Raw genomic sequence first — 202791 nt, 5'->3', positions numbered from 1 at the left:
CGCTCCAGCCGGGACGCCTGCTCATCGGTGAGCTCGGTCGCCCACTGCGCGGCCATCCACGATGTCGCTGACACCGCCCTGCCGCCCTCCTGCTCCACCAGGCCGAGCGCGCACGCCATCTCCGCGACAGTCGCGCGGTTCGCGGCCGCCGAGGCCTCCAGCCAGGAGTCGAACGGCTCATCCGGCAAGGGGCGGACCCGGAACGGAAGGACGCGCACGGCACCGGCCGTCTCGCTCATCAGGCGGCCTCCTCGCCGGTCTCTTCGGCGCCGTCGCTCTTCAGTCGGCGTCGGCGCCGCTCACGGCGTGCCCGATCCTCTTGGTCGTGCTTGGCCTGCAGCTCGGTGCGCTCCGTTTCTGCTCCCTCGTCGATGCGGATGTCGTCGAGGAGCTTCCGGTCGATCCGCTCGGCGCCGGTGCGGATGGCGCGGGACGCGCCGCGGCGGATGAGGTCCATGAGCGAGCCGATGTTGCCGGTGGTGCGGGCAAACAGGTACCGCGACATGTCGACGAGCATCCCTTCGTGCGCGTCCGCGAGCACGAGGGCCTGTTCGATGTGCCAGAGCAGGCTGTCCCACTCCTGGCGGGTCTGCTTGGTGCGCAGGCTGTACGGGTCGAGGCTGAGCACGGTCCAGCGGCGGAACGTCTGCGCCATCGCCGCTTCCTTCCCGGTCGCGCCCTCGCCGACGAGGCCGCGTTCGCGGAGCGCGACGCCGGCGAACAGGAAGGTGGCGCTGTACTCGTTGGACAGCCACTTCAGCTGGTTCGCGACCTCGACACCGTCGCGGGTGCGCATCTGGATGAAGTGCAGATCGTCGATGATCACGAGGCGGGTGTCGTGCCGTTCGATGCAGTCCGCGGCCGCCCGCGCCAGATCTCGGCCGGCCATCGAACGGTGCAGGATGCCCGCGGTCGCGGGGTGGGCATAGAACCCGAGGATCATCATGTGCAGGCCCTTGATCGTGAGGCGCCCTGGGACGGTGATGTGGCAGACCGGGAGGTGGAGGATGTCGCGATCCTCGTCGAGGTACTCGCCCACTTCCGCGATCCGCTGACGGTGGAAGTCGCGCCCGAACGTGTTGACCACCGTCGACTTCCCGAGGGCCGGTGGGGCGTCGAGGGCGGCGGCGGATTTGACCCGGTCGGAGTCCTGCAGGTTGCTGTCCAGGATGTCGCCCAGTTGCAGGTGCACCCCGTGCACCTGCCGGGTGCGCAGCAGGATGTTCGCGTGCCACGCCCGCCGGTCCGCGTTGTACCGCGCGAACTCGTCCGGGCCGAGCGATCCGAGCTGCTCGGTCGTTAGCAACGCGGGCTTATCGCGCGGGGGACGTTCGGCGAAGTCCTTCCATCCCTCGTAGGTCGACAGGCTCCGCTGCCGGCGAGGCGCGTCGTGCTCGCCCGGGACTGTGGCGGTCATTGGATCATCTCCATCGGCTCGAAGTGGTAGTCGGATCGGATCGTGGGCTCGTCGATGTCGTCCTCGTCGTCGTCATCGCCCGTTTCGGGAATGTCGACGCGCTTGCGTGGGTCGCGGACCTCGCCGGTGAGCTCCCGTCCGAGATCTGTGGTGGGGTTCAGTTCGGCCTCGAGCATCCGCTGCACGGTGACGGTGCGCAGCGACCACACCCCGTCAGCCGCGGGATCCTTCTCGTTGAGCTGCGCGGCCATGCGGGAACTCATCCGCCTCTCCGATGGGGTGAGCGCGCGTCCCGCGCCCCAGTCCTCGAGCAGCTGCGCGGCGACGTCGTCGACCTGAGAGGGGCGACCCTGGCGGATCGCGATCTTCTTCGCGTACTCCAGCGCGTCGAGGCTGAACGGTGTGTCGAAGGCTCCCTTGTGCTCCCACTCGAGGGTGTGCCAGGTGCCGTCCTCGGGGTCGTGGAAGTAGATCTGCGTCAAGTCGTCGGGGTTGACCACGAACGGCCACTCCGTGCCCTTGTCTCGGTGGATCGACCGGGCGCGGTTGCGGTACTTCGCGACCGAGTCTCCGGTGTAGCGCAGCTTGTGGATCTCGACGCCGTAGTGATTGAACTGCCGTTTCACCACCGGCAGCAGCTCGAGGAGAACGCTCCGGTCGATCGGCATCCGCAGTTGCCCGGCAACGGCGAGCCCCTGGTCGTATCTCTCGGCGGGGCTGAGCTTGACGCCGGGGAGGCGGGGATCCTCGAGGGAGTCGTGGGGTCGGAGGTGGTAGACCGTCGCGACCCATTCGCGGATGATCTGCTCCAGCTGCGGGACCGTGTAGACCGCGTCGGCTTCGACGTCGTCGCCGCGGCCGCCGACGTCCGCGCCCTTGTAGCCAGGGAGTTCCTGGAGGAACGTGTCGAGGGTGCGGAAGAACCTCTCGACAGGGCTCTTGTCGGTGGGCTGGTAGACGCGGGCCGGCTGGATGGATATGCCCAGGCGTGCGCACGCGCTGGTCACGTGCTCCGAGAGGTACGGTGCGCCGTGGTCGACGATGATCGTGTCGGGCAGGATCCCCGCACGGACGAACCGCGGGACGCGGATGCGCGTCGGGTCGACGAGCACGGAACCGGCGACACCGTGGAAGGGCCATCGTGCGCTCGTGCCCCACTCCGCGGGAGTGTCGAAGGGTTGGCACGCTTCCATGAGCACGCCGGATACGTCGATGGATTTCGTTGAGCCGGGCGTCAGCCGCATGCCGAGAATGCAGCGGGAGTAGAGGTCGATCGCGACCGTGAGGTCTGCGGCGACCCACTTGCCCGTCACCGGGGCCACGGCGAAGACGTTGAGCGGCGTCGTATCGAGGAGAACGTATTGGCCGGGCGCGGTGGCGTGCAGGCGTCCGTACGGAGCGGGCGGCCGGTTCGCGTTGGAGCGCTTGCGCTTGGTGCTCCCGGAGAAGGTCGCGCGGCCACGGGAGAGCTCGTCGAGGATCTTGTATGCGGCGCTTCGAGAAGGGGCGGCGACGATACCTGGCCCGTGGGTGCGGTCGGCTCGGGCGTTGACTCTCGCGATGATGATGCTTTTCGCGACCTTCGACTCCGGCGTCTGCTCATCGATGACCTCACGTGCCGCCGTGACCCAGCGGTCGTCGAAGTTGACGAGCAGATTGCCCGGCTGCGCCTTGCGGTGATCGATCAGTCCGATCTCGCCGGCATCCTTATACCGCGCCACCCACCTCGCGACGGTCCGGCGACCCTTACCGAGCTCGAGCGCCTTCGCCGCGATCCGCTCCTCGATGCGACGCTCCGGATGGTAGGCGAGCTTCGGTTCGCCCTCACGTGCGATCTCGGCCGCCCCCGACCGGTAGCCGGTGAGGACCTCTCGCACATGATCAGCGCGCTCGGCGGACACCGCGCGGGCCGCGTCGCTGGCATCGGCCCAGACGACACCCAGTGGAGCCGCGTCCTCATCGCGACTGTTTCCGGGGATGCGTGTCGTACCTCCCTCAGCGCGGGGGCGCAGGAGGTCGATCATCCGCAGGCGCCGAACCTGCCCAGTTCGAGTGCGGACGACGACCGCGCCATCGCAGATCTCCGCAACAGTGCAGGCGTCGCCGTCGTAGACGATATCCACGCCTGGTTTCAGGGTCCACGTGCTGCTCATCGCTATCTCCTTCAAGTGTTGAGGTGGTGGTATCTCAGGCCCGCGTCACGATGCTCGTGGCGCTCAGAAGTCGAGTCAGGTCGGTGCTCAGCCGGCGAGCCCACAGCAGGTGCAGGACGAGCGCGCGTGCTGCGAGAAGCCCGCCGGTGACGGGCACGATCGCGCGCACTGCCTCGCCGAACGCCATGGGCGATCTCAGCTCGCCGAGCGCGGCGGTGACGTCGCCGCCGGCGAACTGGAACGACCGGCGGTAGCCGGCAAGGAACTGGACGTTGCGCAGCAACACTTCATCGGGCTCGGATTGGACGCGGTACTTCCACCCGTGCGGTTCGATCACGCGCCGCGACCAGCTCAGCGAGTCACGCACCTTCGGGACGGTGAGCTTCGCGGCGGGCTTCACATCCACCACGCAGACGGTGTGGTCCGCGTGGACCATCAGATAGTCGGGAATGTGGCGACGGCGTGCGCCCTTGTCCTCCCCCTCGAGGAGGAACGGCTGAGAGAGAATCCAGTCGACGCGAGGGTCGAAGTCGGCCAGCAGCAGGTTCGCGTACTCGAGTCGCGACTCGTACCCGACATGCGCTTGCATGGTCGCCGACCAGTAGCTGCCCGAGAAGTGCCGCTGCCCCCGGTACCAGCGGAACTCACGCCACGGGACGGCGGCGTCGAAGACGCTCAATCGAGCTGACTGCAGCGGAACAACGTCCACCTCGCCACCCATTTTGCGAACCATCAGCCCGACATCCGCCTGGCGCGTTCCGCCCCGCGTCTCGAGTTGCTCGCGCGCCGTCATGAAGCCAGCGTGAGGGTCGAATCGGTCCGGGAGAATGCACGCTTCTGCCATAGATTCGCGAATTACGATTCAGGATCGCGCTCTTGATTTCCTGGGCTACTTCGGTATATGCGATTTACGAATACCAATGAATGTGACATTCACTGTAGTCGATGTCATATACACAACAGTCACCGTCAGGGATACAAATATAGGGACCACGAAATCAACGCGCGCAGGCCCGCCTGAACCCCACGTCGGCCGCGTGTGCGACACTCAAGGACATGACGATGTTGGAGCCCATCGCGCCGGAGGAATCCCGGCTCGTCTTCGGCAACAGCTACATGTACAGCGTCATGGTCGAGATCGCGGGCCTGCGCGGCGGGAAGTTCTCATCGAAGACGATCACCGACGCGACGAGACTCTCTCCTGGAATCGTGCATCCGCTGATCCAGAAGCTCCGCCGCGCGAACTTCATCGAGTTCGTGGAGCGCGTGCCTGGAGAGCGGACCATTCTGTATCGGGTCCGCGAGAATCCCTGGTGGAATGCGGCGAGCCAGTACGTCGAAGAGGATCGCGCTACCGAGCGCTCCGCATCGTAGGTTAGTCACCGTTGGGTCTCGGGCGGTGTCGGTATACACGCATGACGCCGTCGACTTCATTGAAGGATGAGACGGCGGTGTCCGAGTCCTTGAGCAACTCCAGGAACGGTGTCGGATCTGGGACGAGCGGAAGATCGACATAAGTGTTTGCGGGCTGAAGAACCTCGGCGTACGCACCGCCGAGTTGGGCCACGTATTGGGGTACGAGGCCGGGCACGGTCGCCACGGATGCGCTGAGCGCAGCGACCTTTGAGCTGGTCGACGCTCCCGACATCTGCATCAACTGTAGAGTTTCGGCTGGTAGGGGCTCGCGGGTCACCTCCGCCCAGGCGCCGAGCGCCTCAAGCACATCGGTTGATCCCCAAGCGGCGTTTCGAGGAATCGCATCAGCAAGCAGAGTCTTGACCCGGGGTGAGACATCGGGATTGCGAAGGAGCGACGCCACCAATGTCGCCGACGCGTTCGACGAAACGATCCAGTCTGGCGCCGTCTGAGACTCCACGACAAATGCTTCCTGTGCGTGCGCGGTGGCGAGAGCTTGGAAGGTGCTAGCGCTGTCGTCGAGCAATCCTGCGTTCATGAGTGCCGTGACAAGATCCGCCTCATCCCCCATCGATCGTGATGCTGGGACCGTGTCTACGAGCTGTCCGGCAAGCGTGACACGAGCGGCGACATCGAGCTCATCCTCAGAGACGAGGCGCGCGGCGAGAGTGATGCGCGCGGTCACGTCGGTCTCTGGCGGGACGGCGAGAGTGGGCGAAGCAGCGAGGTACTCGATCAGAGGAGCGTCCAGGGAGCGTACGGCGATGTAGTTCGTGACGTTCGCGAAGGTGAGGGGGAATCGGTGTGATTCAGCAAGAACGGGAAGCAGCGTCGCCGGCACTGCATTGATGTCTCGGATGAGCATCTCCGCGGGCATCCGCCGCGCGATCTCGCTTGCCGCGCCGGCCCTTGAAAGCTCCGCGGCCTCCATCACATCCACTGCCATGTCAACGTCGGTGATACTCGGGCGGTGGGATGCGTCGATGCTTGACAGGTACGCCTCGAAGTGCCCGAGAACGTGGTCGAACGTCGGATCCTCGAGTTGCATGATTGCATCGAGCGCGATGTCGCCCCCGCCGACTGCCACCTCGAGGTTCGGCGCATTTACCTCGTAACGGCGCGCGACCACGACAGACCGCTGCGCGGCCGGTGGGAGCGCTCGGATATCTGCGAGACTGACGCCGAGTTGGGTAAGCGCAGCAGTCGCTCGCTGGGGCGTACCGTCAGCACTCAGTTCCGTGAGGCGCCCTGGGTTCTCAGCGAGAAGTCGCTTGACGTCGTCGGGTACCTCGTACTCCAGCTCTGGATTCAAGGACTCGAAGGCGGCGACGACGAGATCGAGCTGATCCGCCGCGACGGCGGGTCCTTCAGTATCGATGAACTTGAAGACCCCGTCCCACTGCGCTGCGACGCGACTGATGAGCGTCGCTGGGAGCCGACCACGCTGCAAATAGCTGCGCATGAAGCCGACGGCGGCGGGGTCAGCAACGGCGAGAGCGGCGATGTTCTTCGCCAACCGACCGTCTTCTCGCGCCAGCAGCTGGTCGTAGATCGCGATGTTGAACAGCCCGGTCGATTCGAACGCGCGCGGGCCGCCGAGCTCGAGCACCGCGTCGACGTCCTTCTCGTCGAGTGGGTAGTCGTGATCCGGGGTGTCTGCTTGCAGGTGTTGGATCACGTAGGTCATCGCTGCTGCAGAGGCAATGACGCCGTAAAACTCGGAAGCGTAGAGTGCGAAGTTCCTATCGATCAGCCCTTCTGCGAGGAGGTCGTGCAGAAGCGGGTCGACGGTGCCGCGGATAAGTCTCGAGGAAGAGTCACTCGTCTGTCGCATCAGCAACTGTTGGAAGTCGGCCGTGCGGTACCACTGCAGCTCAGCGCGCGCATCCTCAGAAGCCGCCGCGGTATCGGCGACGACTTGGTCGCTCCAACGCGCCGGGACGGGCACGCCCAGATCCGCAGCGATCTCGTCAGCGGTGAGCTCGAAAAGAACCTCTCCATTCACGACGACCTGCAGAGCGTGGCCGGAGTCGATTGCCGCTTCCCAGAAGCGGGCAGTACTGAGCGCGGCGGGTGCCCAATCGGCTCCGCCAATTCGATAGGTCGCAGTGTGTCCACGCCTATGTACCCGTGGAAGCCAGCGTTCGACAAGATCTTGGAGCGCAGCGCCAAGTTGCTCAGCGCGCGCATCAGTCGCTGCAATCTGCGTACCCTGCTCACGCAGCGCAGCGAGCGTCGCCGACGCAGTATCCATCCCACTCGCGATGATTTCTCGCGAGCGTCGGTACAGCACGTCCAGCTCACTTGATCCGACCCGGATCAGCTCGAACTGCTTCATATGGGTGTTCTTGTAAGCAACAAGCGCGAACAACCCGCTTGAGGTGAGCCCGCCGAGCTTTCCGCCCGCCAGCACACGAGCGTGGAAGACCCGAAACTCGTTCAGGATGTTGCGCAGAAGCCGCATATCTGTCACGTGCTTCGCCACCACGCGGACCGCCTCGAAGGAGATCGCCGAGTCAACCTCGGCGGCCAGATCGAACAGGAGGTCGGCAGACGAGCGGTGTGTGATGAACGGCACGATCGGGACAACGAGCTCGAAGAACTTGGTTCGCTGCGTCGCCGCATCCGACAGTCCGCGGTCGGCCTGCCACACGCCCGGTGCTGCGTCCGGGCCATCCGGCGTATCGCGCGGCACCTCAAGGTCTTCGAAGATGCTGTCCCGGACAGCGTAAACGAAGTGGACCGGACGCTTTCGAAGTTGTCGCGACGTGTTGAGCACGGTGTTGAGCTCACGCAGAGACGCGTAGATTGTCGGGTCCTCGAACCGGTCCAGGTCCTCAATGATCACGATGTCGCGACGAGTCTTTTCAAAGAAGTAGACGATCTCGTCGAGGTACTCATCGAAGTAGCTGCCACCGTCGGACTCCGCGGTCAGGCTCACCGACGTCGCTGAGGTTCCCAGTTTGTCGATTCGGATCCGGTTGTGCAGGAGCGCCATAACCACGTACGCGATCACGCCGGCGATCAACGCTGCAGAAAGCAGCAATGGGACTCGCATGCCCTCGTTGGCGGGGGCGAGTTGGAACGGTGCTCCCCAACCTGTGATCCATAAGGTGAGTGCTATGAGGACAGCGACCAGCGCGGATGCAACCAGCGTTCGCCCTACTGGCAGCCTGCTGATCCTCTTGAACCTCGATCCCGGGACGCGGCTGGGGCGCTCACGATAGAGCAGCTGCTTGACGATCTCCTTCTGGATGTAGTTGTTGAGGTCGTCACCACGCTCAACACCGACGTCGCTGAGCGACGACAGTGAGATCTCAACCACGCGCTTGCCGAGCTGGTCTCGCACGCCCGCGAGCACGCTACTCTTCCCGCTGCCGTACCCCCCGGTCAACGCGATATTCCATACGCGCGCGCGTCGATCGTCGTCGGTGAGCAGGTCGACGAGCTCGTCGCGATAAGTGCCGTGCTGGTCGCTCACGAACCGTGGAACGAGCGACTCGAGCCTCAGTGGACTGGTCACCGTCTCGCTGGCATCAGTCACACCGAACCCCTCAATCGTCCACAGCAAATGGCAGGGATGCCAAGTGCCTGCCAACTACCCGTGGAATATGTCATTTCGGCGTGGAACCTACATCTACCCGAAGTCCCCCGGCGCCATGTCGGTGAAGCGTGAGAAGTGGCCTTGGAAGGCGACGGTCACGGTGTCGGTCGGGCCGTTTCGGTGCTTGGCCACGATCAAGTCGGCCTCGCCGGCACGGGGGCTGTCCTTCTCGTAGGCGGCTTCGCGGTGGAGCAGGATCACCATGTCGGCATCCTGCTCGATCGAGCCCGATTCGCGCAGGTCGCTGATCGCGGGCTTCTTGTCCGCGCGTTGCTCGGGGCCACGGTTCAACTGCGACAGCGCGATCACCGGCACCTGCAGCTCCTTCGCGAGGAGCTTCAGCGCACGCGAGAATTCCGAGACCTCCTGCTGACGCGACTCGACCCGCTTGCCCGACGTCATCAGCTGGAGGTAGTCGATCACGACCATCTGCAGGCCGACGCGCTGCTTGAGCTTGCGGCACTTCGCGCGGATCTCGACGAGCGTCATGTTCGGCGAGTCGTCGATGTAGAGAGGCGCATCGTTGATGCGGCCGCGCGTCGAGGCGATCGTCGTCCAGTCGCGCGAATCGAGCGACCCCTTACGCATCGACTGCAGCGGCACGGCACCCTCTGCGCTCATGAGGCGCATCGCGATCTCGCTGCGCCCCATCTCGAGCGAGAAGAAGATCGTCGGCCGGTCGTGCTTGATCGCCGCCGCACGCGCGAAATCCAGAGCCAAGGTGCTCTTGCCCATCGCGGGCCGTGCCGCGACCACGATCATCTGCCCGGGGTGCAGGCCGTTCGTCAGCTGATCGAGCCCGGCGAAACCGGTCGGGATGCCGGTCATCTGGCCATCGCGTCCGCGGGCGGCCTCGATCTCCTCGATCGCTGCCCCGACCGCGACCTCGAGCGGGACGTAGTCCTCGGACTGCTCGGCACCGGTCACCGAATAGATCTCGGCCTGCGCGTTGTTGACGAGATCGAGCGCCTCGCCCTGGCCGTTGTAGCCCATCTGCACGATGCGCGTGCCCGCCTCGACCAGCCGTCGCAGCAGTGCGCGTTCGCGCACGATCGACGCGTAGTAGGCCGAGTTCGCCGCCGTCGGGACGATCGACGTCAAAGAGTGCAGATAGTCGGCACCACCGGCGCGCATGAGGTCGCCGGTCTTGATCAGCTCGTCGGTGACGGCGACGACGTCGGTGGGCTCACCGTGCGAGTACAGGCTGAGGATCGCTTCGAAGATCAGCTCGTGCTTCGGGACGTAGAAGTCGGTGCCGCGGATCGACTCGACGACGTCGGCCACGGCATCCGGCGAGAGCAGCATGCCGCCGAGAGTGGACTGCTCGGCCAGCAGATCGTGCGGAGGCGTGCGCTCGTTTCCGCGTTCCGGCGCTCCGCCGAGGCGCTCATTCGAGATGTCCGCGATCGACATGCAGCGCCCCTGTTCCCAGCTCGTCCTCGTCTCATCCTCCGAGCCTCAAGACACGCTAGAGACGGGTTCCGACACCCGCAAACCCACCTGTGGACAACTGTGTGGAGAGTGTGCGAGAAACGCCGGGATGCCTGTGTACAGCGTCTGTGGAAACTCAGCTAACTTGCAGTTTTCTATGGCTTCGAATGATGATCTGGTCAGGTCTTTTCTGTTCCACACCCTGTGGACAGAGATCATGTCTGAAGTGTGGGTTGAAGGTTGGCCCCCAACCCCCTGCCTGGGGACAACCACGGGGATAACGTGCGCTTTGTCAAGTCCGATTCCCTCGGGCGCGTCGCGTACCCGACACACGAGGTCACACTCCGCGCGTGCGGACGCCCGTGACCCGGCGGCGGGGCCGAAACAGCGGAAGGGGGCCTGGACACGGGTCTCCGACGGGAGTACAGTCACGAGTCCAGGCACTCCAGAGTCGACCGTGACGTCGACATCCGACCATCAGTCGTGGGAGGTGAACGTGGATACATCAAGCGATGTCGTCGTGCGCATTTCGCGCCTCGTGCGACTGCTCGCGATCGCGGCGGGCGTCATGTTCGCCTGGTTGCTGCTCACCCTCACCCTCGGTGCGGGTGCCGCCCACGCCGCCGACGATGACGACCCTGGAGTGCTCGGCAACGCCCTCGATTCGATCGCCGGAACGCTCAGTTCCGTGACGACGCCCGTTCTCACCCCGGTGGCGAATGCCGCCGCCCCGGTCCTGGATACGATCGCGCCGGTCACCGACGCCGTCGCCCCCGTCGTCGAGGCGGTCGCGCCCGCCGTAACGCCGGTGCTCGGCCCGGTCGTCGACTCACTCGCCCCGGTCCTGCAGCCCGTTCTGGAGCCGGTTGCGACGGTCGTCGCGCCCCTCGCTCCCGTGCTCGCGCCCGTCGGCACGATCGTCGCGCCGGTGCTGCCGATCGACGGCATCCTGCAGCCCTCTTCCCCAGCGACCGGCTCGCCCATCGATTCATCCAGCGGCTCCGCTCCGGCGCATCCTGCCCTCCCGACGGACTCGTCCGGCATCGGCGTCACCGCATCATCGTTCGCCCTCGCTGCAGCCGGCGCGCCGACATTCGCGTGCGCGGTCGGTGACGCTGCGCCAGCGCTGGTCACGGCATCCATCGTCGTCTCGACCACGGTGAGCGCACTCGCCTCGACGGTGGGCCCCGTGCTGCCGCTCAGCGGAGCGCTCGATGCGACCTCATCCTTCTTCTCGTCTTCATCCGCCTTCGGCTTCGGCGCGGCCGCCGCGCTCGCCTTCGGACTGTTCGCCATGCACCGTGCCTGGGCATGGCGGCGCGGCCCGGGGGACGAGTCCGTCCCGTCGTCGCCGACCTTCGCCACCGACGTCTCTCCCGACTGACCGGGTTGCGGCCGCTCCTCGAGCGGCATGGTTCCGCGCGTTCGCGCACCCGCACACCCTCTCGAAGGAGACATCATGAACACCATTGTTTCGCGCGCTCTTTGGGGCACGCTGCTGGCCGGGGGCATCACGCTCCTCGGCACGACGGTCGCTCAAGCGGCCGAAACCACGGGCGACGACGGACTGCTGTCCGGCACGCAGGCCCTCATCTCGCTCGACGTGCCCGTCACGATCGGCGGCAACGCCGTCTCGATCCTGGGCGACGCCACGAGCACCGACGCCACGACGACGGCCCCGGCCGCCACGGACGCCCCGAGCGGGAGCGTCTCGACGTCGGGCCTCGACGGCATCCTTTCCGGCACACAGGCGCTCATCGACGTCGCCGTCCCGGTGACGATCGGCGGCAACGCGGTATCGGTCATCGGCGACGCCGAGTCGGCGGATGCCACGACCGCCGCACCCGCGGAGGCCGCGGCACCGGCCGCCGAGCCCGCCGCCGCTCCGACGACGAGCGGTGACGACAGCATCGGCGGCGGCACGCAGGCCGTCGTGCCCATCAGCGTTCCGATCACGATCGGCGGCAACGCCGTCTCGGTCATCGGCGACGCGACCAGCACGGATGCCAAGACCACCGGCGGCACACCCGCCACCGGCCCGGCCGGCGACGCGACAACAAGCGGTGCCGACGGCATCCTCGGAGGTACGCAGGCGATCGCCCCGATCACCCTGCCGATCACGATCGGCGGCAACGCCGTGTCGGTCATCGGCGACGCGACCAGCACGGATGCCACCACGACCGGCGGCACGCCCGCGGCCGGCTCGGCGGGCGGCGCCACCACGAGCGGTGACGACAGCATCCTCGGCGGCACGCAGCTCATCGCGCCCGTCAGCGCCCCGATCACGATCGGCGGCAACGCCGTCTCCGTCGTCGGCGACGCGACCAGCACGGATGCCACCACGACCGGCGGCACGCCCACGGCCGGCTCGGCCGGCGGCGCCACCACGAGCGGTGACGACAGCATCCTCGGCGGCACGCAGCTCATCGCCCCGATCAGCCTGCCGATCACCATCGGCGGCAACGCCGTGTCGGTCATCGGCGACGCGACGACGACGGGCTCGACGACGGGCACTCCGGTGACCCCGGTCACGCCTGTCACGCCTGTCACGCCCGTGACCCCGGTGACCCCGGTGACCCCGGTCACGCCGGTGACCCCCGGCACGACGAGCACCGTGGGCATGGCTGCGGCAGTCGGATCGGTGCGCACGCTCGCGCAGACGGGGGGCATCCTGCCCTGGCTGCCGCTCCTGGCGGGAGTGCTCGCGCTCGGCACGGGCGCGCTGCTCACCGCGCGGCGCCGCATCACCGCCTGAGCGTCGCATGAACGGCGAATGCCGCGACCTTTCCCGAAGGAGAGGTCGCGGCATCCGGCGAGCGCGAATTACTTCGCGGCGACCACCTGCAGCGTGATGACAGCGGTGAGGTCGTCACGGAGGCGAACGGTCGCCTCGTGCTCGCCCACGGCCTTGATCGGCGCGGGGATGTGGATCTTGCGCTTGTCGAGCTCGCCCAGGCCTGCCGCGGCGACCGCGGTGGCGACGTCGGCGGGCTTGACGGCGCCGAAGAGGCGACCTTCCTTGCCGGCCTTGACGGAGAGGCGGACCTTGTTCGCCTCGAGGGCGTCCTTGAGCGCCACGGCCTCTTCGTGCACGTGGATCGCGCGGGCGTCACGGGCGGCACGAATGGATGCCACCTGCTTCTCGCCACCGCGGGTCCAGGCCACTGCGAAGCCCTGGGGGATGAGGTAGTTACGGGCATACCCGTTCTTGACCTCGATGACGTCACCGGCGCTTCCGAGCCCGGCAACCTCGTTCGTGAGAATCAGCTTTGCCATGAGGTGCTCCTTAGCGGCCAGCGCCGGCGTAAGGCAGGAGCGCCATTTCGCGCGCGTTCTTGATCGCCTTGGCGATCAGACGCTGCTCCTGCACCGAGACACCGGTGATACGACGGGCGCGGATCTTGCCGCGCTCCGAGATGAACTTGCGAAGCGTCGCGACATCCTTGTAGTCGATGACGCCGACGCGGATCGCCTTCGCGGGAGCGGCGTTCTTCGCGCCCTTCCGCGGCTTGCGGCGATCGCCGGTAGCCTTTCCAGCCATTGTTTTTCCTTAATCTTTCGGTGATCGAGTGCCGCGCGCAGCGCGGTGTATCGAGATCAGAACGGCGTGTCGTCGCCGTAGGAACCGGGAGCGCTCCAGGCGTCCGGGGCGGCCGAGCCGGGGGTCGCCCACGGCTCCTCCGCCTGCTGGACCTGCTGCGGGCGCTGCTGGCCACCGCCGCCGCCGAAGTTGCCTCCGCCGGACGCGGCACGCGTGACCTGAGCCGTGGCATACCGGAGCGAGGGGCCGATCTCGTCGACCTCCAGCTCGATCGCGGTGCGGTTGTTGCCCTCGCGGTCCTGGTAGGAGCGCTGCTTCAACCGGCCGGTCGCGATGACGCGGGAACCCTTCGTGAGCGACCCGGCCACGTGCTCGGCGAACTCGCGCCACACGCTCGCGCGGAGGAACAGCGCTTCGCCGTCCTTCCACTCGTTCGCCTGACGGTCGAAGTTGCGCGGAGTCGACGCGATCGTGAAGTTCGCGACGGGCAGGCCGTTCTGCGTGTACCGCAGCTCGGGGTCTGCCGTGAGGTTGCCCACGACGGTGATGACGGTCTCGCCGGCCATCGTCCGTTACGCCTTCGCTGCCTTGCGGGCGGCTTTGGCCTCGGCGCGCTCCTTCTCGGCGGCGACCTGGGCGATCGCCTCCTCGGCACGCAGGACCTTCGTACGCATGATCTGCTCGTTCAGCTTGAGCTGACGGTCGAGCTCCTGCGTGGCCTCGCTCGTGGCGGTGAAGTTGACGACGGCGTAGATGCCCTCGTTCTTCTTCTGGATCTCGTATGCCAGGCGGCGCTTGCCCCAGACGTCGACGTTGTCGATCGAGCCACCATCAGCGGTGATGACCTTCAGGAATCCGTCGAGCTTGGGGGCGACCTGACGCTCGTCGATCTCGGGGTCGAGGATGACCATGAGCTCGTACTGGTGTGAGTGCGTCACTAACCCACCTCCTTCGGACTAGAACGGATGCCGGGCACTTCCCGGCATCAGGAGGGTTGATGCACGTGCCCGGCCGCGCGCGCCGGAACGGCGCAGACAGACGGACAACCACAACAGTCTAGCGGATGCCGCGGCCCACGCCGAATCCCCAGTACGCTCTGCTCGAGACCACCCGCGGTGCGAGAGGACGACGGATGCCGCGCACGACCGCACCCTCGGCCGCACCTCCGCGCTCCGCCGCCGTGCTGACGGCGCTCGTCCTGACGGCCGCGATCTGCAACCTCACCCTCGCGGGCGCCACCGTCGCGCTGCCGCAGATCGCCGCGGATTTCGACGCCTCTCAGACGGCGCTCAACCTGATCGCCCTCGGGACGGGACTCGGCATGGCGATGACGGTCCTCTACGCGGGCGCGATCGCCGACCGCTACGGGCGCGTCCGAGTGTTGTGCATCGGGCTCATCGCGCTCCTCGTCACCGGCACCGCCGCCGCGCTCGCGCCCTCCGCGGAGACACTCATGGCCGCGCGCGTCCTCACCGGGATGGCGGCGGGGATGGCGTTCCCGACGACGCTCGCGCTCATCACGGCGCTCTGGGCCGACGGGCCCGCGCGCGGCCGGGCGATCGCGTTGTGGACCGCGATCTGCGCGGGGGCGACGGTGGGCGGGTCGATCGTGTCGGGCGCCCTCGTCGACACGGTGGGGTGGCGAGTCGCGATCGGGGCTCCCGTTCCCCTCGCGCTCGTCGCCCTCGCCCTCGCGGCGCGGACCGTGCCGCGCGGTGTCGAAGAGTCGGACAAGCCGGTCGACCATCTCGGCGGGGTCGTGTCGGTGGTCGCGGTCGCCGCGCTCGTGCTGGGGGTCGAGATCGTCTTCGCCCCGGGCGAGACGGCCCTGGGCGGCGGGCTGCTTCTCGCGGCGGCGGCCCTGCTGGCCCTGTTCTTCGCTCGACAGCGGGCCGCGGCATCCCCCCTCTACGATCTGCAGGTCGCGCGACGGCGCCTCTTCTGGGTGCCGGCCGTCGCCGGTGCTCTCGCGTTCGGCGCCCTCGAGGGCGCGATGTTCGTCGGCCAGCAGTACCTGCAGAACATCCTCGGCTACGACGCGATGCAGGCCGGCCTCGCGCTCGTTCCCGCGGCGGTCGCGCTGCTCCTGTGCGGGGTGCCGGCGAGCATCCTCGTGTCCCGCGGCGTCCGCCCCAGCATGGTCGTCGGCTATGTGCTCCTCGCGGGCGCCTTCGCCACGATGCTCACCTGGGCACAGGCGACGCCCTCCTGGGTCGTCGCACTCGCCTTCGCTCTCGTCGGCGGCGGCGCGTCGTTCGTCATGACGGCGGCATCCCGCTCTCTCATGAGCAGCACGCCGGTGCGGCGCGCGGGCATGGCATCCGCCACGACCGACCTGCAGACCGACCTCGGCGGGGCGATCCTGCAGGCGCTCCTGGGCGCCGTCCTCGCGGGGGGCTTCGCGCGTGTCTTCGGCGACCTCATCAGCGCCTCTCCCGAGGCGACGACGATCGGCGCCGACGTCGCCCGGGCGCTGCAGTCCTCGTACGCGTCGGCGCTGCACGTCGCCTCCGACAACCCCGACTACGCCGACCGCATCATCGAGGCCGCCCGCATCAGCTTCGTCGACGGCACCTGGGCGGCGTACCTCGTGGGCGGGATCGCGATCGCACTGGGGTTCCTCGTCGTGGTGTTCGGGCTGCCGTCGCCGGCTGAGGAGAAGCGACTGCGCGAGCGCTACGCGCGTGAGGACGCCCCGGTCGCGTAGCGAAATGGATGCCACCGGCGGTGCCCTCGCCCTTGCCGCGCCGACGTCCGCACTCACGCCGCCCCCCGAGATAGCGCACCGCACACCCGATCCTCCGAGCGTGTGGGGATGCTACGATTCCGCGCAACCGACGAGGGGAGCGCCGTCATGCGTGACGACCCGGCATCGGTCCTGCGCCCCGACGACCGGGATCTCCTCCGATCGTCGTTGAGGCGCCTTGCCGGTCAGGCGCGTGTCGGCATCCTCTTCGCGGGACTCGTCGAGGACGGCGCGCTCACCATCACCGAGTTCATCGGCACCACCACGAACAGCCTCGACAAGCTGTTCGTGCAGCGCGGCGAAGGCGTCGGCGGAGGCGCCCTCGCCCGCGGCAAGCCCACGGCGGTGGCCGACTACGTCGAGGCAGCACAGATCTCGCATCAGCACGACGAAGCCGTGCGCCGCGAAGGGCTGCGTTCGATGGTCGCCCTGCCGGTCACCGTCGACGGCCAGCCACGGGTGATCATGTACGCGGCGACCCGCGAGCGGGTCACGATCGGCGATCGCCTCTCGACCGAGCTCGTGGACGCTGCCCGCGTCATCGCGAACGAGCTGCGCACGCGCGACGAGGTCGACCGGCGGGTCGCGCTCCTGCGCGGCAGCGAGCCGCTCGCGGCCGGCCCCGAGAGTCACGACCTGCGCGAAGCCATCAGGACCGCGCACGGTGAGCTGCTGGCCCTGGCCAGCACGACCGACGACGCCGAACTGTCACGACGCATCCTGGCGGTGACCCAGCGCCTCGCCGGCGACGCGCCGAGCCTGGGCGCACCCACCCTCACGCGACGCGAGTCCGACGTCCTCGCCCAGATCGCGCTCGGATGCAGCTACCCCGAGGCCGCCACTCGCCTCGGGCTGCAGGCCGGCACCGTCAAGAGCTACATGCAGACGGTCATGGGCAAGCTGGGCGCCCACTCGCGGCACGAGGCCGTCGCCACCGCACGCCGCCTGCACCTCCTCCCCTGACCTCCGCGCGATCGGCATCCTCTCTCCGCTTTCCCCCCATCGGGGGGTACGGGGGCCGATCCGATGCGTGTGAATGTTGTCGCCACCCGTTGCACCGCCGCACGGCGACCACATCTGTCAAAGGAGACCGAGATGTCACAGATCCCATCCCCCGTGCCGTCCGCCGAGACCTCACCGGTCTCGATGAAGCGCGTCGCCGCCGCCAGCACGATCGGCAGCGTCATCGAGTTCTACGACTTCATCATCTACGGCACGGCCGCCGCACTCGTCTTCCCCGCCGTGTTCTTCCCGGCACTGGGCACGGGCGCAGGAACCGTCGCCGCCTTCGCCACGTTCGCGGTCGCGTTCGTCGCCCGCCCCCTGGGCGCCCTCATCTTCGGGCACTACGGCGATCGACTGGGCCGCAAGAAGACCCTCATCCTCACGCTGCTGATCATGGGTGGGGCGACCTTTCTGGTCGGAGTCCTCCCCGACGCCTCTCTGATCGGCGTCGCGGCTCCGCTCATCCTCGTCACCCTCCGGTTCCTGCAGGGCCTCGCGGTCGGCGGCGAGTGGGCCGGAGCGACCCTTATGGCGACCGAGCATGCACCCGCGCACCGCCGCGGACTGTGGGCATCGTTCCCCCAACTGGGCCCGTCGCTGGGCTTCGTCCTGGCGAGCGCAACCTTCCTGGTGATCAACCTCACCCTCGGCGACACATCCGAGGCGTTCGTCGGCTTCGCCTGGCGCATCCCCTTCATCCTGAGCGCCGCCCTCGTCGTCGTCGGCCTCTACATCCGTCTCAAGGTCGAAGAGACGCCGGTGTTCCGGCGCGAGCAGGAGCGCAGCGCCGCCGCGTCGCCCGTCGCGACCGTGCCGCGCACCCTGCCGGTATGGGAGTCCATCCGCATCCAGCCGGTCGAGATCCTCCTCGGCGGCGGCGCGGCCGCGATGCTGTTCGCGTTCTTCTACATCTCGACCGCGTTCCTGACCAGCTATGGGACGACCGTGCTCGGTCACTCCCGCCCGGCCGTCCTGACCGCCGGCATCATCGCCGCCCTCGTGTTCGCAGGCGGGACGGTCCTCGCCGGAGTGCTCTCCGACCGCTTCGGCCGCCGTCCCGTCGTGCTCACCTCTGTCATCGTCGCGCTGCCGTGGTCGCTGCTCCTGTTCCCCCTGCTCGACTCGGGCTCGTACGGCGCCTTCGTGCTCGGCCTCTCCGTGACGATGTTCATCGTCGGCGGCTCGTACGGCCCGTTCGGCTCGTACCTGCCCGAGCTCTTCCAGACCCGTTACCGCTACACGGGTGCCGGGACGGCGTACAACCTCGCCGCCCTCGTCGGCGGTGGCGTGACACCCCTGGTCGCCGCAGCCCTCGCGGCGAGCTTCGGCGGCATGGCGATCGGCTACCTGCTGGCCGGCGTCAGCGCGCTGAGCATTGTGTGCGCTCTCGCACTGCGCGAGACCGGTGGCACGTCGCTCGACACCGAGCACGCGACCACGGGATCCGCCGACCCCGCCGTCGACGACACCCCTGCCGCCGCGACGCTCTGACATCACGCCGCCTAGATCGCACACCCCACAAGGAACGACATGTCCACCATCTCCCTGGCGTCGACACTCACCTCCGCCAACGACGAACCGCTCACTCCGCTGCGCTTCCTGCAGCGCTCCGCCGAAGTGTTCCCCGACAAGACCGCCATCATCTACGGGCGGCGGCGCCACACCTATCGAGAGATGGCCCACGAGGCCGAGCTTCTCGCCTCGGTGATCGCCGATCGGATCGAGCCTGGTGACCGAGTCGCGTACCTCATGCCGAACACGCCGGAGGCGATCATCGGCCACTTCGCCGTGCCCCTGGCCGGGGGCGTGCTCGTGATGATCAACTCGCGTCTGAGCCGACACGAGATCGAGTACATCCTGCTGCACTCGGGTGCTCGCATCCTCATCGTGGATGCCGAGCTGCTGGCATCCATCGGTGACATCCGCGCCACCGTACCGACCCTGGAAGAGGTCGTCGAGGTCGCCGACCCCGAGTTCGGGCACCCCGGCGGGCACGTCGCGGCGGGCCAGATCGGCTACGCGGGCTTCCTCGCGCAGGCCGCCGCGTCGTCCGAAGACATCAGCTGGCACGTCGAAGACGAGCGCGCGCCGATCTCGATCAACTACACGTCAGGCACCACGGGCAAGCCGAAGGGCGTCGTCTACACGCACCGCGGCGCGTACCTGAATGTGCTCGGCGAGATCATCCATCAGCAGCTCAACAGCTCGTCGGTGTTCCTGTGGACGCTCCCCACCTTCCATTGCAACGGGTGGTGCATGCCGTGGGCGGTCACCGCCACGGGCGCGACGCACGTCGCCCTGCGCGCGGTCCGCAGCGAGACGATCTGGGCGCTGATCGACGATGAGGCGATCACGCACCTGTGCGGCGCCCCGACCGTATGCACGATCATCGCGACCGCTCCGGCGGCGCACGTCGTCGATGCGCCGCTGCGGATCACCACCGCGGGGGCGCCTCCGTCGCCGACGATCATCGGCCAGCTCGAGGAACTCGGGATCACGGTCGTGCACGTGTATGGCCTCACCGAGGTCTACGGTCCCTTCACGATCTGCGAGTACCAGTCGCGCTGGGATGAGCTCGAGCCCGGCGAGCGCGCCACCCGCCTGTCCCGTCAGGGCGTCGGGATGCTGCAGGCTGAGTCGGCGCGCATCGTCGACGAGCACGACCGGGACGTGCCTGCCGACGGCAAGACGCTCGGTGAGATCGTCCTGCGCGGCAATAACGTCATGCTCGAGTACTTCCGCGACCGCCGCGCCACCCGCGAGGCCTTTCGCGGGGGATGGTTCCACACGGGCGACCTCGGCGTCATGCATCCCGACCGCTACATCGAGCTGAAGGATCGAGCGAAGGACATCATCATCTCGGGCGGCGAGAACATCTCGACGGTCGAGGTCGAGCAGGCCGTCGTCTCCCACGACGCCGTGCTCGAAGTCGCCGTCATCGGAGTGCCGAGCGAGCGCTGGGGGGAGCGGCCGATCGCCTACGTGGTGCTGCGCAAGGGGCACGACGTAGGCGACGCCGAACTGCGCATCCACACCCGCGGGCTGGTGGCGGCCTTCAAAGTGCCCGACGAGTTCCTGTTCGTCGCTGAGCTCCCCCACACCGCCACCGGCAAAGTGCAGAAGTTCGACCTTCGGCATCGCCCGACTCAAGCGGTGATCCCCGCCTGAGCGACAGCGCGCCGGTAACCTGGCGGCGTGAGCGCACCCTCGGCATCCCGTCCCTTCGATGCCCGTGCGCTCACCGAACCCGTCGACCGCCGCACGGCGCGCGCCTATGTGAAGCAGCTGAAGGCGGCAGGGCGGATGCCGTCGGCATCCCCCGTCGGCCTCATCATCGGCGTCGTCGTGTTCGCGGTGTTCCTGCTGATGTTCGGCAGCGTGTTCGTCGGCATCATCGGATCGATCCTCTCGCTGCGCGGCGGCGAGGCCAGCGTCTTCGCGATCGCCCCGGTGCTCGTCTTCACGGCGCTCGTCTTCGCCGCGGGCTTCGTGATCTGGGGCCTGTTCACAGGGCGGATCGGCGCCGGTCCGCTGCGCGCCTATCGCCTGGACCGGTTCGCGCAGGCCAACGGCATGACCTGGTACCCGGAGGCGAAGGCACCCGCGCTCCCCGGGATGATCTTCGATGCCGGGCACTCCCGCGTCGCGACCGACATCCTGCGCGGCGATCGGCCCCGCCTCGTCGAGTTCGCGAACTACCGCTACAAGACGGGCTCCGGCAAGAACGAGTCGACGCACACCTGGGGCTACGTCGCGGTGAAGCTCGCCAATCCGCTGCCCCACATCGTGCTGGATGCCACGGGCAACAACGGCTGGTTCGGATCGAACCTGCCCGAGTCGTTCGACACGCACCAGCGTCTGAGTCTCGAGGGCGACTTCGACAGGTACTTCGCGCTGTACTGCCCGGAGGGCTACGAGCGCGACGCACTGTACCTCTTCACCCCCGACATCATGGCGCGCTTCGTCGACAACGCCGCCGCCCTCGATGTCGAGATCGTCGACGACTGGCTCTTCCTCTATGCGCAGCGCGACCTGTCGACCCTCGACCCGGCGACGTGGGAGTGGCTGTTCTCGGTCGTCCGGTCGCTCCTCGACAAGCTCGCCCAGTGGGAGCGCTGGCGCGACGACCGTCTGACGGATGCCGCGACGACCCGCGCCGCGGCATCCGGCGGCGCCGCCCTGCCCTTCGCCGCGCCGACGTCCGCGCTCACGCCGCCGGGGACGCTGACGACACCCCCGGTCGGGGTCGCACCGCAGGGCCGACGGCTGAAGTCGCGCTTCTCGGTGTTCGGCGCGATCCTCGTCGTCGGCTTCCTCGCGATCTGGGCGTGGAGCTTCGTGTCGCCGATCCTCGCCGCCGTCTTCGGGCGCTGAGCCCGCCGACGCTCGGGCGTTGAGCCCGCGACGCTCAGCTCCGTTCGGCCTCCCACGCCGCCCGGCGTACCGCCTGCTCGGCAGGGTCGGGCACGGGGAGCGACGCGATGAGCTTGCGGGTGTAGGCGTCCCGCGGGTTCCCGAGCACGTCGGCGGTGCGCCCCTCCTCCGCGATGCGACCTCGGTGCAGCACGACGACGCGATGCGCGAGCAGATCGACGACCGCGAGGTCGTGCGTGATGAAGAGCGTCGCGAACCCGAACCGCTCCTGAAGCTCGCCGAACAGCTCGAGCACGCGCGCCTGCACCGACACGTCGAGCGCGCTCGTCGGCTCGTCGGCGATCAGCAGCTTCGGATCGAGCGCGAGCGCCCGCGCCAGCGACGCGCGCTGGCGCTGGCCGCCCGACAGCTCGTGCGGGTAGCGGTCGCCGAAGGCCTTCGGCAGCTGCACCGCCTCGAGGAGCTCGTCGACCTTGTCGCGGGCGGATGCCGCGTCGCGCGCACCCCCGTGCACGATGAGCGGCTCGGCGACGCACTCCGCGATCGTCAGCAGCGGGTTGAAACTCGTCGCCGGATCCTGGAAGACGAACCCGAGGTCCTTGCGGCGCTTCCGGAACTCGCGCTCGCGCACCCCGTTCATCTCGGTGCCGAGCACCCTCAGCGACCCGCCCACGACGGGCGTGAGGCCCGCGATCGCCCGGCCGATCGTGGTCTTCCCCGATCCCGACTCGCCGACGAGCCCCAGCACCTCGCCGGGGCGGATCGCGAAGTCGATCCCGTGCACGGCACGGAATGTCGGGCTCCCCAGGCGCCCGGGGTACTCGATCACGAGCCCCTTCGCCTCGACGACGGGCGTGGCCTCCGCGGCGACCGACGCCGGCAGCGGCCGGTCGACGAGCTGCACGCGCGGCACCGCCGCGAGGAGCTTGCGCGTGTACTCGTGGCGAGGGTCCGCGAAGATCTCCCGTACGGGCCCCGTCTCGACGAGCTCGCCGTTCAGCATGACCGCCACGCGGTCAGCGAGGTCGGCGACGACGCCCATGTTGTGCGTGATGAGCACGATCGCCGTACCGGTCTCGTCGCGCAGCCGCCGGAGCAGGTCAAGGATCTCCGCCTGCACCGTGACATCCAGTGCCGTCGTCGGCTCGTCGGCGAGGATCACCGCGGGGTTCAGGGCGAGCGCCATCGCGATGACGATGCGCTGCTTCTGACCGCCGGAGAACTGGTGCGGGTAGTCGTTCACGCGACGCTCGGGCTCGGGGATGCCGACGCGGCGGAGCATCTCGACAGCCGTGGCCTTGGCATCCGCCTTCGAGTACTCGCCGTGCGCCCGCAGGCCTTCCGCGAGCTGCCAGCCCACGGTGAAGACGGGGTTCAGCGCCGTCGAGGGCTCCTGGAAGATCATCGCAGCCTTCGTGCCGCGCACCTCCCGCAGCTTCTCGCCGGAGAGCCCCACGACCTCCGTGCCGTCGAGGATCACGGCGCCGCGCGAGGTCGCCGTCTCGGGCAGGAGCCCCAGAATCGACCGCGCCGTCACCGTCTTGCCGCTGCCGGACTCGCCGACGATCGCCAGCACCTCGCCGGGGTGCACGTCGAGCGACACATCACGCACGGCGTGCACATCACCGCCGTCGGTCGAGAAGGTGATGTCGAGATCGCGGATCTCGACGGCGAGCTGTTCGTTGGGGCTCATCACGGCACCTCTCCGAGGAACTCCTGCGCGGTCGGCTGCGTCGCGGCGACGGCGTCGGCGGGGGTCTGCGCCGCCTTGGCCTTCCCGCCCGAGCGGCGCCGCGCGCGCAGGCGCGGGTCGGCGAGGTCGTTGAGGCTCTCGCCGATGAGGGTGATCCCGAGGATCGTCAGCACGATCGCGACGCCCGGCGGGATCGCCGTCCACCAGATGCCGGCGGCGACGTCCGAGATCGACTTGTTGAGGTCGTAGCCCCACTCGGCCGCGGCCGTCGGCTGGATGCCGAACCCGAGGAAGCCGAGCGCGGCTAGCGTCGAGATCGCCTCGGAGGCGTTGAGCGTCACGATGAGGGGCAGCGTCCGCGTCGAGTTGCGCAGCACATGCCGGAACATGACGCGCGGCGTCGAGGCGCCGATGACCTTCGCCGACTCGACGAACGCCTCGCTCTTCACCCGGACGACCTCCGCCCGCACGACCCGGAAGTACTGCGGGATGAAGACGACGGTGATGGATGCCGCGGCCGCGATGATGCCCGAGCGGAGATCGGACTGGCCCCCCGAGATCGCGATCGCCACGACGATCGCGAGGAGGAGCGTCGGGAACGCGTAGATGGCATCCGCCACGACCACCAGCAGGCGATCGACCCAGCCGCCGAGGTAGCCGGAGAGAAGCCCCAGAAGGATGCCGATGAACACCGACATCGCGATCGCCACGACGACGACCATCAGGGCGGTCTGCGCCCCCCAGATGACCCGGGAGAGCACGTCGTACCCGCCGACCGTGGTGCCCAGGAGATGCTGCGCGCTCGGCGGCTGCTGTGCGCCGAAGTTGGAGCCGTCGGCATACGTCAGCTGGCTGTAGCTGTACGGCGCGATCCACGGCGCGAGGAGGGCCATGAGGACGAACACGCCCGTGAGGACGAGTCCGGCGACGAGCATGCCGCGCTGGAGCCCGACGCTCTGGCGCAGCTGGTGGACGACAGGGAGGCGGTCGATGATCGGGCGGCGCGCCATCTCAGTACCTCACTCGCGGGTCGATGAACGCGGCGATGATGTCCACGAGGAAGTTCGTCACCGCGACGATGATCGCGATCATCGCGACGATGCCCTGCACGGCCACGAAGTCGCGCGCGGAGAGGTATGCGGCCAGCTGGAAGCCGAGTCCCTTCCACTCGAAGGTCGTCTCGGTCAGCACGGCGCCACCGAGCATGAGCGCGATCTGCAGGCCGATGACCGTGATGATCGGGATGAGCGCGGGCTTGTATGCGTGCGTCCGCACGAGCCGGCTCTCCCGCACACCGCGGGAGCGGGCGGCGTCGATGTACGGCATGTTGTACGTGCCGATGACGTTGGTGCGGACGAGTCGCAGGAAGATCCCGGCCGTGAGAAGGCCCAGCGTGAGGGCCGGCAGGATCGCGTGCGAGAGGACGTCCCAGACGTAGTTCGGGTTGCCGCTCGCGATCGCGTCGATGAGGTAGATACCGGTCCCGCCGTCGCGATTCAGCGCGATCTCGGTCCGCACGTTCGCGCGCCCCGAGACGGGCAGCCAGCCGAGCCACACCGAGAAGACGAGCTTGGCGACGAGGCCCGCGAAGAAGACGGGCGTCGCGTAGAAGAGGATGGCCGACACGCGCAGCACGGCATCCGGCCACCGGTCCCGCATCGCGGCGGCGACCATGCCGAGCGGGATGCCGACGATGAAGGCGACGACGAGGGAGTAGAGCACGAGCTCCAGCGTCGCGAGACCGTACGTCGCGAGCACGTGGATCACGGGCTGCTTGTCGGTGATCGTCGTGCCGAAGTCGAAGGTGAAGATCTGGCCCAGGTACTCGAAGTACTGGATGAAGATGTTGCGGTCGTACCCCGCCTCGTGGATGCGCTCGGCGAGTTGGTCGGCCGGTAGGCGCCCTCCGAGGGCGGCGGTGATCGGGTCGCCCGTCATCCGGATGAGGAAGAACACGAGCGTCACGAGGATCAGCACCGTCGGGAAGATGAGCAGGAACCGGATCAGGATGTACCGGGCGAGGGTGCTCCCCCCGGATCCGCGGCGCCCGGTCACCTCGAGGGCGGGCGGCGGCTCGGTGACCGCAGCGTCGATGGTCATGGATGTCTACCTTACGGAACGGACCCCCGCGCGCCGGGATTCGGTGCGCGGGGGTCCGGACGGGTGTCCTACTTGGTGATGGGCGCGAAACGCAGCTTGAACGACGCGTCGAGGGTGACCCCGCTGACGTCCTTGCCGGTCACCGCGACCTGAGCACCCTGCAGCAGCGGCACCGTGGAGAGGTCAGCGGCGACGAGCTGCTGGATCTTCTCGATGTCCGCCTTGCGCGTGGCGGCGTCCGTCTCGACCGCCTGCTGGAGGATCAGGTCGTTGACCGCCGGGTTGTCGTAGTGGTTGCCGAGGAAGTTGTCCTTCAGGAAGAACGGCGTCAGGTAGTTGTCGGCGTCGGAGTAGTCCGGGAACCAGCCGAGCTGGTACGCGGGGTAGACGTCGGCGGTGCGGTCCTTCGAGTACTGCACCCACTCGGTCGACTGCAGGTCGACCTGGAACAGGCCGTCCTTCTCGAGCTGCGACTTGACCAGCGCGTACTCGTCACCCGACGAGGGGCCGTAGTGGTCCGGGCTGTACTGCAGGCTGAGCTGAACGGGCGTCGTGACGCCGGCCGCCTCGAGCGTGGCCTTCGCCTTCGCGGCATCCGGCCCACCGTTGCCGTCGCCGTAGAGACCCTTCAGCGCGTCGGTCGCGCCGGCGAAGCCCTCGGGGACGTACGAGTAGAGCGGCGTGTAGGTGCCCTTGTAGACCTGCTCGCTGATCGCGTCGCGGTCGACGAGATCGGCGACGGCCTGACGGACGGCGAGCGCCTTGGCCGGGTCGGCCTCGGTGGTCGTCGCGCCGTACGGCTGCGTGTTGAAGTTGAACACGATGTAGCGGATCTCGCCGCCGGGGCCGTCGACGACCTTGACGGCGTCGTTGCCCTTCAGGTCCTCGACGTCGGTCGCCGAGAGGCTGCGGTACGCGACATCCACGTCACCCTGCTGCACGGCGAGCTTGAGGTTCGACGACTCGGCGAAGTAGCTCAGGATGACGCCGCCGTTGACGGGCGCGTCGAGGAGGCCCTTGTAGTTCTCGTTCGGGGTGAACTCGACCGACTTGTTGAAGTCCCACGAGGTGATCTTGTAGGGGCCGCCGAACGCGTCCGCGTCGACGATGTCCTGGTCGGGCGTGACCGCGTCGGCCGAGAAGACCTCCTCGTCGACGATCGCGCCCGGGAAGCTCGTCAGGATGAACGGGAAGACCTGGTCGTTGTCGGTCTTCAGCTTGAAGACGACGGTCGTGTCGTCGGGCGTCTCGACGCTGTCGAGGTTGTAGAGGAGGCTCGACGCGCCGTTCGGGTCGGCGATCTTCACGTTGCGGTCGAACGAGAACTTCACGTCCGAGCTCGTCAGGTCATGGCCGTTGGACCACTTCAGACCCGCCGGGAGCTTCACGGTGTACTCGTTGGGCGCGGTGAACTCGGCCGACTCGGCGAGGTCGGGGACGACCTCGTTGGAGTTGTAGTCGGTGTTGACGAGATACGGGAAGACCTGCGTCTGCACGGCGAGCGAGCCGTTGTCGTAGGAGCCGGCGGGGTCGAGCGTCGTGACCTTGTCGGTGGTGCCGACGATGATGGGCTCGCCCGAGGCGTCGCCGCCGCCGGAGGCGCCGCCGGTCGTGCCGCCGCCGGAACAGCCCGCCAGAAGGAGCGTCGCGACGCCGAGCGCCGAAGCGGCGCCGATCAGGCGCGCGCGCGTGGAGTGATGCAGTGCCATTCGAATACCTCTGCTGTGTGAAGGGCGCCCCGCAGGGTGACGGGGCCATTGGGCTATCTTTCACCCGGCGGGTCGCGGTTGCAGGGTTCGCGCTCACTTCGTAACGAGACTGAAACCCAGTGCCGCTCTCCGCGCTCCCCGATGCGGGACGGGTGACGGATGTCACGGGCGATCGATGACGCCCGTGTGAGGCCCATGGATCCGGCCAGCGAGAGAGTCGGAACATGAACGAGAACCAGACTCCCCTCGCGGTGGATGCCGCGGGGCTGCGCAAGAGCTACGGCACCGTCCGTGCGGTCGACGGCGTCGATCTGCGCGTGCGCCCGGGCGAGATCGTCGCCTTCCTCGGACCGAACGGCGCCGGCAAGACGACGACGATCGACATGCTGCTGGGGCTCGCCGATCCCGACGCGGGCGCGGTCCGCATCTTCGGCGAGACCCCGCGCGGCGCGATCGCGCACGGCCTCGTCTCGGCCGTGCTGCAGACCGGCGGGCTCCTGAAGGACATCACCGTCCGCGAGACGCTGGCGCTCACGGCGAGCCTGTTCGCCTACACGCGCCCCCTCGACGAGGTCATGCGGCGCGCGGGCATCACCGAGATCGCCGACCGCCGCGTCGGCGTCTGCTCGGGCGGCCAGCAGCAGCGCCTGCGGTTCGCGATGGCCCTCCTCAGCGACCCCGGCCTCCTCATCCTCGACGAACCGACCACCGGAATGGATGTCGAGGGCCGGCGCGCGTTCTGGAACGCGATCCGCACGGATGCCGCGCGCGGTCGCACCGTCCTGTTCGCGACGCACTACCTCGACGAAGCCGACGAGTACGCCGACCGCATCGTGCTGATGAGCCGCGGGCGCATCGTCGCGGACGGCACCACCGCCGAGATCAAGAACCTGGTGTCGGGTCGCATCGTGCGGGCGACACTGCCCGGCGCCGACCCGGCATCCCTCGCCGCCCTCCCCGGCGCGAGCGACGTCGAGTGCGCGGGCGACCGCATCACGATCCACACGAAGGACTCGGATGCCGCGGCCCGCTACCTGCTGACCCAGACCACCGCCCGCGACGTCGAGATCACGGCGCAGAACCTCGAGAGCGTCTTCCTCGCCCTCACCTCCGAAGGAGCATCCGCATGAGCACGGCATCCCTCCCCTCGGCGACGGCCAACGAGCGCGTCACGCTCGACCGGCGCGTCCCGCCGCTCGGTGGATTCACTCTCACCTACCTGCGCATCGAGCTGGTCCGCCGGCTGCGCAACCGGCGCACGCTGTTCTTCACGATCGCCTTCCCGGTCGTCATGTACGTGCTCATCGGGCTGCCGTTGCGCGACGAGGCCCTCACCGACGTGCCCGTCGCTCAGGGCGGAGTGTCCGTCGCCGCCTACATCATGGTGTCGATGGCGCTCTACGGCGCGATGATGTCGGCGACGCAGACGGGAGCCGCCGTCGCCGTCGAACGCGCGCAGGGCTGGAGCCGCCAACTGCGCCTCACCCCGCTGAACCCCGTCGTCAACGTCATCATCAAGATGATCGCGGGCATGGTGCTGGGCCTGCTCGCGGTCGTCGCCACGTACATCGCGGGCGCGATCAGCGGCATCCAGCTGAGCCCCGTGCAGTGGATCGGCACAGGACTCGTCGGCTGGGTGCTCGCGGGCGCCGTCTTCACGACGCTCGGCCTCTTCGTCGGGTACCTCATGCCGAGCGAGAACGCCGCGCAGGTGACGAGCCTCGTCGTCGTGTTCCTGTCGTTCCTCGGCGGCCTCTTCTACCCGCTCAGCAGCATGCCCGACTTCATGCAGACGCTCGCGCACTTCACACCCGTGTACGGCATCGGAGAGCTCGCCCGCTCGCCCCTGACCGGCGAGGGCTTCGACGGGCTGTGGCTCGTGAACGCGCTCGTGTGGCTGGCGGTCTTCATCGCCGGCACGACGTGGGCGTTCCGGCGCGACACGAAGCGCGTCTGACGGGCCCGCCCTACAGTGATGAGCGTGACGAGCGACCGGTTCGGCGGGCCGGGGTGGGAGATCCACTCCGGCCCCGTCCGTGCGCCGTTCGCGTCGCTCACGACGCGGCCTGCGATGCGCTGGTACCTCGGCGCGGCGTTCTCGCTCCTGTGGCTCGTCACGGTGGCCCCCGATGTCGTCACGCAGTCGAGCGGAGTGCTCGCGACCGTCGCGGGGATCCTGCTGGTCATCGTCTTCGCGCTCGCCTTTCTTGCGAGCGCGCCCCTGGCCTGGACCCTGCCGCGTCACCTGCGGCTCGCGCCCGCCGGCATCCTGCTCGCCCTGTCGTTCACGCTCTTCCCCTGGATCGGCTGGGGCGTGCGAGGGATCTGGACGTACGTCGGCGTCGCGATCGGCATGGCGGTCATGCCGATCCTCGTGACCTGGGCGGCGCTCCTGGGGCTCGGAGCGCTCGCGGTGCTCGCGGGGGTGCTCACCGAGGGGTGGGACGAGAACGTCTTCTGGATCCCGGCGATCATCGTGTCGATCTCGGCCATGATGGCGGCGTTCGCCCGCAACCTCGCGGCGATGAACGAACTGCGCGCCACGCGGGACCGGATGGCACAGCTCGCCGTGGAGCGGGAACGCTCCCGCGTGGCCCGCGACATCCACGACATCCTCGGTCATTCGCTCACCGTCATCACGGTGAAGGCCGAGCTCGCCGGGCGACTCGTCGACGCCGACCCCGCCCGTGCCCGCACCGAGATCGGCGATGTCGAACAGCTCGCCCGTGGCGCGCTCGCCGACGTACGGTCGACGGTCGCGGGCTATCGCGGCGTGAGCGTCGCGGGCGAGCTCGTCGCGGCACGCGCGGCGCTCGAGGCGGCCGGGATCACGCCCGACCTCCCCGGGTCGATCGACGCCGTCGCGCCCGCGCAGCGTGAGCTCGCCGGGTGGGTCGTGCGGGAGGGCGTGACGAACGTGGTGCGGCACGCCGCGGCATCCGTTTGCCGCGTCCGCCTGGATGCCGCGGAGATCGCGATCGACGACGACGGGATGGGTCCCGTCGTCGCCGCCGCCGACACGAGCGGGGGGAACGGACTCGCCGGCCTGCGCGAACGCGTCGAGGCGGCGGGCGGCGTGCTGTCGGTCGGGCGCAGCGACCTCGGCGGGTTCCGACTGCGGGTGCGGCTGTGACGGGCGGCAAGCCGGGCGGCATCCGGCTGTTGATCGCCGACGACCAGGCGCTCGTGCGCGGTGCGCTCTCGGCGCTGCTCGGCCTCGAGAGCGACATCGAGGTCGTCGCCGAGGTCGGGCGGGGCGATGAGGTGGTGGATGCCGCGCGCGCGGCCGCGCCGGACGTGGCGCTCATCGACATCGAGATGCCCGGCATCGACGGCATCCAGGCCGCGGCCGACCTCCGCGCCGCGCTGCCCTCGTGTCGCGTCATCATCGTGACGACGTTCGGCCGCCCGGGCTACCTCAAACGCGCGATGCAGGCGGGCGCCGCCGGCTTCGTCGTGAAGGACACGCCCGCCGCCCAGCTCGCCGACGCGGTCCGCCGCGTCGAACAGGGGCTGCGCGTCGTCGACCCGGCACTCGCCGCCGACTCGCTCGCGCAAGGCGATTCGCCGTTGACCGAACGCGAGACCGACGTCGTCGCGCTCGCGCGCACGGGCGGATCGATCGCCGAGATCGCGCGCGCCCTGCACCTGTCCGAGGGCACCGTCCGCAACCACCTGTCGGCCGCGATCGGCAAGACCGGGGCGCGCAACCGCGCCGACGCCGCCCGCATCGCGGACGAGAACGGGTGGCTCTGAGCGGGTGGCACTGAACGGGTGGCTCTGAACGGGTGACGTTGAACGGGTGGCTCTGAGCGGAGCGGCCTGCCTCAGGGTTCTCCGTCGGCGGAGCCGGCGTGCGATGCCAGGCCGAAGGCCGCCAACTCGGCATCCGTCAGCATGCGCGAGCGGATGATGAACCGGTTCCCCGTCGGCCCCTCGACGCTGAAGCCCGCACCCCGACCGGGCACGACGTCGATCGTGAGGTGGGTGTACTTCCAGTACTCGAACTGCGCGGCCGAGATGAACACCTCGATCGGGTCGTCGAGGCCGACCTCGAGGTCGCCGAGCTTCACGTCGGAGGGTCCGGTGAGGAACATCCCGACGGGGAAGCACATCGGGGCGCTCCCGTCGCAGCACCCGCCGGACTGGTGGAACATGAGCTGCCCGTGCTGCGCCGTCAGTTGGCGCAGCAGAGCCGCCGCGGCATCCGTCACGGCGACCCTGCTGAGTGTGATGGTCATGGCATCCTTTTCCCTCCCCTGTCCCCGCCCCTGTCCCACTTGTGGCTGTTTCTGATACGCGGAAGCGACCACAAGTGGGACAAGCAGTGCCCCAAGTGGGACAACCGGTGCCCCAAGTGGGACAAGGGGTGGCGCGGGCTCAGAAGAAGCCCATCGCGCCTTCCGCGTAGGAAACGAGCAGGTTCTTCGTCTGCTGGTAGTGGTCGAGCATCTTGAGGTGGTTCTCCCGGCCGATGCCCGACTGCTTGTACCCGCCGAAAGCCGCGTGCGCCGGGTACTGGTGGTACGTGTTCGTCCAGACACGGCCCGCCTCGATCGCACGCCCGGCGCGGTACATCGTGTCGGCGGAGCGGCTCCACACCCCCGCCCCGAGGCCGTACAGGGTGTCGTTCGCGGTGTGGATCGCGTCGTCGAACCCGTCGAACGACGTGACCGAAACGACCGGCCCGAAGATCTCCTCCTGGAAGATGCGCATCGAGTTCTGCCCCTCGAACACCGTCGGCGCCACGTAGTAGCCGCCCGACAGCTCGCCGCCGAGGTCGACCCGTTCGCCGCCCGCGAGGAGCTTCGCGCCCTCGGCCTTGCCGATCTCGATGTAGCTGAGGATCTTCTCGAGCTGGTCGTTGGATGCCTGGGCGCCGATCATCGTCGCGGGGTCGAGCGGGTTGCCCTGCACGATCTTGCCGACGCGCTCCAGTCCATCGCCGAGGAACTGGTCGTAGATCGAGCGCTGGATGAGCGCGCGCGACGGGCACGTGCAGACCTCGCCCTGATTGAGCGCGAAGAAACTGAACCCTTCGAGCGCCTTGTCGTAGTAGGCATCCTGCTGACGCGCGACATCCTCGAAGAAGATGTTGGCGCTCTTGCCACCGAGCTCGAGCGTCACCGGGATGAGGTTCTGCGACGCGTACTGCATGATGAGACGGCCCGTCGTCGTCTCACCGGTGAAGGCGACCTTGCGGATGCGCTTGTGCTGCGCGAGCGGCGCGCCCGCCTCGATGCCGAACCCGTTGACGATGTTCACGACGCCCGCCGGCAGCAGATCGCCGATGATGTCGAAGAGGAAGAGGATGGATGCCGGGGTCTGCTCGGCCGGCTTCAGGACGACGCAGTTGCCCGCGGCGAGCGCCGGGGCGAGCTTCCACGTGGCCATCAGGATCGGGAAGTTCCACGGGATGATCTGACCAACGACGCCCAACGGTTCGTGGAAGTGGTACGCGACGGTGTCTTCGTCGATCTGGCTGAGCGTGCCCTCCTGGGCGCGGAGGACGCCGGCGAAGTAGCGGAAGTGGTCGATCGCGAGCGGGATGTCGGCGGCGAGCGTCTCGCGAACGGGCTTGCCGTTCTCCCACGTCTCTGCGACGGCGATCTTCTCGAGGTTCGCCTCCATGCGGTCGGCGATCTTGTTGAGGATGTTCGCGCGGTCGGCGGGTGTCGTCTTCTTCCACGACTCGAACGCCTTCCACGCGACGTCCACCGCGCGGTCGATGTCTTCGACGGTGCCGCGGCCGACCTCGCAGAACGGCTTGCCCGTCACGGGCGTGATGTTCTCGAAGTACCCGCCCTTCGCGGGTTCGACGAACTCGCCGCCGATGTAGTGGCCGTAGCGGGGGCGGTACTCGGCGACCGAGCCGCGCTGACCGGGGGCGGCGTACACGCTCGAGACGCCTTCTTCGACGATGGTCATGATGTCTCCTTCGACAGTCCTTCGGGGGCGGCAGCAGCGCCGCTTCTCGGATGCCGAGGAACCTACGCCGCGCAACGTTGCATTCCGTTGCGCGGGTCGCGGACTGGACGCGGCCGACCACACCTGACCTCGAGAGAACACGCCATCGCCGAGGGAACGGGTGATACCCGGGCTCTCGGCGATGGGTTGTTCTCTCGCGGGACGGCGAAGGTCAGATCCTCGCGTCGACCGCGGCGAGCAGCGAGCGCAGGCGAGGGTCGGATGCCAGGTCGTCGAGCAGCATGGCGCGGCCGTCCGGTCCCCCGAGCGGGATCTGCCAGTTCGGGTACTCGGTGTCGGTGCCCGGCTGGTTCTGCGTGCGGCGTTCGCCGACGGCATCCACGAGGGCCACGCCCACGAGCTGGGACGGGGTCGCCGTGATGAAGGCGTAGAGCGCCTCGATGACCTCCTGCTCGGTCGGGGCGTCGCCCAGCAGCCCCCGCTCGCGCAGCAGGGCGAGCATGGCGGCGCGCTCGGCGTCCGCGTCGGCGAGCTCCTCCTCGACGGGCCGCGTCAACAGACCGAGCCGCGCGCGCAGGGCGACGTGCTCGTCGGCGAGGTAGCCGGCGGTCGGCGGCAGGTCGTGCGTGTTGACCGTCGCGAGCAGCGACCGGCGGTAGTGCTCGGGCGGCACGAACCCGTCGCCCTCTCGCTCGAACCACAGCACGCTGGTCCCGAGCACGCCGCGGGCGGACAGGTAATCGCGCACCCAGGGCTCGACGTTGCCGAGGTCCTCGCCGATGAGCACCGCACCCGCGCGCTGGGCCTCGAGCATGAGCACGCCGATCATCGCCTCGTGGTCGTAGCGCACGTAGGTCCCTCCCGCGGGCGACAGTCCCTCGGGGATCCACCACAGGCGGAAGAGCCCGATCACGTGGTCGATCCGCAGCGCGCCGGCATGGCGCAGGAGCGTCCGGATCATGTCGCGCAGCGGCGCGTACCCCGCATCGGCGAGCGCGGCCGGCAGCCACGGCGGCTGATTCCACGTCTGCCCCTGCTGGTTGTACATGTCCGGCGGCGCGCCGACGGCCATGCCGCGCGCGTACATCCCGCGCAGCGACCAGGCATCCGACCCGCGCTGGTGCACGCCCACGGCGAGGTCGTGCATGACGCCGATCGACATGCCGGATGCCACGGCTGCCGCCTGCGCGCGCTCGAGCTGCTGATCGCAGATCCACTGCAGCCAGACGTGGAAGGCCACTCGGCCGGCGAGGTCGCGACGGAGCTCGGCGACGAGCGGGGAGGAGATGTCCCACGCCTCGCCCGGTCGCTCGGCGCCGTCGTAGTGCTCCTCGAGGGCGCACCACAGCGCGAAGTCCTGGAGGGGCCGGCCCTCGCGCGCGGCGAATGCGTCGAGCTCGGCGCGGCGAGCGGCGCTGAGCGGCACGGCGAAGATCGCGTCGAGCGCGGCGCGCTTCGCCGCCCAGACGGCGTCGCGGTCGATGCGGGTGGAGGCGTCCGCGTCCATCGCGGCGACCGGGGCGCGGGCGGCCTCTACGAGGGCGCGCTCGACGGGCGTCAGGTACGCGACCTCGCGGATGTCCTCCGGCCGCACGTACAGCGGGGCCAGGAAGCGCCGCGTCGCCGGGAGGTAGGGCGACGGCTCGATGGGGCTCGTGACCTCCGCCGCGTGGACGGGGTTGATGAGGAGGAAGTCGGCGCCCTCCCCGCCGGCGATCGCGGCGAGGTCGCCGAGGTCGGCGAAGTCTCCGAGCCCCCACGACGCCCGTGAGCGCACCGAGTACAGCTGCGCCATGAGACCCCAGCCACGATCGCGCCCGGGCCGCGTCGGCGGGTCGGGCATGCGCTCGGGGGTGATGACGAGCGTCGCCGTCGCGGTGCGCGCGGGCTCGCTGTGGCCGAACGCCGTCTCGGTCGCCGACACCGTGTGCCAGCCGAGCGGCAGGTCTGTCGGCAGCGGCACCTCCACCCGCCACCGCAGCACGCCGCCCGCGAGCCGGGCCGAGGGATTCTGCGCGGGGATCGCGAGGTCTCGCGTCGACCCGTCCTCGCACGTGAGCGTCAGACGCACGTCGTGGCCGTCGACCACGTGGACGAACAGGGAGCGCACGCCGGGCCGCGTGACGTGGGATGCCGGCAGGAGCGCGAGCCACGGGCGTTCCTCGACGGCGGCGAGCGCGGCGGCGACCTCGGCATCCGTCACGGCGGCGACGCCCATCGCCCGCAGCACAGCGCGCAGCGTCGCGGCGGGGACCTGCACCCGTTCGCCGAAGAACGACCAGTACTCGGTCGCGATGCCGTGCGCGTCGGCGAGACGGACCAGCGCGTCCCCGGGAACGCCGGGGACATCGGGGCTCGGGATGTCTGCGGTCATGGCCACCTCCGTACCGCCATCCTGCCAGGCGGGCGCGGTTCCGCCACCGTCGCCGCGGGGCGACGCTCGTCAGGCCTCGAGCTTCTCGATCCGCGTCACGAGCGCGGCGCGCCGCGGCGATCGCGCGGGCAGCATCTCGAGCGCGAGGCGGAGGACCTCGGCATCCTGCTGACCGTCGACCGTCTCGACGTAGGCGAGGAGCACATCGACGGATGCCTCGGTGAGGAGCGCGTCGCGCAGGCCGAGCCGCACGGTGTCGCGGAACTCCTCCACGCCCGGCGCCGTCGAGTCGGGGAGCACCGGTCCGCGGTAGGCCGCGAGGGCCACCCGATGCGCGCCGCGGCCCACGAGGGACATCACCTGGTGGGCGTCCGTGTCGAGTTCGGCCGGAAGGCGGTAGGGGCGCGACCGGGGCACGAGCTGCGGGGCGATGCGCTCGAGCACTTTGCGCAGCCGCACCATCTCGGGGCGGAGCGTCTTCTCGCCCGCGTCGGGTCCGTAGACGAGCTCCGTCAGCCGGTCGGCCGACAGGCCCTGCGGATGGACGGCGAGCAGCAGCAGGATCTCGGCATGACGACCCGAGATCTCGGCGATCCTCTCGCCGTCGGCGCCGCTCACCTCCAGGAGGGCGCGCTCGCGTCCGAGGACGCGCAGCATCGCCGTCTCGGGCGCGCGGGGCGCGCGGACGGAGCCGCGCGCCGGTCCGCGGCGAACGGGGATGGGCGCCGTCGCCGCAGCCCGCGCGCGCAGCCGCGCGACGAGCAGCTCGCTCTCGACGGCACGCGCCGTGGCATCCACCAGCAGCTGCGCCTGCGGGGTCGCCGCCTCACTGCCGCCGGTCACGTCGATGACACCGAGCAGGCGCCGGGTCTCCGGGTCGTGCACCGGCGCGGCCGTGCACGACCACGGGGCGACGAGCCGGTTGAAGTGCTCGGCGCCATGGATCTGCACCGACCGTCCGAGAGCGAGGGCGGTACCGGGAGCCGACGTGCCGACGACGTCCTCCGACCAGTTCGCCCCGGCGACGAAGCCCATGCCGCCGGTGAGATCGCGGACCCGCCGATCGCCCTCCACCCAGAGGAGGCGTCCGGCGGCGTCGCCGACGGCGACCACGACTCCGGCATCCGATTCCGGCAGCAGCAGCGACCGGATCATGTCCATCGCGCCGGCCAGCGGATGAGCGCTGCGGTAGGCCTCGATCTCTTCCTCGCTGAGGTCGAGCGGCGGCGTGCCGTCGGGACCGACGAGGTGGGCGAGCGAGCGCCGCCACGAGTCCTGCACGAGATCGCGCACCTGCCGCAGCCGGGGGTCACCGGCATTGCCCCCGACGAACTCGTCGTGCGCGCGCTCGATCAGCAGGCGCGATGTCTCCGGCGAGACCTCGCGCCGGGGCGACCACGGCGAGGGCACGGCGACTCCGATCGACGGTGAGGAGCGTGCCGTCAGTCTAGGTCGGCGGGCGACCGCATGGAACGGAACCCGTTCGAAAAGCAGGGCGGATCGACCCTTCGGGGCCGCGCAGGCCGCCCTGCGGCCGATCCGGCCTGCTTTTGCGACGCCGATCAGGCCCAGCCGGGCCGGGCGGGCCGGGCCGGGCGGGGCGGGTCGGATCGCTCAGCTTCGCGCGGCCCACCAGTCGCGGAGGCGCTCCTCGGCGGCATCCGGGCCGATGATGCCCTCGTCGAGGCGCAGATCCAGGAGGAACCGGTAGGCCTCGCCGACCTCGCGCCCCGGCCCGATGCCGAGGACCTCCTGGATGCGGTTGCCGTCGAGCTCGGGGCGCATCGCGTCGAGCTCTTCCTGTGCGGCGAGCTCGTCGATGCGCCGCTCGATGTCGTCGTACGCGGCCGAAAGGCGCGCCGCCTTGCGCTTGTTGCGCGTCGTGACGTCGGCACGGGTGAGGATGTGGAGGCGCTCGAGCTCGGCGCCGGCATCCCGCACGTACCGGCGGACGGCGGAGTCGGTCCAGGCGCCCTCGGAGTAACCGAAGAATCGCAGATGCTGCTCGATGAGCTGGGCGACCGAGGAGATCGTGTCGGTGTCGAAGCGCAGCGCCTGCAGGCGCTTGCGCGCCATCCGCGCACCCTTGAGATCGTGGTGGTGGAAGCTGACGCCGCCGCCCGGTTCGAGCTTGCGCGTCGCGGGCTTGCCGATGTCGTGGAGGAGCGCGGCGAGGCGCAGCGTCACGTCGGGTGCCGCGCCGGGGTGGCGGGCGTGCTCGAGGTCGATCGTCTGCTGCAGCACCGTGAGCGAGTGCTCGTAGACGTCCTTGTGGTGGTGGTGCTCGTCGATCTCGAGGCGCAGCGCGGGGACCTCGGGCAGGATCTCGTCCATGAGGCCGGTGTCGACGAGCAGCCGGATGCCGCGGACGGGGTCGGCGGAGGCGAGCAGCTTCACGAGCTCGGCCTGCACGCGCTCGGGGCTCACGATCCCGATCGAGGCGCGCAGCCGCGTCATCGCCTCGAGCGTCTCGGGCGCGACGGCGAACCCGAGTTGGCCGCTGAATCGCGCCGCGCGCAGCATGCGCAGCGGGTCGTCGCCGAAGCTCACGTCGGGGTCTCCGGGCGTGCGCAGGACGCCCGCGATGAGGTCCTCGACGCCTCCCGTCGGATCCACGAGCGCCGGCACGGGCAGCCGCAGCGCCATCGCCCCGATGGTGAAGTCGCGGCGGGCGAGATCGGCCTCGAGGTCGTCGCCGAAGGCGACCGTCGGCTTGCGGGTCACGCCGTCGTAGCTGTCGGCGCGGTAGGTCGTGATCTCGACCTGCTCGGCGACGCCTGGCTCTCCGGACGCCCCGGGGCCCGTGATCTTCGCACCGATCGTGCCGAACGCACGCCCGATGTCCCAGGTGGCGGATGCCAGGGGTTTCACGATCCGCAGTATGTCGTCCGGGCGGGCGTTCGTCGTGAGGTCGAGGTCGTGCGTTCCGCGGCCGAGGATCGCGTCGCGCACGGGCCCCCCGACGATCGCGAGCTCGAACCCGGCCTGCGCGAACGCCGCGCCCAGGCGCGCCATGATCGGCGAGGTCGCGAGCGCCCCCAGGCGGTCGAGCCCCTCGGCCATGTTGAGCATGGATTCCAGGGTAGCGGGCGGGGAGTCAGCAGAACGCCGCGATGCGCGCGAGGGTCGCCAGCACCCGCCCGGGATCGTCCATCCCGAGCTGGTAGTAGTACGTGCCGCGGAGGGCATACCCCGACCACACGAGGTACCCGTAGACATCGGGCCCGAGCTCGAGGTAGCCGGACGCGCGGTTGCACGCGCCGTCGGTGAGGATGCCGGTGAACCCGGGGTCGACCGCCGCGGGGTCATCCGGGTAGATGCCCTCGCCGACGACGATCATCCCGCCGCCGCTCACGTCGTACAGGCACGCGCGGAGCGGCCCGTTGGTCGGGTCGCCGAACTCGCCGTAGCGCACGCTCGTGATCTCGCGGCCGGAGACGGCGGCGACGTCCTGCGCGCTCACGGAGCACTCGATCGGGGTGTCGAGCGGGGGCTGCGCCGGAGGAACCGCCGGACCGGGCGGATCGGCCGCGGGCGGGTCCGGCGTCTCGTCGGCCTCCCAGTAGCGCACGACGTGCTGGCGCACCTCGAACGTCGGATTCACGGCGAGCTCGATCGCCGTCGCTACCTGGTCCAGCGCGCCCCCCAGAACCGCGTCGACGAGACCCCCGCCGAGCGAGCGGATGTACGAGGTCACCCGCTCGGCATCCGCGCGCTGCATCGACACGATGACGAGGGCGGGCGCGGCACGGACCACCCGCTTCTCGGCAGTGAGACTCTCGACACCGGTCGTGAGGTCGAGGGCGGCCGCGTTGTCGGCCCCGAGGGCGGTCGGCGGCGTGCCCGGAACGATCACCCCGTCCGGCACTTCGGGCACGACGCCGACCTGGAACTGCCAGTCGAGCTTCGTGCCCTTCTGGCTGGTCGGATCGAGGATGCCGAGAAGGCTGAGGCAGCTCTGCACCGCGACCGGAGGCGACGCCGCCGCGCCGACGAGGCGCACGGTGTCGGTGAACGCCATGGGTGACGCCCCGTTCAGGCCGACCTCGAGCGCGCCGGACGGCGCTGTCTCCCACTGCACCGTCCACGGCGTGAGGAGCGAGCCCATGTTCAACACGACGTTGGCGACCGCGATAGCGCGTTTGACGGCGGCGAGCGCGCCGCCCGTGACGGCGTCGAGGGCGCCGTAGGCCTGTTCGAGGGCACCGCGGATGACGGTGCCGAGATCGCCCATGTCGTCGAGGAACGCATTGACGCTCCCGATCGCGTCGCCGACGGTGCCGCAGGGATCGGGCGCGGCGACGCGGCCGTCTGTACCCGCCGCGAGCGGCGCGGAGGTCGGTGGTCCGGGCAGGGGCGCGGCGACCGCGGGCGCACGCCCGCCGACGGCGGGCACGGCTCCGGGCGGACTCGTGTCGACGGTGCGACCGGCGTCGTCGAGCGCGTCCGCGGTGAACAGCAGCAGGACGACGTCGGGAACGACACCCGCAATCGGCGCCTGGAAGCCGCGGGCCGCGGCGGCCCGCGGCGTGTCGGCGTGCGCCCACCACGCCGCGATGACCCCGGAGGTCGTCAGGGCATCGCCGCGCGCGCTTTCTGCACCGTCCGCACCGATCGCATCGAGGAGCTCCGTCGGCGTGCCGTCGAAGACGGTCGCGTCGTCGTCACCGGCCGGCATCCCGTGCGCGAGCGCCGCGGCCTGCCAGTCCGTCAGCACCAGAACCGTGTCGCCGGTCACCGGCTGGAGCGGCTCTCCGCCCTCGAACGGCACGGTCGCGATGCCCCATCCCGCGAGCTCACGCCGCCAATCACCACTCGCCCCGCTCGCGTCGCTCTCACTCGGGCGGCAGGCGCTCAGCCCGGCACCCGCGAGGGCGGCCGCGAGAAGCGCGGCAAGCGCGATCCGCGCGCGCAGCATCATCCGTCCTTCGCGAGCGCAACGCAGACCTGGGCCAGTTCGACGGTCCCCTCCGTGGTCGTCGTCGCCGTGACGGTGAGGATGCCCGCGTAGGGACCGCCGTCCGCGCCCAGCGGCGCGAGGGGGCCGGCGAGCCGGAACGTCCCGCCGTCGGCATCGAAGAAGAACGAACCCTGGACGGGGAACGCCGAGGCGCCGTCGACGTACGCCAGCTCCCAGCCGTAGGTCGTGCCGTCGGCGTACCCCGCGTCGGTGAACTCGATCGCGTCGGCATCCGATGCGAGCGGCACGATTCCGGCGTCGGGCTGCACCGTGACGCGCGCGTCGCGGTGCAGCCCGAACCCCCCAGTCGTCACCCCGTCGCAGGAGAGTGCCGAGGTTCCCGAATCGCCGGCATCCGCCGTGCCCGCGGTGCCGCGCTCGTCACCCGTCGGCGCCCCCGCCGCACAGCCCGCCAGAGCACTCCCCAGAGCACCCCCCAGGGCAAGCGCGACGATCACGCAGCCCGCGAAGCGGGCGGGTCGGGTGCGGGAACGGATGCCAGGGTGACGCATGCCTCATCCTGTTCACGCCGACGCGGTCCGCGACAGTGGGATTCGGGATTATTCGCCGATCGCGGCATCGGTCGCGGCATCCGTCACAGCGTCGGCGGCGAGGGCGGCCGCGTACCGCACGATGTCGACGCGCGTGCGGCAGCCCCATCGTTCCTTGACGTCGTCGAGGTGCTTCTCGATCGTGCGCTCCCGCACACCCATCCGCGCGGCGATCTCCGCGGTGCCGCGCCCGCCGATCAGCTCCGCGACGACGGCGCGCTGGCGGGGTGTGAGGCCAGTGAGAGTCCTGACGTCGCACGCGCCGTCGGGCCAGTGCGCCCGTGCGATGAGCGCGATCCGCGTGTGGACGCCGTGCGCCGCGAGGACCCGCGAGACGTGTCCGCGCACGGTGTTCTCCGAGATGTCGAGGAGCGCGGCGATCTCGAGGTTCTCGCAGCCGCGCAGCATCAGTTCGCACACGTGCGCTTCGCGTGCGGACAGCGCGGCGCCGTGCGCCGGCGGCAGCCGCCGTCCGGTCGCCCGCAGGACCCGGTCGGCCTGTCGCCGCATCGACCGATGCCCGTCCCGCTCGGCGTCGCGCGTCGCCGAGCGGAGGAGCCTCGCGGCATCCGCCGACCGCCCCGCCGACACCCGCGCCCGGGCGGCGACGATGCGACCCTCCATCGCCTCGATGACGCGACCCTCGCGCTCGGCGGCGGCGACGGCACGATCGGCGGCCAGGGCGGCCTCGGTGACCCGCCCGGCCGCCAGGGCCGCGCGGCTGCGGGTGCGGTCGAGGGTCGAGTCGGCGATCGGGTCGCCGTCGGCCTCCTCTGCGCGTGCGAGCCAGGCGTCCGCGGCCTCGGCGTCCTCCACGCGCACGGCACCCTCGACGAAGAGCTCGTGCACGAGTGCGCGGTCGATGACCATCGCGTCATCCCAGCCGAATCGCGACACGAGACGCCCGGCCGCCATCGGCTCGCCGAGGCCCAGGAGTCCGTAGCACCCGAGCAGCACGGCGCCGCCGTCGAGCCTGTCGAGACCCGCGGGCGGCAGGTCTTCGATGCGCTGCACGAGCGCGAGCACGTCGGCGCGGTCGGCGGCGTTGCCCGCGATGAAGGCGCGCGTCGCGTCGACGAGCAGGTCGATGCGCGTCGCCGTGCGGGGGATGCGCCGGACGACGGCGATCGCGTCGTCGATCCGTCCCGAGAACGCGAACGCACGTGCCCGGAGCACTCCCATGACGGCACCGAAGGGGTGTCCGCCGAGCCAGACGTCGCCGAGACCTGCCGCGGCCTGGTGGGCCAGGCCGACGCGCGCGCAGGTGAGAGCCGCTTCCGCGAACGCGTAGCGGGCGAAGGCGTCGGCGTCGCCGTCCCCGAGGCGGGCGAGCAGCGGCAGCGTGTCCATCAGCGGGTCGCCCGACGTGGTCTCCCCCGGAGCGGTGTCACGCCATGTCCCCGAGATTCCGCACCCGGCCGCCGCGAGGGCGCGGACGGCCGCGGCGAGCACGCGCTCGGCGGCATCCCCGTTCGCGCTCGCGACGAGCGCGCGGCGAGCGCCGCCGAGTGCTTCGTCGTGTCGGCCGGCGAAGGATGCCGCGAACGACGCCAGCGCGAGGCTCCAGCCGTCCTCGGGGTCTGCCGCGCCGTCGGCCGGGCGCGCGGAATGCCCCGCGACGACGAGATCCGTCGCCTCGCGCAGCGCCGCGATCCGGTCCACGCCGTCAACCTATCGCGCGGGGCCCTCCGCCCGGGCGCGGCGCAGGAACCCCGTGAAGGCCAGTTCCCGCACGCGCGGCAGCAGGTCCGCGCGGAGCGCGGCGGCATCCACGTCGAGCAGCTCCGCGATCGCGTCGGAGAGGACGCCGACGGGCAGGTCCCCGTCGCAGGCGCCGACGAGGGCGGCGAGGGCCGGGTCGACCTCGATCACGCGAGCGAACCCGCCGCCCTGGCGCAGTTCGATGACCGACGGGTCCTCCGACCCGGGCAGGTGGTGCCGCGCCTCTGTCACGTCGCCCGCGACGACGAACGTCTCGGCGGCGAGCGCGTCGTCGGCCAGGGGGGCCAGGGCGTCGTGCGCGGCCAGCGCGGCCGCGAGGTGATCGCCGAGCGCCCCGTCCGACAGGGGCTGCGTGATCCGCTCGAAGCGGCGGAGCGACGGCGTACCGGATGCCGCGCGCCGCAGCAGCAGGTAGCCGAACCCGACCGCGGTGACGCCGCGCACGGCGAAGTCCGAGAGCCACGCCTCCACGAGCGCGCCGTGATCGGGGGTTCCCGGAGCCGTGCCGCCGTCGCGCACCCACAGCTCGGCGTAGGCGAGCGGGTCGAGCTGCTCGCGCTCGATGATCCACGCGTCGAGCGGCACCGGCGAGGCATCCACCCATTCGCGCACCCGGTCGAGGCCGTCCTCCGCGCCGCGGTACTCCCAATTGCCGAGCAGCTGCGCGATGCCGCCCGGGGCCAGCACGTCGCCGACCCCGGTCACGAACGCGGCCACGAGGTCGTCGCCGGCGAGTCCACCGTCGCGATACTCGTACTCGGGCACCCCCGCGGCGCGCGGAGTGATGACGAACGGCGGGTTCGACACCACCCGGTCGAACACCTCACCCGCGACAGGGGCGAACAGGCTGCCGTGGCGCGTCTCGATGCCGTCCACGCCGTTCAGCAGCGCGTTGAGGCGTGTGAAGGCGAGCGCCCGCTCCGAGACGTCGGTCGCGACGACCTCCGCGGCGGTGCGCCGCGCGCGCAGGGCCTGGATGCCGCAGCCGGTGCCGACGTCGAGCACCCGGAGCGCCGGCGTCGGCAGGTGGAGACCGGCGAGGGTCAGCGACGCGCCCCCGACGCCGAGCACGTGCCCCGTGGGCAGGGTGCCGCCCGCGCCCCGAACGTTCAGGGCCGTCTCGTCGAGGTCGCTCGCGATCCACCACTCGCCGGCGCCGCCGGACTCGACGTACTCCTGCGGCCGCACGAGCGCGAGCGGCACGACGACGTCGCCCTCGATCGCGGCGAGCCCGAGCGCCGCGAGCCCCGCGCTGCCCGCCGTCGGCAGGGCCGCGTCGACGGATGCCACCGGCGCCGGCACCCCCAGGAAAAGCAGGCGAGCGAGGGTCGCGAGTGCGGGCGTCGCCGCGCCGACGCCGGAGCCGCCCGCGGCGGCCGCGTCCAGCGCCCGCAGCGCAGGACCGGCGAGCCCGTGGCCGATCGCCTCGTCGGCGAGGCGACCCCACGCGGCCCGCACCGCGTCGGCGGTGTAGCCGGCGGCCGCGAGATCGGCGCGGAGCGCCGCGGCGGCCGCGGGGTCGGGGGTCACCGGCGCTGCCGGGGAGGGGGTACGGAGGGGGGTCGGGGAATCCGTCACCGAGGCATCCATTCGTCGTCCATTCGCCGCGCGCGCGGCCCGTCACTGCGGGCGCACAGGGGGGTGACCCTAGAATCGCACCTGATCGTGCGGTCTGGGATCGCACAGGAGTCGAATCCCGTCATGACCTTGAGCCCGTCCCGCCGCGCCCGCCCTCTCGCGAGAGCGTGGGTCGCCGTGCTCGCGCTGTCGGCGGTGGTCACGGTCGCGCTCGGCCTCGCATCGCCCGCCGTCGCCGACGACGACGCCGCGAGCGACGCGTCGTCGATCGCACTGACCGTGGCACCGTCCGGCGCGGGAGTCGTGTCGACCAGCAGCGCCCTCGCGCTGACGCTCTCGGCCTACAACCCGACCCTCGCCGACCTCGACGCGGGCGCCGTGCACGTGACGACGTCCGCGACGGCCCTCGGCGACCGGGCGGCGACGCGCGCGTGGCTCTCGGGCGACACCGGCGACGGCGCAGACGCCTCCGCCCTCGCCCGTACGGAGACCGTCCTCGCCGACACGACGCTGCCGCGCATCGCGAGCCGCGCGACCGGAGCGACGACGATCAGCCTCGACCCGGCGGCGTTCGCCGCGCGCACGCCGGGGGTCTATCCCGTCCGTGCGGACTACACGACGCCGCAGGGAGTGGTCACGGCGCGGACCGTGCTCGTGGTCCCGGGCGCCGGCACGGGCGGATCCGTGAGCGTCGTCGTCCCGATCACCGCCCCGGCCCTTTCGACCGGGCTGCTCACCGCCGACGAGCTCACGACGCTCACCGCGCCCGGCGGCGACCTGCGCAGCGCTCTCGATGCGGTCACGGGTTCGACGTCCGTCCTCGCGGTGGATCCCGCGATCGTCGCCGCGATCCGCGTGCTCGGCAGCGCGGCCCCCGCGAGCGCCAGCGCGTGGCTCACCGACCTGATGGCCCTGCCGAACCCGCGCTTCGCGCTGCAGTTCGGCGATGCCGACCTCGCGACCCAGATCACGGCCGGGCTCGGCACCCCGCTCGAGCCGCTGCCCCTGGACCCGTACATGGCCGCGCGCGACTTCCGCGCGGCATCCGGCACGCCCTCCGCGGCGCCCAGCCCCAGTCCCAACTCAAGCTCCAGCGCACCCGACAACCTCCCGACGCTCGCCCAGCTCACCGACGTCGGGGGCACCGGCGACACGGTGCTGTGGCCTGCGACGGGCACCGCGGGCACCGAGACGGTGAGGGCTCTCGCCTCGGCATCCAGCTTCACGCTGATCGACTCGAGCGCAGTGACGGATGCCGCGGCTCCCGCCTGGGCGACCGCGACCGACGCCGGCGACGCGCGCCTCCTCGTCTACGACGCCGACACGTCGCGCGCGCTCGGCGCGGCCGCCGCGAGCGAAGCGACCCCCACGCGGGACGCCGCCCTGGCCGCCGCGTCCGCGTACGCGCAGTTCGCGGCATCCGACGCGGGAGCGGGGACGCTCCTCGTCACGGTCGACCGTACGGCCGCGGCCCCCTCGCTGCGCGCGGCGCTGCAGACGGCATCCAGCCTCGCGGGGCGCACCGCCGTCGCCGACATCGCCGCCCTCACGAGCGGCGGGGCCGCGCCCGTCACGCTGCATGCCGACGCGGTCGACGACCAGCGCGTCGACGAGCTGCACACCCTGCTGAGCGACGAGGGCGAGCTGCAGAGCTTCTCGTCGATCCTCGCGGACCCGACGGTGCTGACCTCCCCCGAGCGCGCCGCGATCCTGCAGCTCATCGGCAACGGCTGGCGCACGGCGACGGCGGATGCCGCCGCGACCGCGTTCACCGATCACCGCACCCAGACGCGTGACACACTGGGCGCGGTCGCCATCACCCCGCCGGTCGACATCACGCTCGCCGCCTCGAGCGCGCCGCTGAGCTTCTCGGTGCGCAACGACCTGCGCTGGCCCGTGTCGGTGGTCCTCTTCGCCACGCGGAACGACCCGCGCCTCATCGTGCAGGGCACGACTCCGGTCGAGGCGGGGCCCTCGCAGAACACGCGCGTGCAGGTGCCCGTGCAGGCGCGGGTGGGCAGCGGCGAGTCGACGCTCGAACTGCAGCTGCGGAGCGCAACAGGTGTCACGATCGGCGACACCGTCCCGGTGCACGTGTCGGTGCACGCGGAGTGGGAGTCGGTCGGGCTCGTCATCATGATCACACTCGTCGCGGCGCTCCTGATCCTCGGAATCGTCCGCACGGTGCTGAAGCTGCGCCGCCGGCGCGCCGGAGCGAGCACACCGGAGGCCGCTCCAGAGGCTGCTCCGGAGGCTGGGGAGAGAGAGGATGCCGATGGCTAGCCTCGGTCGCGCCAGCGCCATCATCGGGGCGGGCACGCTCTTCTCCCGGATCACGGGCCTCGTCCGCTCGCTCGTGCTCGTCGCGGTCATAGGCTCGTACGGCAGTCGCGCCGCCGACGCGTTCAGCGTCGCTGCGACGCTGCCGACGAACGTCTACGAGTTGCTCGCCGCGGGCGTGATCACGGGCATCATCGTGCCGCAGATCGTCAAGGCGGCGGCCCACAGCGACGGCGGATCGCGATACGTGTCGAAGCTCCTCACGCTCGGCGCGGTCGTCCTCATCGCCGCGACTGCGCTCATGATGGCCATCGCGCCGGTCCTGGTCTGGCTGTACGCCGCATCCTGGAAGCCGGATCAGCACGCGCTTGCCGTCGCGTTCGCCTACTGGGTGCTGCCGCAGCTGCTGTTCTACGGCCTGTTCGCGCTGCTGGGCGAAGTGCTGAACGCGCGCAAGGTCTTCGGCCCGTACAGCTGGGCGCCGACGGTCAACAACCTCGTCTCGATCGCCGGGTTCGGTGTCTTCCTCGCCGTCTTCGGCGGCCCGTTCACCGAGACGTCCGACTGGGATGCCGGCATGATCGCGCTCCTCGGCGGAACGGCCACCCTCGGCATCGCACTGCAGACCGTCGTGCTGCTGTTCTTCTGGAAGCGCACGAAGCTGCACGTGCGCCCCGACTTCCGCTGGCGGGGCATCGGATTGCGCCACATCGGCACGCTCGCGTGGTGGACCTTCCTCGCGGTCGTCGTGGGGCAGGTCGCCGGCATCGTGCAGAGCCAGGTCGTGACGCTCGCCTCGGGCACCGCGAGCGTGTCGGTCATGGTCTACGCGTGGCTCATCTTCATGCTGCCGCACTCGATCGTCGCGATGTCGATCTCGACGACGTACTTCACGCGCCTCGCCGAAGACGTCGCCGCCGGACGGTTCGACCGCGTCGGGCCGAACCTCGACGAGTCGATCCGGGCGATCGCCCTGTTCGCCTTCGGATTCACGGCCGCCATCGCCGCGGCATCCGTCCCGATCACCCGCGTCTTCACCAACAGCTCGGAGGGGGCCATCGCGATGGCCTGGGTGCTGTGCGCCTACCTCATCGCGCTCGTTCCGTTCGGGGTGCTGGTGGTGCTGCGCCGCGGGTTCTTCGCCTTCCAGGACACCCGCACCCCGTTCGTGTTCTCCTTCGTCCAGGCCGCCCTCGCCGCCATCGGAGCCGTGATCGCGGTGATCGCCGTGAACCTCGGCATCCTGCCGCTCGCCTTCCTCGCCGCGGCCGTCGCGCTCACCCAGTCACTGTCGACGTATGTGCAGCTTCCGGTCGCGCTGCGGCTGCTGCGGCGTCACACCGACACGAGTGCGCTCCGTCCCACGTGGCGCGCACTCGGCCGCTTCGCTATCGCCGCTGTACCCGCGTTCGCCGCGGGATGGGCCGTGTTCCTCCTCCTCGGCGGCACCGGCGGGTGGACGACGAGCGACCGGTTCCTGGGGGCGGCGGGAGGCGCGATCGTCGGCGCGGCATCCCTCGTCGTCTATGTCGCCGCCCTCGCCGTGCTGCGCGCGCCGGAGCTGGGTATCGCGACGCGGCTCGTGCGGCGGATCCTCGGACGTTGACGCGCGGGCGTTGACGCGGAGCGTCCGCCCTGTCATGGAATGCCCCGCGGCTACCATGGGTTCTACGTTTCGTGGCCCGACCTCGGGCCGCACGGAAAGCCCCGAATCGCCTCGGAAAGGCAGAGCAGTGCGACAGGTCATCATCATCGGTTCCGGGCCGGCGGGATTCACCGCCGCGATCTACGCGGCGCGTGCGAACCTCTCCCCGCTGCTCGTCGCCAGCTCCGTCGAGACCGGCGGCGAGCTCATGAACACGACCGAGGTCGAGAACTTCCCCGGGTTCCCCGAGGGCATCATGGGCCCTGATCTCATGGCCAAGATGCAGGAACAGGCGGAGAAGTTCGGCACCGAAGTGCTGTATCAGGACGTCGTGGAGCTCGATCTGGCGGGTGACGTCAAGAAGGTCACGCTCGGCAACGGCACCGTCCACGAGGCGGAGTCCGTCGTGTTCGCCACGGGTTCCGCGCCGCGCAAGATCGGCATCGAGGGCGAGCAGCGTCTCTCCGGCCACGGCGTCTCGTACTGCGCGACGTGCGACGGCTTCTTCTTCCGCGAGCAGGAGATCGCCGTCATCGGCGGAGGTGATTCAGCGATGGAGGAGGCGACGTTCCTGACGAAGTTCGCCTCGAAGGTCTACATCGTGCACCGCCGTGACGAGCTGCGCGCGTCGAAGATCATGCAGGACCGCGCCTTCGCGAACGAGAAGATCGAGTTCGTCTGGAACAGCGAGGTCGAGGACGTGCTCGGCGGCGATGCCGTCACCGGCCTGCTGCTGCGCGACACCGTCGACGGAACGACGCGAGAACTGCCCGTGACCGGGGTTTTCGTTGCGATCGGCAACGACCCGCGCACGCATCTCGTGCACGACCAGCTGCGGCTCACCGAGCACGGCACCGTCTGGGTCGACGGGCGCTCGTCGCGCACCTCCGTCGCCGGCGTGTTCGCCGCGGGCGACGTCGTCGACCCGACCTACCGGCAAGCCGTCACCGCCGCGGCCTCCGGCACCACCGCGGCACTCGACGTCGAGCACTACCTCGCCGCCCGCGGCGACGCGGGCCTCCCCGAGCGGGATGCCGCGGAGATCGACGGTCTCACGGATGCCGACGGCGACACCGCGGCGGACGCCGCCTGACACCACCTCCGGCGCCCCGGTCGCGGCCCCGGAACAAACCGGCTGCGTTCGGCGTTTGAGTTCAGCGAACCACCCCTAAGGAGAACATCATGACCGCGAAGGCCACGAGCGAGAGCACCTGGCAGCAGGACGTCATCGACGCGGAAGGCCCCGTTCTGGTCGACTTCTGGGCCGCCTGGTGCGGGCCGTGCCGCATGGTCGGGCCCATCCTCGACGAGATCCAGACGGAGAACGGCGACAAGATCACCGTCCTGAAGCTCAACGTCGACGAGAACCCCAACCTCGCGATGGAGTACCAGATCACCTCCATCCCCGCGATGAAGGTGTTCAACAAGGGCCAGGTCGAGAAGACGATCATCGGCGCGAAGCCGAAGTTCGCCCTCGAGCAGGACCTCGCCACCTACCTCGCCTGATCGCCGACGCTGCGGCGCTCCCGTTCATCGGTCGAGCGCCGCAGCGTCGTGCAACTTCGGTGGTCGGATGCCGCGCGCAGCTCCCGCCGGCGGTCGAGTGCCGCGCGGAGCGCGGTGTATCGAGACCACATCAGGACGCTTCGACGCGCACCGAGGCATCCCACGTGCGGTGCGGCTCGCTGCCGAGCAGTCGCCACACGGCACGCGTGAGTGCCGGGTAGTCGAGCGAGATCTGTCGCAGCACCCGGTAGTTGCGCGCGACGGTCGGGCGGTTGCCGCCGTCGGCGGCGATGTTCTCCGCGCGCAGCGTGAGGACGACCAGTTCGTCGACCGACGGGAGGTCCTCCATGAAGTCCCAGGGGTCCTCACCGTCGCGGATCCGCTCCTCGATGAGCACCGAAAGCTCATCGGATGCCTCGGCGCGCAGCACCTCGAGGCTGGCGCGTCGCGGGAGCGGTGGGCGGTCGGTCACCCGTCCAGCCTACGCTCCCGCAGTGGCGCCGTACTCGGTCTCGCCGATCTCCGCGAGGATCCGGTTGAGATCCTGAACGGTCGCGAAATCAATGATGACCTGGCCTTTTCTCGCGGACAGCGAAATCTTGACCTTTGTGTTGAGCCGGTCACCCAGCCGCTCTGCGACATCGTCGAGGTGAGCGCGGCGCGCGCCGGCCTTGGGTGCCGGGGTGCGGTGCGCCGCGGCATCCACCCCCTTCGCCGCCGCCTCCGCGGCGCGGACGGAGAGATCCTCGTTGACAATCTTGTCCGAGAGGCGCTGCATCGCCTCGACGTTGTCGAGCGAGAGGATCGCCCGCGCGTGCCCCGCGCTCAGCACCCCCGCCGCGACGCGCTGCTGCACCGGAACGGGCAGCTTGAGCAGGCGGATGGTGTTGCTGATCTGGGGGCGTGAGCGGCCGATGCGCGTCGCGAGCTGCTCCTGCGTGATGCCGAAGTCCTCGAGGAGCTGCTGATAGGCGGATGCCTCTTCGAGAGGATTGAGCTGCGAGCGGTGCAGGTTCTCGAGGAGGGCGTCGCGCAGCAGATCGTCGTCCGCGGTGTCGCGGACGATCGCGGGGATCGAGGTGAGGCCGGCTTCGCGCGATGCACGGGTGCGGCGTTCACCCATGATCAACTCGTACGCGCCTTCATCGTTGCGACGCACGACGACGGGCTGCAGGACGCCGAACTCGCGCACGCTATGCACCAGCTCAGCGAGGTCGTCCGCGTCGAAGTTGGTCCGCGGCTGCCGGGGGTTCGGCACGATCTCGTTCGGGTCGATCTCGATGAGCTGCGCGCCCGGGACCGTGACGAGATCGGCGTCGACCTCGGCCGTTGCGTGAGCGCCGTCCGTCACCGGGGCGTCCTCGGCGATCGCTCCGGTACCGGAAGGGCTTACGGCACCGGCGGCATCCGCGGCATCTTTCGCCGGTATCGACGCTCCGGGCGCTTTCACTGCGGTCGATGCCCCAGGGAAGAACACGTCGACCGGGCGGGACTCGGTGCTCTCGGTGGTCGGGATGAGGGCACCGATCCCCCGGCCCAATCCTGTGCGCTTCGCCATCAGTTGCCTTCCTCGTTCGCCTTGACTCGCTGTCGCTGCACCAGCTCGACCGCTGCTTCACGGTACGACACGGCGCCGACCGACTGCGGGTCGTACGCGATGACCGTCTGCCCGAAGCTCGGAGCCTCGGACACGCGCACCGTACGCGGGATGACGGTCGTCAGCACCTCGCTCGGGAAGTGCGCGCGCACCTCCTCCGCGACCTGCTGCGCCAGCCGCGTCCGTCCGTCATACATCGTGAGAAGGATCGTCGAGAGGTGCAACGTGGGGTTCAGATGCTTCTGAATCATCCGGATGCTCCCGAGGAGCTGGCTGAGGCCTTCCAGCGCGTAGTACTCGCACTGAATGGGGATCATGAGCTCGTCGGCCGCCGTGAATGCGTTGATCGTGAGCAGTCCGAGCGACGGCGGGCAGTCGATGAGGACGTAGTCCAGACGATCAGTGGATGCCGCGAGGTACTCCTCCAGCGCCGTGCGCAGCCGGTGCTCGCGGGCGACCTGGGATACCAGCTCGATCTCCGCGCCGGCGAGGTGGATCGTGCTCGGCGCGCACAGCAGGTTCGGGGATTCCGGGCTCGTCTGGATGATGTCGGCGAGGGGGAACTCGTCGATCAGGACGTCGTAGACGCTCGGGATGTCGGCCGTGTGCGGGACACCGAGAGCCGTCGATGCGTTTCCCTGCGGATCGAGGTCGATCACGAGGACGCGTGCTCCGAGTGTGGCCAGCGCCGCGGCGATGTTGACGGTTGTGGTGGTCTTGCCCACCCCGCCCTTCTGGTTCGACACCGTGAGGATGCGCGTCTTTCCCTCGAAATCGAGAGACACGGCATCCAGTGCCCGGCGTCGAGACGTGAGGTCCGCGAGTTCGCGCGCAATCGGGCTGTCATCGATAGAGAAGGGTGCGGGAGCGGTCGCGTTCTCCGATTCCTGCACCACGGACTCCTATCGTTTCGGGGACCATTCCACTGTAGTCGAGGCCTCTCCCCCTTCATCCCCGTTTCACGTGAAACACTCGCCGCTCAACCACGCCCCGGACTCCGGTGATCGAGTGCCGCGCGCAGCGTGGTATATCGAGATCACACCTCACCCCTCCCGACGATGTTTCACGTGAAACGCTTGCCCGCGGCAGAACGCTGTGGTTTCGATACGCCGCCTCCGGCGGCTACTCAACCACCGGGCGCGAGCCCCCTCGGTGATCGAGTGCCGTGCGCAGGGCGGTGTATCGAGATCACACCCCACCCGCCCGTCATGTTTCACGTGAAACGATTGCCCGCGGCAGAAGGCTGTGGTTTCGATACGCGCGGCTGCGCCGCGCTACTCAACCACCGGGCGTGAGCCCCTCGGTGATCGAGTGCCGCGCGCAGCGCGGTATATCGAGATCACGGCGCACCCTTCAGTCGGTGTTTCACGTGAAACACTTGCCGTGGCAAAAGGCTGTGGTTTCGATACGCGCGGCTGCGCCGCGCTACTCAACCACCGGAGTTCGTTGATCGAGTGCCGCGCGCAGCGCGGTGTATCGAGATCACAACGCACCCGTCGACTCATCGTCATGGGTGAATCGCTTGCGCGAAAGATCCGGCAGTTGGTCTCCGTGATACGAGATCAGCGCCTGTCTCTTGGCGCGACTCCACCCCTGAACCTGCTTCTCCCGCGCGAGTGCATCCGCCACCTGGGCGAACTCCTCGACGTAGACGAGCTCCAGCGGTCGTCGGCGCTTGGTGTACTCGGCGCCCTCACCGATGTCGTGCAACCAGAGCCGATGCTCGAGGTTGCGCGTACTGCCCACGTAGTAGGAGTGGTCTGCGCACTCGAGGATGTACATATATGCCAAGCCACGATGATGCGCGGGGGCGGCAGAGCCCCGTGGTGACGCCGATCAATCTGTGGAGAGATCCGACGATTGGTCGAATGTGGAGGAGTGGATGTGGTTTCGATACGCGCGGCTTCGCCGCGCTACTCAACCACCGACCCTCGGTGATCGAGTGCCGCGCGCAGCGCGGCGTATCGAGATCACAGATGACCACCTAGGTGATGTTTCACGTGAAACACTCCCAGCTATGAGAGGCAGTGGTTACGATACGCGCGGCTTCGCCGCCCTACTCAACCACCGACCCACGGTGATCGAGTACCGCGCGCAGCGTGGGGTATCGAGATCACAGCTGACCCCTCCCGATGATGTTTCACGTGAAACACTTCCCGCGATGAAAAGAAGTGGTTTCGATACGCCGCCGTCGGCGGCTACTCAACCACCGGGCGGATCCCCTCCGGTGATCGAGTGCCGCGCGCAGCGCGGCGTATAGAGATCACAACGCCGGAGAGACAGGGGGAGGAGATCAGCCGGCGGTCGCCCGGATCACACGGGTCGGTTCGGAGATGACACCCTCACCGACGACCTCGACGCGAACGTCTCGTAGCTTGTACTTGCGGATCGCCTTGTCGGCGGCGTCGATCTCGTTCTGCGCGTTGGCGCCCTTGAGCAGAATCAACTCACCACCCGGGCGCAGGAGCGGCGCGGTCAGCGGAATGAGCGTACGCAACGCGCTGACGGCACGAGCGGTCACGGCATCCAGAATGGGGCCGCGTGTCCAGTCCTCGCCGCGCGCACGGAGCACCTCGACATTGTCGAGACCCAGCGACTCCTTCTGCTCGGAAAGCCACGCGACACGGCGCTCCATCGGCTCGACCAGGACCCACTGCACATCGGGCCGCGCGATCGCGAGCACGAGACCCGGCAATCCCGCTCCGGATCCGATGTCACCCACGACACCGCCGGAGGGGAACAGCGGCGCGGCGATAGCCGAGTTGAGGATGTGCCGCGTCCACAGACGGGGTGGCTCCAGGGGACCGATGAGCCCGCGCTCCTCGCCATGCTCGCCGAGGGCCGCCGCGAACAGGCGTGCGCGATCGATCTGCTCACCGAAGACCAGGGATGCCTCTGCCGGCTCCGTCTCGATCATCGCGATGTTTCACGTGAAACGCCCGGCATCAGCCGCGGCGAATCACCGTGTGCCGATCGGCGCCCTCGCCGTAGGACTCGGACACGAGCCCGCGCGCGGCGACGACGTCGTGGACCAGCTTGCGCTCGTAGCTCGACATCGCCGGCAGGGATGCCTGCGACGCCCCCTCGTCGAGACGGGCGATGGCACGATCCACCAGCTTCTCGAGCTGACGCTGACGCGCGTCGCGCGAACCACCGACATCCAGGATCAACCGCGAGAACCGCCCGGTCTGCGTCTGCACCGCGATGCGCGTGAGCTCCTGCAACGCCTGGACGGTGTCCGGCGATGAGATCAGCGTGAGCGCGTCCTCATCGTCGTTCTCGACCGACACATACGCGCGGCCCGCTCGCACATCGAGGGTGAGGTCGCCGTCGATGTCAGCGATGTCGAGAAGGCCCTCGAGGTAGTCGGCCGCGATATCGCCCTCCTGCTCGAGCTGCTCGACGCTCGTCGACGCACCCTCAGCAACGGGAACGGAGTCCGTTCCGGCCTGGTCAGTCGTGTTACTCATGGTCCTTCTCCCGCCCGTTCAGGACTCGTCCTGCGGCTTGTTCTTCTGTGCCTGCTTCTTCGCACGCTGCTTGCTGACCGGCTGCTGCCGCTTCGGCGCCTCCGCCTTGGCCTTCTGCGCCTCTTCGTACAGACGCTTCTGCTCGGCCTCGTACTTCTCCATCGGGATCACCTTGCCCGAGGCATCCAGGGCCTTGCCCTTTCGCGCCAAGCGCTCCTCACGCGCCTTCGCCGCATCCGAGCCCGGCGTGGGGAGGTTCCGGATAACGAGGAACTGCTGCACCATCGTCCAGATGTTGGACGTGAACCAGTAGAGGACGACGCCGAGCGGGAAGAACACACCCGAGAAGATGAAGGCGAGCGGCAGGATGTAGAGCATGATGCGCTGCATCTGGTAGGCCTGGCCGGTCTTGGCCTCGGGGGAGAGGTTCTTCGAGATGATCTGCAGCTGCGTGATGAACTGCGACGCGATCATGAGGATCACGAGAATCACGAGAATCGCGACCGTCGCCTCCCAGCCGTCCGGCTTCTGGCCGACGGCCTCGGTGAGGCTTGTGTGCAGGGGAGCGACGCCGAAGAGCTTGGCCTCGTAGAACTGCCAGGTGAGGTCCTTGCTGAGAAGGCCGACACCGCCCATGCCCCACTCCGCGTGCTTCTTCACGTCGGAGAGCGTGTAGAACATACCGAGCAGGATCGGCATCTGCACGAGCAGGGGCAGGCAGCTCGACACGGGCGTGGTGCCGTGCTTCTTGTAGAGCGCCATCGTCTCGCGGCTCATCGCCTCGCGCGACAGCTGATCCTTCTTACCGCGGTACTTCTCCTGAACTTTCCGCAGTTCAGGGGCGATTTCCATCATCTTGCGCTGGCTCTTGATCTGCCGCACGAACAGCGGGATGAGCGCGGAACGCACGACCACCACGAGACCGATGATCGACAGCACCCAGGTCAGACCGGCATCCGCCGGCAGACCCACGGTGGTGAAGATCCAGTGCCAGAACACGAGGATCGCCTCGACGATCCACTTGAACGGCCACATGATCGCGCTGAAGAAGTCCAGGCTGGTGCCCGGCATCGGCGTGGTCGGCGTCGGCACCACCGGGGTGGGCGTGGCGGCGGCGCGGTACAGAAGATCCAGCACGGATCAGTCCTTTCTGGGCGACGTACCCGCGGGCAGGCCGTCAGTGGAGGGCACGACGAAACCGTGCGGGGTCAGCTCGTGTCGGAAACTGCGGTGCAGCGGGACGTCGTCGACGCCTCCGCGTGCCCAAGGATGGCAGCGCGCGAGACGCGCGGCGGTGAGAGCAGAGCCCTTGATCAGCCCGTGCTGCTGGACGGCGCCGACCGCGTATGCCGAGCACGACGGGTAGTACTTGCAGACGTCGCCGTAGACATGCGAGATCGTCGCCCGATACCCGTGCAGGAGCGCAAGGCCCGCGTTGCGGGGCAGCAGCGGAACCGCGCCCAGGAGGTCGGATGCCATGAAGCGGCCGGTCCCGAGGGAATAGGACGGCAGCGTCGTGACGCTCACGCGGCCGCTCGCCTGGTCAAGCAGCGGACGACTTCCGAGCGCAGAGCGGCGAAGTCGGCGGATGCCGCGGACGGCAACGCGCGGATCACGACGTCCGCGCCGGCGGCGACATTCGGCAGGGCTTCGGCGCAGACGGCCTTCAGCCGACGCCGGACGGTGTTGCGGGTCACGGCCGAGCCCACCTGTTTGCTCACGATGAAGCCGAAACGTGCCGGGCGGTCGCTCGGCGACGACGCGGAGGAGGTGACCACGTACGTCACCGTGTGCGGACCGGCGCAACGGGACCCACCGCGGACGACGGCTTTGTACTCCGCCCCGCGGGTGATGCGATTCCCGCGCGCCAGCACCGCGAGGAGGTCAGGCCGAGAGCTCGGTACGACCCTTGGCGCGGCGCGCCGACAGGATCGAACGGCCGGCACGCGTGCGCATGCGGGCACGGAAGCCGTGCTTCTTGGCGCGGCGGCGGTTGTTGGGCTGGAACGTGCGCTTGCTCATGTGGATCACTCCGGATCGGCGGGTCACCCGAACGCTCTAGACCGGGGACACAGGTACAGGGGACTGCCCAGGTGGGCATAAGTCAACCTACTGAGGATACGTCGAGTCGCCCCAGACCTCAAACCGACAGGGACCGAAGGGATATTATCCACCGCCTGTGGATGAGCACTGGCAGGGACACGCGGGCCGGAACTACAGTGGATTTTGCCCTCGACGGGGTCGCTGACTACCGTGGCTCGGGTAGTTATCCACAGGGGGTTGCATGTCTCAGCACGACGTTCCGGATGTTCCGGTCTGGACCGCTGCGCGCGCCCTGCTGGATGCCGATGAGCGCGTGACGCCGCAGATGCAGGGCTTTCTCAGCCTCGCCGTCGCGCAGGGCGTGATGAGTGGAACCCTCTACCTCGACGTGCCCAACGACCTCACCGCGGCACAGCTCAACAAGCGCCTGCGCGCCCCCATCATGGAGGCCCTCGCCCGCGCCGAGGCCGAACCGAGCGCGACCTCTTTCCGGGTCGTCGTGAATCCCGAGCTCGCCGATGCGCACCTGACGGCGCCGATCCCGGTCCAGACCTCGAACGGGGTCGGTGCGCACCCGGATGGCACGGCACCGCTGTCCGGAACACTCGCCCCCGCGCCGATCTCACGCCCCGGCTCCGACGACGGACCCGACATCGCCCCCGGCACCTCGCGCAACGACACCCGGTTGAACCCGAAGTACTCGTTCGACAACTTCGTCATCGGCCAGTCGAACCGCTTCGCGCACGCGGCCGCCGTCGCGGTCGCGGAAGCGCCGGCCAAGGCGTACAACCCGCTCTTCATCTACGGCGACTCGGGCCTCGGCAAGACGCACCTCCTGCACGCGATCGGCGACTACGCGCTCAGCCTGTACAGCGGCATCCGCGTGAGGTACGTCTCGAGCGAAGAGTTCACGAACGACTTCATCAACTCGATCGCCAACAACCGGGGTTCGGCCTTCCAAGCGCGCTACCGCGACGTCGACATCCTCATGATCGACGACATCCAGTTCCTGCAGGGGAAGGCCGAGACGCAGGAAGCCTTCTTCCACACGTTCAACACCCTGCACGACCACGACAAGCAGGTCGTCATCACGAGTGACGTCCCGCCCCGCCACCTCACGGGCTTCGAAGACCGCATGCGCAGCCGGTTCGAGTGGGGTCTCATCACCGACGTGCAGGCGCCCGACCTGGAGACGCGCATCGCGATCCTCCGCAAGAAAGCGCAGTCCGAACGCCTGCTCGTACCCGACGAGGTGCTCGAGTACATCGCGACCAAGGTCTCCAGCAACATCCGCGAACTCGAAGGCGCCCTCATCCGGGTGTCCGCGTTCGCGAGCCTCAACCGCTCGACGCTCGACATCGCCCTCGCTCAGACCGTGCTCCGGGACATCGTCGACACCGACGATGCGGGCGTCATCCTGCCGACAGACATCATCGCCGCGACGGCCCAGTACTTCCGACTGTCGGTCGACGATCTCTACGGCTCCAGTCGCTCGCAGTCGGTCGCCACGGCGCGACAGATCGCGATGTACCTCTGTCGCGAGCGGACGAACCTGTCCCTGCCCAAGATCGGTCAGCTCTTCGGGAACCGGGATCACACGACCGTGATGTACGCATGCAAGAAGATCGCGGAGCTCATGAAGGAGCGCCGCTCGATCTACAACCAGGTCTCGGAGATCACGACGCAGCTCGGCCGCGTCTCGCGATGACCTCTCGCCGGGCGATCGCACCGCCCGCGACTTGACACCAGGCAACGGTGTGCTCAATCATGCGCGTTCTTCACAGTGTGGAGAGCCTGTGGATAACTACCCGTCGAATCGGGATGCCTGTGGGCGAATCCGTCCTCACTGTGGATGATCGACCGCACGTGCGGCATGCCCGCATCCCGCTCGCACACGGGCATCCGCAGCCCGCTCACAACTTACAGACGTGTGGTTCCCGCTCAACGAGAGGGATCGACGAGGTTATCCACACTTTCCACAGCTGTTAACACCATGACAGAGAACCATCTCAGAGAATCCGATTCGATCACCAGGTCGGCGGGACGCCCGACGCAGAAGCTCCCCTGCGAGAATCACGAGACCGGGCACTAGCATGGAGACGCCCGAGCCGACCCCCAGGGAGCCACAGTGAAGTTCCACGTGAATCGCGACGTCTTCAGCGAGGCCGTGTCATTCGTCGTCAAGCTCCTGCCGCAGCGCAACCCGCAGCCGATCCTCGCGGGCGTGCTGATCGAGGCCTCCGACGAGGGTCTGTCGCTCGCGGCGTTCGACTACGAGGCCTCCGCACGCACGACGATCGAGGCGACCGTCGACGAGCCCGGCACGATCCTCGTCCACGGCCGGCTGCTCTCCGAGATCGCGAGCCGGCTGCCGAACGCACCGATCCAGATCGAGGTCACCGAGGACGACGGCATCCTCCTCACGTGCGGCTCGGCACGGTTCACCCTGGCTTCGATGCCGGTGCAGGAATACCCCGCGATCCCGGAAGTCTCCGGGGAGTCCGGTCTCGTACCCGCGGACGATTTCGCGACGGCGATCTCGCAGGTCGCGTTCGCCGCGTCGCGCGACGACGTCACTCCCGTCCTCACGGGCGTGCAGCTCGAGGTGGCGGGGACGTCGCTGAGCCTCGTCGCGACCGACCGCTACCGCGTCGCCCTTCGCGACGTGCAGTGGGACGGTGGCACCGTGGCCGGCGACGAGTCCACCACGGCCCTCGTGCCGGCGCGCACGCTCACCGAGGTCGGAAAGACCTTCGCGCACTCGGGCGACATCCAGGTGTCGTTCTCGGGATCGGGAGACCGCGAGATCATCGCCTTCACCTCGGGCAACAAGACGGTCACGTCCCTCCTGATCAAGGGCAATTTCCCGCCCGTGCGGCGCCTCTTCCCCGAGCAGACCGACCACTACGCGGTCGTCGGCACGGCCGACCTCGCCGAGGCCGTGCGGCGCGTCTCGCTCGTGCTGGACCGGTCGGCGCCCCTGCGGTTCACATTCACCGAGGACGGTGTCTCGATGGATGCCGCGGGCACCGAGCAGGCGCGTGCCACCGAGTCGGTCGACGCGACCCTCACGGGAGAAGAGGTCACGCTGGGTCTCAACCCGCAGTACCTCCTCGAAGCCCTGGGCGCGGTCAAGAGCGAGTTCGCCCGCATCACGTTCACCTCGAGCGACAACGCCAACAAGCTGAGCCCCGTCCTCATCACGCCGCAGACGTCCGGAACCCCCGAGAGCTTCAAGTACCTGCTGCAGCCGAACCTGCTCCTGCGCTGACCCCGTTCCGGTGATCGTCGAGCAGCTGAGTCTCGTCGACTTCCGCAACTACGCGGTCGCCGACGTGAGCCTCGCCCCCGGCGCGAACGTCTTCGTCGGCCGCAACGGCCAAGGCAAGACGAATCTCGCAGAAGCCATCGGCTACTTCGCGACGCTCGGCTCTCATCGCGTCTCGCAGGATGCCCCGATGGTCCGCGATGGGGCCGATGCCGCGATCGTGCGCATGCGCCTGGCGTATGGCGACCGTCGCGTCCTGCTGGAATCCCAGCTGAACCGCACCGGGAGCAACAAGGCACGCGTGAACGGCGCACCGGTGAAGACGTCCGAGCTGCCCCGCTACGCGCAGGTCGTCCTCTTCGCACCGGAGGATCTGCAGATCGTCCGCACCGATCCGTCTGCGCGACGGCGCTTCGCGGATCAGCTCCTCATCCAGCGCGCGCCGCGCATGGCCGGCGTGCTCGGCGACTACGACCGGGTGCTCAAACAGCGGACCGCGCTGCTCAAGTCGGCGCGCGCCCGCGGCATCCGCGGTGACGCCCTGTCGACCCTGGATGTCTGGGACGACAAGCTCGTGGCGCTCGGGACCGACATCATCCGGGCGCGGCTGGCGCTCGCGGCGGATCTCGCCGGGCCGGTCGCTGCGGCGTACACCGCGATCGCCGGGGAGGATCACCGTCCCGAGCTCGAGTGGGCCCTCTCCATCGGGGGCGGCGATCCGGAGGACGATCTCGAGGCGCCGGCGGCAGGCGTCGCGACCGGAGAGACCGGTACGGGCGAGCCGCGCCGTACCTCCGCGGCTTCGCAGTCCGCGGAGATCCAGGCGCAGTTCCGCTCCGCGCTGGCCGACAAGCGGGCCTCCGAGCTCGACCGTGGCCTCACACTCGTCGGCCCGCACCGCGACGATCTGCTGCTGCGCGTTCGCGGACTCCCGGTCAAGGGCTATGCATCGCACGGTGAATCCTGGTCGGTCGCGCTGGCGCTGCGTCTGGCGTCCGCCGAGCTCCTGCGCGCACAGTCGCAGCTCGGTGACCCGATCCTCATCCTCGACGACGTCTTCGCCGAGCTCGACGCCGACCGGCGCGCGCGCCTGGCCGCCCTCGTGGAAGGCTACGAGCAGGTCGTCGTGACCGCGGCGGTCGAAGCCGATGTGCCGCCGGCGTTGCGTGCACGCACGGTGCGGGTCGTCGCCGGCACGATCGTCGCCGAGATCGCAGCCGAGGAAGGGGATGCCGATGACCGATGACATCCCCGAGACGGTCGGCACCTACCTGCGTCTGCGCGGCCTCGAGCCCTCGCCGCGCGCTGCCCGGCGCCGGCGGAAGCGCGCCGTCGACGACGAGGACAAGCAGCCGTTCGCTCCCGGTCGCGACCCGAAGGGCCTCGGCGACGCTCTCGCCGACCTCACCCGCCAGTCCGGCTGGGACACGCAGCTCGCTCGTGAGGATCTCGTGCTGCAGTGGGAAGAGGTCACCGGGGCGGAGACCGCGCGGCACGCGAATCCCGTGGCTCTCGAGGGCGGCATCCTCACCGTCCAGTGCGATTCGACGGCATGGGCGAAGAACCTCCAGCTCATGCGCGCGGAGATCGTCACCCAGTTGATGCGACGCTTCCCCGACGCGAACGTCCAGAACGTCCGTTTCGTAGGACCCGACGTCCCCTCCTGGAAATGGGGCCCCAGAGCCGTTCCAGGGCGCGGCCCTCGCGATACCTACGGGTGAGGGACGTCCATCGGCCTCCGGACCGATTTCACGGCGCCACAGGGCCGTTCAGCGGACGAAACCGACCGCGAACCGGATAGAATGGAACGTCCGCGAAATGCGGGCGCCTCGATCATCCGCCACGCCAGGAGCGCTCGAAACCTATGACATCCGATACCCCCGACAGCGTTCCCGAGGACATCCCCACCACGCAGCCCGCGCAGGCGAAGAAGGTCGAGAACGAGTACGGGGCCGATGCCATCCAGGTGCTCGAAGGCCTCGAGGCCGTCCGTAAGCGTCCCGGCATGTACATCGGCTCGACCGGTGAGCGCGGTCTCCACCACCTCGTGTACGAGATCGTCGACAACTCCGTCGACGAGGCACTCGCGGGGCACAACGACCTCGTCGACGTGACGATCCTCGAGGACGGCGCGGTCCGCGTGATCGACCGTGGCCGCGGCATCCCCGTCGACCCTCACGGCTCCGACCCGAGCAAGTCGACCGTCGAAGTGGTGCTGACGGTCCTCCACGCCGGCGGAAAGTTCGGCGGCGGCGGCTACGCGGTCTCCGGTGGTCTCCACGGCGTCGGCTCATCGGTCGTGAACGCGCTCTCCACGCGGTTCGAGGTCGAGATCCGGCGTCAAGGGTTCGTCTGGCGGCAGACCTTCGCCGACGGCGGCAAGCCCCAGGGCCCGCTCGCACAGGGCGAGAAGACCGACGAGACCGGCACGATCATCACGTTCTGGCCGGATGCCACGATCTTCGAGACCGTCGACTTCGACTACGACACGCTGCGCACCCGCTTCCAGCAGACCGCGTTCCTGAACAAGGGACTGCGGATCACGCTGCGCGACGAGCGTCCGGCATCCGCGTACGTCGTCGACGGTGAGGACGGCCAGGCGGTCGAGAAGCAGCCTTTCGACGACTTCCATTACGAGCGGGGTCTCGTCGACTACGTCGAGTACCTCAACAAGGTGCGCAAGGCCGAGATCGTCAACGACGAGATCATCGAGGTCGAGTCGGAGGACACGGAGCGCCACATCTCGCTCGAGCTCGCGATGCAGTGGACGACGAGCTATACCGAGAACGTGTTCACCTTCGCGAACACGATCAACACGCACGAGGGCGGCACGCACGAGGAGGGCTTCCGTGCGGCGCTGACGACGCTGATCAACAAGTACGCACGCGCGAACAACCTGCTCAAGGAGAAGGACGACAACCTCACGGGTGAGGACATCCGAGAGGGGCTCACCGCCGTCATCTCCGTCAAGCTCTCCGAGCCGCAGTTCGAGGGCCAGACGAAGACCAAGCTCGGCAACACCGAGGCGAAGGCGTTCGTGCAGAAGGTCGTCGGCGACCAGCTGACCGATTGGCTCGACCGCAACCCCGCACAGGCCAAGCGCATCATCACGAAGGCGATCGACGCGGCGACCGCGCGACTCGCGGCGCGCAAGGCCCGCGAGACCGCGCGCCGCAAGAGCGTGTTCGAGTCCTTCTCGATGCCGGAGAAGCTCAAGGACTGCACGAGCAAGGACCCGTCGATCTCGGAGATCTTCCTCGTGGAGGGCGACTCGGCCGGCGGCTCCGCGGTCTCCGGCCGCGACCCCGAGCGGCAGGCGATCCTGTCGCTGCGCGGCAAGATCCTCAACGTCGAGAAGGCGCGCCTGGACCGCGCGCTCGGCAACGCGGAGATCCAGGCGATGATCTCGGCGTTCGGGACCGGCATCGGCGAGGACTTCGATGTCTCCCGGGCGCGGTACCACAAGATCGTGCTGATGGCGGATGCCGACGTCGACGGCCAGCACATCACGACGCTCCTGCTCACCCTCCTGTTCCGGTACATGCGCGGGCTCATCGAAGCCGGCTACGTCTATCTCGCGATGCCGCCGCTGTTCCGCCTCAAGTGGTCGAACTCCGCCCACGAGTACGTCTACAGCGACCGGGAGCGCGACGCGCTCCTCGCCGCCGGCCTCGAAGACGGCAAGCGCATCCCGAAGGACAACGGCGTGCAGCGGTACAAGGGCCTCGGCGAGATGAACGCCAAGGAACTGTGGGAGACCACGATGGACCCCGACACCCGCACCCTCCGCCAGGTGACGATCGACGACGCGGCCGCCGCGGACGAGATCTTCTCCATCCTCATGGGCGAAGACGTCGAGTCGCGGCGCGGGTTCATCCAGCGCAACGCGAAGGACGTCCGCTTCCTCGACATCTAGTACCGGTGGTTGAGCAGCCGGCACGGCCGGCGTATCGAAACCATCGATCACCGAAAGCACACACATGACTGACGAAGAACGCCCCGACCCGACCGCGCACTACAACCACGGGAACATCGACCAGGTCGACCTGCAGGTCGAGATGCAGCGCAGCTACCTCGACTACGCGATGAGCGTCATCGTCGGCCGTGCGCTGCCGGACGTCCGCGATGGTCTCAAGCCCGTGCACCGCCGTGTCATCTACGGCATGTACGACGGCGGGTACCGCCCCGACAAGGGCTTCAACAAGTGCGCCCGCATCGTCGGCGACGTCATGGGCCAGTTCCACCCGCACGGCGACTCGGCGATCTACGACGCGCTCGTCCGGCTCGTGCAGCCCTGGTCGCTGCGCTACCCGCTGGCCGAGGGTCAGGGCAACTTCGGCACCCCCGGCAACATGGGTGCCGCGGCATCCCGCTACACCGAGACCAAGATGGCGCCCCTCGCCATGGAAATGGTCCGCGACATCGAAGAGGGCACGGTCGACTTCGAGCCCAACTACGACGGCAAGACCGAGGAGCCCACGGTCCTGCCGGCGCGCTTCCCGAACCTGCTCGTCAACGGCTCGGTCGGCATCGCCGTCGGTATGGCGACGAACATCCCGCCGCACAACCTGCGCGAGGTCGCCGAGGGTGCGCTGTGGGCGCTCGAACACCCGGATGCCACGCGCGACGAGCTCCTCGAGGCGCTGATGGGCCGCATCCACGGCCCCGACTTCCCCACCGGGGCGCAGATCCTCGGGACGAAGGGCATCCGCGAGGCGCAGCGCACGGGCCGCGGCTCCATCACGATGCGCGCCGTCGTGAACGTCGAGGAGATCCACGGTCGCACGTGCCTCGTCGTCACCGAGCTGCCGTACCAGGTCAACCCCGACAACGTCGCGGCGAAGATCCGCGACCTCGCCCGCGACGGCAAGCTGCAGGGCATCGCCGACATCCGCGACGAGACGAGCGACCGCACGGGTCAGCGCCTCGTGATCGTCCTGAAGCGGGATGCCGTCGCCAAGGTCGTCCTGAACAACCTGTACAAGCACACGCAGCTGCAGGAGAACTTCGGCGCGAACATGCTCGCGATCGTCGACGGCGTGCCGCGCACGCTCGCCCTCGACGGGTTCGTCTCGTACTGGATCGAGCACCAGGTCGAGGTCATCGTCCGCCGCACGCAGTACCGCCTGCGCAAGGCCGAGGAGGACGCGCACATCCAGCGCGGCTACGCGCTCGCGCTCGACGCGCTCGACGAGGTCATCGCGCTCATCCGCCGTTCGCCCGACGTCGAGGCGGCGCGCACAGGTCTCATGGAGCTGCTCGGTGTCGACGAGATCCAGGCCGACGCGATCCTCGCGATGCAGCTGCGCCGCCTTGCCGCGCTCGAGCGTCAGAAGATCCTCGACAAGCTCGCCGAGCTCGAGCGGCAGATCGCGGAATACCAGGCGATCCTCGCCGACGAGGAGCGCCAGCGCACGATCATCGCGGAAGAGCTCACGGGCATCGTCGACAAGTTCGGCGACGAGCGTCGCACGCACATCCTGCACGGATTCGACGGCGACATGTCGATGGAAGACCTCATCCCCGAGGAGGAGGTCGTCGTCACGGTCACCCGCGACGGATACATCAAGCGCACGCGCAGCGACAACTATCGCTCGCAGCACCGCGGCGGCAAGGGTGTGAAGGGTGCGCAGCTGCGCGCCGACGACGTCGTCGAGCATTTCTTCGTGACGACGACGCACCACTGGCTGCTCTTCTTCACCTCGAAGGGGCGCGTCTACCGCGCGAAGGGCTACGAGCTCCCCGAGGCGGGGCGGGATGCCAAGGGTCAGCACGTCGCCAACCTCCTCGCGCTGCAGCCGGGTGAGGAGATCGCGCAGATCCTCGACATCCGCGACTACAAGGTCGCGACCCACCTCGTGCTCGCGACGCGCGACGGCAAGATCAAGAAGACCTTCCTCAGCGAGTACGACACGAACCGTCAGGGCGGGATCATCGCGATCCGCTTGCGCGGGCAGGAGGAGGAGACCGGCGGCGACGAGGTCGTCAGCGCGCTGCTCGTCGACGACACCGACGACATCCTCCTGATCTCTCGGCACGGTATGTCACTGCGGTTCACCGCGACGGACGATTCGCTGCGCCCGATGGGTCGCGCGACGGAGGGCGTCAAGGGGATGAGCTTCCGCGAGGGCGATTCTCTGCTCTCGGCATCCGTCGCCGCGGACGACGCGTTCGTCTTCGTCGTCACGGAAGGCGGCTACGCGAAGCGCACCAAGGTGAGCGAATATCGCCTGCAGGGACGCGGTGGACTGGGCATCAAGGTGGCCAAGCTCAGCGAGGATCGGGGCGATCTCGCGGGTGGTCTGATGGTCGCCGAGGACGACGAGGTCTTGGTGGTTCTTGCCAGCGGCAAGGTGGTACGCTCTGCCGTGGCCGAGGTCCCCGCCAAGGGGCGCGACACCATGGGTGTCGTCTTCGCCCGCCCCGATGACGACGACCGCATCCTCGCGATCGCCCGGAACTCGGAGCGTACCCTGGGTGACGCCGACGAAGCGGCGAGCCCCGCGGACGAGACCACGCCCTCGACCCCCGAAGAGAGTGACACTGACGCATGAGCACGGTAGCCGACAAGCTGGCCAAGAAGTCATCGAGCAAGACGAGCGCGAAGCAGGTGCGCCTGCGCCTCGTGTACGTCGACTTCTGGTCGGCCGTGAAGCTGTCGTTCCTCGCTGCGGTCGCTCTGGCGATCGTGACGATCGTCGGTGCGTTCCTCGTCTTCATGGTGCTGCAGACCACGGGCATGATCACGCGCCTCGATGACCTGTTCAAGGCGTTCGACGACAACTTCGTGTTGAGCGACTACATCGGCCTCTCGCAGGTGATGGCGTTCTCGGCGATCGTCGCGATCCTGAACCTCATCGTCGTCACCGTCCTCGGCGCCGTCGTCGCGGGCATCTACAACCTCATGGTCAAGGTGACCGGCGGCCTGCTCGTCGGCTTCACCTCCAACTGATCCGCCTCACCCGACCACGCCGCTCGTCCCGAGCAGCGTTCCGATCAGCCACGTGACGGCGAGGGCGAGTGCGCCTCCGACGACGAGCCGCGTCACGGCCCGCCGCTTCGGCGCACCGCCGAGGTGCGCGGCGAGGGAACCCGTCAGCGCGAGCGCTGCGAGCACCGCGACGACGGTGACGCCGACCCGCAGCTGCGGAGGAGGCAGCAGGATCGCGAGAAGCGGCAGCAGGGCGCCCAGAGTGAACGAGATCGCCGAGGAGATCGCGGCGTGCCACGGATTGACGAGGTCGTCCGCGTCGATCTTCAGCTCGGCATCCAGGTGCGCCGACAGCGCGTCGTGCGCGGTCAACTCCTCAGCCACGCGCCGGGCGGTGTCGTCGCTCAGTCCGCGGCGCCGATAGATGTCGGCGAGTTCGGCGAGCTCTTCGTCAGGCATCGTTTCGAGTTCCAGGCGCTCCTTCTGGATGAGCGCGCGTTCGGTATCGCGCTGGCTCGACACCGAGACGTACTCGCCGAGCGCCATCGAGATCGCACCGCCGACGAGGCCGGCGAGCCCCGCCGTGAGGAGGGCGGCGCTGGATGTCGTGGCTCCCGCGACGCCGACGACGAGTGCAGCGGTCGAGACGATGCCGTCGTTCGCGCCGAGCACCCCCGCGCGCAGCCAGTTCAGACGCTGGCCGAGACTTTCGCTGTGGGCCTCCCCCGGATGCGGACCGCTCATGCGTCGAGTAAACCACGCCCACGATTTCAGGTTCGGCGTGGGATCGGGTAAAGTCTTGGAGGTTGACGGCGTCGATGCCGATCCCTCACGGGGCTATAGCTCAGGCGGTTAGAGCGCTTCACTGATAATGAAGAGGTCCCAGGTTCAAGTCCTGGTAGCCCCACCACCCCCTCCGGGGCCTTAGCTCAGTTGGTAGAGCGCCTGCTTTGCAAGCAGGATGTCGGGAGTTCGATTCTCCCAGGCTCCACAGTTTCAGACGAAGTCGAACTCCTGGCGGAGTTCGACTTCTTTGTCTTCGTAGGCTCGGCGAATCTCGGCTGCGCGTGTTTCCATGAGACCCCGGGGGTTGACATTGTCACGGTGACAAGGTGTGAAGTACGTTGAGGAGGTATCGAGATGGTCGAGATCACAACGGACACACCGGGAAACCGGCTGAGGACTGCGCTCAGGGACACCAGCGCATCTGCGCGCTTGCAGGCTGCTTTGGCAGCCGGCACTCGACCAGATGGGTCCTACATCGAGGTTCTCGTGGAGCGTTGCGAAGTGGAACCGGACTTCTTCGTCCGGGACATGCTGACCTGGGCGCTGACGAGACATGATCCTGCGATGACGGTGAAGGCCGTGCTGCCCGAGCTTCACTCCAGTTCCCCACAAGCGCGCAGTCAGGCGCTGCACACGCTTTCGAAGATCGGTGACCCCGCGACCGGGAACGCGATCACCGTGGACCTCCTTCATGACGAGGACGTTGAGGTGGCTCGCGCCGCATGGCGCACTGCTGCCGGGTTCGTCCCTCAGGGTGGAGAGGTCCTGCTGGCTCGGGAACTGGTCGGCGAGCTCGGGCGGGGAGACCGAGAGACGCAACGGAGCCTGAGTCGGGCGTTCGCCGTGCTCGGAGCGACTGTCGAATCGGTGATCGAAGACGCAGCTCGCGGTGAGAACGACGACGTGAGCGCGCATGCCGTGGCAACGTTGGCGATCATGGCGGACCCCGATGAAGGGTTTGACGCGGCGATTGCAGAAGCGAAGCGGGTTGTGGCTCTTCGTGGGGCGCCGGCAGTGCGGGAGCAGTAGTTGCTGATCGGCGAGGTGGCGCAGCGTTCGGGCATCAGCGCCCGGATGCTGCGCCACTACGACCGCATCGGCCTGGTGTCTCCCTCGGACCGGACAGCCGGTGGGTACCGGGAGTATTCCGAGAACGATCTGCGGCGACTGTTCCACGTCGAGGGATTGCGGTCGCTGGGGATGGGCCTCGCGCAGATCGCGGACGTGATCGATGACCGCGATTTCGATCCTGCCGTTGTGGTCTCCCACGTGATCAACCGCACACGGGAGCAGATCGATCAGGCTCAGGAACTGGTGCAGCGCCTCGAGGAGGTGCAAGCCACCGATCCGAAGACGTGGCATGACGTCCTTCGAACCATCGGACTCGTTCGAGGCTTGGAATCTGCGAGTCCTTCGCGCCGCCAGCAACTGGCGCTGGAGGTCACCGAAGCCGACCGGAGAGACATCCCCATACTCGTTGAGGCCATGCTGCGTGAGAGCACCGAAGACGCGGCGGGAGCCCTGCAATGGGCTATCGCGCGAAGAGGCGGGGATGACGCGGTCTCCGCACTCGCTCATGCGATGCAGTCCGACGAGAGCGATCGGAGGCGCCACGCCCTCGATGCACTCGTGAAGATCAACACCCGTGCCGCGCAACGGGTGATCATGAAATCCGCGAATCATGAGGATCCGCGCATCCGAGCACGTGCGATCATCACCCGCGCTCAGCACGGCAAGAGTGGGGCAATCCCTGCGCTGGTCGCCCTCATCAGCACGGGGCGGGATGATGTCGAAGCCGCCGACGCGCTCACGGAACTCGCAATCCGTGACGGGCACATCGATCAGGTCATCACCGCATTGTCGGCGGAGCTGGCGGCCTCAGAACCCGTTGCCCGTCGGCGCCTGGTCGCAGCGCTGACCGATCTCCCCATTGCCGCCACGAAGGACACGCTGCACATGCTGCTCGATGACGACGACCGCGCGACTGCGGTCACCGCCAGGTTCATACTCGACACTCGAACCGAAGACGACTCCGCGCAGCCGGCGTCCGGATGACGGCTAGGATCGCGGAATGGATCTGCGGGTAGCCGCCTATGCCGTCATCGTCGACGAGCGCGGGATGCTGCTCGCGCATTGGCACGAGGGGCCGCGCGCCGCATGGACACTCCCCGGCGGCGGACTGGAGGCCGGAGAAGACCCCGCCGACGCCGTCGTGCGCGAAGTGCGCGAAGAGACGGGGTTCGAGGTCACGGTCGAGGAACTCCTCGGCATCCATTCCCGCGTCATCCCGGCGCGGCAGCGCCTTGCGCCGGGCGCGAGCGGGCCGCTTCACACCCTCCGGATCGTCTACCGTGCGCGTGTCGTCGGAGGAGATCTGCGCGACGAGGTCGGCGGGTCGACCGACCGGGCGGCGTGGTTCACGCTCGACGCTGTCGAAAGGCTGCACCGGGTTCAGCTCGTCGACCTCGCGCGGGAGATGGCGGGCGTCTGATCTCGATACACCGGCGCTCCGCGCCGGCACTCGATCACCGGGGGATCGCCGGTCTGCGCCGGGACGGATCACCGGGGAGCGGCGGGCTGCGAGATGTCGGCGACCGTCGCGTCGTAGGCGGCGATGAGCTCGTCGGCGTCGACGAACAGGCTGTAGCCGTGCGCGCCGGCGCCCATCGCGATGCGACGGCCCGCGATCGAGGCGTCGGCATACACCGGCCAGTCGTGGGTGCTGCCGATCGGAACGATCGTGCCGCGTTCGTAACCGGTCGCCTGCAGGGCGAGCTCGGGTTCGGGTAGGCGGAGCTTGTTGACGCCCACGAGAGCCCGGAGCTTCGGCCACGAGATCGCCAGATCGCCGGGGATCAGGGCGAACAGGTAGCTGTCGTCGGAGCGCTTGACCACGAGCGTCTTCACGATGTCCGCCGGCTCGAGCCCCAACAATGCCGCGGCCTCGGCGAGGCTGGATGCCGCGGGCCGCTCACGCAGCTCGATGTCGAGGCCGCGGGCGGCCGCCGCGGAGCGCACGCGGTCGAGAGGATCGGGCATTTGTCACCATGGTTTCGATACGCCGCCTGCGGCGGCTACTCAACCACCGAAGGGGAACGGCGCCTGCGGCGGATGTTGCGGTTCGGTGATCGAGTGCCGGCACGTCAGTGCCGGTGTATCGAGATCATCCGGTCGGCTTCGAAGGCGACTCAGGCGTCGGGGGCGCGCAGCGGGTCGTCCGCGACCCACAGCTCGTCGTCGGCGCGCAGCGTCTGCCAGGCCGCGTAGATCACGCCGGCCGCCGCAGCGACGCCCAGCAGGATCGCGATGACGCCGCCCGCGCTGACACCCTTCTTCGGCGGTGCCACGACGAGCTGCTTGGATGCCTGCTTGCCGTACTTCTCCGCCTTCTTCTGCAGGGCGGCGAAATCGACCGACCCGAACCCGCGACCGGCGGCGAGGTCGGAGCGCTTCTCGTTCGCGGCATCCCACACGCTCAGCGCCGAGCCGATCACGGCACCGGCGGCAGGAACGATCTTGTCGTTGTAGACCTTGCGCGACGTCTTGACGCCCTGGTCGACGTACGGTGCGGCGTACTTCTCGTACGTGTGCTGCACAGTCGGCACGACCTGCTCGCGGTTGTAGTTCCCGAGCTGACGCCCCGCCTCACGCGCGACATCCCCCGCCTGACCGAGCAGAACCTGCTGTGACTCCCACAGCGTGCTCGCCTGGTCCTGAAGCTTGCGGAGTTCCTTCTTGCGCTTACGGCTGAGGCTCACGGTGCCCTCCCTGATCCGGGGTCGTTTCCCCCCATCTTGCCAGACGCCCGCGACCTCGGAAGGGGTTGACAGGTGGGAGAATACCCAGCATGACGATCCACACCGCCGTAGCCACCTTCCACACCAACCACGGCGACATTGTCGTCAACCTGTTCGGCGACCACGCGCCGCGCACGGTGCAGAACTTCACCGGTCTCGCCGACGGATCGCAGGCCTGGACGCACCCCGCCACCGGCAAGCCGGGCGAGGGCCCCCTCTACACCGACGTCATCTTCCACCGCATCATCCCGAACTTCATGATCCAGGGCGGCGACCCCCTCGGTCAGGGCGTCGGCGGCCCCGGCTACAACTTCGACGACGAGATCCACCCCGAGCTGAACTTCAACGCGCCGTACATCCTCGCGATGGCGAACGCGGGCCTGCGCCGCAACGCCATCACGGGCAAGGCCGAGGGCACGAATGGATCGCAGTTCTTCATCACGACCGACCCGACCCCGTGGCTGCAGGGCAAGCACACGATCTTCGGCGAGGTGGCCGACGACGCCTCGCGCGCAGTCGTCGACGAGATCGCCGCGGTGCGGACGGGTGCCGGCGACCGTCCGGTCGAGCCCGTCGTGATCAGCTCGATCGACGTCGTCGCCGTCTGAGAGCCGACGCCCCGTCACGTGAGCGATACCGCGTTCCAGACCAATCCGGACAACTTCTGCTACCGGCATCCGGACCGGCAGAGCTTCGTGCTGTGCCAGCGGTGCCTGCGCACGATCTGCCCGGAGTGCCAGACCCCGCTCCCGGTAGGTGTCATCTGCCCGGAGTGCCTTGCGGAGCAGCGGAAGCAGCACCAGGCGAACGTGACCCGGATGCCGCGCCGCCGCCCCCTCGCGCGGGCGGCGGCGAACGGCACGCCCATCGTCACCTACACGCTCATGGGCGTGACGATCTTCTTCTACCTGCTGGGGCTCATCCCCGGCGGCTTCGGGGATCTCGTGCAGGTCTGGCTCGCGTTCAACGGCCAGCTCGCCTATACGCAGCCGTGGCGACTCGTCACCGTGACGCTCGTGCACGCGAGCCCGTGGCACATCGCACTCAACATGCTGGCGCTCTGGGCACTGGGGCGCAGTCTCGAGCCACTCCTCGGAAGATGGCGCTTCCTCGCGCTATATCTGCTGAGCGCGGTAGGCGGCTCCGTGCTGACCGCGCTTCTCGCCCCATCGACGTGGGTCGTCGGAGCGTCCGGCGCGGTCTGGGGCCTCCTCGGCGCGATGTTCGTGATCGGACGGCACATCGGCGCGAACGTCACCGCGATCGCGGTGCTTCTGGGTCTGAACCTCGTCATCACGTTCCTGCCGGGCTCGGGCATCGCGTGGCAGGCGCACATCGGTGGCGGGCTCGTCGGCGCGCTCGTGGGTTTCATCTTCGCGCGCACGCGCGCCATTCGTCAGCAGCGCACCCAGGTGTGGCTGCTCGTCGCGGTGGCGGTCGGGCTCATCGCGTTGCTCGCGATCCCCCTCTTCCTCTACCGGTAGCGGCAGAGTTATCCACAGCTTCGTCCACAGATGGGGATGAATGACACCCGTGTAATTCACACCCCGTGGACGAGGGTGTGGACAGGGATCAGCGCCAGCGCGTCGTCATGAGGAAGCCGACGAAGGCGATGCCGAACCCGATCACGAGGTTCCAGCCGCCGATGCCGGGGACGGGCAGCGCCTGCCCGCTGAGGTAGAAGACGATCACCCAGAGAAGCCCGAGGATCATGAGGCCCAGCATGATGGGCTTGAACCACACCGGGTTGGGGGCGGCTTCGCCCTCCGTGCGCTCGGTGAGCTGCTCGTCATCCTTGCCAGATCGTGCCATGCGGAGATTCTACCTGCCAGCCTCGCCACAGCCACGCTGTGCGAGAATCCGACTATGGGCGAACCCGCGACGATCACGCGCCGTCGACACCGCGCGCCGCGCCGCCGCGCATCGTTCGTCGGTGTGCTCGGTGAGATCCTCATCACACTCGGCATCGTCGCGCTGCTCTATGTCGCGTGGCAGATGTGGATCGGCGACTGGATCATCGGGGCCGAGAAGCACAAGGAAGCCAGCGCCCTCTCGCAGAGCTGGATGACGGCGTCGCCGACGGCCTCCGATGCGGCATCCCCCTCGCCGTCGCCGACCGACACCGCCGCCCCCGTCGAGACGGTCGTCCCCGTGCAGACGCAGCCCGACCACGGCACGCCGTTCGGGGTGATGTTCATCCCGCGCTTCGGTCCGGCGTGGCAGTTCACGATCGCGGCCGGAACCTCGCGCACCGACATCCTGGATCAGGGCGAGATCGGGCACTACGCCGACACGGCCATGCCGGGAGACGTGGGCAACACCGTGTACGCCGCGCACCGGTGGACCTCTGGTGCGCCGTTCGACCCGATCGATCAGCTCGTCATCGGCGATGCGATCGTCATCCAGACCCCGGACGGCTGGTACACCTACCGCTTCCGCACGCTCGAGTACGTGCAGGACACGCAGGTCGAGGTGCTCCTTCCCGTTCCGCAGCAGGTCGGCGTCGCGGCGAACGGACGCTACCTCACCCTCACGTCGTGCGCGCCGAAGCTCAACATGCTCGAGCGGATCATCGCGTACGCCGTCTTCGACAGCTTCACCCCCACCGCCGCGGGTCCGCCCGCCTCGCTCGCCGCGCCGACCGTAGGAGCCTCGTCCTGATGTACGCCGCACTCTGGCGCCTCCTGCCCGGCCCTGCCTGGGTGCGGGTGCTGATCCTGCTGGTCCTCGTGGCCGCGATCCTCTACGGGCTCTTCTGGTACGTCTTCCCCTGGGCGCAGCAGTTCATCTCCCCGCAGGAGTCGACCATCGGTGGCTGACGTCCTCGTGGTCGACAACCACGACAGCTTCGTGCACACCCTCGTCGGCTACCTCCACGAGCTCGGAGCGACGACGCGGATGATCGAGGCGGATGCCGTCGTCGACCCCGTCGCGGAGACGGCCGGATGCAGCGGCATCCTCGTCTCGCCGGGTCCGGGGCGGCCGGAGGATGCCGGTGCCTCGATCGAGATCGTCCGGACGGCGGCGGCGCGCGGCATCCCGCTCCTCGGCGTCTGCCTCGGTCACCAGGCGATCGCCGTGGCGTTCGGCGCGCGGGTCACCCAGGCGCCGGAGCTCATGCACGGCATCACGAGCGAGGTGCTCCACGACGGCGACGGGGTCTTCACGGGGGTCCCCTCCCCCGTCACCGCGACCCGCTACCACTCGCTCGCTGTCGACGAGTCGACGCTCCCCCCCGAGCTCGCGGTGACGGCTCGGACGGCGTCCGGCGTCGTGATGGCTCTCGCCCACCGGGCACTGCCGCTGTGCGGCGTGCAGTTCCACCCCGAAGCCGTGCTGACGGAGGGCGGATATCGGATGCTGGGGAACTGGCTCACCCGGACCGGTGATCCGGAGCTGGCGCACGCCGCCGCACGCGGCGCGGCGCTCTCACCGCACCGACTCGTCGACTGACCGGCCGCCTCCAGGCGCGCCGATCCGGGCAGGCCCTGCGGGTCCGGCGGGTCCGAGGCGATGCTCTGCGCGTCAGGGGCGGCCGGTGCAGACCGTGAGCTCCACCGTCGAGTGGATCGGCACGTCGCCGGGAGCGAGCGACTGCGCCGCGACGGTCGGGTCACCGCGTCCGGCGGGGCAGGAGGGATCCTCCACGACGGAGGGCGTGAGCTTCACGTCGTCGGCGGTGAGGGCGCGCTGCGCCGCCTCGACGGTATAGCCTACGACATCGACGAGCGTCACCGATCCGCTCGCGACGACGAGGTTGACGGCGGTGCCGGTGGGGATCTGATCGCCCCCGGTCTGATCGGCGGAGATCACCGTGCCGGCGCTGAGCTCCGGATCGTTCCGCGTCGTCACGGACCCGAGCGCGAGCTGCGCGGACGTCAGCGCGGCGGTCGCCGCCTCGGTCGACAGCCCCGCGAGATCCGGCACCGTGCCCATCTGCTGACCCGTCGACACATACACCTTGACGGTCTGGTCCGGGGCGACGGTGATCCCTGCCGCCGGTTCGGTGCGGATGACGTTGCCGGCGGCGATCTTGTCGCTGCTCTCCTCCAGGCGGTCGGCCTGCAGGTCCTGGCCGTACAGCAGCTCGTTCGCGCGATCCCAGGACATGTCGATGACGTCGGGGACGACCCGTGCGTTGTCGGGGATCGTCGTGCCGGGGCGGCTCGAGATCACCCAGAACAGCACCGAGATCAGCACGACCGCGAGGACCGTGATCCCCGCCCAGATCCACGCGGCGGGAGGACCCGCCTGCGTGCGCTTCATCGTCGTGTCGGTCGAGAGCTGCCGCAGCGATCGGGCAGTCTCGGCCGCCTGGCGCGGGTTGTCGCCGTAGAGCTCGCTCGTGAGGGCGCCGACCTGCTTCTTGCTGGGAACGCGGCCCTCTGCCGTGGCATCCAGCGCCTGGCGGAACGCGCCGGCGTCCTGGTAGCGCTGGAACGGGTCCTTCGCGAGGGCGCGCAGCGCGACGGCGTCGAGCGACCGCGGCACGGTCTCCACGATCTCGGACGGGGCCAGCGGCGTCTCACTCACGTGCTGATACGCGACGGCGACCGGAGTGTCGCCTCGGAACGGCGGACGCCCGGTGAGCATCTCGTACAGCACGACACCGGTCGAGTACACGTCGGCACGGGAGTCGACGGGCTCACCCTTCGCCTGCTCGGGCGAGAAGTAGGCGGCGGTGCCGATGATCGCCGTCGTCTCCGCGACGGTCGACGACGAGTCGGAGACGGCGCGGGCGATACCGAAGTCCATCACCTTGACCTGGCCGTCGCCGGTCACCATGACGTTGCCGGGCTTGATGTCGCGATGCACGACGCCGGCGCGGTGCGAATACTCGAGCGCCTCGAGGATGCCGTCCGTGTAGCGCAGCGCGTCGGGGATCGGCACCGGCCCTTCGGCGATCACGTCCTTCAGCAGCCGTCCCGAGACCAGCTCCATGACGATGTACGGCACGGGATGGGTCGTGCCGTCGGCATCCGTCTCGCCGTCCTCGCCCGCGTCATAGACGCGGACGATCGTCGGGTGCGACATCCGTGAGGCGGCCTGGGCCTCCAGGCGGAACCGTGTGCGGAACGCAGGGTCGGCGGCGAGCTCGCGCTTGAGGATCTTGATCGCGACCTCACGGCCGAGCGTGACGTCCTGACCGCGATAGACGCTGGCCATGCCGCCACGCCCGATCAGCTCGTCGACCCGATAACGGTCGGACAGCACGCGCGACTTCACAGACACTTCTCCCCCTGGCACTCCGTCGCCAGCCTAACCGACCGGCCTCCGTACACGCCGTCAGGTCAGGGCGTCGCGGACGGCGTCGGCGTGATGGTCGCGACCGTCTGGGCCGAACTCGGCGACGTGCGCACGTTGCCCGAGCTGTTCTCGCACTCGACCGAGTAGTTCACGACGACCGTCCCGGATGCTCCGGCGATGACGACCGCGGGCTGCTGACCGATCAGGAAGGAGGCCTTGGTGCCGCCACCCGCCTGGAACGTGCCCCCCTCGACGCTGAAGACGTAGTTGGTCGGCGTGAAGCCCGCGGGGCACGAGTACCCCTGCCACGTGACGTTCAGCTCGCCGCCGGCCGCGACCGAGGTCGCACTGAGGGTCGGAGCGCCGGGCTGGGCCATCTCGGACTGCGGCCCGTAGACCGTGAGGGCGACAACCGTGCTGGGCGGCACGTTCCCGCCGCTCGGGTTGGTCCGGTAGACCTTGCCGATCTGATCCTCCGTCGATGCGGCGTCACCGTCGGTGCACGTCGCCTCTGCCGTGAAGCCGGCGGCGGTCAGGGCGCTCTTCGCTTCGTCGCAGGTCTTGCCGACGAGCGTGATCGCACCGAGGTTGATGTTCGCGGCCGTGGGAGACGGCGACTTCGACGGCGTCTGCGAGGGCGATTCCGACGGCGAGGACGACGACGGCGCCGGTGCGGGCTGCTGGTTCGACAGCAGCGCGAATACGGTCCCGCCGAGGACGAGCAGCAGCAGGACGATGAGGGCGACGAGCGGCCACGTCCAGGGGCTGCGCTTCTTCTTCGCGGGCTCTTCCGCGTCGGCAGTGAGCGCCGGCGCCGCAGCCGGTGCCGCGGCGGCCGTCGGAAGGATGCGCGTGGTCTCCTCGCCCCCCGTGCCGAGGAGCTGGGTGGCGGCGTCGAGGCGCCCGGCACCGGCGATCGCCGGGACGATCGCGATCGCGCCGGCGATGTCGCCGCGACGGAGCGCCGACGCCGCACGGGCGACGGCCGACGCCGTGGCGGGTCGGTCGTCGGGCTTCTTCGCGATCATCGACATCACGAAGTTGCGCACGGGCTCGGCGATCGTCTCGGGCAGGGGCGGCGGCGCGTCGTTGATCTGCGCCATCGCGATCGCGACCTGCGACTCGCCCGTGAAGGGGCGCTTGCCGGCGAGGCACTCGTACGCGACGATCCCGAGCGAGTAGATGTCGGTCGACGGGGATGCCGGGTGGCCGGAGGCCTGCTCGGGCGAGAGGTACTGGACGGTGCCCATGACCTGCCCGGTCGCCGTCAGCGGCACCTGGTCGGCGATGCGCGCAATGCCGAAGTCGGTGATCTTCACGCGCCCGTCGGGCGTGATGAGGAGGTTCCCCGGCTTGATGTCGCGGTGGACGAGCCCCGCCGCGTGCGCGGCCTGCAGAGCGGCTGCGGTCTGGGCGACGATGTCGAGCGTCTTGTCGGTGGAGAGCGACCCTTCGCGCTCGAGGATGGTCGACAGCGCCTCACCGGGCACGAGCTCCATCACGAGGAAGGCCGAACCGTTCTCCTCGCCGTAGTCGAAGACGCTCGCGATGCCCTCGTGGTTGACGAGGGCGGCGTGGCGGGCCTCGGCGCGGAAGCGCTCGAGGAACCCGGGGTCGCCCATGTACTCGTCCTTGAGGATCTTGATGGCGACCGTCCGCCCGATCACGTGATCGGTGGCCTCCCAGACCTCGCCCATCCCGCCGATCGCGATCCGCGAGTCCAGCTCGTACCGACCCCCGAAGCTCACACCTTGCGTCGGTCTCATCTGCTCAGCACCGCCTCTAGTACTTTCTTCGCGATGGGGGCCGCGATCCCGTTGCTCGTCCCGGACTGTCCGAGCCCTCCGCCGTCCTCGATCATGACCGCGACGGCGACCTGGGGGTCGTCCGCCGGGGCGAAACCGGTGAACCAGAGGGTGTACGGATCACCTGGTCCGTGCTCGGCCGTGCCGGTCTTCCCGGCGACGTCGACGCCGTCTATTCTTGCACCGCTCGCTGCGCCGTCGCTGACATTGGCGATCATGAGCGAGGTCATCGTCGCGGCATCCGCATCGCTCAGCGCGCGGCCGAACTGCGTGTCCTCGAAGGTCTGCTGCACGGTGAGGTCGGGGGCGACGACTCGGTCGACCATCCGCGGGTTCATGACGATCCCCTTGTTGGCGATGCCGGCGGCGACGAGCGCCATCTGCAGCGGCGTCGCCTGCACGTTCTGCTGGCCGAAGCCGGTGAGTCCGGTCTGCGCATCGTCGAGCGGTCCGGCGGGGTAGATCGAGGCATCCGTCGTCAGCGGGATGTCGAAGCGCGTGTTGAAGCCGTACTTCTCCGCCTCGGCACGGATCGCGTCGTCGCCGAGGGCGATCGCGAGCTGCGCCATCGGGATGTTGCAGCTGAGTCGCAGCGCCGTCGCGAGGGTGACGGTGTCGCCCGGGCCGCACGCTCCCCCGTCGAAGTTGTGGATCGTCTGCGACGTGCCGGGCAGGACGTAGCTGGAGGGGTTCTGGAACGTCGAATCGGGCGTGAACTGGCCCGAGGCCAGAGCAGCGGATGCCACGACGAGCTTGAACGTCGAGCCGGGCGGGTTGAGGCTCGAGCCGATCGCACGATTCCACAGCGGGTTCGTCGCGCTCGCGACCAGGTCGTCGTAGGTCGTGTTGACGGCGTCGGCATCGTGGACGGCGAGGGTGTTCGTGTCGTAGCTCGGGCTCGTGACCATCGCGAGGATGCGTCCGGTCTTCGGCTCGACGGCGACGACCGCGCCCTGGTAGTCGCCGAGGGCTTCGTAGGCCGCGCGCTGGAGGGCGGGATCGAGGGTCAGAAGGACGTTGGAGCCTCGCGGCGGCTGGCCCGTGATGATGCGGTCGATGCGGGAGAGGAACTGCGACCCGGCGGTGCCGGACAGCTCGCTGTTCATCGCGCGCTCGATCCCCGTCGCCGAGTTCAGCACGGGATTGATGTAGCCCGTCACGGGCGCCCACATCGGGGCATCCGTGTATTGACGCTGCCAGCTGTAGATGTCGTCCGACGGCACCGACTGGGCGATGACCTCGTCGCCGGCGATGATCGACCCGCGCTGGACCTCGAACGAGTCGTACAGGGCGCGGCGGTTGTGCTCGTTGTCGGCGAGGTCCTGCGCCTGCACGACCTGGATCCAGCTCGTCGCGCCGAACAGGGCGACGAACATCGCGAGCATGATGAGGCTGAGGCGCCGCAGTTCCTTTGTCATGAGAGCGCCTCCTTCACCCGATCACCACACGCGGGCGGGAGCGGACGGCGTCGGAGATGCGCAGCAGGAGCGCGACGATGATCCAGTTGGCGATGAGCGACGATCCACCGGCCGCGAGGAACGGGGTGGTCAGGCCCGTGAGCGGGATGAGGCGCGTCACGCCGCCGACCATGATGAACACCTGCAGTGCGATCGTGAAGGACAGGCCGGTCGCGAGGAGCTTGCCGAAGTCGTCCTGACCGGCGAGGCCGACGCGCACGCCGCGGCTCGTGAACACCATGTACAGGCACAGGATGGCGAAGACGCCGATGAGGCCGATCTCCTCGCCGAGGCTCGGGAAGATGTAGTCGCTCTGCGACAGCGGGGTGAGACCGGGGCGCCCCTGACCGAGTCCGGTGCCGATGAGGCCGCCGTGCGCGAGCCCGAAGATGCCGCTGACGAGCTGATAGCTCGAGCCGTCGACGGTGTCGGGGTCGAACGGGTACAGCCAGTTCGTGAACCGCGCCTGGACGTAGGGCAGGATGCTCGTCGCGGCGGCGACGCCGATGGCGGCGAGGGTCAGGCCGATCACGACCCAGCTCGTCTTGCCGGTCGCGACGTAGAGCATCGCGACGAACATGCCGAAGATGAGCATTCCGGTGCCGAGGTCGCGCTGGAGCACGATGATCGCCATCGCTCCTGCCCACAGCAGCAGCAGGGGGCCGAGTTCGCGCGGCCGCGGCCAGGTCATGCCGAGGAAGCGGGTGCCGACCGAGGTCAGCGCCTCGCGGGTGCGCACGAGGTAGCCCGCGAAGAAGATCGCGAGGCAGATCTTGGCGAGCTCCCCCGGCTGGAAGGAGAAGAAGCCGCCGATCGAGATCCAGACGTCCGCGTTCTGGTCGGTGCCGAGGCCGGGCACGAAGGGCAGGAGCAGCAGGAGGATGCCGGCGAAGCCGAAGACGTAGGTGTACCGCAGCAGCACGCGGTAGTTGCGCAGGGCGATGACGATCGCGACGGCCAGCGCGATCGCGATCGCGAGCCACGCGAGCTGGCGCGTGGAGTACGCCGCCCATCCCGAGTCGCCGTCCTCGATGTCGATGCGGTAGATCATCGCGAGCCCGAGGCCCGAGAGCACGGTCGCGATCGGGACGACGAACGGGTCCGCCTGCGGTGCGCGGTAGCGCAGCACGATGTGGAGGCCGAGGACGAGCACCGTGAGGCCGCCGCAGTAGTAGAGGAACGTCCAGTCGATGTGCCCCGTCGCGCCGAGCTGGACGAGGGCGACCGCGGATGCGTTGATGAGGAACCCGAACAGGAGCAGCCCCAGCTCGCGGTTGCGCTGCGTCTGCGGCATCCGGATGCGGCGCAGCGCCTTGATGATCGTGGTGTCGGCGGCGACGGGCGAGGTCGTGTCGGTCATGGCGAGCTCCCTTCCGTCGTGTCCGTCGAGCGCAGGGTGTCGACGATCTGCTGGGCGTCGGCGAGCGAACGGGCCGAGATCGTCTGCTGCACCGCGAGGCGCTGATAGAAGGGCAGGTCGACGAGCAGGATGCCGGTGTCCTCGTAGGGCGTCGACAGCGAGATCGGGCCGATGTCCTGCTGGATGCCGCGGTAGATGACCACGGAGTTCTCGTCCGACCCGACGAAGTAGCGTGTCTGCGTCCAGGAGTACGCGGCGGCGACACCGGCGAAGAGCGCGCCGATCACGACGATGAGGCCGACGATCCACCAGAGGCGGCGACGCCGCGAACGGCGGCGGTCCTCTTCGATGAGCTCCTCGAGGAACTCGGGGGCAGGCTCGAAGTGGGTCGGCTCGTTGGCGGCCTGCCGATTCGGGTGCAGCCAGCTCGTCCGGCCGGCGCGCGCCGCCGGCACCTCGATGCCCTGCGGGTTGGATGCCGAGCCGACGATCGTGGCGGTGCCGCTGAACATCGGGTGGCTGCCGCCCACGTCGACGATGATGACGGTGACGTTGTCGGGGGCCCCGGCATCCAGCGCCTGCTTGAGGAGCAGGTCCGCCGTGCGCCCGGGCGGGAGGTGCTGGCCGAGCGTCTTGGCCGTATGGGCGTCGTCGACGACGCCACAGAGGCCGTCCGAGCACAGCAGCCAGCGGTCGCCGGGCTGGGTCGGCATGATGAACGTGTCGACCTCGGGGTCGGGGTCCATGTCGCCGAGGACGCGCATGAGGACGGAGCGTCGCGGGTGGTAGCGCGCCTCCTCCGGCGTGATGCGACCCGAGTCGACGAGCCGCTGCACGAACGTGTGGTCGGTCGTGATCTGCGTGAGCGCGTCGTCGCGGTAGAGGTAGATGCGCGAATCGCCGATGTGCGCGATGACGGCGTAGTCGTCGACGAAGTCCAGTGCGCTGACCGTCGTGCCCATGCCCGCGAGCTCGGGGCGATCGGCGACGGTGTCGATGAGGACGGTCGCCGTCGAGGCGATGGCCTGCTGCAGCGCGTGCTCGGCCTCGGTGGGCGTCGCGAAGGGCTGGTCGAGGTCCTTCAGTCGGTGCACGGCGATGCTGGATGCCACATCGCCGCCGGCGTGGCCGCCCATGCCGTCGGCGACGACGAAGAGGTTCGAGCCGCTGTAGCCCGAATCCTGGTTGTTGGAGCGCACCTTCCCGGTGTGGGAGATGGCGGCGCTCGACCCCTCGAAGACCATGCTGACGCCGGGCTACTTCCGCAGCTCGAAGGTCGTCGCGCCGACCTTGATGGGGGCGCCGATCCGCACGGGGACGGGGCTCGCGACGCGCTCGCCGTCGTGCCACGTGCCGTTGGTCGAGTCGAGATCCTGCAGCATCCACTGGTCGCCCCACAGGAGCAGGCGCGCGTGGTGGCTCGACGTGTAGTCGTCGCGGATGACGAGGCCCGACTCGCTCGATCGCCCGATAGTCAGGGGCTCGCCGGTGAGCGGCAGTTCGAGACCGGCCTTCGGGCCGCTCGTGATGACGATGCGCGAGACCGCGTCGCGGGTGGCCTTCTGCGGGCCGCCGGTCGCCTGCGGGGGGCGCGCGGTGGATGCCGCGGGTCGGGCGACCGGTGCGACGGGGGCCGTGACATCGGCGGCCGATGCCGCGGGAGCGGCAGCCGGGGCCGGGTCGGGGAGCTTTCGCACCTTGACGCCGAAGAGGTCGGCGCGCAGGGAGTAGACGACCGCGAAGACGAACGCCCACAGCAGGATCAGGAAGCCGATCTGCAGCAGGAGCAGAGTGAGCTGACTCACGTGAGCCCGCCGATCCCGAAGGCGCGCGTCGCGTCGGCGGCGGAGGTCGTCGGGCGTGGCTGCGTCGCCTGCGCGATCACGCGGAAGGTGATGTCGGTGCGCCCGATCGTGATGATCCCGTCGGGGGGCAGCGGCGCCTCGGAGATCTTGCGTCCGTCGAGCTGGGTGCCGTTGGTCGAACCGAGGTCGCGGACCATCGCCCGCTCCCCGTCCCACAGGATCTCGACGTGACGACGACTCGTCCCGGCATCCGCGATCGTGATGTCGGCGTCGCTGCCGCGGCCGATGACCGTGCGGCCCTTGGTGAGGGGGTGGCGCTTGCCCTCGACATCCACGACGCCGCGCCAGGCGACCTGGCCGGCTGCCGTCTGCGAAAGGATGCGCAGGGTGCCGGTGGGCAGCTGCTCGTCGGCGGCGATCGAGATCGAGACGGGGCCCGCGAAGGAGAAGCCCTGCGCCTGCGCATGCGTCGTCACGAGGGTGTGCAGCTCATCGTCGAGCGTCGAACCGAGCGACCCCATCCGCTCGGCGTCGGCGGGGGCGAGGCGCACCTCGAACGTGTTCGGCGCGAGGATGCGGTCGCGGCTCACGACGGCGGCCTTGGCATCCAATTCGGTCCGCAGCGCCGCCGCGATCTCCACCGGTTGGATGCCGCTGCGGAAGGACCGTGCGAAGGCGCCGTTGACGGCGCGATCGAGACCCTTCTCGAAGCTGTCAAGTAGTCCCACGGGGCTCCTCTAGCTGGCTGGCCGGTGCGTACATGCTAGTTGCACACCCTGAACGAGAGCACATTCCGTGATTCTGAGGCGCCGCGCGCCCGTGATATCCTCGGGAAGTTGAGTTCCCGTCGATCGGGAGCGCAGCATGCGCGAGTGGCGGAATAGGTAGACGCGCTGGCTTCAGGTGCCAGTGCCCGCAAGGGCGTGGGGGTTCAAGTCCCCCCTCGCGCACAGTGTGATGTTCCAGGACATCGTGAACGGGTGAACCCCCGGTTTCGGGGTTTCACCCGTCTTTCGTTCTGCGCTGCAGCTGCCGTCGGTGCCGATGCTCAGGGCGTGGTGGACAGCTCGATTCCCGTGATCAGGACTCGGATGGCGAACTCGCGTCTGACCTGCTCGTCTGGGCCGGTCAGCAGCGCCGCAGACCGTGTGATGCGGGGGAACTGCTCCGGATCCGCGCTCTCATATGCGCTGCGCACATGCTCTCGTTCGACGTCACCACGTGCGCCGTCCCGCTGCGCGGTGCGTTCGATCGCGGTGGACGCGGCGAACTGGGCGATGAGGTCTATCGCCATCGCGCTGCGGTCGTCGGTGATGCCGCCGGCTTCCATCAGCATGAGTTCGTGTTCGGCGAGTCGGAGGGCGCCGGGAAGGATGGGGATCGTGCCGAGTGCGACGGCTCCGAGTCCGGGGTAGCTCTGCAGGACGTCGATCGTGTTGACGATCGTCTGGGTGAGGGCTTCCCGCCAATCGAGTCCGTGTGCGCCCGCGTCGACGAGCGGTACATGCGCGTATGCCGTATCGAGGACGTGCCCGAGAAGAACGTCGCGGTTCGCAAAATACGCGTACAGCGACGCTGGCCCGGTTTCGACCTGCTCGGCGACCTGCCGGAGCGTGACGGCCTCGACGCCGTGCGCGCGGATCAACGCCATGGCCGACTCGATGATCGACTGCCGGGACAGCGGGGCCTTCGCCGAGCGTCCGCGCCGCATCGATTCTTCGCGCTGTGACATGACGACAGCCTATTTGACACGAACAACGTTCGTGACGAATACTGTTCGCGAACGGTGTTCGTTATAGATGGAGGAAGCCATGTCTGTTCTTGTCGTGGGTGCGAGTGGTTCCGTGGGGAGCGCTGTCGTCACGGGTCTGGTCGAGCGGGGGGTCGAGGTGAGGGCGTCGAGTCGTACTCCGCAGAAGCTGTCGTTGTCAGCCGAGGTGAGGGTCTTCGCAGCGGATCTGAATGAGCCGGAGTCGTTCGCGTCCGCGCTCGAGACCGTCGACAGAGTCTTCCTGTATGCCGATCTGGCCGAACCGGAAGCATTGATCGCGGCGTTCGCCTCGGCGGGGGTGCGGCATGTGGTTCTTCTGTCCTCATCGTCGGCGACGTCTCCTGGCGCGTCGGAGGACTTCAACGGTTCGCGTTTCCTCCGCGTCGAACGAGCCATCGAGGAGTCGGGTCTGGCCTACACGTTCCTGCGACCGGGCGGATTCGCCAGCAACGCGGCGCGCTGGAGCTGGGGAGTCAAGGGAGAGAACGCGGTGCCACTGCCCTATCCGGATGCCGTGCAGGTGCCTATCCATGAACAGGACATCGCCGACGTCGCGGTGATCGCCCTGACGAGTGACACGCTGATCGGGCGTACGCCGATCCTGACTGGTCCAGACCGTCTCACCCTGCGTGATCAGGTCGCCATCATCGGCGAGGTCATCGGGCGAACCGTGGCCGTGATCGAGCAGACGGAGGCGGAGTCTGCGGCGATGCTGTCGCGGTACGTCCCCGAGGTGTGGGTGCGGCAGATCATCAAGGATTGGCGCGAAGCCGTCGGCACCACTCCTGTCATCTCCGATGAGTACACCCGCATCACGGGCGCGCCGTCTCGCACGTTCCGCACATGGGTCGAGGACAACGCCCGTCTCTTCCGCTGAGGTGCGTCTTGTCGGTCGTCGTGTCGTTGCTGCGTCCTCGTCCGGCTCAGGAGACGCCGTGCAGGTAGCGGAGCATCCGCTCGGCGCCGTCCGCGTCTCGGGAGGCGATGCACGCGCGCAGCCGTTCGTACCCGTCGTTGCGGCTGATCGGCCCGGCGAGGAAGGGATGCCAGCCGTGCAGGTTGCGCTGGATCGCGAGCGCGGCTTCGCGGATGACACCGATGAACATCGCGTTGCCCGTCGCTTTGGTCACCTCGATGAACATGTCGGTGGATGCCTCGAACAGCCCCAACGCATCGGCGCGGTGGGCGCTGTCGACCACGGCATCCGCGAGCTCGACGATCGTCGCGTGCTGATCCTCGTCGCAGCGCTGCAGCGCGATGCGCAGCGCATTGCCCATCAGGTACGCCGTGAACTCGCCCGTCTCCTCGCGGAGTCGATCGTCGGGTGTGGAGACGCGCGTGTAGCGGCCGACGGCGATCTCGACGAGGCCGAAGCGCTCGAGGCGCTGCAGGGCTTCGCGGATCGGAGTGCGGGACACGCCGAGCTGGAGAGCGAGATCGACGTCGCGCAATCGCTGGCCGGGGCCGAAAGTGCCGTCGAGAATGGCAGCGCCGATACGCGCATGCACCTCATCGCTGAGGATCATGCCGCCGGCGACCTCGATCGGGGAGAGGTGGGCGATCATCGCACTGGATTCTACGTTCGGTACTGATGACACCGAGACGCACCTTCTGTGAATCTCTGTCGCGGGGCATCGGTCTTCGGGTGCTCGAAGAGATCTCACGGCAGATTCCCATGTGATCCGAGGAGGACCCGCCCGATGAATCCGTACAGTGGTCGCAGCCACGCCGAGCGTGGCGTATCCGGGGGGATCCGTCGACGCCCGAGCGGCGCGCATCGCGCGAAACGCTCGGGCGTCGAATGGTATTCATGCAACGTTTGTGTCACCATCGCCGTCACAGTCCTGCGCGGATCGCTGTACCCAAGTACGGTTGAGGCGTCGGCGCGACTGCGTCGGCATCGCACGTCAGTAAGGCAGTCATGGCAACGCAGGGCACCGTCAAGTGGTTCAACTCGGAGAAGGGCTTCGGCTTCATCGCTCCCGATGAGGGCGGCGCGGACGTCTTCGCTCACTACTCCGCCATCGAGTCGAGCGGCTACCGCTCCCTCGAGGAGAACCAGCGCGTCGAGTTCGAGATCGCCCAGGGCCCCAAGGGCCTCCAGGCGGAGAACATCCGACCCATCTGATCCGGGTTGACGGCCCGCGTTCGCGCGGGCCGTCAGTCTTCGATCAACAGCAGGGCGCGCAGCGCGTCGACATCGTCGACGGCAGCTGTGGCGCCCTCGCTTTCGTGGGGCCAGCTGAAGCCCCAGCGCACGAAGATCACCGCGACGTCATGCGCGGCGCCGCCCTCGACGTCGTGGTGACGGTCGCCGATGAGCACCGGGCGACTCGTGTCAGCGCCCGCCGCCTGGAGGCGACGCAGCGCCTCGGCGACGATGTCCGCCTTGGACGCGAGCGTCTTCTCGTCGGGGGTCGACCCTGCCATCGCCTGCAGATGCGGAACCAGGTCGAAGTGCTCCATCAGCGCCACCACCTGAACCTCGGGCTTCGAGCTCGCTGTCGCCTGCGCGATGCCCGCGGCATCCAGGTCTCCGATCAGCTGCGCGATGCCGGGGTAGAGCTTCGCGCCCGTCGTGTAGCCGTCGGCCTTGCCGATCGTGCGGTAGTAGGCGACCGCTTCGGTGGCTTCGGCGGGACTCATGCCGACGTTCGTCTGGAACGAGTCGAACATCGGCGGCCCGATCCAGTGCACGAGCTCAGCGCGCGTCGGCGCGGGCTTGCCGAAGTGCTCGAGCGCGATCGTCAGGCGACGCAGGATGCCGTCCGAGGCATCCACGATCGTCCCGTCCACATCCCACAGCACGCACGTGAAGGGCGATCGCGAAGTCATCCCGCCAGCCTATCGGCGGCTCAGAACAGGCGCGGCGCGCCCGACTCGGTGCCCTTCATGCCCTCGTAGTCCAGCGTGACGCAGCGGATGCCGCGGTCGCCGGCCAGCACCTTCGCCTGTGGCTTGATCTCCTGCGCGGCGAAGACGCCCGCGACGGGAGCCAGGTGCGGGTCGCGGTTCAGCAGGTCGAGGTAGCGGGTCAGCTGCTCGACGCCGTCGATGTCGCCGCGCCGCTTCACCTCGACGGCGATCGTGCCGCCGGAGGGGTTGCGCAGCAGCAGGTCGACCGGCCCGATCGCCGTCGGGAACTCTCGCCGGACGAGCGTCAGCCCGTCGCCGATGACGTCGACCTGCTCGGCCAGCAGACGCTGCAGATCGGCCTCGACGCCGTCCTTCTGCAGTCCCGGGTCGACGCCCAGCTCATGCGCGGAATCGTGCAGCACCTCATAGATGCGCACGAGCAGCGCGTCCCCCGTCTTCGCATGGGTGACCCGCCAGTGCTCACGCACTCCAGCCGTCGCCGACTCGGCATCCGGTTCTTCGACGGTGAGCGTGCAGGGCGGGCTCATCCAGTTGAGCGGCTTGTACGAGCCGCCGTCGGAGTGCACGAGCAGCGAGCCGTCCCCCTTGTGCACGAGCAGGCGCGTCGCGAGCGGGAGGTGGGCGTTGAGGCGCCCGGTGTAATCGACGGAGCAACGGGCGATGACGAGACGCACCCGTCGAGTGTACGCGGGCGCGGGATCGGGTCGGGGCCGTCGCGCGGCACCGGCTGGTGACGGCTGGAGCCGAGCGCGCCGGTTGTTGCCGAGGTCGCCGGTTGTTGCGCGCGAAGAACCGGCCCTTTCGGTGGGATGCGGCGCACTCGGCGCGGGCGGCGCGCGCGGCGCGCGCGGCGCGGCGGCCGGCGCAAAGCGCGCGAATGCGCAGGCCGGGTCAGTGGTGCCCGGCGCCGACCTTCGAGCCCGCGATCGGCTTCGCGGCGCCCGACGCGAAGCCGCTCATGACGATGAGGCCGACGATGATCCAGAGGGTGTTGAGGATGCCGATCTGGTGGCTGATCCAGCCGAGCACCGGCGGGCCGCACAGGAACGCGACGTAGCCGATGGTCGCCGCCGCCGAGACGGATGCCGCGGCCTTGGCCGGGTCGTCCGCCGCCGCCGACATGCCCAGCGGGAATCCGAGTGAGGCGCCGGCGCCCCAGAGAGCGACGCCGACGAAGGCCAGCGGCAGATTCGGCGCGAGGATGAACACGATGAGGCCGATGCCCCCCGTCACGGCGAGACCGCGCAGCGCCCACACCCGGCCGATCCGGTCGACGAGCGGGCCGCCGACGGCGCGGAAGACCGTCATCGAGATCGAGAACACCGTGAGGAAGATCGCGCCGGTCGCCTCCGACTCGCCGTGTCCGTCGACGACCGCGATCGTGAGCCAGTCGTTGGCGCTGCCCTCCGCGAATGCCATGCCGAGGATGATCGCGCCGATCGCGTAGGTGCGCGGGTCGCGCCAGACCTCGAGCGCGGCATGCAGCCGCTCGCGGCGCGTCGAGGAGGAGTCGGCTGCCGCCGCTGCGGCGTGCGCAGCATCCGGGGCCGGCACGAAGCGCAGGGCGACGATCGTCACGGCGAGCCACACGACCGCCACGGTGCCCAGGTGCCACGAAGCGCCGACGCCCCAGGCGGCCATCGCGACGCCGATGCCCGCGCCGGCCACGGTGCCGAGGCTGAAGAACGCGTGGAAGAGCGGCATGAGGGTACGGCCGGTCGCCTGCTCGACGGATGCCGCCTCGACGTTGATCATGACGTCGGTCGCTCCGAAGCACAGGCCCATGAGCGCGAGGCCGATCGCGGCGAGCGGGTACGATCCGAGCGCATCGACGCCGAGCGCGGCGAGGAAGAGGCCCACGGCGACGCCCACGACCGTCACCGAGAGGCCGCGCTTCGCTCCCCACCGGGCGACGATGACGTTCGCCGACATGACACCGAGGAGCGAGCCCGCGCCCATCGAGAAGAGCAGCACCCCGACCTCGAAGTCGTCGATGCCCAGGTTCTGCTTGACCGCCGGCAGCCGCGACGCCCACGACGCGAACGTCACTCCGGACAGCAGGAACAGGGTGAAGACGGCGGTGCGCCAGGGCGCCAGGCGCGTTCCGGTCACGGAGGTGTCGAGAGTCACCCGGACAGCTTACCGAATCGATTCGACGAATCGTCGGCGCGGGCTAGCATGAGGTGATGACGACGACGCGACGCGCCACAATCTCCGACGTCGCCCGCGAGGCGGGCGTCTCGCCGTCGACCGCGTCCGTCGTGTTCAGCGGCAAGACGCCCGTCTCCGACGTGACCCGTCGTCGGGTGCAGGCCGCCGCCGCCGAGCTCGGCTACACGGGACCCGACCCACGTGCGGCGTCGCTGCGCCGCGGCCGCAGCGGCATCGTCGGCGTCGTCGTCGGCTCGAGTCTGAAAGACCTCTTCCTCGACCCCGTGCAGCGCCTGCTCATGGACGGGCTCGCCGAGGCGGTCGCCCCCCTCGGCGCGGGCCTCCTGCTCCTGCGCCGGGGCTCCGATGTCGACAACGCACCCTCGCTGATGACCGCTCCGGTCGACGCCGCCGTGCTCCTCAGCTGCGACAGCGCGACGCGTGACACTCTTCCCGAGGTCACAGCCCGCGGCATCCCGATCGTCGTCGTCGAGGGCGACGCGGGGCCCGGCGTCCCGCGCGTCGCGCTGGATAACCGCGACGCGCAGCGTCAGGCCGCCGAGCACCTGCGCGCGCTCGGGCACACCGACGTCGCGATCGTCACGCTGTGGCAGGACGAGCGCGCCACCCGCGGTTTCATCAGTCCGAGCGCCGCGATCGGCGTCGAGGTGACCCGAGAGCGCCTCGAGGGCGCACGCGACGTCTACCCGGACGCGCCGGCGCTCGCGACCGCGGCGAGCTCCATCGACGAGGGCCTCGCCGCCGGGCGCGTGCTGTTCGCCGACCCCGACCGGCGGCCGACGGCGGTCATCGCGCAGAGCGACCTGCTCGCCGCCGGTGTCATCCGCGCCGCCGAGGAGGCGGGGCTGCGCGTGCCCGCCGATGTCAGCGTGACCGGCTTCGACGGCGTCCCCGTGGACGGCCTCGCTCCGTACGAGCTGACGACGCTGGTGCAGGATGCCACGGGCAAGGGACACGCGGCGGGCCTCGCCGTCGCGGCTCTCCTCGACGGCGAGCGGGCGGCGTCCGTGCTGCTGACCTGTCGATTCCGCCCCGGGAACACCACCGCTCCCGCGCCCCGGTAGACTGAGAGTCCGACCCCCCGCGAACGTCAGGAGGCCAGTTTGCTCTTGCTCCTGGCTGCGTTCGCGGTGCTCCCGCTGGCGTTGCCATGGCTGGTCGGGCGGATCGGGTCGCGTGCGTTCCTGGTCGCCGCGCTCGTCCCCCTCGCGGGATTCGTGCAGGCCGCCGCGCTGACGCCGCAGGTGCTGGCGGGCGAGATCCCGACCGAGTCCTATGCCTGGGTTCCGCAGCTCGGCCTCGAGCTGTCGATGCGCATGGACACCCTCGGCTGGGTGATGGCGCTCATCGTCACCGGCGTCGGTGCGCTCGTCATGATCTACTGCCGCTGGTACTTCGACGGCAAGAAGGCGGGTGTCGGTCAGTTCAGCGCGGTGTTGCTCGCCTTCGCGGGGGCCATGTACGGGCTCGTCCTCACCGACGACCTCATCGTGCTCGTGATGTTCTGGGAGATCACGAGCATCCTCTCCTACCTGCTGATCGGTTTCTACCACGCCCGCGGCGCGAGCCGCCGTGCCGCGCTGCAGGCTCTGCTCGTGACGACCCTCGGTGGACTCGCGATGTTCGTCGGAGCCGTCATCCTCGTGGTGCAGGCCGGCACGAACAGCCTCTCCGCGATCCTCGCCGCCTACGCGGCCCCCGGGTCGACCCTCACCGGTCCCCTCATCGACACGGCGATCGTGCTGCTCCTCGTCGGGGCGCTCAGCAAGTCGGCGATCTTCCCGTTCCACTTCTGGCTGCCCGGCGCGATGGCCGCCCCGACCCCCGTGAGCGCGTATCTGCACGCCGCCGCGATGGTCAAGGCCGGCATCTACCTGATCGCGCGCTGCGCGCCGGCCTTCGCGTTCGCGGCGCCGTGGCGACCGATCATCATCACCCTCGGCATCTTCACGATGCTCCTCGGCGGCCTGCAAGCGCTCCGCGAATCCGACCTCAAGCGCATCCTCGCGTTCGGCACCGTGAGCCAGCTCGGGATGCTGACGGTCGTCCTCGGCTACGGGGAGCGCAACTCCGCGCTCGCGGGACTCGCGCTGCTCATCGGGCACGCGTTGTTCAAGTCGTCGCTGTTCCTCGTCGTCGGCGTGATCGACCGGCAGCTGTCGACGCGCGACATCGGCGAGCTCTCCGGCGTCGGCCGGCAGGCGCCGACCCTCGCGACGTTCTCGATCATCGCGATCGCGTCGATGGTCGGGCTCGCGCCCACGGTCGGCTTCGTGGCGAAGGAGGCCGCGCTCACCTCGCTCCTCGAGGGCGGCGCGCACGCCGAGGCGCTCATCCCGCTCATCGGGATCGTCCTCGGCTCCGTGCTGACGACGGCCTACGGCATCCGTTTCGTCTGGGGTGCCTTCTGGACGAAGAAGGACGAGTCCGGAGCGCCCCGCCCGGTCACCGAATGGCCCGACCCCCCGATCGGGTTCCTCGCAGCGCCGATCATCCTCTCCGCTCTGACGGTCGTGGGCGGCTTCGCGGCGCCGCTCCTCGACATCGCGTTCTCCGGCTATGCCGACACGCTCCCCGCCGCGGGCGGCGAAAGCGCCTACCCGTATCACCTCGCGCTCTGGCACGGCCTCGAACCGGCGCTGTTCCTCTCGCTCGGGTCGATCGCGGTCGGCGCCGTGCTGTTCTGGCTCACCTACCGCCGCGCTCCTTTGCGCCGCATCCTGCCGTTCTCCGCCGCCGACGTGTACAACGCGACGCTCCGCGTCATCGCCCGCATCGCGGTCTGGACGACGACCTTCACACAGCGCGGCTCGCTGCCGGTCTACGTCGGCACGATCTTCGTCGTGTTCGTCGCCGCCCAGACCACGGCGTTCGTCGGCGGCCTCGTCTCGGGCGCCGAATGGCAGATCTTCGTGGATGCCTGGCAGACGCCCATGCAGCTCGTGGTGGCGCCGATCATGATCCTCGCCGGCGTCATCGCGGTGCGTGCGCAGAAGCGCTACACAGGCGTCGTCCTCGTATCGGTCACGGGCCTCGGCATGGTGGCGCTGTTCGCGACGAGCGGCGCTCCCGACCTCGCGCTCACTCAGATCCTCATCGAGACGGTGACGCTCGTCGCCTTCGCGCTCGTGCTGCGGCGGATCCCGTCGCGCATGGGCGAGCACAACGCGTCGGTGTGGCCCGTCGCCCGCGCCGTGCTCGCGATCGCGGGCGGGGCGACGATGGCCCTCGTCGCCCTCGTCGCGACGGGCTCCCGCGTCGCCGAGCCGATCTCGACGGCGTTCCCCGAGCTCGCCTACGAGCTCGGTCACGGCAAGAACGTCGTCAACGTCGCCCTCGTGGACCTTCGCGGGTGGGACACGATGGGCGAGCTGTCCGTCCTGATCCTCGCCGCGACGGGCGTCGCGTCGCTCGTCTTCGTGACGCACCGCTCCGACCTGCTCTCGAGTGCGATCTCGTCGCTGCCGACCGGAGCCACGCGCACCCGCCGTCCCCTCGTCGAGACGGACGAGGGCCCGCGCCCGCGCTCGACGCAGCCCGGCAGCACGCGCCAGGCGTGGCTCGTCGGGGGCCAGCGCGTGAAGCCCGAGAATCGCTCGATCCTGCTCGAAGTGATCGTGCGCGTCCTCTTCCACACGATCATCGTCGTCTCGATCTACCTGCTGTTCGCCGGTCACAACCTCCCCGGCGGCGGGTTCGCCGGCGGGCTCGTCGCGGGCATGGCGCTCGTCATGCGCTATATCGCCGGCGGTCGGTACGAGCTGGGAGCGGCGGCCCCGACGGATGCCGGGCGCCTCCTCGGTGCCGGCATGACCCTCGCGATCGCGTGCGCCGTCGTGCCGCTCCTGTTCGGCGCCGCGCCGCTCACGAGCGCCGTGTGGGAGGCCGATCTGCCGGTCCTGGGGCACGTCGAGTTCGTCTCGTCGACGTTCTTCGACATCGGCGTCTACCTCGTCGTGATCGGTCTCGTGCTCGACGTCCTGCGCTCGCTCGGCGGCGAGGTCGATCGCCAGGCGCAGGAGCTGCGCGACCGCCAGGGAACGGGGGCGGTGTCGTGACCGTCTCCGGCGTCCTCATCGTGATCATGGCGATCCTCTACGCGGCGGGCATCTACGCGATGCTCGAACGCAGCCTCACGCGCGTCCTCATCGGCTTCCTCCTCCTCGGCAACGCGACGAACCTGTTCCTGCTCGTGGTGATGGGCCGTCCCGGCGTCGCCGCGTTCTTCGGCTCCGCGAACGGAGTGGATGCCGAGGACATGAGCGACCCGCTCCCGCAGGCCCTCACCCTCACCGCGATCGTCATCACCTTCGCCGTCTCGGCCTTCCTCCTCGCCCTCATCTACCGCTCCTGGCAGCTCGGCCAGGCCGACACCGTCCATGACGACGAAGAGGACGTCGCGCTGCGCGATCTCCGCGATCGCGGCGCGGTGGAGGAGGACGAGATGGATGACGAGACATCCATCGAGGACGAGGACGACGACGCGACGACCGACTTCATCGGAACGGACACCGCCCCCATCACCGTGCTGCATCACCGCGACCTCGACGAGATCCGCGACGACGCCCCCTCCGACCACCCGCAGTCCCGGCATCCCCGCGACGGGGGTGACGCGTCGTGAGCTCGCTCGTCCCGCTGCTCGTCACCCTGCCGCTCCTCGGCGCGGGCGTCGCGCTGATCTTCGGTCGCCGGCGCCGCGTGCAGGTCGGCGTCTCGATCGTGACCCTGACGCTCACTCTCGTCATCGCGTCGGTGCTGCTGTACGCCGTCGACTCCTCGGGGCAGGCGCTCGCCGTCTCGGTCGGCGGCTGGCCGATCCCCTTCGGCATCGTCCTCTACGTCGACCAGCTCGCGGCGCTCCTCGTCGTCGTCTCGAGCATCGTCCTGCTCGCCGTCCTCCTGTTCTCCGTCGGGCAGGGCGCGGCCGACGGCGACGATGACACCCCGGTCACGATCTTCCACCCCTCGTACCTCATCCTCGCGGCCGGCATCTTCAACGCGTTCATCGCGGGCGACCTGTTCAATCTCTACGTCGGGTTCGAGATCCTGCTCGTCGCCTCCTACGTGCTGATCACCCTCGGGTCGACGGAGTCGCGCATCCGCACCGGCGTCGTCTACATCGTCGTCTCGCTCGTCTCGTCGATCCTCTTCCTCGCCGCGATCGCCGCCATCTACGGTGCGCTCGGAACCGTGAACATCGCTCAGCTCGCGGAGCGGATGGGCGAGCTGCCGGATGCCACGCAGCTCGTCCTCCACCTCATGCTGCTGCTCGCCTTCAGCATCAAGGCGGCCGTCTTCCCGCTGTCGTTCTGGCTGCCCGACTCGTACCCGACCGCGCCCGCACCCGTGACCGCGGTCTTCGCTGGCCTGCTGACGAAGGTCGGCGTCTACGCGATGATCCGCACCGAGACGCAGATCTTCCGCGACAACGACGTCAACACCCTGCTGCTGGTCGTCGCCCTCGCGACGATGATCGTGGGCGTCCTCGGCGCGCTCGCGCAGGCGGAGCTCAAGCGCATCCTGTCGTTCACGCTCGTCAGCCACGTCGGCTATCTGGTGTTCGGCCTCGCGATCGCGACGCCTTTCGCGCTCGGCGCCACGATCTACTACATGGTCCACCACATCATCGTGCAGACCACCCTGTTCCTCGCGGTGGGGCTCGTCGAGCGTCGCGCGGGCTCGACTTCGATCCTCAAGGTGAAGGGGCTCATGAAGGCGGCGCCGGTGATCGCCGTGCTGTACTTCATCCCCGCGATCAACCTCGGCGGTCTGCCCCCGTTCTCGGGCTTCATCGGCAAGTTCGCACTCTTCGACGCCGCCGCTCAGGTCGGCACTCCGCTCATGTACGTCCTCATCGTCGGCGGCATCATCACGTCGCTGCTGACCCTGTACACGCTCATGCGCGCGTGGAACCTCGCCTTCTGGCGCGAGGACGTCGACCACACCGAGGAGACGGGCGTCGTCGAGCGCATCGAATACCTCGGCTCCGCTCCCGCCGCCGACGACCAGAGCGCGCGCCGCGTCATCCCGCGCATCATGACGGCGACGACCGCCGGGATGGTCGCCGTCACGGTCGCCCTCACGGTGTTCGCCGGCCCGCTTTACCAGCTGTGCACGAGCATCGGCGACGCGCTCCTCACGCCCGTGACCCTGGTCCAGCTCGAGCAGGAGGCCGGCCGATGAGCCCGACGATGAAGGCGGTCGCGGCATCCATCTGGCGTCAGCTGCCGTTCTTCGTGTGGCTCATCGCCCTGTGGATGCTGCTGTGGGGCCAGTTCACGGTGCTCGCGGCGCTCACGGGGTTCGTCGTCGCGGTCTTCGTGACGCGCGTCTTCCGGCTGCCGCCGGTCGAGCTGTCCGGGCGGGTGAACCTCTGGTACGGCGCGGTCTTCGTGGTCATGTTCTGCCTGGCGCTCGTGCGCGGCTCGCTGCTCGTCGCGTGGCAGACGCTCAATCCGCTGCGCTACCCCGGAACGGCCGTCATCGCGGTGCCGCTGCGTACCGACGACGACCTGATCATGGCGCACGTGGGCGTCACCGCGTCGCTCATCCCGGGATCGCTCATCATCGACGTGGACCGCGATCGGCGCATCCTGTACCTGCACGTCATCGGCGTCTCCTCCGAACGGGATGTCGATCACCAGCGTCGCGCCGTGCAGGGCTGGGAGGCGCGGATCGTCCGCGCCGTCGGCTCGCGGGCGCAGCTCGAGGCGATCCGCGCGCATGGCGCCCTGTCTCCGCGAGAAGGAGGTGCGGGGTGGTGAGCGTCCTCGTCGTCCTGATCTACGCAGTGCTGGGGATCGCGGGTCTGCTGACCCTGTGGCGGATCGTCTTCGGCCCGTCGATCCTCGACCGCGCGGTCGCGTCCGACGTTCTCCTCACCCTCATCATGTGCACCCTCGGCGCGGACATGGTGATCAATCACCACACCCGGAGCCTCCCCGCGCTCCTCGTCATCGCCGCGGTCGGCGTGTTCGGATCGATCGCGATCGCGCGCTTCGTCGCGAGAAGGGACAACACCCACCGATGAACGAGATCCTGGACGTCGTCGCCCTCGTCCTCGTGCTGATCGGGGCGCTGCTGTGCCTCACGGCATCCATCGGTCTGCTGCGCTTCCACGACGTGCCCACCCGTCTGCACGCGGCGACGAAGCCCCAGGTGCTCGGGTTCATCCTCATCTGCATCGCGGTCGCGCTCGCCCTGCGGGCATGGCCGGTGGTCGCGTTCCTCGTTCCGGTCGTGATCATCCAGCTCGCGACGGCGCCGCTGTCGGCGCACATGGTCGGGCGCCAGGCCTATCGCAACGGGACGATCGACGAGCGTTCGCTCTACGTCGACGAGCTCGCCGAGTCGCGCCGCACGCCGCCCGCCGCGGGCGGCTGATCCCCGCCCTCCTTCCGTCGACGTGTGGAGGCGAGGGTCAGGGGGCGAGTGAGGGCGTGCGGCGCACGCCGAACTCGTGCTGGAGCGCGCTGCGCGCGGCGAACCAGCCCGACTGGCCGTGCACGCCGGGTCCCGGCACCGTCGACGCCCCGCACAGGTACACGCCGGGCATCGGGGTGCGCCACGGGTCGAGGCTCAGGACGGGCCGGGCGAGGAGCTGCCCGAAAGTCGCCGCACCCGCCCCGATGTCGCCGCCGATGTAGTTCGGGTTGTCGACGGCGAGCTGCGCGGCGGTCGTGCCGCGCGCGGCGATCACGACGTCGCGGAAGCCCGGCGCGTACTCCTCGATGACGCGGGTCACCGTCTCGGTCTGATCGACGGTCGAGCCGGTCGGGACGTGCGTGTACGTCCAGAGCGCCTGCGCCTCCCCGGGCGCGCGGCTCGCGTCGAAGCGCGAGGGCTGCGAGACGAGCACGTAGGGGGATGCCGCGTGCCGTCCGGCGAGGACGTCCCGCTCCGCCGCGGAGATCCGGGCGCGGCTGCCGCCGAGGTGGATCGTCCCGGCATCCCGCAGCTGCTCGTCCGCCCACGGGACGGGACCCGACAGCGCGAACTGCACCTTCGCGGCGCCGCTGCCGTAGCGGAACCGCTCGAGCCGTCGCCGGTAGGCGGCGGGCATCCGCGCGCCGGCGAGGCGGATGAGCGCCCGTGGAGTGACGTCGAGGATGACCGCGCGGGCCGTCAGCTCGTCGAGGGAGGCGACCTCGTGGTCGGTGACGATCTCGCCGCCGTGCGCGCGCAGGTCGTCGGCGAGGGCGTCGGCGATCGCCTGCGATCCGCCGAGCGGGATCGGCCAGCCGCCCGCGTGCGCGTGCGTCTGCAGCGCGAGCCCGGCCGCCGCGGCGACGGGGCTCGGCTGTCGCACGATCGCGTGCGCGGCGACGCCCGTGATCATCGCCGGTGCGACCTCGCCCGAGAAGCCGGCGTTCCAGAGCGGGCTGCCCTGCGTGAGAGCGCGCGCGCCGAAACGGGCCGTGACGATCGGATGCGGTGGGACGCGCAGCAGCGCCGAACCGGTGAACCGGGCCACCTCGAGGGCGTGCGCGGCGAGCGGCGCGATCAGGCGGCGGTAGGCCGCACCGTCCCGCCCGAGACCGTCGACGGTGCGCTCGAGGTCCCGGTACGCGATGCCGGAGCCGCCCGGTCGCGCGTGCAGGGGGTGGGCGAACGAGATCTCGGGCGTCGCGAACTCCACCCGGCGGGTCAGCCCGAACGCACGGAAGAACGGAGATGCGACCGCGAGCGGGTGCACCGCCGAGCAGGTGTCGTGCCAGAACCCGGGCGCCACCGACTCGGTGGTGGACGCGCCTCCGCCGGCGTGCGCCATCCGCTCGTAGACGCGGACGCGCAGCCCCGCGCGGGCGAGTGTCACGGCGGCGGCGAGCCCGTTCGGACCCGAGCCGACGACCTCGACGTCGGTCATGCGGGAGCGTCCCGGTCGTCGTGGCTCTGGTCGTCACCCCGTGCGGCGGCCGCGGCATCCGTCGCCTGCGCGACCTCCGCGGCGGCATGCGGTTCGGGACGGCCCGGCGCCGGGCGCGGGACCGTCGGTCGCGCCGTGGCGTCGCCCGCATCGCGCTCGTGCCGACGCCCTTCGGCCAGGAACCTCAGGCGTCGCAGGGTCTCTTCGTTGCGCAGGTGGAGCACGGGAGCCCACGCGAATCGGGGCAGACGCCGCGCGATACCTGCGACGGGTTCTTCGCCCATGCGCACGACGCAACCGTCTCCGCGAGGCTTGACCTCGATCACGACGACCGCTCGACCGAGCGGACCGGCCTTCGCCCGCAGCCGCACCCGCCGCGGCGGATCCCACTCGACGACCTGGGTGTCGTCGTCGAAGAGCACGGGCCACGCGCCCAGCGAGTGGTACAGATGAGCGCCTTCCGCGGGCCACGCGGGATCGACGGCGCGCATTCGCGAGGCCCCGACGACCCACGCCGGGTAGAGCCATCCGTCACCGAGGACGGCGAAGACGTCGTCGGGAGAGCAGTCGAACGCGCGGACGCTGGCGGTCGCCATCGGGGGCCTCCTTCACCGGGGGTCCCTTTCGATCGTAGGCGAGGCCCGCGTCCGCGTCGGGGGGTTGACTCCGTCGCACCGCGCTCGCTCGCGCGCGATTCAGCCCCCTCTTCACGAGAGGACCCCCTGTTCACGGCGAACAGGGGGCCCTCTCGGCAACGAACGGCCCTCTCGGGCGCGACCGGGCCGCGCGACGGGGCTGGGCGCGACCGCGCCGCGCCGACCGGACGCCGGGACTACCCGATCAGGCTCGGCTGGAGGTCGCGCAGCGTCCGGCGGTGCGTCATCCGCGTGACGCCGATCGCCGCGAGCGCGAGCGCGCCCACGAGCCACGTGAGGAGGACCGCGACGTCGGCGCCCACGCGCGCGAGATCGCCGCCGTACATGAGCTGACGCATGGCATCCACGACGTAACCCATGGGCAGCACGTGGTGCAGCCACGCGAGCGGCGCCGGCAGCGTCTGCCACGGGAACGTGCCGCCCGCCGTGACGAGCTGGAGCACCATGAGGATGAGCCCCACGAACTGGCCCACCGATCCGAGCCAGACGTTCAGCGCGAGGATGATCGCCGCATACGTGAACGACGCGAACATGAGGATGCCGAGGGTCCCGAGCGGGTTCGCGAACGCGAACCCGAGGGCGAGCGAGAGCACGCCGAAGAGCGCCACCATCCCGACGGCGCCGAGCAAGGCGGGGGTCAGCCACCCCGCGATCGTCACGCGGATGGGTGAGCGCAGCGCGGTCACCGCCCGCCGCGAGATCGGCTTCACGATGAGGAAGAGCGCGTAGATGCCGATCCAGCCGGCGAGGGCCGCAAAGAACGGGGCGAGCCCCGCGCCATAGTCGCCGGCGGAGGTCAGCGCGCTCGAGTCGACGGCGACTGGGTCGGAGATGGTCTTCGCCTGCGCGTCGCGCGTCGCGGCGTCCGTGTCGGGGATCGCCGCGACACCCTGAGCGAGGCCGTCGCGCAGCTGCGCCGAGCCGTCCTTCACCTGTGCGGCGCCCGCCGCGAGGGAGGCGGCACCGGATGCCGCCTGGTTGGCTCCGTCCGTCAGCGCGCTCGCCCCGCTCGAGACCTGCGCGGCCCCCGCGGAGACCTGAGCGGCGCCCGCCGCGAGCTGATCGACCTGCCCGACCGCGGCCTGCAGGCGCGCGTTCGCGGTGCGGGCCGCGTCGCCGACCGGGTCGAGCCGCGCGAGCACGGCGTCGATCGTCGCCTGGTCCAGGCCCTGCTGGGCGAGGAGCGCGGCGATGTCGTCACGTGCCTGCGGCAGTGCGTCGACGACCTGCTGGCCGGCCGCGCCGGCGCGATCGGCGTATCCGTCGAGCGTCGCGGTGCCGTCGGCGACCTGCGCCGCCCCGTCCGCGACCTGCGCCGCGCCCGACGAGAGCGTGCCCGCGCCCTGCGCGAGGGCGGCGGTCCCCGTCTGCAGCTGTGCGCTGCCGTCGGCGAGCCGACCGGCGCCGTCGGCGAGCGTCGTCGCGCCGTCCGTCGCCTCGGCCAGCTTGCCGCGGATGTCGCTGAGAGCCGTGAGCAGGCGCGAGGCGGCCTCCTGACCGACGAGTTCGGCGACCGAACGCCGGATCTTCTCGACGGCCTGCGTGCCGATCGTGGATGCCAGGTAGTTGTTGGCGTCATTGGTCTGCAGGCCGATCGTGGCCTGGTGCGGAGTGTCGCCCGCGGCCGACGACAGGGCGGCCGAGAAGTCGGCGGGCAGCGTCACGACGAAGTCGATGTCGCCGTTCGCCAACGCCGTCGCCGCCTCGTCGGGTGTGAGCGTCTTCCAGTCGAAGGCCCCACTGTCGACCAGCTGATCGGTCACGCGGTCGCCGTAGACGGTGGCGTCCGCACCCGCTCCCGTGCCCTCGTCGAGGTTGACGAGGCCGACGGGCACCTCGGAGAAGTTGCCGTACGGGTCCTGGTTCGCCCAGAGGTAGACGCCTCCGTACAGGACGGGCACGAGCATGAGCGCGAGGAGGGCGATCACCGACATGCGGGTCGCCGTGAGGCGACGCAGCTCGGCGGCGATCATGGCGGGGATCTTCATCGGGCTCCCTCCCGGTCGGGGTGGGCGAGGTCGGAGTGGGCGAGGTCGGCGCCGGCAAGGTTCGTCCGCCGGCGGCTCGGCCGCACGCGGCTCGGCCGCAGGCGGGAGCGACTCCCGCGGTCGCCACCCGTCGCCGTGCTCGTCTCCTGCGCGGCGGTGAGCGCGGCACGGGATGCCTCGCCCGCGATCACGAGCACGGCGAGGCCGCGCGCGGCGAACTCCTCGGCGAGGCTCCACCACGCGGACGGGTCGCCGCCATGACGATCCGGGGCGACGAGGACGAGACCGTCCACGCGCGGGCGGACGGCGGCGAGCTCGAGGAGGATCCGGATGCGCTCGCGCGGCGCGAGGTCGCCGATGGGCAGGCGGGAGAGCCCGCGCAGCCCGTGCTCATGCAGCCAGCGGCGGGCGGAGATGGGGTCGGCGGGGAGCCCCGCGAACATGAGCTCCTCGCCCACGACACCCGCCACCGTCACATTGGGAGCGGGGTCGCTCACGTCGGGCGCGTCGACGAGCGCGACGCGGCGGCGGAGGTCGGAGACCGCGCGGCGGCCGGCCGCGCCGTCGATCGACACCGCTCCGGCGTCGGGGGCCATTCGGCCCGACGCGATGAGACCGAGCACGGTGGGGCGCTGCTCGGTCTCGGCGGTGGCCAGGGTCGCCCGGCCGGAGGAGTAGGTGAGGGATGTCGGCGGGAGCGCGGCATCCCGCCGGCCCTTGGCGACGCCGTCGAGCTCGACGCGCATCAGCGGGCGCTCCGCGCCGCATCGCGGGCGATGTCACCGATGACGTCGGAGTGCGCGGCGAGCAGGTCCTCGGCCTCGCGCCAGGAGAGGCCCGCGATGCTCAGCACGGTGCGGACGGCCAGATCGGTCGCGGCGGGTGAGGCGGCGTCGATCCGGCTGACCGCGAGACGCGCGGCCTCTTCGATGAGGCGCGCGAGCGTCGGCGCGGCGATGTCGGTGCGGAGGGTCCCTGCCTCCTGCCCGCTGCGCACGATCGCGGCGACCGTGCGGCGGAGCGGCGCGAGGGCCGCCGCGGTCTCCTCGACGTGCGCCTCGGAGAGGGCGAGCGCCGCGGCGACCTGCACGTGCGCGGCCTCCGTCCAGAGAGTCGCGGTGAGGCGTGCGAGGGCGAGGCGGGCGTCGGGCTCGTCGACGGAGGCCGCGATCGCGTTGAAGCGCTGCGATCCGGCGCTGATGAGTTCGGCGAGCAGGGCGTGGCGGTCGTCGAAGTGCCCGTACAGGGCGCGCCGGCTGAGCCCGGCGGCGCGCGCGATCTGGTCGATCGACGCCGAGGGATCGGTGGCGAGCGTGGTCGCGGCGGCGCGGAGGATGCCGGCGCGGTTGGCGGCGGCATCCTTCCGGGGGCGACGGAGCGAAGCGGTGGTGGTCACCGCTTCAGTGTACGGAACTTGCACACGTGTGTGCAAGTTCCGCCCGTACGCGAAGGGTCAGTCCGCGCCGAAGTCGTACATCGCCGACTCGGATGCCGCCTCGACGGCATCGGCGAGGGCGACGCCCTCGGCATCCGTCGCCTCGGCGTGCTCCGTGATCTCGCGCGACTCGCCGCTGGACAGCTCGCCGACGAGCTCGGCCGTCGCGCCGCCGATGAGTCCGAGCCCGGCGTACTGCTCCAGCCGCGCCCGTGAGTCGGCGATGTCGAGGTTGCGCATCGTGAGCTGGCCGATGCGGTCGACGGGACCGAACGCGGCGTCGCCGACGCGTTCCATCGACAGCTTCTCCGGACCGTAGGAGAGGTTCGGGGAGGTCGTGTCGAGGATCGTGTAGTCCTCACCGCGGCGCAGACGCAGCGTCACGGTGCCCGTGATCGCGGAGCCCACCCAGCGCTGAATGGACTCGCGCAGCATGAACGACTGCGGCTCGAGCCAGCGGCCCTCGTACATCAGGCGCCCCAGGCGCCGCCCCTGCTCGTGGTAGGTCGCGAGCGTGTCTTCATTGAGGATGCCGTTGACGAGACGCTCGTACGCGATGAACAGCAGCGCCATGCCGGGCGCTTCGTAGATGCCGCGCGACTTCGCCTCGATGATGCGGTTCTCGATCTGGTCGCTCATGCCGAGGCCGTGACGGCCTCCGATGGCGTTGGCCTCCTGCACGAGCGCGACGGCGTCGGCGAAGCTCCGGCCGTTGATCGCGACGGGGCGGCCGGCGTCGAACGTGATCGAGACGTCCTCCGTGGCGATCTCGACCGACGGGTCCCAGAATCGCACGCCCATGATCGGCTCGACGGTCTCGAGCGAGACGTCGAGGTGCTCGAGGGTCTTCGCCTCGTGGGTCGCGCCCCAGATGTTGGCATCCGTCGAGTACGCCTTCTCGACCGAGTCGCGGTAGGGGAAGTCGTGCGCGACGAGCCACTCGCTCATCTCTTTGCGTCCGCCGAGCTCGGTGACGAAGTCGGCGTCCAGCCACGGCTTGTAGATGCGCAGGGCCGGGTTCGCGAGCAGACCGTAGCGGTAGAAGCGCTCGATGTCGTTGCCCTTGTAGGTCGAGCCGTCGCCCCAGATGTCGACGCCGTCCTCCTTCATCGCGCGGACGAGCAGCGTGCCGGTGACGGCGCGGCCGATCGGCGTCGTGTTGAAGTAGGTGCGCCCCCCGGAGCGGATGTGGAACGCGCCGCAGGCGAGGGCGACGAGCCCTTCTTCGACCAGCAGCGGCTTGCAGTCGATGAGGCGCGAACCCTCCGCGCCGTACTGCAGCGCCCGGCCCGGGATCGAGGCGATGTCGTCCTCGTCGTACTGACCCAGGTCACCCGTGTAGGTGAAGGGGATCGCGCCCTTGTCGCGCATCCACGCGACGGCAACCGAGGTGTCAAGACCCCCGGAGAAGGCGATGCCGACGCGCTCGCCGACGGGCAGGGACTGGAGGACCTTCGACATGGGGCCCAAGTCTACCGAGGGCGAGCGTTATCGAATCGATGGACCGCCTCCGGTGCAAGTCGCGGATAGGCTGGACTCGGTAGAGACATCGGCCAGATCCGCCAGGCACCCTGGTTGGCCAACATCTGCATTCTTGGGGAATCTTGGGGAGAAGACGCATGCGCACGCACGCACACGACGACCGACGGCGCGCACGGATCGGGGGAAACCGCTTCGTCGCGGGACTCGTCGCCGTCTTGATGGGACTCGCCGGCGTCGTCGGCGGGATCGCGCCGGCAGCGGTCGCCGCCCCCAACCCGGCGATCAAAGTCGGGGTCACGACCCTCACCGGCCCGGCGCCGGGCCAGCTCACCGTCGGCGACGTCGCCACGCTCAGCGGCACGTGGGACGCGACCGACGCGAACCCGCAGCCGGGCGACTCCTTCACGATCGGCCTGCCCGCGGAGTTCGACTTCCCCGAGGCGATCACCTTCCCGCTCGTCGGCAGCGATGGTGAGGGCGGCACGATCTCGTTCGGGACGTGCATCACCGACCCGGCCACGAGCATCGCAACCTGCACGCTCAGCAACGAGGTCGTGGGACGCGACGACATCAGCGGCACCTGGGAGTTCGACATCGAGGCCGTCGCGGCGACCGAGGAGAAGGACGTCGTCTTCGATCTCAACGGTGCGCTCGTGCCCGTCGAACTGCCCGGTGGTGGCGGCATCGACAGCGGGATCGTCCTTCCGGGGGAGGTCACGAAGTCGGGCGTCATGAACGCCAACAACTGGTCGATGACGTGGACTCTCGACATCCCGGGTGCGAACCTCGTCGCTGCGGGGAACCAGGTCGCGCACGTGACCGATACCCTGGGCGCCGGTCACGTGCTGTGCGACCCGATCGGCTTCACCGTGCAGACCGTTCGCGGCTCGACGGTCGTCGACGTGACGTCGATCGCGACGCTCGACGGCGCCCCCGGTGACACGTCGTTCGCCTTCGATCTCGCGGGTCCGTTCGACGCGAACGTCACCTACCGCGTGACGTACCAGACGTGTACTCCCGATGGTCAGATCGACCCCTCGGGCACGACGTACGACAACACCGCGCAGATCCAGGGCTGGGGTGCGGCCGGCGAGGGTGTCGGCACGGTCACCAACAAGCCGTGGGCACAGGGGATCGGAAAGTCCGGCAGCGTGCTGGGCGGCGCGAACCGCGACGGAAAGATCGCGTGGCAGATCGTCGTCCCGGGGTCCGCCCTCGTCGGAACCGACACGATCAACCTCGTCGAGACGCTCGGCGGCGGACACCAGGTCTGCACGGACGGATCGACCATCTCCGGCATCACCGTCGTCGAGCAGTATGGCCCGAACCCCGGCAACGCCCCCGGCCTCCGCCAGGACATCACCGGCAAGCTCTCGAAGACGGTCAACAGTCAGTCGACCTCGGGTTTCGATGTGACCTATACGATCGACGACCCGACGCTCGTGTTCAAGCCGTCGGACTGGCGCTACATCATCAGCTACACGACGTGCGTGACCCAGGCGGACCTTCCGAACGGCGGCACGGCCTACGAGAACTCGGCGTCCGTCAACGGCACGCCCACCTCCGGCACCGCGACGGTCCCCGGCCGTAACGAGGGCAAGAACGGCAACATCAACTCGTCGATCGTCACGCTCGACGGCGTCGAGCACATGCCGCAGACGACTCTCAACTGGTCCATCACGATCCCCGGTCAGAAGATCGAGGACATCCAGAACGAGCTCACCTTGACCGACGTCCTCTCGTCCTCGCAGACCGTGTGCGAGGCGGGCGATCCCAGCGGTGGTCTCGCCGCGCGCATGAACCTCACCGTCCAGGCGCGTGACCAGATCAGCGGCGGCGGTCTGGCGACGGTGGATCTCACCTCGGACACCCAGGTCGCCGAGAACGGCGGCACTCTGACCTTCACGATCCCCGCGAAGAACCTGCCGATCCCGACCGGCACGAGCGATGGCTTCAGCCGCGAATACCAGTACGTCGTCACGTACACGACGTGCACGACGAGCGGCGGGATGGATGCCGCGGGCACGACCTACAGCAACACCGTGACCGGCGGCGGCATCGAGCAGACCAAGACCGTCACCCAGAACAACAAGGGCAGCGGTACCGGCACGGGCGTCGCCAAGGGTGGTGTCGCGGTGAGCAAGACCCTCGCCGACACCGCCGGCGCCGCATTCGTGCCCGCCGGGACGGCGTTCACGGTGCACGTCAAGGAGGTCGACCCCACCGGCACGACGCAGAACGAGTACGACCTGTCGGTGCCGCTCGACGGCACTCCGGTGAAGTCGCTCAACGCTCGCGGTACGGGCTGGACGCTCGTGCTCAGCGAGCCCACGTTCCCGTCGGTGCCCGGCGTCACGTTCGGCACCCCCGTGTTCACCGCGTCGCCCGGCGTCGTCCCGAGCGAAGACGGAACGACGGCGACCGCGACGATATCGCCCCGCACGAACGTCGACGTCTCGCTCACCAACACCGCGCAGCTCGGTTCGGTGACGCTCACCAAGAGCGTCACCGGCGGTGCCGCGGGTCTCGTCGACGCGGCCAAGACGTACTCCGTCACGGCGAAGATCAACACGTCCTCACTCGGAGCGAACGTCCCGGCGCAGCCGGACCGCACGTTCACCGTGACGGCGGGGACGCCGGTGACCCTCGACAAGCTCCCGATCGGGGCCGTCGTCACGTTCAGCGAAGTGCGTCCGACGGACGATGACCAGCTGACGTGGGGAACGCCCGTCTTCGACCCCGCGACGGTGACCGTCACGGCGCAGAACGCGACGACTCCTGCGACGGTCTCGCTGACCAACAGCGTCGAGCGCACGCGCGGCACCTTCACGCTGACCAAGGCCGTCACGGGCGCCCAGGCGCAGAACCCCGCCGTCCCGGCGACGGTGAGCGTCACCGCATCCTGGACCGAGGAGGGCGGCACCGCGCAGACGTCGACGCTCACTCTCCCGACGAACGGCACGTCCGTGCCGTTCGGGCAGAACCTGCTCATCGGCACCAAGGTGACGCTGACGGAGACGCCGCTCTCGGATGGGTCGAGCATCGCGTGGGGCGCCCCGGTGTGGTCCGGAACGGGAGTCGAGGTCCAGGGGACGTCGGCTGTCGTGACGATCGGGCGGAACGCAGAGGCATCCGTCACGCTCGAGAACCATGCGGCCACCTCCACGGCCGGGATCAGCCTGATCAAGGGCATCGCCGGCGCCGCGAAGGACGAGGTCGATCCGTCGACCGAGTTCCCGGTGACCGCGACCTGGCGGGATGCCGACGAACAGCTGCAGTCGCGCAACCTCCTGATCAACGCGGTCGAGCCGACGCCGCTCGGCGTGCAGCTGCCGGCTGGCACCGTCGTCACCCTCACCGAAGGAACGTCTCCGGCGTTCCCGACGGTCGTCTGGGGTTCGGTCGTCATCTCCGGAGACGGAGTGACCTCGACGGGTGAGCGCACCGCGACCGTCGTCGTCTCCGATCAGCAGAGCGCCACGACGCTCGTCACCGTCACGAACGAGGCGAACTGGGCGCCGGGGACGTTCTCGGTCGCCAAGACCGTGACGGGCGTGTCGCTGAACGACGCCGACGTTCCGCCGACGGTCTCCGTGCTCGCCACGTGGTGGGAGGGCGATGAGCGACACAGCGAATCGTTCGATGTGCCGACCGACGGCACCGTCACCGAGTTCCCGACGATGATCCCGCACGGCACGGAGGTGACGCTGACGGAGGCGGGCCTCGACGACAACGAGCGATTCACGTGGGCGGTGCCGACCTGGAGCGGCGAGAAGGTCGTCGCGAGTGAGGATGGCTCCGCCGTCGTCACGATCGGCGCGGCGACCGTCGCCGAGGTGGGCCTCGAGAACACCGCGATCCCGTCGCTCGGGAGCATCGTGCTGACGAAGAGCCTCACCGGCGAGGGGGCCGGGGCATCGGCGTCGACCGCCTTCCCCGTGACCCTCACCTGGACGGATCTGCTCGGCGAGCAGCAGACGCGCGAGGTCACGATCACGGCGGGCACTCCCGTGACCGTCGGCGACCTCCCGCTCGGAACGGCGGTGCGCGTCGAGGAGAAGAGCACGACCCTCGCCGAGCGCGTCGTGTGGAGCAGCACCACGTGGAGCTCGACGAGCGACGACGTCACGCTGGTGACCGACCAGGGCAGCGCCGTTGCGACGATCGTCGTGAGCGGCGAGCCGGGGACGAGCGCCGCGGTCTCCCTCGCGAACACGCTCGGCCTGACGCCGAAGCTCCCGGTCACCGGTGGGCAGCTGTGGACGGCGGGCATCTTCGGCGGCGCGACCCTCATCCTCGGGGGTGCGGCGATCCTCCTGATCAGACGTCGACGCCACACGGTGTAATCCGACCGGGCGCGCGGTCCAATGGTGCCGCCCTCCTCACTGACCACCTGTCAGTGAGGAGGGCGGCACCTCGCCGTCTCACACCGCGGCGGCGGTGGTCGACGCCTCGTCGACGGGGATGCCGCGGCGCCGGCCGACCCACACCGTGAAGGCGCCGACCGCGACGATGGCGATGGCGATGCCGATCGAGTAGAGCGCGACGCCGCCGTATCCCCACGGCTGCACGTTCGGATTGAGGAACGGGTACGGGTACCACCAGGCGTTGCCGGTGCGGAAGTCGTGCAGGAGCGGTCCGCGGATGAGCGTGTACGCGAGCCACACGAGGGGGAAGACGACGACCGCCCCGAGGGCTGACCACCCCAGCGCGCGGCGACGCGGCGCGAGCAGCACGTCGAGCAGGAGGAAGATCGGCGCCCAGACGTGCAGGATCTCGTTCGACCACGGCACGGTTGCGCCTTGCGGCAGCGGGATGTTGCGCAGCAGCAGGTTGTAGACGATGCCGGTGATGATCATGTACGTCGAGACGCAGACGAGCACGGTCGCGAAGCCGCGCGACTCGACCGCGCTCTTCCCTGCCGCGCCCTCCCCTCCCGTGCCCCGCAGCATCAGGATGCCGCCGATGAGCAGCACGACGACCGCGAGCGCGTTGGACAGGATGGTGAAGAAGCTGAAGAAGTCGATGATCGTGGGGGCCACGGGCCATCCCTTCTCGATCGAGTTCGTCGTCGAGCGGATCAACTGGGCGACGATCGCCGCGACGATGAGGGCGGCGACGGCGAGACGGAGTAGGGACCAGAGGCGCGGATTCACGAGTGCACCATAGCGCGCCGTCGGCACCCTTTCCGGGAGCGTCGCGGCGTCGCTAGAGTGAGCGCACCTGGGGAAGACGCCGCACACGATACGGACGAGAGGGCCCGATGAGCGCACCCGACCACCGCGACAGCGCGACCGAAGCCCCCGCAGACCGGCCGCGACGCCGGCGCGGCGGCCTCGGCATCCAGTCGAAGCTCCTCATCATGCTGCTCGGCGTGAGCCTCGTCTCTGCCGTCGTGGTCGGAGTCATCGGTTACATCAGCGGGCGGGAGTCCCTGCGCGACGCGGCTTTCGAGCAGCTCACGACGGTGCGCGAGCTGCGCGTCGCGGCGATCGAGACGACGATGGCGACGCAGGCCAAGGGCGTCACGCTGAACTCGCGCAACCTGAGCGCGCAGACTGCGTCGCGCGCGCTCAACGCCGGATTCGACGACCTGCAGAGCCGCACGCTCACACCCGAGCAGGAGAGCGCGCTCGAGAGCTACTACACGGACACCTTCATCCCGCAGCTGGAGGAGCGGACGGGGGAGACCTACAGCCCGACGGCGTTCATTCCGACATCGCCCGCCGGAAAGTGGCTGCAGTACCACTACACCGCGCAGTTCACCGACTTCGACGCTGCGCTGAAGGTCGATGACGCCGCCGACGGGGGAACCCCGTTCTCGACCGCGGCGCAGCAGTACGGCGACTACCTCTCCCGACTCGTCGACGAGGTGGGCTACGAGGACGTGCTCTTCCTCAATCTCTCCGGCGACGTCGTCTACTCGGCATACAAGGGGATCGATCTCGGCACGAACCTCGATGACGGACCCTTCCGTGAGTCGCTGCTGGCGCAGGCGTACAAGGATGTCCTCGCGACGAACAGCGTGCAGACGGTACGGGTCACCGACTTCGAGCGCTGGATCCCGTCGCTCAACGTGCCCACGGTCTGGGTGCTCTCGCCGATCGGCAACGACACCGGTATCACCGGTGTGCTGGCCGCGCAGATCTCGCTGGACACCATCAACGCCACCATGACCGGTGATGAGAAGTGGGCCGACCAGGGCCTCGGGCAGACGGGAGAGGTCTACCTCGCAGGGGAGGACCACCTCATGCGCAGCGCGTCGCGCGAACTGCTGGAGGATCCGGAGAAGTACCGCGCCGACGTCATCGCGAACGGGACGTCGCCGGAGATCGCCGACCGCGCGGTCGCGGTAGGCGGCACCGTACTCATCCAGCCCGTCAACACCACATCCGTCAATGCGGCCCTCCGTGGCGAGACCGGGACGGCGATCTCGACCAGCTACCTGGGTGGGGAGAACCTCACGGCGTACGCACCCGTCGACATCGACGGCGTGCACTGGGTCGCCGTCGCGCGCATGGACACGTCCGAAGCCTTCGCCCCGGTCGTCGACTTCACCCGCAACCTGGTGCTCTCGACCCTTGCCCTCCTCCTCGCCGTCAGTGTGCTCTCACTCCTCCTCGCGCAGGTGTTCACGCGGCCGATCCGTCGCCTCGGCGACGCCGTCCGCAGAATCGCGGGAGGCGATCTCACCGCGCAGGTCGCGACCGGGTCGCGTGACGAGTTCGGTGACCTCGGCGCGGCGTTCAACGACATGGCCTCCAGCCTGCGGCTCAAGCAGGAGCTCATCGACGAGCAGCAGACCGAGAATCGGCGACTGCTGCACGCGCTCATGCCCGAGTCTCTCGCCGAGCGGTACAAGGCGGGTGAGCAGGCGATCGCCGAGCAGCACGAGAACGTGTCCGTCGTGTACGCCGAGCTCGTCGGGTTCGACGACTACGCGCGCGGCCTCGACAACGGCGAGGAGGTCGCGCAGCTCAACGTGCTCATGCGCGGATTCGACGAGGCGGCGCAGAAGGTCGGCATCGAGAAGGTGCGGACGCTGCGGGGCGGATACCTGGCATCCTCCGGCCTCGTCGTCCCCCGCGTCGACAACGTCCGTCGCGCCGTCGACTTCGCCCTGCAGATGCGCGATGTGATCGATCGGTTCAACGCGCAGAACGGCTCGTCCATCGGATTGCGTGCCGGCGTCGACACCGGAACGGTGACGAGCGGTCTCGTGGCGCGGACGAACCTCGCCTACGACCTGTGGGGGGATGCCGTCAGCATCGCATACCGCGCGCGGAATGTGAGCCCGGCGCCCGGGATCTACGTGAGCCAGACCGTCCGCGATCGGCTGCAGGACACGGTCGGCTTCGCCGCCGCGGGGTCCGTCGAGGTGCGCGGCACGCAGCAGCAGGTGTGGAGGGTCGAGCAGTGACGCTCGACGGGGGCCTGATCTGGGGTGCCGTCGCCCTCGCCGTCGGGGTGCCGGTGCTGCTCGTCGTGCTCACCGAAGTGCTCGCCGTGCTGCAGCGGCGGGGGTCGCCGGCCGCGGCGCCGGTACGCCTCGTGCGCAACTGGATCGTCCCGGTGGGAGGGCTGTTCGGTCTCTTGGCCTTCGCGCTGCGGTCCGAGGCCGACCAGGTGTGGACGCGGGTCGTCGCCACGGTGCTCGGGTTCCTCGTGATCCTCCTCATCCTTTCGGCGTTCAACGTCGCGCTGTTCGGCAACGCCCGAGCGGGCTCGTGGCAGGAGCGCATCCCGACGATCTTCGTCGAGATCGTGCGCCTCCTCCTCGTCGTCGTGGGTCTCGCGCTGCTGTTCTCGTGGGTGTGGAACGCGGATGTCGGCGGCCTCATCGCGGCGCTCGGCGTCACCGGCATCGTCGTGGGTCTCGCGCTGCAGAACGCCGTCGGCGGGGTGATCTCGGGGCTCCTCCTGCTCTTCGAGCAGCCCTTCAAGATCGGCGACTGGCTCGCCGTGGGCAGCTGCGAGGGCCGCGTCATCGAGGTGAACTGGCGCGCCGTGCACATCGACACGGGTGCCGGCATCCAGATCGTGCCGAACTCGACGCTGTCCGGCGCGTCGTTCACGAACAAGTCCCAGCCCGCGGGGGCGTACTGGGTCAGCGCAGGTGCGAAATTCGCGACCGACGATCCGCCGCAGGAAGTCATCGCGCTGCTCGTCGAGACCGCCCGGAACCTGCCGATGCGGGTACCGGGTCTCGAAGCGACCGCCAGCTACGGCGGCGCCGGCGGGTACACCGTCTTCATCCCGATCACGGGGCCAGGCCTCGCCGGCGACGCGTTGAGCGTCTACCTCTCCTGGCTCTGGTACGCGGCACGGCGGCGTCGGTTCGCCCTCGACGGCGATGCGACCGATCCGATCGCCGAGCCGGAGCGTCTCGACGAGGCGATCGCGGCGCTCGCCCCCGCGCTGCACCTGCGCCCGGAGGACGCGGACCGCCTACGCGAGACCTCGCGCCTCGAGCGGTACGGCCTCGGCGAAGTGATCGTCCCCGCCGGTATCGTGCCCGACGAACTCGGCTTCGTGGTGTCGGGGAGGGCGGTGTTCCGCGTGACCGTCGGCGACATCGTCGTCGATGCGAGCGACGCCGGCCCCGGCGAGATCGTCGGTCAGACCGCGCTCACTCGCGAACGCACGCAGGCGGCGGCCGTCGCCGTCGACGTGGTGACGCTGCTGGTCGTCCCGCTGGCCACCCTCGACGATCTCGTGCGTGCGCGGCCGCGGCTCGCCGCGGACATCGGCGATTCGCTCGAGCTCAAGCGCGCGGCCGCCACCGAGGCGCTCGCGGCCGCGGGGATCAACATCGGCATGCTCACCGAGCGCTGAGCGTCGCTCACACGCGCGCGACGGCGAGGGGCTCGGCGAGCGGCTGCTCGATGAGCCGGACGAACCGGGATGCCGCGGCGCCCGCGTGCGCACCGAGAAGCGCGCTCACGGTCCACTCCGGACGATCGCGCTCGGGGAGGTCGAGCACGCGCAGACGAGCCGCCTCGGGCTTCTGCGACACATGCTGCGGCACGATCGCGATGCCCAGGCCATGGTCGACGAACTCCAGCACGGTGTGCACATCGTCGACGCTGATGCGCACGCGGCGTTCCAGCCCGCGTGCGGCGAAGGCGGCGTCGGCGAGCCGCCGGGCGCCCCAGATCGGGCGGAAGTCCACGAACTCACGGCCGGCGAGATGCTCCCACGACACCTCGCTCTCACCGGCGAGGGCATCGGCGGGGTGGACGACCACGACGAGCGGTCTGCTGCCGAGCGCGATGCGCCGGCACCCCGGAGCGGGGTCGGTCGCGGCGACGAACGCGATGTCGAGCTGCCCCGACCGCACGCCCGCGGCGAGCTCCTGCGATCCGGCCTGCGTGTAGTGGATGTCGACGGCGGGGAACCGCGCATGGAACCGTTCGAGCAGCGCACACGGGTCCACGACGCCGAGACACTGCTCGGCACCGACGTGGAGCGAGCCGGTCAGCAGCTCCGCCGCGCCCAGAACGGCGTCGCGGCCCGCGGAGATCTGCGTCAGCGCCTGGCGAGCGAACGGCAGCAGCGCGCGCCCGGACTCGGTCAGCTGCACGCTGCGCGTCGTCCGGGCCAGCAGTTCGACGCCGAGCTCGTCCTCGAGGGAACGGATCGCAGACGACAGGCCGGACTGCGACACCCCGCACAGCGCGGCCGCGCGGGTGAAATGGCCCTCTTCCGCCACCGACAGGAAGTACTCCAGCTGACGCAGTTCCATTCATGACCTCCAGTGATCGAAGTTACAGCATTCACCTGTTGGACCGATCGTCCGCGGATCCGTATCGTGATGCACGTGAAACGCGTGCCTCTGGGAACCACCGACCTGACCGTGCCGAACGTGGCCCTCGGCCTCATGCGGATCGCCGACCTCGATGACGACGCGATCCGTGCGCTCGTCCGGACCGCGCGCGACGCCGGCATCGACTTCATGGACCACGCCGACATCTACGGCAACGAGCTGCACGGCAGCGAGCGTCGTTTCGCGGAAGCCCTCGCCCTCACGCCGTCGCAGCGCGAGGAGTACACGATCCAGAGCAAGGCCGGCATCCGCCGGGAGAACGGCGTCGCCTGGTTCGACTTCTCCTACGACCACATCGTCGGCACCGTCGAGGCGGCGCTCGAGACGCTGCGCACCGACTACCTCGATGTCCTCCTGCTGCACCGCCCCGACGCGCTCGTCGAGCCCGATGAGGTCGCCCGCGCCTTCGACCACCTCGAAGAGTCGGGCAAGGTGCGTCACTTCGGCGTCTCCAACCACACCCCCGGGCAGATCGAGCTGCTCCGCCGGTCGGTGCGCCAGCCCATCGTCGCCAACCAGGTGCAGCTGTCGATCACGCACGCCCCGATCATCGCGCAGGGTCTCGCGGCGAACATGCAGGGCGTCGAACAGTCGCACACGCTCGACGGCGGCGGTCTCGTCGACTACTGCCGCCTGCACGACATCACCCTGCAGGCGTGGTCGCCCTTCCAGGCCGGGTTCTTCACGGGCGTGTTCCTCGGCTCGCCGGAGTACCCCGAGCTCAACGCGGTGATCGACCGACTCGCGGCGAAGTACGACGTGCCGCCCATCGCCATCGCGGTCGCCTGGATCACTCGGCATCCCGCCGGCATCCAGGTGGTCCTCGGCACGACGAAGTCCGAGCGCGTCGCCGATGCGGCGCTCGGTTCCAACATCCCGCTGACGCGCTCGGAATGGTACGAACTGGTGGCCGCGGCCGGCTACCGCGTCCCCTGAGCCCCGCAGACCCCCCCAGCCCCGCAGACCCCCAGCCCCGCATCACCGCAGTAAGGAAACACGCACATGGTCAACTACCGATACCTCGGCAACAGCGGACTGAAGGTCTCTGAGATCACCTACGGCAACTGGGTCACCCACGCGTCACAGGTCGGCAACGAGGCCGCGATCGCGACGGTGCACGCGGCGCTGGATGCCGGGATCACGACGTTCGACACGGCCGACACCTACGCCAACACGGCCGCCGAAGAGGTGCTCGCCGAGGCGCTGAAGGGTCAGCGCCGCGCGTCGCTCGAGATCTTCACGAAGGTGTACTTCCCGATCGGACCCATGGGCCCGAACGACACCGGGCTGTCGCGCAAGCACATCTTCGACGGCATCCACGGGTCCCTGAAGCGGCTGAACGTCGACTACGTCGACCTATTCCAGGCCCACCGGTTCGACTACGAGACCCCGCTCGAAGAGACCATGCAGGCGTTCGCGGACATCGTGCGCCAGGGCAAGGCCCTGTACATCGGCGTCAGCGAGTGGACCGCGGAGCAGCTGCGGGAGGGGGCGGCGCTCGCGAAGGAGCTGAAGTTCCAGCTCGTGTCGAACCAGCCCCAGTACTCGATGCTGCACCGCGTCATCGAAGGCAAGGTCGTGCCGGCGTCCGAGGAATTGGGGATCTCGCAGATCGTCTGGTCGCCGATGGCGCAGGGCGTCCTGTCGGGCAAGTACCTGCCCGGTCAGCCGGTTCCGCAGGGATCGCGAGCGACCGATGAGAAGAGCGGCGCCGACTTCATCAAGGGGTTCCTGCGCGACGAGGTGCTCACGGCGGTGCAGAACCTGAAGCCGATCGCGGCCGACGTGGGGCTGACGATGCCGCAGTTGGCGATCGCGTGGGTCCTGCAGAACCCGAACGTCGCGGCGGCGCTCGTCGGCGCCTCGCGCCCCGAGCAGCTCGCCGACACCGTCAAGGCGTCCGGCGTGGTGCTGGAGCCGGCGGTCATGCAGGCGATCGACGACGCGCTCGCGGGGGTCGCCGAGGTCGATCCCGCTCGGACCTACGAGGTCTCGCCCGCGACCCGCCTGTCCTGAGGCGGTTCGCGTCTGCGCGGCATCAGGCGGAGGGTGTCGCGGCCCCCGATAGACTGAGGCGTAACCGTCCGATAAACGGGGGAGTGAGCCCATGCCAGGCATCGTGATCGTCGGAGTCCAGTGGGGAGACGAGGGCAAGGGCAAAGCCACCGACCTCCTCGGTGATCGCACCGACTGGGTCGTCAAGTTCAACGGCGGCAACAACGCCGGCCACACGGTCGTGATCGGTGACGAGAAGTACGCGCTGCACCTGCTGCCGAGCGGCATCCTGAGCCGCGGCGTCAACGCCGTCATCGGCAACGGCGTCGTCGTCGATCTCGAGGTGCTCTTCGGCGAGCTCGAAGCCCTGCGCGCCCGCGGGCTCGACACGTCGCGCCTCAAGATCAGCGCGAACGCCCACGTGATCACGCAATACCACCGCACGCTCGACAAGGTCACCGAGCGCTTCCTCGGCAAGCGCATGATCGGCACGACCGGGCGCGGCATCGGCCCGAGCTATGCCGACAAGATCAACCGGGTCGGCATCCGCATCCAGGACCTGTTCGACGAGAACATCCTGCGGCAGAAGGTCGAGGGCGCCCTCGACCAGAAGAACCACCTGCTCGTGAAGGTCTTCAATCGGCGTGCGATCACCGTCGACGAGGTCGTCGACGACCTGCTCTCGTACGTCGAGCGGCTGCGCCCGATGGTCGCCGACACGGGGCTGCTCCTGGGTGAGGCGCTGGATGCCGGTGACGTCGTCGTGTTCGAGGGCGGCCAGGCCACGATGCTCGACGTCGACCACGGCACCTACCCCTTCGTGACCTCCTCGTCGGCGACGGCGGGCGGCGCGTCGACCGGGTCGGGTGTGGGTCCGAACCGCCTCGACCGCATCGTCGGCATCGTGAAGGCGTACACGACGCGCGTGGGGTCGGGCCCGTTCCCGACGGAGCTCTTCGATGAGCAGGGCGAGTGGCTGCGCAAGCGCGGCTTCGAGTTCGGCACGACGACGGGGCGCCCGCGTCGCGTGGGCTGGTACGACGCGCCCATCACGCGCTACGCGACGCGCGTCAACGGCATCACCGACCTCGTCCTGACGAAGCTCGACATCCTCACGGGGCTCGAGCAGATCCCCGTGTGCGTCGCCTACGACGTCGACGGGGAGCGCTTCGACGAGGTGCCGGTCAACCAGAGCGACTTCCACCACGCGACCCCCATCCTGGAGTACTTCCCGGGGTGGCGGGAGGATATCTCCGAGGCGCGCACGTTCGAGGAGCTGCCGCGCGAGGCGCAGGACTACGTCCTCGCACTCGAGGCGATGAGCGGCACACGCATCTCCGTCATCGGCGTGGGCCCCGCGCGCGACGCGGTGATCGTCCGCCACGACCTCATCGACTGAGTTCGGAGCGCTCGTGAGGTTCTGGGTCGGCGGCTACACGGCGGATGCCGCCGGTGCCGCCGGTGCCGCGGGTGTCGCCGGTGCGGCAGACGGCATCGGCGTGCTGCACGCGGGGGCGGTCGACAGCCCGCTCGCGAGCGGCGACCTCGCCTTCGCGGGGGTCGCGGCATCCGCCCCCTCGCCGTCGTGGATCGCCGCGCACCCGACACTCGACGTGCTGTACGCCGCGCAGGAATTCACCGGCACCGTGCGCGCATTCGTGCGCACGGGCGAGGAGACGTTCGCGCCGCACGGCGCCGCGGTGGATGCCGGTGACGCGGTCTGCCACGTCGCCGTCGCACCCGACGGGTCGTCGCTCATCGCCGCGTGCTGGGGTGACGGGCGGGTCGTGCAGTATCCCCTGGGGACGGACGGGCGGATCGGGGCGGCACGCGTCGCGGCTGCGGCCGAAGATCCCGCCGCCGAGGCCGGCACGCCGGCCCAGCTGGCCGAGCTGTCTGCGCTCGCCGGGATGACGGGCTTCACGGCCCTCGGCGACCTGCCGCTCTTCGGCGCGGAGGCGCAGGCCGCCATAGAGGAGGACGGCGCGGACGGCTCCGATGCCGCGCCGACAGCACCGGAGCGGGTGTCGCGCGCCCATCAGGCGCGCTTCCTGCCCGGCGGTGTCCTCGTCACGACGGACCTCGGATACGACCTCGTCCGCTTCTGGACCGCTGGCGCGGCCGGGCTTCGCCTGACCCAGGAGGTCACCCTGCCGCGCGGCAGCGGACCCCGTCACGCGGTGTGGCATCCGAGCGGGCACCTCTATGTCGTGACCGAGCTCTCGCTCGAAGTGTTCGTGCTCGCCGCCGACCCGGCTGCGCCGCCCGCCTCGCGGTGGCGGATCGTCGGCGGCGCTCCGCTCGCGGCCGGCGTGACGCCCGGGTCGGATGCCGCCGCCGAGATCGCCCTGACCCGCGATGCGCAGTATGCCGTCGCGGGCATACGCGGCAGCAACGCCCTCGCGACGTTGCGAGTGCGCGACGGAGGTCGCACACTCGCCCCCGTCGCACTCGCGGAGGCGGGCGTCGTCTGGCCGCGCCATCACGTCATAGAGCGCGACACCGTTCTCGTCGTGGGGCAGCGGTCGAACGACGTCGCGGCACTCGCGCTCGACGAGCGCACGGGTGCGGTCGGCCGCGTGCGCCGTCGCGCGGAGGTACCATCGCCGACGATGCTCCTCGCCGCCCGCGCCTGAAGCGGCCCCTGAGCGCAGAGACCAGCGGAGGCCTCAGACCGCGGCATCCTGCTTCGGGATGAAGACCTTCTTGATGATGAGCAGGATCGACGCGGTCACCGGGATCGCGACGAGCGCGCCGAGCAGGCCCATGAGCGTGCCGCCGACGAGCGCGCCGATCACGACGAGCGAGCCCGGCACCGCGATCGCCTTGTTCATGACGCGCGGGGTGAGAACGTACGCCTCGATCTGCATGTAGACGAGGTAGGAGGCCGCGAAGATGAGCGCCGACAGCGGGCTCGCGAAGAGGGCCACAACGCTCGCGACGCCCCAGAACAGCACGGTACCGACGAGCGGGATGATCGTCAGGCAGAACGCCACGACCGCCAGCAGGGCGGGGAACGGCAACCCGAGCACGCTGTAGAGGATGAACGTGACGACGGCGTTGAAGAAGGCGAGCACGACCATCCCGCCGAGGTAGCCGCCGACCGACTCCGTGATCTCCTCCGTCAGCTCGCTCGTGAGCGGGCGGGTGCGGGCGGGGACCATGCGGTAGAACGCCCGCTTCATCTCCGGCAGCGTCGCGAGGAAGTACAGGCTCAGCACGATGATGATGATGAAGCCCGAGATCGACGTCCCGATCGAGATGCCGATCTGCAGCACGCCGCCGCCGATCGTGGCGATGTTGCCGGGGTCGGTGAGGAACTTCTGCACCTCGGCGAGCAGCTGCGGCACCTGTGGACCGAACTGCGTCTGCAGCCATGCGTAGAGATCGGTCTTCCGGAAGGCCCCGACCATCGACGGCAGATCGGTCACGAACTGCGCGATCTGCGACACCACCGTCGGGATGATGAGCCACAGGATGCCGACGAGCACGACCGCGAAGACGAAGTAGACGATCACGATCGCCCACGCGCGCTTCGTGCCGTGCTTCTCGAGGCGGCGGACGAGCGGATCGAGGCCGAGCGCGGCGAAGAGGGCGAACGCGATGTAGATCCAGATCGTGACGAGGCTCGAGATCGCGGCGCCCAGCGCGAAGGCGGCGAGCCCGCCGAACGTGAGGAAGAAGCCGACGACGAACGGGCGGTTGAGGTTCGTCAGCACGCGCGTTCCGCGATCCTCCGGCGTGGGGAGGTGCGCCGGTGCGCCGGGCGTCGTCGTGGATGCCGCGGTGGCGGGGCGCTCGGAGCGTCGTGACTTCATGCGTCACACTTTAGGGGCGATAGGGTCGATCCCATGAACGACGCCGCCGATCCGACCGCGACATTGCGCCGCTTGCGCGGCTCGATCGACAACATCGACGCGGCCCTCATCCACATGCTCGCGGAGCGCTTCAAGGCGACGCAGCAGGTCGGTGTGCTGAAGGCCGAGTACGGGATGCCGCCCTCCGACCCGGCGCGGGAGGAGCAGCAGATCGCGCGGCTGCGGCGGCTGGCATCCGATGCCGACCTCGACCCCGAGTTCGCCGAGAAGTGGTTCAACTTCGTCGTCGCCGAGGTGATCCGCCACCACACCGCGGCGGCCGAAGGCGCGTAGCCTCTCGCCCTCGGCCGAGTGTCCAAGACGCGCGGACGGTCGGCTCTTCGAGTCCGCATGTCTTGGACACTCGCGGGCGGGCGGGCGGCGGGCGGACGGGCGTCAGGGCGTCGCGCGGCGCAGCGTCGCGAAGGCGATGGCGCCGACGGCGACGGCACCGGCGAGCATGCCGACGATGAGCGAGGGCACCGTGAGCCCGGCCATCCATTCGCCGACCGGGATCCAGGCATCCATGCGGCCGATCAGCCAGAGCGCGGCGACGAGGAGCAGCCCGAACCCGACGAGGACCACGGTGAGCCCGAGGGCACCGGTCCGCTTGTAGATCGTCGAGCCGAGGAAGCCGATGACGAACAGCAGGAGCGCGCAGGCCGCGTAGAACGCGCCGGCTGCGAGGGGCCCGGCGCGCCACACCCAGTCCAGGTAGAAGAAGTAGCCGTTGAGGCCCCACCCGCCCGTCGCCTGCTCGATCGCACCGCCGACGACGAACACCGCGCCGAGGATGAGGGCGGTGCCGACGGCGGCGAGCATCGTGCCGAAGAAGAACTCGCGTCGCGTGATGCTCAGCGCCTGCGAGAAGGGAAAGGTGTAGCTCAGCGACATGATGCCGACCGCGAAGAAGTACCAGATCGGCGCCTGGCTGCCGCCGCCGTACTTCGCGCCGTCGTAGGGGATGAGCGCGAAGATGATGATCGACATGGCGAACGACGCGCCGAGGATGATCAGCGGCAGCCACACGAACGTGTACCTGTTGACGAACTGCAGCCGTGTGACGCTCAGCGTCCTGTTCATCGGAGCGCTCCTTCCTCGTGGGCGTCCGCGGACGCGTTCTGGGTCGTGCGGACGATCAGCTGCTGCAGCGAGACCGGCGAGATCTCCACGCCGTCTCGCGCGAGGGCAGCCCGTTCGTCTGTGGTGATCGGGCCGAGGACCGTGATCGCGGCGACGCGGCCGAGGCTCTCGCGATGGAGGACCTCGCGGCCGGCGGCGAACGCCTCGACAGCGTCCGTGTCGCCGGTCAGGACGGCGGCGCGGCCTCGGACGGCGTCGGTCTCCTCGTCCATCACGACGCGCCCGCCGTCGACGACGATGACGCGTTCCAGCAGGTTGGCGACCTCGTCGATCAGGTGGCTGGAGAGGATGACCGTGCGCGGGTGCTCCGCGTAATCCTCGAGGAGCCTGTCGTAGAAGATCTGCCGCGCCACGGCATCCAGCCCCAGATACGGCTCGTCGAAGAAGGTGATCTCGGCGCGCGAGGCGAGGCCGATGATCACGCCGACTGCGGACAGCTGGCCGCGCGAGAGCTTCTTGATGCGACGCTTCATCGGGAGGCGGAACTCCGCGACCAGTCGGTCGGCGAACGCCTGGTCCCACCGGGGGAAGAACATCGCGGCCATCCGCAGCGCGTGGGTGGCGTTGGCGTCCTCGGGGTAGCGCTGACTCTCCCGCACGAAGCAGATGCGGCTGAGGACCCGCGCATTCTCGTACGGCGCCTCGCCGAACACACGGACGACGCCGCTCGTCGCGAAGTTCTGCGCCGTGAGGATCGACATGATGGTCGTCTTGCCCGCGCCGTTGCGCCCGAGCAGACCGTAGATCGTGTTCTCCTCGATGGAGAAGCTGACGTCGTCGAGTGCGAGGGCGTCGCGGTAGCGCTTGGTGAGGTGCTGCACCTCGATCACGGAGGTCATCGTGCGTTCCCTTCAAGGTGGTCGGTGGCCGCGCGCTCCAGCACGAGGCGCGCAAGGTCGTCGGGGCCGAGGCCGAGAGTGCGCGCCTCGGCGATCAGCGGCTGGATGTAGCGGTCGGCGAAGGCCGACCGTCGTTCGGCGAGGAGCGCCGCGCGGGCGCCGGGAGCCACGAACATGCCGATCCCGCGCCTCTTCACGAGCACGCCCTTGTCGACGAGCATGTTCACTCCCTTCGCCGCCGTGGCGGGGTTGATGCGATGGAAGGCGGCGAGCTCGTTGGTCGAGGGGGCGCGCGAATCCTCCGGCAGTGCACCGTCGAGGATCGCGTCCTCGACGTTCTCCGCGATCTGCAGGAAAAGCGGTTTGCCCTCTTCGATCACGCGCGCCTCCATCCGGGTTCAGTGGTTAGTTACTCAACTAAGTAACCACAGAACCCGTGTGTCGTCAACCCTTCCGCCGAGTGTCCAGAACACGCGGACGGTCGGCGCCCGGTGTCCGCGTGTCTTGGACACTCGGCGGGGGCGGATTGGGCGGGGGCGCGGCGGGGCGGGGCGGGCGGGGGCGGGTTGGGCGGGTCAGTCGGCGGGGGCGTCGGATGCCGCGGCATCCAACGGGAGCGCGACCTTCTTCTCCAGCACCACGATCGCCTCGTCGGAGACGACGATGAGCCCGTCGAGCTCTTCGCGCACGCGCTTGTAGGCGACCTGGCGCTCAGCGGGCGTGGCCGCCCCGTCGACCGCGACCGACAGGAGCTTCTGCGCGGTCGCGAGGCGCTTGCGCTCGGTCTCGGTGAAGTCGGAGTCGCGGAGCCGGCGGGCTTCGCGCTCGGCGACGTCGAAGGCGACCTCGTAGTCGGTGACCGCGCTCGCGTACGCGGCGAGTTCGGCGTCGGTCGGGTGCGCTTTGGGTGACGTGGGGCGGAGCCGGTCGGCGGTCTTCTTCGCGCGGAGGAAGGCGGCGGTCAGGGGTTGACGGCCGTCGCTGATCGTCGGGTAGGCGATGAGCTTCGCGACATCCAGCTCGTAGTCGAGCCAGCGCGCCGTGACGGCGTCGTGCTCCGCGAACAGCTTCTCCAGCTGCGGCTGGGTCGGGGAGGGCTTCGTGATGGGCTTCGGCTCCGCCGCGTGCGCGACCTGCTTGGGCGGCGTCGCGGCCTTCAGCGCGGCCTTCGCCTGCAGGATCTCCAGACGTCGCTTGTGGCGCGACCGGGCACTGAACTCCCAGCGCCGCGCGAAGCCGCCGGCGACGGCTATGACGGGGAAGGCGAGCCACCAGTAGTCGCGCGCGAAGGCCCAGAACTCATCCACGCGGTCAGCCTACGCGTGGTCGTCGCGGTCATCGCCGCGTGTGTCGCGCGGACCGCCGCGGCCCCCGCCGTCGGGGCCCCCTGAGGCGCCGTCACGTGGTCGCGGGGCGGTGGCGCGGGCGAGCGCTTCGGCACCGCGGGCGAGCACCGTCTGGGTGAGGTTCTGCGCGATCTCCTGCGCCGTGATCACCCAGTCGGCGGGGCGCGGCGAGTCGGGTCCGGGGCCGGCGGGCGCCGATCCGGCCGCGCGCGCCCGCCGCCACGCCTCGGCCTCCGCCGCTTCGAAAGCGTGGTGCAGGCGCGCCACGGCGTCGCGGTACGCGCCGAACTGCGCCGGGGTGATGCGCGCGGTGGGGGCCGCCGGCCGCAAGGCGCGTGCCGTGCGGTGCGCGGCGAGGAAGGCGGCTGTCTGCGGCACCCGCGCATCGCTCATCGCCGGGAACGCGAGCTGACGCGCGGCATCCGTCTCGTATTCCATCCACCGAGCCGTGACGGCGTCGTCGGCGGCCATGACGCGGGCGAGCGGCAGGTGCGCCGGGTCGGACGAGCGCGCGGCGAGCGCTGCCCGGTCGGCGGACAGGTTCGCGCGCCGCGCGCGGAGGGTCGCGGCCGCCGCCCGGGTGTCGCGCTGTGCGGCGTCGAGCGCGCGGCGCGCCGCGGCGACCTCGTCGGGGCCGGTGTATCCCGCGGTGCGGGCCGCCTGTGCGCGAGCGAGCTCCGCCCGCGCGACGCGCACGCCGTGACGGGATGCCTGGGCCTCCTGCTGGGCCGTGCGCAGCGCCTCGCGCGACGCGTCGTACGCGAGTCGACGCGCTTTCGCCGTGCCGCGCTGACCGCGCAGCCCGAACCAGCCGAGGGCGCCCGCACCGATCACCGTCGGTCCGATCCACCAGAACTCGGCGAACACCGCGAGGAACGGTTCCACCCCTTCATGCTATCCAGCATGCCTGAACCTCGGCCGGGCGCGGGCCCGCGTCACCTTCGCGAGCGTCCAAGACACGCGGATGCCGGGGGTGCCGCGTCCGCGTGTCTTGGACACTCGATGGAGTGCGGGCGCCGGGACGCGGGCGAAGCGGGGTCGCGCGCGTCAGCCGAAGATGAGCGCGAGCACCGTCGCGCCGCCGCCGACGAGGATCAGCGCGCCGATCACGACCCACGCGACGATCCGCGTGCGCCGCGTGCGCGCCTCGTTCATGCCCTGGTACTCGTCCTGATCGGTCATGGTCCTCAGCCTAGGGGTGTCGTCGAGCGGGTTCAGACGGCGGGTTCGGCGATGACGGAGCCGAATGCGGCGGGGAGCGTCGCCTGCGAGATCGCGCGCAGCTCCGGCACGGTGAGCGTGAAGACGTCCTGCACCTCGAGCGCGGGCTCGTCGCCGTCCGCGGCGGGATCGGTCACGCCGATGCGCAGCACGGGGTAGCCGCGGCCCTCGCACAGACCGCGGAACTTCACGTCCTCCTCGCGCGGCACCGACACGATGACGCGGCCGGTCGACTCCGAGAAGAGGGCCGTCGCGGCATCCACGCCGTCACGCTCCATGATCTCGCGCAGCCACACGCGGGCACCGACGCCGAAGCGCATGACGGCCTCGGCGAGGGCTTGCGCGAGGCCGCCCGAAGACAGGTCGTGGGCGCTCGACACGAGCTCCTGCTGGGATGCCGCCTGGATGAGCTCCGCGAGGCGACGCTCGGCCCCGAGGTCGACCGCCGGGGGGCGGCCCCCGAGGTGGCCGTGGACCGTCCCCGCCCACGCCGAACCGGACAGCTCGGTCGCGGTGACGCCGAGGAGGTAGATGTTCTCGCCGGCATCCTGCCACCCGCTCGGGATGCGCCGGGCGACGTCGTCGATGATGCCGAGGACGCCGACGACCGGGGTCGGGAAGATCGGCACGTCACCGGTCTGGTTGTAGAAGCTGACGTTGCCGCCCGTGACGGGCACGCCGAGCTCGAGGCACGCGTCGGCGAGACCGTCGACGGCCTGGCCGAACTGCCACATGACCTCGGGGTTCTCCGGCGAGCCGAAGTTCAGGCAGTCGGTGACGGCGGTCGGCACCGCGCCCGTGACGGCGACGTTGCGGTAGGCCTCGGCGAGGGCGAGCTGCGCGCCCGCATACGGGTCGAGCTGGCAGTAGCGGCCGTTGCAGTCGGTCGCGATCGCGAAGCCCAGGCCCGACTCCTCGTCGACGCGGATCATGCCCGCGTCGTCGGGGAACGACAGGGCCGTGTTGCCCATGACGTAGTAGTCGTACTGGTTGGTCACCCACGCGGTGTCGGCGAGGTTCGCGCTGCCGAGGAGCGCTTCGAACTGCGCACGCAGCACGGCGGGGTCGTCGGTGCGAGGAAGGGCCGCGGCGGAATCGAGCTGCAGCGCGTCGATCCAGGTCGGGTAAGCGACCGGGCGCTCGTAGACGGGGCCGTCGACCGCGACGGTCGACGGGTCGACGTCGACGATCTTCTCGCCGTGCCAGAAGATCTGCAGGCGTCCGTCGCCGGTGACCTCGCCGAGGACCGACGTCTCGACATCCCACTTCGACGTGACCGCGAGGAAGGCATCCAGCTTCTCGGGCGCGACGATCGCCATCATGCGCTCCTGCGACTCGCTCATGAGGATCTCCTCGGGCGTGAGCGTGGGGTCGCGCAGCAGCACGTTCTCGAGGTCGACGCGCATGCCCGACCCGCCGTTGGCGGCGAGCTCGCTCGTCGCGCACGAGATGCCTGCAGCACCGAGATCCTGGATGGCCTCGACGAGCTCGCCCTTGTAGAGCTCGAGGCAGCACTCGATGAGCACCTTCTCGGCGAAGGGGTCACCCACCTGCACGGCGGGGCGCTTGGTGGGGCCGCCGTCGGCGAAGGTGTCGGATGCCAGGATCGACGCCCCGCCGATGCCGTCGCCGCCCGTGCGCGCCCCGAAGAGCACGACCTGGTTGCCGGCGCCGGTCGCGTTGGCGAGCTTGATGTCCTCGTGGCGCATGACGCCGACCGCGAGGGCGTTGACGAGGGGGTTGCCCTGGTAGACCGCGTCGAAGACGGTCTCGCCGCCGATGTTCGGCAGGCCCAGGCAGTTCGCGTACGACGAGATGCCCGACACGACGCCGTGGACGACGCGGGCGGTGTCGGGGTGGTCGATCGCACCGAAGCGCAGCTGATCCATGACGGCGACCGGGCGCGCGCCCATGGAGATGATGTCGCGCACGATGCCGCCCACGCCGGTCGCGGCGCCCTGGAACGGCTCGATATAGCTCGGGTGGTTGTGCGACTCGACCTTGAAGGTGACGGCCCAGCCCTCGCCGACGTCCACGACGCCCGCGTTCTGGCCCATGCCCACCATGAGGCGGGTCTTCATCTCGTCGCTGACCTTCTGGCCGAAGCGGCGCAGGTAGATCTTCGACGACTTGTACGAGCAGTGCTCCGACCACATCACGGAGTACATCGCGAGCTCGCCGCTGGTGGGGCGGCGCCCGAGGATGGTCTTGATCTCGGCATACTCGTCGGGCTTCAGACCCAGCGCCGCGTACGGCTGCTCCTTCTCGGGAGTCTCTACGGCGTGCTCGACGGTGTCGGCGACCTTCTCGGCGAATTCGGGGGTGCTCACGCGGCTGGACTCCAAGACTCGGGATGCCGGCGGGGGATGCCTCAAGTCTAGCCGGGAGGGTCTGCCGTTCTCCCGCGGTTCATCGCCGCTGCGGGTTTCGTCGGCGCGAATCGTCGGTCGTGCCGGTTTCGTCGGCGCGAATCGTCGCTCCAGACGCCGGAAGCGACGATCTGCGCCGACATGTCAGGCGTCGTCGACGCCCAGGACGCCGATGCCCGTCGCCTCGTGGCTCGGCTCGGATGCCGAGTCGGGCGCGGTCGGCTCTTCGCCGGGCTCCTTCTCGGTGCTGGGCTCGGTGAGGTCGTCGGCCCCGGGCTGCGCCGCCCGGTCGGGGTCGGCCGCGTTTCCCGCGGCGCGCGCCGCTGCCTCGGCCGTCGCGTCGTCGGGATGGGTGGAGTTCGGATCGGACATGGTCATCTCCTGTTCGGCCGCCTCCGCGAGGGCGGGCATCGTCCGACGAGTCTGCGCCGCGTGCGGGCGTCCGTCAGGGGGCTTGACAGGGTGGCGCGAGGTTGGCGCGAGGGGGCACGGGTTGGGGTCGCGGGTGTCGGAACTCGGTCGTAGAGTCGGGCCATGACCGGACTCACGCCGTACCTGCACTTCGACGGGGGCGCCCGTGAGGCGCTCGAGTTCTACCGCGACGTCTTCGGCGGAGACCTCGTCATCCACTCGTACGGCGACTTCGGGCGGGGCGACGGGCCGGCGGATGCCGTCGCGCACGGCATGCTCCAGGGTGCGGTCGAGCTCTTCGCGTCGGATGCCGGGCCGGGGGAGGAGCCCCTCGCGCTCCGCGGCATCCTGTTCTCACTCCTGGGCATGGCGGAGCCGGCCGAGCTCGAGCGCTGGTTCGCCGCGCTCGCCGAAGGCGGGGCGGTTCTCGATGCGCTCGCGCTCAAGCCATGGGGCGATCACGACGGCCAGGTGCGCGACCGGTTCGGGGTCACGTGGCTGATCGGGTACCAGGGGTAGGCGGTGACCGTGCCGGGTGCGCCGGCGGACGCCCTCCGCGCACGCGCCGCGGATCTCGACGCGCTGCTCAGTCGGCTCGATGCCGATGCCGCCGCCGTGCGCGCGGACCGCGCCGACCAGACCGCTGACGACGAGCACGATCCGGAAGGGTCGACGCTGTCGGGCGAGTGGCAGCGCATCGAGGCGCTGCGGCGGGCGGCGGCGTCCGAACGGAGTGAGGTGGATGCCGCGCTCGCGCGGATCGCGGCGGGGACGTACGGGGTGTGCGTCGTGTGCGGCGCCGGCATCCCCGCGGGCAGACTCGAGGCGCGACCGTTCGCGACGACGTGCGTCGCCTGCGCGGCGTGAGAGCCGGGCGGTGCGGCGTGGGCATTCCGTGAGGGTTCGCGACGGGCTGTCGGCCGCATGAGTGTGATCAGCGGCGGCGGTTCGCGGGTGTGAGCTCGTGCATGCCGTAGCTGTTGTCGTCGGGGTTGACGGTGACGCCGGGGGCGACGATCGCGTCGATCCGGTCGAGCACTTCGGTCCGCAGGGTGAGCGACGCGGCGGGAAGGTACGACTCGAGTTGCTCCATCGTGCGGGGACCGACGATCGCGGCGGTGACCCCGGGGTGGTTGATCACGAACGCGATCGCCATCTCGATGAGCGTCAGGTCGTTCTGCTCGGCGAGGACGGCGAGGTCTTCGACGATGTCGAGCTTGCGCCGGTTCGCGGGGCTGTTCATGTCGAACCGCGCCTTCGGGCGTGCGTTCGAGGTCGGGGCGGCTGCGGCATCCTTTCGCCACTTGCCCGAGAGCCAGCCACCGGAGAGCGGGCTGTAGGTGAGGGTGCCCATTCCGTGCCGCTGCACGGTCGGCAGGACATCCTCTTCGACGCCGCGGACGAGGATCGAGTAGGGCGGCTGCTCCGTGACGAACCGTTCCAGACCTCGTGACTGCGAGGCCCACTGCGCCTCCACGATCTGCGAGCCGGAGAACGATGACGAACCGAGGTAGCGGATCTTGCCCTGGTGCACGAGATCCGAGAGCGCCCCGAGGGTCTCTTCGATGTCGACGGCCGGGTCGGGCCGGTGCACCTGGTACAGGTCGATGTAGTCGGTGTCGAGGCGTCGCAGGGAGTTCTCGACCTCGCGGATGATCCAGCGGCGCGATCCGCCGCGCTGGTTGGGGTCGTCGGCATCCATCGGCATGAAGAACTTCGTCGCGAGGACGACATCGTCACGCCGCCCCTTGAGTGCCTTGCCGGTGATCTCCTCGGAGACACCGGCCGAGTAGACGTCGGCGGTATCGACGAAGTTGATGCCGGCATCGAGGGCGGCGTGGATGATGCGGATGCTGTCCGCCTCGTCCTCGTTTCCCCACGGGCCGAACATCATCGCGCCGAGGCACAGCGGGCTGACCTTGACGCCGGTGCGTCCGAGGCTGCGGTATTCCATGAGCGTTCTCCTTCGGTTCAGGCTTCGTCGATCACGACGTCGAACATGGCGTCGCGGGGCTGGTCGGGATCGGGGCCGCCGCGCACGCCGGTGTCGAGTGCGTCGATGCGGGCGAGCTCCTCCGTGGTGAGCTCGAAGTCGAAGACGTCGAAGTTCTCGGCGATCCGGGTCGGGTTGATCGATTTGGGGATGACGGAGCGGCCCTGCTGGATGCCCCAGCGCAGCATGACCTGTGCGGGGCTCTTGCCGTGCGCGGAGGCGATTGCGCCGATCGTGGGGTCGTCCATCACGCTGCGCTTCCCGTCGCCCCAGCCGGGGTAGAAGGTGATCCCGCCGATCGGCGACCAGGCCTGGGTGAGGATGCCGCGCGCCGCATCCGCGGCCTGCACGGCGGGCTGCGTGAAGTACGGGTGCAGCTCGACCTGGTTGACCGCGGGGATGATCTCGGTCTCGGCGGCGAGCCGGTCGAGGTGGTGGGGCATGAAGTTGCTGACCCCGATCGCGCGGACGCGTCCGTCGGCGTACAGGGTCTCGAGCGCACGGTAGGCCGCCACCGTGGTGTCGAAGCGGGTGGGAGCGGGCTGGTGCAGGATGAGCAGGTCGAGGGTGTCGACGCCGAGCTTGCCGGTCGCCTTCTCGAACGCGTGCAGCGTCTTGTCGTACCCGAAGTCGCTTACCCACACCTTCGTCTCGAGGAAGATGTCGTCGCGCGGGACGCCGGAGCGGCGAATGCCTTCGCCGACCTCGCGCTCGTTGCGATACGCGGCAGCGGTGTCGATGTGGCGATAGCCAACGCGGAGGGCTTCGGCGACGGCATCCGTCGTCTCCTCGGGCGGAGACTGGAACACGCCGAGCCCGATGGTGGGCAGGGTGACGCCGTTGTTCAGGGTGAGAGTGATCATGCGGGGTTCTCCTGTTCTGCGAAGACGCGCTTCGCGACGGTGACGGCGGACATGGCGTGCGGCCAGCCGGCGTAGAAGGCGAGGTGGACGATGGTCTCGGTGAGCTCGTCCACGGTGAGCCCGTTCGCGCGGGCGCGCTGCAGGTGCCCGACGAGCTGCTCGGTGGAGCCGTTGGCGATGAGGGTCGCGACGGTGATGAGGCTGCGGTCGCGGGTCGAAAGGCCGGGTCGCTCCCAGATATCCCCGAAGAGGACGCCGTCGGTGAGTTCGACGAGCTTGGGGGAGAAGTCGCCGATCGCCTTCTGGGCGGCGGTGAGGTTGTCGGTCATGATGGTTCCCTTCGGACGCGGGCGGGAGCGGCCGCGGACGTTGCACTGCCGGCCGCGCTGTCCACGGTAGGAGCGTCGCCGTCGGGCCGGGAGGGGCTGACAGTCCCTCCCTCTCGATGCCAGGGGCGCGTACCGTCGATGCCATGGACCACCGCAGTGAAGTGCGCGAGTTCCTCTCCACGCGCAGAGACCGCATCGCTCCCGACCAGGCCGGGCTTCCGGCCTGGGGTGGCAATCGGCGTGTACCCGGCCTCCGCCGCGAAGAGGTCGCCCTCCTGGCCGGCGTGAGCGTCGACTACTACACACGCATCGAGCGGGGCGACCTGTCCGGCGCCTCCGATACGGTGCTCGACGCCCTTGCTCGCGCACTGCAGCTCGACGAGGCGGAGACCGCGCACCTGTTCGACCTCGCCCATACGGCGAACGCGTCACCGGTCGCGCGGAAGCCGCGGCGGCGCGCCGACGGCATCCGCCCCAGCATCCTGCGCCTGCTGGATGCCATCACCGATGCCCCGGCCATGCTGCGCAACAACTACTTCGACTACGTCGCAGCGAATGCACTCGGACGCGCGCTGTACTCGCCGGTGTTCGCGGAGCCCGAACCCAACAGCGCCCGCTTCGCGTTCCTCGACCCTGCGGCTCCCGACTTCTACGTCGACTGGGACAAGAACACGCAGGACCTCGTCGCGACGATGCGCGGCGAAGCAGGGCGCAATCCGTATGACAAACGCCTCACCGACCTCGTCGGCGAACTGTCCACCCGCTCGGAGCGGTTCCGCGCCCTCTGGGCCGCGCACAACGTGCGCTACCACCGCACCGGCGTCAAAAGACTCCGGCACCCTGTCGTCGGCGAGCTCGAGCTCACCTACGAGGCCTTCGAACTCCCCGCCGATCCTGGACTCACGCTCTCGACCTACACCGCCGAACCCGGGTCACCTTCCGCCGACGCGCTCCGGATGCTCGCGAGCTGGGCCGCGATGACGGCCACACCCGACATCGTCCGAGCGCCTGCGGAGCGCAGCGCCGAGTGACCGCATCTCTTGACACGCGGCATCCATCGCCGTAACGTACAACCAAATGGTTGTACAAAGTGAATTGAGCGACGATGAGATCGACCGCGTGTTCCACGCGCTCGCGGCGGCGACGCGGCGCGACATCCTGCGGCGGACGATCGCGTCCGAGCAGTCCGTGTCGGCGCTCGCTGCAGAGTACGAGATGTCGTTCGCGGCGGTGCAGAAGCACGTGGCCGTCCTCGAAGCCGCTCAGCTCGTCGTCAAACGCGCCGAAGGGCGCGAGCGCCTCGTCCGCGCAGACCCCGCCATGATCGCCCGCGCCCGCGCGCTGCTCGCCCGCTACGAAGAGCTCTGGCGCGCCCGCATCGATCGCCTCGATGCGCTGCTCGCCGACCCCCGCACGGCCTCACACGAAGGAGAGTGACATGCCCGTCACCGACATCACGACCGACCCCGAGAACCTCACGATGACGCTCACGGCGGATGCCGCGGCATCCGTCGACCGGCTCTGGCGGGCGTTCACCGACCCGACCCAGCTGTCGCGCTTCTGGGGCCCTCCGGGGTGGCCGGCGACCTTCACGGCGTTCGACCTGCGCCCCGGGGGCCGCGCCGAGTACCACATGACGAGTCCGCAGGGGCAGCGCTCCGGCGGGGCGTGGGAGGTGCTGAACGTCGACGAGGGCCGGTCGTTCGAGGTGCTCGACTCGTTCGTGGGGGAGGACGGCGAGAAGCTCGAGGGGTTCCCCTCGATGCGCATGGTGTTCGCCTTCGAGGCGACGGATGCCGGATCGCGCCTGGTCAACACGACGTACTTCACCTCGGCGGAAGCGCTCGAGCAGGTCGTCGCGATGGGCGCCGTGGAGGGCTCGCGCATGGCGATGAACCAGCTCGACACCGTCCTGCAGGATCTGCGCGACTACGCCGAGGGCAAGGGCACCCGCACCGAGATCCTCGACGACCAGCACGTGCGCATCACGCGCCTCATCGACGGCCCGCGCGAGCTCGTGTGGCGCGCGCACCACGAGCCGGAGCTCCTGAAGACGTGGCTCCTCGGGCCCGATGGGTGGCAGATGATCGAGTGCGAGGTCGGCGACACCTACCGCTACGTGTGGCAGCAGGGCGACGACGAGGCATCGCGCTTCGGCTTCGAGGGTGAGACCGTGCTCAGCGAGCCGACGTGGCGCGCCGTGACCACCGAGAAGATGATCGGGATGCCGGGGCCGTCGACCCTCAACGACCTGCAGCTCTACGAAGAGGACGGCGCGACGCTCCTCACGCTCCTGATCGAGTACCCGGATGCTGCGACGCGCGACATGATCCTCGCGACCGGCATGACCGACGGCATGGAGGCCTCGTACGCGCGGCTCGAAGAGACGGTGCTCGCGGCGCGCTGACCTCGCGGCCGCCGCCGCGGTTCCCCGCGCGAAAAGCAGGCTGGATCGACATCTTCCGAGGCCGTGGGCCCGCAGGAGGTTGATTCAGCCTGCTTTCGTGACGTGTGCGGCTCCGCACGCGCCGCGCAGGCCGCGCGCCTCACTCGAGGACGAGGCGATAGCCCATGCCCGACTCGGTCAGCAGGTGCCGCGGCGCGGCCGGGTCGGGCTCGAGCTTCTTGCGCAGTTGCGACACGTACAGCCGCAGGTAGCCCGTGTCGGCGACCTGCTCGGTGCCCCAGATGTCCTTCAGGAGGGTCTGGCGCGTCACGAGCGCGCCGGGATGCCGCGCGAGAAACTCCAGCATGCGCCACTCGGTCGGGGTCAGGTGCACCGCCGCCCCCGCCCTCGTCACGATCTTCGCGACGAGGTCGACCGTCACATCGCCGAAGCGCACGACCGGGTCGGCCCCGACCCCCGCGACCGGCGTCGAGCGCCGCGCGAGGGCGCGCAGCCGCGCAAGCAGCTCGTCGATCTGGAAGGGCTTCGTGACGTAGTCGTCGGCCCCGGCATCCAGCGCATCGACCTTGTCGGCCGAGCCGGTGCGCCCCGAGACGACGATGATCGGGGCGTCGGTCCACCCGCGCAGCGCCGCGATGACGCCGATGCCGTCGAGATGCGGCATCCCGAGGTCGAGCAGCACGATGTCCGGGTGGGCCTGCGCCGCGAGCGTGACCGCAGCGGCCCCGTCGGCGGCGGCCACGACGTCGTAGCCGTGCGCGGCGAGCGTGATCCGCAGCGCGCGCACGAGCTGCGGATCGTCGTCGGCCACGAGGATCTTCATGCGTCCGATCCTTCCGCAGGGAGCGATGCCGCGGCAGCGTCCGCGCCGTCAACAGGCTCAGAGACCGGAAGCTCGATCACCATCGTGAGTCCGCCTCCGGGGGTGTCTTCGGGGGTGAGCGTGCCCCCCATCCCCTCGGTGAATCCGCGCGACAGCGCAAGGCCGAGGCCGAGCCCCGTCGTGTTGTCCGTGTCGCCGAGGCGTTGGAAGGGCGAGAACGCGTCGTTGCGTCGCTCGGGCGGCAGTCCGGGACCGTGGTCGATGATGCGGATCTGCGCGCGCTCGCCGAGCCGACTCGTCGTCAGCCGCACGCGCGTTCCCCCGCGCGGCTCATACCGCAGCGCGTTGGCGAGCACGTTCACGAGGACGCGCTGCAGCAGCACGGGATCGGCGGCGAGGGGAGGCAGCTCGTCGTCGAGAGCGAGGTCGACGTCGGCGGGCCCGAGCCCCAGTTCATCGACGGATGCCGCGACGACCGCTGCGGCATCCGTCGGCGCGAGCGACACCGCCAGCACGCCTGCCTCGACGCGCGACACGTCGAGGAGGTCCGTGACGAGCGAGGTGAGCGTGGTGAGGCTCTCGTCGGCGGTCGCGAGGAGTTCCGCGCGGTCGGATGCCGACAGGCCGGGCCCCGCCGCACGCAGTCCGCCGATCGCCGCGACCGCCGCCGCGAGCGGGCGCCGCAGGTCGTGGCTCACCGCCGAGAGCAGAGCGCTGCGCACCTGATCGGCTTGAGCGAGCACGTCGGCGGCCTGCGCGGACTGTTCGAGACGCCGCTGCTCGAGCGCCCCCTCGAGCTGGGTGACGATGACCTGCAGGAGGCGGCGTTCCGCGGCATCCAGCGGAGCGCCGTGCAGCTCGAGCGAGGCATCCGTGCCGACCGGGATGACGGTGGGTTCGGCCTCACCGCGCTGCCCGCCCTTTTCACGGGAGCGCGCCCGCAGCGGCTCGCCGTCGCTCGCCACGGTCTCGCCGTCGACCACGAGCCGCACACCGGCGAGAGAGAACGCCTCCCGCGTGCGCGTGACGAGCGCGGGGATCGCGCCCTGACCGCGCAGGACGCTGCCGGCGACGGTCGCGAGCAGCTCCGACTCCGTGGCGCGGCGGCGTGCGAGACGGGCGGCGCGCGCCGAGCGGTCGACGACGACGCTCACGAGGATGGCGATCACGACGTACAGCACGAGTGCCCACGTGTGCCGCGGGTCTGCGACGGTCACGGTGTAGAAGGGCCGCACGAAGAAGAAGTCGAGGGTGAGCCCCGACATCACGGCCGCGAAGACGGCGGGCCAGATGCCGCCCGCGAGCGCGACGACCACGACGAGCAGCTGGTACGCGAGCACGTCGGTCGTGATCGTCTCGTCGGTGCGGAACGAGGCGAGCAACCACGTGAGCAGCGGGCCGCCGATGAGCGCGACGGCGAAGCCCGCGATGCGGCGGCGCACGCTCAGCGCCGTGCCGGCCAGGCGCGGCAGCGCCAGCCGCCCGCCCGCCGCGGAGTGCGTCACCATGTGCACGTCGATGTCGCCCGACTCGCGGATGACGGTCGATCCGATGCCCGGGCCCGTGAGAGCCGCCTGGAGGCGGCCGCGGCGGCTCACCCCGACGACGAGCTGGGTCGCGTTGACCGAGCGCGCGAACTCGACGAGCGCGCGAGGCACGTCGCTGCCGACGACCTGATGGTAGCTGCCGCCGAGCTGCTCGACGAGGGTGCGCTGGGCGGCGAGGGCCCCAGGCGTCTCGCTGAGCAGCCCGTCCTGGTTGTCGACGTGCACGGCGAGCAGCTCGCCGCCCGCAGACCGTGCGGCGATCCGGGCTCCGCGGCGCAGCAGCGTCTCGCCCTCGGCGCCGCCGGTGAGAGCCACCACGACGCGCTCGCGCGCCTGCCAGGTGCCCTCGATGCCCTGCTCGGCGCGGTACGTCTTCAATGCGCTGTCGACCTCGTCGGCGAGCCACAGGAGGGCGAGCTCGCGCAGCGCCGTCAGGTTCCCGAGGCGGAAGTAGTTCGACAGAGCCGCATCGATCCGCTCGGCGGGATACACCTGTCCGGCGGAGAGTCGATCTCGCAGGGACTGGGGCGCGAGGTCGACCACCTCGATCTGATCGGCGGCGCGCACGACGGCATCCGGCACGGTCTCGCGCTGCGCGACCCCGGTGATCTGCTCCACGACGCCGCCGAGCGATTCGATGTGCTGCACGTTGACGGTCGTGATCACGTCGATGCCGGCATCCAGCAGACTCTCGACGTCCTGCCAGCGCTTCTCGTGGGGCGATCCCGGCGCGTTCGTGTGCGCGAGTTCGTCGACGAGCGCCAGCCGCGGAGCGCGCGCGATGACCCCGTCGAGATCCATCTCCTCGAGCTCGACGCCGCGGTGGCTGACGATCCGGCGGGGCATGAGGGGCAGCCCCTCGATCTTGGCGGCGGTCGCGGCCCGGCCGTGCGTCTCGACGACGGCGACGACGACGTCGATGCCCTCCTCGAGCAGTCGCCGCCCCTCCTCGAGCATCTCGTACGTCTTCCCGACGCCGGGAGCCGCCCCCAGCAGCACCCGCAGTCGGCCCCGTCTCATGGATTCACCCTAGTTTCCGCGTCATGCGCCGTCAGCGGGCGAGCGCGTCGAGCGCGACGTTCAGCTCCAGGACGTTCACGCGCGGCTCGCCGAGGTAGCCCAGGTCGCGGCCCGTGGTGTGCTCCGCGACCAGACGCGCCACCTCCGCGCGCGAGAGCCCGCGGGCATCCGCGACGCGCGCGATCTGCAGGTCGGCGTACGCGACCGAGATGTGCGGATCGAGTCCCGAGCCGGATGCCGTCACGGCATCCGCGGGCACGTCGCTCTCCGCGACGCCCTCGCGAGCGGCGACGGCAGCCTTGCGCTCGCCGATCGACGTGACGAGGTCCGCGTTCTGCGGGCCCCAGTTCGAGCCGGAGGAGGCGCCGCCGTCGTAGCCCTCGCCGGCAGCGGACGGGCGGCCCTGGAAGTACTCCGGCAGTGCGTTGCCGTCCGCATCGGTGAACGACTGCCCGAGGAGCGCGGAGCCGACGACGGTGCCGGCCGAGTCGGTCACGGTCGAGCCGTTCGCCTGCCAGGGCAGCAGGAGCTGCCCTACGCCGGTGATCAGCAGGGTGTAGCCCAGCCCGAGGGTGAGCGTTGCGACGACCATCGCGCGCAGGGCGACGCCCGTCGTGCGCAGGAAGGTGCGGGTGGAGGACATGAGAGGAACCTTTCGCGATAAGGGCGCGGTGCAGGCGCGGTCAGAAGCCCGGGAGGAGGCCGACGACGAGGTCGATCAGCTTGATGCCGATGAACGGGGCGATGACGCCGCCGAGGCCGTAGATGAGGAGGTTGCGGCTGAGGGTCTGCGAGGCGCTCGTCGGACGGAAGCGGACCCCGCGCAGCGCGAGCGGGATCAGGAACACGATGACGATCGCGTTGAAGACGATCGCGCTCGTGACCGCGGACGCCGGGGAGCTCAGCTGCATGACGTTCAGCGCCGCCAGGCCGGGGAAGACCCCCATGAACATCGCCGGGATGATCGCGAAGTACTTCGCGATGTCGTTGGCGAGCGAGAACGTCGTGAGCGCGCCGCGGGTGATCAGCAGCTGCTTGCCGATGCGGACGATCTCGATGAGCTTCGTCGGGTCGGAGTCGAGGTCGACCATGTTGCCGGCCTCCTTCGCGGCCGACGTGCCGGTGTTCATCGCGACGCCGACGTCGGCCTGCGCGAGCGCGGGCGCGTCGTTCGTGCCGTCGCCGGTCATCGCGACGAGGTTGCCGCCCGCCTGCTCGCGCTGGATGAGGGCGAGCTTGTCTTCGGGAGTGGCCTCGGCGAGGAAGTCGTCGACGCCGGCCTCCTTCGCGATCGCGGCCGCCGTGAGCGGGTTGTCGCCCGTGATCATGACCGTGCGGATGCCCATCGCGCGGAGCTCCTCGAACCGCTCGCGCAGACCCTCCTTGACGATGTCCTTCAGGTGGACGACGCCGAGCACCGTGGCGGACGGCGCGTGCGCAACTCCTTCGATCCGAGGGGTGAGGGTGGCGACCACCAGCGGAGTTCCGCCGCTTTCGGCGATGCGGTCGACGGATCGAAGGAGTTGTGCACGCTGCGCGGCGGGGAGCGCGATGCCCTCGGCATCCAGCCACGCGAGGACGGCGGATGCCGCGCCCTTGCGCACCTGTGTCCCGTCGGGCAGGTCGAGCCCGCTCATCCGGGTCTGCGCGGTGAACGGCACGCTGACCGCCCCGGCGGGCTCGTCCAGCCGGATGCCCTGCCCGGCGGCCAGTTCGACGATCGACACGCCCTCGGGCGTCGGGTCGGCGAGCGACGAGAGCGCGGCGGAACGGGCGAGGTCGCCCGCCTCCACTCCGGAGAGAGCGACGAACTCCGTGGCCCGGCGGTTGCCGTACGTGATCGTGCCGGTCTTGTCGAGCAGCAGCGTCGAGACGTCGCCCGCGGCCTCCACCGCGCGCCCGGACATCGCCAGGACGTTGCGCTGCACGAGGCGGTCCATGCCGGCGATCCCGATCGCGGAGAGCAGGGCGCCGATCGTCGTCGGGATGAGACACACCAGCAGGGCGACGAGCACCGGGATCGACACGGGCGCCGCCGCGTACGACGCGATCGGGTTGAGCGTGAGCACGACGACGACGAAGACGATCGACAGGCTCGCGAGCAGGATGCCGAGGGCGATCTCGTTCGGCGTCTTCTGCCTCGCCGCGCCCTCGACGAGCGCGATCATGCGGTCGACGAAGGTCTGCCCCGGCTTCGAGGTGATCTCCACCACGATGCGGTCGGAGAGGACGCGTGTGCCGCCCGTGACGGCGGAGCGGTCGCCGCCGGACTCCCGCACGACGGGGGCGGACTCGCCGGTGATGGCCGACTCGTCGACCGTCGCGATGCCGGAGACGATGTCGCCGTCCCCGGGGATCAGCTCGCCCGCGGTGACGACGACGACGTCTCCGAGCGTCAGCTCGCTCGAGGCGACCTCGCGCGTCTCGGCGCGAAGAGCCCCGGCATCCGTCGCCGCGTCGTAGCGGATGACCAGACGCGCCTGCGTCGTGGTGCGGGTCTTGCGCAGCGCGGACGCCTGCGCCTTGCCCCGCCCCTCGGCGACGGCCTCGGCGAGGTTCGCGAACAGCACGGTGAGCCACAGCCAGATCGCGATCCCCCACGTGAATCCGAACGGCACGGGGGTGCCGCCCGAGGCTTCGGGGCCGCCCAGGAAGGGCTCGGCGATCGCGATGGCCGTCGTCAGCGCGGCACCGACCCAGACGAGGAACATGACCGGGTTCCGCCAGAGCGCCGCCGGGTTGAGCTTGCGCACGGCTCCGGGGAGTGCCTGGACGAGCTGCGCCGCGCCGAAGGCGCGTGGGGCGGCGGCCGGGGCATCCACCGGTCCGGCGGTGTCGAGAGCGGTGATCGAGGTGGACATGTCAGAGCAGCCCTTCCGCCAGGGGACCCAGCGTGAGAACGGGGAAGTAGGTGAGTGCCGTGATGACGACGGTGACGACCGCGAGGAGCGCGGCGAACTGCGGCCGGTGCGTCGGGAGGGTGCCCGCCGTGGCCGGGACCCGCTCCTGAGCGGCGAGCGAGCCGGCGAGGGCGAGTGCGAGCACGATCGGGATGAACCTGCCGAGGAGCATCGCCACCCCGAGCGCGGTGTTGAGCCACGGTGTGTTCGCCGTGAGCCCCGCGAACGCGGAGCCGTTGTTGTTCGCGGCCGAGGTGAACGCGTAGAGCAGTTCGGACAGGCCGTGCACGCCGGGGTTCCAGATCGACGTCGACTCGATGTCGGCGCGCACGCCCGGGATCGCGAAGCTCAGGGCGACGCCGCCGAGCACGAGAGCCGGCGTCACGAGGATGTACAGGCTCGCGAGCTTGATCTCGCGCGGCCCCATCTTCTTGCCGAGATACTCCGGCGTCCGCCCGATGAGCAGCCCGCCGACGAAGACCGCGATGACCGCGAGCACGAGCATGCCGTAGAGGCCCGTGCCGACGCCGCCGGGGGCGACCTCGCCGAGCATCATGTTGAGCATCGGGATCATGCCGCCGAGCGCCGTGTACGAGTCGTGCATGGAGTTGACGGCTCCCGTGGAGGTGCCGGTGGTGGATGCCGCGAACAGCGTCGACGCCCAGATGCCGAAGCGCGCCTCCTTGCCCTCCAGGGCTCCGCCGGCCAGCTGCGGAGCGGCGCCCGCCGCCTGCAGCTCGAACCACGTCGTCAACGCCACGCCCGCCGCCCACAGCGACCCCATGACGGCCACGATGGCGTAGCCCTGGCGGTCGTCGCCCACCATCTTGCCGAAGGCGCGCGGCATGGCGAACGGGATCGCCAGCAGCATGATCACCTCGAGCACGTTGGTCCACGGAGTCGGGTTCTCGAACGGGTGCGCCGAGTTCGCGTTGAAGAACCCGCCGCCGTTGGTGCCGAGTTCCTTGATGGCCTCCTGCGAGGCGACCGGGCCGCCGGGGATCACCTGCGTGCCGCCCGTGATGGTCGGAACCGTCTGGAAGCCGGCGAAGTTCTGCACGACGCCGCCGATGAGCAGGACGATCGCGGTGATGATCGCGAGCGGCAGCAGGATGCGCCCCACGGCCCGGACGAGGTCGACCCAGAAGTTGCCGATCGTGGACGATCCGCGGCGGGCGAAGCCGCGCACGAGCGCGACGGCGACCGCGATGCCGACCGCCGCCGACACGAAGTTCTGCACCGCGAGCCCGGCGAGCTGCGCCGTGTACCCGAGCGTCAGCTCGGGCGAGTAGGACTGCCAGTTCGTGTTGGTCACGAACGAGACGGCGGTGTTGAAGGCGAGGCCCTCCGGTACGGCGGGCAGCCCGAGCGAGTACGGCAGGACGGCCTGCAGGCGCTGCAGGGCGTAGACGAACAGCACGCCCATCACCGAGAACAGCAGCACCCCGCGGGCGTACGCCTGCCAGGTCTGCTCGGCCGAGGCATCCACGCCGATCACGCGGTAGATCCCCCGCTCGACGCGGGCGTCCTCGGTGCGGGTGAAGACACGGGCGATCCAGTCGCCGAGAGGCTTGTAGAGGAGCGCGAGGGCGAGGATCACCGTGGCGATCTGGAGGAGACCCGCCCAGATCGAGGCGGCATCGGTCCCGGCCATCAGAACCTCTCCGGGTTCACGAGGGCGATCACGAGGTAGACGACGGCGGCGACGCCGAGGACGGCGGCGAGGGCGGAGAAGACGATCATCGGAGCTTCTCCACCCCCTTCGCGATGAGCGCGACGAGGCCGAAGAGGGCGAGCGTCACGAGGAGGTAGATGAGGTCGATCACGGCATCCGATACAACTCTCCGGTGGATGCCGCAGCCCTCGTCCTCACGGTTTCCATACGCCGCCGCACCGTCTCCTCACGTGTTCCGCACACGCAGCGGCCCAATCGGTACTCAGTGTTGCGGAGTACCAGTACTCATGCTTACTATGTACCAGTAGTCATCAACACTGAGTACTGGAGGAACGGTCGATGGGCAGACAGACCACCGAGATGCTCAAGGGCGTGCTCGAGGGCATCGTTCTCGCGATCCTCGCGCGGCATCCCGCCTACGGCTACGAGATCACCGCGTGGCTGCGCGACCAGGGCTTCTCGGACATCGCCGAAGGCACGGTCTACGCGCTCCTGCTGCGCGTCGAGCAGCGCGGGCTCGTCGACGTCGAGAAAGTGCCCTCCGAGAAGGGGCCGCCGCGCAAGGTCTACACGCTGAACGCGCAGGGCGCGGCTCAGCTCGACGAGTTCTGGAGGACGTGGAGCTTCCTCGCAGACCGACTCGACCGGCTCCACACACATGACGACCAGAAGGAGAACTGAGATGTCCTGGATCGAGAAGCTCACGGGTTCGCTCGAGCAGAAGAAGCAGTACAAGCAGGCGATCGCCCGCATGGAGGCCCTGCCCGCGCCCTACCGCGACGCCGCGATGGCCTACCACCGGTACTTCATGTACTCGGCGGGCTTCCTCGACGGCGACACCATGGTGACGCTGTTCGCAGACTTCGCCGACCTGTGGGATCGCGCCGCCGCGGATGCCACGCCGCTGCGCGACATCGTCGGCGCCGACCCGGTCGAGTTCGGCGAGGAGTTCGTGAAGGCCTACTCCGGTCGTCAGTGGATCGACAAGGAGCGCACGCGCCTGACGGATGCCATCGCGAAGGCCGAACGGGAGCAGTCATGACCACCGCGATGCTCGATGACGCGGCGATCCGCGTCGCGGGCGTCGAGAAGTCCTTCGGCGACCTGCACGCGCTGCGCGGGGTCGACCTCGCCGTGCGACGCGGCAGCATCTTCGCCCTGCTCGGCAGCAACGGCGCCGGCAAGACGACGCTCGTGCGCATCCTCTCGACCCTCGTGCAGGCGGATGCCGGCAGCGCCAGCGTCGACGGGCGCGACGTGGCATCCGATGCCGCCGCCGTCCGCGCGTCGATCAGCCTCACGGGACAGTTCGCCGCCGTCGACGAGGTCCTCACGGGGCGCGAGAACCTCGTGCTCGTCGCCAGGCTGCGCCACCTTCCCCAGCCGGGGCGGGTCGCCGACGACCTGCTCGCGCGCTTCTCGCTCACCGATGCCGGAGCGCGCCGAGCCGGCACCTACTCGGGCGGCATGCGCCGCCGGCTCGACATCGCGATGAGCCTCATCGGCGAGCCGCCGGTCATCTTCCTCGATGAGCCGACGACGGGGCTCGACCCCGAGGCCCGGCTCGAGGTCTGGCGGACCGTGCCGCGCTCGCCGAGCGCGGCACCACGGTGCTGCTCACGACCCAGTACCTCGACGAGGCCGAGCACCTCGCCGATGCGATCGCGATCCTCCACGAGGGCCGCATCCTCGTCGAGGGCACCCTCGCGGAGCTCAAGGCCCTGCTGCCGCCGGCCACCGTCGAGTACGTCGAGAAGCAGCCGACCCTCGAGGATGTGTTCCTCGCGCTGACCGCACGTGCGACCGAGAAGGAGGTCTGATCATGACAACGCACGTCGTCGCCGACACGGCGACGCTCACCGGGCGATCGCTGCGCCACATCCTGCGCAGCCCCGACACCATCATCACGACCGCCGTGACCCCCATCGCCCTCATGCTGCTGTTCGTGTACGTCCTGGGCGGCGCGATCGACACCGGGGGAGCGAGCGGGTCGTACATCGACTACATGCTCCCCGGCATCCTGCTGATCACGATCGCGTCGGGCATCGCCTACACGTCGTACCGGCTGTTCCTGGACCTCCAGGGCGGCATCTTCGAGCGGTTCCAGTCGATGCCGATCGCCCGCTCGTCGGCGTTGTGGGCGCACGTGCTGACCTCGCTCGTCGCGAACCTCGTCTCGCTCGTCCTCGTCGTCGGCGTGGCGCTCCTGATGGGGTTCCGCAGCCTCGCAGGCATCGCGCAGTGGCTCGCCGTCGCCGGCATCCTGGCCCTCTTCATCCTCGCTCTGACGTGGGTCGCGGTGATCGCGGGGCTCGCGGCGAAGACGGTCGACGGCGCGAGCGCGTTCAGCTACCCGCTGATCTTCCTGCCGTTCATCAGCTCGGCGTTCGTCCCGACGGCGACGATGCCCGGCCCGGTCGCGTGGTTCGCCGAGCACCAGCCCGTGACGCCGATCGTGAACGCGATCCGGGCGCTGCTCGCCGGCGAGCCGGTGGCCGGCGATCTGTGGGTCGCGCTCGCCTGGATGCTCGGCATCCTGCTCGTCGCGTACGTCGTCGCGATGCTTCTGTGCCGCCGCCGCAGCCGCTGAGCGGCGGAGGCGCCGAGGTCTCAGGGCTTCGTGCGGCGCTGCGCCTTCGCGGGGCGGATCGCGGGGACGTCCCCCACGATCGGCACGGGCGCACGGTGCATCCGCGGCCCGTAGCGCGCGATGAGCCCGACCATGACCTGCAGCTTGTTGCGGGGGCCGAGGAGGCTCGAGATGTGCACGAACAGCCACACGAACCACGCCGCACGGCCCGTCAGCGGAACGATCCTCCGCAACAGTGGCACGCGCTGCAGGAAGCGGAGGCGATGCAGCACCGGGAGGTTCGCGACGCCGGGGACCTCGCCGATCGCCGAGCGCCGGCCGATGATGGCGAGCTGGCCCTTGTCGTAGTAGACGAACGGCTCGGTCGGCCGGCCCTCCAGCAGGCGCACGATCTGGCGGGCCACGTGCTCGCCGCCCTGGATCGCGGGCTGGGCGAGCTGCGGGAAGTCCTGCGGGGTCTTCGCGACGTCGCCCGCGGCGAACACGCCGGGCAGGCCCTGCACCTGCAGGTCCTCGCCCACCAGGATGCGGTCGTCGCTCGCGAGCGGCAGGCTCCACTCGCGCACCTCTTCGTGCGGTGCGACACCGGTCGCCCAGATCGTGAGGTCGGAGGGGAGCACGGTGCCGTCCGAGAGACGCACGGCGTCGGGGCAGACCTCGTCGACCCCGGAGCCGAGCCGAAGTTCGACGTGACGTCGCTGCAGCTGCGTCGCCGCGTAGGCCCGCAGCCGCGGGAGGAACGGCTTCAGGATCTCGCTGCGCTGCACGAGCGTGATGCGGAACGCCTCGCCCTCGAGCTCGGGGTAGGCGGGCTCGAGGCCCTGATCGCGGAGTTCCGCGAGGGCGCCGGCCATCTCGACGCCGGTCGGTCCGCCCCCGATGACGACGACGGACAGGCCCTTCGTCCGGTCCGCCGCGGCCGCCGCCTTCTCCAGCCGCGTGAACAGCGCGTCGCGGATCGCGATCGCCTGCGACCGCGAGTACACCGCGAACGAGTTCTCCTTCGCGCCCGGCGTGCCGTGATAGGCCGTCGTGACGCCGTTCGCGATGAGGAGGTAGTCGTACGCGATCTCCTGCCCGTCGAGCAGGCGCACGTGGCGGGCATCCTTGTCGATCTCCATCAGGTGCTCGTGCACGATGTCGAGGTTCGGCTGGGCGATGCGCAGGCTCCGCAGGAAATGGGTGACGTCGCCCGGGTTCAGCCCGCCCGTCGCGACCTGGTACAGCAGGGGCTGGAACGTGTTGTAGACGCGGCGGTCGATGAGCGTGACGCGCACGGGGGCTGCGCGCAGCGCCCGCGCCGCGTTGATGCCGGCGAACCCTCCGCCGACGATGACGACGTGCGGCAGGTGCGCCGTGGCGAGGGTGTGGCTCATGCCTTGGCGATCGCGTCTTCGAGGGCGACCCAGGCGAGCATCGCGCACTTCACCCGCGCCGAGAACTTCGAGACCCCCGAGAGGGCGGCGGCGTCGCCGTAGACGTCCTCGTCGAGCTCGAGCTGCCCGCGCGATCGGAGCGCCTCGCGGAACCCCTCGATGAGGGCGACCGCCTCGGCGCGGCTGAGCCCCTCCTCGGCGACGAGGTCGGCGAGCATGGATGCCGAGGCCTGCGAGATCGAGCAGCCCCGCCCCTCCCACGTGACGTCCGCGATCGTCTCGCCGTCAACGCGCGCGCGCAGCGTGATCTCATCGCCGCACACGGGGTTCTTCTGGTACGACTCGCCGATCCTTCCCTCACCCGCCGAGGCCTCGCCCGCCGAGGCGTCGGCGAGGCCGAAGTGCTGCGGATGCTTGGAGTGGTCGAGGATCAGCTCGCGGTAGAGCGCATCGAGCTCGTTCATGGGTTCAGACTCCGAAATAGGGACGGATGCCGCTGACGGCATCGAGGAGGACATCCACATCGTCGGGGGTGTTGTAGAGGGCCGTCGAGGCGCGCACGGATGCCGTGACACCGTAGCGCGCGTGCAGGGGGGCCGCACAGTGGTGGCCGACGCGCACCGCGATGCCGCGCGCATCGAGGAACTGGCCCGCGTCATGCGCGTGCACGCCCTCGACGTCGAACGACCACAGCCCGACGCGCGGGGCGTTGCCTGCGCCCGCGGCATCACCGAGCAGGCGGATGCCGGGGATCTCGGCGAGCCCCGCGCGCATGCGCTCGGCGAGCATGACCTCGTGCGCGTGGATGCGCTCGAGACCGATGCCGTCGAGGTAGCGCACGGCCGCCGCGAGACCGATCGCCGGCCCGATCGGCTGCGTGCCCGCCTCGAACCGCTGCGGCGGGGGCAGGTACTGCGCGCCCTCGAGGGTCACGGTCGTGATCATCGACCCGCCGGTGAGGAACGGGGGCATCGACTCGAGCACCTCGGCGCGCCCATAGAGCCCGCCGACCCCGTAGGGGCCCATCATCTTGTGGCCGCTGAACGCCGCGAGGTCGACGCCCAGCGCGGGCAGGTCGAGCGGCAGGTGCGGGGCCGACTGGCAGGCATCCATCACCGTCACCGCGCCGACGGCCTGCGCGAGCGCGATGAGCTTCTCGACCGGGTTGATGATGCCGAGCACGTTCGAGACGTGCGTGAAGGCGACGATCCGGGTGCGCTCGCCGATGAGCTCGGCGGCGGCGTCGAGGTCGAGGGTTCCGTCGTCGTGCGCGGGGATGTAGCGCACGGAGGCGCCCGTGCGGGCGGCGAGCTCCTGCCACGGGATCAGGTTCGCGTGGTGCTCGATCGCGGTCGTCACGATCTCGTCGCCCGGGCCGAGGCGGAGCGCGGCGCCCAGCGAGTACGCGGCGAGGTTGAGGCCGAGCGTCGCGCCGCTCGTCCAGACGAGCTGCTCGGGAGCCGCCCCGACGAAGCCGGCGACCGTCGCGCGGGCGTCTTCGAACAGCTCCGTCGCCTCGGCCGCGAGCGTGTGCGCGCCGCGGTGCACGGCGGCGTTCGCGTGCGTGAGGAAGTCGCGCTCGGCATCCAGCACCGCCAGCGGCCGCTGGCTCGTCGCGCCGGAGTCGAGGTAGACGAGCCGGTGCCCGTTCACCTGTTCGGAGAGGATCGGGAAGTCTCGCGCGAGGGCCGCGGCATCGAGCGGATCGGTCGCCGCGGCGGCGGGGGTCTCGGAGGTCGCGGTCGTCACCCTCCTAGGCTACGCCTCGCGCGCCGGCCGGGCGCGGGGTGGCGCGGGCTGGGGTCGCGGCATCCGCCCCTGTACGGGCCCCGCGACCCTTCGGCGGCGAACAGGTGGCGCGGATGGCGGGGTCAGCGTGCGTGAGCCCGGCGATCGCGCCACTTTTCTGCGCCCGCGCCCGCGGCCTTCGACGGGTCGCGGGCTACGGCTGGTCGTCGGTATGGGCGACCAGGCCGTACGTCGTGACGCGGCCCGCGCGGTCGTCACCCGGGAGCGGCCGGGAGCGGCGGCCGTAGATGACCTCGGACGAGTCGAGCAGCCACGGCACGAGCGTGATCTGCACGCCGTGCACGAGCATGAGCTGCTGCGCGATGCGCCGCGCGCGTCGGTTGTGCAGCACCGACTCCCACCAGTGCCCGACGATGTACTGCGGCAGGTAGACGGTGACGACGGAGGAGCCGTGCTTCTCGCGGTACTGCGCGATGAACTGCGCGAGCGGCGCCGCGTACTGGCGGTAGGGCGACTCGATGACGAGCAGCGGGATGGGCATGCGGTGGAAGGCCCAGTCGTCCTGCACGACGCGCGCGTCGTCGTTCGTGACGGCGATGTGCACCGCGATCGTCTTGTCGTGCTTCGCCGCGAGGGCGTAGTCGAGGGCCTTCGCGACCGGTTTCTGCAGCTTGCCGACGAGGACGATCGCGACATCGCCCGACGCACCGAAGTGCACGTCGTCATCCATCTCGATCTCGTGCTCGACGTCGCGGTAGTAGCGGTGCACGCCGACCATGAGGAAGGACAGCACGGGGATCGCCAGGAAGACGAGCCACGCGCCGTGCGTGAACTTCGTGATCGTCACGATGACGAGCACCACGACGGTGAACGTCGCCCCGAGGGCGTTGATGAACAGACCCGTGTACGCCTCGCGGCGAGCGGATGCCGCCTTCGGCGAGAGCAGGCGCAGCTCGCGTCGCCAGTGCCGCACCATGCCGATCTGCCCGAGCGAGAACGAGACGAACACGCCGATGATGTACAGCTGGATGAGGGTCGTCAGCTTCGCCTGGAAGATCACGAGGACGAGCACGGCGGCCAGGCCCAGGATGATCATGCCGTTCGAGTAGACGAGGCGGTCGCCGCGGGTGTTGAGTGCCTTCGGCGCGTACCCGTCGCGCGCAAGCACCGACCCCAGCAGCGGGAAGCCGTTGAACGCGGTGTTCGCCGCGAGGAGCAGCACCGCCGCGGTCGCCGCCTGCACGATGAAGAACGGGATCGAGTTCATGCCGAACGTCGCCGCGGCGACCTGCGCCATGAGGCTCGGCTGCACCGCGCTCTGACAGTCGAACCCGATGAGATGGCACGGGTTCTCGGCGTAGTGCACACCCGCCACCAGGGCGAGGAGGGTCAGCCCGGAGAACATCAGGATCGCGATCGACCCCATCATGACGAGAGTGGTCTGGGCGTTCCGGACCTTCGGCTTGCGGAACGCGGGGACGCCGTTGGAGACCGCCTCGACGCCGGTGAGGGCGGAGCATCCGCTCGAGAAGGCGCGCAGGATCAGCAGGATGAGCGCCGCCTGGCTCAGGTCCTCCGCCTGCACCGCGAACTGCGCGCTCTCGGCGACGGGGGCATCGCCGAGAGCGATGCGGATGAGCCCCGTCACGATCATCACCATGACCGATCCGATGAACAGGTACGTCGGGATCGCGAAAGCGGTCGACGCCTCGCGCACGCCGCGCAGGTTCACGAGGATGATCAGGATGACGAAGCCGACCGCGAGCTCGACGCGCCACGCGTCGAGTCCGGGAAGCGCGGAGATGATGTTGTCGACGCCGGATGCCACGGACACCGCGACCGTCAGGATGTAGTCGACGAGCAGCGCGGCCGCCACCACGACGCCGGCCTTCTCGCCGAGGTTCGTGCGGGCGACCTCGTAGTCGCCGCCGCCGGACGGGTAGGCCTTGATGAGCTGCCGGTAGCTCAGCACGACGACGACGAGGAGCGCGACGACCGCCGCCGCGACCCACGGGCTGAAGGCGAGGAACGCGGTCCCGCCGATCAGCAGGATCATGAGGAGTTCCTGCGGAGCGTACGCCACCGAGGACAGGGCGTCGGAGGCGAAGATCGGCAGCGCCATCTTCTTCGGGAGCAGCTGACCTTCGAGTTCTTCGTTCGTCAGCGGCTCGCCGATGAGGATGCGTTTGGCGATCGGGGTCTCGTCCGCCGCCGCGCGGTCTTCGGCGTGATTGTCATCGGTCACGGCGTCGGACATTACGCGCCCGGCGGTCCGTGCGCAATGCGGCTGCCTGCGAGGATCGTGACATGGGCAACGAGGTGTACTCCGCAGCGGTCGCGATCGGCCTCGGCGTGCTCGTCGGCACGGCGCTGTTCGTCCCCTTCGTCGCGGTGAGCTATCGCCGCCGCGGCCGCCTCACGCTGGGTCGGTTCCTGCTGTGGGCGGCCGCCCTCGTCTACTTCCTGGCCATCTGGACGTACACGCTCCTTCCCCTCCCCGACGCCGACGCCTACCGATGCGCGGGCGTCAACCTCGACGTGCTCGCGTTCGTCGACGATCTGCGCTCGGCGCACGGCCCGACCGACGTCGCCGTGATGCAGCTCGCACTGAACGTGCTGCTGTTCCTGCCGCTCGGGTTCTTCCTCCGGGTGCTCGGCGGACGCGGCATCCTCGTCGCCTTCGTCACCGGGCTCGGGGTCTCGCTCGTCATCGAGACGACGCAGCTCACCGGCGTCTGGGGTCTGTATCCGTGCGCGTACCGCGTGTTCGACGTCGACGACCTGCTCACGAACACCGTCGGCGCCGTCCTCGGGTCCGTCCTCGCGCTCGTCGTGCCGCGGCGACTGCGCGGCAGCGAGGTGATGGATGCCGCAGCGCTGCCCCACCCCGTCACGCGCGGCCGGCGCCTCCTCGCGATGGTCTGCGACGGGCTCGGGACGCTTCTCGTCAGCGGCGCCGTCGGGATCGGCGCGCAGGTCGTTCTCGAGTACGTCGTGCGCGACCACGCCGCCGTGGTCGATGGGACTCTCGCACAGGTCGCCGCGAACGTCGTGCCCATCGCGATCTGGGGTGTGATGGTGCTCGCGACGGGGCGGACGGTCGGCGACGCCGCCGTCGAACTGCGCTACCGCGGTGGGCCGGTGCCGCAGCCGCTCGCGCGGCCGCTGCGTTTCGTCGGCGGCATCGGCGGATACCTGCTGCTGTCGCTCGTGCCCGGGGGATGGGCGGCCCTGTCGTGGGTCTTCGCCGCGGCATCCCTCATCGCGACGTTCGCGACGCGACAGGGCCGAGGGCTCCCCGGCCTCCTGTCCGGCCAGGACGTCGTCGACGCGCGTGCCGGCGCCGGGGAGGGAGCCCGGCCTCAGGAGCCGGCGGCGAAGTAGTACAGGACGGCGGTGACGGCGGAGCCGTCCGTGTCGACGACCATGCTGTACTCGACGGGCGGGCCGGCCTTGGAGCGCGCGAGGTCGAAGACGAACCGGATCGATCCGGCGCTGCCGCGCGGGATCTCCTTGTCGGGGCGGGCCGCACGCACGGCATCCACCGTGCTGCCGATCGAGACGCCGTGCTCGGCGGTCATCTCGATCTTCCCGACCTCGTTCCGCGAGAAGGTCGCATAGGAGGGCTGCGTGAAGGTCGCGCGCTGCGCGCCGCCCGTGCCGTCGACCATGTCGTACAGCAGGAACCCGTCCCACTGGTAGATCGTGTAGTCGGGGTAGGACGAGCCGTCGCCCGCCTCGACCCGCTGCGTGGGGGCGGTGCCGAACGCCTTCGTCAGCGCGGCGACGGCGCCGTCGGCCTTATCGCGCCACTGGTAGGTGAACGCGGTCTTCTTGTTCGCGTCGACGAGGGTGAATCCGGTGCCGGCGAGCTGCAGCGCGACGGGGGCGCCGACCTCGTCGGGCGACGACGTCGCGCTGCGTGTCGGCTGCGCGGTCGGGGCGGACGTCGCCGGGTCCGACGCCGGCGGCGTCGTGGGGCTCGCGTCGGACGACGGGCGGGTCAGGGCGATACCCAGGGTGACGACGACCGCGACGAGCAGGACGCCCGCGATGACCCCGAGGATGAGCGGCGTCCGCGAGCCGCCGTCGCCGCCCTCTCGCGCCTCGCGCGGGGGCTTGGGGGGCTTCGGGGGCTTGGGCGGGCGCGGCTCGCGGCGCGGGCGCGGCGCGGGCGCCTCGTTGCCGCTCGGCTCGGGGGCCTCGGGAAGCCCGAGATCGGACCAGCTCATGCGAGGAACTCCCGTGCGGCGACGACCAGGGCATCGACGCCGCGCTCGATCGTGGGGTGGAGGACGGGTGCGAAGGAGGGCGAGTGGTTCGTCGGGATCTCCTCGTTCACGGCGCCGCGGGCCACCGCGTCGGCGTAGACCGCGGGGTCGAGGCCGCCCCAGAACCAGTACACGAGCGGCACGCCCGCCTCGCGGGCGAACCACGAGACGTCCTCGCTGCCGGTGAACATGCCCGGGTCGACGACGCTGCCCTCGCCGAACGCGCGCGACCAGGCCGCGACGAGGCGGGCCGTGGCATCCGCGTCGTTGATCGTCGGCGGCAGGGAGTGGAGCGTCGTGATGACCGGCTCCTCGGTCGCGCCGGACGCCGCCGCCTCGGCGCGCACGACGCGCTCGACGCGGGCGAGCACGTCGGCGCGGGCGTCGTCGTCGGGGTAGCGCAGGCTGAGCTCGAGCGTCGCCTCGGCCGGGATGATGTTGTTCTTCAGTCCCGCGTGGATCGCGCCGACGGTCACGACCGCCATCTCGCGCGGGTCGATCTCGCGCGACACGATCGTCTGCAGGCGCATGACGGTCGCGGCGGCCATGACGACCGGATCGATCGTCGCGTGCGGTCGGGAGCCGTGCCCGCCGCGGCCGAGAAGGCGCACGGTGAGGCCGTCGGAGGCGGCCATCTGGGTGCCGGGTCGCACGCCCACGACGCCCGCCGGGAGCGGTGTGAGGTGCTGGCCGAGGACGATGTCGGGCGTCGGGTAGGCATCCATCACGCCGCCCGCGATCATCGCCTGCGCGCCCGCGCCGTACTCCTCGGCCGGCTGGAACACGGCGACGACGGTGCCCGACCACTCGTCCTTCGTCGCGACGAGCCGCTCGAGCGCGCCGAGGAGGGCCGTCACGTGCATGTCGTGGCCGCACGCGTGCATGACGGGCACGTCGGTGCCGGCCGGGTCGATGCCGCGGGCGGTGGAGGCGTAGGCGAGCCCGGTCTTCTCCTCGACGGGGAGGGCGTCCATGTCGGCGCGCAGCCACACCACCGGGCCGTCGCCGTTCCGGATCGCCGTGGCGACGCCGGTCGTGCCGAGCCCTTCCGTGTAGTCGAGGCCGAGGGCCGCGAGTTCGCGGGCGATGACGCCGGCCGTACGCGTCTCCTGGAACGACAGCTCGGGGTGGCGGTGCAGGTCGATGTACAGGGCCTCGAGATCGATGCTCACCCTCCGACCCTAACCGTGTGGTGTCGGGGCTGCGCTGTGCATAAGTCCTTCGATCCGGCTCGGAAGGGGCAATCGAAACGGTTCGGGCGGCGTTTTCGGAGCGGCGTGGAGGAGTTGTGCACGCGCGATGCCGCCGTCAGCCGGGCGGAGGGGCGGTCGTGCCGCGGGTGACGAGGGCGAAGGGCAGGGACGCCTCGGCATCCGGGGCGGCGGCGTCGCCCGCGACGGCGGCGAGGATCGCGTCGCCGGCCCGCTCGCCCTGCGCGTGCGGGAACTGGTCGATCGTCGTGAGGGAGAAGAGGCCGGCGAAGTCGTGCCCGTCGACGCCGATCACGGAGAGGTCCTCCGGCACGCGCAGGCCGAGCTCGCGCGCCGCCGTCAGCGCGCCGTACGCCATCTCGTCCGAGGCGGCGAAGATCGCGGTCGGGCGCCGCGGATGGCCCGAGCCGCCCGTGTCGCCCAGCAGCGCCGTCGCGGCGCGGCGACCGCCTTCGACCGTGAAGTCGCCCTCGACGAACGTGCCGACGGCCCCGGCATCCGCCATCGCGGCCTCGAACCCCGCGCGCCGGCGCGTCGGGACGTCGTACGCCGGATCCGACGGACCAGCGGGACCGACGCTCCGCCCGATGTGCGCGATCTCGCGGTGGCCGAGCCCGAGCAGGTGCTCCGTCGCCACCCGCCCGACGGCGGTGTCGTCGACGCGCAGTCCGCCGAGCTCTCCGCGCGGCAGGCCGAGCCCGACGACGGGCAGCTCGAGCGCGTCGAGCGCCGCGACCTCGGCGTCGGTGAGGACGGCCGACAGCACGACGACCCCGTCGACGCGCCCCCGGCGGAGCGTCCGCTCGAACAGCCGCTGCCGCTGGCCCGGGTCGTCGGTGACGTTGTAGAGGGTCATGTCGTAGCCGCGCGGGGCGAGCCGCGACGCGATCCCGTCGAGGACCGTCGCGAAGAACCACTTGTCCATGAGCGGAACGATGACGCCGATGTTCTCGGCGCGGCCCGAGGCCAGCGACGACGCCGACGCGGATGCCACGTACCCGAGCGCGTCCGCCGCGGCGCGCACCCGCGCGCGGGTCGCCTCCGACGTCCGCCCGCGTCCGCTGAGGGCGCGCGAGACGGTCGCCGTGGAGACGCCCGCGGCGCGGGCGACGTCGTCGAGGCTCGTCACGGTCAGTCCACGAGCATCCAGACCGCGACATCGACCGGCAGGGAACCGCCGTCGAACGGCTCGCTGGCGACGAGCACCGTCCCGGACGGGAGGGGCAGCGGCGCGTCGGACGCGTTCGCGATGACGGTCACATTCCCGTTGCGGAATGCGATGACGTCGTCGCCGTAGCCGTTCAGCCAGGTGAGGTCTCCCGCGCCGAGCGCCTCGGCGCGTCGCGTCGCGAGGAGCGTGCGATAGAGCCACAGCGTGGAGTCGGGATCGGTCTCCTGCACGTCGCGGGCGAGGCGCGCCCACTCCGCGGGCTGCGGCAGCCAGGACGCGCCCGACGGGCTGAAGCCGTAGGCGGGGGCCGCCGCCGACCAGGGCACCGGCACGCGGCATCCATCGCGCCCGTAGCGCTCGCCGTCCGTGCGGAACCAGGTCGGGTCCTGCCGGGCGTCGCCGGGCAGGTCGACGACCTCGGGCAGCCCCAGCTCCTCGCCCTGATAGAGGTACGCCGATCCGGGGAGCGCGAGCATGACGGTCGTCGCGGCGCGGGCGCGGCGCAGGCCCACGGCGGGGATCGGCTTGCCGGGCGAGTCGGGGCCGATGCCGTGCCCCTGCGGGTTCTCGGCCGTGAGAGCGAGGCGCGACGCGTGTCGCACGACGTCGTGGTTCGACAGCACCCAGGTGGCCGGGGCGCCGACCGCGGGGAAGGCGCGCAGCGACTCCGAGATCACCTCGCGGATCGCCGCGGCATCCCACTCGGTCATGAGGTAGGGGAAGTTGAACGCCTGGTGCATCTCGTCCGAGCGCACCCACTCCGCGGTGCGATCGACGGTCGGCAGCCACGCCTCGGCGCACAGGGCGCGATCGCCGTCGTACTCGGCGAGCACGCGGTGCCAGTCGCGGTAGATCTCGTGCACGCCCTCCTGGCCCCAGTACGGCGACTCGTCGTGGCCGCCCATGCTGTCGCCCAGGGCGACGACGGGGAAGTGATCGGGGAGGCCGTCCGTCTTGACGAGCCCGTGCGCGACGTCGACGCGGAAGCCGTCGACTCCGCGATCGAGCCAGAACCGCAGGATGCCGCGGAACTCCTCCTGCACCTCGGGGTTCGCCCAGTCGAAGTCGGGCTGGCTCGCGTCGAACAGGTGCAGGTACCACTGGCCCGGCGTCCCGTCGGGGTTCGTCGTGCGGGTCCACGCCGCGCCGCCGAAGACCGATTCCCAGTTGTTGGGCGGCTCGTCGCCGGCCGGTCCCCGACCGTCGCGGAAGAGGTACCGCGCGCGGGCGGCGCTGCCGGGCTCGGCGGCGAGCGCCTCGCGGAACCAGACGTGCTCGTCGGAGGAGTGGTTCGGCACGAGGTCGACGATGACGCGGATGCCGCGGTCGTGGGCCGCGGCGAGCATCTCGTCGAAGTCGGCGAGGGTTCCGAACAGGGGGTCCACGTCGCGGTAGTCGGCGACGTCGTAGCCCGCGTCGTGCTGGGGCGAGCGGTAGAAGGGGCTGAGCCAGACGGCATCCACCCCCAGCGACCGGAGGTCGTCGAGGTGCGTCGTGATGCCGGGGAGGTCGCCGATGCCGTCGCCCGTCGCGTCGGCGAACGAGCGCGGGTAGATCTGGTAGATCACGGCGGTGCGCCACCATTCAGCGCCGGGGCGGCTCCGGCCGATGGGGGCGAGCCGGCCGATCGCGGCCGGCGGAGTCAGGGGGGAAGAGGTCTGCTGCGACGTCATGCGCCCAGTGTAAGCGCTTACGCAACCCGAGGGGAAGCGTACGCTGGACCGGTGACCACCGAGGCCCTCGCCCGAGCCGAGTCGCTCATCGCGACGATCCCCGACTTCCCCGACCCCGGCATCCTCTTTCGCGACATCTCGCCGCTGCTCGCGGATGCCGCCGCGATGCGCGCCGTCGTGGATGCCGTCATCCGCCCGTTCGCCGACGAGTTCGACGTCGTCGCGGGTGTCGAGGCGCGCGGGTTCCTCCTCGCCGGCGCGGTCGCCGTCGCTGCCGGCGTCGGCATGGCTCCGATCCGCAAGGCGGGAAAGCTCCCGCGGCCCGCGGCATCCGTCGACTACGCGCTCGAGTACGGCACCGCGGCGATCGAGATGTCCGGCGACCTCGCGCCCGGGACGCGCGTTCTGCTCGTCGACGACATCCTCGCGACGGGGGGCACCCTGCGTGCGGGGCAGCAGCTGCTCGCCGAGCTGGGGCTCGTCCTCGCCGGCACCGCCGTGATCATGGAGCTCGGGGGGCTCGGCGGGCAGGCGGCGTGCGGGCCCGTGCACTCCGTGTTCCGCGTGTAGGGGCGTTCCGCGCGGAGGTCTGGGACAATCGGTTTCGAGCGATCTCCGACAGAAGGGCTCCCGTGAGCACTGCGACCTCCGAACCGACCGTGATGCTGGCGTCGAAGACGCTCGCGCACATCCATCTCGAAGGTCAGGTCGACGAGGTGTTCGCCTCGACCGAGGACGCGCTGCGCGCGCGCATCGTGGAGGCCATCCGGCAGATGGCGGCCTCGGCCGGCGAGCCCGTGACGGCCATCGTCGTCGACGGCGAGGTGCGCTGGCCGCTCATCGTGCACCCCGACGGCACCTTCATCGAGGCGACCGCCCTCGCCGAGACCGCCGACGGCGAGCCCGCGTCCATCCCCGCGCCCGTGCCGTTCGCCGAGACCACCCCTTCCCGTCCAGAAGCCCCCCTTTCGACGGGTGACGACCGGCCCTCTCGTGAAGAACCGGCTGTCTCGGCGACCCCCGCCCCGCCGCACCCCGCATCGAACCCGGCCGCGGCCCCGGCGCTGCGCAGCGACCTCGCCCGGCGCGAGAGCGCGCAGCGCGATCCGATCGCCCGCGCCACCCCGACCGTCGATGACCTGCTGAACTCGCGCGCCGACCGGGCGAAGCCGCGCGCGACCGAGGGCTGGCAGGGGGCCGTCCGCCGGGCGACGGGCGGGGCGATCTCGCCGCACCCCGGCAGGGCCGAGCAGTCCCGCCTCGATCGCGAGCGCACGGTGCAGCGGCGCCTCGACGGTCCGCGCACGATCGTGATCCTCAACCCCAAGGGCGGCGCGCACAAGACCACGTCGACGCTGCTGCTCGCGGCGACCTTCGGCACGCAGCGCGGCGGGGCGACGCTCGCATGGGACAACAACGAGACCCGCGGCACCCTCGGCTGGCGCGCGCAGAACGCCCCGCACCACCGCACCGCGGTCGACCTGCTCGAGCACCTCGACTCCTTCGCCGAGCCGAGCCAGGCGAGCCTCGCCGCCCTCGACACGTACGTGCGCACCCAGGTCGACGCGCGGTTCGACGTGCTGGCATCCGACGAGGATGCCGCGGCATCCTCCACGATCGACGCCGCCGCGTTCGACCGACTGCACGGCGTGCTCTCGCGCTACTACCGGCTGCTCATCGTCGACACCGGCAACAACATGCGGGCCTCGAACTGGGTCGCCGCGGTCGCCGCGGCCGACCAGCTCGTGATCGTCTCGACCGTGCGCGAGGACACTGCCGCGAGCGCGGCGTGGCTCCTCGACGGCCTGCGCGAGAAGGGCTTCGACCACAAGATCGACGAAGCGGTGACGATCCTCGCCGCACCCTCGGCGAAGCCCGACCGCAAGCTCGCGGAACGCCTCGAGCGCCACTTCGCTCAGGTCACCGGCGCCGTCGTGCACGTCCCGTTCGACGCCGCGCTCGTCGACGGCGGCCCGATCGACTTCGATGCCCTCTCGCCCGAGACGCGCGACGCGTGGCTGTCGGTCGCGGCATCCATCGCCCAGCGCCTCTGAGCCCGACGATCCGCCGGGGATGCCGCGGCGTCAGTCCGCGTCGACCGCGAGCCGCCGGCGGTCGCGAGAGCGGCTCGCGATGCGGCTGAGGGCCTCGGGCGTGACGCCCAGATACAGGGCGAGGTCGCGCTGTGAGATCCGACGAACGAGCGGCGACTCGTCGCGGAGCACCTTGAGGTAGCGTTCCTCCGCGGTCAGTGCGAGATGGTCGTTCAATCGCAGCGTCCGCAGCAGGATCAGCTCGGCGAGCAGACGGATGGCGAGGGTCGACCACGCGCGGTGACGCTCCGCCAGCTCCAGCGTCATCGCGGCGTCGAAGCGGAGCGCCGTCGTCGGCACGAGCGCGGTGAGCTTGCCGTCGCCGTGGCAGGGTGCTTCCGTCCCGTCATCCGGAAGCGTCGGGACGGCAGCGGCCGCGGACAGGAACGCGAGACCCGCCACGATGTCGCCCGCCCGCGGAAAGGAGACGATCCGGGGGCGTCCCGTCGTCATGGTGACGGTCGCCTTGAGGAGGCCGGACGTGATGATGTGGATGCCGGGGGAGTCGTGCTCGTACGTCGGCAGCTCCTTGCCTGCCGCGCCGGAGCACAGCTGCGCGCCCGCCGCGAACCGCTCCCAGTCGGGAAGGGCCGAGCCGGCGCGCCGCTCGAGTTCGCGGCGCACGGGGAGAAGCTCCTCGGGGTGCGCATCGCGCGTGCGGAATCTCGGCATGTCGTCTCTCCGTCCCGCATCCGCGGGCACGTTCTCATTCTTGCGGACGGTTCTACCCGAACCACCACCATCACTGCGTGTGACGCGACGAGCGCCGGAACATTACGCGGCTTCGTCTCGGTATTGATCTCGATCAACACTCGCCCGCCTCGGAGTTGATCGCGATCAATGCTTCCGCCGTGCGGGGGATGCAGCGCCGTCGCCGTCCCCTACTTTCACTTTCGTGCATGCGCGGATCCGACCGTGCTCGCACAGCGACGCTCCGCCGTGGAGGGACACGGTGTGCGATGGCGTTCGCCTACTTGGGGAGGGGACCCTGTGATCAGCATGCCTATCGGCCGCGCACGCTCTCGTGCGCGCGTCACCGATCCGACGTCGACGGCGTCGGCATCCATCCGACACACCGCGAAGCTCGTGGTCGTCGCCCTCATCGCGGGACTTCTCACCGTGATGGGCGTGTCGGCACCCGCGCTCGCCGCCGGGTCGGTCAACGTCACGATCGTGCCGTCCGGCGAGACCTACGACGGCACGCAGGTGTTCGAGGCGGGCACCGATTACACGCTCAACGTGCAGTACGGGAAGATGGCGAACGGCCAGCAGGTACGCATCACCGCGCCGGCGGGCGTGACGATCCCCGATTCCTCTCTCGTGGTGCCCCCCGGCAACACCGCGGTCTCGTCGTTGACGCGTGACGGCGCTGACATCGTCCTCACCTTCGCGAACCCGTTCCCGTCGAGCATCGATCAGGGACTGCTCGGCCTGAAGTTCCGCTTCGACACGGTCACCGAGTCGGTCAAGACCGACGTGCCGTGGAAGGTCGACGGCACGCCCCTGACCTCGACGGTGATCATCAAGAAGCCGGGTGACCAGTTCGAGAACGTCACGCCCGGCGCGTCGAAGAACGCCGACGGTTCCGCGTTCGACGCGATCTCGTCCAAGATCTCGGTCACGAACGGCCAGGTCGCGATCGATCCGTCCGCAGCATCCACCCCGATCACCTACGCGGTGCACGCCGAGACGGCCGCTGCGGCCCCCGGCTTCACGATCACGGACACACTCGGCTCGTACCTCGAGCTCGTCGGCGGCACGGGTTCTGCGACGCTCACGACGTGGGATGCCTCGGGCCTCAACAAGACCACGACGACTCTCGCCGCCCCCGCGGTGACCGACGGCGCGACGAGCCTCACCTTCACGACCGACCTCCCCGCCAACTCCGTCCTCGACGTCACGTACCAGGCGCGCATCGACTCCGCGCAGCTCGGCGCTCTGCGCGACGCGCTGCAGGCGAAGTACGACGCCGTGAAGACCACGGGCGGCGACTGGAAGATCGCGCTGTCGAACTCGGCGGTCATCGGAAGCTTCGGCACGAAGACGGCGACGGGCCAGGTCGGCGGCAACGTCGCGGGCCCGTGGACCCCCGACCTGTGGGCCTTCTCGAAGTACGGCTGGCTGACCGACGGCCCCGACTCGCAGTGGGTCACGACGTCGTCGACGTCCGCTCCGTACGTGTTCGACTCGCCCGTGAAGGTGATGTGGGCGCTCAACGCGAACCTCTCGCAGTGGGACGGCTCGACCCCCGAGCGCACTCTGGGTCAGAACGTCGTCATCACCGACCAGCTCCCCACCGGGCAGGCGTGGAACACCGCGGACGCGAGCTTCATCCAGCTGATCAACGCCAGCTCGGGTGCGACGCTCCCGCTGACGGCGGCACCGGCCGGTACCACGGCCGCGCAGATGTCCGGGGGCGCCTTCGTCGACCAGTACCTCGTCGACGGCGACACGCTCGTCGTGAACATCGGCACGGCCGCGCGCAACCTGCGCCTCCAGGCCAAGGCGATCATCTCGAGCGTCGATTACCGGTGGAACAGCACCGCCGAGATGCAGTCCTACCTCGCCGCGAACACGGCGAGCTTCGACTGGAGCACGACGGAAGACGCCGTCAGCCGCAACGCCGGTGTCTACCTCACCGGCAAGCCGACCGGGCCCGTGCCGAACGACGCGTTCTTCACGAAGAGCACGAGCGACCAGACCGTCGAGGTCACGTCGGGCGAGGCCGCGTGGGTGCCGTACCAGTTCAACGTGGGCAGCGCGCCCGGCAAGATCAGCGAGACGACCATCGTCGACCACATCGACCACAGCGTCTTCGACGTCACGAGCGCCAACCTCGAGGAGATCCGCGCGACCATCAGCGGCTACTTCAACGCCAACGGGCGTGACTTCTACAGCAACATCGCGTGGTCGACCGGGCTCGACTCGAGCGACTTCGCGCTGTCCCTGAACGCCGACGGCGACCTCGTCATCCAGCCGAGCCAGGAGCTGCTCGACTTCCTGACGAACAACCCCTGGTCGGACACGCAGGGCTGGCGCGTGGCGCTGAAGCTGCCGACGAAGAAGATCGACGGCACGCAGACCATCCAGGTCCGCAATGACGCGTCGCTCCTCGGTTCGAAGCACGGCATCGAGTTCATCTCGAAGACCGAGTCGTACGCGACGACCTGGGGCGACGAGCTCGAGGTCCGCAAGTCGGTCTGGGATGCCGCGAACTCGCAGTGGACGACGAGCGTGCGCGTTCCGCTGAACGATGACGGCTCGATGACCCAGGACACCTTCACCTACAAGGTGCAGGCGATGCCGCACGGCGACTACGCCAACGTGACGATCATCCCGATCGCCGACGTGCTCCCCGCGGGCGTCGACTTCGTCGGGTTCGCCGACAGCGCCACGAGTGGCACGTCGACCACGACCAAGCTGCTGCCCGGCAACCTGCAGGCCAGCTACGACTCGGCATCCCGCACCATCACGATCAAGAACCAGGACGGCACGCTGCTGACCAAGCAGCAGTCGATCGACACCTACATCCGGGTGAAGGTCACGTCGTTCACGGCCGACACCGGCATCACGAACGTGGTGTCCGGCAACCCGGCGACGATCGTGCCGACCAACGACTACCCGCTGAACGTTCTGAAGAAGGACGCGACGAACCCCACCAAGGCGATCACCGACGCGAACGCGCAGTTCGAGGTCAAGGACTCCGACGGCGCGCTCGTCGCGACGGCGCAGGTGAAGGACGGCGTGCTCGTCGTCTCGGACGGCCAGGGCGGCACGAAGGCGCTCACGGTCAAGAAGCCGGGCTCGTACACGATCACCGAGAAGAAGGCTCCCGCCGGCTACACGCCGACGACCGAGGTCTTCACGGCGGTCGCGAACACCGACGGCTCTTCGCCGCAGGTGGTCATCACGAACGAGCCGATCGTCGACTACGCCGTGGGTGACCGCGTGTGGATCGACGCGAACCGTGACGGGCTGCAGTCCGAGGGCGAGCCCTCGCTCGAGGGTGTGCAGGTCGACCTGCTCGACTCCGCGGGCGCGGTCGTGAAGACGACCTCCACCGACGCGAACGGCCTGTACCTCTTCGACAACCTCGTCGCCGGTGACTACCGCGTGCGCTTCACGCTGACCGACGCGCAGGCCGAGATGTACGACTTCACGACGGCGAACGCGTCGGGGACGTCCCCCGCGTCGACGCCGGACGCGACCGACTCGGATGCCGTCGTCTCGGCCGACCCGAAGGTCGCGACGACCCCGGTGTTCACGCTCGCCGCGTCGAACCCGGCGCTCACGAAGTCCTACACCGACCAGACCGTCACCGCCACCGAGGGCATCGACCCGACGTGGGATGCCGGTGTCGTGGTGAACAAGGTCTCCATCGGCGACTACGCCTGGTGGGACGTGAACCGTGATGGTCTGCAGACGGCGGGCGAGCCCGTCGTGCCGAACCTGCCGGTCAGCCTGACTCTCGACGGCACGGTCGTCGCGACGACGACGACCGATGCGAACGGCTACTACGCGTTCGCGAACCTGCTGCCGTCGACGGAGTACGTCGTCACGTTCAGCACGCCCACGGGCACGGTGAACGACGCCGCCGTGTTCTTCACGACGCAGAACGCGGGCGGTGACGCCAGCAACAGCAAGACGGCGGACCTTACCGACTCCGACGCCGACCCGGCGAACGGCACGGTCACGGTCACGACGCCCGACGCGGGCTTCAACCTGACCGCTCCCGGACAGGCCGACAACCCCGGCATCGACGCGGGCTTCGTGCAGTACAACCTGTCGCTGAAGAAGACGCTCGACACCGCGGGTCCGTTCGCCCCGGGTCAGCAGGTGACGTACACGCTGACGCCGCACAACGACGGCCCGGTCGCGGCGCTCGCCGGCTGGTCGGTCACCGATGTGCTGCCGGCGCAGCTGACGCTCGTGTCGATCACGGGTGAGGGATACACGTGCGACCCGGCGACCGCGACCTGCGTCGCCACCGAGGCGCTCGGCGCGGGCGTGGACGGCGCGACGATCACGGTCGTCGCGACGATCGGCGCCATCTTCTCGGGTGTCGCGAAGAACGTCGCGTACGTGTCGCCGTCGAAGGACGACGTCGCGGAGACGAACCCGCTCACGAAGCCCACGCTGTCGACCGACACCAGCGCGACGACGACCGACAACGACGCGCAGGCGCAGCTGGAGGTCCCGAAGGTCTCCATCGGCGACTACGTGTGGTGGGACGTCGACCGTGACGGCACGCAGAACGACGACAAGCCCGCCGCGGGCGTGACGGTGAACCTGCTGCTGAACGGTGCGCAGGTCGCGACGACGGCGACGGATGCCGACGGGTACTACTGGTTCACGGATCTGCTCCCGAGTACGCAGTACACGGTGCAGTTCGTCAAGCCCGAGGGCACGACCTTCACGACGCAGAATGCGACGAGCGCGACGGACAACAGCCCGTCGACCGACCTCACGGACTCCGATGCGAACCCTGTCGACGGCACCGTGACCTTCACGACGCCGGCGACGGGCTCCAACCTGCCCGGCGCGCGGAAGACCGACAACCCCGGAATCGACGCGGGCCTCGTGAAGTACAACCTGAAGCTCACCAAGACGCGCACCACCACGGAGACCGTCTACAAGGGCGACACGGTGACCTTCACGCTCACCCCGAGCAACGACGGCCCGGTCGATGCGCTGACCGGCTGGTCGGTCACCGAGGTGCTGCCCGCCGAGCTCACGCTCGTGTCGATCGCCGGCGACGGCTACGACATCGCGGGTGCGACCGCGACGAGCCGCACGGTGCTGAAGGCCGGCGCCACCGGGAACCCCATCACGGTGACCGCGACGGTGAACCAGAACCTCTCGGGTGACGTCAAGAACGTCGCCTACGTGAGCCCGGCGCCGACGGATGCCGTGGAGACGAACCCGCTCGGCACCCCGCCGACGAACACGACCGACACGTCGACGTCCCCGACGGACAACGACGCGGAGGCCCCCGTGAAGGGTGCGTCGCTCGTCTCGATCGGCGACTACGTGTGGATCGACGTCAACCGCGACGGCGTGCAGAACGACGGCAACCCCGTGAAGGACGTGACGGTCAACCTGTACAAGGCCGACGGCACGACCCTCATCGCGACGACGAAGACCAACGCCCAGGGGTTCTACTCCTTCGGCGACCTGCGTCCGAGCACGGACGTCGTCGTGGAGTTCGTGAAGCCCGACGGCTACTCGTTCACGAAGCAGAACGCCGGCGAGAGCGACAGGAGCGACTCGGATGCCGATGTCGCCACCGGTCGCGTGAACGTCACGACTCCGGCATCCGGCGGCAACTCGCTGACGGCCCCGGATGACCCGACGATCGACGCCGGTCTCGTGAAGTTCAACCTCACGTTGACCAAGGCGATCACCTCGAGCGGCCCGTACTACGAGGGCTCGACGGTCACGTTCACGCTGACGCCGCACAACGACGGCCCGGCGGCCGCGCTGAAGGACTGGTCGGTGGTGGAACTGCCGCAGACCGGCCTGACGATCACGGCGCTCGACGGCGGCGAGGTCTACCGCTGCGACGTGAGCCTGCTCACGTGCGTCTCCCGCGGTGGACTCCCGGCGGGCACCGACGGCGCGCCCATCACGGTCACCGCGGTGATCGCGGAGAACTTCGTCGGCGAGCTCAACAATGTCGCCTACGTCGTGCCCGCCACGACGGACGTGCCGGAGACGAACCCGCTGCAGCGCCCCGAGAACGCGCTGGTCGACACGAGCGCGACGCCGACCGACAACGACGACTCGAAGCGCATCACGGTGGACTCCCTCGTGAGCGTCGGCGACTACGTCTGGTGGGACAACGACCGCGACGGCGTGCAGGGAGAGGACGAGCCGCCCGTGTCGGACGTCACCGTCAACCTCCGCGACGCCGAGGGCACACTGCTCCGCTCCACCACGACCGATGACAACGGCTACTACGCGTTCGACGACCTCGTCCCCGGACGTGACTACGTCATCGAGTTCGTGAAGCCCGACGGCACGTCGTTCACGACGCAGAACAGCGGCGAGGGCGATGCGCTCGACTCGGATGCCGATGTCACGACCGGACGCGTCAGCATCACCGCTCCCGCGTCGGGCACCAACCGCACCGAGCCGGGTGAGGCCGACGACCCCACGATCGACGCGGGTCTCGTCGAGTACGACCTCACCGTCACCAAGGTGCGCCTGGGCGACGAGACGGTGGAGTCCGGCAAGACCGTGACGTTCACGCTCACGCCGCACAACGACGGCCCGTCCGACGTGCTCGCCGGCTGGACGGTCGCCGACCAGCTGCCCACGGGGCTGACGCTCGTGTCGATCACCGGCGAGGGCTACACCTGCGCCGACGGCACCTGCACGGCATCCGATGTTCTCGCCGCCGGCCAGGACGGCGAGCCGATCACGGTGATCGCGAAGGTGGGTGCGGGTGTCACCGGCACGCTCCTGAACGTCGCGGTGGTGGCACCGTCGGCGACGGATGTGCCGGAGAAGAACCCGAACAACAACACCGATGACGCCCCCGTGAAGGCGGTGGCGCCCCCGCTCGCGGTGACCGGTGGTTCGGCATGGGTGTGGGGCACGGTCGGAGGGATCGCCCTCGGCCTCCTCCTGCTGGGTCTCGTGCTCCTGATCGTGCGCCGGGGGGCGCGCGCTCGGTGAGCCGAGCGGGCTCCGGTCGCACCCACGGTCGGTCGGAGCCCCCGCGAAATCCCCGTCGCGGAGCGTCTGCCCGGGCCTCGTGCCCGGGCAGACGTGCGTCCCGACTCCGCGCGGGTGCGCGGCGGCGGTGGGATCAGGGCAGTGCGGCGCCGAGCTCGACGGGGCTGCCCTCGATGTTGCCGACGATGCCCCGGATGATCCCCACGCCGTCCGTCCCGCGAAGGCTCTCGTACCATGCGGCGGTGGCCGCCGCGTCGTAAGCGTGCGTCTCTTCTCCGCGGCGCCGCGCCCGGAGGACCAGCTCGCCGGCGCGCTCGACCCTGATCGCCTCGTAGCGACGGAGCGTGTCCTCGACGCCGAGACTGTTGGTCGCGAAGGCGATGCCGAGGGCGAACGCGTCCTCGAGCGCCGAGCACGCCCCCTGACCGATGTCGGGGGCCGTGTTGTGCGCGGCGTCGCCGAGGATCGCCACCCGACCCTTCGTCCACGTGGGGAACGGGGTGATGTCCCAGATCTCGACCCGGTTGAGGGAGACCGCCGGGTCGATCGCCGAGATCAGCGCCTGGACTCCCGGAGCCCACCCGTCGAAGGCCTTCACGAGAGGGGCCGTGCCGTCCGCCCGGTCGTAGGGGATGCCGGCGGGCTGGGGCACGTCGAACCAGAAGTAGAAGCGGCCCCCGGCGATCGGCATGACCGCCGCACGCTTGCCGTCGGCGACGTAGGTCGTCCAGGCATCCGGCGCACCGATCGTGGTGTCCACCCGGACCAGACCGTTGAAGTTCGTGTAGCCGGAGTACTCGCGCACGATCTCGGGAGCGCCGTCGGGCTGCACGTAGGCGCGGGTGAGCGAGCGGGCGCCGTCCGCCCCGATGACCATGTCCGCGGTCTCCGTGGCGCCGTCGGCGAAGGTCACGGTGACGGATGCCCCGTCGTCCGCGAGCGCGACGACCCTCCGACCGAGGTGGATGGACTCCTCGCCGAACGTGCGCATGAGGAGCGCCTGCAGGTCGGCACGGGCGACGGGGTACGGCTTCTGGCCCGTCCGTGTCGTCACGGTTTCGAGGGAGAAGTCGCACAGGACCTCGCCCGTGCGTCCATCGCGGTAGGCCATCGTCGCCATGTCGCCGCCGAGGGCGGCCACCTCGTCGCGGAGGCCGAGCCAGTTGAGCACCTTCACGCCGTTCGACCACAGCGACAGCGCGGCGCCCACGGGCCGGTTCTCCTGCATCTTGTCGTAGATCGCGACGTCGTGCCCGAGCCGGCGCAGGGCGATGCCCGCGCTCGTGCCGCCGATGCCCGCGCCGATGATGATGACCTTCATGGCGGCACGCTAGGGCGGGCGTGTCACGGGCGCGTTTCTCGACGGGTGCCGAGGTGTTACAGCCCGCCCGGAGGGCCGTCAGCTGCCGCGATAGGTCGTGTAGGCGAACGGGCTCAGCAGCAGCGGTACGTGGTAGTGCGGGCGGTCCGCCACCGTGAACGCCACCGTCACGGACGGGTGGAAGGCCGCCGTTCCCTGCGCGGCGAAGTGGGCGCCGGTGGCGAACACGAGCGCGTACTCGCCCGGCTCCAGGACGTCCGGGCCGAGGGCGAGGCGGCCGTCGGCATCCGTCCGGCCCATCGCCAGAGCGATGCCGGCAGCATCGCGGAGCGACACCTCTACGCCGGATGCCGGGGTTCCTGTCGAGGCATCCAGGATGTGCGTCGTCACGTGCGTCATCCGACCGTTCCTTCCAGGCGCAGCAGCGCGATCTGCCGCAGCTGATCGAGCGCTTCGGCGATCTCGGTCTCGTCGTCGTTGCCCAGTCGTCGGTCGAGATCGGCGCGCAGCTCCTCCGGGCTCCGCCCGGCGGCCCGGATCAGGAACACGCGGCCGAAGCGCTCTTCGTAGGCTGCGTTCCCCGCGGCGATGGCCGTGGCCGTCGCCGCCTCGGCGGATGCCATCGACGCCTGCTCCGCCCGTGATGCGTTCGCCTCGGCGCCGGATCCCTGCGGCCTCTCGCCGATCCGCGGGTGCTGCGCGAGCGCGGTGTCGAGGTCGAGAGCCGTCCACTCCCGCGCGAGCGCATCGGCGTGCGCGACGAGGGCCGCGCGGGTGCCGTAGGGGCGACCGGCGACCACGGCATCCACCCACCGGGGGATTGCCGCCCACACGGTGACGGTGCGGGCCGCGGCGGCCGCGTCGAGAGCGTCGAAGTCGGCGATGGTCACGGCGGGTGTCGTGGTCATCGAGCACCGTGGCGGGCGGAAGCGCGGCTCATGCCCAGATCGTATCGGCCCTGCGGGACGCGGCTCGCCGTGGAAACACGGGCGAAACGACACCTCGGTAACGTCGGACGGGTTCTGAGGGAGGCGGCGCTGTGGCAGCTGTGCGGGTGGTCCGAGCCGAGCGGGCGTGGATCGACGGCGCGTTCCGACCTGCCGAGGTCCGGCTCGCGGACGGTGTGATCACGGAGATCCTGCCGGGGGGAGCGGCTGATGCCGCCGACGTGATCGTCCTCGCCGGCGACGAGGTGCTCCTGCCGGGGCTCGTCGACTCGCACGTCCACCTCGACGAGCCCGGTCGCACCGACTGGGAGGGCTTCGCCACCGGCACCGCCGCCGCCGCCGCGGGCGGAATCACGACCGTCTTCGACATGCCGCTGAACTCCGTTCCGGTGACCACGACACCCGAAGCGCTCGCCGCCAAACGGGCCGCGGCAATGGGCAAGCTCGCCGTCGACGTGGGGTACTGGGGCGGCGCGGTTCCGGAGAACCTCGGCGCCCTGCGCGCTCTCGCAGATGCCGGCGTCGTCGGCTTCAAGTGCTTCCTGGTGCCGAGCGGCATCGACGAGTTCGGTCACTTGGATGCCGCGGGCGTCCGCGCCGCGCTCCGCGAGCTCGCCGCCTTCGACGGCCTCCTCATCGCGCACGCGGAGGACGAGGGACACCTCCATGCCGCGGCCACGGAGGTCGGCACGGGCGCGGACGGCGCCCTCGGACGGGGCTACGACACGTTCCTGCGCAGCCGTCCGCCCGTCAGCGAAGAGGCGGCGATCGCGACCGTGATCGACGCGCTCGCCGAGACCGGCGGCCGCGGCCACATCGTGCACGTCTCCGACGGCGCTGCGCTCGAACTCGTCCGGCAGGCGAAGGCCGACGGCATCCGCCTCACGATCGAGACGTGCCCGCACTACCTCACCCTCGCCGCCGAGGACGTCCCCGACGGCGCGAGCGCCTTCAAATGCTGCCCCCCGATCCGCGGCCGCGCGAACCAGGACCTCCTGTGGGAGGGCGTTGTCGACGGGACGATCGACGCCATCGTCAGCGACCACTCACCCGCGACCCTCGCCCTCAAGACCGCCGGCGGCGGCGACTTCGGTCTGGCGTGGGGCGGGATCGCGGGCGTGCAGACCGGGTTCGCGAGCGCCTGGACCGAGGCTGCGCGCCGCGGCATCTCGCTCGAGAGCCTGCTGCCGCTGTTCACGACGGGGCCCGCGCGCATCGCCGGCGTGCCCGGACTCGGCGAGATCCGGGTGGGGGCGCGCGCGAACCTCACGATCGTCGCGCCGCAGACGGAGTGGACCGTCGACGCGCAGCGGCTCCTCTACCGCCACAAGCTCTCCCCGTGGGACGGGCGGCGCCTCCGCGGCGTCACCTCGACGACGATCGTCGGCGGCGAGATCGTCTACCGCGCCGGCGACGGGGATGCCCGGGCGCGGCCCGGCATCGAGATACTGATGGAGGTGCCGGCATGAGCCCGACGGAGATCCTGCAGCCGGGCGTCGGCCCGATCGGCGGCGAGCACTACCTCGCCGCCTCACCGCAGACCGTCCTGTGGGGGCGGCTGCCGTGCGCCGCCGACGCCCCCGTGCTGACGGTCGCATCCGGCGCGACGGTGACGATCGACACCGTGAGTCACGAGGGCATCCTGCCCGATCAGGGGCAGGACCCCCTCGCCTACTTCACGGGCCACGGAGTCACGGCCGACGCCGTGCTCGCGGATGCCGTCGAGATCGCCGCGACATCCCCGCGCGACCCGCTCCTCGACGGACCCCACGTGATCACGGGACCGGTCTTCGTCGAGGGCGCCGAGGTCGGCGACCTCCTGAAGATCACGGTCGAGCGTCTCCTCCCGCGCGTGCCTTACGGCGTCATCTCCAACCGGCACGGCAAGGGCGCCCTCGTCGGCCTGCTGCCGCGCGGGCCCGCGAACGTCAGCGTCTTCACGCCCGTGGACGGCGGGACGGGCGTGCTCCCGATCGCAGACGGCGGTGAGCGGATCGTGCGCTTTCCGCTCGCGCCGTTCCTCGGCACGATGGGGGTCGCCGTCGCGGGCGACGAGCGGCCGCACTCGGTGCCGCCGGGGGCTCACGGGGGCAACATCGACATCAACCTGCTGGTCGAGGGGGCCGTGCTGTACCTGCCGGTGCAGGTGCGGGGCGCGCTCGCCTACGTCGGCGACCCGCATTTCGCGCAGGGGGACGGCGAGGTGGCGCTGACCGCACTCGAGGCATCCCTCCGTGCGACGCTCCGCTTCGAGGTCGTGCCGCGGGCCGAGGCCATCGCCGCCTTCGGCGAGGTCACCGGACCCCTGGTCCGCACGGGCGAGTACCTCGTGCCCACGGGGCTCGACCCCGACCTGAACGAGGCGATGCGCGCCGCCGTCCGCGCGGCGCTGGAACTGCTCCAGGCGCGCTACGGCATGGCCGAGCACCTCGCCTACGCCTACCTCTCCGCGGCGACCGACTTCGACATCTCGCAGGTCGTAGACATCGTCTGCGGTGTGCACGCGCGGATCCGCGAGGCCGACTTCGCCGCGATCGTACCCCCGGGGTCGGGCGCATGACGGGCCTCCCCGCCACCGTCCTGATGGCGACCGGAGGGGGCCGATGACCGACATCCCGGCCGACCTTCGGATGGCCTTCGACGCCTACGAGCGGGCGCTCATGGACGACGACCTCGACGCGCTGGATGCCGCGTTCGCCCCCGGCGCGGCGACGCTGCGCGGCGACGGGGCGGGTCTCCTCGTGGGGCACGACGAGATCAGTGCCTTCCGCGGTTTCCGGGGCGGCGTGCCGGCGCGCGTGATCGAGAGCGTCGAGTATCGGCCTCTCGGCGACGGCATCGCCCTGCTCGTGTCGGTGTCGCGCTTCGTCGCGGGCGGGCGGGGGCTGCAGACCCAGGTGTGGCAGCTCGTCGACGGGCGGTGGCTCATCACGGCCGCGCACGTCACGCCGCGCAGCGCGGCGTTCGATCGCGCCGTGTGGCGCACGGTCGGCGATCCGCTCTACCAGGGCGCCTGGGAGGGCCCGCTCGCGGGGCTCACGGTCGCGGTGAAGGACCTGTTCGCGGTCAAGGGGTATCGGATCGGGGCGGGCAACCCCGCATACCTCGACTCCGCGCGCGCCGAGACGACGAGCGCGCCGGCCGTCGGCGACCTGCTGCGTGGCGGCGCGTCGCTGCGGGGCATCGCCCGCACCGACGAGTTCGCGTACTCGATCGCGGGCGACAACCCGCACTACGGCACGCCGCCCAACGCCGCCGTGCCCGGCGCGCTGCCCGGGGGATCGTCCAGCGGGCCGGCATCGGCGGTCGCCCTCGGCCACGCCGACATCGCCCTCGCGACCGACACGGCCGGTTCCGTGCGGGTACCCGCCTCCTACCAGGGGCTGTGGGGTCTCCGCACGACCCATGACCTGGTGCCCCGGCAGGGGCTCCTGCCCCTCGCGCAGACCTTCGACACCGTGGGCTGGCTGACCCGCGACGGCGCGACCCTCCAGGCGGTCGCCGACTGGTGCCTGAGCTACGACGGTTCGGGCTCGACCGAATCGGTGCTGGGCGCCTCCGGCGACGACCTGCCGTGGCGCTTCCGCGTTCCGGCCGAGGCCCTTGCCGCCGCGGAGCCGGCGACCCGCGCCGCGTTCGAGGCGTTCGTCGCGGCATCCGCTCTGCCGGTCGAAGAGGTCTCCCTCGGCGACCTCGACGGCTACCTCGTCCCGTTCCGGACGGTGCAGGGCGCCGAGGCCTGGCGCAACAACGGCGAGTGGCTGCGCGCCCACCCCGGCGCGACCGGGCCCGCCGTCGCGGAGCGCTTCCGCGCGGCCGCCGCCGTGACGCCCGCCGACGAGGCATCCGCTCGCGCCGCCCTCGCGCCGCTTCGCGAGGCGCTCCACGCCCTCGTCCAGGATGCCGTGCTGCTGCTGCCGACGGTCCCGGGACCCGCGCCCGCCCGCAGCGCGTCGGGTGCGGACGTCGAGGCCGTGCGCCAGAACACCCTGCGGCTGACGACCCCCGCCGCCGTCGGCGGACTGCCCGCTCTGTCGGTTCCGCTCCTCCGGGTCGCTCCCGCCTCGGATGCCGCCCGGACCCGGCCGCCCGCCCCGGCCCCCGTCGGGGTCAGCCTCATCTCGCGTGCGGGCACCGACATCGCCCTCGTGCGCCTCGGGCGCGCGCTCAACGCCCTCCATGCCCTCCACGCCCGATCGAGCGAAACGGACTCCGCATGACCGACGCCGCCCCCGTGCCCCCGACCTCGCTCCCGGCCGAGTTCCCCACGTCGATCGACCCGCCGGCACGCCTTCTGATGGGTCCGGGCCCCATCTCGGCCTACCCGAGCGTTCTGCGCGCGATGTCGGCCCCGCTCGTCGGGCAGTACGACCCGTTCATGACGGCGACGATGACCGAGACGCAGGAGCTGTATCGCGCGGTCTGGGCGACCGGCAACGAGGCGACGCTGCTCGTCGACGGCACGAGCCGCGCCGGCATCGAGGCGGCGATCTTCTCGCTGGTCCGCCCCGGCGACCGCGTGCTCGTGCCCGTGTTCGGCCGGTTCGGGCACCTGCTCGCCGAGATCGCCGAGCGCGCGCTCGCCGAGGTTCACACGATCGAGACCGACTGGGGTCAGGTCTTCGCACCGTCGGTCATCGAGGAGGCGATCGTGCGGGTGCGCCCGACCCTCCTCGCCCTCGTGCAGGGTGACACCTCGACCACGATGAACCAGCCGCTCGAGGACATCGGCGAGATCTGCCGCCGCCACGGCGTGCTGTTCTACACCGATGCGACCGCCTCGCTCGGCGGCAACGCGTTCGAGGCGGATGCCTGGGGGCTCGACGCCGCGACCGCGGGGCTGCAGAAGTGCCTCGGCGGCCCCAGCGGCTCGGCGCCGATCACGCTGAGCCCACGCGCGGTCGAGGTGATCCGGTCGCGCACGAAGGTCGAGGCGGGCATCCGCGAGCCCGGTGACGCCTCGTCCCCCGACTTCGTCCGCTCCAACTACTTCGATCTGGGACAGATCCTCGACTACTGGGGACCCCGGCGCCTCAACCACCACACGGAAGCCACGAGCATGCTCTACGCCGCCCGCGAGTGCGCGCGCGTGCTGCTGCTCGAGGGTCGGGATGCCGTCATCGCCCGGCACGCGCTCGCCGGGCGCGCGATGCTCGCCGGCGTCGAGGCGCTCGGGCTCGCGGTCTTCGGCGACGTGGCCCACAAGATGAGCAACGTCGTCGCCGTGGAGATCCCCGACGGGGTGCCCGGGGATGCCGCGCGCGCGGTGCTCCTGGAGGATTTCGGCATCGAGATCGGCACGTCGTTCGGCCCCCTGCACGGGCGGGTCTGGCGGATCGGCACGATGGGCTACAACGCCCGGAAGGATGCCGTGCTCACGACCCTCGCGGCGCTGGAGGCGGTGCTGCGGCGCTTCGGCGCGCCGGTCCCCGCCGGCGGCGGTGTCGAGGCCGCGGCCGACGTGTTCGCCGCGGGAGCCGCCGCCAGGGCGGTGCCCGCTCCGGAGGGCCCGTGACCGAGGCATCCCTCCTGCGCGCCGCGCCCGACGCGATCGCGACCGCCGCCCGCCGGGTCATGGCGCGGTGCGACGAGCTCGCGCGGGTGAGTGCCGCCGAGGCATCCATCGAGCGCGTCTACCTCTCGCCGGAGCACGCCCGCGTCAACCGCCTCGCGGCGGAGTGGATGCGCGAGCTCGGCATGCGCACCTGGCAGGATGCCGCGGGCAACCAGGTCGCCCGCATCGGTGACCCGTCCGCTCCGGCACTCATGCTCGGCTCGCATCTCGATACGGTGCTCGACGCCGGTCGCTACGACGGCATCGCCGGGGTGCTGATGGCCCTCGAGGTCGTGCGGCTGCTGCGCGTCCCGGTCGCCGGCTCCGGGGCAGACGGCACCGGGGCGGACGGCGCCGGCGGCTGGACCGTGCCGCTGCCGTTCGCGATCGAGATCGTCGCGTTCTCCGACGAGGAGGGCACGCGGTTCGGCAAGGCGCTGCTCGGCTCGTCGGCGGTGGCCGGCACCTGGAACGACGCGTGGTGGGGCCTGACGGATGCCGGCGGCGTGAGTCTGCGCCGTGCGTTCCTGGAGTTCGGGCTCGATCCCGGCCGCATCGGCGAGGCCGCGCGAAGGCCCGACGAGCTCGTCGGGTACCTCGAGGCGCACATCGAGCAGGGGCCCGAGCTGGACCGGGCGGGCGAGCCGCTCGCGGTCGTGTCGTCGATCGCCGCGGCGCGCCGATTCCAGCTGGTGGTCGAAGGCGAGGCGAGACACGCGGGCGGGACGCCGTACGACATGCGTCGCGATGCCCTCTTGGGTGCGAGCGAGGCGGCTCTCGCCGTCGAGCGCCTCTGCGCGGCGGAGCACCACATCGTCGGGACGGTGGGCCAGTTCGAGGCGTTCCCCGGAGCGGTCAACGTGATCCCGGGCGAGGTGCAGTTCTCGCTCGACCTCCGCGGCGAGTTCGACGGCGAGCGCGACCGGGTCTGGGACGCCCTCGCGCGGGAGCTCGACGCCATCTCGGGGCGCCGCGGCCTGCGCTGGCGCGCCCGCGAGGTCCACAGCGCGCCGGCCGTGTTCTGCGCGCCGCTCCTGCAGGACGTCATCGAAGGCGGAATCCGGTCCACCCTCCCGCCGCGCTCCGAGGAGCCTCCGGTGATCTTCAGCCGTGCCGGTCACGACGGCATGGCGCTCGGAGCGATCGCCGACGTCGGCATGCTCTTCCTGCGGAACCCCGACGGGGTCAGCCACCACCCCGACGAGGCGGTCTCGGCGGGGGACGTCGCCCACGGCATCCGGGCCCTCGCCGAGGCCGTGCTCCTGCGCGGCACCCAGCGCGCCTGACCGCGTCCGGGCACTGGCCGTCGGCCGCTCAGGGCCGGACGGGCAGGGCGATCGCGCCGGTCATCTCGGCCCCGGGCGAGGCGTCCGAACGTGCCGGCGGGACGTAGTCGCGCAACCGGCCGAGGGCTTCCGTGGCCTCGGTGGCGACGACGAGCATGTCGGTGTAGCGCGGGTGGGTGAAGCCGCGGTCGCGCATGTTCGCGACGAAGGCGAGGAGCGGGTCGAAGTAGCCCGCGACGTTCAGGACGCCGACCGGCTTCTCGTGGATGCCGAGCTGCGCCCACGTCCACTGCTCCGTGAGCTCCTCGAGCGTCCCGGGGCCGCCGGGGAGGGCGAGGAAGGCATCCGCCCGGTCCGCCATGATCATCTTCCGCTCGTGCATCGTGTCGACGAGGATCAGTTCGGCGAGGTTCTCGTTGACCTCCTCGCGCGCCTGCAGCGCCCGCGGGATCACGCCGGTGACCTCCGCCCCCGCCGCGACCGCGGCATCCGCGACGGCGCCCATCAGCCCGACGTGGCCGCCGCCGTAGACGAGCGACATCCCGGAGGCGCCCATCGCCGTGCCGACCGCGCGCGCCGCATCGAGGTACACCGGGTCGAAGCCCGGCGAGGATCCGCAGAAGACCGTGACCGTGAACCGTGACATGTCCCGACGCTAAGTGCCGCGTGTTTCCGCACCGTGACAGCCCGGAAACATCCCGTCACTAGCGTGGCGGCATGTCGCTGCTCGTCCTCCATGCCCGTCTCATCACCATCCCCACGGGGTCGCTCGATCCCGGGTACGTCGACGGCGGCTGGATGCTCGTCGGTGACGACGGACGCATCGCCGCCGTGGACTCCGGCGAGCCGAGCGGCGCGATCCTCGCCGGCGCGGACGAGACGCTCGACGTCGCGGGCGCCTTCGTCGCGCCCGGCTTCGTCTCGAGCCACTCCCACCTGTTCACGAGCGGACTGCGCGGGCTCGGGGTGGCCGACACGCTCTACGGATGGTGCGACGCGATGCTCGGCACGACAGCGCACATGACCCCCGACCAGATGTACTGGTCGACGCTCCACGGCGCGCTCGACTTCCTGTCGAACGGCGTGACGACGGCGTACAACTTCACCGATCCGCTCCAGGCGTGGGAGTCGATGGTCGACGGCAAGCGCACCGGCACGGCGGGGCTGCGGGGCCTCGACTACCACTTCCGTCAGGCGGAGGGCACCCGCGACGCCGGCATCCGGTTCGTGGATGCCGCGGGCATGGACGTCACGGCGGGCGCGCCCGACGAGGTGTTCGAGCGCTTCGCGGCCGAGGTCGCCCACACGCGCAGCTTCGACCCGGACTACGCGCTCGGCGCGTCGATCATGGGCCAGGTGCAGTGGTCGCCGCACCCCGAGGCGGCGGAGTTCGAGGTCGAGGCGATGCGCCGCCACGGGGTGACCAATCAGGCGCACCTGCTCGAATCTCCCGAGGCGGTGCCGCACCAGCAGTCGAAGTTCGCGCTCTACCGGGATGCCGGGGCCCTCGAACGCGGGCTCATGCTCGGGCACTTCATCCAGACGACGCCCGAGATCATCGAGCAGGCGGTCGCCGGCGGCGCCTCGATGTCGTGGCAGCCCGCGTCGAACGGTCGCCTCGCGTCGGGCGTCGCGCTCGTCCCGGAGATGCTCGAGATGGGGATGAAGGTCGGCGTCGGCCTCGACGACCAGGCATGCACCGACGTCAGCGACCCGTGGCAGAACATGCGGATGGGCATCTACATGCAGCGCGCCCGCACGCAGGACCCGTTGTCGATGATGCCCGAGCTGATGCTCCGCCTGCACACGCTCGGCGGCGCGGAGATCATGGGCGTCGCCGACCGCGTCGGCTCGCTCGAGGTGGGGAAGTTCGGCGACTTCGTCGTCGTCGACCCGCGGATGCCGGACGTCGGGCCGCTCTGGCATCCCGTCCGCTCGTACGTGCTCGCGATGAGTCCCCGGAACGTGAAGGCGGTCTACGTCGGCGGCCGGCTCGTGAGCGGCCCCGGCGGGATCTCGACGAACCCGCTCGCGGAGGAGGCATCCGCCAAGGTGCACGAACTCCCGGCCGCCGTCGTGCCGCTGCGCGGCCACCCGCACTGAGCGGGCCGAGGCGTACCGTATTCAGTCTGCGTGCAGGGCCGGGGTCTCGGCTCGCGCGGAAACGCGGGGCGGCGTCGCGGTGCCAGGTTCGCGGAGACTGAATACGGTACGGGCCCCGGCGGTCAGGCGACCGACGTCGCCATGCCCATGCGGGTGAGCACGACGTTCTCGAGGATCTGCACGACGTTGTAGAGCACGAGGGTGATGATCGTGATGAGCGCGATCGCGCCCCAGAGCTGCGTGAACTGGGCCTGCGCGTTGAACTTGAGGATCGCGCCGCCGATGCCCGTGCCGGTCGAGAGCCACTCCGCGAGGAGCGCGCCCGTCACGGCGGCCGGGACCGACACCCGCATCGCGGCGAACACCGACGGCAGCGCGCCGGGCAGATTGACCTTGCGCAGCGCCATGAATCTGCTCCCGCCGTAGACGTGCACGACATCGAGGCTCTGCTGACTCGCCCGGCTGAGGCCGAACAGGACGTTCGCGAGCGCCGGGAACAGCACCACCACGGTGCCGATGACGGCGACCGACGCCGTCGTGCCGCGCCCCGTGATGAGGATGATCACGGGGGCGATCGACACGAGCGGGATCGTGCGCAGGAGCAGCACGAGCGGCATGACGCCGGCCTCGATCGCCTTCGACAGGCTGAACAGCACGGCCAGGACCACTGCGACGACCATGCCGACGACGAATCCGATCACCGAGTCGAGGAGCGTCTGCCCGAGAAGGGGGAACAGCTGGTCGCGGTGGGCCGCCGCCTTCTCGTCCGTGAAGAGGAACGCGAAGACGTCGATCGGACCCTTCGCCACGTAGGGGGAGATGCCGGTGAGGCTGACGACCCCCTGCCACAGCAGCAGGAGGACGGCGAAGGTGATCACGGCATTGCCGAGGGACCGGCCGAAGGAGCGTACGACGGCACGGCGACGGTCGGCGCGCAGCCGAGCGAGTGCCGCGGCATCCGCCTCGAGCGCGATCTGCGTGGTCGGCTGCGCCGGCGGATGCAGCGCGTCGATCGTGGGATTCGTCGGCATCAGACGGCCTTCCCCGCCACCCAGGGCGTGACGAGTCGGATGATCAGGCCCACGATGCCGTAGGCGGCGAGGGCGAAGACCGCGCACAGCAGGAAGACCGACCAGACGCCGGCCGAGTCGAGCTGACCCTGCAGGCGGATGAGGGTCGGGCCGACGCCCGCGGTGATCGCGCCGAGGTACTCGCCGAGCACGGCGCCGAGGAAGGCGGTGGGGACGGCGATCTGCAGGGCGTTGAGGATCGAGGGCAGCGCCGCGATCAGACGGACCTTGCGCAACTGCGTCCAGCGGCTGCCCCCGTACACGCGCACGACGTCGAGCGCCGACCTGTCGGCGGCCTTGAACCCGAGGATCGAACCGACGACCGTCGTGAACACGCACACGAGCGCGGCGAGGAAGATCGCCGTCGCCGAGGGCGCGCCCGGGCTCTTGGCGCCACCGAGCACGACGACCGAGATGCCTCCGATCGCGACGATCGGCAGGCAGTAGCTGACGACGGCGATCTGCGTGATGACCGTCTCGGCCTTCGGGAACAGCAGCACGACCGTGGCGAGCACGAGGGCGATGCCGTTACCCCACAGATAGCCGATGCCGGCGGCGGCGAGCGTCGGGGCGAACACGCTCCAGGCGCCCGCGATGTTGCCCTGCACGAACAGCCAGTCGAAGACGGCGAGCGGCGACGGCACCGGGGTGAAGGTCGTCCCCTCCTGCTGTTGAAATGCGGTGAGCGAGAAGACCCACCAGATGAGGATCAGCGCCACGCCGCCGATGACGCCGGCGAGCCAGCCGGGAATGCGCGTGCGGGTCATCACGCCTCCGCTTCGGCCCGCCCGTCCGAGCCGAAGAGCAGCTCGGATGCCTGGTCGACGTACGCGTGGAACTCGGGGGTGCGCATGATGTCGGGGGTCCGCGGGCGCGGCAGGTCGATCTCGATGATCTGCTTCACGCGGCCGGGGCGCGGCGACATGACGGCGACACGGTCGGCGAGGAAGATCGCCTCGCTGATGCCGTGGGTGACCAGGAGCGTCGTCGCGGGCTTCTCGGTCCAGATGCGCAGCAGCTCGAGATTGAGGTTCTGCCGCGTCATGTCGTCGAGCGCGCCGAAGGGCTCGTCGAGCAGGAGCACCGACGGCTTCAGGACGAGGGCGCGCGCGATCGATGCGCGCTGGCGCATGCCGCCGGAGAGCTGTGACGGCTTCGCGTTCGCGAAGTCCTTCAGGCCGACGAGGCCGATCAGCTCATCGACGTAGGCCTTGTCGACGCTCTTGCCGGCGACCTCGAAGGGGAGCTCGATGTTCTTCCGCACGCTCCGCCACGGCAGCAGCGCGTGGTCCTGGAAGGCGATGCCGAGCTCGCTCTTCGCGCGCAGCTGGTCGGGCGTCTCGCCGTCGACGAGCGCGACGCCCGTCGACGGGTGCTCGAGCGAGGCGAGGATGCGGAGGATCGTCGACTTGCCGCAGCCCGAGGGGCCGAGGAGGGCCAGGAACGACCCCTTTTCGGTGTGCAGATCGGTGTCCTGCAGCGCGGTGAGCGATTTTCCCCCGCGCAGCGAGAAGGTCTTGGAGAGGCCGGTGATGTGGATGCCGGTGCCGCTGGTGGTGCCGCTGGGCGAGTTCCCAGCGGCACCGGCATCCGTGTTCGTCAGATTCGACATGGTTCCTGTGGCGCAGTGGTGTTACGGCAGGTACTTCACCAGGTCGGGGTTCTCGGCGTAGATCTCGTCGATGATCGACGTGTCGAACAGCTTGTCGGCCGTGAGGTCCCAGCCGGACGCCTTGAGGGAGGCGAGCGTCTGCTTCTTCAGGGCGTCCGAGATCGTGAACAGGCCGTTCGCCTCGGTCTCATCGGTCGAGATGAGCTTCGCCTGGGCCTCGATGCCGGCCTTGACCTTCGCCGGGTCGAGGTCGCCGAAGGTGAGGTCGCCGGCCGCGGCCGACTCGTTGTAGTGCTCGGTGACCTTGGTGACCGTGGCGTCGACGGGCTCGGTGAAGGTCTTCGCCCAGCCCTTGATCTCGGCCGTCAGGAACGCCTTGATGAGGTCCTTGTTCTCCGCCAGGTACTGGTCGGTGACCGTGAAGGTCTCGGCGACGTAGGGCAGCCCGTTCTCCGCGTAGGCGAGGTTCGTGACCGGGTAGCCCGCCATCTCGACCGTGATCGCCTCGTTGGTGAGGTAGGCCATGAAGCCGTCGACCTCGCCGTTGATGAGCGGGGTCGGGTCGAAGTCCACAGGGACGACCGTGACCTCGCTCGGGTCGATGCCGTTCGCGTTCAGGAGCGCGGCGAACACCGAGGCGTTCGAGTCCTGCACGCCGATCTTCTTCCCCTTGAGGTCCGCGGGGGTCTTGATGTTCCCGCCGCTCTGGAGCGACACGATCGTGAAGGGGTTCTTCTGGAACGTCGCGCCGATGATCTTCAGCGGGGCATCCTGCTCGGCGACCGCCGCGCCGACCGATGCCGCGTCGCTGAGCGCGACCTGGACCGTGCCGGAGAGCAGCTTCGCGACGCCCGTGTCCGGGCCGGCGATGCCGGTGACCGTGCCGAAGCCGGCCTCGTCGTAGTAGCCCTCGTCGTAGGCGTAGTACTCGCCGGCGAACTCCTCGTTCTTGATCCAGGAGTACTGCACGCTGATGTCGCCGTAGTCGGCGGCCTCGCCGGAGCCCGAGGCGGCCGGGGTGCTGGAGCCGGAGCAGGCGCTCAGGGCGAGGACGGCCACGGCGGCAGCGGCGAGAGCCGCCCCGATCCGTCCGGCGCGTCGCGATGCTGACGATGTCATGGTGCCTCCTGGTGCTGTGGTCGATCCGTCACGGACCGGTCGGAGATGCGAGAGTGCGCGGCGCCGTCGTTCGGGAGTCGGGCGTGCGGTGTCGCACCTGAATGGATCGACGATAGGGATCGCACGTTTCGGACAGACGGGTGCTCTGTTTCCCGTCCGTTACGGAGATCTCCGCGCGCGGCATCCATTTACATCGCCGACACATCCGTGGTGTTTGCTGTCTCCACGCACGACGGAGGAGGCGCGATGGACCTGCCCACGGTCACCGGCTATCGTTCCGCGCGCACGCCCGCGGATCTTGCCCTGGAGCCCGGCGAACGCTTCCTCGCGGGCGGCACCTGGCTCTTCTCCGACCCGCACCCGGATGTGACGGGCCTCGTCGATCTGACGACGATGGGGTGGACGGCGCTCGAGGAGAGCGCCGCGGGGCTGCGCGTCGCGGCCACCTGCACGATCGCCGAGCTCGCCGCCTACCGGGGCGCCTGGCGGGCCCAGCCGCTCTTCCTCCAGAGCGCGTCGGCGCTCCTCGCGTCGTTCAAGGTGTGGAACGTCGCGACGGTCGGCGGCAACATCTGCCGAGGGTTCGCGGCTGCGGCCATGACCTCGCTGTGCACCGCCCTCGACGGGGTCGCCGAGGTGTGGATGCCGGGCGGCGACGCCTACCGGGTGCCGGTCGCCGAGCTCGCGACCGGCAACGGCACCACGGCCCTCCGTCCGGGTGAGGTGCTCCGCGCCGTCGACCTCCCCGCCGCGGCCCTGCGCGCGCGCACGGCGCTGCGCCGCATCGCGCTCGCCGAGCGCGGGCGCTCGGGTGCCGTCGTGATCGGTCGCCTCGACGAGGACGGTGCAGCGGTCTTCTCCATCACCGCCGCGACCGAGCGCCCCGGCATCCTGCGCTACGACCGACTGCCGGATGCCGGGGCGCTCCGCGCCGACGTCCACGCGCTCCCCGGCTACTACACCGACCCTCTCGGGGCGGCGGACTGGCGCCGGCACGTGTCCGCGGAGCTCGCGGACGAGATCCGGGCGGAGCTCGCCGCATGAGGGTCGAGATCGCATGAGGTTCGAGATCAACGGAGATCCTGTCGACGCCGATCCGGCGCCGGGCCAGTGCCTGCGCACCCTCCTGCGCGCGCAGGGTCGCGTCGACGTCAAGCGCGGGTGCGATTCGGGCGACTGCGGAGCATGCTCCGTCCTCGTCGACGGCGCTCCCGTGCACTCCTGCATCTTTCCCGCCCAGCGGATCGCGGGGCGGTCGGTGACGACCGCGGCGGGCCTCGGGGGTCCGGGGGCGCTCTCGCCGATGCAGCAGTCGTTCGTCGACCACTTCGGGTTCCAGTGCGGGTACTGCACGGCCGGCATGGTCGTGACGGCCTCGACCTTCGACGAGGACGACCTCGACGATCTGCCGCAGCTGCTGAAGGGCAACCTGTGCCGGTGCACCGGCTACCGGTCGATCGACGAGGCCGTCCGGGGCGGCGTCGCACGCGGCGCGCAGAACCTCGGCGCGACCGGCATGCCGCCCGCCGAGCGCTTCGGCGCCGGCGACCTGATCGGCCGGTCGGTGCACCCGCCCGCCGCTGAGCGTGTGGTCGCGGGCCTCGAGCCGTACACGTTCGACCTGGACCCGGACGGCGAGTTCGGCGGCGCGCTCGTGCTGCGGGTGCTCGGATCGCCGCACGCGCACGCCCGCATCACGGCGATCGATACGCGGGCGGCCGAGGAGCTCCCCGGCGTCGCACTCGTGCTCGATCATCGCTCGGTGCGGACGCAACGGTTCTCGACCGGGCGGCACGAGCACCGCGAGGACGATCCGGACGACACCCTGGTCTTCGACGACGTCGTCAGGTTCGTGGGCCAGCGCGTCGCGGCGGTCGTCGCGGAGACGGCCGCGATCGCCGAAGCCGCCTGCCGCCTCATCCAGGTCGAGTACGCGCTCCTGCCCGCCGTCTTCGACCCCGAGGAGGCTCGGAGCCCGGGCGCGCCGCTGCTGCACCCCGAACGGACGCCCGCCGACCGCGTCGACGACGCGGCCCGGAACGTCATCCTCGGCATCCACGAGGGGTTCGGCGACGTCGACGCGGCGATCTCCACCGCGCACGCGACGGTCACCGGCACGTGGCGCACCGGGCGGATGATCCACGCCCAGCTCGAGACGCGCGGGGCGCTCGGGCGGCTGGACGAGGACGGCCGGCTCGTCATCCGCACGAGCTCGCAGGTGCCCTTCCTCGTCCGCGACGAGCTCGCGCTGCTGCTCGGCCTCGACCGGGATCGCGTGCGGGTGCACACCGCCCGGGTGGGCGGCGGCTTCGGAGGCAAGCAGGAGCTCATGTGCGAGGACCTCGTCGCCCTCGCCGTGCTGCGGACGGGTCGCCCCGTCGCGTACGAGCTCAGCCGGCGGGAGGAGTTCGAGCGGACCGCGGTGCGGCATCCGATGCGCATCGCCGTCACGCTCGCCGCGGACGCCGACGCGCGCCTCACCGCCATGAAGCTCGACGTGCTGTCCGACACCGGCGCCTACGGGAACCACTCCCGCGGCGTGCTCTTCCACTCCTGCGCGGAGTCGATGAGCCTCTACGCGTGCCCGGCAAAGCGGCTGGATGCCGAGGTCGTCTACACGAACAACGTGCCCTCGGGAGCCTTCCGCGGGTACGGGCTCGGACAGGTCATCTTCGCGATCGAGTCGGCTCTCGACGAGCTCTCCCTCGCCCTCGACATCGACCCGTTCGAGCTGCGTCGCCGCAACGTCGTGCGTCCCGGCGATCCGCTCAAGCCGCACCACGACGAGCCGGAGAGCGACCTCGTCTGGGGGAGCTACGGACTCGACCAGTGCCTCGACCTCGCGCAGGAGGCCCTCGCGCGGGGCAACGGCGTGAGCGCTCCCGACGGCTGGGCGGTCGGCGAGGGCATGGCCGTCGCGATGATCGCGACGATGGCGCCGTACGGACACATCTCGCACGTCACCGTCACGGTGGGCACCGACGGCCGGTACCGCGTGGGCATCGGCACGAGCGAGTTCGGGAACGGCACGACCACGGTGCACACCCAGATCGTCGCGACCGACCTGTCCACGACCCTCGACCGGATCGACCTCCACCATTCCGACACGGATGCCGCGCGCCACGACACGGGCGCGTTCGCCTCCGCCGGGATCACGGTGGCGGGTAAGGCGCTGCACGCCGCATCCCTCGCCCTCGTCCGCGTCCTGCGCGAGACGGCGGCCGCGATCACGGGCATGCCCGCCGAGGAATGCACGGTCGAGCCGGATGGGGTGCGCGTCGCCGGAGCGGCAGGTCGTCTCTTGGGTTTCGCCGAGGTGATCGCCGCCGCGCCCGCCGAGTACCGCCACGGTGACGGCATCCGCACGGACGGCAGCGAGCTCGGCGATCAGCGATCGCTCGCCTTCAACGTGCACGCGTTCCGCGTCGCCGTCGACCCGCGAACGGGCATCGTCCGCATTCTGCAGTCCGTGCAGGCGGCCGACGCGGGCACCGTGATGAACCCGGAGCAGTGCCGCGGCCAGATCGAGGGCGGCGTCGCCCAGGGGATCGGGTCGGCGCTCTACGAGGAGATCATGATCGGCCCCGACGGCGCCGTGCTCAACCCGGCGTTCCGGGTGTACCGGGTGCCGCAGTTCGGCGACATCCCGCCGACCGAGGTCCTCTTCGCCGACACGAGCGACGACCTCGGCCCCTTCGGCGCCAAGTCGATGAGCGAGTCGCCGTTCAACCCGGTGGCGCCCGCTCTCGCGAACGCCGTGCGCCGTGCCATCGGCGTGCGCCCCTACGAGACTCCGATGTCGCGCGATCGCGTGTGGCGCCTCGCCGCCGGGCACAGTGCAGCCGGGCACAGTGCAGCCGGGCACAGTGCAGCCGGGCACAGTGCCGCCGCCGAAGGGCGGATGTGAGCATGCGGGACATCCTCGATGACGCTCTGCGCTGGCTCTCCGGCGGTGCGCCGGTCGCGATCGCCACGGTCGTCGGCATCCGCGGATCGGCGCCCCGGGGACTCGGGGCCGCGATGGTGGTCTCCGCGGACGGGCAGGTGCGGGGGAACGTCTCGGGCGGGTGCGTCGAGACGGCAGTGGTCACGGCATGCCTCGACGTGATCGAGACCGGTGTGCCCCGGGTCGACGGCTACGGCATCGCGGAGGACGACCTCTTCGCCGTCGGCCTCATGTGCGGGGGGAGCATCGACGTGCTGGTCCGGCCGGTGCATCCCGGGAGCCCGGAAGCCCGAGATCTCGCCGTGCTCGCCGCCGGCGAGGCGGTCGCCCACGTGCTCTGCGTGCGCGGCGAGGGGGTGGGCGCGGCGCGTGCGATCCGGCATGCCGAAAGCGGCATACACCGGGACGCCGCCGCGATCGCTGCTGCCGATGCCGGGGGAGACCGGCCCCGTCTCATGGGGTACGACGCCGACGGATGCCGCGCCGAGACCGGCACCGCGATCGCGGTCGAGTATCTCGTGGTGCCGTTCGCCGGGCCGCCGCGCCTCGTCGTGGTGGGCGCGGTTCAGCAAGCCGTGGCGCTCGCCCGCCTCGGTGCCGCGACAGGTTGGGCGGTGACGGTGCTCGATCCGCGCGACGCGTTCGCCGCGCCCGGCCGGTTCCCGGGCGCGGAGGTCGTGGTGGACTGGCCGGACCGCTGGCTCGAGAGCGCCGCGCTCGACGGGCGCAGCGCCGTGTGCGTGCTGAGCCACGACGAGCGCATCGACGCCCCCGCCCTGCGGGTGGCGCTCCGCGGCCCCGCGGGCTACGTCGGAGCGATGGGGAGCCGCCGCACGCACGACGAGCGCGTGGCGCGGCTGCGCGTGGCGGGGGTGACCGAGGAGCAGCTCGAGCGCCTCCGCTCGCCGATCGGCCTGGACCTCGGCGGCCGTTCGCCCGAGGAGACCGCGCTGTCGATCCTCGCGGAGATCGTCGCCGTCCGGCATGGAGCGAGCGGGCGGCCCCTCAGCGAGCTGCATGGGCCGATCCACGCGGACGCGCCCACGTGAGCGGCCTCTGCGGGATCGTGCTGGCCGCGGGCGCCGGCACGCGCTACGGCGGACCGAAGGCGCTCGCCTTCGAGCCGGCCGAGGCGGCGGGGCCCCGCGGCCCTGCGGCCGATCCGGCGCCCCGATCGTGGCTGCTGCGCGCCGTGGCGGCCCTCCATGCCGGTGGATGCCAGACCGTCCTGGTCGGCCTCGGTGCCGAGGCCGCCGCGGCGGAGGCGATCCTGCGCGATGCGGGGGCGGATGCCGAGGTGGTGACCGTGGCCGACTGGGGGGAGGGTGTCGCGGCGACCGTCCGGGCGACGCTGCGCCGGGCCGCGCAGACTCCCGCTGCGGTCGCTGTGCTCGTGACGGTCGACACCCCGGAGCTGCCTGCCGCTGCGGTCGCGCGCGTCGCGGCGGGCGCAGGTGTCGAGACGATCGCTCGCGCTTCGTACGGGGGGAGTCCGGGGCATCCTGTCGTCGTCGGCCGTGCGCACTGGGAGGGCGTCATCGCCGCCGTGCGCGGCGATCGCGGCGCGGGCGTCTATCTCGCGGCGCGCGGCGCCCGCGCGGTCCCCTGCGACGACCTGTGGTCCGGCGCCGACCGCGACACCCGCGCGGGTGTCTAGCGCCGGCGGCGTCAGGCTGCGGCGGAGGCGAGTGCGGCGATCGCCGACGTGAAGAAGCTGAGGCCGTCGAGGCCCGAGCGCATCGCTGCGGGGGTGTTCGGGCCGAAGCCGGGCTCGACGGCGTGCTCGGGATGCGGCATGAGGCCGACGACGTTGCCCGAAGGGTTCGTGATGCCGGCGATGTCATCGAGCGACCCGTTGGGGTTGACGCCGACGTAGCGGAACGTGACGAGGCCATCGCCCTCGATCTGCTTCAGGGTCTCGGCCGAGCAGATGTAGCCGCCGTCCGCGTTCTTCAGCGGGATCGTGATCTCCTGCCCGATCTCGAACGCGTTCGTCCACGCGGTCGACGCGTTCTCGACGCGCAGGCGCTGGTCACGGCGGATGAACTGCTGGTGGGCGTTGCGGATCAGGCCGCCCGGCAGCAGGTGCGCCTCGACGAGCATCTGGAAGCCGTTGCAGATGCCGAGGACGGGCATGCCCTTCGCCGCGGCATCCTTCACCTCGGTCATGATCGGGGCGAGGGCGGCGATCGCCCCGGCGCGCAGGTAGTCGCCATAGCTGAATCCGCCGGGGAGGACGAGCGCGTCCACGTCGTCGAGGTCGTGCGAGCCGTGCCAGAGGGCGACGGGCTCGGCACCGGCGAGGCGGATGGCGCGCTGCGCGTCGCCGTCGTCGAGCGAGCCGGGGAACGTGATGACCCCGATGCGTGCGGTCACCGGGCGGCCTCGGAGGACGCGACCTCGATGCCGACGACATCCTCGATCACGGCGTTGGAGAGGATCTCCTCGGCGATGGTCTTGACGGCCGCGAGGGTCTCCTCCGAGGTGTCCGCGACCGTCAGCTCGAAGCGCTTGCCGATGCGGACGCCCTCGAACCCGGCGTGGCCGAGGCGGGCGAGGGCGCCGGCGACGGCCTTCCCCTGCGGGTCCAGCAGCTCGGCCTTGGGCATGACGTCGACGACGATGGTGGGCATTCGAGGCTCCAGGAGTCGCGGGAAGGGGTGCGACCAGTCTATCCGGACGGAGCCGTGATCGAATCGTGACCATTGATCATGGGAGCGCTCCCTTGCGTTCTTGGGAGCGATCCCATACCGTAGGTCCGGTCGGATGAGAGCGCTCCCACACCTGCAGACGCAGGATCAGCGGCTCGCCCGATGCAGCATCCTCGCACCCGCACACCACAAAGGAGTGACCGTGAAATCACGCGCACTGCGTCGCATCGGCTTCGTGACCGGCGCACTGACCACCTCCGCCCTCGTGCTCGCCGGCTGTGCCGGTTCGAGCGGAGGAGCGGCGACCGCCGACCCGAACGAGAAGGTGACGCTCACCATCGCGACCTTCAACGACTTCGGCTACACCGACGAGCTGCTCGCCGAGTACTCCAAGGAGCACCCGAACGTCACGATCGTCCACAACAAGGCCGCGACCTCCAACGACGCGCGCGCCAACTATTTCCAGAAGCTCGGCAAGACGGGCCTCGCCGACATCGAGGCGATCGAGATCGACTGGATGCCGGAGGTCATGAAGTACTCCGATCTGCTCGCCCCCGTCCCCGACAGCCTCAAGGGCCGCTGGCTCGACTGGAAGGAGAAGGGTGCGACGGATGCCGACGGCAACCTCATCGGCTACGGCACCGACATCGGCCCCGAGGGCGTCTGCTACCGCTCCGACCTGTTCGCCGCGGCGGGCCTGCCCACCGACCGCGAAGAGGTCGCGAAGCTCCTCGAGGGCGACTGGGCGAACTACTTCAAGGTCGGCGCGGACTACACCGCCAAGACCGGCAAGGCGTTCTTCGACTCCGCCGGCGGCACGTACCAGGGCATGATCAACCAGGTCGAGTCGGCGTACGAGAACCCCACCAGCGGCGAGATCGAGATCGCCCCCGACGTCGAGAAGATCTACAACGAGGTCCTCGATGCCAGCGCGACGCAGTCCGCACACCTCGGCCAGTGGTCGGATGACTGGATGGCGGGTCTGTCCAACGGCGCATTCGCGACGATGCTGTGCCCGGGCTGGATGCTCGGCGTCATCTCCGGCAACGCGAAGGACGTCACCGGGTGGGACATCGCCAACGTCTTCCCCGGCGGCGGTGGAAACTGGGGCGGTTCGTACCTGACTGTCCCCGCGAACGGCAAGAACGTCGCGGCAGCGCAGGAGCTCGCCGATTGGCTCACGAGCCCCGACACGCAGCTGAAGGCGTTCGAGAACGCGGGCACGTTCCCGAGCCAGCTCGAGGCGATGAAGAGCGACACGCTCCTCGGCTCGACCAACGAGTTCTTCAACAACGCCCCCGTCGGCCAGATCCTGACCGACCGCGCGAACGCCGTGACGGTCTCGCCGTTCAAGGGTCAGTTCTACTTCCAGATCAACGACGCGATGCAGAAGGCTCTGACCCGCGTCGAAGACGGCACGCAGGACAAGGCGACGTCCTGGGCGCAGTGGAAGAGCGAAGTCGACGCCATCAAGTGATCCCCGCGGTCGCCGGGCGAGCGCCCTGCTCGCCCGGCGACCGCTCTCATGAAAGGAGCCTGATGTGACCGCGACCGCCCCCTCCCGGCCCACCAAGCGCATCGGCTTCGGCAGCACGCTCAGCTCGTGGGACCTGAAGCTCTCGCCGTACCTCTACATCTCGCCGTTCTTCATCCTGTTCCTCATCGTCGGCCTGTTCCCCCTCGGCTACACGGCCGTGATCTCGTTCATGGACTGGGATCTCGTCCGCAACTCCGGCCAGTTCGTCGGGTTCGACCAGTACGCGACCGTCCTCAGCGACCCGAAGTTCTGGATCGCGCTGCGCAACACCTTCAGCATCTTCCTGCTGTCGAGCGTGCCGCAGCTGCTCTTCGCGGTCTTCATCGCCGCGATGCTCGATCAGAACATCCGCGCGAAGACCTTCTGGCGCATGGGCGTCCTCCTGCCCTACGTCATGGCCCCCGTCGCCGTCGCCCTCATCTTCTCGAACATGTTCGGCGACCAGTACGGCATCATCAACACCTGGCTGGGCTCGATCGGCCTCGACCCGGTCAAGTGGCATTCCAACGCCTTCGCGAGCCACATCGCCATCGCGACGATGGTGAACTTCCGCTGGACGGGCTACAACACCCTCATCCTCCTCGCCGCGATGCAGGCGATCCCGCGCGACTACTACGAGGCGGCCACGGTCGACGGCGCCGGCAAGATCCGCCAGTTCTTCGCGATCACGCTGCCGAGTCTGCGACCGACGCTCATCTTCGTCATCATCACCTCGACGATCGGCGGCCTGCAGATCTTCGACGAGCCGCGCATGTACGACCAGTTCGGCACGGGCGGCGCGAACTCCCAGTGGCTCACGATCACGCTGTGGCTCTACGACCTCGGCTGGGGCCAGTGGAACTTCGGTCGCGCTGCGGCGCTCGCCTGGATCCTCTTCCTCATCATCCTCGTGATCGGCGTCCTGAACCTGTTCATCACCCGCAGTCTCGTCCGCGACGAAGGCGGCCGCGGCACCCTCACCCGCGCCCAGCTGCGCGCCGCGCGGCGGGATGCCAAGGCATCCGTCGCCGCAGGCCGTACCGCCGCGCCCGCCCCCACGCCTGTTCCGAATCCCACGCCCGTTCCGAATTCGGAGGTGTCCCGATGACCGCTCTCGACATGAAGCCGGTCGCCGTGCAGGACGAGGGCGCGGAGCGGCAGAACAAGCGCCCGCGCCACATCAAGGGCACGCGCCCCGGATGGTTCATCTACGCCTGCCTGGGCGTCGTGATGCTCGCGAGCATCTTCCCCTTCTACTGGTCGCTGCTCATCGGATCGGGTGACTCGTACACGATCCGCGACCCCGACATGTCGTGGATCCCGGGCGGCAACTTCTTCGCGAACGCCGCGAAGGTCGTGAACGACCCGGCCGTGAACTTCTGGATGGCGCTGTGGAACTCGATCCTGAGCTCTGCGCTGATCGCGGCATCCGTCGTCTTCTTCTCGACGCTCGCGGGCTGGGCGTTCGCGAAGCTGCGCTTCCGCGGGTCGAGCTGGCTGCTCGTCTTCGTCATCGCGACGATGGCCGTGCCGACGCAGCTCGGCGTCGTGCCGCTGTACATCCTGTTCAGCGACCTCGGCTGGACGGGACAGCTCGGCGCGATCATCGTGCCCGCGCTCGTGAGCGCATTCGGCGTGTTCTGGATGACGCAGTATCTGCGTCAGGCCGTCCCCGATGAGCTCATCGAGGCCGCCCGCGTCGACGGGGCGAGCTCGTTCCGCACCTTCCTCACCGTCGGCCTCCCCGCCGCGCGCCCGGCGGCGGCGATGCTGGCCCTGTTCACGTTCGTGTCGGCCTGGAACAACTTCTTCTGGCCGTTCATCGTGCTCGATCGGCAGAATCCGACGCTGCCCGTCGCGCTCTCGCTCCTGCAGTCGAATTACTTCGTGGACTACTCGATCGTGCTCGCCGGCGTGTTGCTCGCTACCATTCCCCTGCTGATCCTGTTCGTCTTCGCCGGCAAGCAGCTCGTCAGCGGCATCATGCAGGGCGCGGTCAAGGGCTGACGCCCGCCGCACCGTCGGAAGGACTTTCATGACCGACTCTCCCCGACCCTTCGGGACCGATTTCCTCTTCGGGGCCGCGACCGCCGCCTTCCAGATCGAGGGCGCCGCCTTCGAAGACGGGCGCACCGCTTCCATCTGGGACGCGTTCTGCCGCGTTCCGGGCGCCGTCATCGGCGGCGACACGGGCGATGTCGCGTGCGATCACTACCACCGCTACCCGGCGGATGTCGCGCTCATGAAGGAGCTCGGCCTCGACACCTACCGCTTCTCGGTGTCGTGGTCGCGCGTGCGCCCCGACGGCGGACCGGTGAACCAGAAGGGGCTCGACTTCTACAAGCGGCTCGTCGATGAGCTGCGCGAGAACGACATCCTGCCCTGGCTGACGCTCTATCACTGGGATCTGCCGCAGGCGATCGAGGAGCGCGGCGGGTGGACCGTGCGTTCGACGGCGGAGCAGTTCGCCGAGTACGCGCTCGACGTGCACGACGCCCTCGGGGACCGTGTCGCCAACTGGACGACGCTGAACGAGCCGTGGTGCTCGTCGTTCCTCAGCTATACCGCCGGCATCCACGCGCCCGGCCGGTACAGCGTCACGGACGGCGTGCTCGCCGCGCACCACCTCCTCCTCGGCCACGGTCTCGCCGTGCGGGAGCTGCGGGCGCGGGATGCCGCGCTCAGCCTCGGCATCACGCTGAACCTCACGGTCGCCGAGCCGGTCGACCCGGCATCCCCGGCCGACGTCGACGCCGCGCGCCGCATCGACGGACAGTTCAACCGCTGGTTCCTCGACCCGATCTTCCGCGGGTCGTACCCGGCGGACGTCGTCGCGGACATCCGTGCCGTCGCGCCCGAGGCGATCGACGCGCTGGATGCCGCGACCGCCCCCGGCGACCTCGAGACCATCGCGGCGCCGCTCGACGCCCTCGGCGTGAACTACTACCACGGCGAATTCGTGGGCGCAGCTCCGGACCCGCACGCGCCTGCGTCGGGCGACGCCCCCACGGCGCGACGGGTCGAGTCTCCGTTCCCCTCGCACGACGGCATCCACTGGCACGACCGCGGGCTCCCGCGCACGAACATGCACTGGGAGGTCGACCCCGCCGGGCTCACGACTCTCCTCGAGCGGGTGTGGAGCGAGTATGCGGAGTCTGCCGGCACCGTGCTCTACGTCACCGAGAACGGCGCCGCCTACGACGACGTCCTGGTCGGCGAGGGGCTCGATGCGCGGGTGCACGACGACGAGCGGGTCGACTTCCTCAGACGGCACCTCGGCGCGATCCTCGATGCGCGGGATGCCGGGGTCGACGTCCGCGGGTACTTCTACTGGTCGCTGCTCGACAACTTCGAGTGGGCGTGGGGGTACGACAAGCGCTTCGGCATCGTCCACGTCGACTACGACACCCAGGAGCGCACCCTCAAGGACAGCGCGCTGGAGTATCGTCGGGTCATCGCCGCCCGTGCGATCGACGTCGCCGCGGCATCCGGCGCCACCGCCCCCCGAAGTGAGGTACCCGCTCCGTGAGCATCGACACACCGAGGGCGGCGGCGACGATCGAAGAGGTCGCGGCCGCCGCCGGTGTGTCGCGCTCGACGGTGTCGCGCGTCGTCAACGGCTCGACGGCCGTGAGCCCCGCGGCCCTCGCCGCGGTCGAGCGGGCCATCGCGGAGCTCAACTACGTCCCCAACCGGGCGGCGCGCTCGCTCGCATCGCGCGCCACGATGGCGATCGCGCTCGTCGTGCCGGAAGACACGACGCGGTTCTTCGGCGACCCGTTCTTCGCCGCCGTCGTGTCGGGCATCAATGCGCGCCTGAACCGCTCGGACTACGTCCTGAACCTCATCATCGCGAGCGACGATCCGCGCGACAAGACCGCCGCGTACGTGCGCAGCGGCGCCGTCGACGGGGCGATCATCGTGTCGCACCATACGAGCGACACGTTCATCGATCGCATCGCGGCATCCGTGCCGGTCGTCTACGGCGGGCGCCCCTCCCGCGCGCGTGAGAACGACTACTACATCGACGTCGACAACACCGCCGGGGCGTATCAGGCGACGACCTACCTCGTCGAGAAGGGCTTCCGGCGCATTGCGCACATCTCGGGCCCCGTCTCGATGCCCGCCGGGATCGACCGTCTCGCGGGCTTCCGTTCGGCACTGGCCGACGCCGGGATGGTGCCCGTCGCCGTGGAGGACGGCAACTTCACGGCCGACGGCGGCTCGGCGGCCATGGCGCGGATCCTCGAGTCCGGGGCATCCTTCGACGCCCTCTTCGTCGGGAGCGACCTCATGGCGCGCGGCGCGCTCGCCGTTCTGGGGCGCGCCGGGATCGACGTGCCGGGCGACGTCGCGATCATCGGCTTCGACGACTCGCCCGTCGCGACGGCCGTGCAGCCGAACCTGACGACCGTGCGTCAGCCGTCGCACCGGCAGGGGCAGCAGATGGCCGACGTGCTGCTGTCGCTCCTCGCCGGGGGGACGCCGCCGCACGTGACGGTGCTCGAGACCGAGCTGATCGTCCGCGACTCCGCCTGAGCCCCCGCTCGCCGTCGCTCGCCCGTCGCTCGCCGAGTGTCCAGGACACGCGGTGCGGCGGCAGTCGCAGTCCGCGTGTCCTGGACACTCGGCCGCAGGGGTCGGCGGCGGGCGGATGCCTCAGGCGAGGGCCGCGTGCAGCTCGTTGTTCCACGGGTCGGCGAAAGTCATCGTCCGGCCGTCGTCGCGCACGGCCACGCCGTGATCGCGCAGGCGTTCGGCGAGGGCGCCGAGGCCATCGGCATCCGGCAGTGCGAGCTCGACGCGGCCGAGTCCCAATGCGGGCATGCGCGGCCCCGCTCCGCGCGAGTTCCACACGTTCATGGCCATGTGGTGGTGGTACCCGCCGGCGCTCACGAACAACGCCGTCGGCAGGGATGCCGTGGTCTCGAACCCGAGCGCATCGACGTAGAACGCGCGGGCGCTCGCCACGTCGCCGACCGAGAGGTGCACGTGTCCGATCGCGGCGGCGTCCCCCGCGGTCGACCCCTCGGTGACCGCCTCGGTGAGGTGCTGGGAGAGGAAGGCGTTCGGGTCGAGGTACAGGGTGTCCATCTCGACCTGACCGTGCGTCCACGACCATTCGGTGCGCGCGCGGTCCCAGTACAGCTCGATGCCGTTGCCCTCGGGGTCGGTCAGGTAGAACGCCTGACTCACGAGGTGGTCCGCACTCCCGGTGAAGGTGTGCGGAGCCCGCCGCGCCACCGAGTACAGCGCCGCCGCGAGCGCCGCCTGCGTCTCGAACAGGATCGCGGTGTGGAAGAGCCCGGCCGACCCCGTCGGCGCGTGGCGCAGCGCGGGGTCGTGCCGCAGGATCACGAGCGGCCGGCCGGCGCGGCCGAGCGTGACGGCATCGCCCTCGGCATCCTGCACCTGCAGGGTGACGACGTCACGGTAGAACGCCGTCTGCGCGTCGAGGTCGCCGACCCAGAGGGTGACGGCGCCCATCGCGGTGGCGGGGGCGAGCGTCGTGGATGCCGAGGCAGCGTCAGTCATGTGTACCTACAACTACCCTGTGGTGGACGGTATTCCTCGGGTCGTCTGGGCAGCCGGCTGGGTCGTCTGGGCCGCCCGGGGGCGTCGCCTACTCGGGGTCGCCGCCGAGCGGGCCGATGGGCACGATAGGGCCGCCGTCGTCTGCGCCCGTCTTGCGCCAGCGGGCGATCGCGTTGCCGCCGTGGTAGATCACGAGCGCTGCGACCGTGCCGAGGACGATCGCGGAGAACGTCAGCGCTCCGAGATTCATCGTGAACCCCGCGATCGCGATCACGAACGAGACCGCGACCGTGTACTGGTTCACCGGGCGCGAGAAGTCGACCTGGTTGTCGACCCAGATCTTGATGCCGATGACGCCGATGAGGCCGTACAGCGCCGTCGTCGCGCCGCCGATGACGCCGGCCGGGATCGTGTTGATCACGGCGCCGAAGGCGGGGGAGAACGACAGCAGGATCGCGAACGCGCCCGCGACCCAGTACGCGGCCGTCGAGTACACGCGCGTCGCTGCCATGACGCCGATGTTCTCGCCGTACGTCGTGGTCGCCGAGCCGCCGAACAGGCCCGCGAGCGTGCTCGCGACGCCGTCGGCGGTGAGCGCGCGGCCCGTGTGGCGGTTGATCGTGGGGTCGCCGGTCATGGTCGCGACGCCGCGCACGTGGCCGACGTTCTCCGCGATGAGCACGAGGATGACGGGGAGGAAGATCGGCAGGAGGCTCCACGAGACCGGGTCGCCGAAGGCGGGGAAGTGGAACTCGGGCAGTCCCACCCACGGTGCGGCGCTGATCGCCGTGAAGTCGACCTGACCGGTGAGGGCGGCGACGACGTACCCGACGATCACGCCGAGGAAGATCGAGATCCGGCCGAGGAAGCCGCGGAACAGCACGCTGAACAGGATGATCGCGGCGAGCGTGACCGTCGCGACGACCGGCTGCAGGGTGAAGTTGTTCCACGCGGCCGGCGCGAGGTTGAGACCGATGAGGGCGACGATCGCGCCCGCGACGACGGGCGGCATGAGCTTCTCGATCCATCCCGTGCCGACCTTCTGCACGAGGAGGCCCACGAGCGCCAGGAGCACGCCCGTGACGGCGACGCTCACCATCGCCTGCGTGATCTGCGCGGTCGTCTCGAGGGTCTTGCCGCCGTTGTAGGCCTGGATCGGGGCGATGAACGCGAAGGACGAGCCGAGGTAGCTCGGCAGCTTGTTACGCGTCAGGAGGAGGAACAGGATCGTGCCGACGCCCGAGAAGAACAGCGTCGTCGTCACGGGGAAGCCCGTCAGGATCGGCACCAGGAACGTCGCTCCGAACATCGCGACGACGTGCTGCGCGCCGATCGCGATCGTTCCGGGCCAGCTCAGTCGCTCACCGGGAGCGACGACGGCGCCGGGTGCGACGGTGCGGCCGTCTCCGTGCAGGGTCCAGATGGGCATGCGGGTGCTCCTCGTCGATCGGGTGGATGCCTGGGATCAGGCTACCTGGGAAACTGCTGTGAGCGCGGAGGCGCGAGCGGTCTCCTCGCCGAGGCGACCTGCGCAGTCTTCGCGCCGAGATAGCCCATTGTTGTCGAGTGCGCCCCTTGTCGACCGTGAATACCGGGCCCCGTGGGCAACGACCGGCGCACTCGGCGCGGGGCGGGGCAGGGGGGGTGGCGCGGGGTGTCGGACGCTAGGCGGTCAGCGTCTCGAGCAGTTCGCGGTACTTCGCGGCAGTGCGCTCCACAATCTCGGCGGGGAGCTCGGGCGGCGTGCCCTGCTGGTCCTCCCCACGCCCACTCGACGCATCGCTGGCGCGCTGCGTCGAGCCTCCGGGCGCGTGGGCCCAGTTCGCGGCGAGCCAATCGCGCACGATCTGCTTGTCGAAGCTCGCCATGCGCGCGGCGGGGGTCTCGCCCGTGGCCCAGGCCGCGGCATCCCAGTAGCGCGACGAGTCGCTCGTGAGCACTTCGTCCGCGAGGGTGAGCGTGCCGTCCCGGTCGACGCCGAACTCGAACTTCGTGTCGGCGAGGATCAGCCCGTGGGCCTCGGCGGTCGCGGCGGCGCGACGGTAGATCTCGAGCGACGCGTCGCGCAGCTCGGCGGCGCGGTCCGCTCCGACGAGCTCCTCCGTGCGCGCGAACGAGATGTTCTCGTCGTGCTCGCCGAGGGGCGCCTTGTAGGCGGGGGTGAAGAGGGGCTCGGGCAGGCGGTCGCCGTCCTGGAGGCCCTCCGGCAGCGGAATGCCGCAGACGGTGCCCTCGGCGCGATACTCCTTGAAGCCGGAACCCGTGAGGTAGCCGCGCACGACGCACTCGATCGGCAGCATGTCGAGCGACCGTACGACCATCGCGCGGCCCTCGACCGGTGCGGGCGCGGCCTCCCCGGTGAGGTGGTTGGGGATCGCGCGCCCTCCGTCGGCGCCGGCGAGCTGGTCGAACCACCACAGGCTGAGGGCGGTCAGCAGCGCGCCCTTGCCGGGGATGCCGGGGCTCAGCACGTGGTCGAACGCGCTCACCCGGTCGCTCGCGACGACGAGCATCCGGTCGTCGTCGTCGTCGTCGTCGCCGTCGTGCCCGTCCGCGCCGCCGGACGGGCGGTAGAGGTCGCGCACCTTGCCCGAGTACACGTGGGTCCAGCCGGGCAGGTCGAGAGCGTCGGTCACGCCTCCATTATGGTCGCCGCTCCCGCGCCAGCGGATTCCTGAGCATAGGGGATTCATCGTTTCGCCATGGTCCGCGCAGAAAGCCGTCGCCCATGCTGATGACATGATCCCGGAACCCGACCACACGCCCGATGGCCCGCGGTACGAAGGGCGCACGCTCGATCGCCCCGACGACGAGGTCGTCGACCAGGGCGCGGGCTTCGATCTGCGCACCCTCGTCTCGCGTCGCGGCATCCTCGGGATCGCGGGCCTCGGCGTCGGCGCGGTCGCGCTCGCCGCATGCACGGCGGTGACGGATGCCGCGGCATCCCCCTCCGCGACGCGAACGGCGACCCCGACGCCCACTCCGACGGCGACCCCCACGCCGACTCCGGCGGCGGCGACGCCCCTTCCGGCGGGCGAGATCCCCGACGAGACCGCGGGCCCCTACCCGGGTGACGGGTCCAATGGCCCGGATGTGCTGGAGCAGTCCGGCATCGTCCGCTCGGATCTGCGTTCGTCGATCGGCGGCGGTGCGACCGCCGACGGCGTGCCGCTGACCTTCACGCTGCGCATCACCGACATGGCGAACGGTGACGCGCCGTTCGCCGGCGTCGCCGTCTACGCCTGGCACTGCGACGCGCAGGGGAACTACTCGATGTACTCCTCGGGCGTCGAGAACGAGACCTACCTGCGCGGCGTGCAGGTGACGGATGCCGCGGGCCAGGTGACCTTCACCTCGATCGTGCCCGGCTGCTACTCGGGGCGCTGGCCGCACATCCACTTCGAGGTGTATCCGTCGGTCGATCTCATCACCGATTCGGCGAACGCGATCTCGACGTCGCAGCTCGCCTTCCCCGAGAGCATGCTCGGCGGCGTCTACGCGCTCCCCGCCTACGCCGGGTCCGCGGAGAATCTCGCGGGCGTCTCCCTCGCGACCGACAACGTGTTCGGCGACGACGGGGGAGCCCTGCAGATCGCGACCGTGACGGGGGACACGTCGGCGGGCTTCACCGCGATGCTCACGGCGCGCGTCGACACGACGACCGCTCCGACGGGCGGCTCGATGCCAGGCGGCGGTCCGGGCGGACGCTGACGCTCAGCCAGAGGGAGGCCGGGCAAGAGGCCGGGCGGGCGGCGTGATCTCGTCGACGAACGCGAACGCCTCAGCGACGACGTCGGGCCAGAGGTCCGCGGCATCCGCCCCCACGAACACCCACTCGCGCATCGCGCGCTCACGCATGACCATGCGTTCGGCCCGGCCGCCGGCTTCGAGCTCGGTGACACGCGCCTCCGGCAGCTTCGCGATGAGACCGCCCCGGTGACCCTGGAACGCGAACACCTTGCCGCGCACGCGCAGGCCCTCGCTCCCGAACATCGGGCCGATGTCGACGTCCTCGTGCGCGAGGTAGAGCGCCGCGATCTCCTCGAAGACCTCGTCAGCGTCGATCGTCATGGTCGGACGCTACCGCGAGCGCCCGACATCCGGTATAGTCCACATGGACTAATCGAGATGGAGTAATCGTGAAGGATGCCGCTGCCCGCCTCACCCCCCTCGGGGTGATGGTGCTCGCGCTGCTGCGCGAGGGCGACATGCACCCGTACGAGATGATTCGCCTCATGCGCCATCGGCACGACGACCGCATCGTCCCGGTCACGAACGGCACGATGTACCACACGGTCGCGCGGCTCGAACGTCAAGGGCTCATCGCCGAGGTCGGCATCGACCGCGACGGCAACCGGCCCGAGCGCACGACGTACGCACTGATGGATGCCGGCGGCGAGGCCGTCGAGGGATGGGTGCGGCGGGAGCTCACGGAACTCGACCATCCCGTCGAGTTCCGGGTCGCGCTCGCCGAGGCGCACAACCTCGCTCGCGACGACGTCCTGACGCTGCTGCGCACGCGGCTCGCCGCACTGGCGGAGGCACGTGACCAGCACCGGAACGGCCGTGCGAAAGCGCTCGCCGCCGGCACCCCCGAGCAGTACCTCATCGAGGTCGACCGGCAGGGCGCGCTCCTGACGGCCGATCACGACTGGCTCGCCGCCTTCCTCGAGCGGCTGAGCTCCCCCGACCTCGTGTGGGGAGCACACGAGAACGACGCCCGCTACCTGGCTCAGCGAGAGGCCGCCCGGCGATGACCGAACCGACCACCACACCCGCGACGAACACCGACCCCACCCCGGCGCACGGACCTGCCCACACCGAGCGGAGCCCGTGGCCCGCACTCTGGGCGCTCGTCATCGGGTTCTTCATGATCCTCGTCGACACGACGATCGTCTCCGTCGCGAACCCCGCGATCAAGGCGGCGCTCGACCCGTCGACGAACAACCTCGACAACGTCGTGTGGGTGACCTCCGCCTACCTCCTCGCGTACGCCGTGCCCCTCCTCATCACGGGTCGCCTCGGCGACCGGTTCGGGCCCAAGCGCGTCTACCTGGTCGGTCTCGCGATCTTCACGCTGGCGTCCCTCGGCTGCGGCCTGTCGGGGACGCTCGAGATGCTCATCGTGTTCCGCGCGGTGCAGGGCCTCGGGGCCTCCCTCATGACGCCGCAGACGATGGCCGTCATCACGCGCACCTTCCCGGCGAACCGCCGCGGCGCTGCGATGGGCCTCTGGGGCGCGACCTCGGGCGTCGCGATGCTCGTCGGTCCGCTCGCGGGAGGCCTCCTCGTCGACGGCTTCGGCTGGGAGTGGATCTTCTTCGTGAACCTCCCCGTCGGCGTCATCGGCTTCGTGCTCGCCTGGATCCTGGTCCCGAACCTCGAGACGCACGAGCACCGCTTCGACATCCTGGGCGTGTTCCTCAGCGCGATCGCGCTCTTCCTCATCGTGTTCGGCCTGCAGGAGGGCGAGCACTACGACTGGGCGGCGTGGGTCTGGACGATGATCGTCGTCGGCATCCTCGTCATGGCGCTGTTCATCTGGCAGCAGGCGAAGACGAAGAGCGAGCCGCTCGTGCCTCTGGGCCTCTTCCGCGACCGCAACTTCTCGGTCTCCAACGCCGCGATCACCACGGTGGGCTTCATGGCGTCGAGCATGTCGCTGCCGCTCATGTTCTTCGCGCAGCTCGCGCGCGGTCTGACGCCCACCGAGGCGGCGCTCCTGACCGTGCCGATGGCGGTCCTCGCGGGTGTCCTGGCGCCGTTCGCCGGGCGACTGCTCGACCGCGTCGACCCGCGGCTGCTGCTCGTCCCGGGCCTGCTCCTCACGGCGATCTCGCTGTTCTGGTACGCCGCCCTGATGAACCCCGACACCGAGATCTGGGTCTTCCTGCTCCCTTCGGCGCTGATGGGCATCGGCCAGTCCGGCATGTGGGGGCCGCTCGCGACGACCGCGACGCGCAACCTGCAGCCGCGGCAGGCCGGTGCCGGGTCCGGCATCTACAACACGACCCGTACGATCGGCTCCGTGCTGGGTTCGGCGGCGATCGCCGGCTTCATGCAGAACCGACTCGAGGCGAACCTGCCCGGCGCGGGCGATGCCGGTGGCGATTTCGGAGCGGGCCAGCTGCCCGATGTCGTCGTCGGGGGCTTCTCCGACGCGATGGCGCAGTCCATGCTGCTGCCCGCGTGCGTGCTGCTCGTCGGCGTCGTGGTGGTGCTGTTCACGCAGCGGCCCGCGCACCTCGCGAAGCGCTGACCCGGCACACCTGACGAGCACCCCGCCTGAGTGGCGCCTGGCAATCTCCGGAACGGTCGGGGCGAGAGCATGACAGCGCCTCGAACCCTTCCTAGCGTGGAGTGATGAGAAGAACCGGCATCCTCCCCCTGCTCGTCGTCGGCCTCGCCGTGACGGGATGCGCTGCGACGGCTCAGACATCGTCCGAGCCGTCGCAGACGTCGGCCACGGCGTCCTCGACGCCCTCCGCCCTCGAACCTTCCCGGAGCGCGGCGCCGGCACCGACCGCCGACCCCCTCGAGATCGCGCGCGTGACCTTCGACAACACGGCGACACCGTCCGTCTCGTCCGGCGTCACCGGACCGTCGCTCGCCACGGGCACGTTCCGGATCGAGGGCGACTGCGAAGGCGAGTCCTTCGACTATCGACTGCGCGATGCGGCGATCGACGGGTCGGGGCGCGACCTCGCCACGGGCACGATCACGTGCGGCTCCGCCGACCCGAAGGCCGCGCCCGTGTTCGACGCGAGCACGGGCGGTCCGGTGCAGTTGAGCCTGGAGGGCGTCGACGCCGACTCGGGCTGGGTGCGCGCCGTGCTGGTCGAGTGACGGCGCGGGCTCAGTCGGCGACGCGGGCGGCGATGTCGCGGCGGTAGTGGCCGCCCTCGAGGGTGATCTCGCCGAGCGCGGCGTACGCGCGCTCGCGCGCCAGCGCGAAGGTCTCGCCCGTCGCGATGACGCTCAGCACGCGCCCGCCCGTCGAGATGAGGTCGCCGCCGGGGGCATCCGGGCCCGCCGTCGCCGCGTGCGCGAGGTGCACGCCGGCGGTGGATGCCGCCGCCCGCAGCCCCTCGATCGGACGGCCCGTCACGGGCGACTCCGGGTAGCCCTCGCTCGCGAGCACGACGGTGATCGCCGGCGCGGGCGAGAACGTCGGCTCCGGCTCGTCCTCGAGGGTGCCGGATGCCGCCGACATCAACAGCCGCGACAGCGGGCTCTCCAGGCGTGCGAGCACCACCTGGGTCTCCGGGTCGCCGAAGCGCGCGTTGAACTCGATCACCTTGATCTCGGTGTCGGCGCCCTCGCCGGTGAGGCGTGCTCCTCCGCCCGTGAGAATCAGGCCGGCGTAGAGCAGTCCGATGAAGGGGGTGCCCTCGGCATCCAGCTGTCGGATGACGGGCTCGGCCACCTCGGCGGTGACGCGCTCGATGAAGGCGCGCTCGCTGCCGAACCGGTCGGCGAGCCACGGCAGCGGCGAATAGGCCCCCATGCCGCCCGTATTGGGCCCGGCGTCACCGTCGTGGGCGCGCTTGAAGTCCTGTGCGGGGGAGAGGGCGCGCACCGTGTCGCCGTCGCTGACGAAGAAGAGCGACACCTCGGGGCCGGAGAGGAACTCCTCGACGAGCACGGGGCCGGCGTCGAGGAAGGATTCCGCATGGGCCAGCGCGGCCGCGCGGTCCTCCGTGACGATGACGCCCTTGCCCGCGGCGAGGCCATCCGCCTTCACGACGTAGGGGGCGCCGTAGGCGTCGAGCGCGGCATCGACCTCGGCGCGCGTCGCGGCGCGTGTGGCGCCGCCCGTGGGGACGCCCGCGGCATCCATGATGCGCTTCGCGAACGCCTTCGAGCCTTCGAGTGCCGCTGCGGCCCTGCCCGGGCCGAAGACGGGGATGCCGCGCTCGCGGAGCGCGTCGGCGACCCCGGCCACGAGGGGTGCCTCGGGGCCGATGATCACGAGATCGATGTCCTCGTCGTTCGCGTACTCGGTGACCGCACCGGGATCGTTCGCATCGAGACGCGGCACGAGCGTCGCGTCGGCGGCGATGCCGGCGTTGCCGGGCGCCGCGAAGAGCTCGTGGCCGCCCTCCCGCTTCAGTGCGAGGAGGATGGCGTGCTCACGGGCACCGGAACCGAGGACGAGAATGCGCACGCGGCCAGCCTACCGAGCCGGGGCTGCGCGCCCGGGCGTACCGTATTCAGTCTCCGCGGTCTCGGATCCGGCGGTGGGGACCGGGATTCCGCGGTCGGCGGTCGGGGCGCGGACCGGGCGGACTGAATTGCGAACGCAGTAGCGTGGAGAGCATGGCCCGCAGGATCACGACGGACGACGGGCGCGCAGCGCTCGCGGCGGTCGGGGCGGCGCGCGCGGACGGGCAGGCCCTGCCGCGCGCCGAGACGGCGACGGCCGTGCGGTACCTCCTGCAGCTGCTCGTCGAGAAGGCTCCCGGCGGCACGGTCGAAGTGCGCGTGCCACCGTACGGCGCGGTGCAGGTGATCGAGGGTCCGCGGCACACCCGCGGCACGCCGCCGAACGTCGTCGAGACGGATGCCGCCACCTGGATCGACCTCGCGACGGGCGCGGAGGGGTGGGGGGATGCCGCGGCATCCGGTCGCATCCTCGCGTCGGGCACGCGAGCCGATCTCGCCGATCTGCTGCCGCTCCGGCCCTGATCATCCCGACCGCTGCGTGCGCCGGAGGCGACGAGAGAGGATATGGTGAAGATAGGTAAGGCATCCCTTACCTCGTTGTGTACCGCGCGGCGCGGAGCGCCATCGGCCGCGGTCGCCGCCATTCCACCCTTGCTGGAGCCCGCATGCGCTCGTCGCTGACCGTCCGCCACGCCCTCGCCGCCGCCGCGCTCGTCGGCGCTGTCGTCCTCGCCCCCGCCGCGGCGCACGCGGCGAGTCCCGTGCCGACGGCGGCCTCGGCATCCGATGCCTGCACGATCTCCGACGCTCAGCTGACGTGGGGCTTCAAGGAGTCCTTCCGCTCGTACATCTCCGGCACGATCGCGCACGGCCAGTGGGAGCCGATCGACGGCGCGACCTACACGACCCCCGCGTTCTCGTGGTCGACGGCGACGGGCTCGACGGTGACGGGCACCGCCGCCGCCGCGGGCGCGCCGGCCGAGGCGGCGCTGACGGGCGGCATCCGTTTCACGGGGCATGACGGCCTCCTCGACACGACGA

Annotated in this window: 180 protein-coding genes, 3 tRNA genes and 1 pseudogene (1 of these 184 cut by a window edge); 85 read left to right on the top strand and 99 right to left on the bottom strand. The window is 70.1% G+C overall.

What is annotated here, in order from left to right; translation table 11 throughout:
• The 4 genes from J0I43_RS06110 to J0I43_RS06095 form a co-directional block, all read right to left on the bottom strand.
• Positions 1 to 239: hypothetical protein (locus tag J0I43_RS06110; protein ID WP_292860583.1), on the bottom strand; the 239-nt coding region annotated here is incomplete at its 3' end.
• Positions 239 to 1417, bottom strand: a complete 1179-nt coding sequence (locus tag J0I43_RS06105; RefSeq protein WP_101305227.1) for a TniB family NTP-binding protein — start codon at positions 1415 to 1417, stop codon at positions 239 to 241. The genes J0I43_RS06110 and J0I43_RS06105, both read right to left, overlap by 1 nt.
• The gene (locus J0I43_RS06100; RefSeq protein ID WP_292860577.1) at positions 1414 to 3570 is read right to left on the bottom strand and encodes an integrase; all 2157 of its coding nucleotides are present in this window, start codon (positions 3568 to 3570) and stop codon (positions 1414 to 1416) included. Before J0I43_RS06100 ends, J0I43_RS06105 begins: the two co-directional genes overlap by 4 nt.
• 34 nt (positions 3571 to 3604) lie before the next feature.
• A complete protein-coding gene (locus J0I43_RS06095) occupies positions 3605 to 4363 on the bottom strand; it encodes a TnsA-like heteromeric transposase endonuclease subunit (RefSeq protein ID WP_292860574.1) in 759 nt (252 codons plus the stop codon).
• A 263-nt stretch (positions 4364 to 4626) separates the two neighbouring features.
• Here J0I43_RS06095 and J0I43_RS06090 point away from each other — a divergent pair, with 263 nt between their 5' ends.
• Positions 4627 to 4944: a hypothetical protein gene (locus J0I43_RS06090; RefSeq protein ID WP_215486953.1), complete on the top strand. Its 318-nt coding sequence runs from the start codon at positions 4627 to 4629 to the stop codon at positions 4942 to 4944.
• A 1-nt stretch (position 4945) separates the two neighbouring features.
• Here J0I43_RS06090 and J0I43_RS06085 read toward each other — a convergent pair whose 3' ends face one another.
• Together J0I43_RS06085 and dnaB are read right to left on the bottom strand one after the other, a co-directional pair.
• On the bottom strand, positions 4946 to 8530 hold the full coding sequence (locus J0I43_RS06085) for a P-loop NTPase fold protein (protein ID WP_292860559.1): 3585 nt from the start codon (positions 8528 to 8530) through the stop codon (positions 4946 to 4948).
• Positions 8531 to 8623: 93 nt separating this feature from the next.
• The gene (gene dnaB / locus J0I43_RS06080) at positions 8624 to 10003 is read right to left on the bottom strand and encodes a replicative DNA helicase (protein ID WP_292860556.1); all 1380 of its coding nucleotides are present in this window, start codon (positions 10001 to 10003) and stop codon (positions 8624 to 8626) included.
• Between the two features lie 514 nt (positions 10004 to 10517).
• Here dnaB and J0I43_RS06075 point away from each other — a divergent pair.
• Together J0I43_RS06075 and J0I43_RS06070 are read left to right on the top strand one after the other, a co-directional pair.
• Positions 10518 to 11405, top strand: a complete 888-nt coding sequence (locus J0I43_RS06075; RefSeq protein ID WP_292860553.1) for a hypothetical protein — start codon at positions 10518 to 10520, stop codon at positions 11403 to 11405.
• Positions 11406 to 11480: 75 nt separating this feature from the next.
• On the top strand, positions 11481 to 12776 hold the full coding sequence (locus J0I43_RS06070; protein ID WP_292860550.1) for a hypothetical protein: 1296 nt from the start codon (positions 11481 to 11483) through the stop codon (positions 12774 to 12776).
• 68 nt (positions 12777 to 12844) lie between these two features.
• Here J0I43_RS06070 and rplI read toward each other — a convergent pair whose 3' ends face one another.
• The 4 genes from rplI to rpsF are packed head-to-tail and all read right to left on the bottom strand — an operon-like array spanning position 12845 to position 14473.
• Positions 12845 to 13297 (bottom strand): 50S ribosomal protein L9, encoded by a 453-nt coding sequence (gene rplI / locus J0I43_RS06065; protein ID WP_292860547.1) that lies wholly within the window; start codon positions 13295 to 13297, stop codon positions 12845 to 12847.
• A 10-nt stretch (positions 13298 to 13307) separates the two neighbouring features.
• Positions 13308 to 13562: a 30S ribosomal protein S18 gene (gene rpsR, locus J0I43_RS06060; protein WP_005054609.1), complete on the bottom strand. Its 255-nt coding sequence runs from the start codon at positions 13560 to 13562 to the stop codon at positions 13308 to 13310.
• A 56-nt stretch (positions 13563 to 13618) separates the two neighbouring features.
• The gene (locus J0I43_RS06055; protein ID WP_292860534.1) at positions 13619 to 14128 is read right to left on the bottom strand and encodes a single-stranded DNA-binding protein; all 510 of its coding nucleotides are present in this window, start codon (positions 14126 to 14128) and stop codon (positions 13619 to 13621) included.
• A gap of 6 nt (positions 14129 to 14134) precedes the next feature.
• Entirely contained in the window at positions 14135 to 14473 is a 339-nt protein-coding gene (gene rpsF, locus J0I43_RS06050; protein WP_292860625.1) for a 30S ribosomal protein S6, read from the bottom strand.
• A 221-nt stretch (positions 14474 to 14694) separates the two neighbouring features.
• Here rpsF and J0I43_RS06045 point away from each other — a divergent pair, with 221 nt between their 5' ends.
• The 5 genes from J0I43_RS06045 to J0I43_RS06025 all read left to right on the top strand — a co-directional run bounded on the left by J0I43_RS06045 (position 14695) and on the right by J0I43_RS06025 (position 21687).
• Positions 14695 to 16269, top strand: a complete 1575-nt coding sequence (locus J0I43_RS06045; protein WP_292860529.1) for an MFS transporter — start codon at positions 14695 to 14697, stop codon at positions 16267 to 16269.
• 108 nt (positions 16270 to 16377) lie between these two features.
• The gene (locus J0I43_RS06040; RefSeq protein WP_292860526.1) at positions 16378 to 17271 is read left to right on the top strand and encodes a LuxR C-terminal-related transcriptional regulator; all 894 of its coding nucleotides are present in this window, start codon (positions 16378 to 16380) and stop codon (positions 17269 to 17271) included.
• A 132-nt stretch (positions 17272 to 17403) separates the two neighbouring features.
• Positions 17404 to 18804, top strand: coding sequence for an MFS transporter (locus J0I43_RS06035; RefSeq protein ID WP_292860523.1), 1401 nt, complete (start codon positions 17404 to 17406; stop codon positions 18802 to 18804).
• A gap of 39 nt (positions 18805 to 18843) precedes the next feature.
• Positions 18844 to 20481 carry an AMP-binding protein gene (locus J0I43_RS06030; RefSeq protein ID WP_292860520.1) on the top strand — a complete coding sequence of 546 codons (1638 nt, stop codon included), beginning with the start codon at positions 18844 to 18846 and terminating at the stop codon, positions 20479 to 20481.
• 27 nt (positions 20482 to 20508) lie between these two features.
• Complete coding sequence (locus J0I43_RS06025; RefSeq protein WP_292860517.1) at positions 20509 to 21687, top strand: hypothetical protein; 1179 nt, start codon at positions 20509 to 20511, stop codon at positions 21685 to 21687.
• Positions 21688 to 21721: 34 nt separating this feature from the next.
• On the opposite strand, the gene J0I43_RS06020 is transcribed toward J0I43_RS06025, so the two are convergent.
• The 4 genes from J0I43_RS06020 to J0I43_RS06005 all read right to left on the bottom strand — a co-directional run bounded on the left by J0I43_RS06020 (position 21722) and on the right by J0I43_RS06005 (position 27189).
• Entirely contained in the window at positions 21722 to 23380 is a 1659-nt protein-coding gene (locus tag J0I43_RS06020) for an ABC transporter ATP-binding protein (protein ID WP_292860514.1), read from the bottom strand.
• The gene (locus J0I43_RS06015) at positions 23380 to 24390 is read right to left on the bottom strand and encodes an ABC transporter permease (protein ID WP_292860511.1); all 1011 of its coding nucleotides are present in this window, start codon (positions 24388 to 24390) and stop codon (positions 23380 to 23382) included. Before J0I43_RS06015 ends, J0I43_RS06020 begins: the two co-directional genes overlap by 1 nt.
• Position 24391: 1 nt before the next feature.
• The gene (locus J0I43_RS06010; protein ID WP_292860508.1) at positions 24392 to 25480 is read right to left on the bottom strand and encodes an ABC transporter permease; all 1089 of its coding nucleotides are present in this window, start codon (positions 25478 to 25480) and stop codon (positions 24392 to 24394) included.
• Positions 25481 to 25548: 68 nt separating this feature from the next.
• Positions 25549 to 27189 (bottom strand): ABC transporter substrate-binding protein, encoded by a 1641-nt coding sequence (locus tag J0I43_RS06005; RefSeq protein WP_292860505.1) that lies wholly within the window; start codon positions 27187 to 27189, stop codon positions 25549 to 25551.
• Between the two features lie 224 nt (positions 27190 to 27413).
• Here J0I43_RS06005 and J0I43_RS06000 point away from each other — a divergent pair, with 224 nt between their 5' ends.
• From J0I43_RS06000 to J0I43_RS05985, 4 genes are read left to right on the top strand one after another with little or no spacing between them, the layout of a single operon-like run.
• Complete coding sequence (locus J0I43_RS06000; RefSeq protein ID WP_292860502.1) at positions 27414 to 28319, top strand: ABC transporter ATP-binding protein; 906 nt, start codon at positions 27414 to 27416, stop codon at positions 28317 to 28319.
• Positions 28316 to 29146: an ABC transporter permease gene (locus tag J0I43_RS05995; RefSeq protein ID WP_292860499.1), complete on the top strand. Its 831-nt coding sequence runs from the start codon at positions 28316 to 28318 to the stop codon at positions 29144 to 29146. Before J0I43_RS06000 ends, J0I43_RS05995 begins: the two co-directional genes overlap by 4 nt.
• A gap of 24 nt (positions 29147 to 29170) precedes the next feature.
• Entirely contained in the window at positions 29171 to 30322 is a 1152-nt protein-coding gene (locus J0I43_RS05990; protein WP_292860496.1) for a sensor histidine kinase, read from the top strand.
• Positions 30319 to 30945: a DNA-binding response regulator gene (locus J0I43_RS05985; RefSeq protein ID WP_292860493.1), complete on the top strand. Its 627-nt coding sequence runs from the start codon at positions 30319 to 30321 to the stop codon at positions 30943 to 30945. The genes J0I43_RS05990 and J0I43_RS05985 overlap by 4 nt, the downstream gene beginning before the upstream one ends.
• A gap of 71 nt (positions 30946 to 31016) precedes the next feature.
• Here J0I43_RS05985 and J0I43_RS05980 read toward each other — a convergent pair whose 3' ends face one another.
• The 9 genes from J0I43_RS05980 to J0I43_RS05940 form a co-directional block, all read right to left on the bottom strand.
• Positions 31017 to 31430, bottom strand: coding sequence for a DUF779 domain-containing protein (locus tag J0I43_RS05980; RefSeq protein WP_292860490.1), 414 nt, complete (start codon positions 31428 to 31430; stop codon positions 31017 to 31019).
• 139 nt (positions 31431 to 31569) lie between these two features.
• Entirely contained in the window at positions 31570 to 33117 is a 1548-nt protein-coding gene (locus J0I43_RS05975; protein ID WP_292860487.1) for an aldehyde dehydrogenase family protein, read from the bottom strand.
• 211 nt (positions 33118 to 33328) lie between these two features.
• A complete protein-coding gene (malQ, locus tag J0I43_RS05970) occupies positions 33329 to 35491 on the bottom strand; it encodes a 4-alpha-glucanotransferase (RefSeq protein ID WP_292860484.1) in 2163 nt (720 codons plus the stop codon).
• Between the two features lie 69 nt (positions 35492 to 35560).
• The gene (locus J0I43_RS05965) at positions 35561 to 36901 is read right to left on the bottom strand and encodes a helix-turn-helix domain-containing protein (RefSeq protein ID WP_292860482.1); all 1341 of its coding nucleotides are present in this window, start codon (positions 36899 to 36901) and stop codon (positions 35561 to 35563) included.
• Between the two features lie 204 nt (positions 36902 to 37105).
• Positions 37106 to 38563, bottom strand: coding sequence for a CCA tRNA nucleotidyltransferase (locus J0I43_RS05960; RefSeq protein ID WP_292860479.1), 1458 nt, complete (start codon positions 38561 to 38563; stop codon positions 37106 to 37108).
• A gap of 25 nt (positions 38564 to 38588) precedes the next feature.
• Positions 38589 to 40409, bottom strand: a complete 1821-nt coding sequence (locus tag J0I43_RS05955; RefSeq protein ID WP_292860476.1) for a hypothetical protein — start codon at positions 40407 to 40409, stop codon at positions 38589 to 38591.
• Positions 40409 to 40963, bottom strand: a complete 555-nt coding sequence (locus tag J0I43_RS05950; protein ID WP_292860473.1) for a hypothetical protein — start codon at positions 40961 to 40963, stop codon at positions 40409 to 40411. Before J0I43_RS05950 ends, J0I43_RS05955 begins: the two co-directional genes overlap by 1 nt.
• 48 nt (positions 40964 to 41011) lie before the next feature.
• Complete coding sequence (locus J0I43_RS05945) at positions 41012 to 42664, bottom strand: LuxR C-terminal-related transcriptional regulator (protein ID WP_292860470.1); 1653 nt, start codon at positions 42662 to 42664, stop codon at positions 41012 to 41014.
• 9 nt (positions 42665 to 42673) lie between these two features.
• Positions 42674 to 44254, bottom strand: a complete 1581-nt coding sequence (locus tag J0I43_RS05940) for a methyltransferase (protein ID WP_292860622.1) — start codon at positions 44252 to 44254, stop codon at positions 42674 to 42676.
• Positions 44255 to 44425: 171 nt separating this feature from the next.
• Between J0I43_RS05940 and J0I43_RS05935 the strand changes: the two genes are divergently transcribed.
• The 4 genes from J0I43_RS05935 to trxA all read left to right on the top strand — a co-directional run bounded on the left by J0I43_RS05935 (position 44426) and on the right by trxA (position 49733).
• Positions 44426 to 46585, top strand: a complete 2160-nt coding sequence (locus J0I43_RS05935; protein ID WP_292860467.1) for a DUF6049 family protein — start codon at positions 44426 to 44428, stop codon at positions 46583 to 46585.
• Positions 46578 to 48188 carry a murein biosynthesis integral membrane protein MurJ gene (gene murJ, locus J0I43_RS05930; RefSeq protein ID WP_292860464.1) on the top strand — a complete coding sequence of 537 codons (1611 nt, stop codon included), beginning with the start codon at positions 46578 to 46580 and terminating at the stop codon, positions 48186 to 48188. Before J0I43_RS05935 ends, murJ begins: the two co-directional genes overlap by 8 nt.
• A 127-nt stretch (positions 48189 to 48315) precedes the next feature.
• The gene (gene trxB / locus J0I43_RS05925; RefSeq protein WP_292860461.1) at positions 48316 to 49320 is read left to right on the top strand and encodes a thioredoxin-disulfide reductase; all 1005 of its coding nucleotides are present in this window, start codon (positions 48316 to 48318) and stop codon (positions 49318 to 49320) included.
• A gap of 89 nt (positions 49321 to 49409) precedes the next feature.
• Complete coding sequence (trxA, locus tag J0I43_RS05920; protein WP_292860458.1) at positions 49410 to 49733, top strand: thioredoxin; 324 nt, start codon at positions 49410 to 49412, stop codon at positions 49731 to 49733.
• Between the two features lie 130 nt (positions 49734 to 49863).
• On the opposite strand, the gene J0I43_RS05915 is transcribed toward trxA, so the two are convergent.
• The 10 genes from J0I43_RS05915 to rpmH form a co-directional block, all read right to left on the bottom strand.
• Complete coding sequence (locus tag J0I43_RS05915; protein ID WP_292860455.1) at positions 49864 to 50205, bottom strand: tryptophan synthase subunit alpha; 342 nt, start codon at positions 50203 to 50205, stop codon at positions 49864 to 49866.
• Between the two features lie 9 nt (positions 50206 to 50214).
• A complete protein-coding gene (locus J0I43_RS05910; protein ID WP_292860452.1) occupies positions 50215 to 51291 on the bottom strand; it encodes a ParB/RepB/Spo0J family partition protein in 1077 nt (358 codons plus the stop codon).
• The gene (locus J0I43_RS05905) at positions 51291 to 52223 is read right to left on the bottom strand and encodes a ParA family protein (protein ID WP_292860619.1); all 933 of its coding nucleotides are present in this window, start codon (positions 52221 to 52223) and stop codon (positions 51291 to 51293) included. The genes J0I43_RS05910 and J0I43_RS05905 overlap by 1 nt, the downstream gene beginning before the upstream one ends.
• 589 nt (positions 52224 to 52812) lie before the next feature.
• The gene (locus tag J0I43_RS05900) at positions 52813 to 53112 is read right to left on the bottom strand and encodes a GIY-YIG nuclease family protein (protein ID WP_292860616.1); all 300 of its coding nucleotides are present in this window, start codon (positions 53110 to 53112) and stop codon (positions 52813 to 52815) included.
• A gap of 511 nt (positions 53113 to 53623) precedes the next feature.
• Positions 53624 to 54247, bottom strand: coding sequence for a 16S rRNA (guanine(527)-N(7))-methyltransferase RsmG (gene rsmG / locus J0I43_RS05895; protein WP_292860449.1), 624 nt, complete (start codon positions 54245 to 54247; stop codon positions 53624 to 53626).
• Between the two features lie 28 nt (positions 54248 to 54275).
• Positions 54276 to 54800 carry a R3H domain-containing nucleic acid-binding protein gene (locus J0I43_RS05890; RefSeq protein ID WP_292860446.1) on the bottom strand — a complete coding sequence of 175 codons (525 nt, stop codon included), beginning with the start codon at positions 54798 to 54800 and terminating at the stop codon, positions 54276 to 54278.
• 18 nt (positions 54801 to 54818) lie between these two features.
• Positions 54819 to 55934 carry a membrane protein insertase YidC gene (gene yidC, locus J0I43_RS05885; protein WP_292860613.1) on the bottom strand — a complete coding sequence of 372 codons (1116 nt, stop codon included), beginning with the start codon at positions 55932 to 55934 and terminating at the stop codon, positions 54819 to 54821.
• Positions 55935 to 55940: 6 nt separating this feature from the next.
• Entirely contained in the window at positions 55941 to 56279 is a 339-nt protein-coding gene (gene yidD / locus J0I43_RS05880; protein WP_292860610.1) for a membrane protein insertion efficiency factor YidD, read from the bottom strand.
• A gap of 44 nt (positions 56280 to 56323) precedes the next feature.
• Positions 56324 to 56674: a ribonuclease P protein component gene (gene rnpA / locus J0I43_RS05875; RefSeq protein WP_292860443.1), complete on the bottom strand. Its 351-nt coding sequence runs from the start codon at positions 56672 to 56674 to the stop codon at positions 56324 to 56326.
• A gap of 10 nt (positions 56675 to 56684) precedes the next feature.
• On the bottom strand, positions 56685 to 56822 hold the full coding sequence (gene rpmH, locus J0I43_RS05870; RefSeq protein ID WP_005054680.1) for a 50S ribosomal protein L34: 138 nt from the start codon (positions 56820 to 56822) through the stop codon (positions 56685 to 56687).
• 262 nt (positions 56823 to 57084) lie between these two features.
• On the opposite strand from rpmH, the gene dnaA reads away from it, so the two are divergent.
• From dnaA to J0I43_RS05835, 7 genes are all read left to right on the top strand, one after another.
• On the top strand, positions 57085 to 58551 hold the full coding sequence (gene dnaA / locus J0I43_RS05865) for a chromosomal replication initiator protein DnaA (RefSeq protein WP_292860440.1): 1467 nt from the start codon (positions 57085 to 57087) through the stop codon (positions 58549 to 58551).
• Positions 58552 to 58971: 420 nt separating this feature from the next.
• A complete protein-coding gene (gene dnaN, locus J0I43_RS05860; protein ID WP_292860437.1) occupies positions 58972 to 60114 on the top strand; it encodes a DNA polymerase III subunit beta in 1143 nt (380 codons plus the stop codon).
• A gap of 10 nt (positions 60115 to 60124) precedes the next feature.
• Positions 60125 to 61357 (top strand): DNA replication/repair protein RecF, encoded by a 1233-nt coding sequence (recF, locus tag J0I43_RS05855; protein ID WP_292860433.1) that lies wholly within the window; start codon positions 60125 to 60127, stop codon positions 61355 to 61357.
• Positions 61347 to 61832, top strand: coding sequence for a DUF721 domain-containing protein (locus J0I43_RS05850; RefSeq protein ID WP_292860430.1), 486 nt, complete (start codon positions 61347 to 61349; stop codon positions 61830 to 61832). The genes recF and J0I43_RS05850 overlap by 11 nt, the downstream gene beginning before the upstream one ends.
• A gap of 143 nt (positions 61833 to 61975) precedes the next feature.
• Entirely contained in the window at positions 61976 to 64027 is a 2052-nt protein-coding gene (gene gyrB / locus J0I43_RS05845) for a DNA topoisomerase (ATP-hydrolyzing) subunit B (protein ID WP_292860427.1), read from the top strand.
• A gap of 64 nt (positions 64028 to 64091) precedes the next feature.
• Entirely contained in the window at positions 64092 to 66665 is a 2574-nt protein-coding gene (gene gyrA / locus J0I43_RS05840; protein ID WP_292860424.1) for a DNA gyrase subunit A, read from the top strand.
• Positions 66662 to 67063 carry a DUF3566 domain-containing protein gene (locus tag J0I43_RS05835; protein ID WP_292860421.1) on the top strand — a complete coding sequence of 134 codons (402 nt, stop codon included), beginning with the start codon at positions 66662 to 66664 and terminating at the stop codon, positions 67061 to 67063. Before gyrA ends, J0I43_RS05835 begins: the two co-directional genes overlap by 4 nt.
• A gap of 6 nt (positions 67064 to 67069) precedes the next feature.
• Here the strand turns inward: J0I43_RS05835 and J0I43_RS05830 are convergent, their stop codons facing one another.
• Positions 67070 to 67786, bottom strand: a complete 717-nt coding sequence (locus tag J0I43_RS05830; RefSeq protein ID WP_292860418.1) for a VIT family protein — start codon at positions 67784 to 67786, stop codon at positions 67070 to 67072.
• A gap of 89 nt (positions 67787 to 67875) precedes the next feature.
• Here J0I43_RS05830 and J0I43_RS05825 point away from each other — a divergent pair.
• The 5 genes from J0I43_RS05825 to J0I43_RS05805 all read left to right on the top strand — a co-directional run bounded on the left by J0I43_RS05825 (position 67876) and on the right by J0I43_RS05805 (position 70319).
• A tRNA-Ile gene (locus J0I43_RS05825) sits at positions 67876 to 67952 on the top strand.
• 8 nt (positions 67953 to 67960) lie between these two features.
• Positions 67961 to 68033: transfer RNA gene (locus tag J0I43_RS05820), tRNA-Ala, on the top strand.
• 149 nt (positions 68034 to 68182) lie between these two features.
• A complete protein-coding gene (locus J0I43_RS05815) occupies positions 68183 to 68857 on the top strand; it encodes a HEAT repeat domain-containing protein (protein WP_292860415.1) in 675 nt (224 codons plus the stop codon).
• Entirely contained in the window at positions 68858 to 69883 is a 1026-nt protein-coding gene (locus J0I43_RS05810) for a MerR family DNA-binding transcriptional regulator (protein WP_292860412.1), read from the top strand.
• Positions 69884 to 69899: 16 nt separating this feature from the next.
• Positions 69900 to 70319, top strand: coding sequence for an NUDIX hydrolase (locus J0I43_RS05805; RefSeq protein WP_292860409.1), 420 nt, complete (start codon positions 69900 to 69902; stop codon positions 70317 to 70319).
• Between the two features lie 68 nt (positions 70320 to 70387).
• On the opposite strand, the gene J0I43_RS05800 is transcribed toward J0I43_RS05805, so the two are convergent.
• Together J0I43_RS05800 and J0I43_RS05795 are read right to left on the bottom strand one after the other, a co-directional pair.
• The gene (locus tag J0I43_RS05800; protein ID WP_292860406.1) at positions 70388 to 70867 is read right to left on the bottom strand and encodes an aminoacyl-tRNA deacylase; all 480 of its coding nucleotides are present in this window, start codon (positions 70865 to 70867) and stop codon (positions 70388 to 70390) included.
• Positions 70868 to 71016: 149 nt separating this feature from the next.
• The gene (locus J0I43_RS05795; protein WP_292860403.1) at positions 71017 to 71586 is read right to left on the bottom strand and encodes a DNA helicase; all 570 of its coding nucleotides are present in this window, start codon (positions 71584 to 71586) and stop codon (positions 71017 to 71019) included.
• An 89-nt stretch (positions 71587 to 71675) separates the two neighbouring features.
• Here J0I43_RS05795 and J0I43_RS05790 point away from each other — a divergent pair, with 89 nt between their 5' ends.
• Complete coding sequence (locus J0I43_RS05790; protein WP_292860401.1) at positions 71676 to 72233, top strand: peptidylprolyl isomerase; 558 nt, start codon at positions 71676 to 71678, stop codon at positions 72231 to 72233.
• Between the two features lie 18 nt (positions 72234 to 72251).
• Positions 72252 to 73109, top strand: a complete 858-nt coding sequence (locus J0I43_RS05785) for a rhomboid family intramembrane serine protease (protein WP_292860398.1) — start codon at positions 72252 to 72254, stop codon at positions 73107 to 73109.
• Positions 73110 to 73197: 88 nt separating this feature from the next.
• Here J0I43_RS05785 and J0I43_RS05780 read toward each other — a convergent pair whose 3' ends face one another.
• Positions 73198 to 73437, bottom strand: coding sequence for a cell division protein CrgA (locus J0I43_RS05780; protein WP_292860395.1), 240 nt, complete (start codon positions 73435 to 73437; stop codon positions 73198 to 73200).
• A gap of 54 nt (positions 73438 to 73491) precedes the next feature.
• Between J0I43_RS05780 and J0I43_RS05775 the strand changes: the two genes are divergently transcribed.
• From J0I43_RS05775 to J0I43_RS05765, 3 genes are read left to right on the top strand one after another with little or no spacing between them, the layout of a single operon-like run.
• Positions 73492 to 74286, top strand: a complete 795-nt coding sequence (locus tag J0I43_RS05775) for a class E sortase (RefSeq protein ID WP_292860392.1) — start codon at positions 73492 to 73494, stop codon at positions 74284 to 74286.
• Entirely contained in the window at positions 74286 to 74444 is a 159-nt protein-coding gene (locus J0I43_RS05770; protein ID WP_292860390.1) for a hypothetical protein, read from the top strand. Before J0I43_RS05775 ends, J0I43_RS05770 begins: the two co-directional genes overlap by 1 nt.
• Positions 74437 to 75078 carry an aminodeoxychorismate/anthranilate synthase component II gene (locus tag J0I43_RS05765; RefSeq protein WP_292860387.1) on the top strand — a complete coding sequence of 214 codons (642 nt, stop codon included), beginning with the start codon at positions 74437 to 74439 and terminating at the stop codon, positions 75076 to 75078. The genes J0I43_RS05770 and J0I43_RS05765 overlap by 8 nt, the downstream gene beginning before the upstream one ends.
• Positions 75079 to 75150: 72 nt before the next feature.
• On the opposite strand, the gene pknB is transcribed toward J0I43_RS05765, so the two are convergent.
• From pknB to J0I43_RS05730, 7 genes are read right to left on the bottom strand one after another with little or no spacing between them, the layout of a single operon-like run.
• Entirely contained in the window at positions 75151 to 76857 is a 1707-nt protein-coding gene (gene pknB / locus J0I43_RS05760) for a Stk1 family PASTA domain-containing Ser/Thr kinase (RefSeq protein WP_292860384.1), read from the bottom strand.
• Positions 76858 to 76916: 59 nt separating this feature from the next.
• A complete protein-coding gene (locus J0I43_RS05755) occupies positions 76917 to 78638 on the bottom strand; it encodes a serine/threonine protein kinase (protein WP_292860381.1) in 1722 nt (573 codons plus the stop codon).
• Positions 78635 to 80095 carry a penicillin-binding protein 2 gene (locus tag J0I43_RS05750; RefSeq protein WP_292860378.1) on the bottom strand — a complete coding sequence of 487 codons (1461 nt, stop codon included), beginning with the start codon at positions 80093 to 80095 and terminating at the stop codon, positions 78635 to 78637. Before J0I43_RS05750 ends, J0I43_RS05755 begins: the two co-directional genes overlap by 4 nt.
• Before the next feature lie 13 nt (positions 80096 to 80108).
• Positions 80109 to 81494, bottom strand: a complete 1386-nt coding sequence (locus tag J0I43_RS05745; RefSeq protein WP_292860375.1) for an FtsW/RodA/SpoVE family cell cycle protein — start codon at positions 81492 to 81494, stop codon at positions 80109 to 80111.
• Positions 81491 to 82738 (bottom strand): PP2C family serine/threonine-protein phosphatase, encoded by a 1248-nt coding sequence (locus J0I43_RS05740; RefSeq protein ID WP_292860373.1) that lies wholly within the window; start codon positions 82736 to 82738, stop codon positions 81491 to 81493. Before J0I43_RS05740 ends, J0I43_RS05745 begins: the two co-directional genes overlap by 4 nt.
• Before the next feature lie 12 nt (positions 82739 to 82750).
• Entirely contained in the window at positions 82751 to 83299 is a 549-nt protein-coding gene (locus tag J0I43_RS05735) for an FHA domain-containing protein (RefSeq protein WP_292860370.1), read from the bottom strand.
• Positions 83296 to 84027 carry a DUF3662 and FHA domain-containing protein gene (locus tag J0I43_RS05730; protein WP_292860367.1) on the bottom strand — a complete coding sequence of 244 codons (732 nt, stop codon included), beginning with the start codon at positions 84025 to 84027 and terminating at the stop codon, positions 83296 to 83298. Before J0I43_RS05730 ends, J0I43_RS05735 begins: the two co-directional genes overlap by 4 nt.
• A 138-nt stretch (positions 84028 to 84165) precedes the next feature.
• Between J0I43_RS05730 and J0I43_RS05725 the strand changes: the two genes are divergently transcribed.
• Positions 84166 to 84249: transfer RNA gene (locus J0I43_RS05725), tRNA-Leu, on the top strand.
• A 98-nt stretch (positions 84250 to 84347) separates the two neighbouring features.
• On the opposite strand, the gene J0I43_RS05720 is transcribed toward J0I43_RS05725, so the two are convergent.
• Positions 84348 to 85031: a TetR/AcrR family transcriptional regulator gene (locus J0I43_RS05720; protein ID WP_292860364.1), complete on the bottom strand. Its 684-nt coding sequence runs from the start codon at positions 85029 to 85031 to the stop codon at positions 84348 to 84350.
• 67 nt (positions 85032 to 85098) lie between these two features.
• On the opposite strand from J0I43_RS05720, the gene J0I43_RS05715 reads away from it, so the two are divergent.
• Positions 85099 to 85947, top strand: a complete 849-nt coding sequence (locus tag J0I43_RS05715) for an SDR family oxidoreductase (protein WP_367267542.1) — start codon at positions 85099 to 85101, stop codon at positions 85945 to 85947.
• 46 nt (positions 85948 to 85993) lie between these two features.
• On the opposite strand, the gene J0I43_RS05710 is transcribed toward J0I43_RS05715, so the two are convergent.
• Positions 85994 to 86635: a GntR family transcriptional regulator gene (locus J0I43_RS05710; protein WP_292860358.1), complete on the bottom strand. Its 642-nt coding sequence runs from the start codon at positions 86633 to 86635 to the stop codon at positions 85994 to 85996.
• A 356-nt stretch (positions 86636 to 86991) separates the two neighbouring features.
• Between J0I43_RS05710 and J0I43_RS05705 the strand changes: the two genes are divergently transcribed.
• Positions 86992 to 87198, top strand: a complete 207-nt coding sequence (locus J0I43_RS05705; protein WP_215487015.1) for a cold-shock protein — start codon at positions 86992 to 86994, stop codon at positions 87196 to 87198.
• Positions 87199 to 87230: 32 nt separating this feature from the next.
• Here J0I43_RS05705 and J0I43_RS05700 read toward each other — a convergent pair whose 3' ends face one another.
• From J0I43_RS05700 to J0I43_RS05690, 3 genes are all read right to left on the bottom strand, one after another.
• Positions 87231 to 87905 carry an HAD hydrolase-like protein gene (locus tag J0I43_RS05700; RefSeq protein ID WP_292860349.1) on the bottom strand — a complete coding sequence of 225 codons (675 nt, stop codon included), beginning with the start codon at positions 87903 to 87905 and terminating at the stop codon, positions 87231 to 87233.
• Positions 87906 to 87925: 20 nt separating this feature from the next.
• Entirely contained in the window at positions 87926 to 88621 is a 696-nt protein-coding gene (gene nucS / locus J0I43_RS05695; RefSeq protein ID WP_292860345.1) for an endonuclease NucS, read from the bottom strand.
• A 217-nt stretch (positions 88622 to 88838) separates the two neighbouring features.
• A complete protein-coding gene (locus J0I43_RS05690) occupies positions 88839 to 90077 on the bottom strand; it encodes an MFS transporter (RefSeq protein ID WP_292860342.1) in 1239 nt (412 codons plus the stop codon).
• A gap of 56 nt (positions 90078 to 90133) precedes the next feature.
• On the opposite strand from J0I43_RS05690, the gene J0I43_RS05685 reads away from it, so the two are divergent.
• Genes J0I43_RS05685 through mnhG form a run of 7 tightly spaced genes read left to right on the top strand, consistent with a single transcriptional unit; the run spans position 90134 to position 97502 of the window.
• Positions 90134 to 91183: a LacI family DNA-binding transcriptional regulator gene (locus J0I43_RS05685; protein WP_292860339.1), complete on the top strand. Its 1050-nt coding sequence runs from the start codon at positions 90134 to 90136 to the stop codon at positions 91181 to 91183.
• A 39-nt stretch (positions 91184 to 91222) separates the two neighbouring features.
• Positions 91223 to 94177, top strand: coding sequence for a Na+/H+ antiporter subunit A (locus J0I43_RS05680; RefSeq protein ID WP_292860336.1), 2955 nt, complete (start codon positions 91223 to 91225; stop codon positions 94175 to 94177).
• Positions 94174 to 94740, top strand: a complete 567-nt coding sequence (locus J0I43_RS05675) for a Na(+)/H(+) antiporter subunit C (RefSeq protein ID WP_292860333.1) — start codon at positions 94174 to 94176, stop codon at positions 94738 to 94740. Before J0I43_RS05680 ends, J0I43_RS05675 begins: the two co-directional genes overlap by 4 nt.
• The gene (locus J0I43_RS05670) at positions 94737 to 96302 is read left to right on the top strand and encodes a Na+/H+ antiporter subunit D (RefSeq protein WP_292860330.1); all 1566 of its coding nucleotides are present in this window, start codon (positions 94737 to 94739) and stop codon (positions 96300 to 96302) included. Before J0I43_RS05675 ends, J0I43_RS05670 begins: the two co-directional genes overlap by 4 nt.
• On the top strand, positions 96299 to 96883 hold the full coding sequence (locus J0I43_RS05665; protein WP_292860327.1) for a Na+/H+ antiporter subunit E: 585 nt from the start codon (positions 96299 to 96301) through the stop codon (positions 96881 to 96883). The genes J0I43_RS05670 and J0I43_RS05665 overlap by 4 nt, the downstream gene beginning before the upstream one ends.
• Complete coding sequence (locus J0I43_RS05660; protein WP_292860607.1) at positions 96880 to 97149, top strand: monovalent cation/H+ antiporter complex subunit F; 270 nt, start codon at positions 96880 to 96882, stop codon at positions 97147 to 97149. The genes J0I43_RS05665 and J0I43_RS05660 overlap by 4 nt, the downstream gene beginning before the upstream one ends.
• On the top strand, positions 97146 to 97502 hold the full coding sequence (gene mnhG / locus J0I43_RS05655; protein WP_292860324.1) for a monovalent cation/H(+) antiporter subunit G: 357 nt from the start codon (positions 97146 to 97148) through the stop codon (positions 97500 to 97502). The genes J0I43_RS05660 and mnhG overlap by 4 nt, the downstream gene beginning before the upstream one ends.
• Before the next feature lie 37 nt (positions 97503 to 97539).
• On the opposite strand, the gene J0I43_RS05650 is transcribed toward mnhG, so the two are convergent.
• From J0I43_RS05650 to argG, 6 genes are all read right to left on the bottom strand, one after another.
• A complete protein-coding gene (locus J0I43_RS05650) occupies positions 97540 to 98985 on the bottom strand; it encodes an NAD(P)/FAD-dependent oxidoreductase (RefSeq protein ID WP_292860321.1) in 1446 nt (481 codons plus the stop codon).
• The gene (locus tag J0I43_RS05645; RefSeq protein WP_292860319.1) at positions 98982 to 99581 is read right to left on the bottom strand and encodes an SRPBCC family protein; all 600 of its coding nucleotides are present in this window, start codon (positions 99579 to 99581) and stop codon (positions 98982 to 98984) included. The genes J0I43_RS05650 and J0I43_RS05645 overlap by 4 nt, the downstream gene beginning before the upstream one ends.
• A gap of 236 nt (positions 99582 to 99817) precedes the next feature.
• Positions 99818 to 101629, bottom strand: coding sequence for a YhgE/Pip family protein (locus J0I43_RS05640; RefSeq protein ID WP_292860316.1), 1812 nt, complete (start codon positions 101627 to 101629; stop codon positions 99818 to 99820).
• On the bottom strand, positions 101626 to 102375 hold the full coding sequence (locus tag J0I43_RS05635) for a hypothetical protein (protein WP_292860313.1): 750 nt from the start codon (positions 102373 to 102375) through the stop codon (positions 101626 to 101628). The genes J0I43_RS05640 and J0I43_RS05635 overlap by 4 nt, the downstream gene beginning before the upstream one ends.
• Positions 102375 to 103025: a TetR/AcrR family transcriptional regulator gene (locus J0I43_RS05630; RefSeq protein WP_292860310.1), complete on the bottom strand. Its 651-nt coding sequence runs from the start codon at positions 103023 to 103025 to the stop codon at positions 102375 to 102377. Before J0I43_RS05630 ends, J0I43_RS05635 begins: the two co-directional genes overlap by 1 nt.
• Before the next feature lie 57 nt (positions 103026 to 103082).
• Complete coding sequence (gene argG / locus J0I43_RS05625) at positions 103083 to 104525, bottom strand: argininosuccinate synthase (protein WP_292860307.1); 1443 nt, start codon at positions 104523 to 104525, stop codon at positions 103083 to 103085.
• A gap of 158 nt (positions 104526 to 104683) precedes the next feature.
• Between argG and J0I43_RS05620 the strand changes: the two genes are divergently transcribed.
• On the top strand, positions 104684 to 108892 hold the full coding sequence (locus J0I43_RS05620) for a DUF5979 domain-containing protein (protein WP_292860304.1): 4209 nt from the start codon (positions 104684 to 104686) through the stop codon (positions 108890 to 108892).
• Between the two features lie 78 nt (positions 108893 to 108970).
• On the opposite strand, the gene J0I43_RS05615 is transcribed toward J0I43_RS05620, so the two are convergent.
• A complete protein-coding gene (locus tag J0I43_RS05615) occupies positions 108971 to 109702 on the bottom strand; it encodes a Pr6Pr family membrane protein (protein ID WP_292860302.1) in 732 nt (243 codons plus the stop codon).
• Positions 109703 to 109809: 107 nt separating this feature from the next.
• On the opposite strand from J0I43_RS05615, the gene J0I43_RS05610 reads away from it, so the two are divergent.
• Positions 109810 to 111966: an adenylate/guanylate cyclase domain-containing protein gene (locus tag J0I43_RS05610; RefSeq protein WP_292860299.1), complete on the top strand. Its 2157-nt coding sequence runs from the start codon at positions 109810 to 109812 to the stop codon at positions 111964 to 111966.
• Complete coding sequence (locus tag J0I43_RS05605; protein ID WP_292860296.1) at positions 111963 to 113381, top strand: mechanosensitive ion channel domain-containing protein; 1419 nt, start codon at positions 111963 to 111965, stop codon at positions 113379 to 113381. Before J0I43_RS05610 ends, J0I43_RS05605 begins: the two co-directional genes overlap by 4 nt.
• Before the next feature lie 7 nt (positions 113382 to 113388).
• Here the strand turns inward: J0I43_RS05605 and J0I43_RS05600 are convergent, their stop codons facing one another.
• Entirely contained in the window at positions 113389 to 114291 is a 903-nt protein-coding gene (locus J0I43_RS05600) for a LysR family transcriptional regulator (RefSeq protein ID WP_292860293.1), read from the bottom strand.
• Positions 114292 to 114360: 69 nt separating this feature from the next.
• Between J0I43_RS05600 and J0I43_RS05595 the strand changes: the two genes are divergently transcribed.
• The 4 genes from J0I43_RS05595 (at position 114361) to J0I43_RS05580 (ending at position 119003) form a co-directional block, all read left to right on the top strand.
• Complete coding sequence (locus J0I43_RS05595; protein ID WP_292860603.1) at positions 114361 to 115308, top strand: aldo/keto reductase family oxidoreductase; 948 nt, start codon at positions 114361 to 114363, stop codon at positions 115306 to 115308.
• Positions 115309 to 115374: 66 nt separating this feature from the next.
• A complete protein-coding gene (locus J0I43_RS05590; protein ID WP_292860290.1) occupies positions 115375 to 116388 on the top strand; it encodes an aldo/keto reductase family protein in 1014 nt (337 codons plus the stop codon).
• 91 nt (positions 116389 to 116479) lie between these two features.
• Positions 116480 to 117766, top strand: a complete 1287-nt coding sequence (locus J0I43_RS05585) for an adenylosuccinate synthase (protein ID WP_292860288.1) — start codon at positions 116480 to 116482, stop codon at positions 117764 to 117766.
• Between the two features lie 13 nt (positions 117767 to 117779).
• Positions 117780 to 119003 carry a beta-propeller fold lactonase family protein gene (locus J0I43_RS05580; RefSeq protein ID WP_292860285.1) on the top strand — a complete coding sequence of 408 codons (1224 nt, stop codon included), beginning with the start codon at positions 117780 to 117782 and terminating at the stop codon, positions 119001 to 119003.
• A gap of 33 nt (positions 119004 to 119036) precedes the next feature.
• Here J0I43_RS05580 and J0I43_RS05575 read toward each other — a convergent pair whose 3' ends face one another.
• Positions 119037 to 120185 (bottom strand): AI-2E family transporter, encoded by a 1149-nt coding sequence (locus tag J0I43_RS05575; RefSeq protein WP_292860283.1) that lies wholly within the window; start codon positions 120183 to 120185, stop codon positions 119037 to 119039.
• A 33-nt stretch (positions 120186 to 120218) separates the two neighbouring features.
• On the opposite strand from J0I43_RS05575, the gene J0I43_RS05570 reads away from it, so the two are divergent.
• Positions 120219 to 120518 carry a chorismate mutase gene (locus tag J0I43_RS05570; RefSeq protein WP_292860281.1) on the top strand — a complete coding sequence of 100 codons (300 nt, stop codon included), beginning with the start codon at positions 120219 to 120221 and terminating at the stop codon, positions 120516 to 120518.
• A 102-nt stretch (positions 120519 to 120620) separates the two neighbouring features.
• Here J0I43_RS05570 and J0I43_RS05565 read toward each other — a convergent pair whose 3' ends face one another.
• The 8 genes from J0I43_RS05565 to J0I43_RS05530 form a co-directional block, all read right to left on the bottom strand.
• A complete protein-coding gene (locus J0I43_RS05565; protein WP_292860278.1) occupies positions 120621 to 121307 on the bottom strand; it encodes a hypothetical protein in 687 nt (228 codons plus the stop codon).
• Entirely contained in the window at positions 121304 to 122206 is a 903-nt protein-coding gene (locus J0I43_RS05560) for an ABC transporter ATP-binding protein (RefSeq protein ID WP_292860275.1), read from the bottom strand. Before J0I43_RS05560 ends, J0I43_RS05565 begins: the two co-directional genes overlap by 4 nt.
• Entirely contained in the window at positions 122203 to 122586 is a 384-nt protein-coding gene (locus J0I43_RS05555) for a GntR family transcriptional regulator (RefSeq protein WP_292860273.1), read from the bottom strand. Before J0I43_RS05555 ends, J0I43_RS05560 begins: the two co-directional genes overlap by 4 nt.
• A 195-nt stretch (positions 122587 to 122781) precedes the next feature.
• Entirely contained in the window at positions 122782 to 123513 is a 732-nt protein-coding gene (locus tag J0I43_RS05550) for a hypothetical protein (protein ID WP_292860271.1), read from the bottom strand.
• Between the two features lie 9 nt (positions 123514 to 123522).
• Positions 123523 to 124437, bottom strand: coding sequence for a hypothetical protein (locus J0I43_RS05545; protein WP_292860269.1), 915 nt, complete (start codon positions 124435 to 124437; stop codon positions 123523 to 123525).
• Positions 124438 to 124599: 162 nt separating this feature from the next.
• Positions 124600 to 124734 carry a hypothetical protein gene (locus tag J0I43_RS05540; RefSeq protein WP_292860266.1) on the bottom strand — a complete coding sequence of 45 codons (135 nt, stop codon included), beginning with the start codon at positions 124732 to 124734 and terminating at the stop codon, positions 124600 to 124602.
• 32 nt (positions 124735 to 124766) lie between these two features.
• The gene (gene purL / locus J0I43_RS05535) at positions 124767 to 127103 is read right to left on the bottom strand and encodes a phosphoribosylformylglycinamidine synthase subunit PurL (RefSeq protein WP_292860263.1); all 2337 of its coding nucleotides are present in this window, start codon (positions 127101 to 127103) and stop codon (positions 124767 to 124769) included.
• A 183-nt stretch (positions 127104 to 127286) separates the two neighbouring features.
• A complete protein-coding gene (locus J0I43_RS05530) occupies positions 127287 to 127514 on the bottom strand; it encodes a hypothetical protein (protein ID WP_292860260.1) in 228 nt (75 codons plus the stop codon).
• Positions 127515 to 127676: 162 nt separating this feature from the next.
• On the opposite strand from J0I43_RS05530, the gene J0I43_RS05525 reads away from it, so the two are divergent.
• A complete protein-coding gene (locus J0I43_RS05525) occupies positions 127677 to 128072 on the top strand; it encodes a VOC family protein (RefSeq protein WP_292860257.1) in 396 nt (131 codons plus the stop codon).
• A 3-nt stretch (positions 128073 to 128075) separates the two neighbouring features.
• A complete protein-coding gene (locus tag J0I43_RS05520) occupies positions 128076 to 128420 on the top strand; it encodes a TraR/DksA C4-type zinc finger protein (protein ID WP_292860255.1) in 345 nt (114 codons plus the stop codon).
• 67 nt (positions 128421 to 128487) lie between these two features.
• Here the strand turns inward: J0I43_RS05520 and J0I43_RS05515 are convergent, their stop codons facing one another.
• From J0I43_RS05515 to J0I43_RS05505, 3 genes are read right to left on the bottom strand one after another with little or no spacing between them, the layout of a single operon-like run.
• Positions 128488 to 129507, bottom strand: coding sequence for an aldo/keto reductase (locus J0I43_RS05515; RefSeq protein WP_292860252.1), 1020 nt, complete (start codon positions 129505 to 129507; stop codon positions 128488 to 128490).
• A gap of 17 nt (positions 129508 to 129524) precedes the next feature.
• Positions 129525 to 130409, bottom strand: coding sequence for an aldo/keto reductase (locus tag J0I43_RS05510; RefSeq protein ID WP_292860249.1), 885 nt, complete (start codon positions 130407 to 130409; stop codon positions 129525 to 129527).
• Positions 130406 to 130738: a carboxymuconolactone decarboxylase family protein gene (locus J0I43_RS05505; protein WP_292860245.1), complete on the bottom strand. Its 333-nt coding sequence runs from the start codon at positions 130736 to 130738 to the stop codon at positions 130406 to 130408. The genes J0I43_RS05510 and J0I43_RS05505 overlap by 4 nt, the downstream gene beginning before the upstream one ends.
• Positions 130739 to 130881: 143 nt before the next feature.
• On the opposite strand from J0I43_RS05505, the gene J0I43_RS05500 reads away from it, so the two are divergent.
• Genes J0I43_RS05500 through J0I43_RS05490 form a run of 3 tightly spaced genes read left to right on the top strand, consistent with a single transcriptional unit; the run spans position 130882 to position 133145 of the window.
• On the top strand, positions 130882 to 131769 hold the full coding sequence (locus tag J0I43_RS05500; protein WP_292860243.1) for a helix-turn-helix transcriptional regulator: 888 nt from the start codon (positions 130882 to 130884) through the stop codon (positions 131767 to 131769).
• A 46-nt stretch (positions 131770 to 131815) separates the two neighbouring features.
• Positions 131816 to 132175: a helix-turn-helix domain-containing protein gene (locus J0I43_RS05495; RefSeq protein ID WP_292860241.1), complete on the top strand. Its 360-nt coding sequence runs from the start codon at positions 131816 to 131818 to the stop codon at positions 132173 to 132175.
• 1 nt (position 132176) lies between these two features.
• Positions 132177 to 133145 carry an SRPBCC family protein gene (locus J0I43_RS05490; RefSeq protein ID WP_292860238.1) on the top strand — a complete coding sequence of 323 codons (969 nt, stop codon included), beginning with the start codon at positions 132177 to 132179 and terminating at the stop codon, positions 133143 to 133145.
• A 139-nt stretch (positions 133146 to 133284) separates the two neighbouring features.
• Here J0I43_RS05490 and J0I43_RS05485 read toward each other — a convergent pair whose 3' ends face one another.
• From J0I43_RS05485 to J0I43_RS05460, 6 genes are read right to left on the bottom strand one after another with little or no spacing between them, the layout of a single operon-like run.
• A complete protein-coding gene (locus J0I43_RS05485) occupies positions 133285 to 133968 on the bottom strand; it encodes a response regulator (protein WP_292860236.1) in 684 nt (227 codons plus the stop codon).
• Positions 133965 to 136535: a DUF4118 domain-containing protein gene (locus tag J0I43_RS05480; protein WP_292860233.1), complete on the bottom strand. Its 2571-nt coding sequence runs from the start codon at positions 136533 to 136535 to the stop codon at positions 133965 to 133967. The genes J0I43_RS05485 and J0I43_RS05480 overlap by 4 nt, the downstream gene beginning before the upstream one ends.
• Before the next feature lie 31 nt (positions 136536 to 136566).
• Positions 136567 to 137178, bottom strand: coding sequence for a K(+)-transporting ATPase subunit C (kdpC, locus tag J0I43_RS05475; RefSeq protein ID WP_292860231.1), 612 nt, complete (start codon positions 137176 to 137178; stop codon positions 136567 to 136569).
• A 40-nt stretch (positions 137179 to 137218) separates the two neighbouring features.
• Complete coding sequence (gene kdpB, locus J0I43_RS05470) at positions 137219 to 139396, bottom strand: potassium-transporting ATPase subunit KdpB (RefSeq protein ID WP_292860229.1); 2178 nt, start codon at positions 139394 to 139396, stop codon at positions 137219 to 137221.
• A 1-nt stretch (position 139397) separates the two neighbouring features.
• Complete coding sequence (gene kdpA / locus J0I43_RS05465; protein ID WP_292860226.1) at positions 139398 to 141089, bottom strand: potassium-transporting ATPase subunit KdpA; 1692 nt, start codon at positions 141087 to 141089, stop codon at positions 139398 to 139400.
• Positions 141089 to 141178, bottom strand: a complete 90-nt coding sequence (locus J0I43_RS05460; RefSeq protein ID WP_292860224.1) for a potassium-transporting ATPase subunit F — start codon at positions 141176 to 141178, stop codon at positions 141089 to 141091. The genes kdpA and J0I43_RS05460 overlap by 1 nt, the downstream gene beginning before the upstream one ends.
• A 271-nt stretch (positions 141179 to 141449) precedes the next feature.
• On the opposite strand from J0I43_RS05460, the gene J0I43_RS05455 reads away from it, so the two are divergent.
• The 4 genes and pseudogenes from J0I43_RS05455 to J0I43_RS05440 all read left to right on the top strand — a co-directional run bounded on the left by J0I43_RS05455 (position 141450) and on the right by J0I43_RS05440 (position 143700).
• Entirely contained in the window at positions 141450 to 141791 is a 342-nt protein-coding gene (locus J0I43_RS05455) for a PadR family transcriptional regulator (protein WP_292860221.1), read from the top strand.
• Position 141792: 1 nt separating this feature from the next.
• Positions 141793 to 142152: a DUF1048 domain-containing protein gene (locus tag J0I43_RS05450; RefSeq protein ID WP_292860219.1), complete on the top strand. Its 360-nt coding sequence runs from the start codon at positions 141793 to 141795 to the stop codon at positions 142150 to 142152.
• Positions 142149 to 142930 (top strand): annotated as a pseudogene (locus J0I43_RS05445) (ABC transporter ATP-binding protein). The gene J0I43_RS05450 and the pseudogene J0I43_RS05445 overlap by 4 nt, the downstream one beginning before the upstream one ends.
• Before the next feature lie 2 nt (positions 142931 to 142932).
• On the top strand, positions 142933 to 143700 hold the full coding sequence (locus J0I43_RS05440; protein WP_292860217.1) for an ABC transporter permease: 768 nt from the start codon (positions 142933 to 142935) through the stop codon (positions 143698 to 143700).
• Between the two features lie 20 nt (positions 143701 to 143720).
• Here the strand turns inward: J0I43_RS05440 and J0I43_RS05435 are convergent, their stop codons facing one another.
• From J0I43_RS05435 to J0I43_RS05420, 4 genes are all read right to left on the bottom strand, one after another.
• Complete coding sequence (locus tag J0I43_RS05435) at positions 143721 to 145076, bottom strand: NAD(P)/FAD-dependent oxidoreductase (RefSeq protein ID WP_292860214.1); 1356 nt, start codon at positions 145074 to 145076, stop codon at positions 143721 to 143723.
• Positions 145073 to 145540: a Fe-S cluster assembly sulfur transfer protein SufU gene (gene sufU, locus J0I43_RS05430; protein ID WP_292860212.1), complete on the bottom strand. Its 468-nt coding sequence runs from the start codon at positions 145538 to 145540 to the stop codon at positions 145073 to 145075. The genes J0I43_RS05435 and sufU overlap by 4 nt, the downstream gene beginning before the upstream one ends.
• Before the next feature lie 4 nt (positions 145541 to 145544).
• On the bottom strand, positions 145545 to 146825 hold the full coding sequence (locus tag J0I43_RS05425) for a SufS family cysteine desulfurase (RefSeq protein ID WP_292860209.1): 1281 nt from the start codon (positions 146823 to 146825) through the stop codon (positions 145545 to 145547).
• A gap of 193 nt (positions 146826 to 147018) precedes the next feature.
• A complete protein-coding gene (locus tag J0I43_RS05420) occupies positions 147019 to 149082 on the bottom strand; it encodes an APC family permease (protein WP_292860207.1) in 2064 nt (687 codons plus the stop codon).
• A 50-nt stretch (positions 149083 to 149132) separates the two neighbouring features.
• Here J0I43_RS05420 and J0I43_RS05415 point away from each other — a divergent pair, with 50 nt between their 5' ends.
• Positions 149133 to 150209 carry a VanZ family protein gene (locus J0I43_RS05415; protein WP_292860204.1) on the top strand — a complete coding sequence of 359 codons (1077 nt, stop codon included), beginning with the start codon at positions 149133 to 149135 and terminating at the stop codon, positions 150207 to 150209.
• Here J0I43_RS05415 and J0I43_RS05410 read toward each other — a convergent pair.
• The 4 genes from J0I43_RS05410 to J0I43_RS05395 form a co-directional block, all read right to left on the bottom strand.
• The gene (locus J0I43_RS05410) at positions 150188 to 151057 is read right to left on the bottom strand and encodes a hypothetical protein (RefSeq protein WP_292860201.1); all 870 of its coding nucleotides are present in this window, start codon (positions 151055 to 151057) and stop codon (positions 150188 to 150190) included. The two genes, J0I43_RS05415 and J0I43_RS05410, sit on opposite strands and share 22 nt — an antisense overlap.
• On the bottom strand, positions 151054 to 152268 hold the full coding sequence (locus J0I43_RS05405; RefSeq protein ID WP_292860198.1) for an amidohydrolase: 1215 nt from the start codon (positions 152266 to 152268) through the stop codon (positions 151054 to 151056). Before J0I43_RS05405 ends, J0I43_RS05410 begins: the two co-directional genes overlap by 4 nt.
• Before the next feature lie 136 nt (positions 152269 to 152404).
• Positions 152405 to 153436 carry a LacI family DNA-binding transcriptional regulator gene (locus J0I43_RS05400; RefSeq protein WP_292860195.1) on the bottom strand — a complete coding sequence of 344 codons (1032 nt, stop codon included), beginning with the start codon at positions 153434 to 153436 and terminating at the stop codon, positions 152405 to 152407.
• Between the two features lie 2 nt (positions 153437 to 153438).
• Complete coding sequence (locus J0I43_RS05395; RefSeq protein WP_292860192.1) at positions 153439 to 155151, bottom strand: glycoside hydrolase family 13 protein; 1713 nt, start codon at positions 155149 to 155151, stop codon at positions 153439 to 153441.
• A 51-nt stretch (positions 155152 to 155202) separates the two neighbouring features.
• On the opposite strand from J0I43_RS05395, the gene J0I43_RS05390 reads away from it, so the two are divergent.
• Positions 155203 to 155721 carry an adenine phosphoribosyltransferase gene (locus J0I43_RS05390; RefSeq protein WP_292860189.1) on the top strand — a complete coding sequence of 173 codons (519 nt, stop codon included), beginning with the start codon at positions 155203 to 155205 and terminating at the stop codon, positions 155719 to 155721.
• 62 nt (positions 155722 to 155783) lie between these two features.
• A complete protein-coding gene (locus J0I43_RS05385) occupies positions 155784 to 157205 on the top strand; it encodes a chromosome partitioning protein (protein WP_292860186.1) in 1422 nt (473 codons plus the stop codon).
• Between the two features lie 30 nt (positions 157206 to 157235).
• Here J0I43_RS05385 and J0I43_RS05380 read toward each other — a convergent pair whose 3' ends face one another.
• Positions 157236 to 157916 carry a Crp/Fnr family transcriptional regulator gene (locus J0I43_RS05380; RefSeq protein ID WP_292860183.1) on the bottom strand — a complete coding sequence of 227 codons (681 nt, stop codon included), beginning with the start codon at positions 157914 to 157916 and terminating at the stop codon, positions 157236 to 157238.
• 327 nt (positions 157917 to 158243) lie between these two features.
• Between J0I43_RS05380 and J0I43_RS05375 the strand changes: the two genes are divergently transcribed.
• Positions 158244 to 164924 carry an SdrD B-like domain-containing protein gene (locus J0I43_RS05375; protein WP_292860180.1) on the top strand — a complete coding sequence of 2227 codons (6681 nt, stop codon included), beginning with the start codon at positions 158244 to 158246 and terminating at the stop codon, positions 164922 to 164924.
• A gap of 133 nt (positions 164925 to 165057) precedes the next feature.
• On the opposite strand, the gene hpxO is transcribed toward J0I43_RS05375, so the two are convergent.
• From hpxO to uraD, 3 genes are all read right to left on the bottom strand, one after another.
• Complete coding sequence (hpxO, locus tag J0I43_RS05370) at positions 165058 to 166245, bottom strand: FAD-dependent urate hydroxylase HpxO (RefSeq protein ID WP_292860177.1); 1188 nt, start codon at positions 166243 to 166245, stop codon at positions 165058 to 165060.
• A gap of 78 nt (positions 166246 to 166323) precedes the next feature.
• Positions 166324 to 166644 (bottom strand): hydroxyisourate hydrolase, encoded by a 321-nt coding sequence (gene uraH, locus J0I43_RS05365; protein WP_292860174.1) that lies wholly within the window; start codon positions 166642 to 166644, stop codon positions 166324 to 166326.
• Positions 166641 to 167153: a 2-oxo-4-hydroxy-4-carboxy-5-ureidoimidazoline decarboxylase gene (uraD, locus tag J0I43_RS05360; RefSeq protein ID WP_292860171.1), complete on the bottom strand. Its 513-nt coding sequence runs from the start codon at positions 167151 to 167153 to the stop codon at positions 166641 to 166643. Before uraD ends, uraH begins: the two co-directional genes overlap by 4 nt.
• 131 nt (positions 167154 to 167284) lie before the next feature.
• Here uraD and allB point away from each other — a divergent pair, with 131 nt between their 5' ends.
• From allB to J0I43_RS05335, 5 genes are read left to right on the top strand one after another with little or no spacing between them, the layout of a single operon-like run.
• Positions 167285 to 168661 carry an allantoinase AllB gene (allB, locus tag J0I43_RS05355; protein WP_292860168.1) on the top strand — a complete coding sequence of 459 codons (1377 nt, stop codon included), beginning with the start codon at positions 167285 to 167287 and terminating at the stop codon, positions 168659 to 168661.
• Positions 168658 to 169752 (top strand): acetamidase/formamidase family protein, encoded by a 1095-nt coding sequence (locus tag J0I43_RS05350; protein WP_292860165.1) that lies wholly within the window; start codon positions 168658 to 168660, stop codon positions 169750 to 169752. Before allB ends, J0I43_RS05350 begins: the two co-directional genes overlap by 4 nt.
• 43 nt (positions 169753 to 169795) lie before the next feature.
• On the top strand, positions 169796 to 171412 hold the full coding sequence (locus tag J0I43_RS05345; RefSeq protein ID WP_292860162.1) for an AtzH-like domain-containing protein: 1617 nt from the start codon (positions 169796 to 169798) through the stop codon (positions 171410 to 171412).
• Positions 171409 to 172707: an alanine--glyoxylate aminotransferase family protein gene (locus tag J0I43_RS05340; protein ID WP_292860159.1), complete on the top strand. Its 1299-nt coding sequence runs from the start codon at positions 171409 to 171411 to the stop codon at positions 172705 to 172707. The genes J0I43_RS05345 and J0I43_RS05340 overlap by 4 nt, the downstream gene beginning before the upstream one ends.
• Positions 172704 to 174032 carry a Zn-dependent hydrolase gene (locus J0I43_RS05335; RefSeq protein ID WP_292860156.1) on the top strand — a complete coding sequence of 443 codons (1329 nt, stop codon included), beginning with the start codon at positions 172704 to 172706 and terminating at the stop codon, positions 174030 to 174032. The genes J0I43_RS05340 and J0I43_RS05335 overlap by 4 nt, the downstream gene beginning before the upstream one ends.
• Before the next feature lie 28 nt (positions 174033 to 174060).
• Here the strand turns inward: J0I43_RS05335 and J0I43_RS05330 are convergent, their stop codons facing one another.
• Positions 174061 to 174678, bottom strand: coding sequence for a TIGR00730 family Rossman fold protein (locus J0I43_RS05330; RefSeq protein ID WP_292860153.1), 618 nt, complete (start codon positions 174676 to 174678; stop codon positions 174061 to 174063).
• A gap of 71 nt (positions 174679 to 174749) precedes the next feature.
• Here J0I43_RS05330 and J0I43_RS05325 point away from each other — a divergent pair, with 71 nt between their 5' ends.
• Complete coding sequence (locus J0I43_RS05325; RefSeq protein WP_292860150.1) at positions 174750 to 176135, top strand: amidohydrolase family protein; 1386 nt, start codon at positions 174750 to 174752, stop codon at positions 176133 to 176135.
• Positions 176136 to 176257: 122 nt separating this feature from the next.
• On the opposite strand, the gene J0I43_RS05320 is transcribed toward J0I43_RS05325, so the two are convergent.
• The 4 genes from J0I43_RS05320 to J0I43_RS05305 are packed head-to-tail and all read right to left on the bottom strand — an operon-like array spanning position 176258 to position 179936.
• Positions 176258 to 177166: an ABC transporter permease gene (locus tag J0I43_RS05320; RefSeq protein ID WP_292860147.1), complete on the bottom strand. Its 909-nt coding sequence runs from the start codon at positions 177164 to 177166 to the stop codon at positions 176258 to 176260.
• Positions 177166 to 177972, bottom strand: coding sequence for an ABC transporter permease (locus J0I43_RS05315; RefSeq protein ID WP_292860144.1), 807 nt, complete (start codon positions 177970 to 177972; stop codon positions 177166 to 177168). The genes J0I43_RS05320 and J0I43_RS05315 overlap by 1 nt, the downstream gene beginning before the upstream one ends.
• A complete protein-coding gene (locus J0I43_RS05310; protein WP_292860142.1) occupies positions 177972 to 178817 on the bottom strand; it encodes an ABC transporter ATP-binding protein in 846 nt (281 codons plus the stop codon). Before J0I43_RS05310 ends, J0I43_RS05315 begins: the two co-directional genes overlap by 1 nt.
• Before the next feature lie 21 nt (positions 178818 to 178838).
• Complete coding sequence (locus tag J0I43_RS05305) at positions 178839 to 179936, bottom strand: ABC transporter substrate-binding protein (RefSeq protein WP_292860140.1); 1098 nt, start codon at positions 179934 to 179936, stop codon at positions 178839 to 178841.
• 246 nt (positions 179937 to 180182) lie between these two features.
• Here J0I43_RS05305 and J0I43_RS05300 point away from each other — a divergent pair, with 246 nt between their 5' ends.
• Genes J0I43_RS05300 through J0I43_RS05285 form a run of 4 tightly spaced genes read left to right on the top strand, consistent with a single transcriptional unit; the run spans position 180183 to position 185539 of the window.
• Positions 180183 to 180980, top strand: coding sequence for an FAD binding domain-containing protein (locus J0I43_RS05300; protein ID WP_292860138.1), 798 nt, complete (start codon positions 180183 to 180185; stop codon positions 180978 to 180980).
• 13 nt (positions 180981 to 180993) lie between these two features.
• Positions 180994 to 183843: a molybdopterin cofactor-binding domain-containing protein gene (locus tag J0I43_RS05295; protein WP_292860136.1), complete on the top strand. Its 2850-nt coding sequence runs from the start codon at positions 180994 to 180996 to the stop codon at positions 183841 to 183843.
• 2 nt (positions 183844 to 183845) lie between these two features.
• Entirely contained in the window at positions 183846 to 184931 is a 1086-nt protein-coding gene (locus J0I43_RS05290) for an XdhC family protein (RefSeq protein ID WP_292860134.1), read from the top strand.
• Entirely contained in the window at positions 184928 to 185539 is a 612-nt protein-coding gene (locus tag J0I43_RS05285; protein WP_292860132.1) for an NTP transferase domain-containing protein, read from the top strand. Before J0I43_RS05290 ends, J0I43_RS05285 begins: the two co-directional genes overlap by 4 nt.
• 11 nt (positions 185540 to 185550) lie before the next feature.
• Here J0I43_RS05285 and purQ read toward each other — a convergent pair whose 3' ends face one another.
• Positions 185551 to 186258, bottom strand: a complete 708-nt coding sequence (gene purQ / locus J0I43_RS05280; RefSeq protein ID WP_292860130.1) for a phosphoribosylformylglycinamidine synthase subunit PurQ — start codon at positions 186256 to 186258, stop codon at positions 185551 to 185553.
• Positions 186255 to 186515, bottom strand: a complete 261-nt coding sequence (gene purS, locus J0I43_RS05275) for a phosphoribosylformylglycinamidine synthase subunit PurS (protein WP_292860128.1) — start codon at positions 186513 to 186515, stop codon at positions 186255 to 186257. The genes purQ and purS overlap by 4 nt, the downstream gene beginning before the upstream one ends.
• Positions 186516 to 186735: 220 nt before the next feature.
• Between purS and J0I43_RS05270 the strand changes: the two genes are divergently transcribed.
• From J0I43_RS05270 to J0I43_RS05250, 5 genes are all read left to right on the top strand, one after another.
• Positions 186736 to 188010: an ABC transporter substrate-binding protein gene (locus tag J0I43_RS05270; RefSeq protein WP_292860126.1), complete on the top strand. Its 1275-nt coding sequence runs from the start codon at positions 186736 to 186738 to the stop codon at positions 188008 to 188010.
• Positions 188011 to 188074: 64 nt separating this feature from the next.
• Complete coding sequence (locus tag J0I43_RS05265; RefSeq protein ID WP_292860124.1) at positions 188075 to 189157, top strand: carbohydrate ABC transporter permease; 1083 nt, start codon at positions 188075 to 188077, stop codon at positions 189155 to 189157.
• The gene (locus J0I43_RS05260) at positions 189154 to 190056 is read left to right on the top strand and encodes a carbohydrate ABC transporter permease (protein WP_292860122.1); all 903 of its coding nucleotides are present in this window, start codon (positions 189154 to 189156) and stop codon (positions 190054 to 190056) included. Before J0I43_RS05265 ends, J0I43_RS05260 begins: the two co-directional genes overlap by 4 nt.
• A 28-nt stretch (positions 190057 to 190084) precedes the next feature.
• Complete coding sequence (locus J0I43_RS05255; protein ID WP_292860120.1) at positions 190085 to 191578, top strand: GH1 family beta-glucosidase; 1494 nt, start codon at positions 190085 to 190087, stop codon at positions 191576 to 191578.
• Positions 191575 to 192588 carry a LacI family DNA-binding transcriptional regulator gene (locus J0I43_RS05250; protein WP_292860118.1) on the top strand — a complete coding sequence of 338 codons (1014 nt, stop codon included), beginning with the start codon at positions 191575 to 191577 and terminating at the stop codon, positions 192586 to 192588. Before J0I43_RS05255 ends, J0I43_RS05250 begins: the two co-directional genes overlap by 4 nt.
• A 120-nt stretch (positions 192589 to 192708) precedes the next feature.
• Here J0I43_RS05250 and J0I43_RS05245 read toward each other — a convergent pair whose 3' ends face one another.
• The 3 genes from J0I43_RS05245 to J0I43_RS05235 all read right to left on the bottom strand — a co-directional run bounded on the left by J0I43_RS05245 (position 192709) and on the right by J0I43_RS05235 (position 196220).
• Complete coding sequence (locus J0I43_RS05245; protein WP_292860116.1) at positions 192709 to 193584, bottom strand: VOC family protein; 876 nt, start codon at positions 193582 to 193584, stop codon at positions 192709 to 192711.
• 88 nt (positions 193585 to 193672) lie between these two features.
• Positions 193673 to 195013 (bottom strand): solute carrier family 23 protein, encoded by a 1341-nt coding sequence (locus J0I43_RS05240; RefSeq protein ID WP_292860114.1) that lies wholly within the window; start codon positions 195011 to 195013, stop codon positions 193673 to 193675.
• Positions 195014 to 195248: 235 nt separating this feature from the next.
• Complete coding sequence (locus J0I43_RS05235) at positions 195249 to 196220, bottom strand: phosphoribosylaminoimidazolesuccinocarboxamide synthase (RefSeq protein WP_292860112.1); 972 nt, start codon at positions 196218 to 196220, stop codon at positions 195249 to 195251.
• A gap of 103 nt (positions 196221 to 196323) precedes the next feature.
• Here J0I43_RS05235 and J0I43_RS05230 point away from each other — a divergent pair, with 103 nt between their 5' ends.
• Positions 196324 to 197295, top strand: a complete 972-nt coding sequence (locus J0I43_RS05230; RefSeq protein WP_292860110.1) for an intradiol ring-cleavage dioxygenase — start codon at positions 196324 to 196326, stop codon at positions 197293 to 197295.
• A 3-nt stretch (positions 197296 to 197298) separates the two neighbouring features.
• Here the strand turns inward: J0I43_RS05230 and J0I43_RS05225 are convergent, their stop codons facing one another.
• Positions 197299 to 197655: a hypothetical protein gene (locus J0I43_RS05225; protein WP_292860108.1), complete on the bottom strand. Its 357-nt coding sequence runs from the start codon at positions 197653 to 197655 to the stop codon at positions 197299 to 197301.
• A gap of 68 nt (positions 197656 to 197723) precedes the next feature.
• Between J0I43_RS05225 and J0I43_RS05220 the strand changes: the two genes are divergently transcribed.
• From J0I43_RS05220 to J0I43_RS05210, 3 genes are all read left to right on the top strand, one after another.
• Positions 197724 to 198341: a PadR family transcriptional regulator gene (locus tag J0I43_RS05220; protein WP_292860106.1), complete on the top strand. Its 618-nt coding sequence runs from the start codon at positions 197724 to 197726 to the stop codon at positions 198339 to 198341.
• Positions 198338 to 199843, top strand: coding sequence for a DHA2 family efflux MFS transporter permease subunit (locus J0I43_RS05215; protein WP_292860104.1), 1506 nt, complete (start codon positions 198338 to 198340; stop codon positions 199841 to 199843). Before J0I43_RS05220 ends, J0I43_RS05215 begins: the two co-directional genes overlap by 4 nt.
• A gap of 104 nt (positions 199844 to 199947) precedes the next feature.
• A complete protein-coding gene (locus J0I43_RS05210) occupies positions 199948 to 200430 on the top strand; it encodes a hypothetical protein (RefSeq protein ID WP_292860102.1) in 483 nt (160 codons plus the stop codon).
• 10 nt (positions 200431 to 200440) lie between these two features.
• On the opposite strand, the gene purD is transcribed toward J0I43_RS05210, so the two are convergent.
• A complete protein-coding gene (gene purD, locus J0I43_RS05205; RefSeq protein ID WP_292860099.1) occupies positions 200441 to 201751 on the bottom strand; it encodes a phosphoribosylamine--glycine ligase in 1311 nt (436 codons plus the stop codon).
• A 152-nt stretch (positions 201752 to 201903) separates the two neighbouring features.
• Between purD and J0I43_RS05200 the strand changes: the two genes are divergently transcribed.
• Positions 201904 to 202272 carry a sterol carrier family protein gene (locus J0I43_RS05200; protein WP_292860096.1) on the top strand — a complete coding sequence of 123 codons (369 nt, stop codon included), beginning with the start codon at positions 201904 to 201906 and terminating at the stop codon, positions 202270 to 202272.
• A 143-nt stretch (positions 202273 to 202415) separates the two neighbouring features.
• Positions 202416 to 202791, top strand: partial view of an HtaA domain-containing protein gene (locus tag J0I43_RS05195; protein WP_292860093.1) — the 5' portion only. Its footprint extends 521 nt past the window's final position; the window shows 376 of its 897 coding nt (coding positions 1-376); the start codon lies at positions 202416 to 202418; its stop codon lies beyond the right edge, outside the window.

It is taken from the genome of Microbacterium sp. (assembly GCF_017305435.1).
Classification (GTDB): domain Bacteria; phylum Actinomycetota; class Actinomycetes; order Actinomycetales; family Microbacteriaceae; genus Microbacterium.
Note: the sequence above shows the minus strand (reverse complement) of the source record. Positions and strands in the feature narration are given on the sequence as shown.

Excerpts from the sequence above, each read along its gene's own strand:
- J0I43_RS05325 (WP_292860150.1), top strand. The coding sequence starts at position 174,750 with ATGTCGCTGCTCGTCCTCCATGCCCGTCTCATCACCATCCCCACGGGG.
- J0I43_RS05345 (WP_292860162.1), top strand. The coding sequence starts at position 169,796 with ATGACCGACATCCCGGCCGACCTTCGGATGGCCTTCGACGCCTACGAG.
- J0I43_RS05540 (WP_292860266.1), bottom strand. The coding sequence starts at position 124,734 with ATGACCGATCAGGACGAGTACCAGGGCATGAACGAGGCGCGCACGCGG.
- rsmG (WP_292860449.1), bottom strand. The coding sequence starts at position 54,247 with ATGATCGAGACGGAGCCGGCAGAGGCATCCCTGGTCTTCGGTGAGCAG.
- J0I43_RS05210 (WP_292860102.1), top strand. The coding sequence starts at position 199,948 with ATGAGAAGAACCGGCATCCTCCCCCTGCTCGTCGTCGGCCTCGCCGTG.
- J0I43_RS05815 (WP_292860415.1), top strand. The coding sequence starts at position 68,183 with ATGGTCGAGATCACAACGGACACACCGGGAAACCGGCTGAGGACTGCG.
- J0I43_RS05200 (WP_292860096.1), top strand. The coding sequence starts at position 201,904 with ATGGCCCGCAGGATCACGACGGACGACGGGCGCGCAGCGCTCGCGGCG.
- J0I43_RS05745 (WP_292860375.1), bottom strand. The coding sequence starts at position 81,494 with ATGACCGACACGACCTCGCCCGTCGCCGCCGACACCACGATCATCAAG.
- J0I43_RS05635 (WP_292860313.1), bottom strand. The coding sequence starts at position 102,375 with ATGCGCGTCGAGCTCGACGGCGTCGCCAAGGGCCGGCGGGATGCCGCG.
- J0I43_RS05685 (WP_292860339.1), top strand. The coding sequence starts at position 90,134 with ATGACGACGACGCGACGCGCCACAATCTCCGACGTCGCCCGCGAGGCG.
- J0I43_RS05650 (WP_292860321.1), bottom strand. The coding sequence starts at position 98,985 with ATGACCGACGTCGAGGTCGTCGGCTCGGGTCCGAACGGGCTCGCCGCC.
- J0I43_RS05640 (WP_292860316.1), bottom strand. The coding sequence starts at position 101,629 with ATGAAGATCCCCGCCATGATCGCCGCCGAGCTGCGTCGCCTCACGGCG.
- J0I43_RS05310 (WP_292860142.1), bottom strand. The coding sequence starts at position 178,817 with ATGTCGAATCTGACGAACACGGATGCCGGTGCCGCTGGGAACTCGCCC.
- J0I43_RS06005 (WP_292860505.1), bottom strand. The coding sequence starts at position 27,189 with ATGGCACTGCATCACTCCACGCGCGCGCGCCTGATCGGCGCCGCTTCG.
- argG (WP_292860307.1), bottom strand. The coding sequence starts at position 104,525 with ATGTCGAAGGTCCTCCAGTCCCTGCCCGTCGGCGAGCGCGTCGGCATC.
- J0I43_RS05340 (WP_292860159.1), top strand. The coding sequence starts at position 171,409 with ATGACCGACGCCGCCCCCGTGCCCCCGACCTCGCTCCCGGCCGAGTTC.
- J0I43_RS05290 (WP_292860134.1), top strand. The coding sequence starts at position 183,846 with ATGCGGGACATCCTCGATGACGCTCTGCGCTGGCTCTCCGGCGGTGCG.
- J0I43_RS05645 (WP_292860319.1), bottom strand. The coding sequence starts at position 99,581 with ATGGCGACCGCCAGCGTCCGCGCGTTCGACTGCTCTCCCGACGACGTC.
- uraD (WP_292860171.1), bottom strand. The coding sequence starts at position 167,153 with ATGACCACGACACCCGCCGTGACCATCGCCGACTTCGACGCTCTCGAC.
- J0I43_RS05485 (WP_292860236.1), bottom strand. The coding sequence starts at position 133,968 with ATGAAGATCCTCGTGGCCGACGACGATCCGCAGCTCGTGCGCGCGCTG.
- J0I43_RS05490 (WP_292860238.1), top strand. The coding sequence starts at position 132,177 with ATGCCCGTCACCGACATCACGACCGACCCCGAGAACCTCACGATGACG.
- J0I43_RS05955 (WP_292860476.1), bottom strand. The coding sequence starts at position 40,409 with ATGCTGCGCGCGCGGATCGCGCTTGCCGCGCTTCTCGCGGCCGCCCTC.
- J0I43_RS05850 (WP_292860430.1), top strand. The coding sequence starts at position 61,347 with ATGACCGATGACATCCCCGAGACGGTCGGCACCTACCTGCGTCTGCGC.
- J0I43_RS05750 (WP_292860378.1), bottom strand. The coding sequence starts at position 80,095 with ATGACAAAGGAACTGCGGCGCCTCAGCCTCATCATGCTCGCGATGTTC.
- J0I43_RS05900 (WP_292860616.1), bottom strand. The coding sequence starts at position 53,112 with ATGTACATCCTCGAGTGCGCAGACCACTCCTACTACGTGGGCAGTACG.
- trxA (WP_292860458.1), top strand. The coding sequence starts at position 49,410 with ATGACCGCGAAGGCCACGAGCGAGAGCACCTGGCAGCAGGACGTCATC.
- J0I43_RS05590 (WP_292860290.1), top strand. The coding sequence starts at position 115,375 with ATGGTCAACTACCGATACCTCGGCAACAGCGGACTGAAGGTCTCTGAG.
- J0I43_RS05835 (WP_292860421.1), top strand. The coding sequence starts at position 66,662 with ATGAGCACGGTAGCCGACAAGCTGGCCAAGAAGTCATCGAGCAAGACG.
- hpxO (WP_292860177.1), bottom strand. The coding sequence starts at position 166,245 with ATGAAGGTCATCATCATCGGCGCGGGCATCGGCGGCACGAGCGCGGGC.
- J0I43_RS05720 (WP_292860364.1), bottom strand. The coding sequence starts at position 85,031 with ATGTCACAGCGCGAAGAATCGATGCGGCGCGGACGCTCGGCGAAGGCC.
- J0I43_RS05790 (WP_292860401.1), top strand. The coding sequence starts at position 71,676 with ATGACGATCCACACCGCCGTAGCCACCTTCCACACCAACCACGGCGAC.
- J0I43_RS05435 (WP_292860214.1), bottom strand. The coding sequence starts at position 145,076 with ATGAGCCACACCCTCGCCACGGCGCACCTGCCGCACGTCGTCATCGTC.
- J0I43_RS05560 (WP_292860275.1), bottom strand. The coding sequence starts at position 122,206 with ATGACCTCCGTGATCGAGGTGCAGCACCTCACCAAGCGCTACCGCGAC.
- mnhG (WP_292860324.1), top strand. The coding sequence starts at position 97,146 with ATGAACGAGATCCTGGACGTCGTCGCCCTCGTCCTCGTGCTGATCGGG.
- J0I43_RS06055 (WP_292860534.1), bottom strand. The coding sequence starts at position 14,128 with ATGGCCGGCGAGACCGTCATCACCGTCGTGGGCAACCTCACGGCAGAC.
- J0I43_RS06030 (WP_292860520.1), top strand. The coding sequence starts at position 18,844 with ATGTCCACCATCTCCCTGGCGTCGACACTCACCTCCGCCAACGACGAA.
- J0I43_RS05315 (WP_292860144.1), bottom strand. The coding sequence starts at position 177,972 with ATGACCCGCACGCGCATTCCCGGCTGGCTCGCCGGCGTCATCGGCGGC.
- J0I43_RS06010 (WP_292860508.1), bottom strand. The coding sequence starts at position 25,480 with ATGACCATCGACGCTGCGGTCACCGAGCCGCCGCCCGCCCTCGAGGTG.
- J0I43_RS05585 (WP_292860288.1), top strand. The coding sequence starts at position 116,480 with ATGCCAGGCATCGTGATCGTCGGAGTCCAGTGGGGAGACGAGGGCAAG.
- J0I43_RS05805 (WP_292860409.1), top strand. The coding sequence starts at position 69,900 with ATGGATCTGCGGGTAGCCGCCTATGCCGTCATCGTCGACGAGCGCGGG.
- J0I43_RS05910 (WP_292860452.1), bottom strand. The coding sequence starts at position 51,291 with ATGGCGAAGCGCACAGGATTGGGCCGGGGGATCGGTGCCCTCATCCCG.
- J0I43_RS05700 (WP_292860349.1), bottom strand. The coding sequence starts at position 87,905 with ATGACTTCGCGATCGCCCTTCACGTGCGTGCTGTGGGATGTGGACGGG.
- sufU (WP_292860212.1), bottom strand. The coding sequence starts at position 145,540 with ATGAACGAGCTCGATGCGCTCTACCGCGAGCTGATCCTCGACCACTCC.
- kdpC (WP_292860231.1), bottom strand. The coding sequence starts at position 137,178 with ATGTCCTCCACCCGCACCTTCCTGCGCACGACGGGCGTCGCCCTGCGC.
- J0I43_RS05415 (WP_292860204.1), top strand. The coding sequence starts at position 149,133 with ATGGGCAACGAGGTGTACTCCGCAGCGGTCGCGATCGGCCTCGGCGTG.
- J0I43_RS05380 (WP_292860183.1), bottom strand. The coding sequence starts at position 157,916 with ATGCCGAGATTCCGCACGCGCGATGCGCACCCCGAGGAGCTTCTCCCC.
- J0I43_RS05495 (WP_292860241.1), top strand. The coding sequence starts at position 131,816 with ATGGTTGTACAAAGTGAATTGAGCGACGATGAGATCGACCGCGTGTTC.
- J0I43_RS06015 (WP_292860511.1), bottom strand. The coding sequence starts at position 24,390 with ATGGCGCGCCGCCCGATCATCGACCGCCTCCCTGTCGTCCACCAGCTG.
- J0I43_RS06020 (WP_292860514.1), bottom strand. The coding sequence starts at position 23,380 with ATGAGCCCCAACGAACAGCTCGCCGTCGAGATCCGCGATCTCGACATC.
- kdpA (WP_292860226.1), bottom strand. The coding sequence starts at position 141,089 with ATGGCCGGGACCGATGCCGCCTCGATCTGGGCGGGTCTCCTCCAGATC.
- J0I43_RS05300 (WP_292860138.1), top strand. The coding sequence starts at position 180,183 with ATGGACCTGCCCACGGTCACCGGCTATCGTTCCGCGCGCACGCCCGCG.
- J0I43_RS05995 (WP_292860499.1), top strand. The coding sequence starts at position 28,316 with ATGAGCACGGCATCCCTCCCCTCGGCGACGGCCAACGAGCGCGTCACG.
- murJ (WP_292860464.1), top strand. The coding sequence starts at position 46,578 with ATGGCTAGCCTCGGTCGCGCCAGCGCCATCATCGGGGCGGGCACGCTC.
- J0I43_RS05375 (WP_292860180.1), top strand. The coding sequence starts at position 158,244 with ATGCCTATCGGCCGCGCACGCTCTCGTGCGCGCGTCACCGATCCGACG.
- J0I43_RS05320 (WP_292860147.1), bottom strand. The coding sequence starts at position 177,166 with ATGCCGACGAATCCCACGATCGACGCGCTGCATCCGCCGGCGCAGCCG.
- J0I43_RS05710 (WP_292860358.1), bottom strand. The coding sequence starts at position 86,635 with ATGATCGCCCACCTCTCCCCGATCGAGGTCGCCGGCGGCATGATCCTC.
- J0I43_RS05480 (WP_292860233.1), bottom strand. The coding sequence starts at position 136,535 with ATGAGACGGGGCCGACTGCGGGTGCTGCTGGGGGCGGCTCCCGGCGTC.
- J0I43_RS05240 (WP_292860114.1), bottom strand. The coding sequence starts at position 195,013 with ATGCCCATCTGGACCCTGCACGGAGACGGCCGCACCGTCGCACCCGGC.
- J0I43_RS05890 (WP_292860446.1), bottom strand. The coding sequence starts at position 54,800 with ATGAGTAACACGACTGACCAGGCCGGAACGGACTCCGTTCCCGTTGCT.
- J0I43_RS05770 (WP_292860390.1), top strand. The coding sequence starts at position 74,286 with ATGTACGCCGCACTCTGGCGCCTCCTGCCCGGCCCTGCCTGGGTGCGG.
- J0I43_RS05830 (WP_292860418.1), bottom strand. The coding sequence starts at position 67,786 with ATGAGCGGTCCGCATCCGGGGGAGGCCCACAGCGAAAGTCTCGGCCAG.
- rplI (WP_292860547.1), bottom strand. The coding sequence starts at position 13,297 with ATGGCAAAGCTGATTCTCACGAACGAGGTTGCCGGGCTCGGAAGCGCC.
- J0I43_RS05505 (WP_292860245.1), bottom strand. The coding sequence starts at position 130,738 with ATGACCGACAACCTCACCGCCGCCCAGAAGGCGATCGGCGACTTCTCC.
- J0I43_RS05780 (WP_292860395.1), bottom strand. The coding sequence starts at position 73,437 with ATGGCACGATCTGGCAAGGATGACGAGCAGCTCACCGAGCGCACGGAG.
- yidD (WP_292860610.1), bottom strand. The coding sequence starts at position 56,279 with ATGGCATCCGACCTCCTGGGCGCGGTTCCGCTGCTGCCCCGCAACGCG.
- J0I43_RS05500 (WP_292860243.1), top strand. The coding sequence starts at position 130,882 with ATGGACCACCGCAGTGAAGTGCGCGAGTTCCTCTCCACGCGCAGAGAC.
- J0I43_RS05305 (WP_292860140.1), bottom strand. The coding sequence starts at position 179,936 with ATGACATCGTCAGCATCGCGACGCGCCGGACGGATCGGGGCGGCTCTC.
- gyrA (WP_292860424.1), top strand. The coding sequence starts at position 64,092 with ATGACTGACGAAGAACGCCCCGACCCGACCGCGCACTACAACCACGGG.
- J0I43_RS05960 (WP_292860479.1), bottom strand. The coding sequence starts at position 38,563 with ATGCTCAACATGGCCGAGGGGCTCGACCGCCTGGGGGCGCTCGCGACC.
- J0I43_RS05530 (WP_292860260.1), bottom strand. The coding sequence starts at position 127,514 with ATGTCCGATCCGAACTCCACCCATCCCGACGACGCGACGGCCGAGGCA.
- kdpB (WP_292860229.1), bottom strand. The coding sequence starts at position 139,396 with ATGTCCACCTCGATCACCGCTCTCGACACCGCCGGACCGGTGGATGCC.
- J0I43_RS06095 (WP_292860574.1), bottom strand. The coding sequence starts at position 4,363 with ATGACGGCGCGCGAGCAACTCGAGACGCGGGGCGGAACGCGCCAGGCG.
- J0I43_RS05975 (WP_292860487.1), bottom strand. The coding sequence starts at position 33,117 with ATGACCATCGTCGAAGAAGGCGTCTCGAGCGTGTACGCCGCCCCCGGT.
- J0I43_RS05980 (WP_292860490.1), bottom strand. The coding sequence starts at position 31,430 with ATGACCATCACACTCAGCAGGGTCGCCGTGACGGATGCCGCGGCGGCT.
- J0I43_RS06090 (WP_215486953.1), top strand. The coding sequence starts at position 4,627 with ATGACGATGTTGGAGCCCATCGCGCCGGAGGAATCCCGGCTCGTCTTC.
- J0I43_RS06070 (WP_292860550.1), top strand. The coding sequence starts at position 11,481 with ATGAACACCATTGTTTCGCGCGCTCTTTGGGGCACGCTGCTGGCCGGG.
- gyrB (WP_292860427.1), top strand. The coding sequence starts at position 61,976 with ATGACATCCGATACCCCCGACAGCGTTCCCGAGGACATCCCCACCACG.
- J0I43_RS05775 (WP_292860392.1), top strand. The coding sequence starts at position 73,492 with ATGGGCGAACCCGCGACGATCACGCGCCGTCGACACCGCGCGCCGCGC.
- J0I43_RS06035 (WP_292860523.1), top strand. The coding sequence starts at position 17,404 with ATGTCACAGATCCCATCCCCCGTGCCGTCCGCCGAGACCTCACCGGTC.
- J0I43_RS05410 (WP_292860201.1), bottom strand. The coding sequence starts at position 151,057 with ATGAGCTGGTCCGATCTCGGGCTTCCCGAGGCCCCCGAGCCGAGCGGC.
- J0I43_RS05800 (WP_292860406.1), bottom strand. The coding sequence starts at position 70,867 with ATGCCCGATCCTCTCGACCGCGTGCGCTCCGCGGCGGCCGCCCGCGGC.
- rpsF (WP_292860625.1), bottom strand. The coding sequence starts at position 14,473 with ATGGTCATCCTCGACCCCGAGATCGACGAGCGTCAGGTCGCCCCCAAG.
- J0I43_RS05570 (WP_292860281.1), top strand. The coding sequence starts at position 120,219 with ATGAACGACGCCGCCGATCCGACCGCGACATTGCGCCGCTTGCGCGGC.
- J0I43_RS05510 (WP_292860249.1), bottom strand. The coding sequence starts at position 130,409 with ATGATCACTCTCACCCTGAACAACGGCGTCACCCTGCCCACCATCGGG.
- J0I43_RS05245 (WP_292860116.1), bottom strand. The coding sequence starts at position 193,584 with ATGACTGACGCTGCCTCGGCATCCACGACGCTCGCCCCCGCCACCGCG.
- J0I43_RS05515 (WP_292860252.1), bottom strand. The coding sequence starts at position 129,507 with ATGGAATACCGCAGCCTCGGACGCACCGGCGTCAAGGTCAGCCCGCTG.
- J0I43_RS05230 (WP_292860110.1), top strand. The coding sequence starts at position 196,324 with ATGATCCCGGAACCCGACCACACGCCCGATGGCCCGCGGTACGAAGGG.
- J0I43_RS05715 (WP_367267542.1), top strand. The coding sequence starts at position 85,099 with ATGGAGGAAGCCATGTCTGTTCTTGTCGTGGGTGCGAGTGGTTCCGTG.
- J0I43_RS05440 (WP_292860217.1), top strand. The coding sequence starts at position 142,933 with ATGACAACGCACGTCGTCGCCGACACGGCGACGCTCACCGGGCGATCG.
- rpmH (WP_005054680.1), bottom strand. The coding sequence starts at position 56,822 with ATGAGCAAGCGCACGTTCCAGCCCAACAACCGCCGCCGCGCCAAGAAG.
- J0I43_RS05525 (WP_292860257.1), top strand. The coding sequence starts at position 127,677 with ATGACCGGACTCACGCCGTACCTGCACTTCGACGGGGGCGCCCGTGAG.
- J0I43_RS05255 (WP_292860120.1), top strand. The coding sequence starts at position 190,085 with ATGACCGACTCTCCCCGACCCTTCGGGACCGATTTCCTCTTCGGGGCC.
- J0I43_RS05620 (WP_292860304.1), top strand. The coding sequence starts at position 104,684 with ATGCGCACGCACGCACACGACGACCGACGGCGCGCACGGATCGGGGGA.
- J0I43_RS05350 (WP_292860165.1), top strand. The coding sequence starts at position 168,658 with ATGAGCCCGACGGAGATCCTGCAGCCGGGCGTCGGCCCGATCGGCGGC.
- dnaB (WP_292860556.1), bottom strand. The coding sequence starts at position 10,003 with ATGTCGATCGCGGACATCTCGAATGAGCGCCTCGGCGGAGCGCCGGAA.
- J0I43_RS05600 (WP_292860293.1), bottom strand. The coding sequence starts at position 114,291 with ATGGAACTGCGTCAGCTGGAGTACTTCCTGTCGGTGGCGGAAGAGGGC.
- J0I43_RS06040 (WP_292860526.1), top strand. The coding sequence starts at position 16,378 with ATGCTACGATTCCGCGCAACCGACGAGGGGAGCGCCGTCATGCGTGAC.
- J0I43_RS05420 (WP_292860207.1), bottom strand. The coding sequence starts at position 149,082 with ATGTCCGACGCCGTGACCGATGACAATCACGCCGAAGACCGCGCGGCG.
- J0I43_RS05755 (WP_292860381.1), bottom strand. The coding sequence starts at position 78,638 with ATGAGACCGACGCAAGGTGTGAGCTTCGGGGGTCGGTACGAGCTGGAC.
- J0I43_RS05225 (WP_292860108.1), bottom strand. The coding sequence starts at position 197,655 with ATGACGATCGACGCTGACGAGGTCTTCGAGGAGATCGCGGCGCTCTAC.
- J0I43_RS05330 (WP_292860153.1), bottom strand. The coding sequence starts at position 174,678 with ATGTCACGGTTCACGGTCACGGTCTTCTGCGGATCCTCGCCGGGCTTC.
- J0I43_RS05260 (WP_292860122.1), top strand. The coding sequence starts at position 189,154 with ATGACCGCTCTCGACATGAAGCCGGTCGCCGTGCAGGACGAGGGCGCG.
- J0I43_RS06045 (WP_292860529.1), top strand. The coding sequence starts at position 14,695 with ATGCCGCGCACGACCGCACCCTCGGCCGCACCTCCGCGCTCCGCCGCC.
- rpsR (WP_005054609.1), bottom strand. The coding sequence starts at position 13,562 with ATGGCTGGAAAGGCTACCGGCGATCGCCGCAAGCCGCGGAAGGGCGCG.
- J0I43_RS05215 (WP_292860104.1), top strand. The coding sequence starts at position 198,338 with ATGACCGAACCGACCACCACACCCGCGACGAACACCGACCCCACCCCG.
- J0I43_RS06100 (WP_292860577.1), bottom strand. The coding sequence starts at position 3,570 with ATGAGCAGCACGTGGACCCTGAAACCAGGCGTGGATATCGTCTACGAC.
- uraH (WP_292860174.1), bottom strand. The coding sequence starts at position 166,644 with ATGACGCACGTGACGACGCACATCCTGGATGCCTCGACAGGAACCCCG.
- malQ (WP_292860484.1), bottom strand. The coding sequence starts at position 35,491 with ATGACCGCAGACATCCCGAGCCCCGATGTCCCCGGCGTTCCCGGGGAC.
- purS (WP_292860128.1), bottom strand. The coding sequence starts at position 186,515 with ATGCCCACCATCGTCGTCGACGTCATGCCCAAGGCCGAGCTGCTGGAC.
- J0I43_RS05460 (WP_292860224.1), bottom strand. The coding sequence starts at position 141,178 with ATGATCGTCTTCTCCGCCCTCGCCGCCGTCCTCGGCGTCGCCGCCGTC.
- J0I43_RS05295 (WP_292860136.1), top strand. The coding sequence starts at position 180,994 with ATGAGGTTCGAGATCAACGGAGATCCTGTCGACGCCGATCCGGCGCCG.
- J0I43_RS05595 (WP_292860603.1), top strand. The coding sequence starts at position 114,361 with ATGCACGTGAAACGCGTGCCTCTGGGAACCACCGACCTGACCGTGCCG.
- J0I43_RS06000 (WP_292860502.1), top strand. The coding sequence starts at position 27,414 with ATGAACGAGAACCAGACTCCCCTCGCGGTGGATGCCGCGGGGCTGCGC.
- J0I43_RS05740 (WP_292860373.1), bottom strand. The coding sequence starts at position 82,738 with ATGGTCTTCGAGGGGTCGAGCGCCGCCATCTCCCACACCGGGAAGGTG.
- J0I43_RS05705 (WP_215487015.1), top strand. The coding sequence starts at position 86,992 with ATGGCAACGCAGGGCACCGTCAAGTGGTTCAACTCGGAGAAGGGCTTC.
- J0I43_RS05935 (WP_292860467.1), top strand. The coding sequence starts at position 44,426 with ATGACCTTGAGCCCGTCCCGCCGCGCCCGCCCTCTCGCGAGAGCGTGG.
- J0I43_RS05455 (WP_292860221.1), top strand. The coding sequence starts at position 141,450 with ATGGGCAGACAGACCACCGAGATGCTCAAGGGCGTGCTCGAGGGCATC.
- J0I43_RS06105 (WP_101305227.1), bottom strand. The coding sequence starts at position 1,417 with ATGACCGCCACAGTCCCGGGCGAGCACGACGCGCCTCGCCGGCAGCGG.
- J0I43_RS05575 (WP_292860283.1), bottom strand. The coding sequence starts at position 120,185 with ATGAAGTCACGACGCTCCGAGCGCCCCGCCACCGCGGCATCCACGACG.
- dnaA (WP_292860440.1), top strand. The coding sequence starts at position 57,085 with ATGTCTCAGCACGACGTTCCGGATGTTCCGGTCTGGACCGCTGCGCGC.
- J0I43_RS05395 (WP_292860192.1), bottom strand. The coding sequence starts at position 155,151 with ATGACGTCGCAGCAGACCTCTTCCCCCCTGACTCCGCCGGCCGCGATC.
- J0I43_RS05665 (WP_292860327.1), top strand. The coding sequence starts at position 96,299 with ATGAGCCCGACGATGAAGGCGGTCGCGGCATCCATCTGGCGTCAGCTG.
- J0I43_RS05610 (WP_292860299.1), top strand. The coding sequence starts at position 109,810 with ATGAGCGCACCCGACCACCGCGACAGCGCGACCGAAGCCCCCGCAGAC.
- J0I43_RS05950 (WP_292860473.1), bottom strand. The coding sequence starts at position 40,963 with ATGCGTCACCCTGGCATCCGTTCCCGCACCCGACCCGCCCGCTTCGCG.
- J0I43_RS05450 (WP_292860219.1), top strand. The coding sequence starts at position 141,793 with ATGTCCTGGATCGAGAAGCTCACGGGTTCGCTCGAGCAGAAGAAGCAG.
- J0I43_RS05565 (WP_292860278.1), bottom strand. The coding sequence starts at position 121,307 with ATGAACAGGACGCTGAGCGTCACACGGCTGCAGTTCGTCAACAGGTAC.